The sequence below is a fragment of the Mucilaginibacter panaciglaebae genome (assembly GCF_039539265.1).
GTDB lineage: Bacteria > Bacteroidota > Bacteroidia > Sphingobacteriales > Sphingobacteriaceae > Mucilaginibacter > Mucilaginibacter panaciglaebae.
This window is the reverse complement of sequence record NZ_BAABCV010000001.1, coordinates 1-230,686: the sequence shown is the minus strand read 5'-3', so window position 1 is coordinate 230,686 and position 230,686 is coordinate 1. Positions and strand designations below refer to the sequence as shown.

At 42.2% G+C, this 230,686-nt stretch carries 200 protein-coding genes, 5 tRNA genes and 1 pseudogene (1 of these 206 cut by a window edge); 104 read left to right on the top strand and 102 right to left on the bottom strand.

The window, feature by feature from the left end:
• Positions 1–668, top strand: the 3' portion of a protein-coding gene (locus ABD772_RS01025) for an exonuclease domain-containing protein (protein ID WP_345100447.1). Its footprint begins 334 nt before the window's first position; the window shows 668 of its 1,002 coding nt (coding positions 335–1,002); its start codon lies beyond the left edge, outside the window; it ends in the stop codon at positions 666–668.
• A gap of 12 nt (positions 669–680) precedes the next feature.
• Here the strand turns inward: ABD772_RS01025 and queG are convergent, their stop codons facing one another.
• The gene (queG, locus tag ABD772_RS01020; protein WP_345100445.1) at positions 681–1,619 is read right to left on the bottom strand and encodes a tRNA epoxyqueuosine(34) reductase QueG; all 939 of its coding nucleotides are present in this window, start codon (positions 1,617–1,619) and stop codon (positions 681–683) included.
• 66 nt (positions 1,620–1,685) lie between these two features.
• On the opposite strand from queG, the gene ABD772_RS01015 reads away from it, so the two are divergent.
• Together ABD772_RS01015 and ABD772_RS01010 are read left to right on the top strand one after the other, a co-directional pair.
• Positions 1,686–2,054 carry a SpoIIAA family protein gene (locus ABD772_RS01015; RefSeq protein ID WP_345100443.1) on the top strand — a complete coding sequence of 123 codons (369 nt, stop codon included), beginning with the start codon at positions 1,686–1,688 and terminating at the stop codon, positions 2,052–2,054.
• 12 nt (positions 2,055–2,066) lie between these two features.
• Positions 2,067–2,312 (top strand): hypothetical protein, encoded by a 246-nt coding sequence (locus tag ABD772_RS01010; protein WP_345100441.1) that lies wholly within the window; start codon positions 2,067–2,069, stop codon positions 2,310–2,312.
• Between the two features lie 50 nt (positions 2,313–2,362).
• Here the strand turns inward: ABD772_RS01010 and ABD772_RS01005 are convergent, their stop codons facing one another.
• The 12 genes from ABD772_RS01005 to ABD772_RS00950 all read right to left on the bottom strand — a co-directional run bounded on the left by ABD772_RS01005 (position 2,363) and on the right by ABD772_RS00950 (position 14,553).
• Complete coding sequence (locus ABD772_RS01005) at positions 2,363–3,145, bottom strand: polysaccharide deacetylase family protein (RefSeq protein WP_345100439.1); 783 nt, start codon at positions 3,143–3,145, stop codon at positions 2,363–2,365.
• 72 nt (positions 3,146–3,217) lie between these two features.
• Entirely contained in the window at positions 3,218–4,336 is a 1,119-nt protein-coding gene (locus ABD772_RS01000) for a Gfo/Idh/MocA family protein (protein WP_345100437.1), read from the bottom strand.
• On the bottom strand, positions 4,326–6,656 hold the full coding sequence (locus ABD772_RS00995; RefSeq protein ID WP_345100435.1) for a GH92 family glycosyl hydrolase: 2,331 nt from the start codon (positions 6,654–6,656) through the stop codon (positions 4,326–4,328). The genes ABD772_RS01000 and ABD772_RS00995 overlap by 11 nt, the downstream gene beginning before the upstream one ends.
• A 93-nt stretch (positions 6,657–6,749) precedes the next feature.
• Complete coding sequence (ruvB, locus tag ABD772_RS00990) at positions 6,750–7,772, bottom strand: Holliday junction branch migration DNA helicase RuvB (protein WP_345100433.1); 1,023 nt, start codon at positions 7,770–7,772, stop codon at positions 6,750–6,752.
• A 96-nt stretch (positions 7,773–7,868) separates the two neighbouring features.
• A complete protein-coding gene (locus ABD772_RS00985) occupies positions 7,869–8,600 on the bottom strand; it encodes a polyprenol monophosphomannose synthase (protein WP_345100431.1) in 732 nt (243 codons plus the stop codon).
• A gap of 106 nt (positions 8,601–8,706) precedes the next feature.
• The gene (locus ABD772_RS00980) at positions 8,707–10,194 is read right to left on the bottom strand and encodes a POT family MFS transporter (RefSeq protein ID WP_345100429.1); all 1,488 of its coding nucleotides are present in this window, start codon (positions 10,192–10,194) and stop codon (positions 8,707–8,709) included.
• An 80-nt stretch (positions 10,195–10,274) separates the two neighbouring features.
• A complete protein-coding gene (locus tag ABD772_RS00975) occupies positions 10,275–11,195 on the bottom strand; it encodes a hypothetical protein (protein WP_345100427.1) in 921 nt (306 codons plus the stop codon).
• A gap of 43 nt (positions 11,196–11,238) precedes the next feature.
• Positions 11,239–12,417 carry an acetyl-CoA C-acyltransferase gene (locus ABD772_RS00970; protein ID WP_345100424.1) on the bottom strand — a complete coding sequence of 393 codons (1,179 nt, stop codon included), beginning with the start codon at positions 12,415–12,417 and terminating at the stop codon, positions 11,239–11,241.
• A 35-nt stretch (positions 12,418–12,452) separates the two neighbouring features.
• Complete coding sequence (locus ABD772_RS00965; protein WP_345100422.1) at positions 12,453–12,620, bottom strand: type II toxin-antitoxin system antitoxin; 168 nt, start codon at positions 12,618–12,620, stop codon at positions 12,453–12,455.
• 3 nt (positions 12,621–12,623) lie between these two features.
• Entirely contained in the window at positions 12,624–13,166 is a 543-nt protein-coding gene (locus tag ABD772_RS00960; protein WP_345100420.1) for a hypothetical protein, read from the bottom strand.
• Positions 13,167–13,177: 11 nt separating this feature from the next.
• Positions 13,178–13,690: a hypothetical protein gene (locus ABD772_RS00955; RefSeq protein ID WP_345100418.1), complete on the bottom strand. Its 513-nt coding sequence runs from the start codon at positions 13,688–13,690 to the stop codon at positions 13,178–13,180.
• A gap of 5 nt (positions 13,691–13,695) precedes the next feature.
• Positions 13,696–14,553: an SPFH domain-containing protein gene (locus ABD772_RS00950; protein WP_345100416.1), complete on the bottom strand. Its 858-nt coding sequence runs from the start codon at positions 14,551–14,553 to the stop codon at positions 13,696–13,698.
• Between the two features lie 113 nt (positions 14,554–14,666).
• On the opposite strand from ABD772_RS00950, the gene ABD772_RS00945 reads away from it, so the two are divergent.
• The 6 genes from ABD772_RS00945 to ABD772_RS00920 all read left to right on the top strand — a co-directional run bounded on the left by ABD772_RS00945 (position 14,667) and on the right by ABD772_RS00920 (position 21,706).
• Positions 14,667–16,730: an HD family phosphohydrolase gene (locus ABD772_RS00945; protein ID WP_345100413.1), complete on the top strand. Its 2,064-nt coding sequence runs from the start codon at positions 14,667–14,669 to the stop codon at positions 16,728–16,730.
• Positions 16,731–16,798: 68 nt separating this feature from the next.
• Positions 16,799–16,888: transfer RNA gene (locus tag ABD772_RS00940), tRNA-Ser, on the top strand.
• Positions 16,889–17,059: 171 nt separating this feature from the next.
• Positions 17,060–17,770 (top strand): TlpA family protein disulfide reductase, encoded by a 711-nt coding sequence (locus ABD772_RS00935; protein ID WP_345100411.1) that lies wholly within the window; start codon positions 17,060–17,062, stop codon positions 17,768–17,770.
• A 335-nt stretch (positions 17,771–18,105) separates the two neighbouring features.
• Complete coding sequence (locus tag ABD772_RS00930; RefSeq protein WP_345100409.1) at positions 18,106–19,668, top strand: hybrid sensor histidine kinase/response regulator; 1,563 nt, start codon at positions 18,106–18,108, stop codon at positions 19,666–19,668.
• Positions 19,669–19,696: 28 nt separating this feature from the next.
• On the top strand, positions 19,697–21,163 hold the full coding sequence (locus ABD772_RS00925; protein WP_345100407.1) for an ATP-binding protein: 1,467 nt from the start codon (positions 19,697–19,699) through the stop codon (positions 21,161–21,163).
• A gap of 162 nt (positions 21,164–21,325) precedes the next feature.
• Entirely contained in the window at positions 21,326–21,706 is a 381-nt protein-coding gene (locus ABD772_RS00920) for a response regulator (RefSeq protein WP_345100405.1), read from the top strand.
• Position 21,707: 1 nt separating this feature from the next.
• Here the strand turns inward: ABD772_RS00920 and ABD772_RS00915 are convergent, their stop codons facing one another.
• On the bottom strand, positions 21,708–22,865 hold the full coding sequence (locus ABD772_RS00915) for a PAS domain-containing sensor histidine kinase (protein ID WP_345100403.1): 1,158 nt from the start codon (positions 22,863–22,865) through the stop codon (positions 21,708–21,710).
• A gap of 330 nt (positions 22,866–23,195) precedes the next feature.
• Between ABD772_RS00915 and ABD772_RS00910 the strand changes: the two genes are divergently transcribed.
• From ABD772_RS00910 to ABD772_RS00895, 4 genes are read left to right on the top strand one after another with little or no spacing between them, the layout of a single operon-like run.
• On the top strand, positions 23,196–25,514 hold the full coding sequence (locus tag ABD772_RS00910; RefSeq protein WP_345100401.1) for a PSD1 and planctomycete cytochrome C domain-containing protein: 2,319 nt from the start codon (positions 23,196–23,198) through the stop codon (positions 25,512–25,514).
• Between the two features lie 4 nt (positions 25,515–25,518).
• Entirely contained in the window at positions 25,519–26,970 is a 1,452-nt protein-coding gene (locus ABD772_RS00905; RefSeq protein ID WP_345100399.1) for a DUF1501 domain-containing protein, read from the top strand.
• A 13-nt stretch (positions 26,971–26,983) separates the two neighbouring features.
• Positions 26,984–28,009, top strand: coding sequence for an NHL repeat-containing protein (locus ABD772_RS00900; protein ID WP_345100397.1), 1,026 nt, complete (start codon positions 26,984–26,986; stop codon positions 28,007–28,009).
• Positions 28,010–28,024: 15 nt separating this feature from the next.
• On the top strand, positions 28,025–30,169 hold the full coding sequence (locus ABD772_RS00895) for a c-type cytochrome domain-containing protein (RefSeq protein WP_345100395.1): 2,145 nt from the start codon (positions 28,025–28,027) through the stop codon (positions 30,167–30,169).
• A 24-nt stretch (positions 30,170–30,193) separates the two neighbouring features.
• Here the strand turns inward: ABD772_RS00895 and ABD772_RS00890 are convergent, their stop codons facing one another.
• From ABD772_RS00890 to ABD772_RS00875, 4 genes are read right to left on the bottom strand one after another with little or no spacing between them, the layout of a single operon-like run.
• Positions 30,194–31,120 (bottom strand): glycerophosphodiester phosphodiesterase family protein, encoded by a 927-nt coding sequence (locus tag ABD772_RS00890; RefSeq protein WP_345100393.1) that lies wholly within the window; start codon positions 31,118–31,120, stop codon positions 30,194–30,196.
• An 11-nt stretch (positions 31,121–31,131) separates the two neighbouring features.
• Positions 31,132–31,860, bottom strand: a complete 729-nt coding sequence (locus tag ABD772_RS00885) for an MIP/aquaporin family protein (RefSeq protein ID WP_345100391.1) — start codon at positions 31,858–31,860, stop codon at positions 31,132–31,134.
• Positions 31,861–31,894: 34 nt separating this feature from the next.
• A complete protein-coding gene (glpK, locus tag ABD772_RS00880; protein ID WP_345100389.1) occupies positions 31,895–33,385 on the bottom strand; it encodes a glycerol kinase GlpK in 1,491 nt (496 codons plus the stop codon).
• Between the two features lie 29 nt (positions 33,386–33,414).
• Positions 33,415–35,025, bottom strand: coding sequence for a glycerol-3-phosphate dehydrogenase/oxidase (locus ABD772_RS00875; protein WP_345100387.1), 1,611 nt, complete (start codon positions 35,023–35,025; stop codon positions 33,415–33,417).
• A 167-nt stretch (positions 35,026–35,192) separates the two neighbouring features.
• Here ABD772_RS00875 and ABD772_RS00870 point away from each other — a divergent pair, with 167 nt between their 5' ends.
• Positions 35,193–35,957, top strand: coding sequence for a DeoR/GlpR family DNA-binding transcription regulator (locus tag ABD772_RS00870; protein WP_345100385.1), 765 nt, complete (start codon positions 35,193–35,195; stop codon positions 35,955–35,957).
• Positions 35,958–36,069: 112 nt separating this feature from the next.
• The gene (locus ABD772_RS00865; protein WP_345100382.1) at positions 36,070–37,275 is read left to right on the top strand and encodes a PAS domain S-box protein; all 1,206 of its coding nucleotides are present in this window, start codon (positions 36,070–36,072) and stop codon (positions 37,273–37,275) included.
• 54 nt (positions 37,276–37,329) lie between these two features.
• Here ABD772_RS00865 and ABD772_RS00860 read toward each other — a convergent pair whose 3' ends face one another.
• Together ABD772_RS00860 and ABD772_RS00855 are read right to left on the bottom strand one after the other, a co-directional pair.
• Positions 37,330–37,584, bottom strand: a complete 255-nt coding sequence (locus ABD772_RS00860) for a hypothetical protein (RefSeq protein WP_345100380.1) — start codon at positions 37,582–37,584, stop codon at positions 37,330–37,332.
• Between the two features lie 828 nt (positions 37,585–38,412).
• Entirely contained in the window at positions 38,413–39,060 is a 648-nt protein-coding gene (locus tag ABD772_RS00855) for a response regulator transcription factor (RefSeq protein ID WP_345100378.1), read from the bottom strand.
• 282 nt (positions 39,061–39,342) lie between these two features.
• On the opposite strand from ABD772_RS00855, the gene ABD772_RS00850 reads away from it, so the two are divergent.
• Positions 39,343–40,431 carry a PAS domain-containing sensor histidine kinase gene (locus tag ABD772_RS00850; protein WP_345100376.1) on the top strand — a complete coding sequence of 363 codons (1,089 nt, stop codon included), beginning with the start codon at positions 39,343–39,345 and terminating at the stop codon, positions 40,429–40,431.
• 182 nt (positions 40,432–40,613) lie between these two features.
• On the opposite strand, the gene ABD772_RS00845 is transcribed toward ABD772_RS00850, so the two are convergent.
• Positions 40,614–40,790 (bottom strand): hypothetical protein, encoded by a 177-nt coding sequence (locus tag ABD772_RS00845; protein ID WP_345100374.1) that lies wholly within the window; start codon positions 40,788–40,790, stop codon positions 40,614–40,616.
• 9 nt (positions 40,791–40,799) lie between these two features.
• Positions 40,800–41,681: a glucose 1-dehydrogenase gene (locus tag ABD772_RS00840; protein WP_345100372.1), complete on the bottom strand. Its 882-nt coding sequence runs from the start codon at positions 41,679–41,681 to the stop codon at positions 40,800–40,802.
• 148 nt (positions 41,682–41,829) lie between these two features.
• Here ABD772_RS00840 and ABD772_RS00835 point away from each other — a divergent pair, with 148 nt between their 5' ends.
• The 3 genes from ABD772_RS00835 to ABD772_RS00825 are packed head-to-tail and all read left to right on the top strand — an operon-like array spanning position 41,830 to position 44,967.
• The gene (locus tag ABD772_RS00835) at positions 41,830–42,567 is read left to right on the top strand and encodes an SDR family oxidoreductase (RefSeq protein WP_345100370.1); all 738 of its coding nucleotides are present in this window, start codon (positions 41,830–41,832) and stop codon (positions 42,565–42,567) included.
• 25 nt (positions 42,568–42,592) lie between these two features.
• Entirely contained in the window at positions 42,593–43,675 is a 1,083-nt protein-coding gene (locus ABD772_RS00830) for a zinc-dependent alcohol dehydrogenase (RefSeq protein ID WP_345100368.1), read from the top strand.
• Positions 43,672–44,967 (top strand): MFS transporter, encoded by a 1,296-nt coding sequence (locus ABD772_RS00825; RefSeq protein ID WP_345100366.1) that lies wholly within the window; start codon positions 43,672–43,674, stop codon positions 44,965–44,967. Before ABD772_RS00830 ends, ABD772_RS00825 begins: the two co-directional genes overlap by 4 nt.
• A gap of 5 nt (positions 44,968–44,972) precedes the next feature.
• Here ABD772_RS00825 and ABD772_RS00820 read toward each other — a convergent pair whose 3' ends face one another.
• From ABD772_RS00820 to ABD772_RS00805, 4 genes are all read right to left on the bottom strand, one after another.
• Positions 44,973–45,464 carry a hypothetical protein gene (locus ABD772_RS00820; RefSeq protein WP_345100364.1) on the bottom strand — a complete coding sequence of 164 codons (492 nt, stop codon included), beginning with the start codon at positions 45,462–45,464 and terminating at the stop codon, positions 44,973–44,975.
• Between the two features lie 2 nt (positions 45,465–45,466).
• Entirely contained in the window at positions 45,467–46,621 is a 1,155-nt protein-coding gene (locus tag ABD772_RS00815) for a zinc-dependent alcohol dehydrogenase (RefSeq protein WP_345100362.1), read from the bottom strand.
• Between the two features lie 98 nt (positions 46,622–46,719).
• Positions 46,720–46,848 (bottom strand): hypothetical protein, encoded by a 129-nt coding sequence (locus ABD772_RS00810; protein WP_345100360.1) that lies wholly within the window; start codon positions 46,846–46,848, stop codon positions 46,720–46,722.
• 345 nt (positions 46,849–47,193) lie between these two features.
• Entirely contained in the window at positions 47,194–48,432 is a 1,239-nt protein-coding gene (locus ABD772_RS00805; protein WP_345100358.1) for a nucleoside permease, read from the bottom strand.
• Between the two features lie 122 nt (positions 48,433–48,554).
• Here ABD772_RS00805 and ABD772_RS00800 point away from each other — a divergent pair, with 122 nt between their 5' ends.
• From ABD772_RS00800 to ABD772_RS00790, 3 genes are read left to right on the top strand one after another with little or no spacing between them, the layout of a single operon-like run.
• Positions 48,555–49,835 carry a Gfo/Idh/MocA family oxidoreductase gene (locus ABD772_RS00800; protein ID WP_345100356.1) on the top strand — a complete coding sequence of 427 codons (1,281 nt, stop codon included), beginning with the start codon at positions 48,555–48,557 and terminating at the stop codon, positions 49,833–49,835.
• Positions 49,836–49,869: 34 nt separating this feature from the next.
• Positions 49,870–53,247 (top strand): DUF1080 domain-containing protein, encoded by a 3,378-nt coding sequence (locus ABD772_RS00795; protein WP_345100353.1) that lies wholly within the window; start codon positions 49,870–49,872, stop codon positions 53,245–53,247.
• A 26-nt stretch (positions 53,248–53,273) separates the two neighbouring features.
• Positions 53,274–54,350 carry a Gfo/Idh/MocA family protein gene (locus ABD772_RS00790; RefSeq protein ID WP_345100350.1) on the top strand — a complete coding sequence of 359 codons (1,077 nt, stop codon included), beginning with the start codon at positions 53,274–53,276 and terminating at the stop codon, positions 54,348–54,350.
• Between the two features lie 52 nt (positions 54,351–54,402).
• Here the strand turns inward: ABD772_RS00790 and ABD772_RS00785 are convergent, their stop codons facing one another.
• From ABD772_RS00785 to ABD772_RS00705, 17 genes and pseudogenes are all read right to left on the bottom strand, one after another.
• A complete protein-coding gene (locus ABD772_RS00785) occupies positions 54,403–55,296 on the bottom strand; it encodes an FkbM family methyltransferase (RefSeq protein ID WP_345100348.1) in 894 nt (297 codons plus the stop codon).
• On the bottom strand, positions 55,283–56,569 hold the full coding sequence (locus ABD772_RS00780) for a glycosyltransferase family protein (RefSeq protein ID WP_345100346.1): 1,287 nt from the start codon (positions 56,567–56,569) through the stop codon (positions 55,283–55,285). The genes ABD772_RS00785 and ABD772_RS00780 overlap by 14 nt, the downstream gene beginning before the upstream one ends.
• Positions 56,566–57,777, bottom strand: a complete 1,212-nt coding sequence (locus ABD772_RS00775; RefSeq protein WP_345100344.1) for a glycosyltransferase family protein — start codon at positions 57,775–57,777, stop codon at positions 56,566–56,568. Before ABD772_RS00775 ends, ABD772_RS00780 begins: the two co-directional genes overlap by 4 nt.
• Positions 57,770–58,792: a glycosyltransferase family 4 protein gene (locus ABD772_RS00770; protein WP_345100342.1), complete on the bottom strand. Its 1,023-nt coding sequence runs from the start codon at positions 58,790–58,792 to the stop codon at positions 57,770–57,772. Before ABD772_RS00770 ends, ABD772_RS00775 begins: the two co-directional genes overlap by 8 nt.
• A complete protein-coding gene (locus ABD772_RS00765) occupies positions 58,789–59,733 on the bottom strand; it encodes a glycosyltransferase (RefSeq protein WP_345100340.1) in 945 nt (314 codons plus the stop codon). Before ABD772_RS00765 ends, ABD772_RS00770 begins: the two co-directional genes overlap by 4 nt.
• Positions 59,734–59,769: 36 nt before the next feature.
• Positions 59,770–60,909, bottom strand: coding sequence for a glycosyltransferase family protein (locus tag ABD772_RS00760; RefSeq protein WP_345100338.1), 1,140 nt, complete (start codon positions 60,907–60,909; stop codon positions 59,770–59,772).
• The gene (locus ABD772_RS00755) at positions 60,909–61,625 is read right to left on the bottom strand and encodes an FkbM family methyltransferase (RefSeq protein WP_345100335.1); all 717 of its coding nucleotides are present in this window, start codon (positions 61,623–61,625) and stop codon (positions 60,909–60,911) included. The genes ABD772_RS00760 and ABD772_RS00755 overlap by 1 nt, the downstream gene beginning before the upstream one ends.
• A gap of 143 nt (positions 61,626–61,768) precedes the next feature.
• Positions 61,769–62,470 (bottom strand): hypothetical protein, encoded by a 702-nt coding sequence (locus ABD772_RS00750; RefSeq protein WP_345100333.1) that lies wholly within the window; start codon positions 62,468–62,470, stop codon positions 61,769–61,771.
• Between the two features lie 12 nt (positions 62,471–62,482).
• Positions 62,483–63,472 carry a glycosyltransferase family 2 protein gene (locus tag ABD772_RS00745; RefSeq protein ID WP_345100331.1) on the bottom strand — a complete coding sequence of 330 codons (990 nt, stop codon included), beginning with the start codon at positions 63,470–63,472 and terminating at the stop codon, positions 62,483–62,485.
• 8 nt (positions 63,473–63,480) lie between these two features.
• Positions 63,481–64,491, bottom strand: coding sequence for a glycosyltransferase family 10 domain-containing protein (locus tag ABD772_RS00740; protein WP_345100329.1), 1,011 nt, complete (start codon positions 64,489–64,491; stop codon positions 63,481–63,483).
• Position 64,492: 1 nt separating this feature from the next.
• Positions 64,493–65,389 (bottom strand): glycosyltransferase, encoded by an 897-nt coding sequence (locus ABD772_RS00735; protein ID WP_345100327.1) that lies wholly within the window; start codon positions 65,387–65,389, stop codon positions 64,493–64,495.
• Positions 65,390–65,395: 6 nt separating this feature from the next.
• Positions 65,396–65,548, bottom strand: a pseudogene (locus tag ABD772_RS17535) (DapH/DapD/GlmU-related protein); the annotation flags it as partial.
• A gap of 281 nt (positions 65,549–65,829) precedes the next feature.
• Positions 65,830–66,795, bottom strand: coding sequence for a hypothetical protein (locus ABD772_RS00725; RefSeq protein WP_345100323.1), 966 nt, complete (start codon positions 66,793–66,795; stop codon positions 65,830–65,832).
• Positions 66,792–67,499 carry a class I SAM-dependent methyltransferase gene (locus ABD772_RS00720; RefSeq protein ID WP_345100321.1) on the bottom strand — a complete coding sequence of 236 codons (708 nt, stop codon included), beginning with the start codon at positions 67,497–67,499 and terminating at the stop codon, positions 66,792–66,794. Before ABD772_RS00720 ends, ABD772_RS00725 begins: the two co-directional genes overlap by 4 nt.
• The gene (locus ABD772_RS00715) at positions 67,496–68,239 is read right to left on the bottom strand and encodes a glycosyltransferase family 2 protein (RefSeq protein ID WP_345100319.1); all 744 of its coding nucleotides are present in this window, start codon (positions 68,237–68,239) and stop codon (positions 67,496–67,498) included. Before ABD772_RS00715 ends, ABD772_RS00720 begins: the two co-directional genes overlap by 4 nt.
• Before the next feature lie 2 nt (positions 68,240–68,241).
• Positions 68,242–68,898, bottom strand: coding sequence for a class I SAM-dependent methyltransferase (locus ABD772_RS00710; RefSeq protein ID WP_345100317.1), 657 nt, complete (start codon positions 68,896–68,898; stop codon positions 68,242–68,244).
• Positions 68,899–68,903: 5 nt separating this feature from the next.
• Positions 68,904–69,926 (bottom strand): ABC transporter ATP-binding protein, encoded by a 1,023-nt coding sequence (locus ABD772_RS00705; protein ID WP_425562798.1) that lies wholly within the window; start codon positions 69,924–69,926, stop codon positions 68,904–68,906.
• A gap of 534 nt (positions 69,927–70,460) precedes the next feature.
• On the opposite strand from ABD772_RS00705, the gene ABD772_RS00700 reads away from it, so the two are divergent.
• On the top strand, positions 70,461–71,579 hold the full coding sequence (locus tag ABD772_RS00700; protein ID WP_345100315.1) for a DUF748 domain-containing protein: 1,119 nt from the start codon (positions 70,461–70,463) through the stop codon (positions 71,577–71,579).
• Positions 71,580–71,695: 116 nt separating this feature from the next.
• On the opposite strand, the gene ABD772_RS00695 is transcribed toward ABD772_RS00700, so the two are convergent.
• The gene (locus ABD772_RS00695; protein WP_345100313.1) at positions 71,696–73,294 is read right to left on the bottom strand and encodes a CotH kinase family protein; all 1,599 of its coding nucleotides are present in this window, start codon (positions 73,292–73,294) and stop codon (positions 71,696–71,698) included.
• A 310-nt stretch (positions 73,295–73,604) separates the two neighbouring features.
• Between ABD772_RS00695 and ABD772_RS00690 the strand changes: the two genes are divergently transcribed.
• Entirely contained in the window at positions 73,605–74,411 is an 807-nt protein-coding gene (locus tag ABD772_RS00690; RefSeq protein WP_345100311.1) for a sulfite exporter TauE/SafE family protein, read from the top strand.
• A 90-nt stretch (positions 74,412–74,501) separates the two neighbouring features.
• Here the strand turns inward: ABD772_RS00690 and ABD772_RS00685 are convergent, their stop codons facing one another.
• On the bottom strand, positions 74,502–75,188 hold the full coding sequence (locus ABD772_RS00685) for an SGNH/GDSL hydrolase family protein (RefSeq protein ID WP_345100309.1): 687 nt from the start codon (positions 75,186–75,188) through the stop codon (positions 74,502–74,504).
• 142 nt (positions 75,189–75,330) lie between these two features.
• On the opposite strand from ABD772_RS00685, the gene ABD772_RS00680 reads away from it, so the two are divergent.
• Both ABD772_RS00680 and ABD772_RS00675 read left to right on the top strand, forming a co-directional pair.
• Entirely contained in the window at positions 75,331–76,107 is a 777-nt protein-coding gene (locus ABD772_RS00680; RefSeq protein ID WP_345100307.1) for a HipA family kinase, read from the top strand.
• Positions 76,073–76,468, top strand: a complete 396-nt coding sequence (locus ABD772_RS00675; RefSeq protein WP_345100305.1) for a DUF3037 domain-containing protein — start codon at positions 76,073–76,075, stop codon at positions 76,466–76,468. The genes ABD772_RS00680 and ABD772_RS00675 overlap by 35 nt, the downstream gene beginning before the upstream one ends.
• Before the next feature lie 23 nt (positions 76,469–76,491).
• On the opposite strand, the gene ABD772_RS00670 is transcribed toward ABD772_RS00675, so the two are convergent.
• On the bottom strand, positions 76,492–77,100 hold the full coding sequence (locus ABD772_RS00670; RefSeq protein WP_345100303.1) for a NanQ anomerase/TabA/YiaL family protein: 609 nt from the start codon (positions 77,098–77,100) through the stop codon (positions 76,492–76,494).
• Between the two features lie 193 nt (positions 77,101–77,293).
• Between ABD772_RS00670 and kduI the strand changes: the two genes are divergently transcribed.
• The 5 genes from kduI to ABD772_RS00645 all read left to right on the top strand — a co-directional run bounded on the left by kduI (position 77,294) and on the right by ABD772_RS00645 (position 82,276).
• Positions 77,294–78,124: a 5-dehydro-4-deoxy-D-glucuronate isomerase gene (kduI, locus tag ABD772_RS00665; protein ID WP_345100301.1), complete on the top strand. Its 831-nt coding sequence runs from the start codon at positions 77,294–77,296 to the stop codon at positions 78,122–78,124.
• A gap of 7 nt (positions 78,125–78,131) precedes the next feature.
• Positions 78,132–78,950, top strand: a complete 819-nt coding sequence (locus ABD772_RS00660) for an SDR family oxidoreductase (RefSeq protein ID WP_345100299.1) — start codon at positions 78,132–78,134, stop codon at positions 78,948–78,950.
• Between the two features lie 65 nt (positions 78,951–79,015).
• A complete protein-coding gene (locus ABD772_RS00655; protein ID WP_345100297.1) occupies positions 79,016–80,314 on the top strand; it encodes an MFS transporter in 1,299 nt (432 codons plus the stop codon).
• 2 nt (positions 80,315–80,316) lie between these two features.
• Positions 80,317–81,102, top strand: a complete 786-nt coding sequence (locus ABD772_RS00650) for a DUF4350 domain-containing protein (protein WP_345100294.1) — start codon at positions 80,317–80,319, stop codon at positions 81,100–81,102.
• A 28-nt stretch (positions 81,103–81,130) separates the two neighbouring features.
• Positions 81,131–82,276, top strand: coding sequence for an aldose epimerase family protein (locus tag ABD772_RS00645; RefSeq protein WP_345100292.1), 1,146 nt, complete (start codon positions 81,131–81,133; stop codon positions 82,274–82,276).
• 77 nt (positions 82,277–82,353) lie between these two features.
• Here ABD772_RS00645 and ABD772_RS00640 read toward each other — a convergent pair whose 3' ends face one another.
• Complete coding sequence (locus ABD772_RS00640) at positions 82,354–85,149, bottom strand: outer membrane beta-barrel protein (RefSeq protein WP_345100290.1); 2,796 nt, start codon at positions 85,147–85,149, stop codon at positions 82,354–82,356.
• 39 nt (positions 85,150–85,188) lie between these two features.
• Positions 85,189–86,010, bottom strand: coding sequence for a hypothetical protein (locus tag ABD772_RS00635; RefSeq protein WP_345100288.1), 822 nt, complete (start codon positions 86,008–86,010; stop codon positions 85,189–85,191).
• A gap of 245 nt (positions 86,011–86,255) precedes the next feature.
• Here ABD772_RS00635 and ABD772_RS00630 point away from each other — a divergent pair.
• From ABD772_RS00630 to ABD772_RS00600, 7 genes are all read left to right on the top strand, one after another.
• A tRNA-Pro gene (locus tag ABD772_RS00630) sits at positions 86,256–86,329 on the top strand.
• A 271-nt stretch (positions 86,330–86,600) separates the two neighbouring features.
• On the top strand, positions 86,601–87,842 hold the full coding sequence (locus ABD772_RS00625; protein WP_345100286.1) for a site-specific integrase: 1,242 nt from the start codon (positions 86,601–86,603) through the stop codon (positions 87,840–87,842).
• A gap of 88 nt (positions 87,843–87,930) precedes the next feature.
• Positions 87,931–88,368 (top strand): plasmid mobilization protein, encoded by a 438-nt coding sequence (locus ABD772_RS00620; RefSeq protein ID WP_345100284.1) that lies wholly within the window; start codon positions 87,931–87,933, stop codon positions 88,366–88,368.
• Positions 88,343–89,257 carry a relaxase/mobilization nuclease domain-containing protein gene (locus ABD772_RS00615; protein WP_345100282.1) on the top strand — a complete coding sequence of 305 codons (915 nt, stop codon included), beginning with the start codon at positions 88,343–88,345 and terminating at the stop codon, positions 89,255–89,257. The genes ABD772_RS00620 and ABD772_RS00615 overlap by 26 nt, the downstream gene beginning before the upstream one ends.
• Entirely contained in the window at positions 89,254–89,763 is a 510-nt protein-coding gene (locus tag ABD772_RS00610) for a hypothetical protein (RefSeq protein ID WP_345100280.1), read from the top strand. The genes ABD772_RS00615 and ABD772_RS00610 overlap by 4 nt, the downstream gene beginning before the upstream one ends.
• 74 nt (positions 89,764–89,837) lie before the next feature.
• Complete coding sequence (locus tag ABD772_RS00605; RefSeq protein ID WP_345100278.1) at positions 89,838–90,170, top strand: type II toxin-antitoxin system HigB family toxin; 333 nt, start codon at positions 89,838–89,840, stop codon at positions 90,168–90,170.
• Positions 90,171–90,172: 2 nt separating this feature from the next.
• Complete coding sequence (locus tag ABD772_RS00600; RefSeq protein ID WP_345100276.1) at positions 90,173–90,625, top strand: helix-turn-helix domain-containing protein; 453 nt, start codon at positions 90,173–90,175, stop codon at positions 90,623–90,625.
• A gap of 405 nt (positions 90,626–91,030) precedes the next feature.
• On the opposite strand, the gene ABD772_RS00595 is transcribed toward ABD772_RS00600, so the two are convergent.
• The 5 genes from ABD772_RS00595 to ABD772_RS00575 all read right to left on the bottom strand — a co-directional run bounded on the left by ABD772_RS00595 (position 91,031) and on the right by ABD772_RS00575 (position 96,147).
• A complete protein-coding gene (locus tag ABD772_RS00595) occupies positions 91,031–91,885 on the bottom strand; it encodes a GNAT family N-acetyltransferase (protein ID WP_345100274.1) in 855 nt (284 codons plus the stop codon).
• A gap of 6 nt (positions 91,886–91,891) precedes the next feature.
• Positions 91,892–92,782, bottom strand: coding sequence for a DUF4238 domain-containing protein (locus ABD772_RS00590; RefSeq protein WP_345100272.1), 891 nt, complete (start codon positions 92,780–92,782; stop codon positions 91,892–91,894).
• Between the two features lie 92 nt (positions 92,783–92,874).
• Complete coding sequence (locus ABD772_RS00585; RefSeq protein WP_345100270.1) at positions 92,875–94,137, bottom strand: hypothetical protein; 1,263 nt, start codon at positions 94,135–94,137, stop codon at positions 92,875–92,877.
• A 135-nt stretch (positions 94,138–94,272) separates the two neighbouring features.
• Positions 94,273–94,521 (bottom strand): hypothetical protein, encoded by a 249-nt coding sequence (locus tag ABD772_RS00580; RefSeq protein ID WP_345100267.1) that lies wholly within the window; start codon positions 94,519–94,521, stop codon positions 94,273–94,275.
• A 231-nt stretch (positions 94,522–94,752) separates the two neighbouring features.
• The gene (locus ABD772_RS00575) at positions 94,753–96,147 is read right to left on the bottom strand and encodes a hypothetical protein (RefSeq protein WP_345100265.1); all 1,395 of its coding nucleotides are present in this window, start codon (positions 96,145–96,147) and stop codon (positions 94,753–94,755) included.
• A 169-nt stretch (positions 96,148–96,316) separates the two neighbouring features.
• Here ABD772_RS00575 and ABD772_RS00570 point away from each other — a divergent pair, with 169 nt between their 5' ends.
• Both ABD772_RS00570 and ABD772_RS00565 read left to right on the top strand, forming a co-directional pair.
• Positions 96,317–96,874 carry a hypothetical protein gene (locus ABD772_RS00570; RefSeq protein ID WP_345100263.1) on the top strand — a complete coding sequence of 186 codons (558 nt, stop codon included), beginning with the start codon at positions 96,317–96,319 and terminating at the stop codon, positions 96,872–96,874.
• 25 nt (positions 96,875–96,899) lie between these two features.
• Positions 96,900–101,030: an NACHT domain-containing protein gene (locus ABD772_RS00565; RefSeq protein ID WP_345100261.1), complete on the top strand. Its 4,131-nt coding sequence runs from the start codon at positions 96,900–96,902 to the stop codon at positions 101,028–101,030.
• Between the two features lie 325 nt (positions 101,031–101,355).
• On the opposite strand, the gene ABD772_RS00560 is transcribed toward ABD772_RS00565, so the two are convergent.
• Positions 101,356–106,857, bottom strand: a complete 5,502-nt coding sequence (locus ABD772_RS00560; RefSeq protein WP_345100259.1) for a reverse transcriptase domain-containing protein — start codon at positions 106,855–106,857, stop codon at positions 101,356–101,358.
• 668 nt (positions 106,858–107,525) lie between these two features.
• On the opposite strand from ABD772_RS00560, the gene ABD772_RS00555 reads away from it, so the two are divergent.
• Both ABD772_RS00555 and ABD772_RS00550 read left to right on the top strand, forming a co-directional pair.
• A complete protein-coding gene (locus ABD772_RS00555) occupies positions 107,526–108,332 on the top strand; it encodes an alpha/beta fold hydrolase (RefSeq protein ID WP_345100257.1) in 807 nt (268 codons plus the stop codon).
• Positions 108,325–111,204 carry a PAS domain-containing protein gene (locus tag ABD772_RS00550; protein ID WP_345100255.1) on the top strand — a complete coding sequence of 960 codons (2,880 nt, stop codon included), beginning with the start codon at positions 108,325–108,327 and terminating at the stop codon, positions 111,202–111,204. The genes ABD772_RS00555 and ABD772_RS00550 overlap by 8 nt, the downstream gene beginning before the upstream one ends.
• 123 nt (positions 111,205–111,327) lie before the next feature.
• Here ABD772_RS00550 and ABD772_RS00545 read toward each other — a convergent pair whose 3' ends face one another.
• From ABD772_RS00545 to ABD772_RS00530, 4 genes are all read right to left on the bottom strand, one after another.
• Entirely contained in the window at positions 111,328–111,657 is a 330-nt protein-coding gene (locus tag ABD772_RS00545) for a hypothetical protein (protein ID WP_345100253.1), read from the bottom strand.
• A gap of 83 nt (positions 111,658–111,740) precedes the next feature.
• The gene (locus tag ABD772_RS00540; RefSeq protein WP_345100251.1) at positions 111,741–113,291 is read right to left on the bottom strand and encodes a GNAT family N-acetyltransferase; all 1,551 of its coding nucleotides are present in this window, start codon (positions 113,289–113,291) and stop codon (positions 111,741–111,743) included.
• A gap of 9 nt (positions 113,292–113,300) precedes the next feature.
• On the bottom strand, positions 113,301–113,753 hold the full coding sequence (locus tag ABD772_RS00535; RefSeq protein WP_345100248.1) for a cold-shock protein: 453 nt from the start codon (positions 113,751–113,753) through the stop codon (positions 113,301–113,303).
• 71 nt (positions 113,754–113,824) lie between these two features.
• Positions 113,825–114,016, bottom strand: a complete 192-nt coding sequence (locus ABD772_RS00530; protein ID WP_345100246.1) for a cold-shock protein — start codon at positions 114,014–114,016, stop codon at positions 113,825–113,827.
• Positions 114,017–114,610: 594 nt separating this feature from the next.
• On the opposite strand from ABD772_RS00530, the gene arr reads away from it, so the two are divergent.
• The 3 genes from arr to ABD772_RS00515 all read left to right on the top strand — a co-directional run bounded on the left by arr (position 114,611) and on the right by ABD772_RS00515 (position 117,250).
• Positions 114,611–115,036 carry an NAD(+)--rifampin ADP-ribosyltransferase gene (gene arr / locus ABD772_RS00525; RefSeq protein WP_345100815.1) on the top strand — a complete coding sequence of 142 codons (426 nt, stop codon included), beginning with the start codon at positions 114,611–114,613 and terminating at the stop codon, positions 115,034–115,036.
• 135 nt (positions 115,037–115,171) lie between these two features.
• Positions 115,172–116,464, top strand: a complete 1,293-nt coding sequence (locus ABD772_RS00520) for a glycoside hydrolase family 99 protein (protein WP_345100244.1) — start codon at positions 115,172–115,174, stop codon at positions 116,462–116,464.
• A gap of 24 nt (positions 116,465–116,488) precedes the next feature.
• A complete protein-coding gene (locus ABD772_RS00515; RefSeq protein WP_345100242.1) occupies positions 116,489–117,250 on the top strand; it encodes a ThuA domain-containing protein in 762 nt (253 codons plus the stop codon).
• 267 nt (positions 117,251–117,517) lie between these two features.
• Here ABD772_RS00515 and ABD772_RS00510 read toward each other — a convergent pair whose 3' ends face one another.
• Positions 117,518–119,758: a GH92 family glycosyl hydrolase gene (locus ABD772_RS00510; RefSeq protein ID WP_345100240.1), complete on the bottom strand. Its 2,241-nt coding sequence runs from the start codon at positions 119,756–119,758 to the stop codon at positions 117,518–117,520.
• A 4-nt stretch (positions 119,759–119,762) separates the two neighbouring features.
• The gene (locus ABD772_RS00505; RefSeq protein WP_345100238.1) at positions 119,763–121,967 is read right to left on the bottom strand and encodes a GH92 family glycosyl hydrolase; all 2,205 of its coding nucleotides are present in this window, start codon (positions 121,965–121,967) and stop codon (positions 119,763–119,765) included.
• Between the two features lie 359 nt (positions 121,968–122,326).
• Here ABD772_RS00505 and ABD772_RS00500 point away from each other — a divergent pair, with 359 nt between their 5' ends.
• The 6 genes from ABD772_RS00500 to ABD772_RS00475 are packed head-to-tail and all read left to right on the top strand — an operon-like array spanning position 122,327 to position 131,519.
• Positions 122,327–123,520, top strand: a complete 1,194-nt coding sequence (locus ABD772_RS00500; protein WP_345100236.1) for a glycoside hydrolase family 172 protein — start codon at positions 122,327–122,329, stop codon at positions 123,518–123,520.
• Positions 123,521–123,540: 20 nt separating this feature from the next.
• A complete protein-coding gene (locus ABD772_RS00495; RefSeq protein ID WP_345100234.1) occupies positions 123,541–126,120 on the top strand; it encodes a GH116 family glycosyl hydrolase in 2,580 nt (859 codons plus the stop codon).
• Between the two features lie 18 nt (positions 126,121–126,138).
• Entirely contained in the window at positions 126,139–127,722 is a 1,584-nt protein-coding gene (locus tag ABD772_RS00490; protein ID WP_345100232.1) for an aldehyde dehydrogenase (NADP(+)), read from the top strand.
• Positions 127,723–127,731: 9 nt separating this feature from the next.
• Positions 127,732–129,390: a UxaA family hydrolase gene (locus ABD772_RS00485; RefSeq protein WP_345100230.1), complete on the top strand. Its 1,659-nt coding sequence runs from the start codon at positions 127,732–127,734 to the stop codon at positions 129,388–129,390.
• A gap of 11 nt (positions 129,391–129,401) precedes the next feature.
• Positions 129,402–130,235, top strand: a complete 834-nt coding sequence (locus tag ABD772_RS00480; RefSeq protein WP_345100228.1) for a fumarylacetoacetate hydrolase family protein — start codon at positions 129,402–129,404, stop codon at positions 130,233–130,235.
• A 36-nt stretch (positions 130,236–130,271) separates the two neighbouring features.
• Positions 130,272–131,519, top strand: coding sequence for a DUF6786 family protein (locus ABD772_RS00475; protein ID WP_345100226.1), 1,248 nt, complete (start codon positions 130,272–130,274; stop codon positions 131,517–131,519).
• A gap of 100 nt (positions 131,520–131,619) precedes the next feature.
• Here ABD772_RS00475 and ABD772_RS00470 read toward each other — a convergent pair whose 3' ends face one another.
• Positions 131,620–132,498, bottom strand: a complete 879-nt coding sequence (locus ABD772_RS00470) for an AraC family transcriptional regulator (protein WP_345100224.1) — start codon at positions 132,496–132,498, stop codon at positions 131,620–131,622.
• A gap of 14 nt (positions 132,499–132,512) precedes the next feature.
• The gene (locus tag ABD772_RS00465; RefSeq protein ID WP_345100222.1) at positions 132,513–134,408 is read right to left on the bottom strand and encodes a glycoside hydrolase family 127 protein; all 1,896 of its coding nucleotides are present in this window, start codon (positions 134,406–134,408) and stop codon (positions 132,513–132,515) included.
• A gap of 118 nt (positions 134,409–134,526) precedes the next feature.
• Here ABD772_RS00465 and ABD772_RS00460 point away from each other — a divergent pair, with 118 nt between their 5' ends.
• Complete coding sequence (locus ABD772_RS00460; RefSeq protein WP_345100220.1) at positions 134,527–135,558, top strand: arabinan endo-1,5-alpha-L-arabinosidase; 1,032 nt, start codon at positions 134,527–134,529, stop codon at positions 135,556–135,558.
• Between the two features lie 330 nt (positions 135,559–135,888).
• Here ABD772_RS00460 and ABD772_RS00455 read toward each other — a convergent pair whose 3' ends face one another.
• Positions 135,889–138,621 (bottom strand): PQQ-dependent sugar dehydrogenase, encoded by a 2,733-nt coding sequence (locus ABD772_RS00455; RefSeq protein WP_345100218.1) that lies wholly within the window; start codon positions 138,619–138,621, stop codon positions 135,889–135,891.
• 404 nt (positions 138,622–139,025) lie between these two features.
• A complete protein-coding gene (locus ABD772_RS00450) occupies positions 139,026–141,764 on the bottom strand; it encodes a carboxypeptidase regulatory-like domain-containing protein (RefSeq protein ID WP_345100216.1) in 2,739 nt (912 codons plus the stop codon).
• A 329-nt stretch (positions 141,765–142,093) separates the two neighbouring features.
• Between ABD772_RS00450 and ABD772_RS00445 the strand changes: the two genes are divergently transcribed.
• Entirely contained in the window at positions 142,094–144,298 is a 2,205-nt protein-coding gene (locus ABD772_RS00445; RefSeq protein WP_345100214.1) for a GH92 family glycosyl hydrolase, read from the top strand.
• A gap of 107 nt (positions 144,299–144,405) precedes the next feature.
• Here the strand turns inward: ABD772_RS00445 and ABD772_RS00440 are convergent, their stop codons facing one another.
• Positions 144,406–145,419, bottom strand: a complete 1,014-nt coding sequence (locus tag ABD772_RS00440; RefSeq protein ID WP_345100212.1) for a cytochrome d ubiquinol oxidase subunit II — start codon at positions 145,417–145,419, stop codon at positions 144,406–144,408.
• Between the two features lie 110 nt (positions 145,420–145,529).
• On the bottom strand, positions 145,530–146,837 hold the full coding sequence (locus ABD772_RS00435; RefSeq protein WP_345100210.1) for a cytochrome ubiquinol oxidase subunit I: 1,308 nt from the start codon (positions 146,835–146,837) through the stop codon (positions 145,530–145,532).
• 240 nt (positions 146,838–147,077) lie between these two features.
• Here ABD772_RS00435 and ABD772_RS00430 point away from each other — a divergent pair, with 240 nt between their 5' ends.
• The 3 genes from ABD772_RS00430 to ABD772_RS00420 all read left to right on the top strand — a co-directional run bounded on the left by ABD772_RS00430 (position 147,078) and on the right by ABD772_RS00420 (position 151,440).
• The gene (locus ABD772_RS00430) at positions 147,078–149,675 is read left to right on the top strand and encodes a M1 family metallopeptidase (protein ID WP_345100207.1); all 2,598 of its coding nucleotides are present in this window, start codon (positions 147,078–147,080) and stop codon (positions 149,673–149,675) included.
• A gap of 84 nt (positions 149,676–149,759) precedes the next feature.
• Positions 149,760–150,878 (top strand): Gfo/Idh/MocA family protein, encoded by a 1,119-nt coding sequence (locus ABD772_RS00425; RefSeq protein WP_345100205.1) that lies wholly within the window; start codon positions 149,760–149,762, stop codon positions 150,876–150,878.
• A gap of 64 nt (positions 150,879–150,942) precedes the next feature.
• The gene (locus ABD772_RS00420; protein WP_345100203.1) at positions 150,943–151,440 is read left to right on the top strand and encodes a gamma-glutamylcyclotransferase family protein; all 498 of its coding nucleotides are present in this window, start codon (positions 150,943–150,945) and stop codon (positions 151,438–151,440) included.
• A gap of 47 nt (positions 151,441–151,487) precedes the next feature.
• Here the strand turns inward: ABD772_RS00420 and mdh are convergent, their stop codons facing one another.
• Positions 151,488–152,426, bottom strand: coding sequence for a malate dehydrogenase (gene mdh / locus ABD772_RS00415; protein WP_345100201.1), 939 nt, complete (start codon positions 152,424–152,426; stop codon positions 151,488–151,490).
• Between the two features lie 411 nt (positions 152,427–152,837).
• On the opposite strand from mdh, the gene ABD772_RS00410 reads away from it, so the two are divergent.
• Positions 152,838–153,848, top strand: coding sequence for a glutamine synthetase beta-grasp domain-containing protein (locus ABD772_RS00410; protein WP_345100199.1), 1,011 nt, complete (start codon positions 152,838–152,840; stop codon positions 153,846–153,848).
• A 163-nt stretch (positions 153,849–154,011) separates the two neighbouring features.
• The gene (locus ABD772_RS00405; protein WP_345100197.1) at positions 154,012–154,362 is read left to right on the top strand and encodes a VOC family protein; all 351 of its coding nucleotides are present in this window, start codon (positions 154,012–154,014) and stop codon (positions 154,360–154,362) included.
• A gap of 1 nt (position 154,363) precedes the next feature.
• Here ABD772_RS00405 and ABD772_RS00400 read toward each other — a convergent pair whose 3' ends face one another.
• Positions 154,364–154,768 (bottom strand): gamma-glutamylcyclotransferase family protein, encoded by a 405-nt coding sequence (locus tag ABD772_RS00400; protein ID WP_345100195.1) that lies wholly within the window; start codon positions 154,766–154,768, stop codon positions 154,364–154,366.
• Positions 154,769–154,836: 68 nt separating this feature from the next.
• Here ABD772_RS00400 and ABD772_RS00395 point away from each other — a divergent pair, with 68 nt between their 5' ends.
• From ABD772_RS00395 to ABD772_RS00350, 10 genes are all read left to right on the top strand, one after another.
• Positions 154,837–156,192, top strand: coding sequence for a glutamine synthetase family protein (locus ABD772_RS00395; RefSeq protein ID WP_345100193.1), 1,356 nt, complete (start codon positions 154,837–154,839; stop codon positions 156,190–156,192).
• A 24-nt stretch (positions 156,193–156,216) separates the two neighbouring features.
• Complete coding sequence (locus tag ABD772_RS00390) at positions 156,217–158,373, top strand: outer membrane protein assembly factor BamB family protein (protein WP_345100190.1); 2,157 nt, start codon at positions 156,217–156,219, stop codon at positions 158,371–158,373.
• 254 nt (positions 158,374–158,627) lie between these two features.
• A complete protein-coding gene (locus ABD772_RS00385) occupies positions 158,628–159,665 on the top strand; it encodes an aminoglycoside phosphotransferase/kinase family protein (protein WP_345100188.1) in 1,038 nt (345 codons plus the stop codon).
• A 13-nt stretch (positions 159,666–159,678) separates the two neighbouring features.
• Positions 159,679–160,539 carry an HAD-IIA family hydrolase gene (locus ABD772_RS00380; protein WP_345100186.1) on the top strand — a complete coding sequence of 287 codons (861 nt, stop codon included), beginning with the start codon at positions 159,679–159,681 and terminating at the stop codon, positions 160,537–160,539.
• Between the two features lie 6 nt (positions 160,540–160,545).
• Positions 160,546–161,613 carry an aldose epimerase family protein gene (locus ABD772_RS00375; protein ID WP_345100814.1) on the top strand — a complete coding sequence of 356 codons (1,068 nt, stop codon included), beginning with the start codon at positions 160,546–160,548 and terminating at the stop codon, positions 161,611–161,613.
• 68 nt (positions 161,614–161,681) lie between these two features.
• The gene (moaA, locus tag ABD772_RS00370; protein ID WP_345100184.1) at positions 161,682–162,671 is read left to right on the top strand and encodes a GTP 3',8-cyclase MoaA; all 990 of its coding nucleotides are present in this window, start codon (positions 161,682–161,684) and stop codon (positions 162,669–162,671) included.
• A gap of 14 nt (positions 162,672–162,685) precedes the next feature.
• On the top strand, positions 162,686–163,885 hold the full coding sequence (locus ABD772_RS00365; protein WP_345100182.1) for a molybdopterin molybdotransferase MoeA: 1,200 nt from the start codon (positions 162,686–162,688) through the stop codon (positions 163,883–163,885).
• On the top strand, positions 163,882–164,388 hold the full coding sequence (gene moaC / locus ABD772_RS00360) for a cyclic pyranopterin monophosphate synthase MoaC (RefSeq protein WP_345100180.1): 507 nt from the start codon (positions 163,882–163,884) through the stop codon (positions 164,386–164,388). The genes ABD772_RS00365 and moaC overlap by 4 nt, the downstream gene beginning before the upstream one ends.
• Positions 164,369–165,541: an NTP transferase domain-containing protein gene (locus ABD772_RS00355; RefSeq protein ID WP_345100178.1), complete on the top strand. Its 1,173-nt coding sequence runs from the start codon at positions 164,369–164,371 to the stop codon at positions 165,539–165,541. Before moaC ends, ABD772_RS00355 begins: the two co-directional genes overlap by 20 nt.
• Positions 165,538–166,602 carry a ThiF family adenylyltransferase gene (locus ABD772_RS00350; RefSeq protein WP_345100176.1) on the top strand — a complete coding sequence of 355 codons (1,065 nt, stop codon included), beginning with the start codon at positions 165,538–165,540 and terminating at the stop codon, positions 166,600–166,602. Before ABD772_RS00355 ends, ABD772_RS00350 begins: the two co-directional genes overlap by 4 nt.
• Here ABD772_RS00350 and ABD772_RS00345 read toward each other — a convergent pair whose 3' ends face one another.
• The gene (locus ABD772_RS00345) at positions 166,603–167,022 is read right to left on the bottom strand and encodes a molybdenum cofactor biosynthesis protein MoaE (protein ID WP_345100174.1); all 420 of its coding nucleotides are present in this window, start codon (positions 167,020–167,022) and stop codon (positions 166,603–166,605) included.
• A gap of 2 nt (positions 167,023–167,024) precedes the next feature.
• Positions 167,025–167,267: a MoaD/ThiS family protein gene (locus tag ABD772_RS00340; protein ID WP_345100172.1), complete on the bottom strand. Its 243-nt coding sequence runs from the start codon at positions 167,265–167,267 to the stop codon at positions 167,025–167,027.
• Positions 167,268–167,386: 119 nt separating this feature from the next.
• Here ABD772_RS00340 and ABD772_RS00335 point away from each other — a divergent pair, with 119 nt between their 5' ends.
• Together ABD772_RS00335 and ABD772_RS00330 are read left to right on the top strand one after the other, a co-directional pair.
• Positions 167,387–167,554 (top strand): hypothetical protein, encoded by a 168-nt coding sequence (locus ABD772_RS00335; RefSeq protein WP_345100169.1) that lies wholly within the window; start codon positions 167,387–167,389, stop codon positions 167,552–167,554.
• A gap of 322 nt (positions 167,555–167,876) precedes the next feature.
• Positions 167,877–168,521 carry a redoxin domain-containing protein gene (locus tag ABD772_RS00330; protein ID WP_345100167.1) on the top strand — a complete coding sequence of 215 codons (645 nt, stop codon included), beginning with the start codon at positions 167,877–167,879 and terminating at the stop codon, positions 168,519–168,521.
• 75 nt (positions 168,522–168,596) lie between these two features.
• Here ABD772_RS00330 and ABD772_RS00325 read toward each other — a convergent pair whose 3' ends face one another.
• On the bottom strand, positions 168,597–168,854 hold the full coding sequence (locus tag ABD772_RS00325; protein ID WP_345100166.1) for a hypothetical protein: 258 nt from the start codon (positions 168,852–168,854) through the stop codon (positions 168,597–168,599).
• A 125-nt stretch (positions 168,855–168,979) separates the two neighbouring features.
• On the opposite strand from ABD772_RS00325, the gene ABD772_RS00320 reads away from it, so the two are divergent.
• The 10 genes from ABD772_RS00320 (at position 168,980) to ABD772_RS00275 (ending at position 178,635) form a co-directional block, all read left to right on the top strand.
• Positions 168,980–169,858, top strand: coding sequence for a CE1 family esterase (locus ABD772_RS00320; protein ID WP_345100165.1), 879 nt, complete (start codon positions 168,980–168,982; stop codon positions 169,856–169,858).
• 69 nt (positions 169,859–169,927) lie between these two features.
• A complete protein-coding gene (gene flxY, locus ABD772_RS00315) occupies positions 169,928–171,208 on the top strand; it encodes a flexirubin biosynthesis putative acyl-CoA ligase FlxY (protein ID WP_345100163.1) in 1,281 nt (426 codons plus the stop codon).
• A 185-nt stretch (positions 171,209–171,393) separates the two neighbouring features.
• Complete coding sequence (flxA, locus tag ABD772_RS00310) at positions 171,394–172,926, top strand: flexirubin biosynthesis tyrosine ammonia-lyase FlxA (protein ID WP_345100160.1); 1,533 nt, start codon at positions 171,394–171,396, stop codon at positions 172,924–172,926.
• A gap of 39 nt (positions 172,927–172,965) precedes the next feature.
• Positions 172,966–173,760 (top strand): flexirubin biosynthesis SDR family reductase FlxB, encoded by a 795-nt coding sequence (gene flxB, locus ABD772_RS00305; protein WP_345100157.1) that lies wholly within the window; start codon positions 172,966–172,968, stop codon positions 173,758–173,760.
• On the top strand, positions 173,757–174,173 hold the full coding sequence (locus tag ABD772_RS00300; RefSeq protein ID WP_345100155.1) for a hotdog family protein: 417 nt from the start codon (positions 173,757–173,759) through the stop codon (positions 174,171–174,173). The genes flxB and ABD772_RS00300 overlap by 4 nt, the downstream gene beginning before the upstream one ends.
• Entirely contained in the window at positions 174,173–175,300 is a 1,128-nt protein-coding gene (locus tag ABD772_RS00295) for a beta-ketoacyl-[acyl-carrier-protein] synthase family protein (RefSeq protein ID WP_345100153.1), read from the top strand. Before ABD772_RS00300 ends, ABD772_RS00295 begins: the two co-directional genes overlap by 1 nt.
• 68 nt (positions 175,301–175,368) lie before the next feature.
• The gene (locus ABD772_RS00290) at positions 175,369–176,001 is read left to right on the top strand and encodes a hypothetical protein (protein WP_345100150.1); all 633 of its coding nucleotides are present in this window, start codon (positions 175,369–175,371) and stop codon (positions 175,999–176,001) included.
• 1 nt (position 176,002) lies between these two features.
• A complete protein-coding gene (locus tag ABD772_RS00285; protein ID WP_345100148.1) occupies positions 176,003–177,202 on the top strand; it encodes a beta-ketoacyl-[acyl-carrier-protein] synthase family protein in 1,200 nt (399 codons plus the stop codon).
• 3 nt (positions 177,203–177,205) lie between these two features.
• Positions 177,206–178,270: a beta-ketoacyl synthase chain length factor gene (locus ABD772_RS00280; RefSeq protein WP_345100146.1), complete on the top strand. Its 1,065-nt coding sequence runs from the start codon at positions 177,206–177,208 to the stop codon at positions 178,268–178,270.
• 2 nt (positions 178,271–178,272) lie between these two features.
• Entirely contained in the window at positions 178,273–178,635 is a 363-nt protein-coding gene (locus ABD772_RS00275; protein ID WP_345100144.1) for an ApeI family dehydratase, read from the top strand.
• A gap of 214 nt (positions 178,636–178,849) precedes the next feature.
• Here the strand turns inward: ABD772_RS00275 and ABD772_RS00270 are convergent, their stop codons facing one another.
• From ABD772_RS00270 to ABD772_RS00235, 8 genes are all read right to left on the bottom strand, one after another.
• Positions 178,850–179,113, bottom strand: coding sequence for a phosphopantetheine-binding protein (locus tag ABD772_RS00270; protein WP_345100142.1), 264 nt, complete (start codon positions 179,111–179,113; stop codon positions 178,850–178,852).
• 7 nt (positions 179,114–179,120) lie between these two features.
• Positions 179,121–180,407, bottom strand: a complete 1,287-nt coding sequence (locus ABD772_RS00265) for an ABC transporter permease (protein WP_345100140.1) — start codon at positions 180,405–180,407, stop codon at positions 179,121–179,123.
• On the bottom strand, positions 180,407–181,162 hold the full coding sequence (locus ABD772_RS00260; RefSeq protein ID WP_345100138.1) for an ABC transporter ATP-binding protein: 756 nt from the start codon (positions 181,160–181,162) through the stop codon (positions 180,407–180,409). The genes ABD772_RS00265 and ABD772_RS00260 overlap by 1 nt, the downstream gene beginning before the upstream one ends.
• The gene (darH, locus tag ABD772_RS00255) at positions 181,153–182,169 is read right to left on the bottom strand and encodes a BtrH-related acyltransferase DarH (RefSeq protein ID WP_345100135.1); all 1,017 of its coding nucleotides are present in this window, start codon (positions 182,167–182,169) and stop codon (positions 181,153–181,155) included. Before darH ends, ABD772_RS00260 begins: the two co-directional genes overlap by 10 nt.
• Positions 182,159–182,566, bottom strand: a complete 408-nt coding sequence (gene DarG / locus ABD772_RS00250) for a flexirubin biosynthesis protein DarG (protein ID WP_345100133.1) — start codon at positions 182,564–182,566, stop codon at positions 182,159–182,161. Before DarG ends, darH begins: the two co-directional genes overlap by 11 nt.
• A 98-nt stretch (positions 182,567–182,664) precedes the next feature.
• Positions 182,665–183,804, bottom strand: coding sequence for a dialkylresorcinol biosynthesis protein DarB (gene darB / locus ABD772_RS00245; protein ID WP_345100131.1), 1,140 nt, complete (start codon positions 183,802–183,804; stop codon positions 182,665–182,667).
• A gap of 5 nt (positions 183,805–183,809) precedes the next feature.
• Positions 183,810–184,709, bottom strand: coding sequence for a hypothetical protein (locus ABD772_RS00240; protein ID WP_345100129.1), 900 nt, complete (start codon positions 184,707–184,709; stop codon positions 183,810–183,812).
• A 9-nt stretch (positions 184,710–184,718) separates the two neighbouring features.
• A complete protein-coding gene (locus ABD772_RS00235; RefSeq protein ID WP_345100128.1) occupies positions 184,719–185,210 on the bottom strand; it encodes a hypothetical protein in 492 nt (163 codons plus the stop codon).
• A 128-nt stretch (positions 185,211–185,338) separates the two neighbouring features.
• Between ABD772_RS00235 and ABD772_RS00230 the strand changes: the two genes are divergently transcribed.
• The 6 genes from ABD772_RS00230 to ABD772_RS00205 all read left to right on the top strand — a co-directional run bounded on the left by ABD772_RS00230 (position 185,339) and on the right by ABD772_RS00205 (position 189,814).
• A complete protein-coding gene (locus ABD772_RS00230; protein WP_345100126.1) occupies positions 185,339–186,139 on the top strand; it encodes an SDR family oxidoreductase in 801 nt (266 codons plus the stop codon).
• 131 nt (positions 186,140–186,270) lie between these two features.
• Positions 186,271–186,726: a 3-hydroxyacyl-ACP dehydratase FabZ family protein gene (locus tag ABD772_RS00225; protein ID WP_345100124.1), complete on the top strand. Its 456-nt coding sequence runs from the start codon at positions 186,271–186,273 to the stop codon at positions 186,724–186,726.
• 12 nt (positions 186,727–186,738) lie between these two features.
• A complete protein-coding gene (locus ABD772_RS00220; protein ID WP_345100122.1) occupies positions 186,739–188,013 on the top strand; it encodes a beta-ketoacyl-[acyl-carrier-protein] synthase family protein in 1,275 nt (424 codons plus the stop codon).
• A complete protein-coding gene (locus ABD772_RS00215; protein WP_345100120.1) occupies positions 188,013–188,270 on the top strand; it encodes an acyl carrier protein in 258 nt (85 codons plus the stop codon). Before ABD772_RS00220 ends, ABD772_RS00215 begins: the two co-directional genes overlap by 1 nt.
• Entirely contained in the window at positions 188,267–188,869 is a 603-nt protein-coding gene (locus tag ABD772_RS00210; RefSeq protein ID WP_345100118.1) for a 4'-phosphopantetheinyl transferase family protein, read from the top strand. Before ABD772_RS00215 ends, ABD772_RS00210 begins: the two co-directional genes overlap by 4 nt.
• Before the next feature lie 24 nt (positions 188,870–188,893).
• Positions 188,894–189,814 (top strand): hypothetical protein, encoded by a 921-nt coding sequence (locus ABD772_RS00205; RefSeq protein ID WP_345100116.1) that lies wholly within the window; start codon positions 188,894–188,896, stop codon positions 189,812–189,814.
• Positions 189,815–189,857: 43 nt separating this feature from the next.
• Here ABD772_RS00205 and ABD772_RS00200 read toward each other — a convergent pair whose 3' ends face one another.
• A complete protein-coding gene (locus ABD772_RS00200; RefSeq protein ID WP_345100114.1) occupies positions 189,858–190,253 on the bottom strand; it encodes a hypothetical protein in 396 nt (131 codons plus the stop codon).
• A gap of 411 nt (positions 190,254–190,664) precedes the next feature.
• On the opposite strand from ABD772_RS00200, the gene ald reads away from it, so the two are divergent.
• The 4 genes from ald to ABD772_RS00180 all read left to right on the top strand — a co-directional run bounded on the left by ald (position 190,665) and on the right by ABD772_RS00180 (position 196,499).
• Positions 190,665–191,771, top strand: coding sequence for an alanine dehydrogenase (gene ald / locus ABD772_RS00195; RefSeq protein WP_345100112.1), 1,107 nt, complete (start codon positions 190,665–190,667; stop codon positions 191,769–191,771).
• Positions 191,772–191,933: 162 nt separating this feature from the next.
• Positions 191,934–193,559 (top strand): sodium/sugar symporter, encoded by a 1,626-nt coding sequence (locus tag ABD772_RS00190; protein WP_345100110.1) that lies wholly within the window; start codon positions 191,934–191,936, stop codon positions 193,557–193,559.
• Positions 193,560–193,575: 16 nt separating this feature from the next.
• Positions 193,576–194,445, top strand: coding sequence for an inositol oxygenase family protein (locus tag ABD772_RS00185; RefSeq protein ID WP_345100108.1), 870 nt, complete (start codon positions 193,576–193,578; stop codon positions 194,443–194,445).
• Between the two features lie 59 nt (positions 194,446–194,504).
• The gene (locus tag ABD772_RS00180; RefSeq protein ID WP_345100106.1) at positions 194,505–196,499 is read left to right on the top strand and encodes a glycoside hydrolase family 71/99 protein; all 1,995 of its coding nucleotides are present in this window, start codon (positions 194,505–194,507) and stop codon (positions 196,497–196,499) included.
• On the opposite strand, the gene ABD772_RS00175 is transcribed toward ABD772_RS00180, so the two are convergent.
• A complete protein-coding gene (locus tag ABD772_RS00175; protein WP_345100104.1) occupies positions 196,496–198,934 on the bottom strand; it encodes a glycoside hydrolase family 2 protein in 2,439 nt (812 codons plus the stop codon). The genes ABD772_RS00180 and ABD772_RS00175 overlap by 4 nt on opposite strands.
• A gap of 239 nt (positions 198,935–199,173) precedes the next feature.
• Here ABD772_RS00175 and ABD772_RS00170 point away from each other — a divergent pair, with 239 nt between their 5' ends.
• From ABD772_RS00170 to ABD772_RS00150, 5 genes are all read left to right on the top strand, one after another.
• Positions 199,174–199,923, top strand: coding sequence for an MBL fold metallo-hydrolase (locus tag ABD772_RS00170; RefSeq protein ID WP_345100102.1), 750 nt, complete (start codon positions 199,174–199,176; stop codon positions 199,921–199,923).
• Positions 199,924–200,038: 115 nt separating this feature from the next.
• A complete protein-coding gene (locus tag ABD772_RS00165; protein WP_345100100.1) occupies positions 200,039–200,947 on the top strand; it encodes a metallophosphoesterase family protein in 909 nt (302 codons plus the stop codon).
• A gap of 365 nt (positions 200,948–201,312) precedes the next feature.
• Positions 201,313–201,897 carry a Crp/Fnr family transcriptional regulator gene (locus ABD772_RS00160; protein ID WP_345100098.1) on the top strand — a complete coding sequence of 195 codons (585 nt, stop codon included), beginning with the start codon at positions 201,313–201,315 and terminating at the stop codon, positions 201,895–201,897.
• Positions 201,894–202,466: a Crp/Fnr family transcriptional regulator gene (locus ABD772_RS00155; protein ID WP_345100096.1), complete on the top strand. Its 573-nt coding sequence runs from the start codon at positions 201,894–201,896 to the stop codon at positions 202,464–202,466. The genes ABD772_RS00160 and ABD772_RS00155 overlap by 4 nt, the downstream gene beginning before the upstream one ends.
• Positions 202,467–202,536: 70 nt before the next feature.
• The gene (locus ABD772_RS00150) at positions 202,537–203,292 is read left to right on the top strand and encodes an SDR family oxidoreductase (RefSeq protein ID WP_345100094.1); all 756 of its coding nucleotides are present in this window, start codon (positions 202,537–202,539) and stop codon (positions 203,290–203,292) included.
• Positions 203,293–203,462: 170 nt separating this feature from the next.
• Here the strand turns inward: ABD772_RS00150 and ABD772_RS00145 are convergent, their stop codons facing one another.
• The 6 genes from ABD772_RS00145 to ABD772_RS00120 all read right to left on the bottom strand — a co-directional run bounded on the left by ABD772_RS00145 (position 203,463) and on the right by ABD772_RS00120 (position 209,601).
• Positions 203,463–205,649: a TonB-dependent receptor gene (locus ABD772_RS00145; RefSeq protein WP_345100092.1), complete on the bottom strand. Its 2,187-nt coding sequence runs from the start codon at positions 205,647–205,649 to the stop codon at positions 203,463–203,465.
• A 56-nt stretch (positions 205,650–205,705) separates the two neighbouring features.
• Entirely contained in the window at positions 205,706–206,023 is a 318-nt protein-coding gene (locus ABD772_RS00140) for a hypothetical protein (RefSeq protein WP_345100090.1), read from the bottom strand.
• 180 nt (positions 206,024–206,203) lie between these two features.
• Positions 206,204–206,896 carry a phosphatase PAP2 family protein gene (locus tag ABD772_RS00135; protein ID WP_345100088.1) on the bottom strand — a complete coding sequence of 231 codons (693 nt, stop codon included), beginning with the start codon at positions 206,894–206,896 and terminating at the stop codon, positions 206,204–206,206.
• A gap of 15 nt (positions 206,897–206,911) precedes the next feature.
• Positions 206,912–208,243 carry a zinc dependent phospholipase C family protein gene (locus ABD772_RS00130; RefSeq protein WP_345100086.1) on the bottom strand — a complete coding sequence of 444 codons (1,332 nt, stop codon included), beginning with the start codon at positions 208,241–208,243 and terminating at the stop codon, positions 206,912–206,914.
• Positions 208,244–208,706: 463 nt separating this feature from the next.
• Positions 208,707–208,779 (bottom strand) — tRNA-Gly (locus tag ABD772_RS00125).
• 90 nt (positions 208,780–208,869) lie between these two features.
• Entirely contained in the window at positions 208,870–209,601 is a 732-nt protein-coding gene (locus ABD772_RS00120) for a DUF72 domain-containing protein (protein WP_345100083.1), read from the bottom strand.
• 257 nt (positions 209,602–209,858) lie between these two features.
• On the opposite strand from ABD772_RS00120, the gene ABD772_RS00115 reads away from it, so the two are divergent.
• Positions 209,859–212,117 carry a GH92 family glycosyl hydrolase gene (locus ABD772_RS00115; RefSeq protein ID WP_345100081.1) on the top strand — a complete coding sequence of 753 codons (2,259 nt, stop codon included), beginning with the start codon at positions 209,859–209,861 and terminating at the stop codon, positions 212,115–212,117.
• Positions 212,118–212,161: 44 nt separating this feature from the next.
• On the opposite strand, the gene ABD772_RS00110 is transcribed toward ABD772_RS00115, so the two are convergent.
• A complete protein-coding gene (locus tag ABD772_RS00110; RefSeq protein ID WP_345100079.1) occupies positions 212,162–212,854 on the bottom strand; it encodes a cytochrome b/b6 domain-containing protein in 693 nt (230 codons plus the stop codon).
• A gap of 224 nt (positions 212,855–213,078) precedes the next feature.
• Between ABD772_RS00110 and ABD772_RS00105 the strand changes: the two genes are divergently transcribed.
• Positions 213,079–214,272, top strand: coding sequence for a PAS domain-containing sensor histidine kinase (locus ABD772_RS00105; RefSeq protein ID WP_345100077.1), 1,194 nt, complete (start codon positions 213,079–213,081; stop codon positions 214,270–214,272).
• 136 nt (positions 214,273–214,408) lie between these two features.
• A complete protein-coding gene (locus tag ABD772_RS00100) occupies positions 214,409–215,002 on the top strand; it encodes a dihydrofolate reductase family protein (RefSeq protein WP_345100075.1) in 594 nt (197 codons plus the stop codon).
• Positions 215,003–215,174: 172 nt separating this feature from the next.
• On the opposite strand, the gene ABD772_RS00095 is transcribed toward ABD772_RS00100, so the two are convergent.
• Positions 215,175–216,188, bottom strand: a complete 1,014-nt coding sequence (locus ABD772_RS00095; protein WP_345100073.1) for a YncE family protein — start codon at positions 216,186–216,188, stop codon at positions 215,175–215,177.
• 179 nt (positions 216,189–216,367) lie between these two features.
• On the opposite strand from ABD772_RS00095, the gene ABD772_RS00090 reads away from it, so the two are divergent.
• Entirely contained in the window at positions 216,368–216,568 is a 201-nt protein-coding gene (locus ABD772_RS00090; RefSeq protein WP_345100071.1) for a hypothetical protein, read from the top strand.
• Positions 216,569–216,845: 277 nt separating this feature from the next.
• Here ABD772_RS00090 and ABD772_RS00085 read toward each other — a convergent pair whose 3' ends face one another.
• Complete coding sequence (locus ABD772_RS00085) at positions 216,846–217,427, bottom strand: hypothetical protein (protein ID WP_345100069.1); 582 nt, start codon at positions 217,425–217,427, stop codon at positions 216,846–216,848.
• 165 nt (positions 217,428–217,592) lie between these two features.
• On the opposite strand from ABD772_RS00085, the gene ABD772_RS00080 reads away from it, so the two are divergent.
• A complete protein-coding gene (locus ABD772_RS00080; protein ID WP_345100067.1) occupies positions 217,593–218,435 on the top strand; it encodes a winged helix family transcriptional regulator in 843 nt (280 codons plus the stop codon).
• Positions 218,436–218,668: 233 nt separating this feature from the next.
• On the opposite strand, the gene ABD772_RS00075 is transcribed toward ABD772_RS00080, so the two are convergent.
• The 6 genes from ABD772_RS00075 to ABD772_RS00050 all read right to left on the bottom strand — a co-directional run bounded on the left by ABD772_RS00075 (position 218,669) and on the right by ABD772_RS00050 (position 221,479).
• Entirely contained in the window at positions 218,669–219,436 is a 768-nt protein-coding gene (locus ABD772_RS00075; protein WP_345100065.1) for a DUF6882 domain-containing protein, read from the bottom strand.
• A gap of 275 nt (positions 219,437–219,711) precedes the next feature.
• Positions 219,712–220,020 (bottom strand): hypothetical protein, encoded by a 309-nt coding sequence (locus ABD772_RS00070; protein ID WP_345100063.1) that lies wholly within the window; start codon positions 220,018–220,020, stop codon positions 219,712–219,714.
• Positions 220,021–220,034: 14 nt separating this feature from the next.
• Positions 220,035–220,289: a hypothetical protein gene (locus ABD772_RS00065; RefSeq protein ID WP_345100061.1), complete on the bottom strand. Its 255-nt coding sequence runs from the start codon at positions 220,287–220,289 to the stop codon at positions 220,035–220,037.
• On the bottom strand, positions 220,289–220,864 hold the full coding sequence (locus ABD772_RS00060; RefSeq protein ID WP_345100059.1) for a Swt1 family HEPN domain-containing protein: 576 nt from the start codon (positions 220,862–220,864) through the stop codon (positions 220,289–220,291). Before ABD772_RS00060 ends, ABD772_RS00065 begins: the two co-directional genes overlap by 1 nt.
• 2 nt (positions 220,865–220,866) lie before the next feature.
• Positions 220,867–221,193: a hypothetical protein gene (locus tag ABD772_RS00055; RefSeq protein WP_345100057.1), complete on the bottom strand. Its 327-nt coding sequence runs from the start codon at positions 221,191–221,193 to the stop codon at positions 220,867–220,869.
• Entirely contained in the window at positions 221,171–221,479 is a 309-nt protein-coding gene (locus ABD772_RS00050; protein ID WP_345100055.1) for a DUF5343 domain-containing protein, read from the bottom strand. Before ABD772_RS00050 ends, ABD772_RS00055 begins: the two co-directional genes overlap by 23 nt.
• A gap of 70 nt (positions 221,480–221,549) precedes the next feature.
• Here ABD772_RS00050 and ABD772_RS00045 point away from each other — a divergent pair, with 70 nt between their 5' ends.
• Positions 221,550–221,711: a hypothetical protein gene (locus ABD772_RS00045; RefSeq protein ID WP_345100052.1), complete on the top strand. Its 162-nt coding sequence runs from the start codon at positions 221,550–221,552 to the stop codon at positions 221,709–221,711.
• 277 nt (positions 221,712–221,988) lie between these two features.
• Here ABD772_RS00045 and ABD772_RS00040 read toward each other — a convergent pair.
• From ABD772_RS00040 to ABD772_RS00030, 3 genes are all read right to left on the bottom strand, one after another.
• Positions 221,989–222,073: transfer RNA gene (locus tag ABD772_RS00040), tRNA-Leu, on the bottom strand.
• 49 nt (positions 222,074–222,122) lie between these two features.
• Positions 222,123–222,195 (bottom strand) — tRNA-Gly (locus tag ABD772_RS00035).
• Between the two features lie 105 nt (positions 222,196–222,300).
• On the bottom strand, positions 222,301–222,783 hold the full coding sequence (locus tag ABD772_RS00030; protein WP_345100050.1) for a regulatory protein RecX: 483 nt from the start codon (positions 222,781–222,783) through the stop codon (positions 222,301–222,303).
• A gap of 59 nt (positions 222,784–222,842) precedes the next feature.
• Between ABD772_RS00030 and ABD772_RS00025 the strand changes: the two genes are divergently transcribed.
• Entirely contained in the window at positions 222,843–225,305 is a 2,463-nt protein-coding gene (locus ABD772_RS00025; protein WP_345100048.1) for a bifunctional UDP-N-acetylmuramoyl-tripeptide:D-alanyl-D-alanine ligase/alanine racemase, read from the top strand.
• Between the two features lie 15 nt (positions 225,306–225,320).
• Positions 225,321–225,914, top strand: coding sequence for a DUF502 domain-containing protein (locus ABD772_RS00020; protein WP_345100046.1), 594 nt, complete (start codon positions 225,321–225,323; stop codon positions 225,912–225,914).
• Here the strand turns inward: ABD772_RS00020 and ABD772_RS00015 are convergent.
• Entirely contained in the window at positions 225,888–227,195 is a 1,308-nt protein-coding gene (locus ABD772_RS00015) for an MFS transporter (protein WP_345100044.1), read from the bottom strand. The genes ABD772_RS00020 and ABD772_RS00015 overlap by 27 nt on opposite strands.
• 47 nt (positions 227,196–227,242) lie before the next feature.
• The gene (locus ABD772_RS00010) at positions 227,243–228,469 is read right to left on the bottom strand and encodes a TCR/Tet family MFS transporter (protein ID WP_345100042.1); all 1,227 of its coding nucleotides are present in this window, start codon (positions 228,467–228,469) and stop codon (positions 227,243–227,245) included.
• Between the two features lie 120 nt (positions 228,470–228,589).
• On the opposite strand from ABD772_RS00010, the gene ABD772_RS00005 reads away from it, so the two are divergent.
• Positions 228,590–230,521, top strand: a complete 1,932-nt coding sequence (locus ABD772_RS00005; RefSeq protein ID WP_345100040.1) for a TlpA family protein disulfide reductase — start codon at positions 228,590–228,592, stop codon at positions 230,519–230,521.
• A 73-nt stretch (positions 230,522–230,594) separates the two neighbouring features.
• Here the strand turns inward: ABD772_RS00005 and ABD772_RS17530 are convergent, their stop codons facing one another.
• Positions 230,595–230,681, bottom strand: coding sequence for an IS3 family transposase (locus ABD772_RS17530; protein ID WP_425562807.1), 87 nt, complete (start codon positions 230,679–230,681; stop codon positions 230,595–230,597).
• Between the last annotated feature and the right edge of the window lie 5 nt (positions 230,682–230,686).

Below are 230,686 nucleotides of genomic sequence, written 5' to 3'. Positions count from 1 at the left end.
TGGAGTTTGATCTGGAGAACCGCCATTTTGTAGATGTGCAAAACATCTTCCATCAAATGGAGCAGCGTACATTAAAGGCGGCTTATCAGTTTTACTGCCAAAAAGAAATTATCAATGCACACTCTGCCGAAGCGGACACCCGTGCTACTATGGAGGTATTGCTGGCTCAATTGGAGCGGTACGAAAATCAGGAATGGGAAGATAAAAAAGGAAACCGTAGCGTTCCTGTGGTTGGCCATGTAGAGGGGTTGCATAAATTTACCAACCTTAATCGCCCGGTTGATTTTGCCGGACGTATGGCTTATAACGATGCCGGCGAAGAAGTATTTAATTTTGGCAAGCACAAAGGTAAAAGGGTTGAAGATGTGTTTAACATTGAACCAAGCTATTATTCATGGATGATGCAGGGCGACTTCCCATTGTATACCAAGCGTAAGTTGGACGATATATACAAACGCTGGAACGAGAAAAAGAAGGCCGAACGTCAGCAGCAACCGGCTCCGCCCAAACCGGTGACACAAGCCCCCAATACGGGCGAAGCAAAACCAGCACAGCAAAAAAATTACCAAAATCCAAATTACCAACAATTTCGAAAAAAGGAAGAGCCGGCAAAACCGGTTGACGATGACATGCTGAAGTTACTGGCCGATAAGTTTAAGAAAGGTTAAAGAGTTACCTCATCAATCGATCTTTTTCAGAAACTTGATATTTCTTTTTAAGCCGGTAAACTTGGTGCGCTTTACGGCCGAGTTCTTGAATACTTTTTGAAACACATCTTCGGTAATTTCTTGCAAATCTGCATGATCTAATCCCAATAACTCCGGATGAGGGTCAAAAGCAGGTTCATTGTGTATTACCGAAAACTTGTTCCAGGGGCATACGTCCTGGCAAATATCGCAACCAAACATCCAGTTCTCCATTTTGCCTTTAAACTCTTGTGGCAGCTCATTTTTTAGTTCGATGGTAAGGTAAGATATACAACGGCTACCGTCAACCACATAGGGGCCGACAATGGCGTCGGTGGGGCATGCGTCAATGCACCGGGTACAAGTACCGCAATGATCTGCTGTAGGTTCTATATCATATTCCAGTTCGATGTCAACGATTAGTTCAGCTAAAAAAAAGAACGAGCCCGTTTTCTGATTGATAAGATTACTGTTTTTACCAATCCAGCCCAAACCTGCCTTTTTGGCCCAGGCCTTATCCAATACGGGGGCCGAGTCTACAAATGCACGGCCACAAACTTCGCCAACCTGTTCATTGATAATTTCCAGCAGTCGTTTTAGTTTGTCTTTAATAACGGTATGATAATCCTGCCCGTAAGCGTATTTGGATATTTTGGGCGCCGAGGAATCAGCCTGGTTATTGTCGGTATAGTAGTTAAGCCCCATGGATATGACCGATTTGGCACCGTCGACCAGCAAGCGTGGGTCGAGGCGTTTGTCGAAATGATTCTCCATGTACCGCATCTCGCCATGCATGTTTTTGTTAAGCCATGATTCAAGCCTGGGTGCTTCATCTTCCAGAAAGCCGGCTCTTGAGATGCCACAAAACAGAAACCCCAATTTTTTGGCTTCGTCTTTGATGAGTTTACTATATGCCGACTTGCTTTGCTGCATTGGTACAAAGATAACATAATAAAAACAGGCGATTTAATAAGAAGTTGTCCTATAAAAGAAACTAATATGCTTCAATATATCAATGATCTGCCAGCCGACGTTTTAGGGATCCACGCTATAGGCGAGGTAACCAAGCAAGATATGGACACAGTGCTTTTGCCAAGATTAGACGAACTGGCGAAAACAAATGGCGATATTAAATATCTATTGGTGCTGGAAACAGATATCTCTAATTTTAGTCTCGCGGCATGGTGGAGCGACTTAGTTACCGGACTAAAACATTTTACAGAATGGAAACGCATAGCCGTAGTAACCGATCAAAAAGGTGTGGAATGGTTTACAGATATGTTTACGCATTTTATTCCCGGAAAGGCAAAAGGTTTCAATCTGGGTGAGTTGGATGAAGCAGTTAGATGGATATCAGCAAACAATTAATATCTAAATATCATGGAAAATACAACATATCAAGACCCAAAGGACGAGCAGATCACCAATGAGGACACTGCCGTAACTAATAAAGACGGCAACAATGACCTGGAGAAAGGTAAACAACCGAATGTTCAGGATAAACCCGATGAGCAACGTGTCACTACAGTCACACCTGCCGAAGAGAATGGTGATCCAACTGCTCAGGAAATCGAAGATGAAGATGCCTCAAATAAAGGTAAAGGGCCTAAAGGGGAAAATCTGTAAACAATAAAGCCGCCCGGTTATTTCAGGCGGCATTGTTGTTTTTATTTGAATTAGAAACTGCCTCTAATATTTTTACTTAGCGTTTTAGCACTCCAATAGCCGCTATCTAAAATTCTTCTAACGGTCATTAACGGATCGTTAGGATCTCGCTTTTCTGCTAATTGGAAGGCTATCTTGAAACCGCGTTTATGCAGTTCAGGGAAGCCTGATTTATTCCAGATACCGAATGGATATGCAAAGTAAGTGATCTTTTTACCGGTTATCTCCTCCAGTTTTTTGGTCGGTTTGTCCAGTTGTATCACCCAATCATCTTTTTTAGGATTAGGATCATGCTTGTATTTGCTGGTCATGTGGTGATCCCAGGTATGGCTGCCTATAATATTACCTGCGTCAGACAAAGCCTTAACCTGTTCTTTAGTCATATAATGCGGACGGCCTATTGATACAGTCATCACAAAATAAACTGCCTTAAAACCGTATTTTTTTAACTCAGGCGCCGCAATAGTGTACTGGTCTTCATCGGTATCATCAAAAGTCAGCATAATCGGTTTTTTAGGCAGCGGGGCACCTTTGGTCAGGTAAGCATATAACTGATCTGGCAATATGGTATGATAACCGCTATCGGCCAGCATTTTGATGTGTTCTTTGAAAGCTGCAATCTGTACGATATAATCTTTGGCGTTTTTAGAGTCTTTTGGACGCCAATCGCGTATCTGGTGATAGCAGACAATCGGTACTTGCTTGCGGGCCATTATGGCCGCATTGTTTTGTGCGTTAACAGATAGGTTAAATAATATGCAAAATGATAACAGCGCAATAAATTGTTTTGACATTAATAGAAGGGTATTAAATTATTAAAAAAGACTTACGGAATGGTAAACCCCGTAAGCCTGTACTTTGTTTTATTAAGGTTGCAAAACTATGCGTTTGCCCTCGTTGATAGATCTTTTCGCAGCATCCAGTATCTCCATAGCTATCATATTATAAGCAAGCGACGCCTGATCGCCTTCACCAGAAATCTGGCCTCTTATAACCGCGGTCAAATAAACCAGCGGGTCATTATTCGGTGCCGGGATAGGCTTTGCCTCATGCACTAAAGTGAATTTAGTCTCCTCTTTCGGCGTTCTAAACTGAACACTCTTGCCGTTGAATGCGTGAATAACACCAGTTTCGCCCCAAACCTCCATGTCTTTGATATTAAGCGCCCAGTTCCATGATGCCTCAATAGAAGCAGTGGCGGTTGGGTATTCAACTAAGATGGTAGCATCATCCTCAACTTTGGGATATACTTGTGGTTTATAGTGTTTAGCAACTGCGGTAACCGCTATGGGGCGTTGTCCATGCATCAACCAGGTAGCCAGATCGGCACCATAGCAGCCAAAATCGTTAAGGGCGCCTGCTCCATTTAATACGGGGTCGGTCAACCAGGCCAGAAATTCCGGGCTGCAGCCAATCTCTTTTGGCCCGCTATGCCCGTCACGAATAACCATCCGGCGTATTTTACCTATGCTATCCCGTCCAACCACATCATGAATATATTGGAACGATGGGTACCAGGTAGTTTCGTAATTTACCAGTACCTTGATATTGTATTTTTTAGCTAACGCCTCTATGCGTTTTGCCTGCACAAGTGTGGCAGCCAAAGGTTTTTCAACCATTACCGGTATATGTAAAGGGGCGCACACCTCAACAATGTCTACGTGTTTACCAACTGCATTATAGCCAAGCATCACTTCTGGCTTAGTCGCTTTGATCATTTTGTGTACATCGTCAAAATAAAGCGAATCGGGCAGTTTGAAGCGTTTTTTGTACTTTTCCCATAGCGGGCGGCTAGGCTCATAAACGCCGACAACATTGGCTGTGCCCCTTTTCATCTGGTTAAAAAATCCCAGAATGTGGTCATGATTAAGGCCGTAAATACCTAATCGAAGACGTTTGTCCTGCGCATTTGCCTGCATGGTAAATGCACCGATTAAACCTAACAAAATCACCTTTTTTAAAAGGCCGCTGATGCTATTTTTCATTTGAAAGTGAATAAGGGAAGCTTGATTCTTTTGTGCCTCTTTGCATGTTAGGTTTATCAGACATCACATAATTCAATACTGCACCTTTTGATAAAGTAGCATGTGTAAGGTAGTTAAAGTCGTATGGTTTACCGTTAACAGTAAGCGTTTGTACATATTTGTTTTGTGGGCTGTTGTTAGGCGCGTTAATAACAATCTTTTTACCGTTGTCAAGCGTTACAGTCATCGTTTTAAATAACGGCGTGCCCAATACATATTGTGAGCTGGTAGGACAAACCGGGTAGAAGCCCATTGCAGAGAATACATACCATGCTGAGGTTTGACCGTTGTCTTCATCGCCGCAGTAACCATCAGGAGTTGCTTTGTACAATTTGCCCATGGCATCGCGTACGTGGAACTGAGTTTTCCACGGCTCGCCGGCAAAGTTATATAAGTAAAGCATGTGCTGTATTGGCTGGTTACCATGAGCGTATTGACCCATGTTCATGATCTGCATCTCACGGATTTCATGGATAACGCCACCATAGTAGCTATCATCAAAAACAGGTGGGATGATGAATATAGAATCCAGTTTATTAACGAATTGTTTTTTGCCACCTTCAAGGTTAATCATGCCCTGGATATCGTGCAAGGCAGCCCAGCTATAGTGCCATGCGTTACCTTCTGTAAAGGCGTCGCCCCATTTCAACGGGTTGAAGGGTTTAACCCATGATCCGTCTTTGTTTCTGCCTTGCATTAAACCTATTTTTTTGTTATACAGGTTGCGGTAGTTCAGACTTCTTTTTTTGTAAATGTCAATCTCTGATGCAGGTTTGCCCAATGCTTTACCTAATTGATAAATAGCAAAGTCGTCATAAGCGTACTCTAAAGTACGGGCTGCATTTTCGTTGATTTTAACATCATAAGGTACATAACCCAAAGTGTTGTAATACTCAACACCGCGGCGGCCGGTCGCATTAGGGCCTTCGTTGTTCGCACCGTGTTTTACAGCTTCCCAAAGTGTATTGATATCATAGCCGCGCAAACCTTTCAGATAAGCATCAGCAACAATAGAAGCAGAGTTGTTCCCGATCATACAATCTGAATAACCCGGGCTTGACCACTCAGGCAGCCATCCGCCTTCTTTGTAATCATTAACTAAACCTGCCTGCATTTCTCTGTCAATTGATGGGTAAACCAGGTTCAGGAATGGATATAACGCCCTGAAGGTATCCCAGAAACCTGTGCCGGCAAATTTATAACCGGGCATGATTTTGCCGTTTTGTGCGCTCCAATGCGTTGGTTTGTTTGCTGCGTCGATCTCGTACATTTTGTTAGGGAAGAACAGCATACGGTATAAGCATGAGTAGAATGTACGGGTTTGATCAATTGTGCCGCCTGATACTGATAAACGACTTAGCGTCTTGTTCCAAATATCGCGGCCTTTTTTTGCAGTTTGTTCAAAGCTGTCATTGCCGATCTCGCGTTTTAAGTTCAGTTCGGCTTGTTCTAAACTGATGAACGATGAGGCTACTTTCAGATGAACCACTTCGCCTCTTTTGGTTTGAAAACCGATAGCAGCTAAGGCGTGTTCCGCGTTAGTTTCTAATGATGGTTCCATTTTAGCTACTTCGACACGATTATTACCTCTGCCATTGCCTTGACGGGCCTCTTCAGTAGTGCTGTAGGTGTGAGATAAAGTGAATGGTTTATCAATGTAAATTACAAAGTAGTTTTTAAAGTTCTTTAATTTAGGCCCCGCAGCCTGAGTTGAGTAACCTACTATCTTATTCTCGGCGGGTATTACTTTTACATATGAGCCTTTTGCAAAAGCATCTACCAAAATAAATGAACTATCAGATTTAGGGAAAGTGATTTTAAACTGCGCGGCACGCTCTGTTGGCGTGATCTCAGTAGTAATATCATGATCAGCCAGGTATACGCTGTAATAATATGGTTTAGAGATCTCGGCCTTGTGCGAGAACCAACTTGCACGTGCAGCTTGCTCAACATGCAGGTGCTTGGTCATAGGCATAATAGAAAACATACCATAATCATTCATCCATGGTGACGGCTGATGTGTTTGTTTAAATCCCTGAATCTTATGCGCATCATAAGTATATGCCCAACCATCGCCGTTAGGGCCGGTTTGCGGGCTCCAGAAGTTCATGCCCCACGGTAAGGCAGTACAAGGGTAGGTGTTTCCGTTTGACAGGTCTGGCCTTGAATCAGTACCCATCAGTGGGTTCACCCAATCAACAGGGTCGGTTACGGTAGTAACCTGTTGCGCCATTGAACGACTGCCTACCAATACTAAGGCTAAAAATAATATACGTTTCATAAAGGTTATTTATAGTTTAAAACTATGGTATTTGATTTTAATAATTTTAGGTGGTAACACATTAATTGTGACGGCAATAGTAATAATAAAAACTTAAAATAAGGAAGGATTTCCACCCAGTTTTATTTTACCCAAATGCCGGTATGCGCTTTCTGTTGCCTCACGACCACGGGCTGTTCTCATCAAAAAACCCTCCTGTATAAGAAATGGTTCATAAACCTCCTCAATTGTACCCTCGTCTTCGCCTACTGCAGTAGCAATTGTTTTCAAACCTACCGGTCCGCCTTTAAATTTATCAATAATAGTTACCAGAATTTTATTGTCCATTTCGTCCAAACCGTGCTCATCTACATTCAGGGCATTTAAGGCATACTGAGCAATGGCCGTATCTATGTTGCCATTACCTTTTATCTGAGCAAAATCGCGTGTACGACGTAAGAGGGCATTGGCGATACGCGGAGTACCACGGCTGCGGCGGGCAATTTCATAAGCCCCTTCTTCATTTATTGGAGTTTTTAATATTGAGGCCGACCGGAGCACGATAGTGGTTAATAACTTTGCATCATAGTATTCCAATCTGGAATTGATGCCGAAGCGGGCACGCAAGGGAGAAGTGAGTAGTCCCGAACGGGTAGTAGCACCAACGAGGGTAAACGGATTAAGCGATATTTGCACAGAACGGGCATTAGGGCCACTCTCAAGCATAATATCGATCTTAAAATCTTCCATAGCTGAATACAGGTATTCCTCAACCAGTGGACTTAAGCGATGAATCTCATCGATGAATAAAATATCGCCGGTCTCCAGGTTGGTAAGTAAACCCGCTAAATCGCCCGGCTTATCTAAAACCGGGCCTGAGGTGATCTTGATGCCAGCGCCCATTTCATTAGCAATAATATGCGATAGGGTAGTTTTGCCCAGGCCGGGAGGGCCATGCAACAAAACATGGTCAAGTGCCTCGCCGCGTTGGCGGGCCGCTTGAACAAATATGCGTAGGTTTTCTAATATTTTGTACTGACCGGTAAAGTCTTCAAAAGCCTGGGGACGTAACACTTGTTCAATGTCACGCTCAGCCGGCGATAGTCGTTCACCATCAGGGTTGAGATGCTCATTCATTGATCAAAAATAAGATTTTTGAAAGATTAGTGGACAAAGATCGAAGATTAGTTATAAACACCTAAAACCAATCTTTACTTTTTCAATAATCAGTTTTTACCCCTCTGGATATTTTCTGAAGATAGCGTTAAAACGCATAGTGAGTACACCAAGTATTGCTTCTTTAAAAATACCTTTCGACATTTTTGACTGGCCTGCTGTGCGGTCGGTGAATATTATTGGAACCTCGGTAACCTGAAAGCCATGTTTTACCGCCGTGTATTTCATTTCGATCTGGAAGGCGTAGCCCACAAATTTGATCTTATCAAGTTCGATAGTTTCAAGTACCCTACGTTTATAACACATAAAACCAGCGGTAAAATCCTGTATGTTTACACCGGTGATAAAGCGTACATATACAGAGGCGAAATAGCTCATCAGCACACGGCTCATTGGCCAGTTAACAACGTTTACGCCTTTGATATAACGAGATCCAACGGCCACATCCGAACCTTCAACGCAAGCTGTACGCAAACGCAGCAGATCATCCGGATTATGAGAGAAATCTGCATCCATTTCAAAAATGTAGTCGTAATTGTGCTCAATAGCCCATTTAAAGCCGTGTATATAGGCTGTTCCGAGGCCCTGTTTGCCCTCGCGTTCAACCATAAAAAGGCTATCGGGGTAGGTATTTTGCAGATGCTTGACAATAATCGGAGTACCATCAGGCGATCCGTCATCAATGATCAGAATATGAAAATTAAAAGGTAAAGCAAACACCTTACGGATCATCCGTTCAATATTTTCCTTTTCGTTATAAGTAGGTATGATTACTATGCTGTCGGGCACGTATACTGTATTTTCTGATAAAATAGTTTGCTAAATTAGATGTTCTGACACAAAAAAGAGCAGGCAATGTTAAATTTATTACCTGCTTTTATAACTTCTGTGTTATTTATAAATTATTCGTTTGTGCTATAATATCCTCTTTTTCGGGCTCTGTGATATAACTGCGTTCCTTCAAACGCGGTGCGACAAATAAATAAACAACTAAAAATGCTATGCAAATGCCAACAAATAACCAATAATAGCTTGCGCCTGTAAACCGCGCGAAAAAACCGCCCTCTGATATATTACCATTTATTAATGCATCAAATAAATTGCCTGCCGCCACTGTTAACAACCAAATAGCACTCATTGTGCTTTTCATTGATTTTGGTGCCTGTGTGTAGGCATACTCCAGGCCGGTTATTGATACCAACACTTCGGCTGCTGACAATACCACATAAGCAAATATCTGCCACCAAACTGACGGATGCCCGCCATTGTCAACATTTTGTTGTACAAAAGCTATAATGACAAACGATAAAGCGGTTAAAGCCAGCCCTGCACCTAAACGACGCAATGGAGTAGCTTTGATACCAATTTTATCAAAAAACGGATATATAAAATAAGTGAACAGCGGTATGAATGATAAAAGGAAAATAGGATTAGCTGTTTGTACCTGGCCAGGCAATATGGTAAAGCTGGTAAATCCTAAATTAATGTGGCGGTCCAGTTTCTGGGCTTGCAGCACCCACTCAGATAGGTTTTGATCCCACATGGCCCAAAATATCGGCGCGAAGATGAATACAGCCATCACACGATATACTGCTTTTACGCCTTCCACTTTTTCAGAATTGTATTCGCCCTTGGCTACATCTAACCACGACTGCCCTTTTTGCTTTTTACCTAAATTGAACAAGGCATATATTGAGATAAAAACAAAATTATTTTTGTTAATACCGCCCGGCGGAACGCGCACATATTTTTTACGTCCCAAAAAGAAAATAATGGTGGCTAAGGCCATCAACAGGCCCGGTATGCCAAATGCCCATTTCGCGCCCCAGTTAGCATAAACCCACGGAATTAATATAGTTGAAATTACGGAACCCGCGTTGATGCTAAAATAAAACCAGCCATAAACTTTTGACAACAATACCTGGTTAGACTTATCAAACTGGTCGCCCACATTTGCTGACACGCAGGATTTTATCCCTCCTGCACCTACGGCGATCAAAACGAGGCCTAATATAAAACCATTTAGATTATTGTCAAAAATAGCCAGGCACAAGTGCCCCAAACAATAAACTATCGAAATATAAAGAATAATGCGGTATTTTCCGGTAAACCAATCGGCAACCAAACCACCTACAAAAGGTAATGTGTAAGCAAGCGTCACAAAGAAGTGGGTGCTTTCATTCGCCTTGGCTTCTGCTACGGTTTGCAAAGCAGGATTAAGTGTCGGATTAAAAAATTGCGCAACTAAAAATGTGGCCAGAATGGAGCGCATGCCATAAAAGCTAAAACGCTCCGCTGCCTCATTTCCAATAATGTACGGAATGCTTCTGGGGTACTTTGCTTCCGTAGTAACAGCTTCGGCTGTTAAAGTTTTTGGAGACATAAATCAGTTTAATTTGGTCGAAAATACTATTATTCTATTAAATAAGAATATCAGGATCGGTAATATTGATCTTACAAGAATTATTGCATCTTCTTTTTTATGGGTTGCGTGGTTTTAGGCCTTTCGGTCAATTTGGGGTCTATATAACTCTCGTCCTGCTCATTAGGTACGTTACGCATGTCCAGATTGTCCTGATATAACCACTCGCCGTCTTTTAGTTTGTAGCCGTTATAGGAAAGGTCCGGGCCATAGGTTTCGGGTTGGTCTTTCGACTTCTTATCAGGCGGGGCGAGGTTATCAAATACAATTAAATGCTGCGAGGGAATATATTTTAACAGCATAGATGCCTGTCTGGCGTATTGAAAAACAACACGTTGCCGCCTTTTACCATTACCGTTAAACACCTGCATGCCAAACACAGGTTTATCGTTTTGAAATGACAGCGCTTCAATTACTTTTTTGGTCGATTTGTCGTTATTTCCTTTCCAGCCGAGCATTACATAATAGGGACGGCTTCCACTTACAGGGATAATGGTATAATATTGGGCCCCAAACCATGTCCGGTTGTCGCTCACGGTGTCTTCAGCATTTTTAATTAATGGCGTGTAATCTTCCAATCCGTATAATTTCAACGGGCCTGGAGTATTTATTTGTATTGCGCCGTAAAAGCGGTAACTGCCATCGTCGTTAGCTACATGCCAGCTAAAAATTCTGAACTTGTCGTCCGGAGATTTGGCGAGTGTAACAGTTTTAACAGAATCGAAAGGAAAATCAAACGAGTGGGGAACTTTCAATGCCATAACCAGTATTTTAATAAACTGATAGTTGGCATTTTTTCTGGCCAGATCATTCTGGTCATTAATAAATGTTTGGCCTAAATGCTTTAAACTGTCTTGATAAAAACTAAGCTGCTTCAGGCTTTCTGCGTCTATCTGTTGCGCAAAAGCCCTGGTAGTCAATACTATCAAAAAAAATGCCAAGGCCGATCTTTTTATCACCATCAAAATGTAATACCTAATGCCGTAAATATATGCGATTTTATCCTTAACGTAAATTTTCGATAACAATTGCGCTGGCTCCGCCGCCGCCGTTACAAATTCCGGCAAGGCCATATTTACCTTGATTTTGATTGAGTACATTTATCAGGGTAACCACGATACGCGCCCCCGAAGCGCCCAACGGATGCCCTAGGGATACCGCACCTCCATTAACATTTACTTTAGCCGGATCAAGATTTAACTCGCGGTTGTTTGCAATAGATACCACAGAAAAGGCTTCGTTTATCTCATAAAAGTCTATATCACTGCCTGTCAGGCCTGCACGGTGCAGCGCCAGGGGAATAGCTTTAGATGGAGCGGTGGTAAACCATTCCGGTGCTTGTTGCGCATCAGCATAGTTTACTATTTTGGCGAGTGGTTTAATACCCAATTCGTCGGCTTTCTCACGGTTCATCAGTACCAAAGCCGCGGCGCCGTCATTTAATGTTGATGCGTTGGCGGCCGTTACGGTACCGTCTTTTTTAAAGACCGGTTTTAGAGATGGTATCTTTTCAAACCTTACTGTTGCTGGTTCTTCATCATCAGTAAATAAAGTAATCTCGCCTTGCCTGTTTTTTAATTCGACGGGTGTTATCTCAGCTACAAATCTGCCATTATTTTGTGCTGCGGTAGCGCGTTTATAAGATTCAATGGCATATGCATCCTGATCTTCGCGACTGATGTTACATTCAGCGGCGCAAAGTTCGGCTGCCGAGCCCATGTGGTAATTATTGTAAACATCCCAAAGGCCATCCTCAACCAAGCCGTCAATTAATAAATCGTTACCCAATTTATAACCCGTGCGGGCTTTTGAAAGATAATAGGGCACGTTACTCATGCTCTCCATACCGCCTGCAACTACAATATCATTTTGACCAACAGCGATACTTTGAGCCCCTAACATAATAGCTTTCATGCCCGATGCACAAACCTTGTTAACCGTAGTAGCCGGCAAATAAGGTAAGCCTGCATATATTGCTGCCTGCGTAGCTGGCGCCTGTCCCAAATTAGCCGACAACACATTACCCATAAATATTTCCTGTATCTGTTCAGGTTTTAAGCCCGACTTTTGAACTGCTGACTGAATGACGATGGCCCCCAATTGCGTTGCACTAAATGAAGCCAGGTGCCCACCAAAACTGCCGATGGGCGTACGGGTGGCCGATACAATTACTACGTCTTTCATAAAAGTAGATTTGATATACAAATCTACCTAATTTATTAGCTCTCCTTTTTCTTTTTTGCCGCTTTTTTACGGGCAAGTAAAGCCTGTTGTAAGATATATTCTATCTGTCCATTGGTGCTTCTGAATTCGTCAGTTGCCCAGATCTCGATATCTTTCAACATATCGGGGTTAACCCTTAATATAAATGCTTTCTTTTCGGCCATAACTTAAACACCGGCGCTGGCGGCCTGCGCTTCTTTGATCAACATAAAGTTTACACCTATTAATGTAAGCAGTGTCAGAGGTAGCTTGCTTTTGATACTTTTAATACTATTAGGCTCTATTTTTATTTTAAATGGTTTGGTAAGTCTGCCGCAATGTTTAATCTCGAGGTAATCGCCGTATTGTTCATCGGTCCAGATCATTTTCCTGGAGAAGATACCTTTGCCTTTTTTCAATATAGCGTTCAAGCCATTATTCATTTCTAAGGTAATGCGGGTTTCCCAGCCATTTTTCCGGTAATGGCCAATTACTTCGCTTTTGTTCCGATCTATTATATCAACCGCTTTGCCGAAAAAACCTTTTGGTTTAATACTGAATTTAGTCTCGGCAGTTTCAATATTCTTTATGCGGGTAAACACGCCGGGCGAGGTTATAGAGCCATAGTTAAACTGGCCATCAGTTAGGATATATACAGGTTTAAACCATCCTTTACGGGCCACGTAAAGCTCTGTGGTTCTCAACATATCGATGTCGCGGTAATCGTTCATGATCTTTTAAATTAACGTGCAGCCCGACGGCCCCGTCTGTAAACAGCTAAGTGCATGCCCAAAAATATTAACAAAGGGATAACTGTCGCCGGCGTCTGGCCCGGCTCAATATAAATATCGTTATCTAATGCAAATGGAAAATTGTTTTCCAGTGTTACGATTTTGCCATATCCTTCAGACTCCCAAATATGTTCTCTCGAAAAAATGGATGGCCGGTGAAACCTCGCCCTGAAACCACTCTTTAAATTTAAAGTATAAGTTCGGCTAAAATATTCCCGTTCGGCTTTGCCAATAATAATGCCGGTTTCATCGGTAATAGTCACGGTTCTGGAAAAAATTGCCAAAAAATTAAAACTCCACTTATGAGTAGCTGTTTGCGCTACGGCCTCGCGACGACTTAACCATTGATAACTTAACTTTCCATAAAGATGAGTGTGGTCTGTGAGTTCATACTCACGGTTAAATAAACCACGTCTTACAAACCACAAGTGTGACGTGTCTTTAATACATAGTTCCTTAAACATTGTAATTAATGATATAAAGTACCTGTATTAACAATAGGGTTCACGCTTCTGTCGCCACATAGTACTACTAATAAATTGCTCACCATGGCAGCTTTTCGTTCTTCGTCCAACTCTACAATATCTTTTTCTGACAACTTATTCAAGGCCATTTCAACCATTCCGACTGCGCCTTCGACAATCAGGCGCCTGGCAGAAATAATAGCAGATGCCTGTTGTCTTTGCAGCATGGTGTGAGCAATTTCAGGTGCATAGGCCAGGTGAGATATACGGGCCTCTAAAACTTCGATACCTGCACGTTCCAGCCGTTCATTCAATTCTTTCTCTAACATTACGCTTACCTGTTCAGCACCACCTCTTAAGGTAATACTCGCAGTTTCGTCTTCAATATTATCATAAGGAAAAGTATTGGCCAGATGGCGTACGGCAGCCTCGCTTTGGATATTTACATATTGCAAATAATTCTCGACCGCAAAGATGGCGCTTGCTGTATTTTTAATTTGCCATACTATGACAGCAGCAATTTCAATAGGATTGCCCACAGCGTCATTTACTTTGAGTTGCTGGCCATTAAGGTTATATGCCTTTAACGATACTTTCTTTTTTGCCGTAAAGGGATTAACCCAGAAAAAACCATCTTCTTTTACGGTGCCTACATATTTACCAAACAAGGTAAGTACTTTGGCCTCGTTAGGATTAACGATGATAAGCCCCGGTAGCACTAATACAAAATTTATTAAACCTAAAATAACAGCCATGCCAGGCATTTTGAATACGCCGCAAAAAACGGTGGCTGCCAACAAAATTAAAAAGGCAACTAAGGTTAAATAGCCCGATGGCGGATTGATGATTTTCTCTGTATTCATGATGATTGTGATTTTAAAATGATATCACAAAGATATCAAAATAGATTTCATAAAAACAATTAAAAAAGACTGATAGTTTAAAATGTATTATTTTTGGAGGCTTAATTCAATAAATGGCAACACTATCACCCTCTCGTCAAAAGGCATTATTGCGCAAATACGCTCGCAACGTCAAGTTTTTAATGATGGTGGTGAGTACCTGTTTGATAGTTTACTCGCTGCCCAAACAGGCTAAGTTTAGCTATGAAATTGAGAAGGGTCGCATCTGGAATCAGAAAGATCTGATATCGCCGTATAACTTTGCTATATTAAAAACCCAGGCCGAAATACAGAATGACCGTAAGAATGCTTTGGCCAGTACCACACAGCTTTATCAGTTGGATGCTAATCTGGAACAACGCCAGATAGATGGTTTTAAGAATGATCTGGAAATTAAATGGCACAATGCTGGAATAGACGATCGCAAAAAGCCGGGCTACGTGCAGATAGGCCAGGCACTGTTGAAACAGGTTTACGATAAAGGTGTAGTTACACTCAACTCAAAATATCAGCAGACACAATCTTACTCGCTTACTATTCTTCAGGGAAATATAGCTACCGAAAAGAACACGGCCGATCTCTTTACCAAAGAAAGCGCCTTAACCTATTGTAATCAGGCACTCAGTAAACGTAGTGACATCGATAAAACCTTTCTGCTCGACCTATTGCAAAATCGCATACAAAGTAATATTGTTTATGACGATAAACTAACCGCCAGGTTGGAAACTGAGGTTTTGGAAAACATCTCGTTAACTCGTGGCATGGTACAAAAAGGTGATGTGATTATAGCTAAAGGTTCGGTAGTGAATGATGAAGTTTATCAGAAGCTCATATCATATAAGAAAGCATTTGAGGACAACTCGCGTATCAATGGCGACCCCAAACTGGTGCTGGCAGGACAGTTTGCTCTGGTTGCGATAACCATCGCGCTGTTAATGATCTTCTTATATCTATTTCGTAAGGACATTTATGCCGATAACCGGTTAGTAAGTTTGATCTTGCTGGTAATTACAGCCATGTTGTTCACGCTATCCATGGCTATTAAATTGCAGCTGCCAAACTTGTATTACATACCTTATTGTATTGTCCCCATTATTATCCGGATATTGTTCGATACACGTCTGGCACTTAATATACATCTGCTGGTAGTTCTAATAGCCGGGTTTTTTGTACCCAATAGTTTTGAATTCGCTTATTTTGAGATTACGGCGGGCATGGTATCTATATATAGCATTAAAAATCTGGTGCGCCGCGAGCAGTTCCTGATCTCAGCATTGATTATTACTTTCACTTATTTCGTGTCGTTCCTGGGCATATCATTGATCAGGGAGGGCAGTTTAGTTGACATCGACTGGTATAATTTCGTACCATTTATAGTTAGTGTTCTGCTGACGTTGCTGGCTTATCCGTTGATATACTTATTTGAGAAAGTGTTTGCTATCACCTCCGATATAACGCTGATAGAACTTACAAATACCAATGCACCGTTGCTGCGCGAGATGGCATTTTCTGCGCCCGGGACTTTCCAACACTCGCTACAAGTAGCGAACCTGGCCGAAAACGCTATTTATGCTATTGGTGGAAACGCTTTATTGGTAAGAGCAGGGGCCCTGTATCATGATATTGGCAAGATGGAAAATCCGCTGTTTTTCGTAGAGAATCAAAATTCGGCCTTTAACCCCCACGATAAAGTGACATATGAGGAAAGTGCCCAGATTATCATTCGCCATGTGTATAAAGGGATTGAGATGGCGCAAAAAGCCAATATTCCGGAAATCGTAATCGACTTTATCCGTACACACCACGGTAATACCCGGGTGGATTATTTTTATCAGTCATTCCTGAAAAATTTTCCTGAAAAGATTATTAATGAAAACACTTTCAGGTATCCCGGGCCCATTCCTTTTTCAAAAGAGACCGGTGTTTTAATGCTGGCCGACTCGGTTGAAGCTGCTTCGCGATCCTTAAAAGAGCCCGATGAAAAGTCAATCAGCGCGTTAGTTGATCGCATTGTAAAATACAAATTAGATCAGAACCAACTGAAAGACTGCGATATAACTTTAAAGGATATTGAAACCATTAAAGCTATTTTTAAACGCATGCTGATGAGCATTTATCATGTGCGAATAGATTATTAATTTTTTTTTGCCGGCTTAACCTAATTGCTATATTTGCAGTCCCTGAAAAAAGGGATATTCTTTAAAACGGTGAGGTGCCTGAGAGGCCGAAAGGATCAGTTTGCTAAACTGACGTACGGGAAACTGTACCGAGGGTTCGAATCCCTCCCTCACCGCCACGAATTTAAAAAAGGCTTTTAGTATAATACTAAAAGCCTTTTTTATTATAATAAAATCCAGGGGACAAAAAATGGATCCCGAGAGCCTTAATTTTTCTTATAGTCCAAACAGATATAATTTTCCGTTACTTTTAGATAGATTTTGAAATCTCGGATTATATACGGTATATAATGATGAAAAAAGTAATTACAGCCATAATGCTATTATTGAGTGCGTTTTGTAGCCAAGCCCAAACCACTGCGCCAAAACCAACGCAAACATCGGTAGTTATTGATTCGTCGGGAATGAAATACCCTTATATGCTTTGGGCAAAAATGCTGCAGAGTAACGAGTATTGGTTAAAACCTCTTAATCCTGAAAAGGACAATACCCCGTTTCTTTTGGTTAAATATACCGAGCAGCAAAAACAGTACTGGAGCGAACGAATGCCGAAGCCAGCCGAAAGTCCGTTTTTTAAAACAGGGCAGGTTATAAAACCATTTAAAATTAGAGATGTAAACGGTAAGAAAATAGAAGCTAAAGACTGGGCAGGCAAAACCATAGTATTTAACTTTTGGTTTATAGGCTGCCCGCCTTGTCGTGCCGAAATACCGGAACTAAACCGGCTGGCCCTAAAATATAAAAACAATCCTAATGTAATCTTTGTTGGCTTCGCGCTGGATGATGAATACGATGTTAAAGAATTTCTTAAAAAAAATCCCTTTAGCTACCAGTTGGTTGGCGACGGTCGCAACTATGCCAACGAGTTCAATATCAATTTATACCCTACCAATGTGGTTATTGATAAAAAAGGCAAGGTAAGACTGCATTACGTTAGCGACCCGTTTAACGGCGGTTACTGGATAGACAAAACCATACAAGAAAGTGAAAAGGAGATTTGAGAATTTGAAATAACACAGCGGTAATATGCCGTACTTGCGAACAAAATATTCTAAGCGTCTGTGTTTATTTCATTTAATTATTCTAAATTAACCTTGTATTCCGGCCGATTGATAGGCTTTATAACTTTGTCGTATCAATAAAGAAGAATTCAGCTACGATTCAGTTATAACCTTATCGGCACGTCCTCATGCTGAAGAACTTTGGCAACAAAAACCCCCATCGACCAAACGAATTTCTTGGTGTTGTTATTAATTGAACAAAGCATAATATTATTGTAACAAAGATGATACAAAGGGGGTAAATATTTTTATCTTTATTGAAAAAAAGCTCATATATGAATAAGGTTAATACTGCCGTCTTAATAATAGATGATGAAGAAATGGTAAGAGATAACATTGCAGATATTCTGTTGCCTCATTCGTTATCAGAAAAGCAGGAAGACATCGACAATGCACTGAATATTCTTTTTGATTCGCCTAAACCATTATTGGCGGCCCGCACACCAAATATTCCGGTATTTACTGTTGATAAGGCTTCTAATGGCATGGACGGCGTAAAGCTGGTGAAGAAGGCGGTAGAGGAGGGCCGGCCTTACGCAGTTATATTTTTAGATATGCGGATGCCGGGATGGAATGGTCTGGAAACAGCTATCGAAATAAGAAAGTATGATATTAAAGTTGAAATTATTTTCATAACGGCATATAGTGACCGTTCAATCGACGAAATTGTTGAACAAGCCGGCCAAAACGTGGGTTACCATTGTAAACCGTACGCGCCTGAAGAAATTGTTCAGTTGGCTACTAAAGCTGTAACTGATTACAATAAATTAAGGAATTTGGAAAATTTGATGGAATCTATATCATCTATAGGATTAAGCAAACATCAACTGGATTCATTATTGAAAAATATACTTGACCAACTCGCCAACTCAGTAGATACTGATATGGCGTTGATGGGTAAGCTGCATAACGATCTTAGTTATGAGCAAATACTTGCTATTGGAACTCTTGATGGCAGAATAGATATCAACGAGCTCATCGCGCGTGTTAAAGGCATAGATTTAGCAAAGGATGAAGTCGTGCAAGTTGATGAACTTTTTCTTGCACGGATGGACAATTACACTGTTTTTGCAGTACTAAAAAAACAGCAAAAGCTTAAAACAGAAAAAATGTATTTGTTAAAGCTTTTTGTACAAAACGCAGCTCAAGCTATCCGGAATGCAGAATTAAATGAGAAACTTTTGCAAAGAGAAAAACTGTCAGCTGTTGGTCAGGTAATTGGTATGGTTATGCATGATCTTCGCCCGCCGATTAAAAACATTAAAGTTATTACCGGTATGATGAGAGAGGAAGGCGATGAAAATGACCTGATTGATTTAATAGACCAGTCTGCAGATCAAGCATCCGAAATTTTTGATGATTTTTTAGATTTTATAAAAAATACGCCTATTAAAAAGATACCGGTTTTTTTGCACAAAATCGTTAAGGATGCTGTTGGCCTGGCAGATACCCGGGCAGGAATGGCTACCACCAAAATAACTATTGCTATACCTGAGAACGTCGTTATAAACGGTGACGAAAGCAAGCTAAGGCGGGCGTTTAGTAATTTAATTAATAACGCTATAGATGCGTTGCACGATCATCAAATAAAAGATGCGGCCATCAATATCTCTGTAGATATAAAGGATACCGAAATAATCATAAGGGTGCAGGATAATGGGCCTGGTATACCAACCGAAATAATAAAAACCCTTTTTGAGCCATTTGTCACCAAGCAAAAAAACACTGGCACCGGTTTGGGGTTGGCTATCGTTAAACAATATATCAATTCGCACGGTGGAGACATTAGTGTTGAGAATAAAAACGGCGCTTTATTTATTATAAGTTTGCCCGTATGACCGATGTCTGAGTATAATAAGTATTAGAATGAAAACCACTGAATTAAGCAAAGAACTTTTACCGCATATGACAGAAAACTTAGGCAATATAGAAAATGGACTTAAGGAAGAGTTGCCATTTGCTCAAAAAGACTTGTTTAGCCTTGTAATTGAAAACTTACCTGATCAAATTTATTTAAAGGATACAGAAAGCCGTTTTATACTTTGCAATACACCGGTTGCACTTAATGCCGGTTATAAATCGCCCCAGGATATAATAGGAAAAACAGATTTTGATTGTCATCCGCAAGAAGCTGCACAGTTTTTTAATGACGAACAGTCATTAATGAAGTCAGAACGCTCGCTCATTAATCACGAAGAACAGTTTATAAACAACGAAACCAATGAAATAAGATGGAACTTAAGTACTAAGGTACCAATTAAAGATAATTCAGGCAAAGTGGTGGGTTTATTAGGTATTAACCGGGATATCACGCAAATGAAGAGGGCGGTGCTTGAACGCGAAGAGATAATGGCAAACTTAGTGCAGCGTAATGAAGAGTTAGAACAACTTACCGCCATGCTTTCTGAGCAATCGCGTGAATTGAATAAACAAGCTGCAGATTTGAAACGCTTGAATGAGCAACTTAACCTCCAAAAAGAGCAGGAACTTGAAAAAGCATTAGCGCAAGGTAAATTTGAAATAGCTTCAGAAGTTTTACACGATATCGGTAATGCGCTGGTTGGTTTTGGTTCTTACCTAAATCGCATAAATAGGGCGTTTAGCAAAAATAATATTGAGTCAATAAAAAATTTGAGTCTGTTTATACAAACGCAAAAAGCGGCTATTGCATCTGTCATAGGGCTTGATAAGGCAAACGCGATGGTTGCTGTAGCAGACGGTATAGCTAATACTCAAACAGAAAACAATAATGAAATTGGTGCTTCAATCAGTGAGCTTTTAAATATCATTAACCACATACAGGAAATATTAAATATACAAAGGCAATTAGTTACCGGCCATGGAGGCAAGCATCAAAGGAAGCCCGTGAACCTGGTAAATATATTAGACGATTGCAGAGCGATGTTATTGGCGTTATTCGACAAAAAAGGCATCCAATTTAAAATTGACATCAAGCAAGGTGATTACATAATAAGCGGCGATCATACCAAATTAATGCAAGTAATTCTGAATGTTTTGAAGAATAGTTTGGAAGCCATAGCGGTTGATGCGCCCGTCAAAAATATCTCGGTGTCTTTAAAGGGAACGGATAATTTAATTGAGTTAAAAATAGTTGACAATGGTAGAGGATTTGACAAAGGAACAGGCAGCCGTTTGTTTGAAAGGGGTTTTACTACCAAAAAAGATGGAACAGGGCTTGGATTGTATAATTGTAAATCGATTATTGAAAGCCATGCCGGTTCATTTGAGATCAATAGTCAAGGATTAGGCCATGGGGCGTGTACAACCATAAAGTTTAGACGGAGCGATATTGGTAAAGTTTCTTACCATTAATAATGGCCCGAGTCCATTAATTTGTCTTTATAACCAACTTCCTGATTCAATAACCAGCATTGGTAAATACGGTAGACACTGCTATAAATACGCGAAATGATAAGATAAGCCGCAAAAAATTGTTTGAAGTAAACCAATATCAATAAAGAATGTCAATCTTTGATGATGAGAATTATCGTAGTGGATGATCATCCTGTCGTCAGGAACGGTCTCTGCCAGTTACTGGGCGGCCAGGACGATATCGAAATCTTAGCCTCGGCCGCAGACGGAGACGCTACACTCGCCCTACTAAAAAGCGGCATCCAGGCGAATATGGTACTGACCGATCTTAATATGCGCGGCATGGACGGATGGGAACTCACACGACAGCTTACAGCACTTAACCCTGCGTTATTCGTTATTATACTGACATTGCACCCACAAATAGCCGTGAAGCAGCGGGCGCTGGCGGCGGGTGCGAAGGACTGCTTATCAAAAGACGGTGATATTGATGAACTTCTGAGTGCACTCCGTGCAGCCCATGCTTCAAGAGCAGAGATATAGCTTACGCTATACGTCTTGGAATAGTGATTTCGACAGTGGTGCCCTTTCCCTTCGCAGACGAGACATTTAATGTGCCGCTTAGTAAGTTTACTTTATAACGGACCGTTTGTAAACCAATTCCTTTTTTCTGCTGCTCTCCTTCCTCATCAAATCCCTTTCCGTTATCTCTAACCTGGATATAAATAGCTGCTTCGTCTGCTGCAATGTCTATAGCGGCCCTACTTGCTTCAGCATGTTTGACGATATTCATCGCAAGTTCCTGAATCATCCGGTAAATAGCAATTTCGAGGACATTATCTATCCTCGTGTCCAAACCCTGGATGTTGCTCTCAAAACTGAGTCCGTTGGTTAACTGCCGGCAAATATCCTCCACCGCCTCCTTCAACCCATGTTCCTGAAGCATAGCAGGCATCAGGTCATGCGAGATACGTCTGCATTCGTGTATGCAATCGGTTATTAATTGCTGTGTGTACTGCAGTGCTCGTTCATTTCCCGGCTGGCTTTCTGAATATCTAACCTTTACATCGTTCAGGCTCAGCTTTACGCCATATAGCAACTGGCCCAAACCATTATGCAAACTTTCGGCAACGCGCCTTCGTTCTTCTTCCTGTGTGTTTAGTATTGTCTCAGCTATCTCCTGACGCTGCTCCTGTTCGCGAATTAAATCTTTTAATCGTTCAATCTCTATCCTCTCCGAAATATCCTCTATAATTGTATAGCCCAGTGTATCGTCAGTATCTTCAATCAGAATAGTTGTAACATGTACCCAAACTGTCGAACGGTCTTTTTTGATCAGGCAAGTATCAAAGTTAAAGGACGACATACTTGTTGTCCAAAGTTGATGCTGCAAATCTTTCCAGGGTTTAACAAAATCGGGATGAGAAAAATCAGTGATCACCTTTCCTAACATTTCGTTTTCAGTATAACCAAGTATGTTAAGCAGCGCTTTATTGACCTTAATAATGTGAAGTTGGTCATCAATAATCTTTTTCCCGACAGCAGATTCTTCAAAAATTGTTCTAAAGCGTTCCTGACTGCGCTGAAATTCATTATCGAGCCGGTCTTTTTCAGCCTGAAATAATGTGTATTGTTCCGCTTGCACCTTCAGCCGGTGTACTTCTTCTTCTAATTTTTTAATCTGATCTTGGGTATTTCTCATGTATAGACTAATGACAACGGGCAATATAAAGTTTCGGTGACATGGCAGGGGTAAAGTAGTACACAAGTTACATTATTTTATCACTATCGCTATGTAAACTTTCAGGCTATTAAATAAAAATTAAAAATTGATATTAATGTTGATTTTACTGCCTTAAATGTAGCATTTCAAGTTATTAGGCGGGTTAAATTTTTAAGAAGCGTTTGTTACCCTAAAGGCAGTTTCGCTAATGCAAGATGATGTTTTTTCTAAAAAAAACATTGTTAATGAATAATTGCTGTTATATTAGATATTCCAATAAACCAATTTATTCCTGCTGCTGAATTAATTATGAAGAAAGGTGTCTATCTTTTATTCTTTATTTGTGCCGGTGTTATTTTAGGCGGCGTAATTGCGTGCAATCAACCCGTCAGCAGCCAGCAGGCTGATGAAGAAATACCCGATACAATAAGTTACGATTATAATATACGACCAATTTTTTCGGATAAATGCTTTAAATGCCATGGCCCTGATGCCAACAAGCGGCAAGCCGGCCTTCGCTTAGATATTCCCGAGGAGGCATTCAAGGCTTTACAGGATAATCCCAATGCACACGCTTTAGTACCGAATGATCCTTCAATGTCTGAAGTGTATTTACGGGTTACGTCTGATGATTCAGCAATGATGATGCCTCCGCCTGCGTCAAATTTGAAAAGATTAACCCGTCACGAAACCGACCTGATAAAAAAATGGATAAAGCAAGGGGCTAAATATGAAAAGCACTGGGCATTTATCCCTCCTAAAGCGCTGCCGTTGCCAAAAGTGACCGATTCGGGCTGGCCAAAAAATGAAATTGACTTTTTTGTATTAAGCAAGCTTGAAAAAAGAAACATAAGCCCAAATGCTGAAGCGGATAAAGAGCGTTTATTAAAAAGGGTTTGTCTTGATCTTACAGGGTTGCCGCCAGGTTTGCAATTGATGGACAGCTTTTTGGGCGATAGGCGCCCGGATGCTTATGAAAGGGTAGTAGATCAACTATTACAAAGCCCTGCTTACGGAGAAAAAATGACCTTGCACTGGCTCGACGAAGCCCGATATGCCGATTCGCACGGTTATCAGGATGATAACTACCGCAGCCAATGGCCCTGGCGCGACTGGGTGATCCATGCTTTTAACGAAAATTTGCCTTATGATAAATTCGTTACCTGGCAGTTGGCTGGTGACTTGGTGCCCAACGGGGGTAAAGAGCAGTTGTTAGCCAGTGGCTTTAACCGCAATCATAAAATAACAGAAGAAGGTGGTGTGATAGATGAAGAATACCGCGTAAGTTATGTCACAGATCGCACCAATACGTTTGGCAAAGCCCTAATAGGGGTTACTATGGAGTGTGCGCATTGCCATGATCATAAGTATGACCCTTTTTCGCAAAAAGAATACTATGAGTTATTCGCCTTCTTTAATACAGTTAATGAGAAAGGCATTACCTCTGTAGTTGGTGGACCTGAAACATACGCTAAAAAACCTATGATGCAGATTACTGATGAGGATGTGCGGGGTATCTTGAAATTCGTAAATAAACAGGATACAAATAAACTGATCGTTTCTGTAATGGGCGACACCGTGCGGAAGACCTTTTTACTAAAGCGGGGTAACTATGATGCCCCTGGCGAAGAAGTGCAGCCGGGTACTCCAAAAGCAATATTACCTTTCCCGGCAAGTTATCCTAAAAACCGGTTGGGGCTTGCTATGTGGTTGTTTAACAAACAAAACCCGCTTACTGCACGGGCATTTGTTAATCAACAATGGCAGGAGTTTTTTGGACAGGGTATTGTAAAAAGCTCCGGCGATTTTGGGATGCAAGGCGACTTACCAAAGAATGCGGCATTATTGGATTGGCTTTCGGCTGACTTCAGAGATCATGGCTGGAATATTAAACGATTGGTTAAGCAAATGGTTATGTCGGCCACCTATCGCCAGTCGGCTGTGATTTCGCCCGAAAAACTGAAACTGGATCCCAATAATGAATTGCTTTCGTATAGCTCACGCTCGCGTTTGCCGGCCGAACTGGTACGTGACCTAGTACTGGCCAGTAGCGGGTTATTGGTTAAAACTATTGGCGGCCCAAGTGTAAATCCTTATCAGCCACCCGGTTTATGGGAGATGGCAAGCTCGGGCAGGGGGCAACTTGCAACTTACAAACAGGTACATGGCCCTAATCTTTATCGTCGTGGTATGTATACGCTAATTAAGCGTACAGTACCGCCCGCGTCAATGGCCATATTTGATGCCAGTAACCGCGATCAGTGCGAAGTGCGTCGGCTACGCACTAATACACCGTTGCAGGCTCTCGTGATGATGAATGACCCAACAGTGCTGGAAGCAGCGCGGGTATTGGCCGCACGATTATTAACGGAGAGTAGCCCGGTTAAAAATAAAATTTACAAAGCTTTCAGGCTTATTGTTTGCCGAAAGCCCAATGATAAAGAACTGGCTATATTGACGGGTTATTACCAGGACGAGCTTAAAACAACCGATAGCCGGACAGCTGCCCAGCTGTTAAATGTTGGCGAATACCCAATGCCGGACAATCTTGACAAGGTTCGGCTGGCTACAATGATGAAGGTAATTGCCGCAGTATATAATTTGGAAGAGACTATTGTGAAAACTTAAAGGTATGGAAAAAGATATTTTAGAACATTACCTGAATTTAAACCGGCGCAAATTTTTATCAAAGCTGAGCCTGGGGTTAGGGAGCGTTGCTTTAGGTTCATTGCTTATCCCTGATCTATTTAGCGGCAATGATAGTGGTAGCGATTTTATACCGGGTATGCCCAATTTTGCGCCTAAGGCCAAACGGGTAATTTATCTTTTTCAAAATGGCGCCCCGTCGCAACTGGAATCTTTCGATTATAAGCCGAAGCTGCGTGAAATGATGGGGCAGGAGCTGCCGCCATCCGTGCGGGGCAATCAAATACTGACCGGGATGACCGCTAAGCAGGCCTCATTTCCTTTAGTTGGGTCGTATTATGATTTTAAACAATACGGGCAAGCGCGTGCCTGGATAAGTGATCTTTTTCCTTACACTGCAAAAATAGCCGATGATCTTTGTATCATTAAAACGATGTACACCGAGGCTATTAACCATGATCCGGCATTAACCTTCTTCCAAACCGGCGCGCAGCAAGGTAACCGCCCTAGTATGGGTTCATGGATAAGCTATGGCTTAGGTAGTGAAAATAAGAATCTTCCTGCTTTTACTGTACTGCTATCAAAGGGCAAGGGTAACGGCCAGGGTGTTTATTCAAAACTTTGGAGTAACGGTTTTTTAGATTCAATTTATCAGGGCATACAATTCAGCACCAGTGAAGATCCGGTGCTTTATTTAAAAGACCCCGACGGCTTGAGCCGTGAGGAGCGTCGCAAAATGCTCGATAAAGTCGCTTCACTTAATGACCTGTCATATAAACAATTTGGCGACCCGGAAATTAACGCCAAAGTGCAGCAATATGAAATGGCCTACCGCATGCAAACCGAGGTGCCTGATATTATGGATGTTTCTAAAGAATCGGATGCTACAATCAAAATGTACGGGCCTGATTGTGTGGTTCCTGGTACTTATGCAGCTAATTGCCTGTTGGCGCGTAAACTATCAGAAAATGGGGTACGCTTTGTACAACTGTATCATCAGGGTTGGGATCAGCATGGAAATTTACCTAATGAAATGGCCGGACAGGCAAAAGATGTCGACCAGGCATCGGCGGCTTTGGTTACTGACCTGAAACAACGCGGATTGCTTGATGAAACATTGGTGATTTGGGGTGGCGAATTCGGGCGAACTAATTATAGTCAGGGTAAACTGGACGCAAAAAACTATGGTCGCGATCACCATCCACGCTGTTTTAGTATTTGGATGGCAGGCGGCGGTATCAAGCCCGGTATGGTTTATGGCGAAACTGATGATTTTGGCTATAATATCGTTAAAAATGGCGTGCATGTAAATGATTTTCATGCTACTGTACTTAATCAGTTAGGCATTGACCACGAAAAGCTTACTTTTAAAAGCCAGGGCCGCCGTTACAGGCTTACCGACGTGGGAGGTAAGGTAGTGCGCGGAATACTAAGCTAATGATCATTCAATAATGGAAAGAAGGAAATTTATACAACAAAGCACCGTTTTTACCGCAAGCTTTTTTATTGCGAAAGATCTGCTGGCAAAAAACGACGGCCCTATATACGGCCACAACGGGATGAAATACCGTATGGACAATAAATGGGGAAAACTCGATCCGCAAAACCACCCCGTAAACAATTGCCACGAAATGGTTCAGGACTCAAAAGGCCGTATCATCATGCTGACTGATGAAACGAAGAATAACATTCTGATTTATGATACCGCCGGGAAGCTGCTTGATTTTTGGGGACATGATTTCCCCGGAGGTCACGGCCTGACTTTGGTTAATGAAAATGGCACTGAATTTTTATTTATCACCGATATTGTTAAACACCAGGTTTATAAAACTACACTGGATGGCCGGATATTAATGACTATTGATGTGCCGGTTGAAACCGGTGTTTATAAAGACGCTAAAGAATTCGTTCCTACCGAAACTATTGTTGACACTAATGGTGATATTTTTATTGCCGACGGTTATGGCGCACAATACATTACCCATTACGACCGAAACGGCAAGTTATTAAACTATTTTGGCGGCCGCGGCGATGGCGATGAACATTTTGACAATGCGCACGGCATTGTGATTGACCGCCGTCAAAAGAGACCGTCGCTTTTGGTTACTGACCGCACCCGCCATTGTTTTAAACGCTTCGGTTTGGATGGTAAATTACAGGACATCATAGTACTACCGGGTGCTTGTGTTTGCAGGCCGGTGATTAAAGATCAGCATTTATATGCCGCCGTGCTGATGTCGATCGATATGCAGCACCCGGGCACCGGATTTACAACTATATTGGATAAACACAATAAGGTAGTTTCTAATATTGGCGGTACCGAACCGGTTTATAAGAGCGGTGTATTGCAGCCTATGAGCCAGGCTGAAAAGATATTCGTGCATCCGCATGATGTTTGTGTGGATAGCGATGATAATCTATATGTAGCGCAATGGGCATCCGGCAAAGTTTATCCCTATAAATTTACCCGTGTTTAATCTACTGGCCGGCTAATGATTAAACAAAGTCATCAAGGTTTTGGGGAAGCTTTATTGTTTGTACTCAACACATTCCTGATCTTTTTATTGGTATTTGGTGATCACGTTGTTGTACCGCACTGGCTGCAACCGGTTGGCCGCATGCACCCATTGCTACTGCACTTTCCAATTGTGCTGCTAATAATGGCGATGTTGTTCGAGTTTTTCCGTTTCCGAGCGGCGTTCAAGGAGGAGATTCTTTATCAAAATTTCACGACAGCGCTGCTGCTTATCGGCAGTTTATTAGCAGCAATAACAGCTATTATGGGTCTTTTCCTTTCTAAAGAGCCGGGATATTCGGGTAATACGTTGCAATGGCATAAATGGGCTGGTTCAGGCGTTGTTTTACTAAGTTCTGCTATTTATTGGTGCCGCAATTCGCAGTGGTACAAAGCCTCATTGGCAAAAACAGGCGCTATAATAACGTTTATTGCCCTAGTGTTGGCAGGGCATTATGGTGCGTACATTACCCATGGCGAAAATTTTATACTTGCTCCGGTTATGAGCAAGGCCGCTCCCATACCAATTGATAAAGCGTTGGTTTATAAGGATGTTATCCAGCCCATTTTTGAAAACAAATGCGCGAATTGCCATAATGAAGACAAGTTAAAAGGAGGATTGATGTTAACGGACTCGGCTTCTATTTTAAAAGGGGGCAAAACCGGTAAATTATTTATCCCCGGCGATCCTCAAATGAGCCTGATCCTGCAGCGTATACACTTACCCCTTAATGATGATAAACATATGCCACCTGCCGGTAAAACCCAGCTTACCGACGACGAACTCAACCTACTTTATCTTTGGATAAAAGAAAAACCCAATTTTAAGCAAAAAGTACTTTCATTACCGGCTGCCGATTCACTACGTCTGCTTGCCTCCACAGTGTTAGCTCCCGCCACATCAGCCGGAGATACTTATGATTTTACAGCGGCTGACGAAAAGACGATAGCTGGTTTAAATAATAATTACCGGGTTGTTCATGCATTGGCCAAAGAATCGCCGGCATTAGCTGTAAATATCTATAACAAAAATATTTACACCCCAAAGGTGTTGGAAGACTTGAGCCCTATAAAAAAGCAGTTGGTATCACTGAATTTAAATAAAATGCCGGTTAAGGATCAGGAGTTAAAAACCATAGCCCGGTTTGAGAATCTCCGTAATCTTGATCTTAATTTTACAGCCCTTACCGGTAGCGGGTTAAAATATCTTACACAGCTTAAACATTTGAGATCGTTGTCACTGGTTGGCACCAGGCTTAACTTCCGGGATGTTAGACAGGTTGTAACCATGAAAAGTCTCGCTGAATTATTTATCTGGAACACAGGTATAACCAATCAGGAGATACAACAACTAAGAAAACTAAATAAAAATGTAGCTTTTGATGAAGGGTTTAAAGACGACGGAAAACCCATAAAACTCAATGTGCCTCAATTTAAAAACACAGAGGCGGTATTTTCAAAACCATTTGAGCTGCTCATTAACCATCCTATCAAAGACGTAGTGCTGCGTTATACTACGGATGGAAGTGATCCGGATAGTATCAAATCGCCGGTTTATAAGCCAGGAATCATTATAAACAGCGACGCTATAATAAAGGTTCGCGCTTATAAAATGGGTTGGTATGGTAGTGATATCGTAACCGCGTCATACAATAAAAGTAGCTACACCCCAGATAGCGTAAGTTTCGAAAATGGCCCTGCTGGCGCAGATCCGAAATTACTAATTGACAAAACACTTGGGTCATTCAACTTTCGAGATGGTAAGTGGGTGGCGGCGCAAAAGGATCTGGTCATTAATCTCACCTTTACAAAACCAATTAATCTGCATACAATAGGTTTAAATAGCCTGCGTGTCGTTAGCCAACAAATACTTGTCCCTGCAGAAGTAACAGTTTTGGATGTTTCGGTTAAAAATAAGTTTAAAGTAGTCGGACGAGTGAAGCCGGCGCCGCCTGCTAAACAGCAAGATGCAGATACCAAAAAAGTAATAGAATGCAAAATAACAGCCGTGCAGCCACTTACTTATATCCAGATCAGGATAAAACCGGTAATGAGGCCGCCTTCATGGTTTCCGCCTCAAAAACCGGTATCTATTTTTATGGATGAGCTTTTCTTTAATTGAGATCGTTGTGTAAGGACTTTGTTTTTATTGTAATTCTTTAAAAAGATTGGGGTAATCTGTTATAATACCGTCAACACCTATACTTTTAAAATGCCTCATTTCGGCAACCGTATTAATAGTCCATGGTGCAATTAACATCCCTTTTTCGTGGCATTGTTTAACCATTTCGGCGGTAATTAATTTACCGTACGGATTATAAAACATAGGCGCGAAACCTAGTTTGCTTATATCGCCTGCTACACTCAAAGTTTTGTCAGAGGTTAAGTAGCCAAGTGCTATTTCCGGATATTCACTGTGTAACACCTGTAACGGACGCATATCAAACGATTGTATAATGAGGCGCTTTCCTAATTTCTTCGGCTTTAGTACATTCATCACTTTCTTCATATACTCCGCTGGCGCAGGCTGATCAAACCCATCGGTTTTTTCAGCCGATTTGATCTCCACCAGGTAATAAACGCCTGGTAAACCTTTGGCCTGTGTATAAGCGTCAACACTGTCAATCAGTTCGCCCAATAGCGGAGTATAGGTTTTTAAACTTTGTTGCTGCGGATAAGCAGGATAAGCTTTTGTACCAATGATAAAGGGCTTTATATCGGCATAATTCATTTGGTAAAATGTATACCTGGTCCTTTCTTTTACAGGGATATCGCTGCCATTGGGCATTAAGGTATAGGTGGGATCAAACGATTCATCGTGATACACGATCACTTGCCCGTCTTTGGTGATATGCACGTCCATTTCTACCATATTTGCGCCAACTTCTATACCCTTCTCCATAGCAGGAATAGTATTTTCCGGCATGAGCCCTCTTGTACCACGGTGGCCTACTTTAAAGAACGTTGGGTAGCTTTTCTTGTAGGATGCAGGTTTTAATGAGTTGCATGAAAGCGCTAACGTCCCCATTAAACATACAGTGCCACATATGGCGCGGTTAAAATTTTTATTCATCAGGATTGTATTTATTTTAAAAATAAATACAATCCTGCCGCTACCGCCGACCCAATAATCGGTCCCACGACAGGTATCCATGCGTAATGCCAACCGCTGCTTCCTTTTTCGGGGATAGGTAAAATGGCATGCATAATGCGCGGGCCCAGGTCACGCGCGGGGTTAATGGCATAGCCGGTTGTTCCGCCTAAAGATAAACCAATAGCCCAAACCAATAAGGCTACAGGCAGCGCACCTAACGAACCGAGGCCAATAGGTGTTTTATCAGCGCCCAATTCGCCTTTAGTGAAATAAAATATCACAAACAATAGCACAAAAGTGCCAATGATCTCGCTTATGATATTCGACAAGGGATTGGCTATGGCGGGCGACGTGCAAAACACTGCTGCTTTAGTGCCCTGGTCTTTGGTGGTAAAAAAATGATCTCTATACATGAGAAAGACTAAAAAGGCGCCCAGCATTGCGCCGGCAAATTGTGCGGCTATAAACATAGGTACTTTGGCCCAGGCAAACTGTCCGGCAATGGCCAATGCAATGGTAACCGCTGGGTTTAAATGCGCACCGCTATAGGGGCCCGCTATAACAACTCCGGCAAATACACCCAGGGCCCAGCCGGTAGTTATTACTATCCATCCGCTGTTATGGCCTTTGGTGCCGGTTAAAATTACGTTTGCTACCACTCCGTTTCCTAACAGGATAAGGAACATTGTGCCGATCAATTCGGCGGTAAATTCTGACATCTCTTAATTATTTAGGTTAATTGTTGGTTTATATTTATAATTCAGTCCATACTTTAACAGCAGCTACAGCTTTATTCCAGCCTTTCACCGCCTCATCGCTATTCAATGACGTATTTGGGTTAAAGGTTTGGTTAATTTGCCATTGCTTTTGTATCTCATCAGTATTGCTCCAATAGCCAATGGCCAGGCCGGCAAGATAAGCAGCGCCTATTGCAGTTACCTCAGTAACTTCGGGGCGTACGACAGGGGTTTTTAAAATATCTGCCTGAAACTGCATAAGCATGTTATTTGCGGTAGCGCCACCATCAACACGTAATTGTTGTATCTGGGCGCCTGAATCAGCCTCCATGGCCTTCAAAACTTCCAGGGTCTGGTATGCAATGCTTTCTAACGCTGCGCGGGCTATATGTGCGTTATTGGTGCCGCGTGTTATACCGAATATGGTACCGCGGGCATACTGGTTCCAATGCGGTGCACCCAAACCTGCAAAGGCAGGTACTAAATATACGCCACCGCTATCGGGTACTTTTTCGGCCAGTTTCTCAACTTCGGCAGATGTGCTGATAATTTTCAACTCATCGCGCAGCCATTGTACAACCGCGCCGGCAATGAATATACTGCCCTCAAGAGCATATTGTATCTTATCGCCAATTTTCCAGGCAATAGTTGTAACGAGATTATTTTTAGAGATAATAGGTTTGTCGCCGATATTCATCAGCATAAAACATCCCGTACCATAAGTGTTTTTAACCATACCGGTTTTAGTGCACATTTGCCCAAACAATGCCGCCTGCTGATCGCCGGCAATGCCGGCGATAGGAATTTTAGCGGCCAATACATTGCCTGCAGTTTCACCGTAAACCTCGCTGCTGGATTTTACTTGCGGCAGCATACTTGCCGGAACGGTAAATATCTTCAACAACTCTGCATCCCATTGCAAAGTGTTAATATTATACAACATAGTCCGAGAGGCATTACTCACATCAGTAACGTGTACGTTGCCCGAGGTCATGTTCCAGATCAGCCATGAATCAATAGTACCAAAGGCCAATTTACCCGCTTCTGCTTTCTCTCTTGCGCCCGGTACGTTATCTAATATCCATTGCACTTTGGTTGCCGAGAAATAGGCGTCCAAAACAAGCCCTGTTTTTTCCTGGATGATCTTGTCGACGCCTTTGGCCCGTAGTCCATCGCAAACAGCCGCCGTACGGCGATCTTGCCAAACAATGGCATGATGTACCGGTTCGCCCGTCGTTCTGTCCCATACTACAGTTGTTTCACGCTGGTTGGTTATACCTATGGCAGCTATATCTGTCGACTTAAGATTGGCCTTTATTACCACTTCGGCAGCTACAGAAGCCTGGGTAGACCAAATTTCCCGTGCATCATGCTCCACCCAACCAGGTTGCGGATAAATTTGTGTAAACTCTTTTTGAGCGACTGCTACAATGCCGCCGGCCTTATTAAAAATAATAGCCCGCGAACTAGTGGTGCCCTGGTCTAACGACAAGATATACTTCTCCATTGTTTACTTTTAGGTTTGTTATTATTGGTTTAACAAATATATTTTTTATTCTCAGTAATTGGTTGTGCCAGGTATTTACTTGCCAACTGATTAAAACTATTAATCTGAGCTTCTTCCCAAATCAGCTCATAGTTTAATTCGGTAGCAATAAGTTTAGCCACAGCAGGTGCTAAATTTATTGCCGCTTGCGCATCTAAAAACAATAATCTTAATCGTCTTGCCAATACATCCTCAACTGTACGCGCCATTTCATATCTGACTGCCCATATAACTTCAGCTTTTAGGTAAGGTTGGCTCTCATCTAATAGTTCGCCCAACTTGGGTTCAGCTTTAATGAGTGTGGTTATTAATAAAGCGTCACTTCCGTAACCGGATAAATGAGTAGTTGTGTTATCATTTGTATAGCCGTGAATTTTCAGATCGCCAGTAATACAGGGTTTGGCGGGTAATCTTCCTATTTGAATTGCTTTATCAATTGTGTCCTCGGCCATTTTGCGATAGGTGGTCCATTTACCACCTGTAATAGTGATCAGGCCTGAATCATTTACAATGAGCTTATGGCTTCTTGAAATTTCTTTAGTGGCACCGGTGTCCTTATCAGGCGCAGCTAAAGGGCGCAGGCCTGCAAAGACAGATAGTACGTTGGCGCGGGTGGGTGCTTTAACAAGATATTGCCCTGCAGTTTGCAGAATAAACGTTATCTCTTTGTCTAATGCGACAGGTTCAAGGCTATAGGTTTCCAATGGCGTATCGGTAGTACCCACCAACACATGCTGATGCCACGGCACGGCAAATAATACCCGGCCATCTGGTGTTTTCGGGATCATGATGGCGCTATCTCCGCTAAGGAAGGACCTATCCAATACTACGTGCACGCCCTGGCTCGGCTTAACCAATGGTTTTTGGAACGCGCGGTCCATCTGTAGTATTTGATCAACAAAAACGCCGGTTGCGTTTATAACTACTTTGGCATAGAGGTTATAAATTTTATCGCTTTCAATATCACGTACAATTACTCCGCTTATTCTCCCCTTGTCGGTTTTTATCAAGTTGGTTACTTTTATGTAATTCAATAAAATACCACCTTGCTTTGCTGCAGTTTGGGCGAGGTTTATCGCCAGGCGCGCGTCGTCGAATTGACCATCCCAGTATTTAATGCCGCCTTCCAAGCCCTTAGCTTGAATTTCGGTAACAGCGCCGATTAGTTCATCACGCGTAAGCGATCTTGACCTGCCAAAACTATATTTACCGGCCAGCCAATCGTACATTTTTAGGCCGACAAAGTATTTTATTTTATCAAGCCAGCTATAGCATGGTATAATAAACGATTGCTTTTTTACCAGGTGCGGAGCATTTTTAAGCAGCAGACCGCGTTCGTGCAGAGCCTCATAAACTAATCCGATATTGCCTTGCGCCAAATAGCGCACGCCGCCATGAACCAGTTTTGTACTGCGGCTTGAAGTGCCTTTGGCAAAATCGTTTTGTTCAAGCAGTATTGTTTTATAGCCTCTTGATGCCGCATCCACTGCCGCGCCTAAACCCGTCGCGCCGCCGCCTATAATGATGATGTCCCATAGTTCGGTTTTATCCAGCTCCTGCAAATATTCTTCTCTTTTAAAACCTATTTTGTTTCTTATCATTTCATTTTTTAATAAATTACTTTCGAATTTGCAATAAACGAAATATGAAACAAGTATATGAAATAATTCGAAACCTAAAATATTTTCAGGAATTAAGTTATTAACATCATAACTAATTGCTGCTTTATATTAAAAACCTGCTAAATTGCACCATAGAATTATCTTATATGAGAAGTTTAACTGAGAGGCATCAACATATTTTAAACCAGATACAGCAAAAAGGGAGTGTTGCCGTATTGGACCTTTGTAATGAATTGGAAGTATCATCTGTAACAATTCGAAAGGATTTGAAACTTTTGGAGGATAAAAATTGCCTTTTTCGCACCCATGGCGGCGCTACTCAAAATAATCCGTACGCCACCGACAGGCCGGTAAATGAAAAAGAAAAACTGCAATCCGCAGAAAAATTGAAAATAGGATTAGCCGCTGCGAGCTATATCCAGCCGGATGATTCTATCCTGATAGCATCGGGTACAACAGTGCTTGCTTTAGCCAAAAGCATCCAGCCCGTAGGCAACTTAACAGTGATCACGTCGGCGCTTAATGTGGCGCTTGAGTTAATTCATCATTCAAATATAGAGGTGCTGCAATTAGGAGGAATATTAAGAAAAAGTTCATCGTCAGTTATGGGCCCGTATGCCGAGAGCATTTTGGCCGATTTTTTTTGCAGTAAGTTTTTTTTAGGAGCTGATGGTATTGACCTTGAGTTTGGTTTGACCACAACCAGTGCTATGGAAGCCCACCTGAACCGGCAGATGATGGCCGTGTCGCAAAAAACCATTGTGATTGCCGACTCGACCAAATTTGGCAAACGGGGCTTCGGCAAAATATGCGGGCTTGATGAAGTTGACCAAATAATAACCGATAAAAATCTGCCGGAACATATAGTAGAAAGGCTGGAAGCAATGGGTGTTAAAGTTACTTTGGTATAACGGTGCTTGCTGATGTATTGTTGCCCAGCCTGATAAGTCATGAGCCAATTGTGTGTTTACAACTTTAATGCTATTTGCTAACTTAGGTCAAAATTTTTCGTAAAAAGAAAGTATGTTCCGCAAATCCTATTTTTATTTATTATTAATTGTTGCCGGAGGATTGATCGCTACAGCCATTGGCGATGATTTTTGTGCTGCCTGGTTTGAGCATAATGGAAAGATATTTCCAGGGATAATCCGGGCAATGAACGATATTTTCTGGATAGTGGTCACCGTAATCCTTGTCATCCGGCAGGTATGGCGGCAGCAGCAGGTATTACAGGCGTCTGAAATGCAATACCGACAGCTTTTTGAAGCACATCCGAACCCAATGTGGATATACAGGCAGGATACGCAGCAATTTATATCTGTAAATGAAGCAGCATTACAACAATACGGATATACCCGCGATGAATGGTTAAAGCTAACTATCCGGGATATCCGTCCTGCTGAAGATTTACCCCGGTTAGAACAGGTTGCAATAAAAAGCCAAGATGGTTATAATGATCTGGGTACCTGGCTCCACGTACGAAAATCTGGTCAGGTTTTTCCGGTCAATATAGTTTCTTATCCCATTTATTTTAAAGGCGAATCGTGCAGATTGGTGATGGCTACTGATATAACTGAACTGGTGCGCAGTAAAGAAGATCTCGAGAGCGCTTATATTAAAGAAAAAGAATTACGCCAGGAAAGCCGGTTGCGGGCTGAAATTATTAATAAGATTCATAATTTGGTGATTATTGTAGGCGAGGACGGACTAATAAAATGGGTAAATAAAGCTTTTTGTGAGTTTACCGGATATACTTTGCCAGAAGTTGTAGGCCTCGGCCCGGAAACTGTACTGCACGGTCCGTTGACAAATGTAGAGACCATGCAGCGGCTAGGGCAGGCAGTTCAAAAAAAGGAATTTTTTAGCTGTGAGTTAGTCAATTATAAAAAAACGGGCGAATGGTATTGGTCGCAGTTGAATATTTCGCCAATTTACGATGAAGCCGGCGTCTTCCAATTTTTTATCTCAGTTGAAAATGTTATTACCGAAAAAAAGCAACGCGAAGAAAAGATTATTCGTCAGCACTCGGCATTACAGGAAATCGCATGGCTAAACTCTCATGAATTGCGTCGGCCGCTCTGTTCAGTGATTGCACTGGTTGAGTTACTTAAATCTGCGACTACAGCCGAAGAACAGGATAATTATCTGCGCCTACTTGAACAGACCGCAAGTGAACTTGACCAACTTGTTCATACAACAAGTCTAAGAATCAGCGAAATAGAAAAATAATATCTGGCAGGTACTATTGTTATTTCGGGAAGCCGCGTTACTACATAACTGTAGTTATTCTCCAAGATGCCTTAAGCGCAATCTGTTTATAATTGCTATCAGGTTCAGTTTCACACCGATCTCGTTCAACAGATCATAGCTAAGTATAAGTTTTCCAATTGATTTCCACTGACCGTTAAGACGGGCAATAAAAATGGTTTCATTTTTCGGAAACACAATGCGCCAGATCTTTAGCCCGTTTATCAGTTCTTCTGTTGCCTGAACTTTTAAGGTGTTACCGCTTTTGCGGTTTTTTATTTTTATTAACATGATTGTTAAATGTCTGAACTACACCACAAAGTGATGTTATGTAAATGTATGATTAATAAGCCGATGTAAAATGCACTTAATGATAAGTGTAATTGTACTGCCTCGATAAAATAATAGCGGGAATTAAATACTTAAGCTTCAGATTCGGATACAGCGTAAGGCGAGAAAAGTATGCTGCCTTGTAGCAGGCAAAGCAATTTGCCGGGTAACAATATTGGCTTTTTGTATCAGCAAATCCATTCCCGTAAAAATAAATAACATGGCAAATTCTACGCGCTTGAACATGGATGTATTGTTATTTACTATTGAACGGTCAATTCTAATTAAGGTTTTGCCAGCATCACTGTTTATGTCAACATTAGAATTATGGACGCTAACTGCTTGGTTTTCACGGTTATTTAGCATAGTTCTGAAACTGCCGAGTATAACAATGTTTAGTATGTTGCAACACAGGTAAATAACTAATACCGGCACCACACTGAGCTTAAAAACAATATTTGATTTTATCCTAAACATACTACCCGCTCAATTTATAAAAAAAACTGTGAGCCGTCAAATAATAGCTAGATTTTAACAGTACCAGCAGCGTTTAATTTTGAACATTTGTAAGTAACGGAATGAAAAAAGCCGTCTAATGCAGACGGCCTTTACAAAACAACACTTTGATGAAAACAGCTTTTAGCTTGAATAGGTACTCCAATTTATTTCTTCGGTTGGTGTACTGTTTTTGATTTCTTCACTGCGCATCTTGGCGGGGTCCCGGTCAATCTCTTGCACGGTATCCTCAGCATTAGCATAATATCAATATGTTAAATGAATATAGTATCCTTACTCTATGATACGATGCCGCATCACAAAGCGAATTAATGTAGCGGTATTGCGGGTTCCGGTTTTGTTGATCAACGATTGGCGGTAGCCTTCAACTGTGCGACGGCTTGTAAATAGCTTTTCAGCTATTTCTTCATTAGTATAGCCCTCTGCAATGAGTTGCAGTACTTCAATTTCACGGACGGAAAAATCTATGTTTGGTGATGGCAAAGACACAGGCATGTTATCAAGCACCAAACGTTTAATAAGCCGGTCCGCTACGCTCGAACACAGATACCGGCGCTTACGGGCAACTTGCTTAATAGCAAATATCAATTCATCTGCATCAGTGCTTTTAAGCATATAACTTTTAACACCTAAACGAAAGGCCTTAAACATATATTCCTCTTCTTCCTGCATCGTCAGCAAAAGCGTATTGATCTGGGGAAATCGTGTGTTTACTATGTCAGCTAGTTCTAAACCGCTTATTTGAGGCATGCTGATATCAGTTAAAAGTACATCAGCGTTGACATTACTTTCCAGTAAATCAATAACCTGCTGGCCGTTACTGGCTTCGCCTACTATTTGAAATTCCGGCTCCTGCATAAGTATGTGGCGAAGTCCTAAACGAACAATATGATGATCTTCCGCTAATATAATATTGATCATTGTTAAAGTGATATTTTAAAAGCCAATACAAATCGATGGTTATCTATTAGCATGTGTGCTAGATTTGGGCAGTGAAATTAATGATAGACAGAAAATAAATCCTGTAAATTGGCGAAACCCGTATTTCTCTTTCACATTTATAGTATTTATACGGAGCTCAGATAATATGATAAGATTGAGAAGTACTACTTACACGTTTAACTATCACATAGAATAATAGTTTTAATTATTTGCAGGAATAAAACAAACAGCATTAACCACGGTTGGTTATTAAACTATATCATGGAAGTAGTAAATGACGATCTCCTAAAGCAACTGGGCGAAGTGGCTGAACAAGGTTACTTTGTTTATAATCTCGCAACAAAATGTGTGGTTTATTGTGGAAACGCTTTCAATAATATATTAGGATTGTCTCCCGACGAAGTTGAGCAACAACCACAGGTATTGAGGCAAGCTGTACACCCCGATGATCTTGCCTACCTCAATGAACGGTTTGGCGCGCTGCTAGCCAGCCGGCAAATAAAAACTGAATTCAGGGTATTGGTAAATGAAAGACTTAAATACATTGAGCTTAATGCCTATATAACCGGTGCCGATAATTCATTGGTAATTGGTTATATATCAGATGTCACCGGTGTCAAAAACAATATGTTTTATGCAGAAAAGATAAATGCGCGGAAAAACGCCATGCTGGCAGTTATCGCACATGATCTTAAGGAGCCGGTAGCTATTATAAATCTTATGGCCTCGGCAATAAGAAATGATCCTACCGTGGCAAATAACAATGTGCTTATGAGCCACATCAAGATAATACAGGATCTCTGCGATCAGAATATTTCGTTGATCAGTGACTTAATGCAAAAAGAGTTTCTGGAATCGCCTGAAATTAGTTTAAGAAAAGAGCGGTCAGAACTTGTTAACGCAGTGACAGATATTGTAAGGCAATATCAGAACAGCGAAAATGTTCTCGAAAGGCAATTTAGATTTACTGCCAACGCCGAGCGGATTTATGCTACATTAGATTCTTTAAAGATCGCACAGTCAATTAATAATTTAATTGCTAACGCTATTAAATTTACCCCAGCAGGTAGCCTTATAGAAGTGCGGCTCGAAGATATGAACGATGTTATCCAGATATCGGTTGGTGACAATGGCATTGGTATTCCTGCGGAGCTACAGCCATATCTGTTTGAACGACGTACACGCGCGCACCGTCTCGGACTTAAAGGCGAGCCCGGAGCGGGCATAGGTTTGTCTATTATACGTTTATTAGTTGAACTGCACGGGGGCAGAGCGTGGATGGAAAGTCAGGAAGGGGTAGGCAGTACCTTTTATATTGAGTTGCCCAAGATATATGAACACGATAAATAATAGCTGCCTAAGTAGCCCACCTAAATGTCGATCTGTTGCTACAAATTGATTACATAAATTTGTAGTATCGTGTTCGGTAAACAGCTAATGGCGCTATTAATTCGGTGATATACGTCACATGGAAACCGGTAAATAACACGTAAACGTGCCATTGCTCTCCCGCAATATTTAAACCATGCTACTCAAGGATGGTTGCTCCGTTGATTTTTATAAGCCGATGGTTTTGCTCCGTTGTTTTTACCTTCCGGGGTTTCCAGCGCAGCATGCGGTTTTGATTGCGCCTCAAAAGTTTTAATGCCATTTTTAAGATCAGCCTGTGTCAGCTTATCTTTGTTATTTTTATCTGGTTGCTTTTTCATGATAATTCCTTAAATAGTTGGTGTTCCGCCGGTCACTTGAATAGTAGCGCCGGTCATGAAACTTGATTCGTTTGATGCTAACAGCACATAAGCGGGCGCCAGTTCGGCTGGTTGTCCGGTACGCCCCAGTGGTGTGGTTTTACCAAAATTCTTCACTTCTTCTTCTGGCATAGTCGATGGAATTAATGGCGTCCAAACCGGGCCCGGAGCTACGCAATTAACTCTTATTCCTTTTTCAGCCCACAATTGCGCCATGCTGGCAGTAAAGTTTTGTATTGCACCTTTAGTTGCTGCATAAGGCACAAGCTTGGGTTTAGGCTGGTATGCGTTTACCGAGGTTGTATTTATAATAGCGCTGCCAGGCTTAAGATGTTGTTCGGCGGCTTTGCATAGGTAAAACATCGCATAAATATTGGTCTTAAATGTTTTATCCCACTCTTCGGCTGATATTTCCTGCAGGCTTTCATGGCTCATTTGAAAAGCCGCATTGTTTACCAATATATCAATCTGACCAAATTCGGCTACAGCCCTTTCAATTATTTGCCGACAATGCGCTTCATCGCTGATATCGCCCCTTACCAGCACTGCTTCTTGTCCGGCATCCGTAATATATCTGGCAGTGTCGTCTGCGTCGCTGTCCTCATTTAAATAAGCAATAAGTACATCGGCCCCTTCGCGTGCAAAAGCAATAGCCACGGCACGTCCTATCCCAGAATCTCCACCGGTAATAATGGCTTTTTTCCCTTTGAGCCTGCCCGAACCCTGATAGGTTTTTTCACCATGATCGGGCACCGGATCCATCTCGCTTATCGTACCCGGTACTGCTTGCCGCTGCGCCGGATAGGGTGGTTCAGGATAGCGGTTTTTAGGGTTTATTCCCTGTGTTTCCATAATGGCTTTTTTAATTAAACACCATTAACTAAAACATAGTTTGAGTATTAACTACCCAATTGATAATTTTTTGTTGCGGTTTTTACGCATTTTTCATTACTACGAAACGAGCGCCTGAAAACATTGTTCAATACAAAAACATCGAACCATGAATAGAATAGACTTCACAGGGAAATCAATTATCGTAACAGGGGCTTCGACGGGTATAGGACGCGCAATAACCTATCAGATGGCGGCGGCGGGCGCCTGGGTATTAGCCGTTGGTCACGATTCTGATCACTTAAACGAAACTTTGCAAAATGCAGACACTGCTTTTAAAGACCGACTTGGTGGTGTATTAGCCGACCTTTCAAATGAAGATGGCATAAACCGTGTATTTGAAGAAGCCGACAGTAAATTTGGTAAAATAGATATCCTGGTTAACAATGCCGCCTTAGGTGCCGGTGCTGTAATGGATGGAGATTATAGCGAATTGAACAAGGTAATACAAACCAATTTAACGGCATATTTGGCCTGCGCACAGGCAGCTGTTAGCAGAATGCAAGATGCACAATCTGGCCATATTATCAATATCGGTTCAATGAGCGCGCACACTAAAGAAAAAAACAGTTCAATTTATGTAGCCACTAAATCCGCCATACGTGGTTTTTCAGAAAGTTTACGTAAAGAAGTTAATGAACTAGGCATAAAAGTTACTTTAATAGAACCAGGTGCCGTTGATACCGAAATGCAGGAAGCCAGCCAGGAAGAAAAAAATCAACAAAAAGAACGATTGGAAATGCTGGAGGCAGATGATATTGCTGCAGCGGTAATTTATGCCGTAGAGCAGCCTTTGCGCTGTGATGTGGTAGCTATCCAATTAAGACCACACTTGCAGGTTATTTAATTTTTAGCAGTTAAAGCGTATTAATATGAACGAAAGCAACGAATATCAAAATGAAATGAAAGCCGCTTTAAAAACTAAAGACGGTGAATTTGAAATAGAACAGGTATCTATACCAAAAGTGGCTGAACCCAATTGGGTTGTTGCCCGTGTAAGGGTAGCAGGTATTTGTGGTACAGACCTACGCCACTGGAAAAAGCCGGAACCCGAATTGGAATGTAAGATAATGGGACATGAGTTAGCTGGCGAAGTAGTTGAGGTGGGGCCCGAAGTGAAAAATGTAAAACCGGGCGACCGTGTTGTGATTGAAACAGTGTTAGGCGACGGCACCTGCGATTGGTGTAATATTCAGCAATATAATTTATGCCCTAACCTTTACCCGGTGCGCATGAAAACTTTATCACAGGCATTTGCTCAATATGTAGCAGGCCCTTGCTACAAATTTTATAAGCTGCCTGATAATGTAAGTTTTGAAGAAGCGACGCTACTTGACACATTTTCTGTAGGGTTACACGCTATTCAATTAAGCAATATTAAACTAAATGATAAAGTGGTAGTAATCGGTGCGGGTTGTATTGGGCTAGGTGAGCTACAATTGGCTAAAATTTGTGGCGCTGATGTATTAATAACTGATAAAGAAGATTCGGCATTGCAATTGGCGAAAGAGTTGGGGGCCGACGAAGTAGTAAACCCGGACGAAGAAGATGTTGTTGAGCGCGTAAAAGCCTTTACCAATGGCCGTGGCGCCGATATTGTTTTTGAATGTGCAGGCGGAGTTGCCATGCCGATGACTTTGCCACAGGCAGTAAATAGTTGCCGTATTGGCGGTAAAGTGGTTATTGTAGGCGGGTTTGAAAAAGAACAAAAAGATATACCACTGGATTGGTCACATATCCAAATGGCCGAAATTAAAATTATACCGAGTGCCAGTTACTCTTACTGGGGTATTTATCCTGAAATGCAGATGACGCTTGATTTGTTGGCTAAAGGCAAATTAAATGCCCGTAAAATGATCACTCACAGCTTTTCGCTGGACGACATCAATAAAGCCTTTGAGACTGCGCGTAAAAAAGAACAAAGCCACGCCGTATTTGTTGCGCTTACTATATGAGTAAAGTACGCGATGAATATCATTTTTTTTGTGAGCAACCGCGGCAAATGCGCGTGCTGTTGCTCACAAATTTAGTTTATGCCCTGGTAATCCCGGTAATAGAATTGTTTTTAGGAGCCTACATTATCCGTAAATCAAATGATATTAGTTTAGTAATGGTATACCAATTGGCGCAGGGCACCGGTATACCGGTTACGTTTATAATGAACGGTTATTTGCTCAAACGCTTCCATATAACTACTTTATACGCCTTAGGCATGATCATCAGTGGCTTGGATATGGGCGTTATGATGCTGTTGCCGCAGTTACACTTTGGCGGTATAGCATTAATCGGCTTTATCATGGGGCTTTCTTATGGATTTTTCTGGGCTAACCGGGTGTTTTTGGCGTTAACCAGTACGAACGACAAAAACCGTAATTACTATTACGGGCTCGAGACCTTCTTTTTTACCATCGCTTCTATTATTATGCCGCTGTTAGCGGGTTATTTTATTGCTGCCACTCAAAAGCTTGGTTGGCTAGGTGGACATGTCCGTTATGCATACCATGTCCTTACCGGTTTGGTTATTTTGTTAACCGTGGTGGCTTCGGTTATTGTCCATCGCGGCGGCTTTAAAAATCCTGTAAATGCACGTTTTATTTATTTTAAATTTCATCGTTTGTGGAATAAAATGCTGGGGCTGGCTGCGCTAAAAGGGGTGGCGCAAGGGTTTATCATCGCCGCGCCGGTTATGCTGATTATGCGGTTGGTTGGCGAGGAAGGTTCTATAGGGTCGATTCAGTCATCAGGAGCGCTTTTGTCAGCTGTTATGTTGTATTTTCTGGGACGAAAAAGCGCACCGGAACACAGGGTCAAAATATTTGCCGCCGGTTTAGTATTGTTTTTAATAGGCTCTATAGTAAATATGACGTTGTATAGCGCTCTTGGCGCTATAATTTTTGTGGGATGCCTGGTGTTTGCGCGGCCTTTACTCGATTTGGCTTATTTTCCTATTCAATTGGGCGTGATTGAATGTGTCGCTACAAAAGAGAAACGAAATCAGTTTGCCTATATATTTAACCATGAAGTTGGAATATATATCGGACGTCTGATCGGCTGTTTGTTATTTATTATTGTCTCTCGCAAGGTAAGCGAGCAGGCGGCACTGCGTTATGCGCTGTTTGGTGTAGCCGCTGTTCAATGTTTAAGTATATGGGTAGCCCGATCAATTATGAGTGATCAGGAATGGTGCGAGGCATCTCCGCGTCAGCCCTTAGATCCGCAGGCCCTGAAAGAACCTGCGGAATTATAATTAAGCTATCGATCATTTACTGTTTTGCATACCAGTGCAGCTACCCCTGCGGCAATTAAGGTTGCTATGCCGATTTTTTTAACGAAACGGGCGCGGTTATATTTCCACTCGACAGCCCAGCCGCGTTCTTTGATCATGTTAGGAAAGTGTCCGTGAAGAACATCGCTAATTACCCCCTCGCATACGTTGATCCTGTCTGCCATAATGAGCGGCAACCAGTGGCGATAACGATCCTCACTGTGCTTAAATGCGTAGCGGCGTATCATTCCACTTAACCCGGATGGCGGTACCGTGGTGCCGAATACTACGCTTAAGCTCGGACGCTCGATTGACTTTAATATCTCTACGGTTTGAAGCTGTTGTGGCGAGCGCTCATAGTTGATGCGGTTATGGTCATCTCCTGTGTAATTTTTAATAGGATATGTTGGTTCGTTCTCCGGGTCGGCATCCATGCCCCAGCCGGGAATATTTTTATAATCGTCGTTAATAGGTTCCATAATTAAGCTTTGGCAGATGGCGGGATTAAAACAGTTTTAATACAATTATCAAGTTTAGATGAGAACATACGATAAGCGTCAGAAATCTCTTCCATCGGGATCCGATGTGTAATCAATTCGCTGGGCTTTAACCGGCCCGATTGTACGTGGTCAATCAATTTAGGCAACAATCGTTTTACTGAGGCCTGGTTAGTACGGATGGTGATACCTTTGTTCATTACATTGCCAATAGCCAGCAGGTTAAATGGCGGCCCGTAAACACCCACAATAGATACGATACCACCTTTCTTAACCGAGTTGATGGCCCACTGCAGCGCGGTTACTGCGCCGGCTTGCATCAACGCTACCCGGCCGCTAAAAGTTTGTAAGGTATTACCCTCGGCCTCGCAGCCTACGCAGTCTATGCAGACATCAGCACCATACCAATCGGTAGTTTTTTTCATGAACAACACTGGGTCTTCCATCGACTTGAAATTATATGCCTCGCATTTTGCATAGTTTTTAGCAAACTCCAGGCGATAATCAATATGATCAATGATAATTACCCTCGAAGGTCCGAAGAACCAGGCGCAGCGGGCCGCCATAATGCCTATTGGCCCGGCACCAAATATTACCACCGTATCACCCTCTTTGATGCCACCCATTTCGGCAGCCTGATAACCGGTTGGTACGACGTCGGTTAGTAATACGGCATCATCCGGATCCATATCAGGCGGAATAACAGTTGGGCCGACATCTGCATACGGCACCCGTACATATTCGGCTTGTCCGCCGTCGTAACCACCGGCTGTGTGTGAGTAGCCGAAAATGCCGCCGACAGCTGTAGCCATCGGGTTTGACTCGTGGCAATTACCAAACAAGCCTTGCTTACAGAAGTTACATTTTCCGCAAGCGATATTGAACGGTACTAACACGTGGTCGCCTACTTTCAGATTTTGCACCATGGGCCCTACTTCCTCGACAATTCCGGTAAACTCATGGCCAAAGGTTGATCCTACGCGGGTATCAGGCACCAGGCCGTGATATAAATGCAGATCTGATCCGCAGATACAGCTACGCGTTACGCGGACAATTGCATCTTCGGGATGCAGTATCTCCGGCATTGGCTTTTGTACAGTGCGTACCCGATAAGGGCCGCGGTAATTCATCGCTAACATAGGCAGATATTATTTCATTGTTTTCCAAGGATAACAGCGAGAATTAAGCTATGATTTTGATTTTATCAATTCAGGTAATTTACGCAGTGCTTACGTATTTATCCTCTGGCAAAATACCAGCAGCTTGCGGCTACCAGTGCCATCACCATAAAAAAAGTTACCAGCCAAACCCAAATTCCTTTTTTATCATTTCTCATAGTCGATAAGTTTTTTCTTAGTAAACTCATGATCTATAAGCGGGGTTTTTGATCTTATATCGATTGGGTAGTTATTAGATGTGATTACCGTAATAATTCCGGATTAGGCAGGTTATTTACGATACACTTTTGTGGCATTTACATTCTTAGTCATGAATGTTCAATAGTTTTAACTGGAAGAGGAAAAAAATTGCTCGCCACCGCGGCATAATTATAATACCATTATTTGTGTCTTCATCGCAGTAAGGTTTGCTGGTTGGAAAACAAATAGTTATTCCTCAAAGTTTGGTCGGCAAGTACGCTATCTGAAAGTAAAAGAGGCATCCTTTATTAATAGCGATGTGTCCTCTTACGTTATTTGATTTAACAGTTAACTTAAGCAGAGATCGGGGCAATACTATCGGTACCACTATTATTAGCAGGAGCTTTGTCCTTAAAAAGCAGCAAAAATAATATCAGCACTACAACCGCTATGCCTGCTGGTATAAGCCAGATGTTTTGCCAATTATGTATGGAGGCCGATGTTTGATAATGATCAACTATAGGGCCAGACACCGTATAACCAATAAACATACCTACACCATAAGTGGCCAGGGTAATTAAAGATTGAGCGGCATTTTTATAATGTTCGCCAGCCAGGTTATCGGTATAAATTTGCCCGGCGACAAAAAAGAAATCATAACATATGCCATGAACTATAATGCCTCCCAGTAACATCCAGTAGCCGGCCTCTGCGTTGCCAAATGCAAATAGTATATAGCGCACGCCCCACCCGAGCATACCCATTGCCAGTATTTTTTTTATGCCGAATTTTATTAAAAGAAAAGGCATGGCAATCATAAAAGCCAATTCCGAAAATTGTGCTATTGATTGAATAGCCGCGGCTTTTTTAACGCCTATTTCATTCAAAAACGGATTGGTAAAGTTGTAATAAAATGCCAACGGAATGCAGATACTTAATGACGCCAAAAAGAAAACCAGGAAAGATCGTTTCTTTAATAAACCAAGCGCTTCGAGTCCAAACACATCGCCCAGCGATATTTTTTGACCGCGTTTGGCTGGTGGGGTGTCGGGTAACGAAAATGCCAACAGACCAAGGATAAGTGAGGCGACTGCAGCCGTGGTGAAAGTTAATACAAGCGATCCGCTTTGTTCCCATCCGAGCCAGCCAATAAGCAGCCCGGCAATGATCCAGCCAATGGTTCCGAATACCCGTACCAACGGAAACTCCTTATTTGGATTAAGCATTTGTTTAAATGAAACAGTATTTACTAAGGCCAACGTTGGCATATAAATCAGCATGTAAAGCAGCAAAAAGATATAAAAATTGCTAAAATCAGTGGCCTTGCTTGCACAGTACATCAGTATAGCCCCTATAATATGCAAGACCGCTAATACCTTTTGCGCCGAGAAGTATTTATCTGCTATTAAGCCAATAAAAGTTGGCGCAATGATGGCGCCTAATGCCTGTGTCGCATAAGCGGTTGCATTTTGTACTCCGGTAGCATGTAAATTTTTGACCAGGTAAGTCCCCATGGTTACAAACCATATACCCCATATAAAAAATTCAAGAAACATCATGGTAGAGAGTTTGATCCGGGTAGTCGTCGTCATGGTTTATAGGTAATTTGGTTATGATTTTATTGACTGTCGTTGTAAATATAGTATAAATACTTTTGCATCATATTGGAATGTTGCTAAAACCTAGCTAAATTCAAACCCTTAAACCAATAAATATGAGCCTACCAAAAAAACAAACCCAAAACTCACGAAGAGATTTTATCAAGAAATCAGCAGTAGGGGTGGCGGCCTTTACCATTGTGCCCAGGTATGTGTTGGGTGGCACCGGACATTTGGCGCCGAGTGATAAACTAACAAAAGCCATTGTCGGTGTGGGTGGTATGGGGCGTAATCATATTTCCTATGAAGATACCCCAGTAGTTGCCATCTGTGATGTCGATAAAAAACACCTTGCCGATGTCGCCGCAATGGTGGGTAACGGCGTTAAAACTTTTTCGGATTATCGCGAATTGATCCAATTACCTGAAGTTGATATTGTACATATTGCAACCCCGCCTCACTGGCATGGTATTATTTCTGTTGATGCCGCTAATGCTGGTAAGGATGTTTGGTGCGAAAAGCCTATGACCCATACTATTGGCGAAGGCAAGCGGGTAAAAGAGGCTATTCAGGCTAATGGCCGGATGTTTAGAATAAACACCTGGTTCAGATATAAAGATGTTTTTTATGGAATGGGTACGCCCGTTAAACCGATCAAAAAATTGGTGGACAGCGGGATGCTTGGCTGGCCGCTAAAAGTTACGGTTGGTAAGCATACCGGTTACGACTGGAAATTTTATTGGGTAGGCCAGGACAATTTGGTGCCTCAACCCGTACCCCCCGAACTGGATTATGATACCTGGCTTGGTCCTGCGCAATATAAGCCTTACCATCCGCACCGCGTTCACCAGACTTTTCGCGGGTATTGGGATTATGATGGCGGCGGTTTGAGCGACATGGGCCAGCACTATTTAGACCCTGTCCAATATTTTCTGGGTAAAGATGATACCAATCCTATTTCGGTTGAAGTTGATGCGCCTCAGCAACATACCGACGCTGTTGGAACCTGGCGAAGAATAACTTATACCTACGCCGATGGCTGTCAGATCATTCTTGATGGCGAGGGTAAAGACACCAATGTGCCCTATATTGAAGGGCCCAAAGGTAAATTATATCAGGGTTTTAAATCGGATATCCCTGACCTGGACCGTAAGCTTGCCGCCTTCCCGGATCCTGCACCACAAATGACCAGTTTTGTGGAGAGCGTTAAAACAAGGCAGAAATTCACTTTAAATGAAGAAAATGCTTTTCGTTCGTGCACAATTGTTAATATGGGATTAATTGCATTAAAGCTGAACCGTTCGTTAAAATTTGACCCGGTTAAGATGGAGTTTATAGGCGATGATGCAGCAAACCGGATGATAAACCCATCTATGCGCGCACCATTTAGTATTTAATCTACCGATCCTCACACTATCAAATATTATATTGATGAAAAAATTATACTTTTTTTTAATACTAGCCTCACTGCAAAGCGTGGTTTGGGCACAGGACGCAAAAATAGCGGCGGTACTTGCTCAAATGCCCGCTAACAATGCAGCTGCACTGAAGAAAAATATCAGCAGCGTTGCTGATTTAGGCGAAGACGGTTACGTAACGCTGATTAGTGGCCTTACCGCTCCCGGCAAAGGTAACAATGCCGCTATTGAGTATACAGTTGGCGGCTTTACAGCTTACGTAACACAAACCGGCAGTGAAAATCTTCGAAAAATGAGCGTCGATGCTTATATTAAAGCCTTACAGAAGCTTACTGATAAACAAAATAAGCAATTTATCATCAGCCAGTTTGATTTGGTTGGGCGGGATGATGCCGTGCCTACCCTTAAGGAATATCTGACAGACAATGACCTGGCCGATGCTGCTTCCCGGGCTTTGGTAAAGATCAATAGCCCCGCGTCAAAAACTGCCTTGTTAGCTGCTTTACCAAAAGCCGATGGTGCTGCAAAACTTTCTGTGATTGAGGCGTTAGGTAACATTCGTTATAAAGCTGCAACTAAGCAGATTAATGCTTTGGCTAAAACCGCCGATGGTCCGTTAGCCAAAGTATCCTATTATGCGCTGGCACTGATAGCAGATCCATCGTCAGCAACAGTACTGGCAACTGCCGCTGCAAAAAGTGGCTATAAATATGAAAATACCAACGCCACCAAATCATATCTTATTTATACAGAGCAATTGCTTAAGGACGGAAATAAGCTTGAGTCGCAAAAAATAGCGAATAGCCTGATAGCTAAGACAAAAGGCGACGACCTGGTTAACGTGCGCATACAAGCCCTGAAAATATTAGCGGATGCCAGCGCTAATAAACAAACGTTGTTACTTACTGCTGCCACAGATGCAAACCCCCAATACCGCGCGGCAGCGCTTAGGTTTGCATTACCCTATGTAAATGCCAAAACGGTTTCGCTTTGGACAAAAAAACTTGCTGTAGCCAACGACGATGTTAAGGTTGATATACTTTACATGCTCGGCCAAACCTCGGCCAAAACAGCATTGCCTGCCGTCCTTGCTCAAGGCAAAAGTAAAAGTCCGCAAGTTAGGCTCGCTGCTGTTAATGCAGCAGTTAATATCGGTCAGGAACAAGTCCTCGGCGCTTTGATCAAACTGATGAACAACAGCGAATCCGACGACATCGATAATATAGTCGAAGCTATCAATCATATGAAAGGGCTAACAGTAACCCAACAGGTTGCGGCGGCTGTTCCTTCTGCAAAACAAAGCGCGCAGGTTGCCTTGATCAGTATATTAGATACAAGAGCAGCCAGCGATCAGTTTAATACGGTTTTTGCGCAATTAAAAAGTGCCAATGCTCATAGCCGGCAAGCAGCCTTTTCGGCATTAAGAAGGGTGTCGTCAAAACAAAATTTACCTAAGCTGTTTACGCTGCTTAATGAAACAAACGACGATGAGCAAGATGCCGTTCAGGACGCTATAATTGCTGTTGTTACCACAGCAGATGACAAGCCGCAACAAACCGATGCTGTTTTACAACACATGGCCAATGCCTCCGAAATTAAAAAGGCCGCTTATTACAAGATACTGGCCCGGCTTGGTAATGATAAAGCATTAAAGGTTGTTACAGACGCTTATAACTCAGGTAATATAAATACAAAAAAAGCGGCGGTAAATGCTTTCTCTGTATGGGCTAATAGTGGGATTACACATCAACTTATCAAAATAGCACATGAAACTAAGGATGCGGAGCTTTCCGGTATGGCCGTAACCGGCTATCTGAATGTTGTAGACCAAAATACTTATACACCAGAGCAACACCTGTTATTGCTTCGCGAAGCGATGGCCGTTACTCAGGACGTTGATCAGAAGAAAAGAATATTAGGCAGCGTCGAGCAGGCTAAATGTTTTAATTCGATCGTATTTGCGGGCAAATATCTTGAAGATGCCGACTTAAAACAGATAGCAGCCAACTCGTTGGTCAAGGTTACATTGGCTGGCGAATACAACGGCGATATGATCAAAGACCTGTTAAATAAAGCAAAGCCTTTGGTTAATAATCGTCAAAAAGATGCGATAGACAAATACATTACAGCCATGAAACCGGGCGAAGGCTTTGTGTCAATGTTTAACGGTACGGACCTTGCCGGCTGGAAAGGCTTGGTAGCCGACCCGATAAAACGCGCTAAAATGGACGCTAAAACTTTAGCAGCAGCACAAGAAAAAGCAGACGCTGAAGCTAAAGTTGATTGGAAGCCGGTGAATGGCGAACTATTGTTTGAGGGCAAAGGTTTCCAGAACTTATGCACCGTAAAAAAGTACGGTGACTTTGAAATGTATGTCGACTGGAAGATCATTGATGATCATAAAGGCCAAGGCGATGCCGGTATTTATCTGCGCGGATCACCTCAGGTGCAGATATGGGATACAACCCGCCATAGTGCAGGTGCGCAGGTAGGCTCTGGAGGTTTGTATAATAACCAGGTTAATGAAAGTAAGCCGCTTAAAGTTGCCGACAATAAATTGGATGAGTGGAATACCTTCCATATCATTATGAAAGGCGACCGCGTTACCGTTTATTTGAACGGCCAGTTGGTTACTGATAACGTAATACTGGAAAATTATTGGGACCGCAAACAACCAATATTCCCCATAGAACAGATAGAATTACAGGCGCATGGTTCGCCGGTAGCTTATCGCGATTTATATATCAAAGAACTGCCGCAGGTAAACCCTTTTGTGTTAAGTGACGAAGAGAAAAAAGATGGCTTTAAAGTTTTGTTTGATGGTACTAACATGTTTAACTGGATTGGTAATACGGTGGATTACACAACGGACGATGGTAATTTGGTTATTCATCCAAGGCCGGGTAAGGGTAACGGCGGTAATTTATACACCAAAGAAGAATTTAGTGATTTCGTTTTCAGGTTTGAATTTAAGCTGACTCCGGGCGCTAATAACGGTTTGGGTATCAGGGCGCCTTTAGAGGGCGATGCTGCTTACACGGGAATGGAACTACAAATATTAGATAATGAAGCGCCGCAATATAAAAACTTACATGTTTATCAATATCACGGATCGGTTTATGGAACTATTCCTGCCAAACGTGGCTTTCTCAAACCTGTGGGCGAATGGAACTATGAAGAAGTAATTGTAAAAGGGCCGAAAATTAAAGTGATATTAAACGGAACTGTTATAAACGATGCGGATATTACCGAAGCCCGTAAAAATGGCGCTGCCGATGGCAAACCGCATCCTGGCTTGCAGCGTGATAGCGGTCATATAGGTTTTCTTGGACATGGCGATGTGGTATATTTTAGAAACATCCGTGTAAAAGATCTGAGCAAAGAAAAATAAACGATATTGCGCGAATAAGAAAGAACATGTCTGATAAAAATATAAAAGTATTGGTGGTTGGCTGTGGTAATATGGGCGCGTCGCACGCCACAGCTTACCATAACCTTGATGGATTTGAAATATGTGGATTGGTATCTACCGGCAATAGTAAGGTGGTGCTTAACGAAAAATTAGGAGGCGGCTATACTTTGTTTACCGATTATAAAGAAGCCCTGGAAGCCACCAGGCCCGATGCCGTTTGCATTTCAACCTACCCTGACACGCACGAAGAATTTGCTATTAAAGCATTTGAAAATGGCTGCCATGTTTTCATCGAAAAGCCGCTTGCCGATACCGTCGAAGGCGCTGTCCGCGTAGCCGAAGCGGCAAAGAAGGCCGGTAAAAAGCTAGTTGTTGGTTATATTCTGCGCTACCATCCTTCATGGGGAAAGTTTATAGAGGTTGCCCGTCAAATGGGTAAACCCCTGGTTATGCGCATGAACCTGAATCAGCAAAGCCATGGTTATATGTGGACAGTGCATCGTAACCTGATGAAGAGCCTGAGCCCTATTGTAGATTGTGCTGTACATTATATCGATATAATGTGCCAGATGACGCGTTCAAAGCCAATACAGGTAAACGCTATAGGTGCAAGACTAACCGACGAGGTGCCTGATTGGAATTACAATTACGGTCAGTTACAGATCAGGTTTGAAGATGGGTCGGTTGGCTGGTATGAAGCAGGCTGGGGGCCAATGGTCAGCGAAACTGCATTTTTTATTAAAGATGTATTCGGACCTAAAGGAGCGGTGTCTATAGTTGCCAGGAATGCTTCAAAAGCCGGGCAGTCCGATTCGGTGGACTCTCATACTAAAACCGAGTCGATCAAGGTGCATCATGCCGACATTAATAAAGATGATGAGTTTATTAAACCCGACGAATATATTGACCTGCATGATGAGCCAGACCACCAGGAACTATGCAACCGCGAGCAACGGTTTTTCCTAAAAGCCATAAGGGAAGACCTCGACCTTAACGATCCGACACAGGATGCTATCAATAGTTTACGAATAGCATTTGCCTGTGATGAATCGGTAAAGACCGGGCAGGTGGTAATGCTATAATGCAAATTAAGCTAAAGCGACTGCGTTAAAAAGCATATGGATAAACAGCGGCTTATATCATTTCGCCTAAAACCGAAATTTTTGCCGCTGTTTGTATACGATGATAGACAAACTCCATATCGCGGCAGTAAATGGTATTGTGCGTACTAAAAGTTTCGGTTTCAGTGAGTGTCCTTTTAAATGGATCATATAAATGAGGCCGAAATCTTTTGTTTAGCAGGTTTTGATGAATATCAGCTTCATTAAATCCATAACGGTTTCCGCTGCCATTTAATTCGATAATGATGGCTTTTAAATCGTCGGCATCGAGTGTATTTACCATGCCTTTCAATACTTCCGATTCAAACCCTTCCACATCAATTTTTGCAAGTTGCGGGATGTTTTTTTGGATAAGTGAATCGATGGTTAAAAGTTTTACCTCAATGTTTTCGGAGGTTATTGTTTCGTTTTCTGCAACTACATGGTTAGTAGTATCGTTTGCCGAAGTAAACCTTGTGACTCCCATTTCTGAGCCGGCAGCGGCATTGACAGCAGTTACATTACCATTTAATTGATTGAGTTCGACGTTTTTTAATAAAATATCGAAGGTAGAATTAACCGGTTCTAAAGCTATGCTTGTTGCACCGCAAACCCCGGACGCAAGGATGGTGTAAGCCCCTACATTGGCGCCTACGTCAATGAAGGTATCTTCGTCCCGCAAAAAATGCAATAAAAAGGCCATTTCATTAAATTCATGTAAGCCTGCGTAGATATTGCCGGTTATTCCCGTTAAGCCTTTACTAACGTAAAATCTAACCGGCGGTATAAAAGATTTAATAAAGAACCTGGAAGGATTATAAGCAGATTGTATCTGCCAGGTGACCAGGCGCCACAAAGCTTTAAAAATATGGCGTTTAGCCAGTGGGTGAGCTAATATAAAGCCCAGCGTAATCTTAATTTTTTTCATAAATGCTTTTATCGAAAAGTTCGCATTGGCTGCGGGTCATTTGTGCTGCAGCATATCGTTTTTCGGCTTCAGTATTTATAAGGATAGGAGGAAGGTTTTTTTCTGCAAGGTTTTTCAAAAACAGGTAAATAGCTTGGCGGGCTTTTAAGGAAGGTTCGTAGTCATACACCTCTCCAACACCAAATTCGCTTAAAACAGTTACAGCCGGGCTTTCCGGATTAAGGATAGCAAGCAACGGCTTGTGGGTTAACAGATAAGGATATAGCTTCGATCCTGTATATTTTGGATCATCAGATCCTGGAATAAACAAACCATCAGCCTGCTGAAGCGTAGCGAGCGTATGATAATAACCTATTCTGTCGGTAACTTCGCTCACATAACTTTCCAACCCCATATCCTGCGCCAATGGGGCGACAGTGGGGTTCCCTGAACCGGCCGGCGCGTAACTTGTTCCGATAAAATGAAGCTTTAGTTTTTTAAAGATCGCAGGTTCCTTGTCTAATCCGCTTTTAAAAATGGTGAACAATCTTGATATCGCTCTATGCATATCCAAACCTCCACGGCCTATATAAACCAGATTGATGAATTGACTATCAAGCATCTGCTTAAATTTGGACTGATTTGTTTGGGCAATTTGCAGATCAGGTGCAAAAGCGCCGAAGGTGATTGTAGCAGCGGGTATACCTTTTAGCTCCGGGTACCGTTGTTTTACGTCCTCAATATATTTTTGTGACACGCTGATTAAACCATTTACCTTCCTCATTGCTAAAGGCTCCAGGTATTTATTTAGGTGATATGACAACCAATATTTTCGCGGTTGCTGATGTTTAGGCTTGTCGCGGTAGTAATCTGAATGCCAGGGGTCTTGTATATCAATCACATAAGGTAGGCCAAATTTCTTTTTCCAGTAAGCGCCTAATATGCATACAGGAAACTGCGTAGTCGAAAAGTAGATCAGATCGAAGCTGGCGTTTTTTAGAAGATTATTAACCGCTTGTTTATAAAACCACAACGACCGAAGCGCCAGGCTTCCCAAACCTAATTTTGATGTCCATGCTTTATTCAACGCTTTAACACGATGTATTTTAATGTCCCCGGGCAAACTTTGGTATAACAACTCGTCTTTTGACAGGTCAGAATAACGCTCATCCACAGTTACTACTTCTGCCTCCCAATTATACGCTTTGTAATAAGCCAGGCTCATTCGCACACGCTGCATATCGGCGGCGTTAGTAGGGGGGAAATAAGGGGAAATGATCAGAACGCGTTTCAATTCAAAGTTTGTTGTACCAGCTTTAAAAGCAGCCGACTTTCATTTTCCCAATTTAATGTAGATTGTCCCAGATCAAAGTTATTGCGCCGTGTACTATTTAAATATTCAGGGTTGTCGGCGTATTGTTTAAGGCAATCCGCTAACGATCCGGAATTGCCTTTCTTATAAAGTAAGCCACAATCCGGATATTGCTGCAATAAATCGGCTTGCGCTTGGGTGTCGCTTGCTATTACCGCGAGGCCCGATTGAATGTAGGTAAAAATTTTATTGGTTAAACAAATATCGCGGTTATGTGGCAAACCGGTTTCTAAAGCTAACCCTATATCAAATTGCGACGCAAAACTGATTATTTCATCCGGCGGGATAGGGGCGTGGAAATTTATGTTTAAACTACTTGTGTTTAAGCGGTCAATAAAATCCTGACTATGTGCAGGTCGGTTACCAAGCAGATGTAGTTCAATCTGAGATGAATTTAAAGTTTCTAAAGCATCCATGATATCTTCAATCCCTCTATCCGGACCTATGGTTTGCGAGAACCAGAACAGTTTTATACAGCCGGTGTGTTTAATGATGCTGGTATTTGTTTTGGGAAATACGTTACGTAAAATTATTGCCTTTTTATGGGGATATAGTTTCTGATAAGCTGCTGTTATCAAAGGGCTGCTTGTAGTGAATTGGTCAACCTGTGGTAAATAAAGATCTTCTATATACCGGGCAAGTCTAAAATGCCGTGAACTTTCATCATTACTAACCTCATACCGGTGCATATCCTCGGCATCAAAACCACATTTTGATTGATGTCTTTTTGCCGCTTTCACAGCAGCAGGCAAGGCAGCTAAATTATGCGCGATATATAAATCAGCGCTATGTTTTTGTGCTTCCGTAGTCAAAAAGGTGCAGCTGCGGCCGATAGCTCTCTCGGCAAGCAATACAGATCCGCTTAAGCGCATTAAGCTATTAGCTAATTTATGGATTGCGCGGCTAACGAAATACCTCACCGATTGGTCGTTAGCAGTTCCGCCAACCCGTATGGCTTTCCATTTTTTCTGACTTAGCAGTTCATCATCTAATACGGTGCCCCAGTCATTCCAATAAGCATACAGAACAGTAACATCATAACCGGCTGCTGACAAACTATCGGCTTCTTTAACCAATCGTGGGTTTAATGCCGGCTGACCCGAAGAGATCAATACTATCTTTTTAGTCATTAAAAACTTTGAGATATTGTTGTGCGATTATTTTAACATCAAACCTGTTCAGTGCAACTTCACGGCAGTGGTTGCGGTCTATGGTGCCAAGGAGTGATATTTTTTCAGACATCTCTTCAGCGTTTTGTACAATAAAGCCATTGACCCCCTCAGTGATAACCTCCGGAACCGAACCACGGCGAAAACCTATAACAGGAGTACCGCAAGCCATCGCCTCAATCATCACTATACCAAATGGCTCATCCCATTCAATAGGAAACAGAAGCGCTTTTGCCTGCCCCAGGTATCTGTTTTTTTCTGCGTCATTCAGCGGACCCACATATTCAACCTGAACGCCATCTATTTGAGGTTCTATTTCGTTTTTGAAATAAGTATAATTATCAGAAGTATGCGAAATGTTACCTGCTATTAATAATTTATTTTCTGTATTTTTTGCGGCTTTAATAGCTGTATGCACTCCTTTTACTTTATCCAGGCGGCCCAAAAATATCAGAGGTGCATCAGACGCCATAATTTCATTGATCTGGTAAGCAGAGAAATCAATTGCGTTGTAAACAGTTTTCCAATTACCAGCAACATTCCCTGTGGAAACGCAGCTATCACTACATGCGGTAAAAATGAGGTTTTTATTCGGAAGTGCATTTGCTAATTTAATACCGGTATGACTCACCGGCCTACCATAGGTCATGATTTTCTTTACCGGCTTATTAAGAACCGGCAATAAATAAATCAGGCGCCCAAAATTGTGTATCAAATCAAAATTATTGTAGGTCTTGCTTAAGTACTTCCATACAAAAAAAACCTCCTTGTACTTTTTAATATTCGATCGCTGTAAGTCATTGGTACCAAAGGTTACTACGTCGCCGCTGCATCTGGAATCGGGCCCGGCAAGCAGGGTAACCTGGTGGCCCAAACGGGTATACTCTTCAGCAAAAAGATGCACCAAACGTTCATGCCCGCCATATAATTCTGGCGGCACAGGTATGCCGGGATCCATTATAAGTAATATTCTCATTTATAAACAGACCTGATGATTTCTAACATACGTTCAGCGCTTTTTTTTAAGGTGAGGTTCTCTAAAACGTATTGACGGGGATGATACTTTTCATTGATCGTATTATTCCAGAAGGTATCAAATTGATGGTTAAATTGCTTGATATCTTTAAAAGACATACCGCATCTCTCGTCAAAGAAAGGAATGGATGTCGCGGGTACAACCGGATCATTCCATTTAAATCTATTCGGATCAAGCCAATAGGCCTGGTCCCAGGCAAATACCGGAACGTTCATAGATAAAGCTTCGCAGCATGCAAAGCCCTGGCTTTCGTGTTCGCATAAAAATATCATAGCGCGGCATTGCTGTAATAAATTATAATATTCGTTCTCGTTATATTGGCCGTAAGTTATCTCATGGTATGAGATGCCCATATTATTCAGCTTTTCGATAATGGGTTGCCTTAAATGGACACTGTTTTCTTCTTTGTTCCACATGATCTTGTTGTAGATCAGCACATCGAATTTCTTAGTAACAGCGGGCGAGGGGGTCCATCTTTGAGTGTCGATGCCGGCAGGCCAAATGCCGCAATGTTCTTCGCCATAGTAGGCAGCGTAAATTTTTTTTGCCCATTCCGAATGTTGTAGATAGATAGCCACAGGATATTCTTTAAATAGGTCAGGCCATTCGGCTGGATGTGTTATCAATCCTATACCTACAATTACCGGGTTGTGTTGATCGTAGCCTTGCAAAGCGTATTTGCCTACGCCTAATGCTACCACTGGCTCGTTGGGCCTTATTTTTTTAAAGGGTAGATTGATATCGTAATCAACTTTTAGCTGATCAAGCCCTTTACAGAGATTAATAAATACTTTTTCTATGCCTGATACTTTTTTACCTCTGATCAGTTTTCGTAAAGCGGAGATAATATATCGGTCACCAGGGAAAAATTTATATCCCAAAGGGGGGGTACGGAAATACAGATGAATGGTACGCAATTAAATAAGCCGTTGTATTATTTGAGATATGGAGTTTTGGATATTATGCGTGCTCACCGCACGTTTTTGGCCGTTTACTTTCAATCTTTGTCGTAGATTGGTATTGGCAGTTAACATGCTGACTTTTTCAATAAAATCTTCTGTCGATGTATAAGTTTCTATTTCTTTCCCAATATCGTATAAATACTCCAGGCCTTCGGTATACTCTGTTAAATAGCATGCGCCCAGCATTGGTGCTTCAATATCTCGCAATCTGGAATAAGTATCAGGTTTAAATAGGGGGTAACGATATGACGGGTATCGGTTTATGCCAACAGTGACCATGCTTTCTGCAGTTAGTTTGTTATAATTTTCAAAGTCAGTTATGTTATTTACCTTGAAACGCAATGCTTCACTGATATCTGTATTTAAGTTGCGTTGCTTTATCTTCCGCAGATAAGGTATTAGCCCATGCTGTTTGATAAAACTAAATTGATAGCCTATTTTATTAAATCCGCTTTCTGTTCTCCCAGTATATTGGGGTACATCTTTCCACCCATTCCCATAAATATATAAATTTATAGAGGGGCACTGTTTTACCACTTTTTCAAAAAACAGCGTGCGCTGTATATCCTTCGACCCTATAAAAGTAATTTGATTATTTGCTTCGGCATGTACCATTCTTTTATTAGGTTCAATCCACATAGGCATCGGAAGATTGATATACCGATAACCTGCTTTTTGATACAGTTTGATTGCTTTAAATTCGGGTACCCAATTTAAATCAAATACTGAAAATTCTTTTGGTGCCTCACCAAATTGGCGTATGTTATCACAATAAAAATTAACACACGGAATGCCCATACGCTTTATTTCATTTATAGCACTTGTCTCAATTTGTTCCGGGTACAGGTAACTTAAAAACAGGTCGACAGGGTTTGATCTTAACCAACTTATGGTTTGGCTCCAAACCCTTTCTTTCCATTCACTACGCTTTTCCGGCGTTTGAGGTACTAACCCTAACGCCCAGTCTGCATCCGGGCATTCTGTCCATTCATAACCGGCTTCTTCAATGCCATTTTTTACATAGTATTGCCAGAAATCATAGGCCGGTACAGGATGTTGGATGGTTGATTGAAGAAAGGAGAGGAATATTTTCATTAATTGCGCTTAAACAAGACATCAATTTGCCAAAGTTCCCTCCCAACCGGAGTTGACTGGCTAAATGCGTGAATATTAAACTTATAAGTTGCCAGGTAGTTAGCAATATCCAGGAAAAGAGGTTGCCCGAAATAGTACTCTTTAAAGGATACCTCAATAATCAAATAGTTAACGTCATTAAGATACCCGCCCATACCTTTCAATGCCTCTAACTCAAAGCCCTGAATATCCAGCTTAATTAAATCGGGTATGGGTAATATATTTTTATCTATTAACAGATCAATACGTTTAACCTGTACTTCTTCTTCAGTCTCCTTTTTTATGCCAAATAATTGATACTCAAGCGGAGTTGCGTCTAATAGGCTTGATGAATCAGAAAAACTTGAGACATTGATAGTGGTGCTGGTGTCTTCGTTTCCCAGGCAGTACTTTTGAATGCTGATACTTTTTAGTGACTTAGTTAGTTCATGAAACTTTTGAATATGCTTATCTAATGGCTCAAATGCATACACTGCAGCCTCCGGGAAAAACGACTTCGCTAAAATTGTCCAGGTACCAATATTAGCACCGACATCAAAAATGGTCTTGATGTCTTTGTTCTCATTTTTAATTATCTCTAATAATTCAAGACTATCCAGGTACCCTAAATCAAGTTTTCCTGCGGGAGTGCCTTTTAATTTATTCTTTCTTCTTCTTCTGTTAATCGCGATTGCCAATCGATCAATGATTACGAAAGGATTATAAAACAATGATATACGCATCTAATTGATTCTATAAATTAAGCTTGCGGATTATGTTCGATATTCAAATGTACCTTAAGCCGTTGTAACGTTAATACAGATTGAAAAGGCAAGGGAAATTATTCAGTGATCTTTTCAAAACGTTCAGCACCTGCAATCAAACCTTCAATGCCAAGTTTATCTATGAATGTTGCATGATACCCGCCTGATCTTAACACGTGTTCTGCTGCAAATTCGATAGATATGCTAAAGTGTGGCGTGGTTTTATCTTTTTTACGGAATAGTATCCTGGCCAAACTTCTTAATCCCACAATTCTTTCAGAATAGGCAAAATGCTCATACAAACAATCTATCAAGAAACGGTGTAGCGTTTCGGCATCTTTTACCCAATATCCGCGGGTAGATATGCTATTGTTTTTTCGCGCATGGTAATATTTTTTTACCGCAAAATCTGCGAAGTCCGGCTTCTTAAATTCGTCTGTTGGGTAGTAGCGGCCACTTATTTTAAAAATCTGTTCATTGGGCGGCAAATACTCAATTAAATAAAGTAACAGCAATAACTCATTTATACCTTTATTTTGAAACTGGTATTGCAGCAAATGATGTACCTCAACCTCCGGAAAGTCTGCCAGCATGTTTTGTAACTGTGACTTATCAAGAAAAGGCGAATTATCGACAAAAAAGATTTTTGTAAAACCACAATCGCGCAAGCGCAGCAGCGTGAACTTAGTTTGCGCCAGTCTTTCCTCGTAAGTATAAAAGCTTGTTGACCGCGCAGGGCTTGTTATTGGTTTTATGGTTGATGAAACTATGGCTATCATTACCTGTTTAAATTATTTCCTTAACATTTTAGCATAGTAGTATTGCAAGATTTTAGACACCTTCCAGCCAAATAGCCCTGATATAAAATTGATAGCCCTGCCGCCCAGCACAGGTTTAAACTTATAAGCAGGGTAATGTTTTAGTTCTTTTTCTACTTGCTGGTACAACGCGGGCTGGTCTATATAAAATAATACAGCAAGTTGCATCAATTGCCGGTGTATCGCTCTTTGAGCATACTGATTATTTGTACGGCTCCGTAAATAGTCTCTTTTTAGTAAAACGGCTTTAAGGGCGCTTTTAAATAGCTTTTCTTTATTTTGCTTATAGGCCACTATTTTGTCGGGATCCTGGTACTTGCGGTAATAGCTAATTCCGGGGGTTTTTAATATACCCTTTGAGCCAAGTATTATACGGCAAAAATATTCGCCGTCATCATCTATCGTTAATTCCTCGTTCCAGGGGCCGGCTTTATCGATAATTTCTTTGGGAATGAGCCAGGCATGTATGGCAATCATCGATCCGTGTTCTCGATAGCCGCCTAACAGATCTGTTAAAAAATGAACCGGGTCATCGTCGTCATATAAAAAAGAATCTTCATAAGGCGACGGTATATTTGCAGGAGTTAGCGAATCACCATTAAAATGTATAGTACTGCAAACTGCGATTTTTCCTTCGTTTTTTTCCAGGACCGCAAGCTGCATAGCTATTTTATCGGGGCTAAGCCGATCATCGCTATCAAGGTATTGTATATAATTCCCGGTTGCCTGCGATAAACCTTTATTACGCGCACAGCCGGCCCCTTTATTTTGCTGACTGAAAACTTTCACTTTTTTTGATTCAAAACTTTTGGCAATTGTCAATGAATTATCGGTGGAACCATCATCTACTACAATAACTTCTATATTATGATAGCTTTGACTTAGTGCCGAAGTTATTGCTTCGGCAAGATACTTTTCCGAGTTGTAAGTGGGTATTATGACAGAAACTAAAGGCTGCGGCATGGAAGCACTTAAATGTTATGGTTAAATATGCTGACCCAGCGACTTTTAAGAGAAGCGGTAGCCGGAGGGGTATTATTAATAAGCCACGGTTGCTGCAAAACATCGATGTATTTATTATCATTCTGGTCCAATTCAATGATACGATCTATCAACGGGCTAAAATCAAGTTGTTTAAACTGGTGACGCATTTTTAATTCGCGTCCTATACTTTTAAGCTTGCGCCTGATACGATATTGTGGCGCTTTATGATAGGATGGAAGTATATCTTTAAAATTTGGCTGGCTTTTTTCCTGCAGCCAGTTTACAATGGCAGAATTATTGGTTTTGATATGATCGGCTGCGTTAATGAAGCTGTTTGTATTGAATATTTCGCCAATGTTTGGGTCGCCGCAATATATAGGTAAGCTGTTGGACTGCATAGCATCATATAGTTTTTCTGTTTGATAGCCGGGGTAAACGTAGTTTTCAAAAGCAATAGTGAACTTATAATTGCTCAGAAATTGCCTTTTTCGCTGCCATATGTCGCCGCTATACGCGTTATCAATATCCGGCATGTTATTCATAGATCTGCCGGGCGCATCTATTTTTTTGTATTTAGATAATTGCCTAAAAAACTCCTCACGATACGGTATACGCTGCGAGTATAAAAAATTGCAGAAATATTTTTTTTGTTTTAATATCTCATCTGCGTTCATACCAGCTGGTTTCACTAAAGTCTGCGGATCCAAACCATGCCATTGAATCCGTTTATACCGGGTGTTGTTAATAAGTTCTTCGCGTGGAATGCCGAAGGCCCATTCGCAGGCTTGCATATCGGGCTGTATATTTTCGCAATAATAGCCTATCCTTACGTAATTGCCCGGCGGGGGGGCATCATTACCATAGGGGCCAAACAGGATAAAATCCGGCTGGTCGCTTTCCTCAAAAATAAATTCATCTGTAAGTTCATTCAGGATGTCCCGCACTGCAACTTGTTTGTTTATGCCATTCTGGAATTTTATCCTGATAATTTTAGGCATGCTATTTTATGAAATTAAATGAGCCGGTTTTGTTGTATTCATCAAGCGTTTGATAATAGACAGCGTAAATTTTTTGCAGTTCCGCCTCATCCGGAAGCGTTACTTCAGGAGTTGGCCTCCGCTTGTTTTTTAGGCGATCCCAGGTCTTGCCTACCCAAACTTTGAGGCGCGAAAACCGGCTGATATCCGCATTGTCACCCGGATATTCATATTTAACCCTGCCAATAGTGCCTTCATATCTTAATAACGCCTCACTTGCGCCAGACGTTACATTGCCTGGTGTTGACACTGAAAGCGAATTATAGCCGGTATAGTAGGCAATTTTGGCTTTAAGGTAACTTACGCGTAAGGCATATTCCCAGTCCATCATTCTAAATTGGGTATCATATAACCCCAGATAGCTAACCGATGCTTTACGCAATAGCAGCGTAACATCACTAAATGTAAATGATCGTATTCTTCCGGCCAGCCAATCCTGGTAATTAGGCAGCCTGCCGGTAATACTTATCTGGGCTGGCTGTGTTAAATGGCTTTGTAAGTGATCTGAAATACACACATCAATTTGCGGGTTGTCCAGCATGAAATCTCTGCACTTGCGTATGCTCTCTATATGGTGTACATCGTCGTCAATAAGTTTTTTGATGATAGTACCTTTTGCCATCAGAATGGCTTTGTTCCAACCGTGTGCCTGGTTTTTATCGGGTTCTGAGATGTATTGCTGGATTTTTTGTTCTTCATATAGTTGTCGCAGATATTCTTTTGAGCCATCGGTGCTGTTGCCGTCAACCACAACTATTTCTTCATCGGCGGTAACCAGCGGAAGTAAATTACCAAGCAGAACCTTAAGAAAAGGTAGCCTGTTTTTGGTGGATATGATGTAAGATAAGGTAATACCCATTTATCCTCTGATAACTTTGGCGGGCACACCCGCTACTATTACATTAGCCGGAATATCTTTTGTAACCACCGCACCGGCACCGATAACGGCATTATCGCCAATTGTAATTCCGGGTAGTATGACGGCGTGGCTGCCTATCCATACGTTATTGCCTATAACAACCATTTTTTCTATTATAGTATGCCTGTAAAATTTTGCAGATGTATCATGTGTGACGCTGTTGATAGATACGTGTGATGCGATCAAACAATCATTCCCAATGCTTATTCCGCCGTGACCCCACATATGGACAAAGGCATTAATAGATACATTACTGCCTACAGAAATATACTCAGGGCCTTCAAGCCGTACAGGCAATTGGATGGACGTGCCGTTACCACAATGCTTCAGTGTTGCCTTAAGCTTTTTAACTTTAAAGGCATTTGCCTTTTTTTGCAGTTTTACAAACTGGTTTTTAATTTTCTTAGCAAGCCACGTAGCCAATGGTAAGTTTTATAAGGGCCGTGAATAAATGTATCTACTAATGCGGTTGCAAGCCATACAGGTGCACCTATTGTGCTGAGCTTTAAAAGCAGGCTTTGCGACCGGTAAGGATACGCTTTTAAATTGGCGCCGCCAAAATGCAGTATCAGCGGCGAGTATTGTGCCGGGTACCAGCTTCTGTGGTTAGGCGAGGGGTATTCAGGGTTGCGCATCAGCCGTTCTCCCGTTAAAACGTTAATAATACGCGGTCTTTGGTCCGTGTGCATGTCGGTCATCGTTCGTCCGTTATCAGCAATAGGCTGCTGGTTGTTCAGCATCATCGCTATGGACATCGGGCCTTCCTCGTTTATCCCTTTATTATTAATTCTATGAAAACCCAAACTATCATACTGCTGCCCTATTTCGCGGGCCTTTTGATAGATAGCCGTACTTATTGCCGATCTTTTAATGTAATACAGCCCTCCGTTATAGCGTATTAGTTTATCAAGGTTAAATTGTTCGTTTATGGTTTTGGCCTGTTTGGCACCGCACCAGTTTTCGGCAGGTACAATGTTGCCGGCCACGGTTACGTCCTGGCCTTTTGCTGCGTCAAAAATATCATTCAGGTGGCCAAAGCAAATACAGTCCGAATCAATAAACAACGTATGCTGAGTTTGTATGTATTCATCTACATGCAGTTTTATTTCTATACCCAGCGGTATATGTTCTGGTTTTACAGGGATGATAAAGATGTTATTTTTAAACCCGGCAGGAATAGCGAAATCGAGGTTGGAAACAACGAAAACCTTAATGTCATTGTGTATAACTACAGATTGTGCACAATTTAGCGCAAACCAGGCATACGTCAGTTTATTAGTGGCAAACGTGATGACAGAATAATCTTCAGAGAACTTACCTTGCATCGTATACTGACGGGCCGTCATTTAATGGCTTCAACATACAAGCTTTCAGGCTCGCGTACTAACTGATCTATCTGCAAAGCCGGATCATTAGATTGCATGTAACTCATTTTATGGGTGATGCTAAACCCTGCCTTAAGCAAACTGAGTTTAAGTGTTTCATAATCCCAGGCATATTTATGATCGCCACCTTGCCTGAAAACCTCATTCACCAGTTGCATTTTGGTTTCATAGGTTATTCCCATTAACTGGTCGGTCAGGTTGTCGTCTAACGGGCGTGTTTTTTTTAACGCATCCCAGCCGTTGGTACAGTAGCCACGCAGGTACTTTTCTGCGTCAGGCACCACAATACGCAGTATGCCCCCTTTTTGAAGGGAACGGTAGCAGCTTGTCAAAAAATAAGGCACTTCTGTAAAATAATCCAGGTGCTCAAAAAAATGCTCGGTATATAGGCCTTTGGCCGAGTTGTTGGCAAATGGCAGGTGCTTTTTGCAGTCAAAGGCGTAACTGACGTTTTCGTAGATACCAAAATCGATATTTACCCAACCGGTTGCTATGCCTGCACCACCGCAACCAATATTGCCGTAGATGTCTGTTTGATTGCTTAGCGCCTCTATAACATTGGCTTTGTTTCGTTTTACATTTAACTGATAGAGCCATTGCCCTATGGCCAGGTTGGTTTTCGGAATAGAAGGGAATGATTTATATAACCGGGTTTTCAAGCTCATAAACCAATGAGTAGTTTAAGTTTAAATAAAGCAGATTGTATTTTATATTTTAACCACGAATGATGTTGCCATTTGTAGCTGTAATAAAACCGCGGTAACTGCGTTAGGCGCTGCTGCTCTTTTTCTGCTGTGGTTTTTAACGATTCGCTGCCCAGATGTGTAACTTTTGACGAAGGTATCAGGCAGTTTTTAATATGATGCTTTTCTAATAAGTGACAATAATCGGCGTCGGCGTACCAAAAATTGAATCTTTCGTCCAACAAACCTATAGTATTAAAGATTTTTCTTTTAACAAAAAAACACCATCCCACAAAGGTGCCAAAATATCCCTCTGTAACTGGTCCGCTGGCATCAAAACCGGCACCCTTATGGAAATTTGGGCAAAAAGGTGTCGCACTAACTATATCCGGATCAGTCGCCATAGCTTTTAAAATTTCCGTTGCCCAGCCTTCATGAAATATCAGGTCGTTGTTGCATAAACATATATAAGGGTTGCTGGTATGTTTTATGCCGATATTAAGATATCTGTTAAAACCAAATTCTTCTGACGGATAAATGGTTGTCGTATTTGCAAACTGGTATGGCTGCAGTGCTTTGTTAGATTCGATCACGAGCACATTAAACTCAACTTCATCGGGGTTTTCTGATTCTAACAGGGTTTTAACCGTTTGTGTGGTTAACGCTTTTAAGTTATGATCTTTAGCATAGCTAAGTATAATGATATCGATCTTAGCGGGCACTATCAAGGATGTTTGGCTACGATAACAAACTGCGGATAGTTCATATCGCTTTGTGTATTCAGCAACAGAAAGTTCAGAATCTTATAATATTTAAAATTACTTGGATTGATACCCTCGGCGGCAATTACCTTATATCCGTTTTCTTCAAACATCCTTATCATACTTTTTTTGGTAAAAAAACGCAGGTGTGTCCTGTCCATTACGCCCGCGTTTTCATACTTGAAATCTTTATATCTAAGCAAGGACAGTATCACAGGATACCAGCGTATATTAGGTATAGATGCAATAATAACACCATTTAAATTCAACAGGTGTTTGCAGGCAAGCAATGCTTTGTCCGGGTCTTGCAAATGCTCTAAAACATCGTTAAAAAATATAGCGTCAAATTTTTTACCGGCCAGTTGAGGCAGGTTTGCGGTAAACAGATCATTGATAACAACATCAATATTTTTTGATGCTTCATCAGCCGATCCGGCATCCGGCTCAACGCCCCATACCTCGCAGCCAAAATTTTCTTTTAATAAAGCACCAAAACCTCCGGTTGCGCAGCCTACATCGAGGGCTATTTTTATAGCTGCAGGCACAAAAGGAATGATCTCCGTACGCCGGTGCAAATAATACATTTTGTCTTTATGGCTATACTGCTCTTTGTAATTCACTTTTTTTATTTGATAACAAAGTTGTAATCAATTTCTGTACGGCCGCGTACATGCAAAGGATATGGCAGTATATCACCAGGCATAGGTTTTTGTAAAACTTCAAAATGAAGCAGGCTAAAAAAGTCTTTAAGCAATAAGTTAGAATGTATATGCAATCCTATCCTGTATTTCCCTGGTAAATAGGGCAGGCAAAGCAGCGTGCCGCTTACGTCCAGTTTGGTTTTAACCGTACCTAATTCAAACAGCGCGTTGTTACGCAGATCAATAAAGCTTACCTTTTGGTCATATTCGTCATAGATCAATAAGGCTAACGATTGAAAATTATTGGGTCCGTTACATGTAATCTGTAATTTGAACGACAAATCTTCGCCCGTGGTAACCTCGCTGTTGTCTATCTCAAAAACATCCACCCGTACATTGGGGCTTAGCGCATAGTTTGTTATCCTTGAGTTACGTGTATCTTCGGCAACTATCGAGTATTTGGCGATAGTGTCATACGCGGTGCCGGTAAAAGCTATTTCGCCGTTATTTAATAGCAGGCCATTGTTGCATATACTTCGTACACTCTCCATGTTATGGCTCACAAATAAAACCGTTCTGCCCTCGCCCTTACTTACATCGCCCATTTTTCCCAGGCATTTTTTTTGAAACTCAGCATCGCCCACCGCCAGCACCTCATCCACTATCAAAATCTCTGACTCCAGATGCGCGGCTACTGCAAAGGCTAAACGTACATACATTCCTGACGAATATCGTTTTACCGGCGTATCAACATAACGTTCAACCCCCGCAAAATCCACTATTTCATCAAACTTTCGCTTAATCTCGGCTTTGCGCATACCCAATATTGCACCGTTCAGAAAAATGTTTTCCCTTCCGGTTAGCTCAGGATGAAAACCGGTGCCAACTTCGAGCAAACTGGCGATACGCCCGCGTACTTTAACCGAACCGGTAGTAGGAGCGGTTACCCGGCTTAAAATTTTTAATAAAGTACTTTTACCGGCCCCGTTACGGCCGATGATACCCACAGCATCACCCTGCTCAATTTCGAAATTGATATCTTTTAAACTCCAGACTATATCGCTTTGGCCGCTCGCGGTGCGGTCATTAAGTTCTCCAACTTTTAAAAAAGGATCTTCTTTGCCACGTAAGCGCGCCCAATATCGTTCCAGGTCACGAGAGATCGTACCCGTACCAAAATCGCCTATTTGGTAGGCTTTAGACAGATGTTCTACTTTGATTGAATTAATAATTGTGTTCTTTGATGGTTAAGGCTTCGCCCCGTCAGTCACAATTTTCATGTCACTAATTAAGGGTTAGATTTGTCAACAGCAAGGCGAATCTACTCATTTTCATCAGTATGTAAAAATGCAGATGACAGATGTGCTGCGTTTAAATTAAAGGCATTGAATGCTCATTATCAATACCGAATGCCATTAAAGAATAACAGGAACAAGAATAAGAAATAGCCGCTTAGATTAAATGCCCAATAGTTAATTCTTGCAATAAGCACCTTAAACAAAACGGCTTATATATGGGTTATAATGCTGTATAGAAATACAATGCAGAGATACTCAAAGCCAATATTCAGATTCTTCCGGACAGTTAAGGCCGGTTATCTCATAATCGTATTACTGCTTTTGGCGTTAATCGTCATCCGGCTGGCTTTACCCGGAATTGTTCGCAATTACGTCAATAAAAAGCTTAATGAATTACCAGGCTATACAGGGCATGTAGACGATATAGATATCAGCCTGTACAGAGGAGCTTATGTAATCAATGGTTTATTGCTGAAAAAGAAGACAGATCCTTCAAAGTATCCTTTCCTGGTCATTCGGCGTGCCGACCTCTCGGTGGAATGGCGGTCACTGTTTCATGGCCGCCTGGTAAGCGAAATTATCCTTGATCGCCCCGTAATACATATCCTGGCTACTGAAGAAATAAATAAAGAGCCCTCAAAAGATAGCTGGACGAAGACGGTAAAGGCATTGATGCCAATAACCATAAACAGACTGCAAGTAAACAACGGTAAGTTTACTTACCTGGATCTCAGCAAGCAGCCTGTAACAGATCTGCATATTGACCATATGCAATTAACCGCGTTGAATTTAGCCAATGTACAAAAGCAAGCTAAACGCTTGCCTTCGCATGTTTTGCTGACAGGAACGTCTATCGGTGGAGGGCATCTAAAAGCCGAAATGGATGTTAATGCACTGAAAAATATTCCGGATATGGCGATGGGTATGTCTTTGACTGGCACCAATTTACTGAGCTTAAATTCGTTTTTTGAAGGTAACGCAAAAATGGATGTCGAGCGGGGTCAGATAGATATCTTTAGTAAGTTTACGCTCATGGATGGCCAAATGGACGGTTATGTCAAGCCTTTTATTAAAGATTTAAAGGTATTGAATGTCAAAAAGGATATTAAAAAGAAGGGCGGCGTATTGCGTGTTATTAAAAAAGCGGTGGTAGGATTATTCGCTAAAGCGGTGACCAATCCCAAAACTAAAAAGATCGCCACCGTCATACCTATCCACGGCAATATTAAAGACCCCCAAACCAGTGGCTGGACTACCTTTGTAGGTGTTTTGAAAAACGCTTTTATTCGCGCCTTTCACGAAAGCCTCAGCAATGAATTGAATTTCAGGAAGTCGGAGAGCGCGGGTGGCACAAAGGAGTAATAATCCCGGCAGCAATAGCCAACCGGAAAATATCCTGATTAAATGCGAAGCCCGGTGAAGCCGTCGTAAGCAGATAAGGCCGGTATAGCAACATACCTGCACCCTCTGCATTGATATTACTGGTAATCAACACTGTTAAATTTTTGGTCTAACCAGGCAATATGATTGGTCAGGAATGTTTTTAGATACTGAACCTCGCCGGCGTATGATCCGTTAACCTGCAATTCCAGGTAAGATTGCCTTGTCAGGATATTCCATTTGGTGAAGTTTTTTACTTGTGATACGGCAAGTTTTTTTGCCAGCGGATCTATTGCGTTTGGCAATGCCAGGATGATGCTCCTCATCTCATTCCAGCGGCTTCTTATTCTTTGCCTGAAAGCTCTATCCTCCATTAATCGTTTTATCCAGGTTTTAGGATTAAAGGCCAGGTTTAACATCAGCCCGTTAACTTGTTCGCCCAGGCGATTATCATTGTCGGCAGCTTTGTCAAAATCCCATATCGGGCCGGTGTAGATGTGGTCGTCGTTGCGCTTTTTAAACAGGTAAGTGCTTCTGAATATATCCGGATTGCCAATTACTTCATTGACGATATAATAATCGACATAGGTGTTTACATCAAAATATTTGCGGTATCCGTTTGCGGGGTCGGCAAAATTATCTGCAAATAAGGCGTCTTCCAGTTTTTGGAAATGGTTTTTGATATAATCTTTTTGTTGTTGATTAATATCGCTGTCATCAGGATATTTAACAGCAAAAGGCATTTGTTTTGCAGTGTAAAAATTTACGGGCGATGTATTGGCAAATAAGTCCTCCTCGACCAAATAGCCTCCTGAAAGATCAGGAAGGGTTGTGGTGACGGGCGTTTGCTCTTCAATATCAATCAATCCTGTACCTTCTTTTACTTCTTGTGTGATCTGGTAATTGCCCCGGTATTCGCCGTTAAGATAAAGCTCTACATACCTGGATGCAGGAGTGTATGCGCGTCCAAAACTTCTGCTTAAATTAAAAGCCAGTTCGTTTCGCATCAGGCTTTTGTCGGCATAGTTGGCCAGCAATATCCAGCTTTTGCCCGCCGGCATTCCCAGGAGTGCTGCTTTTTTATCCAGCTTTAATTTGTAGGGCTTTTTAGGCATATCAGACCATGTTGAGTTACCGTGGCCTTTTACCTGGGTGGCGCCATTATATTCAATGTCTTTAAAGTTGCTAACTAATCTTACGGTCCCGGTAACGTAGTTGTTCTTACTGTTTATAGTTGCTCCACCATCTGTAGTCAGGTACAAAGTGGCTATGCCGTTGTCTGTCAGCTTTACTACATATGATCGTTTGCTTTTATCCTGCGCTATAACATCGTAAGTTAACGGCGTAGTAAAATCATTCGATGTTATATTACTTTCCTGCTCCGTGCCATTTACCGTCACCTTAGCGCCTTCAAAAGAAAACTGTGGTATCAATGATCTTACATCAGTACTTGCAAATACAGCTGCAAAAATGGTATCCTCCTTAATTTCGCAAATAATATCGTTCGTTAAAAATGGATTGTTAATGCTGGCTTTAAACGTAAATGATGTGAAAGCTTTAGCTGACGATAGTACCGGCGGTGGCGTTGCAGGTTTACTGCGATCTTTTTTGCAAGCCGTAAAACCGGCAAATACCGAAATGATTAAAGCCACTTTAGCATAGCTTGCAACCTGTCTGGACAAATTAACAATGAGCATGTTTCTATAATTGGTAATACAAGATAGGTAGTATTTGGATGTTTCTTAACAATAAAGTAACATTCGCTACCCAACAAGGTAAAGAATTTAGCGCCGTAAGTATGCTGTTTTAGATGTTTCACCTCAGCGGGTCAGTTAGTCAGTAAAAAATAGGTAAATAGCTTTTATTTAGACATTTAAGTGTGTTTATCTAAAGTGTTACTACTGTTTCAAAGTGTTTCACTCGTTTTTTGTAAGTAGCTTATAAACAGATTCTTAAAGCAAAAATGTGTTTCAAGTGTTTCAAGTGTTTCACTTTTTTTGTGAAACAGTGGATCAGCTTTATCGCGTGAAGCAATTGATCATGGTGAGCTCAAAAAAACTATATTTAGCCATGATTTTTACTGCTGTGGTCGCCTGGGTAATGCTGATCGTTTTTGTTGCTGCTATCTTTCGTTCGGCATTCGGTTTTGGTGAATCGCTGGTAGCTGTGCCGCTGCTTGCATTGCTTATGCCGTTGAATATAGCTGTGCCGCTATCGGTATTGGTTTCTGTTACGATCGCTGTTTTTGTAGTGGCGCAAGACCATCAAAAAATTCATTTCAAAAGCGCCGCTAACCTGGTTATTTATGCTTTGATCGGAATCCCTATAGGTCTGTGGTTACTAACTCACGCGGCCCAGCAACCTGTAAAGATATTGTTAGGATTGGTGATACTTGTATTTGCAGGTTACCTGCTGAGCGGAGCGCGACTTAAAGAGCTAAAAACCGATAGTAAATGGTGGCTTTTAGGCTGCGGTTTATTGTCAGGTATACTGGGCGGCGCATACGGATTAAATGGACCACCGTTGGTAATATATGGTGCTAAACGTCGTTGGTCTGCCCAGCATTTCCGTGCTACATTGCAGGCTTATTTCCTGGTAGCCAGCCTAACGGGTGTCATAGGTTACTGGATAAGCGGATTGTTAAATCAAACGCTTTTTAACTATTATCTATGGTCATTGCCGGCCGTGGTTCCGGCAGTGCTAATTGGCCGTAAGGCCAACACGATGATACAGGACGGCGATCGTTTTTTCAAATACAGTTATATTATACTGGCTGCATTAGGTATGCTGCTCATATTGAACGCTATAGGCTAAGCCACACGGTACATTTGACTGTCCACCGTTATAAAAAAAAGCGTATAACCATTGCTGGCCACACGCTTTTAATAAATGATCAACTTATATTTATTTCTGTTTTAGAGCCTGTTCTATGGCCCTTACAGCCAGGGGTTCCATTATTTTATAACCAGCAAGGGTAGGGTGTATGCCATCTTTCGCTAATTCTGGCGGTAATCCACGGTTGGCGTCAGCCATTGGCGTAAAGTAATCCAGGTAAACAATGTTATTTTTAGCTGCATAATCTTTCAACAGATCGTTCAAAGCTTTTACTTTTTCCTTCGGGTCGATTGATGGTCTCCACGGGAAGGCCGCAGCGGGCAATACCGATGATATCACCACTTTGATCTTGTTAGCGCGAGCCAACTCTGCCATTGACACAATATTACCAAATATATCTTCTAGTTTTTCCGGCCCGTTATTTTCGGCGATGTCATTGATGCCCGCTAAAATAACTACGGCAGCCGGTTTAAGATTGATCACATCTTCGCGGAATCTTACTAGCATCTGGCCGGTAGTTTGTCCGCTTATGCCGCGGTCGATATAGTTGTTGCTCTTGAAGAAAGTTGAATCATTATTGATCCAGAAATCAGTAATTGAGTCGCCCATATAAACGACACGTTTTTCGCCTTTGGCAGGTGCCGACAATATGCTATTAGCTTTTTCATAACGTCTGATGCCGGGCCAGTCTTTATTTTGTGCCATAGTGGACGCCGAAATCAGCATTAAGGCAGGTATAATTAGTTTAGTTTTCATGCAGGCAATTAAATAATTATTTTTAAGATATGCAAAGTATTGCAGGCCATCAATTTGGCGCATTTTGTAACCTTTTCGATGCATAAGGTTTTATAATATGTTCTGCCAATTGGGTATAAATAAGTAGTTTTAATGGCTGAAGATGGAACTAAGAACTGTAAATGTTACCCGGTATGTCACCCCATTAAGGGAAGGCGGGTCATTACCTGCTATTGCCGAAGCCGACGATGATTTTCTATATGTGCTGAAATTTCGAGGGGCAGGACAGGGTGTAAAAGCACTTATTGCCGAGTTAATTGGGGGCGAGTTGGCGCGCGCCATGGGACTAAAAGTGCCCGAATTAGTATTTGCTAACCTTGATGAAGCCTTTGGCCGCACTGAACCAGACGAGGAGATACAGGACCTGCTGAAAGCCAGTGTCGGACTAAATCTGGCTTTGCATTATCTTTCGGGCGCTATAACTTTTGATCCGGCGGTTACCACGATTAACGATACGCTTGCGTCACAAATTGTTTGGCTTGATTGCTTGTTAACAAATGTAGATCGTACTCCGCGCAACACCAATATGTTGATGTGGCATAGTGAGTTATGGTTAATTGATCATGGCGCAGCATTATACTTTCATCATTCATGGGATAATTGGAAAGAGCAGGCCGTGCGGCCATTTGTGCAGGTAAAAGATCATGTCTTGTTGATGTCGGCTACTGAGCTGGATGCTGTTGACGCAAAGTTTAAAGCTATCATCAACGAAAAATTAATCCGCGATATTGCAGCTTTAATACCTGACGAATGGTTAGACGAAGATGCCGCGACTGCGGCCGGGCGACGTGAGGTATATATTCAGTTCTTGCTGCTGCGTTTAGCATCGTCAGAAAACTTTATAAATGAAGCAAAAAATGCCAGGGAAACACGTTTTTGAATATGCCGTAGTTCGCGTTGTGCCCAGGGTTGAGCGCGAAGAATTTATAAATGTAGGAGTAGTGTTGTATTGTAAAAAACTTAAATTTCTGCAAGCTATTATTACAGTGAATGAGCAACGTATTTGCTGTTTTACCAATCAGGACGAAGCGCAAAATATTAAGGCGAATCTTCGCGCTTTTGAATTGATATGCCAGGGAAGCGCCGAAGGGGGGCCCATTGCTCAATTGGATGAAGCATCACGCTTCAGGTGGTTAACTGCTACGCGAAGTACCGTGGTACAGGCGTCAAAGGTGCACCCCGGTTTATCAGACAATCCGCAGCAAACTTTGTTAAGGTTGCATGAGCAGTTGGTGCTTTGATAAGAATGATAAACTGACAAGCTTTACTTTGCCATCTTTACCTTAATTACCATCTTTTTCACTTTATCATAACCATCAACATGTACACCTGGCCGATGTGCGTTTTGCGGAAAGAAGATATACAACGTACCTGGGTCTTCAACATACCAGTCGCCTTTTGTGTTGGAATTGAAGTTCTCTACATCTTTAGCAGCATCGTATGGATTGGTAACCTCAGCTGTTTTAGCATTCATCACCCCAACTTTTTCGCGCCCGCTTATAACTAAATGCAGGTCTAAATAATTATGATGCGCTTCCCAACCGGTTTTGTCCATTTCTTTGGTTGGCCCGTTGGTAACCGTTGCAAAAACGTTATCGCCATCAATTACATGTTTGCCTGTTGACAGCGTATCCAGGTTAGTGTTTGTGATGTAACCAAACGCCTCATCCCAATACTTTTTGTTAGCCCGATATTGTTTGGCAAACTCCGCATTGTCAAGTCCGGGATAGAGCTCTAGTTTGAAGCCATTTCGCCATTCTCCTTTTTTAACCCAGGCTTTGGCCGCGTTTTTACTCATTTGTGCCGAGGCGGTTGTGCTGATAAAACATACAATTACTAATATGCCAATACCTATTTTATTGATTGTTTTCATGATGATATGTTTGATATACGCTGACGCTAGCTTAATGGTTTTGTAATCAATATTACAAGTATTTAAGCGTAAATCAATATGCTTAGTTTAAAAATCACAGTGCCTGCATCGTTTGCGTAAAAATATATCGGCATGAGGCTTTTTATTTAACTATAAATTGTAAAATTGCCATTGTAACCAAAAATTAACAATCTTGAGATCTATCCACGCCGTACATCCCGATGATTTTAAATCCTATCAAACCGATAAAATCCGTGAGCGGTTTTTGTTAGATGATATTGTTCAATCTAACCAGATCAATTTTATTTATACGCATTATGACCGGATGATTATAGGTAGCGCTAATCCGGTGGATACAAAGCTCGAACTACCTAATTATTCCAATTTAAAAGCCGACTACTTTTTACAGCGCCGCGAAATGGGCATCATCAATGTAGCGGGCGATGGTGAGGTTACTGTAGATGGAAAAAGTCACCTGGTTAACAAGCTTGATTGCCTATATATCGGTAAAGGCACACAAAACGTAGTATTTGCAAGTGTGGATCGCAATAAGCCGGCGGTGTTTTATATGCTGTCATGTCCGGCGCATGCCAATTATCCAACCGCGTTAATGAGCGGTGCAGATGCTGTAAAGGTTGACGCCGGCGATTCATCAACAGCTAATAAGCGAATTATCAATAAATATATTCATGCAGAAGGCATACAAAGCTGTCAGTTGGTTATGGGCCTAACCATTTTAGCAGAGGGCAGTGTGTGGAATACAATGCCCGCCCATACTCATGACCGCCGGATGGAAGCATATTTTTATTTTGACGTTTTGGATGGACAGCGCGTGTTTCATTACATGGGCGAGGGGGACGAAACGCGCCATATTGTTCTAAAAAACTATGATGCCGTAGTTTCGCCTCCCTGGAGCATACACTCGGGCAGCGGCACTGCAAATTATAGTTTTATATGGGGCATGGCCGGCGAAAATCTGGACTATACTGACATGGATTTACTTAACATTACTGATTTAAAATAATATAAACGTGGAAAACAACTTCTCATTAAAAGATAAGGTAATCGTAGTTACCGGCGGAACAGGCATTTTAGGCAAAGCATTTGTTGAAGGCATTGCCGCTGCGGGCGGAACAGTAGGTATATTAGGCCGAAATCAACAGGTTGCAGACGAGCGCGCTGCTGCTATCAATGCCAGCGGTGGCAAAGCTATCGCCCTGATTGCGGATGCACTGGACGAAGGTGCACTGATTGCCGCCAAAGACAAAGTAATTGCCGCCTATGGTCGTGTTGACGGTTTAGTAAATGCCGCAGGTGGTAACATGCCCGAAGGTGTTTTACTGCCTGAGCAGGACCTTTTTGAAATGAACACGGCGGGTATGCGTAAAGTAATGGAGCTTAATATTTGGGGGACGGTTATACCTACGCAGATCTTCGGCGAAGCTATTGTTCAAACTGCCGGCAGAGGGAGTATTGTGAATATATCGTCTATGAATTCAAAACGGGCGGTTACACGTGTGCTGGGTTACAATATGGGCAAGGCAGCAATGGATTGCTATAATCAATGGTATGCGGTCGAGCTGGCTAACCGCTACGGTGACGCCATCCGTATGAATGCTTTAGCACCGGGCTTTTTCCTCACCGAGCAAAATCGCAACTTGTTAACCAAACCTGAAGGCGGATACACCGATAGGGGAGAGCGCGTAATTAGAAATACTCCTTTTAAACGTTTTGGAGATCCGGATGAGTTGATAGGTGCCCTGGTGTGGTTACTAAGCGATGCATCGAAGTTTGTAACCGGCTCCATGATTACTGTTGACGGTGGATTTTCGATTTTTAGTGGTGTTTAGTTGCCATCGCTAAAATATATATCTTATATTGTACCCGGCTTAAGCCAAACCATTTATAACCAATTATGAAGACAACTCCACCGGGCAATTATCGCTGGATAATTTGTGCCTTGCTATTTTTTGCTACCACTGTTAACTATCTTGACCGGCAAATCATTGGTTTGCTTAAACCAACCTTAGCTGATAAATTTCATTGGACTGAAATAGATTACAAAAACATTGTAAAAGCTTTTCAGGCCTGCTATGCAATAGGTTTGCTTGTGTTTGGCCGCCTGGTTGATAAAATTGGTACCAAATTGGGCTACATTGTTTCTATTATCATTTGGAGTGTGGCAGCAATGGCACATGCGTTGGTGAGGACAACATTGGGTTTTGGTGTGGTTAGAGGGGCTTTAGGTTTGGGCGAATCAGGTAATTTTCCAACAGCTATAAAGGTGGTTGCCGAGTGGTTTCCTAAAAAAGAACGTGCCACAGCTACCGGGATATTTAACTCTGGCGCTAATATTGGTGCGGTGGTTGCACCTATATTGGTTCCGTTTATATTAGGTATTTATGGTTGGCAAATGGCATTTATTGTTACTGGTGCAATTGGCTTTATCTGGCTGGTTTTCTGGATAATATTTTATGAGATACCATCCAAACAAAAGAAGCTATCTGCGGAAGAGTTTGAATTTATTCATAGCGATATTGATGAGGTTGTAGTGTCATCTGCTGACAAAAAGCAAGTTAGCTGGAGCAAATTGTTAAAATTTAAACAAACCTGGGTATTTATTTTCGGAAAAATGCTGACAGATCCGGTTTGGTGGTTCTTTTTGTTTTGGCTGCCGTCATATTTTCAAAGTACCTTTAACCTGGACTTAACCAAACCAAGCTGGCCGTTGGTTATCGTGTATTCGGCCTCTACCGTTGGTAGTGTTGGTGGCGGATATTTATCATCATGGTTTATAAAAAAGGGCTGGCCGGTATTTAAAGCTCGTAAAACTTCTATGTTGTTATTTGCTATATGTGTAGTACCAATAGTTGTAGCCAAATATGCCACTGATATATGGCAAGCGGTAGCGTTGATTAGCCTTGCGGTGGCTGCACATCAAGCCTGGAGCGCCAATATATTTACAACAGCTTCTGATATGTTCCCTAAAAAGGCAATAAGTTCAGTTGTTGGTATAGGCAGTATGGCCGGTGCGCTCGGAGGCTTTTTCTTCCCTGATTTTATCGGATACATTTTACAAACTAATAAAGATGCAGGCCATATTCTGGTAGGCTACAATATTATTTTTGCTACCTGTGGTGGTGCTTACCTGTTGGCTTGGGTAGTTATGCATTTCCTGGCGCCAAAAATGAAACCGGTCAACTTAACTGATTAACCATGTACAGATTAATGGTTTTTATACTGTTGAGTTTGTTTGCAATTGTTCCGGCAACGTTTGCACAAACCGTAACACTCGATAGCTATTTTAACCATGAAACGCATAAAATCAGTAAAGGTACCGCAAGATTTCATTATTTATGGGATGATGAAAAAGATTCAGGCTTTAGTATTTGGGCTGATATTTTTAAAACTTATGGTTTTGCTTTAGATACTTTAGGCAGCGCACCGACTGTCAGTAACCTTATAAATTCATCTATTTATATAATCGTTGACCCGGACACAAAAAAGGAGACTGTCAATCCAAATTATATACAAGAGCAAGACGCTGACCAGATTACCCAATGGGTAAAAGCAGGCGGTGTTTTAGTTTTAATGGCTAATGACAGTGCCAATGTCGAACTTACACATTTTAATATCCTCGCCGGTAAATTTGGTTTGCATTTTAACAATGATCTGCAAAACCACGTACTAGACGACAAGCATTTTGCCGATGGTATAGGTTTGCCCGTTGATAAAGCTATTTTCCCATCGGCGCCTAAAACGTTCTTGAAAGATGTTTGCAGTATTGGTATTGCTACCGCCAATGCTAAAAGTGCAATTAAATCGGCCGATGGCCAATGGAATATTGCAGTAACTCTTAAATATGGAAAAGGAACGGTATTTGCCGTAGGCGATCCCTGGTTGTACAATGAGTACGTGAACGGCCGGCTGCCCGGTGTCTACAAAAATGACATAGCCGCAAAAGAACTTACATCCTGGTTGAAGAAACAAATAAAAAGATAATCAATTATTAACAACTTAACTTACCAACATGAAATTACAATTTATTGCGGGCCTCTTGCCTGTTGTGCTTGTAGCGGCGGCATGTAATTCGTCGTCAACAAAATCATCAGCAGACAGCGCTAAAACAGACTCACTGGCACAAATGGATACAGCCAAAAAAGCCACATCTTTTTATGTCATAAAAAATAAGAATAATGTAAAGGCGATATTTACCAATTATGGCGGCCGCATAGTCAGCTTGTTTGTTCCGGATAGTAAAGGGAAAACTATAGATGTGGTTACCGGGTTTAAAACTGTTGATGAGTACAAAAAATCAACTGAACCTTATTTCGGCGCTACCATCGGCCGGTACGGAAACCGTATTGCCAAAGGTAAATTTAAGCTCGATGGTAAACAGGTTAACCTGACCATTAATAATGGCCCAAACACGCTGCATGGTGGCAAAGCGGGTTTCCAGGACGTAGTGTGGAATGCTAAACAAGTTGACGACCATACCATTCAGTTCACTTATCTGTCAAAGGACATGGAAGGCGGTTTTCCGGGCAACCTGAATGTTACAGTTACTTACAGCCTGAATGATCAAAACGAGCTGCATATGGATTATGAGGCTACAACCGATAAAACTACTGTTTGTAACCTTACTAACCACGCATTCTTTAACCTGAATGGCGAGGGGAGTGGCACTATCTTAAATCATATTGTGCAGATTAATGCGGCCAAATATACTCCCGTTGATTCTACTTTGATACCAACCGGTAAATTAGAGCCGGTAGCAGGTACCCCGTTTGATTTTAATAAACCAACTACTATTGGTGCCCGCATTAACGATAAAAACGAGCAGTTGAAAGACGGCAAAGGTTATGACCATAACTTCGTGCTTTCAGGAACTACTCCTGGCAAATTTGCACATGCGGCAACTGTAGTTGGCGACAAAAGCGGCATTGTTATGGATGTGTACACCCAAGAGCCGGGCTTACAGTTTTATAGCGGTAACTTTATGCAAAGTAAAAATACCTTTAAAGGTGGAAGCAAAGACGATTTCAGAACTGCATTTGCTATGGAAACTCAGCACTTCCCTGATTCACCTAACGAGCCATCGTTTCCAACCACAATTTTAAAACCTGGTCAGACTTATAAAACATCATCATACTACAAGTTCTCTGTTAAAAAATAATCACCAGATCAATAAAAGAAGAAGGCCTGCCGGATATCCGACAGGCCTTCTTCTTTTTGTAACGTTAACAATAATGGTTAGTTGTAAATAAAGCTACCATCGCCACGGCGTTGCATATTCTTGCCGTTGTGCTGTGGTCTGCCGCCCCATTTTTGAAGATTAAGACGTAAGCCCACCAGGAAATAACGGCTATTTGTGTTTGATATGGTGTTTATCTGACCTCCACCCGGCGGAATAGTTTGCTGGATGAAATTATTTTGATGCAGAATATCAAAAACATCGAAAGTAAGCACCAGGTTTCTTTTCTCAAGAAACTCTTTTTGATAGCCTACATTCACCACAAATGGATTAGTGCTATTTTGTATACCAGATACAAAGTTTTTAGAAGCGCTGTAATGAATCTGATGCGTTTTAAGGAAATACATTTTTCCGTCTATTGCCAGCCTGGTGGTTTGATATAAACTTGATCTTGATTTGGGCAGCGAACTAAATCCACGGGTCAATGTATAACCTACATATGGGTTTACTTCAATATTGTCGTTCGGATTTATTCTTGGGCCTACCCGATCATCAAATCTCCAGGTTGTAGTATGGTAAAGAACACCATTGTCCATAGCGGTAGAATAATCGTAATTAATACTACCGTTCAAAGATAAATTATATCTGCGGTCATCAAGCTGCTTAGATATGCCGTAGCCGGTGCCAAATGATTTTGATCCGTTAAGATTAATATAATGTACCTCACGATAATTTTTTCTGCTGGTATCAGCACCATTGACAGTAATAGTTGTGCGTGTTAATGTATTGGTGGTTATTTTATTGGTATAAAAGTTAGCATAACCGTTTAACGATATATTAAAACGGGAGTTTGCTATATAATTATTATAACTACCATTAATAGCATGGTTAAAACCCGGATTAAGATTTGGATTACCCACAATAATATTCAACGGACTAGTACGATCTGTGAACGGTTGTATTTGACTAAAATCCGGATCTATGTTGGCTCCATTATAATTTAACTGTATACGTTGTGTACGAGACCATGCATATGAAAAACGGAATGCCGGTATCACCTTGAAGTTTGTTCGGCTGCTCGTGGCTTTTTGGAAAGTATTGTTATCAACCTTGGCGCCGTCCAATTTATAATTTATAGCGGTAGCACCTATTGACATATTGACCTTCTTGCCATCAAACCGGTAATTAGCAGTATAACGCGATTGAGTTATTGCAAAGTTGTAAATGTTACTCAAATCGGGGCGGTCGACCAATACTCCGTTTGAATTTACTTCTGCTTGCGTCGAGTGTGCGTCATTGGTAGATCGAGAGAAGTCGCCTCTGAATTCCAATAACGAGAATTCACCTAGAGGTTCGGTATAAGTTGCTGTAGTTGAGTAGGACGTTCTTTTATTCCTGCGGGTGACTAAGACATTTATCGTAGAATCCAATGCTGTATCCGGCACCAACAGGGTACTGTCTTTAAAGTAACGATAGGATTTATTTGACCTTCCGTCTGACATTGACTCAGAACGCGATGCATTAAAGGTTACTGATATATTTCTTTTTGGCTTTTTAAACAAGTGTACATACAAGCCATTAATAGCATAATTATTATTATTATTAGAGTTACTGTTTACCCCATTACTCAATATGTGTTGAAACCGTGAAGCGCCTGTGGTATCGGTATAATCGTCAGTTTCATTGTGCCTGTAATTGTTTGAGTTAGACGAGTTTGATGTCGAAAAAGACGGGTTTAGCTGAATAAAGTTTAAACTATCCGCCTGTATATCCATTTGGAAGTGGGCATTATGACCATTACTCCGGTTCTCGTTACTTCCGCTTTGATCAAAATATTGTGGGCCCTGGCTGGTAATATAGTTACCATACTGCCTGTTGGTCGAATTGTTATTATTAAACCAGTAAGAATAACTGGTATTTACCTGTATCTTTTTGCTCCACTGGTCGCGATAACTAAATGAAGGCGACCCGCTTTGAGTAGTACCGGGGTTACCGCCACCAATACCATCTACCGTACTTTTTAAGTTGCCAATCAGACTTATTACCTGGTTGGCATCAATACGTTGAACCGAAACCTGGGCATCGTAACGTCCATTATTACCTGCCTGATCTGTGGTGCGTCCGGTTAAACCTACTGATCTGTCAGGTTTGGTGGTAATGTTGAGGATTTTTTCAGGCAAGCCTGTTTTTATTCCGGTGCGGGCAGCCTGGTCACCATAGTCATCAACAATCTGTATTTTTTCAACAATGTCGGCCGGAAGGTTTTTTATTGCTTGAGCTACGCTGCCACCGGCAAATTCTTTACCGTTAAGCTTTGCTCTCACCACGTTTTCGCCCTGGTGTATCAAGGAACCGTCAGTGCCCACTTCCATGCCCTCCATTTTCTTTAGTAATTCATCAACCGTAGAGTTTGCGCGAACCTTGTAGTCGGCGGCACGATATTCCACTGTATCGGTTTTATAAGTTACGCTGGGCGTCCCGTTTATCGTTACTTCATTAATTTTGTTATTTGCATCTTTTAGAGTAACCGGATCTAATACAATCTTTTTTGCGACGTCGCTATTCAGATATTTTTTTACAAAAGTAGTAGAGCCGATACTTGATATTGTTAAATTAAATGTAGCGCGCTTTACATCCTTAAAAACAAATATGCCGTCCTCATTGGTGGCAGTTTTTATCGTATCTTTTTCGGATTTTAAGGTTACCAACGCCCCCGGAATTGTTTCGCCCTTTTCATCCTTTACAATACCACTAACCTCACGTGTAGGCAGGGGCGGGGGCAGGGGTTTATTTTGGGCTAATAGTTTGCCATATATTGATAGTATAAATGCAATCAAAACTAAAAGTTTCTTCATAGTAAATTATAAAGTATTACTGGTTGGTTTATGGGTTAATTATTGTTTGGCTAACGTGTATTTACCCCAAAAATCTGTAGGTGTAAGCATGTCCTGGAAGTTGATATCTACTCCGCCGCCGCGTCCTCCACGACCGCCGCCGCCACGTCCGCCTCTGCCGCCGCCGCCACCAAAACCTCCGCCATTTGGTAAAGGCAAGCCGTTGAGTACGATGTGATAGGCAAATTCTTTAGGCTGATCGATCGATAGCCCTAACGCTTTAAGCGGGATAGCAATTTCGCAGGTAATAGCATCTTGATCATCAAAGCCTACCATTGACTTGATGCTGTACTCGTTATAAATCGAAATCAACGTATCGGTAATATCTTTGAAACCTAATACCTTGATCTCTTTTGCAGCATCAATGAATTGTTTATGGGCCTCGGCCGTCATGGCTTTTTTAGCAGAGTCTGTAAGATCTGAATTCCGGCCAAAGCCGCCGAAACCGCCGCGACGTCCGCCGCGGCCGCCACCCCTGTTAACTACCGGATAGGTTACATTAAAAGCGTTTTTGTCACTCTTTTTGTCGGCCGTGTTAATGATAATATTAATACCACCGGCTTGTATTTTAGCAATATTGGTAGCGTCGGTAGATTTAGCTATCAGGTAAAGATATTTATCGTCATTGGCCAAGGTATAGTACAATTTAACTGCTTTATTGTAAGCTTGGAAATTATCCTTCCATTCTGATAAATTGCCATCAACTTTAGCACCTGGCACAGCCCAAATGCTGCCCTCCTGTATTTTTTTTAATTGATCTTGCGCATATGACTGAGTAACAGCCAAAACAGCGAAAAATGATACCAAAACAGTTCTTTTCATAATGTTTTCCTATTTTAAGATCGGTTGACTGCGAAATTACGGCGAAGTTTAATCAATATCGTATTGTCATATAAATGTTGCTTATATGTCATATGATTGTTGCACAATTGATTGTTTAAAATTGGTGTATACATGTGTCCAAAAGACGTATTTGTTTGATTTAGAGGCGGCCGGATAAAAAGTCGAAAATCTTTTAAAAAAACATTTGCAAACGTATTTTTAAATCCTACCTTTGCAATCCCAATCGGGATGTAGCGTAGCCCGGTATCGCGCCACATTTGGGATGTGGAGGCCGCAGGTTCGAATCCTGCCATCCCGACAACAAGCGATACCAAGTAGTATCAAAACCCTCTAAATTGTATGATTTAGAGGGTTTTTTTATGGATTTTGCAAAATTATAGTTCAAAGTAATCCATATTAATACAAACTTCTACATGCCCTATATCGCACCCTCTTTTTAATTTGTAAAATTGTTCAATGCGTTTTTACTCGCAACCCGTGGTTGCTTGTAACTGATTTCGTGTTTTAATCCGTTTGTCGCAAAATGTATTCGCGTCGACGGGGATAATATCAAATAAGTAAAACCGCGTATGAAAGCAACAAATTCATTCAGTATCCTTTTTTTTTTAAAAAAGGATAAAGCAAGCAAAGGGATTGCCCCCTTGTATGTGCGAATCACCATTAACAAGAAGTTCGTCGACATTTCTTTGAAACGACGGCTCAGGTTGGTATCCTGGGATCATAAATTTCAAAAAGTAATTGGAGCCGATAAGGAATTAAAAGAGGTACAGGAAAAGGTGCGGCAGACGCGCACGGAGATTAATTCAGCTTATGACAACCTGCGTTACAATAAAGAAGTCCTGACTGCTGATAGCATCAAAACTTTTCTGGAAAGCGGTGGCGAGGAAGAGCAAACTACTTTGCTTTTTCTAATGAACTATCATAATACTGAGGTCAAAAAACTACTGGAGCCAGGCACGATGAAAAACTACTATAGCACCGAGCGATATGTTAAAGAGTTTTTGGTTAAGCGAAAAAAGCGTACGGACATTTACCTTTCTCAACTGGATTACAAATTCATCATTGATTTTGAGATCTACTTACGCCAGCGTGAACCGGATAAAGGTCAGCGCCCTTGTACCAACAATACGGTCATGAAGCACATTGAGAGGCTACGCAAGATGATCAATATCGCACTTAAAAACGATTGGATAGTTAAAGACCCCTTCCTTCGTTTCGAGCGTCACATGATCCACAAGGATAGGCAGTGTTTAGAATTGGAGGAATTGGAAACTATCAAAGCTTTGGATTTCGATATTCATGGGCAAGAGATAGTAAGAGACACTTTTGTTTTTAGCTGTTATACAGGTTTGGCTTTTGCCGATGTATGCAACTTGAGTAGCGAACACTTAGTGACCGATATAGAAGGAGAAAAATGGATCGAAATGGTGAGGCAGAAAACGGCCAATTTTTCTGGCAAAAAATTTTATGTTTTATTATTGCCGGAGGCGATCGAACTCATCAAAAAATATAGAGGTCATCCAATGGCTTCTTACACTGGTACTGTCTTTCCTATCTATTCAAACCAGGCTACCAATCGCTACCTTAAAGTTATCAGCAAAATGGCGAATCTGAATTTCGCTTTAACCTATCACATCGCAAGGCATACGTTTGCGACTACCGTGACTTTGGAGAATGGTGTACCAATGGAAAGTGTGTCTAAAATGCTTGGACATTCGAGCATACGAACAACGCAGATCTATTCTAAGGTCAAGAAAAAGAAGGTTAGTACTGATATGAAAATCTTAAGAGAACGCCTGAAACAGGCATAACCGATAGTAAAGAGCAAGTTTGTGTTTTTGCTATACAAAAACTCGTTTCGCCTTAGCGGCTAAACGGCAAACTTGCCTTCCGCGCCCGTTGGTTGCAGAAGGAGAAATCGAAAGGAATTTAAAAGAGGCAATGATGGAAGAGCAGAAAGTTAAAGCAGAAAAAGCAATCCGCAGTAAAGGCGGCAGACCCCAAAAGAAAATAAAACGGTGCCATATTTATATGATACGGTTAACGGATTTGGAGCAATTTACTATTGCCACGAAAGCCAAAAACGCCGGAACATCAATCAGTGATTTTTTCAGGAAGTCCGCACAGAAGGGGAAAGTTATATCGCGTTTAACAACGGAAGAAGCGAGACATATGCGATTACTGGCGGGTATGGCAAATAACCTTAATCAGCTTACACACCTGGCTCACTTAAACGGGTTGCTCAGCGTTCAAAGAAATTGCAGGTTTCTAATGGCTGAAATAAATGAGTTGTTTAAAAAAATAATTGGCGATGATAGGGAAAGTGATTACAGGTAGAAGCTTTGCCGGTTGCATAGCCTACAATTTGCAACGAGAAGAAGCAAGCATATTAGATGCAAGCGGTGTACGTACAACGAGCGTTAAGGATATTACCAGCGACTTTAATTTTCAGCGAAAGCTCAATCCAAACTTGGGGCAAGCTGTTGGTCATATCGTTTTAAGTTGGAGTGCCAAAGATAAAGCGAAGCTTAATGATGCGATCATGGTTGAGCGGGCAAAGGAGTATATGCACAAAATGAAAATTAGAGATACGCAATATCTAATAATGCAGCATACAGACAGGCAGCATCCGCATTTACACTTGGTTTACAATCGCGTGGGTAATAATGGGCAGACCATCACTGACCGTTACCAGAGAGTAGTTAATGCGAAGGTTTGCAAGGAGATTACCTTGAAATATGGTTATCATTTAGCGGAAGGTAAAGCCCAGGTAAACAGGCAACGCCTGAAAGGTTCGGATCAAATCAAATATGAAATGTATGATGCCATCAAAGCGGTAGCTAAAGTTGCGCAAAACTGGCAGCAATTGGAAGCAGCACTTCTTAAGCAAGGAATACAAACTCACTATAAGTATTTAAGCGGAACTGACACTGTGCAAGGAATCAGCTTCAGTAAGGACATTGCTAAATTCAAAGGTTCTGAAATAGACCGGAGTTTAAGCTACGGCAAATTAAATCAGCTTATTGAGTTTAATAAACAACATGGGCAGCGGCAACAGATTGCGTCAGTAAACGACACAACACTTCCTAACCGAAACTCATTTAGTGATACTCACGGAGGATCTTTATTAGGAGAACTGTTGGAACCCGACCACGAACAGGACACCTCAACACCATTTGAGTTATTAAGAACAAAACGTAAACTTAAGAAAGGAAGAAGGATATGAATGATACACTTGAAAAGCTTGAAGCAATAGAGGAAGTATTGCAACAAGTGATCGTAACCATTAACGGTTATGAGAAGAAAGAAGTTAAAATTCCTGAAATTAGGATACCTGACTATAAAAAGGAGTTGTGTGATATAAGTGGGCAACTTAATGAACTTAAGCAAAACAGTGGTAACGTACAGCTTAACAAGCTATCCGAACAGATTCAACAATTGAATTTATCAAAGCAGCCTGTAAAGCAATATCGTTTCCTGTTATTTCCTGAAACCAACCAGGGCCAATACTATAAAATTGTATTCGGTCGCCTTATTCCTTGGGGAATACTGTTAATGGGATTAGTCTTCTTGTTTGCACTGGCACAAAAGGGATTGGATGTTTGGAGAGTGAAAGAATACAATCAACAGGCTGACAAATATGTCAAAGCATGGAATTATATGAATAACCATGCAGATAGTAAGTTAGTAAAAAAACGAATGGATGAAGCTTGGAAAAGAGCCAACCAATAATCCATAACAGAAAAAAATAAATATTTCATTTTAAAAGTTCTCTTTTTGTGAACTTTTATTTAAATTTGCATAAGATGAAAATTCATCTGATTAAAAAACAAACGCTTGAAGAGTTTGCGAAGCTTCAACCTCGTAGTAAATCTTCTTTGGAAGACTGGACTGAAAAGTTAAAGCTTGCCGACTGGCAACAGCCCGGCGATATGAAATTTACTTATAACACTGCTGATCTGTTAGGGAAAAGCAGCAACAGAGTGGTATTTGATATTGGCGGCAATAATTACCGGATGATCTGCAAATATGTGTTCGGAATAAAGCAGGTGCATCTTTTTGTTTGCTGGATGGGAACTCACGCGGAATATGATAAAGTTTGCAAACAAGGTGAACAGTTTACAATTAATCTTTATTGAAGATGGAAACAACAGTTTTAAAATATACCGTCATAAAAGACAAGAACCAATATGAGGACTATTGTAATCAATTGGAAAGCTTGCTCTCTGGTGCTATTAACAATGCAATACAGGATGAAGTTGATTTGCTAACGTTATTGATCGAGAAATTCGATGAAGAAAATAACACGTTTAATGAAAGTGATCCTATTACCTTGCTGCGCTCCTTTATGCAGGATCATCATTTGAAACCGCAGCATTTAGTTGAAATACTGGGCATTAGTAAAGGTTATGTATCTGATATCTTAAATTATAAAAAAGGACTATCTAAAGAAGTTATTAGGAAACTGGCTGATTATTTCAAAGTTAGACAGGAAGCTTTTAATAGGCATTATAAGTTGATACCTACTGCTGATACTTACACTAATCCAGGCTTGATAAATACTTCTAAGCAAATTCACGCAGCTAAACATTAGTTTAAAGCATTACAGCAAACAATAAAGGACTGCTATAACCGCTGCGGCAGGTTGCTACATTGCACCACGCGCTATCGCGCCGGGTTCCATTTCGTCACCAGCCTCGCCGAATAGCGCAGGAATGCTCTCGTACCTCGGCATACCTGCGACGACCTGTTTAATAAATTTTATCATATTCTCACCGCAGGAGGCAAAGATAGCCTGCACAACGAAAGCAGTAAAGGGTATATAAATGAGTGCCCTTAATTTGTTTTTTAAGGCAGGCTCTCACCCTTGACAGCTTCCGTTGTTTCCGCTTTTGGTTGCTTAAGCGTTGAAAATGGGATGCTATGTTCGGTTATGGCAGCGATCGTAGAACGAAATTATTTGCAGATTAAATAGGATGTGAGGGATTGAATTCAAAATTTAAATGCGTTTTCCAAAGTCAGTACAAATAACTGATAAGTGCTCAGAAACAGCTTGAAAGCCGATATTGCTAAACATTTTGTTGGTTATTGGATTGGTTGCATCTGAAATAATACCGCAGGTGGTAAAACCCGATTTCAAAAGTTTACTGGTAATAGCATGTACCAACATGGTCGCGATTCCTTTCCCACGTTTCTCTGGTAATGTGTAAAGACTGCCAACAATAGGCATTTTATTCTCCGAATTCAGTACTTGGGCTATCGCAGCTATTCCCGAACTAACATTGTATTGTATCAGAATTTGTTGCTCAATGCACTGTGCGACCATTTCTTGTACATAGTCGATACCTCGCCCTTCGCGTTCGCCCCATTCCTCTATACTATAAGCATAACTCATTTGGGTCAACGTCTCGAAATCAGCATAAATTGAATTTACAGCTTTACCGAGATGTTTCCGTTTAAGATGCAGTATATTGTTTGCTACGTAAATGATTCGACTTTTATCTATTGAAGATGGCAACTCTTTTAAATCAAATAACCTATCGAGGATAGGTTTGCTACCTGCAAAATGAAAGTTGGTGTAGTGTTTATAAGTTGCTCTCTCATAGAGTGAATTTATAGCATCATCATCAATAGCGTCTCCGTAAATATAAATGCCAGATTTATCTGTCGAAAGAAATATGATTTTTTTAACACCACTTACAACATTGAAAGCGTCCAAAACACTTACTTCTTGATTTTCAATAGCTTCCATTACTTTTATTACATAAAAGTGCTGATAATATTGCGCCTGGAAATATGGCTGGTTTTCTTTAAAGAATGCGGCGACAGTATCGAAGTTTATAATTTCAGCCATATCTTATTATTTAAAATCATTAAAAAGGTCATTTGTTACCCGCTCAATAGTCAGATTGTTTTCCGGGATGGCAAGATAGTTTATGAGTGTTTGCATATATTCCCGGTTTGAGCCGCAGACATATTGCTGTGCTTGCAAGATTTGACACAGATCAACCTTTAATTTATGCTCCGGCGATAACTGAACCGGTTTTTTGCCTTTAACATGATAAATTATATGATGTTTAGATATAGGCATAATCAATTCGTGGAGTACAATATAGCCGGCAAACCCCTGTTTAAGAATTACAGGATTATCACCGATCAATCCAATACCATTTAAGGCAGTCGGTGCCGCAACAGACCAATCATCAACCACCAGGTTCTCCGCATAAGCAAGTAACTCTAATAGTGCCTTAGATATGCGGTAGCTTTCAACAAAAGCAGGCTCACCCATAATCTTTTCATAAATATCAGCCGGTACGGCTTCATCGGGACTATCCTTATTGATAATCTTGAACCCCAACTTTTGCGGGGAATGGGAGCTTACATAATCTTTAATGAACTGGTCATTTAGCGGAACCCGATAATAGCTTATCGTAACAAAGCGTAAAAGCTGCACAACTTCTTCTAAAGTAAGGGAGATCGGCCCGGGCTTTTTTACAAGTAAAGCGTGGAATGGCGCAGTTTCATCATCTATCCTACTATAGATACCTTCTAAAAAGTCGGTCTTAACATCTCCGATCTGAAAAGTATTTTGATCCTCGCGCCAAAAGATTTGTTTTGGCGATGCCGGTTCTTTCCAGAACATGCCAGTAGTTTTATCATATACATGCAGACGGTCATCATCCATCGCAAATCCTTTAAGCAAAAATCGTGGAAGATAGTGGTGTCGTTTAGAAATTTGCTTTTGTGTCATAGGCCAAAAAAATTAAAGTCTGATAAATTATATCAAGTTAAATATGTGCTTAGATTTGATTTATATCATAAATCATCACTGGTTGCAATTATTTAGTAGTCCCATTCATAATACATTTTCTCAATACATTCATAATACACGCTAAACACTTTGGTACGATAAAAATGCTCGAAATCAATATTCTCTTTCTTGTCAATGTGAATTCGCCCAGCCAGCCAGTAATACTCAAAATTACCTTCACTGATATCTGTTAGACCAGAATATTTAATCGAGCCTAAATCAATATGCCCAAACTGATTAATCTTATGAGGAATGTTATGATAAATTTCAATGGGTGTCAGCTTGTGTTCGATATTAAAAATAGTAAAATCTTTAATAGAAAAATTTATTACCATTGAATGGACAGTATTACTATCAATAGGCAGATTTTTGCTTAAAAAATCCCCGGCGCTATCTCTAATCTTGCCTCTTAAATTGATAAAGGTATCCAATAATCCACGTTCTCTAAGTTTATTTACTCTTTCTATATGTTCATGGCAAACCGATTCAAATTCAGGGTCGTATAAATCGGGTAGTGAAATACTCCATTTATTGTTGCCATCTCTGAGGTCGGATCTAAGGTCATCCATAATTTCCAAAGCTTTAATCGGATCAGTTTCCTCGGTTACCAACTTCAGTTTCTCATAGACTTCTTCAATGTCATTCATTGCTTTGTATGAGGTCTCCTTAAGTTTTTTGAATTCATCAGGAATATCGCCCCACCAATTATCAAGGGGTTCAGCGAAATCCGGTTGTATAGCGGAAAAATCATTAACAGATTTTGGAAGCTGCCATGAGATAAACATTCGGTTTTTTGTAAAGTCGGCTAACTTCAGTTGATTTTCTATTCTGTCTAATGCGTATTTTCTTGAACCCAGCAAATACTTGGGGTCATTAAGTACTATTTTGCCCGGTAAACGATATTTTTCTGCACCATCAGTATCGGCGATACTAAAGTTCTCTACGATCATTTTTGCCGTTAGAAAGTAAATCTTACTATTTTCTTCGATACCTGTATGAGCTATGAGAAAGAACTCGTCACGGGGCTGACAGTCAAGATCAACCACGTACTCTTTATGAACATATTGGGAAGTCGCCTCCGATTCAAAAAACTTAGCCTGAACCACCCCTAACCTTGGCGGACGGGTGTCTAATAGATTCTGTTGCGTCACACGTCGCTGAATAATAAAATCGGCTCCCTGTATATCGACAGATCGTTCAAGTATCCAAAATCTATCAATTAATAGCGCTTTCGTCCTGGTTTCGCCCAAAGAACCGTTTTGCATTACTTTAAGCCAGGTAGGATGTTCACTCATGATATTATTGTATAAGGTTTTGTTGAAAGGTTAAAGCTATATAATTACCCGCATTCAAATCAAATTTACTTCTCCAATTCGCAACAAACAACTCATCAAGCTTAAACATGATTTCCGCTACGATCAGCCCGCTTTTCAATAACTTAATAATTCCTGACCGTCCAATGATTGATAAAAAACTTCAAGATTATTCGTCGTGTCTGGTTTCTGGATCACAAAGCCATCGTCAGTCTTACCTGCGATAATGGCACCGTGCTTTTGCAAAAAAGCAAAAAATGCCCCGTCAGCAAAGTCCTTGGCGACAAGAAAGTGCCCTGCATGTAACAGTTCCGCCTTAAAATCAGTAAAACTTTTAACCTTGTACACTTCGATAATCTTGTCCACCCTTAGCAGCACCACCGGTAGTATTGCGGCCGGTAAACTGGTTCACAACGTTATCATTACAATACCCTGAACGTCGGTTCTGGCAGCATCTAACTGGTGTACAGTAAAATTGCTACGATTCTAGATCATCAGGATCTGTCCTAATAGATCTTCTATCTTCCGCATAGATGATAATAATTATTGTTTCGGTTGAAAGCTATTGCCTCCAGTGAAGTTAGTCTGGTGCTAACTTTATTTTAAGATATCGACATGCTGTTGAAGCCGGAGGGAAACCTGCGATAAAGGTTTTTCTTTGGCATATTCAACCGCTTCTTTTACGGCATCTGTCACAAAGTTTTCAGTGAGCAGGTAGTTCATAATGTAAGAAATAAAAAGGTCAAAACGCTGTATTACTTTTCTTGGATTCTTCGGTTCTTTTGCTTTTGGTACATATTTGCTTTCAACAGTGAAGCCCATTTCAGCAATCTCATCTATTAGATGAGCCGGGTTAAAAAGCGAAATAATAACGCAATCAACAAAGTAAATTCTTTTTAACACGGCGTTATCCATTGGGTTCCAGAATATAGGAACCGTACCGGGCGTATTTTTGTCTGAAAAATCAGGATTGTACAACAACTGTCCGATGACGATGCCGTTGTTCGCAGACCCCCTTTTTACCATGCTAACAGCAGTTTCCGCTAGCTTACCACCGGACATAGCAGTTAAATCCTGATACTCCCTTTTGAAAATCCTGGTGTACAAAGATGCCCTTCTGAATTTTAAACAACAGAATGCTGTTCCCGGACTGGTCTGCGCCAAATTAATAGCATCCAGTTTGGTGTTTTTGACCAGGATATTTACGTCATCAGCATACGATTTGTTAGTTAAATTGGTGGATGGATCAGTCGAATTCCTGCCCCTGATCATAAAATTGGCAATGCCTACTAACTGCCTGCCGCGTCGTGTTTTTTCCATTTCAGGATTTGTGAGTGGCAATTTTGGCGGCACAACTTCGGCATCCTTTCGTTTGATCAAATGCAGATTAAGATCTAAAGTTTCATGGTCAATCTGCGAGGTTTTTAATTCGCCGATGTGGACCACTTTCAAGTTTTTCAGATCGATAAAACTAAAATCTCCATAACGGAGGATATTGGTGATGCCGTGAAACAGAGTAAAGTTTCCTTCGATTTGTTTTACCTTTTTCAAAAACTCCAGTTCACCCCGCTCTCCAATTCCCGCAGTATGGTTAATTACACGTTCATGTCCGTAATGTTCAGAAAGTAGGGCAAGGTCGTTCTGATAAAAAAAGTAAGCGTATGCATCTCCCTGGGCTTTGGCCATACAAACTACTAAATCAATGCCTTTCTTATACCTTGCCAACAAGCGTAACCGGTTAACGAACCAATCGGGTTTATACTTTGACTTATCAGTTACGATAGATTTCTCTTCGACTATAATCTGATCCCGGATAGTTTGGAGACGGAAAATCATCGAGGCCAAAGTATCCTGAAAGGTGATGAAACGCTCGATAAAATTTTCAGTATTAAGCGCAAATGCTTTAAGGTCTGTCAGTAATGCCCAACAATGTTCTAAACCTTTATCGGCTCTCAAAAACTCATCCTCAATAACTTTTCGGGTAATCAGCATTTAACAGCATCTTTTTGCGTAAAGATAACAATTTCAGAAAGCCATCTACTTCCTGTTAAATAATGAACAAGGAGATACGGTATTCGCGTTCTTAGCATTATCAATACCGAATGGGTATGCGCTATTCTCAGGAATTAGTAAATTGCACCATCAATCAAACTAAACCTACATGAATTATCCTTTAATAATCAGCACTGCCAGCGCAGTGATTGCAGCCAGTGCATTTGTGTTAGCCTGGCTGAATTACCGCACCAGCCGTAAGATGCCCAATGAGAATAAGCTCTTTGAAGAGAAGTTTAAAAGCTACAGGTCGGTAATCGCGGCACTTAATACAGCAGCGGCAGTGTATATTGAATGTGCAAATGAGTTTCATGACCTGAAAGGTTCTGCCCAAACGTTGAGGAAGGTAAAAGATGAACTGGATGGTGAGTTGTCTAAAGCATATTATCTTATGGAGGACACAGTTTACGAGCAAACGTTAGTGTTACCTGATGAGGTATTAGAGTGCGTAGACAATTTTTTCGAGTTGTTTGCGAGGGAAGACTTTTTGGAAGAAACTCCAAAGGCTGGAAAAACAGACCAATTTGAAGAACAGATAAATGACCGATTTGATGAAGTGATCAATGCGATGCGCGAGGATCTGGCTTTTGAGAAACTGGATGCGGGATTACAGAAACGTATCGGGAGCCGTCGCGGTAGGACGACAGCGGCCGCAATAGAAGAATAACATAGATTGATATTAACTTTACTGGATGAATCAAATAGTGCTTACCTGGTCAAAAGCCGACTGGCAGGATTTCCAGAAGATCAGCCTTTTTCTGTACCATGACCAAAGCGGCGACCTTGCGGCTGAAGAATTTCTTAGGCAAGGCCACTTTCAATCTGGGATAGATATTCTTTCATTCCGCCAAGAAAGCGGTAAACACGTCTGTATACAATGCAAGCACACTGATTTAACGTTCTCGAAATTAAAACAGATTATCCCTTTGTTTCTGGCAGGTGAGTATGGCGCAACAACAGAGACGTTTATCCTAACCACTACAACAGATTTGCAAAAGCCGGATATCCAGGCTTGGATAACTGCACAAAAACGCGATATGCGTGAAACATACGCAATCGCTTTTGATGTCTGGGACCGTTCCCGCCTGGAAGACGCTTTAACTTCTCAATATCGCCTCGTTGAAAAATATTTCGGTATCGCTGAAGCTAAAGCTCATTGCTTCCAACCGGCCATTAAATTGCCTGATTTGGCGCCATTCCCAAACTTTATGGCACGGCATATACAACCGGTCACCGATACGGGTGATACGGAAGCCTGGCACTTTGCTGACAAGGAACGATCTGTTTTAACGCTGACATCTTTAATTACAGCACCGAAGACAAAAAAAGGCATTTGCTTGATTGCAGAAGCCTATGAAGGAAAAAGCAGCCTGATCCGGCAAACCGCCTGGGAATTAAGCCAGCTTGACCTCGCTATTGTCCCGCTGCTTTTAGATCTGAAATTTTGTTCTGTACTACCCATCGCTCAATTATTGACTGATCATTTTGAAAGCTGGATGAGTGTTCCGGCAAAAAATTTGGTGGTACTGATCGACGGGCTTGACGAGGTTCAGGCAGAGCAATTTAATACGGTAGTTGGACATATCAGGGATTTTGCAAGAAACCATCCAACGATACGGGTGGTGTTTTCCTGTAGGAAAATGTTTTATAACTACCAAAACCTTAAAAACGAACTCATCGGTTTTGATTTTTATGAATTACTTGAACTGCATATGCGGCAGATATTTTATTATTTGGAAGGCCAGTTGGGCAGTTACGACTATGCCATGGCATTTTATAGCCGGATGAACGGCCTGGGCATCGCTAACCAGTTAGGCACCCCCTTTTATCTGCTTCAGATGGTTAAATGGTTTAACGACCCGGCACAGGAAATGCCCACAACCAAAATTGCTATCGCTACTCGTTTTGTAGATGAATCGTTGAGCTTCTCCGCCACCCGAAAATTACGTTCCGGCCTTAGTCTTGATAAATATAAAACCAAGTACCGGAATGCATTGCAACAACTGGCGCTTTTGTTACAGATCAAAGGGCTCAATGCCTGTCATGATGAATTATTGCAGGAACTGTTCCAACAGGACGATATCGACCTGTTAACCCACAGCTCCATCCTTAATATCCGCAACGGGCAATGGTCTTTTATCAACGCGCTTTTCCAGGAACAGCTAGCAGCGCTGGCCCTACAAAAACTGGATGCCGATCAGGTTGTAGGCCTGGTCACCTTAGGGGACAAAGTGCGAAAGATCAGCCGGAAATGGATACAAACCCTGGCTACGTATTTATCGTTACTGCCGGAAAATCATGGAGACCGGCAAAAATTGGTTACCGTTATCGAAACTGATAATATTGAATTGCTGGCATTGAGTGAGGGTAGTAAATTCAGCGGAGAGTTCCGGCTAGAGGTGTTAAAAAAAATATTGAAACGGACCAATCGCCACCAGGCAAGATTAGTCGCGATCGATGAATCTAATCTGGCTGCTTTTGCAGGAAATGATGATGCAGTCGTTAGCGAATTACTGGCTGTACTTGTCATGGATACAGCCGTTATTGTTAAGATCGTTGCTTGCCGGACACTTCGGTACCTCAGCCTATCTGCTTCTCAGGCGGCGCGCTATGCCCAACTCGCCAAAAAATTGCTGTTAGACATAAAAGATGCTGATCTGGGCCGCCTCTTATTGGAGGCATTGGCACATTATCAATTAGGAGAAGAAAAGTTCCTGGCGCAATTTTTTGGCAATCCTTTGTTAGCAACATCACACGAACTCCGCCAGGGCCTTTATCCCTATCTGGCAGCCCATGGCCTGATAGACGACCATTATGACTGGATACTATCGGGTTTCCCGGTACTTTACGCGCATAATACCGGGGTCTCCCATTTTGGTTCCGAGAAAAAATTAGTCGACCTGGTACTGATAACTCGAAACGGCGAGCATATCCGTCAGCTGCTCCAGCTCATACAGGGTGAACCATTTCAAAAATTCTTCCGGGATGATAAAGATGGCACGAAAGCATTTTATAAGTCACTGGCCAAAGTTTGTGCGGAGATCTATACCGTAGACCGGACGATCATTTTCCCGGTAGTAGCTTACCTGATCTTTACCGGCCGTCATCATTATGATCGTGACGCGAACGAGATGGTTGAATTTTTAGAACTAACACAGACTTTTTCGCTGGGCTTCCGCATTGCGCTTTTAGCAGACAAAGCCTCACTTCAAAATTACGCTTACAGTGGCGCGTTGCGCCCTGCTTGTAACCCAGATATTTGGTATGCAGTTGAAGAAGGCTTTTTGAACCGGGACGGGTTTGAGATTTGCTGCAATGGGTTTTATTACAGTCAGCAAAGGGATGCCTATGAACAACTTGAAAAATCAGGTGAAAAAATATTCGGATTTAAAAATGAACCTAACCCGGCCGGTGTCAAATACTGGGAAACCCAGGAAAGGAAAAAAAGAAACGATCTGAAGTACATTGGTTCCAGGGAAGCATTCCGGGAAGGTATTATCGAACTTTTTCGCGTTTCGGGAAATGATACGATTAGTATTTCAGACTTATATGAACAGTTTGATGAAGACAATCCATTAATAGAAGTCAATTCAAGCTTGCTTACTTCGTTTATTACAGCCCAGGCAAGTGACAAAGAGGCCTCGTTGACGGTATGTTTACAGGCGGTTAATAACCTTGAGTTTTTCAAGATCTGGCGAGCAGATCAACTGATGCAAAGCCATATCATTCAGTATTACCCTGAATTAGTAAAAGAGCATATTGAAAAATATTACAACGAGGAAATCTGCGTTTTTCCATTCGATGATTTAACTGTCGATAGTTCTTACAATGAACTTTACCAGGCAAAGCAGTTGCTCAAAATTTGGCGGGATTACCAATTTCCGACAACAGATGAGATCCTGCTAAAATTTATCAGGGTAAACACCGAGGGGTATGGTGGAATGCGGTTTGCTGCAGATAATAAACGTAAATCAGTAACTAACGCATTGCTAAATTATTTTGACGGTCACAAATCTCTTTTGAAGCAACGCGTATTAAGCAATCTCCAAAATGGATTGAAGAACCGTCAGGTTATTGGAACGCATATGGAATTTTGCCGCGAGTTAGCCATCAAAGAAGCACTTCCATATATTTTAACGGTCATTCTAACTGAAGATGTGAATTCTAATTATACGGACGACTACATGACCTTATATACCTCACTCGGTGGCCCGCCCGCAGACCTGTTACCTGTTTTTAACAAGATTGCAGATTTGAATGGTTACCTGATTATGTTTATGATCAAATTGCTTCAGCCAACTCACCCATCAAGTGTCACGGAAAAACTACTGGTGTGCCTCCGATCTCCGGACACCGGACCAGAACGAAAAATTGAAGCTGCACGGCAATTATCCCAGCTTGGAAACGAAGAAGGCTTCACTTATCTGATCGATAAATTTGAGATCGGCAAAATTGCACCCTTTGAAATCCAGGGAAAAATCGCAATTTGGAATGTGCCCACCAATTGGGCGTTAGAGCAACTGAAGCCACTCATACCTATACTATTAGACGAGCAAACAGATAAAATACGTTTTCACCACTCACCAAAGAATTTACTATTAGAGATATTAAATGGCTTCGCGGCCAAAAGTGAAAAGGATTTGCAAATGGTCATCGGGTTAATGGATCAATGTGTGGATGAGCTAGCACTAGCTTATCCAAAGAATTCAGGTCATTTAGGCTGGCACGCCGAACAAATGACAGAGCGTTACCGGGAGATTAATGTTACTCCGCTGGGCAATAGGGAGATCAAACAACTTTTTCAGTCTATCAACGACAATTAGGCTATTCATTAAAATTTAAAAGAATGTTGATTTTAACATATGACCCCGAAACCCACAGTCGCCTAAATTAAGGCGACAGGAAAAGTTAGAAACGATCGATTCCACAACACTTGACTCGGCTAATTTATTGACTTAATTAAATAATATTGAAAATCAGATTACACAAATCGGTGCTTTAAATCCCACGGAATCGTTTGGTCAAGCCTTGCGGAATCTCCGGTGTTACACCTAAATATATTAACAAGACAAAGTTAAAATCCGCATATACTTAGACTGTGCAATAATTTGAGCTCGGTTTTTCACGCAATTAAAAAAAGGTCCTAAATCAACCATCCCAGTTACCAATGTAATCTAATAAACTCTGTGCTCCATTACGTGGATGTAGTGAAAAAGGTCCTATATGTTTTTTAGGTAATGAACCAACACGAAGTATGCGATTCCACTTAGATGGAGCACCGTAAATTTCTTTATATTTAACTGGGTTATCGATAACAAACAACTTTTCTAAAAGCTTGAAATCAGTGAACAATGCTTCAACAATTTTTCGATTATGCTGATCCATTGGTGCAGTGTCAAACATGTAACCGCGATCCTGCAGAAATTCGTGATACTCCCAAGTCAATGATTTACCTTCGAACGCTTTAATGCCTTCGATCTTATCTTTAAAAGTATCAGTTAAAATTGGCGTCAAAATCACTACCTCTTTGATGCTTTGCCAATTTTTGATAAACGTTTCTTTTTCGGTCCAATTTCCAAACTCAAAATATCGTTCTTCGTTGCCTGTTTTTGCTTCGTAATATTTTTCCGGGGATGTGTATTTTTTTAAATAATGTGCGATTGCCTTAGTCGCCTGATCTCCGGTAATCGTCATATCTACGACTAGAACCAAAGTCTTAGATGAACAATCCATCCTAAACAATTGGTTAACCTGTTGTTCGAAATCGACTTCGCGATCGTTAAAATAACGATTCATAATTCGCTGTAAACCGTTCTCGTCACGGCCAGGATGTTTCAATGGAAACAAAATGTGACCGTTTGACAGATGGTGTAGCATGCTATCTTTGAAAAATTTCAAATTGACTTGATCCAATGCATGATGTAGGGAAAGCGACTCCAAAATCGCTCGGTAAGCTTTTTGTAAATCATATCCATTCTGATCAAGAAAAGTTTTCCAGGCACTTCCGGCAATACTGTTAGGATTGAAGATGGTTAGCCAGTTGACAACGCGCTCCTGAATATTAACCGTAGCACTATAGTGGTCACGTAATTTTGATTCCAAGAGCTCGACTTTCGGACCTTCATAAATGCCTTTGGCGATTTTATAAGTATCATCCTCCGGAAATAATTTCCGGACGGTTGAAATTCCGGTGTCTAAAATATCTTTCCTATGTCGTATCCGTTCCATAGCTTTTGACAACTCAAAGTCAACGATATATATATAATTATTTTCATCTCTGGTGTAGACAAAAACAATAGCGGATGATGATTTTAACCCGATTTCCTCAGCAGTTCGTTCGTAAAAACCGATTGGTTCACGTTCAAACAATAACAGATTCCCATTTGCAGTCTGGGCATTAATTTGGATTACGGATTCAAATTGTTGCGTTACCGCGGAAATGGTCCTTTTGGCGGTAAGTTTTGCTAAACGCAGATCTGCTAATCCAAAGCTTAGTTCGGAAGAAATGAAATCATTCAGTGCTAAACGCTCCTCATCAACTAAAACAGACAGGCTATCACCCATTTGCGTAACCTGCCCCTGAAAGGTCACTAAAGCCATTTTAATCGTTTCAAACAAAGCGTCTAAAGTACTATCATCGGGAATAGTTCTTTCAGTCACGGAAAACAACAAGTCTTTCGCGATATCTTCTGGGTTTGAAAACTGCTCGAAATGTACATGCAGAAATTTGTAAATATCACTATTGCCGTTTCCTTGAGTGAGTAATGATTGCCATACGGCCAAAGACCATGAATATTGAAAATCATAAGCAGATGCTAGTTGTTGACCATCCACAACCTTTAGAAATTGCTCTAAGAAACTAATTTTATGATCAACTCCCTTATTGAGCATCACCGCTTTGGGATAAAACCTCTCATTCAATTCACTTATCGAAAAATTAAATTGGTGATCATTGTCAGTCAGCAACTTTATCTGACCATGTTTTAAGTTTAAAAGAAACTCTGCATTTTCCCAAAAACTGGCACGGTCATTATTTTGATTAACTCCCTTTGCCGAAACCCTTTGCGGCCACAGGGAATAAAACGGTAATGTTGGAAATCCCTTACTCAAATAAGGTTTTAGGTAATAGACGGGATAAGCTTTGTGGAAAGTGGACCTGAAATCTTCAGCACTTTTCACCAACAAGGCCAGCTTCTTTAAGCAATCCAAAAAATTCAGCGTCGGGTTTATAAAAGGCAAAACAGCGCTCTGTTTGATTACCGCTTCGCTACTGCCGTTTGACTCCAGAACATCCAAATAATTAAACAATTCTATTTCTAAATTCCCGCCGACCTGTTTGACAAAAAAGTCACCATCCTTTTCCAAAACGATCAAACCGTTCAATGCGAGATTTTTAATACAGATGTGATCATCGATAGGATACAACTTAACATTCGGATCATTAAGCCAATTGCCAAAAATCGTCTTATCTTCAATAAAGGCGGCGATATCAGCACTGAATTCAGTAAGTTGTTCCCGTTCTGAGAATAACAGCATCAATAAAATATTTTGAAATTGCGTCAGGAATCCATTTGGGCAAATGTGTTTATTGAGTAAGGACCCTTCTTTATTCGCCAGCAACATTGAGTAGGCACTTCTGGAAAAATCAGTAGCATTGTAGTTAACAGCCCGGTTTAACCAATCAAAACTAATTTTTTCGGTTAATTTAATCGATTTGGATCTTGCTAAGATATTTTCCCAGGATGCCTGCAAAGCAGCGGCATCCCCGTTATCGAATAATGTAAAAAAGCATAGACTATAATAATAGGCAAAAAGTGTTGGCTCTTCACCTACTATTTCATCGAATTGTTCGCCCTCACTCCATTCACTAAATCGTGTGATAACATAGCCAGCCATTAACTTAGCCAAATTCTCAGTTAATGGATGCTGATCAATGATCTTATGCAATTCATGTACAAATTCCTTTTTATTTTTGTCTCCCAGTAACTCTACAAGGTAAGGGTAGTCGTCTTCGTTATACTCAATTTCAGGAGTTCCCATCGCGGAATGGATCAGTGATTTAGGTAAGGTTTGTAAAAATCCGGCGGCCGTCGCCAGATTATATTTTCTGGCAATCGTCAGGACCAAAGCCTGATCGGCTCTACTTAGGTCGGCACGCTGGCTTACGGCTAAAATAAGATTGGCTGTTTCGTCAAGTTGGCGCCCGTCCAATGTTTCGAATAAAAGTAGCGTGTTAAGATAGTGTCCAAGAGATAAACCACTCAATCGCTCTTGTTCCAGACCGATCGACCAAAAGGTTTCCGGTTGAGTATTAACTAAATCCGTATAGAACATCATATATAGTGTACCACGGGCATTGTTAGTAAACGGCAGATACTTGATGAGTTTCTTTTTGACGAAGTTCAGACGCTTGTCATTTGAGAACTGAAAATAAAAGAAACGTATATTATCCTTCAACCCGAATTTTACATCATTGGTCAAACTATCCAGCCTAGCCAATGCTTCCTGTATCTCCTGCTCCGACAGTAACGCTTTGTTTTTGTTAGCTTTACTGATCATGTACTTCGCATCGTCCTGGAATTTTTGAAATTTCCCTGATTTATTATAATCGTCTACATTCTGAATTTCGGTTTTTGCAGCGTTTAGTTCCAAGTTATTGATACTAGCCCATTTACTCAACTCTTTTAGAATATGCTTTGCCTTATATTCGTCTTCAACGAAAATGAAAATATCATCAACAAAGCGGTAATAGTACTCTCTTCTTTTGTCCTTGATCAGTTCCGTTTCGATTAATTTATCCATTCCAAGCAAATAGAGCTCCGCCAAATATCTGGCATAAGCCGGGCCTTGGGGAACCCCGTGTTTCTGATTGCCAGTAGTGCGTTTTGACAACTCAATTAAATAACCGACAGCATTGCGGTAACGATTCTTTTCTTCCTGCGAAACGTCGCGAAGTTTATCTGCGACACGTTCCGGTACTTCCTCATACAATTTAATCTGCAGGCGCTGCAAATCAATACGGTCATAAAAACTCCTGATATCTATTTTGATCAGGTAATAATTAGCGAATTCAATGTTATTGAGGATGTGACTTATTCGTTTGGAGAACTGGTACCAGTTAACAAACCAATTACCAAATATATTACCGTTTTGAAAGCCTTGTGCAAGACGATAACCGAATGAGTTATCTGTGATTTCTGTGTAAAAAAGATCATTAAGGACCGACAAAATGTATGTTGATGCAATATTATTGACGTGGTCAAGGCTGTGCAGTATTCGCACTTTATCGTTTTCATTGCGCTTAAACAAGAAAGAATCGAAATAGTCCGGGAACTTGCCTTGATAGATATCGGCGATAGCCTGGCGGGCATCATCATAAGATGCATTCTCCAGCTTTTTCATCAAATTGTAAAGCGGGATTTCGTCGTTAGCTAGTGCATATTTTAATAACGCAGATTTAATGTTGTGAAAAGTGCCCTCATCCAATTCCGATACGGAGAATGGCGGAGCCGGGATAATATCTACCCGGTCAATCAATTCAACTGGTGATTGCAGAGAGGTACATTTGCAATGTGAGCATCGACCTAGCTGACTACAAGAAACGGGATATAGCGAACGTAATGATTTTAATTTATCTTCCGTGACGCCGCGTTTGTAATCATTTATCCGCGAGAATAACTCGACCAGTAATTTATATCCATATTCATGATCATTAGTAGTTTGCAATCGTCCCAGCAATCCGACTAATAACATGCGATCTTTACCGGAAAGGCCTTTTTGGTAATCCGTTAACATCACCCGTATATGATCGCATTGTTTCATGGCGGATAACACCTGATCAAGTTCCATCCCCTCGGGTGTGGGTAGCTGCACCTTATTTGTACGAATGAATTTGGATAACTGAGGACCAATTTCTGAATCATACGCCTTTATAAGATGGGCAACTTGCTCATATTTTATTGGCAGGAATGCTTGCAACAACTCCAACTGCTTTTCCAGGATCGTATCAGTTGCTGAGCTTGGCCAAAATTCGGTCTTTACAGGAAAGGTAGCGATATCGTCGATGAAATACGAAATTTTGCCAGAGACCTTATTTTGTGAGAGCGGCAATTTCACTCCAAAACCGACCATCTTGGTATTTCGGCTGATGCCTGCTGTTTTTGGAAATATGTCAGCAAGGATTCCTTCAGGCAGGGTAATTTTGGAAATTATAAATTTGACTAATTTATAGCCAACTTCTTTTGTCTGATAATCCTCAAAAATAAGCCAAATATGAAAACCTCGTCGGCCTGAAAACTCAATGAGACATGGTATTCCATTTTGATTTAGAAATTCATAAACCATTTGGGCGGCCGTCTTCACAGCTTCCAAATATTCCTGACTTAGTCCGTTTTCTTCAAGTGCGCTATGAGAAATGTCAAGATCGATGCAAGCCCACTTTATAAACGCTGTATTGACGGAGTGCAACTCCTGATAAACAAGTAGACTTTTAGCATGTAAAAGCATATCGTCTATCGTAACAACACTTATCTTCTCCCACAACAATTTATAGTTTCCTCCAGGCTGTTGTCGCCCATACTTATTGTCATCGACAACAAACAAGTCAAAGAGCTTTTGTGATATCAGTTTTATAGGCGGGTCGTTATACATTTCCGTTGTTACAGCATCAAATATAATTATCTATTGCCGAATACGACGATATTTTGTGTGAGGTATTCAAGCAACAATTGATAGAATAGCAGCAAAGTCAGTATCAAGAGAAAATGCTTTGGCAATGGGTTATCCAATTAAAACAGTCGAAACATTTATATTTATGAATTTATCACAAAAAATATTGAAAATGAATTCCTTAAAAATCTTTTTTTTATCCCTATTTTTGATAAGCATTGACAGCAAATTAAAAGCCACCAAGTGCGCAATAGTTCCTTAGAAGTTTCAGAAAATGCCCTAAATCACACCCTCGTCTATATGGTGTAATTAAAGTATTTGATAATCAATAATTTAGAACGTTGCGGATGCATCCTGCCATCCCGACTAAAGCGATACCTGAAGTATCAAAACCCTGTAAATGAGCCATTTACAGGGTTTTTTATTTAATCTCTCTCAAACATACTTCTCGCTTATGTGAACAAAAACTAAACGGATTTATATTTAGATTTTGGTCATAAATTACATAGCATGTTGGTTTTCAGGTATTTGTGTTGTTATTTAAACTGGAAACAACACATTTTAGATCATAGCAATGGAAAACAATTACTGATTTTGATTGTATTAATGTCGGCATTTTGCGATTGCCTTTATTTTTTACCTGATACTTTATGAATTCAATTCTTAAACGAAATAATGTCAATGTCATCGGAACGGGCGATGAGGTTATGTTATTTGCACATGGCTTTGGCTGCGATCAAAGGTCATGGCAATTTGTTGTTGACGCTTTTACTGATGATTACCGGGTTGTGCTGTTTGATTATGTAGGCTCGGGTGAATCCGATCTTACGCAGTATAGTTCCGCAAAATATGGCGAGCTCGATGGTTATGCACAGGATATACTCGATGTCTGTGAGGCATTATCTTTACGGGAGGTTATCTTTGTAGGTCATTCTGTTAGCTCAATGATCGGGATGCTTGCCGCAATCAAAGAACCTCAATATTTCAAGAAACTTATCTTTATCGGGCCGTCACCCCGTTATTTGAACGATCAAGATTACACAGGCGGTTTCGAACGTGCAGACCTGGAAAGCCTATTTGAATTTATGGATAGCAATTATCTGGGATGGTCAAGCACTATGGCTCCGGTAATTATGGGTAATTCAGACCGCCCCGAATTAGGAGAATTTCTAACCAATAGTTTTTGCTCAACAGATCCTGAGGTGGCGAAAGAATTTGCAAGAGTTACTTTTTTCTCAGATAATCGCGAGGACCTGTCCAAACTAGAGATTGAAAGCCTTACGCTACAATGTAATGATGATGTGATAGCACCGGTTAGTGTGGGAGAATTTGTTCAGGAGCATACGCCTCATAACCAGTTGGTGCTGCTTGAAGCCACAGGGCATTGTCCACATATCAGCGAACCTGAACAAACCATAAAAGCCATCAAAACCTATTTGAGAGGTACTAATGGCTGATGAATTAAATAGCAAATTTATAGCTGAAGCCATGAATTCTGAGCGCCTGTATCATCAGGCGCCATGTGGTTACATCACCTTTACGGTTGACGGCACTATCATTAAAATCAACGATACGCTGCTGAAATGGCTGGGCTATGCGGCCGAAGAAGTTGTAGGCCAAAAAAAGTTTGGCGACCTGCTGTCTAAAGGCGGCCAAATCCACTATGAGATGTTTTTCAGGCCCTTACTGGGTGTCAGTGGCGGCGCTAAAGAGCTGGCTTATGAATTACAGACTAAAAGCGGCCACCTCTTTCATGTACTGTTTGGAGCAATCGCCATTAAAGACGAATCCGGGCAGGTGTTAGCCATTAACGGCATTCTTACAGACAACACGGACCGTAAGCGCTACGAGCAGGAACTATTGAATGCACGTAGACGAGCGGAAAACGAAAAGCAACGATTAGCTGGGTTTTTTATGCAAATGCCTGCAGGTGTATGTATTCTTGATGGCCCGTCCTTGACTTTTGAGTTGGTTAACCCCTTGTATCAGCAATTGTTTCCCGGCCGGAAATTGTTGGGCAAAGCCCTTCTTGAAGCTTTGCCGGAAATTGAGGGGCAGGAGATCTGGGGTATTCTGATGAATGTTTATGATACAGGAAATCCGTTTGAAGGAAAAGAGTTGTTGGTCCCCCTCAGACGAACTGCGGACGGGCCGATTGAAGATCGTTACTTTAATTTTATTTACCGGGCACGTATCAACGAAAATGATCAGGTAGATGGCATATTGGTCTTCGTAATCGAGGTGACAGAAATGGTGCTCGCCCGCGAACACATCCAGCAAAAAGAACAAAGCTTGCGTACATTAGTAATGAGTGCACATTATGCGCTCATGATCCTGCGAGGGCCTGATTTCATCGTTGAAATTGCCAATCAGCAGATTGCAACTTTATGGAACAAGTCACTCAAGGAAATAAATGACCGTAAGCTATTGGATATTCTTCCTGAGCTGCATGACCAACCATTTCCGGCGTTGTTGCGGAAAGCGATGGAAACCGGCGAGCCTTACGGCCAGGAGGAAGAATTATTACGCTTGAACATTCATGGGGAAGTTATATCGAAATACGTTAGTTTTTATTATGACCCTATTTTTGATGCAGAAGGAAGCGTTTCAGGAATCATTGTTGCTGCAGCTGATGTTACAGCTCAGGTGAAAGCACGCGAGGAACTGGAGAATAGTTACAACGGACAACAGGCACTGAACGAAGAACTAGCCTCAATTAATGAAGAACTGGCTACAACGAATGAGGAGTTGACGGAGACGCAGGTAAGCCTGCAGCAAATGATCGCCAACTTTGAACAAAGCGAGAACCGGCTGAAAAGTTTGGTAGAAAGCGCCCCTTTTCCGATAGGCGTATATGTCGGTCCCGAAATGCGGATCATGCTCGCAAATCAAACCATCATTGATGTGTGGGGAAAAGGTAACGATGTGGTGGGCAATTCTTATAAAGAGTTATTACCCGAATTGAGCCACCAGGAAATATTTTCTCAGTTGGACCGGGTGTACAATACCGGCGAACCATTTCACGCCCGCAACCAAAGGGTTGATCTTTGGGTTGACGACAAATATCAAACCTATTACTTTAACTACAGCTTTACCCCTTTGTTCGACACCAACGGCCAGGTTTATGGGGTAATGAACACGGCTGCCGACGTAACCGATTTAAATATAGCCAAGCTGACGGTTGAGCGGAACGAAAAGAACCTCAATGACATGATCCTGCAGGCCCCCGTAGCCATGTGCATATTGATAGGGCCCGAACATACCATTAAGGTAGCAAATAAACTGATGGTTGAATTGTGGGGTAAACCGGTTGCTAAGGTGTTGAACCGCCCGATATTTGAAGCTTTGCCAGACGCTCGCCATCAGGGACTGGAACAGGTCATGGCGGATGTTTATCAAACCGGTGTTGCCTTTACAACCAACGAAATGCCTGTCACGCTCTTACGTAACGGTAAACAGGAAGTAGTATATCAAAATTTTGTTTATGAACCATTCAGAAATTCGGAGGGTAGCATCGTCGGCATCATTGCTATAACCATTGATGTAACTGAACAGGTTATTGCCCGGCAAAAGATCGAACAAAGCGAAAAAGAACTAAAGGTTATCAAAGACCAGTTAGAAAAAGAGTTGGAAGTAGGAAAGCAGGTGCAACGTCAAAAAGATGGATTTATCGGCATGGCCAGCCATGAGCTCAAAACGCCACTGACATCCTTAACCGCGATCATACAAGTAGCCAACCTGAAATTAAGAAATTCTGAAGACCCTTTTCTGGCGGGCGCTATGTCCAAAGCCACCATCCAGGTAAAACGAATGACTGCAATGATCAACGGCTTCCTGAATATTTCCAGGTTGGAATCCGGTAAAATGCAAATTGATAAGAAAACTTTTACCATGGATGAACTTATCCAGGAAATGATCGATGAAGTGCAACTCACCACCAGCGATCATAAGATCCGGGTTGATTCCTGCCCACGGATAAATGTTTTTGCCGATCGTGACAAGATCGGGGCTGTTTTGTCAAATTTCCTCGGCAACGCCGTGAAATACTCTCCTAAAGGTACTAACATCAATGTCTCTTGCGTATTGCTCGATGGTTTAGTATCTGTAAGCGTAAGGGATGAAGGGATGGGTATACAGCAAGAAGACCTGGAAAAGATATTTGATCGTTACTACAGGGTAGAATCCTCTGAAACCCTCCATATAGCCGGGTTTGGCATCGGCTTGTATGTTAGTGCTGAAATTATTAAGCAGCATAACGGCAAGATCTGGGTGGAAAGTGATTTTGGTAAAGGCAGTACTTTTTATTTTGCGCTGCCTGTAGAGAACTGAAAGCGAATGTTTCTTTTGGATATTTATAGACCTGAGAAAAATGGCTAACAATGGTTCTCGGCTCTCAGCGGCAAACGGAAATAAAAGGCATGGCCCTTCCGTTTGCAAGCCGAAAATGTTGCATTAACGCCTGACCCTGTTAACATTAAAAGCCACCAGGTATTGGTATACCGGCTCCGGTGCGAAACGGTCTAACGGCGTTGCTACCCGCTCCTTGATCACCTGGTTCAGTTGCGCCTTCACCAAGGTAAAAGTAGCACTTAGCAGTTCAGGCAACACGCTTGTGGATACGGTAGGATAATACTGTTTCTCGAACGCTTTTTTTTCGTCAGCGGTAGCCATTTGTACTTCCCAATGTTCGTCAGATTTAAATCCGTTTTCCAGAGCGGTGTTACCCAGGTCATAAATATATTCGCTGGCTTTGTATTTGGCTGTTTGTTTATCGTTATTCATTATTATTTTTTTGATGTTTAACTATGTTCTTTTACTAACCCGGTAATCGTAGTGGATCTTACCTTTGCTGTGCGGTATCTTGATCAGTGTTTTTTACTTTTGTTGATGATCTTGTAGATATCCAGTCTTCGATCCTTCAGGTTTCTGACCGCCCCGAAATTATGCAGTTCCTTGAGCAGATCCACGTCCACATCGGCAATGAGTGTAGTTTCCGCGTTTGGCGTTGCCTCGGCCTTGATGCCGTTGCTTGGAAAGGAAAAATCAGAAGGGGTAAAGACCGCCGACTGCGCATATTGGATATCCATGTTGTGTACTTTGGGCAGATTGCCTACGCTGCCCGCAATAGCCACATAGCACTCATTTTCAATTGCACGTGCCTGGGCGCAGCTTCTTACGCGGGTATAACCGTTTTGGGTATCGGTCATAAATGGCACGAATAGGATCTGCATACCCTGCTCTGCCAACAGGCGCGGCAGTTCAGGGAATTCCACATCATAACAGATCAAAATGCCGATCTTTCCGCAGTCCGTATCATAGGTCGCGATCTGGTCGCCGCCCACCATGCCCCAGGCACTTTGTTCGGCTGGCGTTAAATGCACCTTCCTGTACATTTCATAAGAACCGTCCCGGCGGCAGAGGTAACCGACATTTTGCAGCACCCCGTTTTCAAGGTAAGGCATACTGCCGGTAATAATATTGATATTGTAACTCATCGCATATTCCATGAATTTATCGCGCAGCGGTACTGTGAAATTGGCGATCTCCCGCATGGCCTGGGCCCCCCCCATGTGATTATAGGCGGTCATCAGCGGGGCATTGAACAGCTCCGGGAACAGCACAAAGTCACTTTGGTAATCGCTGATAACATCTACAAAGAATTCAATTTGCTCACATAGTGATTCCATACTGGGAAAAGGCCGCATTTGCCATTGTACAAGGCCTAACCGAATAATTGATTTTTTGGAGTTGATGTGGGCAGTTTCCTCGTTGTAGTAGATATTGTTCCATTCCAGCAGCGATGCGTATTCGAGCGATTGTGTATCGCCGGGTAAATAGCCTTTTAATATCTTGCGGACGTGGAAATCATTGGCGAGTTGAAAGGACAACGTAGGATCGTGTATTTCCTTACCTTTCACCTTTTCCAGATAGGCTTTTGGTGTCAATTGATCTGCATAGTCTTTATATTTAGGGATACGCCCACCGGCGATGATCGCCCGCAGGTTGTGCCGCTCACAGATCTCTTTACGCGCATCATATAGCCTTCTGCCTATCCGCATACCCCGGTATTCGGGATGTACGAAGAAATCAATGCCATACAATACGTCTCCCTTTTCGTCATGGGTTGAAAAGCTATAATTCCCGGTGATCTGTGCGTAAGTGTGATTATCGCCAAACTGATCATAATTCACGATCAATGAAAGTGCGCAGCCCGCTATGGCGCCATTGACCAGTATGCAGATCTGACCTTCTGGAAATAGTTCCACTAATTTATTGATATGGCTTTCGCCCCAAAAAGATGCACCTTCCCATTCGGAGTAAGCTTCCATCATGGACGATTTTAAGCCCAGGTAATCGTCTTTGGTCAGCGTACGTAGTTCGATTTTAAGATCTTCGTTTTTGAGGTGTTTTTCCATGTTTAATAATTAATTGGCTTTTGCGACTTTGACAGCTACCGGACCTTTTTGGCCAGGCTCTACTTCGAAGGTGACTTTGTCGTTCTCTTTGATGGCGAAAGTAACCGCATTAATATGGACAAAAATACTTTCCTGGGTCTGCATGTCTTTGATAAAACCGAAACCCTTGGATTCATTAAAAAAGGTTACCGTGCCCTTTCTTATGATTTCAACTTCCACCTCTTCTTGTTTCGGTGTGCCAATCTGTATGTCTTGTGCCAGTACTTTTTTCCGGTTACCGGGCTCCTGTGGCACTGAGGTAATGTTACCGTTTGCGTCTACATAGGCCATCATCTGGTCTAAACTTTGTCCTTTAACAGCATTCGTTTTGCGGTCCACAGACCTTTCCTTTTTATCCTGTTGTTTTTTGAGCTTTTTCTTTTCGCGCTCTTTTTTACTAAATGTTTCGGTGGATCTACCCATATTTTATTTTAAGTGTAACAAAAAAAGCATCCTCCGGGTAGGAGAATGCTTCACAATGGTAATATAGTGTATTAAGCTAATTTTACGTTTACTGCATTTGGTCCTTTACGGCCTTCTTCCACGTCATAATTAACAACGCTGTTCTCGCGAATGTTGTCGATCAGACCGGTTGAATGAACAAAGATCTCGCCACCACCATTGTCTGGTGTGATAAATCCGAAACCTTTTGTCTCATTAAAAAATTTTACTGTTCCTTGTTGCATTATATATTGTTATTAATAAGTCTGCAAGGTAGGCATTAATATTGATATATTTTTCCCTCCAGTAAAAATATTTAATATTTATTTAAATCAGCAGGGGGCTCGGGTACTTAAGCGGCTTCGTTAGTTCAACCCGCATGCTCCAGGCTCGGGTGGTTCTGCTAATAACGTACAAATTAGTACCATAGTGCGCAAAAAAAAATATACTTCAAATGCTGATTTTTTACCGGTCTCGGTAACTATTTTTGAAAAAAAGCAACTTTTATCGGCGAAATAGGCATGGAGTTTAACCCAAACAATATTGTTATTCAGCTTTGCATGCAAGGCATGGGCATGGAGCAACAAGGCAAACCTGAAGAAGCAGCCGGCGTTTTTCTTCAAGCCTGGAACCAGGCAACAAATGACTTTGAAAAATTTATTGCAGCCTATTATGTGGCGCGGCATCAAAAGGATCTGTCTCATAAATTAAATTGGTATCAAACAGCTTTGCAGTTTGCTTTGCAAGTTAACAATGATGCGGTAAAGGGAGCCTTTCATGCTCTGTATTCAAATATTGCCCAATGCTATGAAAAACTGGGCGACACTGACAACGCCAAAATAAGTCATGATCTGGCTATTTCGTTCTCAGGCCTGCCGGCAGACAAAGGCCCCTTTTATCACGGTACAAAAGCAGATCTGCAGGTTGGCGATTTGTTAACTGCCGGGCGCATTTCTAATTACAAGGCAGAGCTCGTCATGAACCATATTTATTTCACTGCCCTGGTTAACGGAGCCGGACTTGCCGCTGAGTTAGCCAGGGGCGATGGACGTGAACGTGTTTATATAGTTGAACCGACTGGAAGCTTTGAAAACGATCCGAACGTTACGGACAAGAAGTTTCCGGGCAATCCAACCCGATCCTATCGAACTCAGGAGCCCTTAAAGATTATTGGTGAAGTGACAGAGTGGTTAAGACAAACACCCGAACAATTACAACGGTGGCGTGTAAGATTAGCCGTTAATAAGGGAAAGATCATTAATTAGAAAACGAATAACGCAGGAAGTGAAGGTACTCACCTCGTAATGCCCCAAACTCACTATGCATCCTTTTTTGTAATTTATTAGCAAGTATGCGTTTTATTGCTTTGATTTGTGCAATCGATTACCAATAAACCAAAAATGAGATATAAACTGTTAATGGCGTGCTTTTTAGCACTGGTTACTCTATGTGCGTACGCGCAGAACAAACACAGCAAATCGACATTGTACCCTTCATATAAAGGACTGATTATGGCGGGTTATCAGGGCTGGTTCAGGGCTGCCGGCGATGGCAGTAACCAGCGCAGCTATGTATACGGTAACGAAAATAGCTCGGGCATTGATATGTGGCCTGATGTGACGGATTATGAAAAGACCTACGACACGCCATTTAAATTAGCCAATGGTCAAACCGCCAAATTTTTTAGTTCGGCAGATAAAAGTACTGTTGATTTACATTTTAAATGGATGCAGCAGTACGGTGTAGATGGAGTATTTATTCAGCGCTTTTTCAACAATGCTAAAAAAGCAAATCATACACCTAACGGCACGGTGGTAATCAGGAATGCTTTCGAGGCCGCCTCTAAATATAAACGTGCTGTAGCTGTTATGTACGATCTTTCGGGATTATCCGCATCTGGCGAAGACTGTTCTACTATTATTGAGGACTGGAAATATCTGGTAGATGAGCTGAAAGTAACCAATCAGGACGGCGCCAAAACATACCTGCATGAAAATGGTAAGCCCGTAGTAGCTATATGGGGCGTCGGTTTTCCTGACCGGCCTTATAATATCCGAAATATAGGTTTAGGGCGATTAATCGATTTTTTGAAAAATGATCCGGTTTATGGTGGTTGTGCGGTGATGCTGGGTGTGCCGAATTCATGGCGTACATTGCGCGCCGACTGCCTGCCTGATCCATACCTGCATGATATTATAAAACAATGTGATATGGTATTACCCTGGAGTGTACAGCGTTATTCGCCTTTATTGCATAATGACATGGATAGGTATCGTGACGATGTGATTGACGACATCAAATGGTGCCGCGAAAATAACATCGAATATGTACCTTGTGTTTATCCGGGTTTTAGCTGGCACAACCTGAGCCGTCGCGAGTTTCCGGATGATATTAAACCTGTAGGCTCTATCCCGCGCGAGGGCGGCCGTTTTTACTGGCAGATGCTGTCGACAGCTATGAAAGCCGGTGCGCAGATGCTCTATGTAGCAATGTTTGATGAAATTAACGAAGGAACTGCTATATTTAAGGTAACGGATAATCCGCCGGTGACAGCGCCGGGTTCCCAAACGTCGTTTGTAAACCTTGATGGCAAACCATCCGATTTGTACTTGAAGTTAACCGGCGAGGCCGCGAAAATATTGCGCAAAGAAAAGCCCCTGGTTTTCAAAACCCCTCAGTTTGACACCAAATAAAACCAATAGATTATGAACTTAAAAATGAATTTTAAAAGTGCTTTGAATGTTATTGGCCTGCTGGCTGTCTGTATTTTGTTTAATGCCGGTATAGCATTAGCCAAACCTAAACCAAAGATTTTAGTGTTTAGCAAAACCAGGGGTTTTCACCACTCGTCTATAGCTGTGGGTAACACGGCGATCATTAAATTAGGTGACGAAAATAACTTTGATGTAGATACCACGACTGACGCTGCGAAGTTTACATTAGATAATCTGAAGCAATATTCGGCCATTGTGTTTTTGAGTACGACAGGCATGAGCAATCAGCTGTTTACCGGGGATCAAAAAGCGGCCTTAATGAAATATATGGAACAAGGTGGCGGCTATATGGGCATTCATGCAGCTACGGATTGCTGTTATGACTGGCCATGGTATGGTAAAATGTCCGGCGCTTATTTTAAGGGGCACCCGGCTCAGCAAGAAGCCGTGATACAGGTGGTTGATCCTAATACCGTTGCCACCAGTTTTTTACCTAAAGAATGGAAACGAAAAGACGAATGGTATTCCTTTAAAGATATGGCGACCGACCTGCATGTGATTTTAAAGATCGACGAAAGCAGCTACCAGCAACCTGGCTTGCAGATGGGCGACCACCCAATGGCCTGGTATCATAACTATGACGGCGGCCGTGCATTCTATACCGAGCTGGGCCATACTGACGAATCATATGCAGATCCGCTTTATTTGAAACACATACTTGGCGGCATTCAATATGCCATGGGGGTGAAAAAGATTAATAAGTAAGTTATAAAGGCAGGTTGTTTTCAACCTGCCTTTATATGATATGCGGTAGAGCGCAATCCGTTGCAGAAAAGTGATCCAGAAAATGACTTATAAGTCATAAAACCTGATCCAAAGTGATCCAAATTTTAGAGCAAAAATCATTAACTAATTTATTTTCAAATAGTTAAATTTTTGAAATGATCCAAATGATCCAGGTGATACACATTCATCCGTGGATCACCGGCAGCCGACTGTATTACATAAAATGCAAAACATTGGGTATCTGCCCTATTCATATTTACCAGGATCAGCATTAATAGCCGACGGCGGCGAATCCTCAACTTTAGTACCCCACGCTTTATTTGGGCGATCGCCCATTTGCAAAACCAGCGTACCACCGTTGATCAGGTCTTTGTGTGTAAACCACGGCTTATTCAGCATCTTGCCGTTTAAGGTGGCTTTTTGAATATAAACGTTGGTTTTAGAATTGTTAATCGCTTTGATAGTAAATACCTTACCCGACGGCAATTTAATACTCACCTGGCTAAAGCTTGGGCTGCCGATGTTATAAATAGGGATACCCGGCGTAACCGGGAAAAATCCCATCATCGATAAAACTACGAATGCAGTAGTGCCGCCGCCGTCTTCATCGCCTGGAATGCCAAATACATTATCCGGATACCAGGTATCCATCAGCATGCGGATGCGTTTCTGGGTTTTCCATGGAGCGCCCAGGTAATTGTACAGGTAGGGGATATGATAACTGGGCTCGTTACCCATCACAAATTGCCCAACTAATCCCGAAGCATCCGGCTGGTTTAACCAAAAAAGGAACTTAGGCAAACCCAGGTCTTCTCTAAACAATTGATCCAGTTTAGCTTCCGCTTTTGCACGGCCGCCCATTTTTTCAAACAAGCCTTTTAAATCATGTTTTGGCGTCCAGTTATAGGTGTATGAGTTGTTTTCGGTGACATATTCGCGCCCCAACAATTTGGTATTGTACGGATAAATCCAGTTGCCCTGTTTATCTTTGGGCCACACAAAGCCTTCCTTTTCGTTATAAACATTAGCATAATTACCGGCACGTTTTAAAAACAAAGCCTTATCCTGCGGGTAGCCTGCAGGCGCGGCCAGTTGAGCAATCTCCCAGTCGCAAATACTCCATTCCAAAGTGATTGAAACACCCTCATTGCCGCGGCCTTCCCACCATTTGTCCATATCAACGCCGTCTTTACTGCCACGTTCTTCGGGGTGTGTTGAGTACAGATAGCCATGCGTATTATAAAATGAGTCGATAGCCATCGCCGGGCCGTTTCGCCACGGAAGCAAGGTGCCCTGTAATGAGTTCTTCTTTAAGCCTTCGTAAGCAGTTTTTACGTCAAAACGCAATCCTTTATTCCAGGCATCTGCCATCCAAGAAGCTGCGTGGTTACCGGTCATGGCCGGCCAATCACCGGTGGCCAGCGCAAAGGCCGGCATCCAGCCGCTTTGCTTATACATAGTGATGTAGGAATTGATCTTTTGCGTTTCCTTTTCGGGGTCGAGAATGGTATGCAGAGGCTCGTCGGCTATGTACATGTCCCAAATCCAGTTATCAACAAAAAATGGTTCTTTGCTTTGATGTACCTGATGGTCATAAGCACTGTAATACTCACCATATTCATTAATGTCAACCATTCGCTCGTAAGTGCGGTACAATGCAGTATAAAAGGTTCGTTTTTTTGCCGGGGTGCCACCTTGCACGCTAATCTGACTTAACTTTTGGTTCCAGACAGCTTTCGCCTTATCTCTTATGGTATTAAAATTCCAATTCGGGATCTCCGTATAAAGATTAAATTTAGCATGCTCAACGCTGATGTATGAAATAGCGTATTTGAACTTGACCACTTTACTTTCAAACTTTGCCAGCAAGTGCTTTTTCTCTTTATCATTTTGATAGATGGTTTTGCTGATATCCTGATCGGTCTCCGCATAAAAATAAACCTTAAGGCCTGATATTTCTTCAGTTCCGGTTATCACGCGTTTACCCTGTTGCTCAACTATACCCGAGGCGCCATTTAAACCTATCCGCAGGTAACTATTATCGCCGTCCTGAAAGTCGGTTTGAAAGAAGCCGCTTTTAGCTGAGGGGGTAAACGCTACTGTAATTCCGTTATCTTCTTCGTCAGCCTGGTAATAATAAGGTGTTGACTTTTCTGTGGCGATGGTAAAACGCTTGCCCCAAAAACTATCATCAGCCTTACCTTTTAAGGGCAAAAAGGAAAAAGCGTACTCGGTGCGATGCGATACCACGCAGAGCGGAAAGAAGGTGATCTGGTCGTCCAATTGATCCTGTTTCATCGGGAACGTCCGCAGCATAGAATTTGGCAGATGCACAGTTTGTCTTGTTGGCTGCAATACAATGCCCGAGCCGCCAATGGCGGGGTCGACATAGTCTAACGGGGATAATGCAGTTATTTTCTTTTGCTGCGCGATGACGCTTATCGATGCTAATAAAATGGCAGATGCTATAAATAAGTGCTTCCTCATGGCCTTACCATTTATTGTTTAAGTAAAGGTCATTGCCATTGCTTGGTGGAGCATCATCCGGAGCAGCGCCCCAGCTTTTATTGGGGCGATCACCCATTTTAAAGTTGATAGTGGCGCCGTTAACCAGGTCGGTATGCGTAAACCAGGGTTTGTTCAAAGTTATACCATTCAGCGTAGCGCTTTGGATATACTTATTGTCTGCCGAACTGCCCGCTGCATTAATAGTAAATACTTTGCCATTAGGTAAGTTAATAGTCACCTTTGTAAACACCGGGCTGCCAATATTATAAACTGGGATGCCTGCAGTTACCGGGAAAAATCCCATCATCGAAAATACTACAAATGAGGTCATGCCGCCGCCGTCCTCATCGCCGGGAATGCCAAACAGGTTATCCGTATACCAGGTATTCAAAAGCATGCGAATGCGTTTCTGCGTTTTCCATGGTGCCCCCATGTAGTTATATAAATAAGGGATATGGAAGCTTGGTTCATTACCCATTACAAATTGGCCCACCAGGCCGGAAGCGTCAGGCTGGGTTTTCCAGAAGATGAATTTAGCAGTGCCCAAGTCTTCACGAAACAGTTGATCCAGTTTAGCCTCAGCTTGCTTGGTACCGCCCATCAGGTTAAACAAACCTTTAAAGTCGTGCTTAACCACCCAGTTGTAGGTGTAGGCATTGTTCTCCGTAAAGAACTCACGACCGGCAGACTTCGGGTCCATATCTATCCATTTGCCATCTTTATCCTTGGCCCACATAAAACCTTTGTCTTTCCTGAAGACGTTCTGATAGTTTTTTGATCTGGCCATAAAAAGTTTCTCGTCGGCGGGTTTATTCAACTCGGCAGCCAGGCGACTAATATTCCAATCGCTGTAACTGTTTTCTAAGGTCACAGAAACAGCCTGGCGTTTTTCCCAAACTTTCTCTACCTGTGGTACAGTCTCCGGTTCGCCATAGTGTAAGCCGGGCATGTAGCCATGTTTATTATAAAAAGAATCAAGTACAGTTGCCGGGCCATTGTTCCAGGGCAGGAGCGTGGCTTCAAGCGAATTTTTGCGCAAACCTGCGTATGCGCTCTTTAAATCAAAATTACGCAGCCCCTTAAACCAGGCATCTGCCATCCACGACGCAGCGTGATTGCCGGTCATAGCCGGCCAGTCGCCAAAAATTAATGCAAAAGACGGCATCCAATCACTTTGCTGATACATGGTGATGTAGGAATTGATCTTATCCTGCTCTTTAGCCGGATCAAGTATCATATGCAGCGGGCCGAGCGCAATGTAAGTGTCCCAGATCCAATTATCTATAAAGAAAGGCTTATTACTTTGATGCACGGCATGGTCATAAGCGCTGTAATATTTTCCATGCTCATTAATGTCAACCATCCGCTCATAGCAGCGGTAAAGTGAGGTGTAGAAAACACGTTTTTGTGCCAGGGTACCGCCTTCAACATTTATTTGCGACATTACTTTGTTCCACGCGTTATAAGCGGTAGCCTTTACTTTATTAAAGTCCCAACCGGGTATTTCGGCATGTAAGTTCTCCTTAGCTTGTTCAACGCTAATGTAGGAGATAGCGTATTTAAAACTGATATTCTTTGGCGCTTTTATGAGTACATTTTTTGTTTTATTAACCGTTTCAGACAGGTCACCATTGGCCTCAGCATAAAAATAGGCCTTCATCCCATGGAAAACTTCGGTGCCTGTAAGTGTGCGCTTGTCAGCCAAAGTAATTTGACCGTCCTCATTCAGAATACCCAGTCGCAAATAATTGTCTGTATTGTTTTTAAAAGCGATTTTGAAAAAGCCGCTTTTTTCTGATGGCGTGAATTCCAGCAGGTTTCCTTCATCACTCAATTCTGATTTATAATAGTAGGGGGTTAGTACCTCATAGTTATACACCTGTTTCTTATTCCAGAGTGTATTTGTATTAGCGCCGCTAATCGGCATAAAGCTAAATAGAGAAACTACGCGATGCGATGCAATGGTCAATGGAAAGTATGATATTTGGTCGTCTAAAGCGTCTTTCCGTACCGGAAAAACTCTGATCAACTGATTGGGTAGTTGTATAGTAGGGCGGGTGGGCTCTAATATTAAGCCGACACCTCCAATTGACGGGTCAATATAGCTCAGGTTAGATTTTTTTTGCTGCGCTATTGCATCGGTACATAGCAATAATAAACAGGCAAAAACTACTTTAAAGTTTTTCATCTGGTAAATTGTATTTTAGGATAATTGGTAAAAAGCTTTATAGCCCAACGGACTTTATCAAAGGCTAAGTCCGCGATAAATATAGAGAAATTATTTTATCTTGTATATACAACTTAAAATTGATAGTTTTAATCGGGGATATTTAAATGTAATTAAAATTTAATAATCCCGTAGCTTAACTAACAGTATTATGTTGTCTTTTATATAGCAGGTTGTAATACTATTTGTAGGTAATTTTTAGAATTTATAAATTAAAATGCCAATATTGTATTGAAATTGGCTATTTAATGAGAGTTTTCTATCGGTCATTGTTCTTTCTTTGTACTAACATTATAAACCAATATTATAATCCTTATTTAATGATGAAAAAGTTACTTTTTATCCTGGCTGCCGTTGCGGTAGCATTTAACTGCCATGCCCAGCAAGGCGAAAAATTTAATGGCTTAGATATGAATCTGAGCAATTTGTCAAAAGTATCCGATGCGCAATCGCGCTCTATAAGCCCTGAGAATTTTACAGGCGAAAAAGGTAAGGGCGGCATGGCCGATCCGGTAAAAGATAAAGGCAAACGTAACGTGGCAAATGCTTCAAATGCTGCGCGCGAATTAGGTCAGGGTTGGAAAGTTAATCCTTACATCATTATTAATCCCGGAGAAACTATCACCATAGCCGAAATGGAAGGCCCGGGCGCCATACAGCATATCTGGATGACTCCAACCGGTAATTGGCGCTTATCTATCCTTCGCGTTTATTGGGATGATGAAACCACCCCTTCAATCGAAGCTCCGGTAGGTGCGTTCTTTGGTATGGGATGGAATGCTTATGCACCTATTAACTCATTGCCGGTTACAGTGAATCCGGGTAGCGCATTTAACTGCTACTGGAAAATGCCTTTCCGCAAAAAATGCCGTATCACTATGGAAAACATGGATGATCGCGCTATGAGCCTTTATTACCAGGTAGATTATACTTTAACAAAAGTTGCCGATAATGAAGCTTATTTCCACGCGCAATTCAGAAAATCAACCCCTAATGATCATTCAGTTTACACCATTGTAGATGGTGTTAAAGGTAAAGGCCAGTATGTAGGTGTTTACATGGGTGTTGATGTAAATAATAATGGCTGGTGGGGCGAAGGCGAGATCAAATTTTACTTGGATGGCGACTCAAAATTTGCAACCATAGTAGGTACAGGTACTGAAGACTATTTCTGTGGATCATATGATTTTGATACCCGTAAGCGTAACGCAGCGGGAGGTGAAGACGTGGCATACACCGAATTCTCGACAGCTTATACCGGTTTACCACAAGTTATAAGGGGCGATGGTCACTATTCGATCAGACAGCGCTTTGGTTTATACAGATGGCATATCCAGGATCCTATCCGTTTTGATAAAGATCTAAAAGTTACTATTCAGGATCTGGGCTGGAAATCTGGCGGAAGATATTTAGCGCAACATTCTGATATTATCTCTGTAGCGTTTTGGTATCAACAAGGTCCGAATGGAACTTATCCAAAACTACCATCAAAAGACGAGTTAGAGATCAACTAATTAACTGAAATTAATCTGATATGAAGAACGGATCAGGTCGCCGCGGGTTCCTCAGGAATTTAGGTGTAGGGGGGATGGCTGCAATTTTGCCGGTTGGCCGCTTGAAAGCTGCTGAGAGAATATCGGCAGATGAAAATACTTCAGCCGCTGTCGTACCGGGTAAACGTAAATACAATGCGCCTTATAGCGGTCAGTATTTAAATCGTGTTGCCTTTCCAATAGGAGGCATCGGAGCTGGTATGTTTTGCCTGGAAGGTACTGGTGCGTTATCGCACATGTCGGTGCGTAATAATCCGGACGTATTCAATGAACCCGCCATGTTTGCGGCCATCAGCATAAAAGGTGTACCCAATGGCGCCAAAGTGTTAGAGGCAAAGGTTCCAACCTGGAAAAAATTTGGTAATCGCGATGCAGGCTTAGGTGGTACTGGTGGTGCTACCTGGGGGCTGGCGCGTTTTGAATCGGCGGAGTTTGCTGCCCGTTTTCCGTTTGCTGATATTACCTTGTTTGATAAAGATATTCCTCTGCATGTCGACATAAAAGGCTGGAGTCCGTTCATTCCTACAGATGCCGATAGTGCAAGTTTGCCGGTGGGTGGGCTGGAATATCATTTCAAAAATACCAGCGCTAAATCACATGATTGTATTTTCTCCTACAATAGCCGCAACTTTATGGAGCAGCCGGGTACCAAAAACGAGGTAAAAGCTATAAAAAATGGCTTTGTGCTTTCGGCTGATGGCACTAAGGAAGATCCGCAGAAACAAGGCGATTTTGCCATTTATACCGATGATGCGACTACAGTTGTAGATCATTGCTGGTTTAGGGGTGGCTGGTTTGATGGTTTGACGATGGCCTGGAAAGGTATTCAAAATCATGAGATAAAAAGCAATCCGGCGGTAGATGCCGGCGCGCCTGGAGCGTCACTTTTTGTGCCATTCACCCTAAAACCGGGTCAGGAGAAGACTATCCGTCTGATGATGGCGTGGTATGTGCCAAATACCAAGTTGCGTATGGGCGAGGTTGACCCGGCTGATAAAGCAAAAGTTGAGGCCGATCCTCTTTTAAAATATCATAAACCCTGGTATAGCAGTAAGTTCAAAAATATTGAAGAAGTGGCCGATTTCTGGACAAGCAATTATGCTGATCTTCGTAAAAAAACGAAGCTGTTTACCGACACATTTTACAAAAGCACGCTGCCGCCCGAGGTTACAGAGGCGATAGCGGCTAACCTTACTATTCTAAAATCGACCACCGTATTGAGACAGTACGACGGCCGCTTTTGGTGCTGGGAGGGTACAGGAGATACCTGGGGCAGTTGTCATGGTTCATGCACCCACGTATGGAACTATGCGCAAGCTGTGTCACATCTATTCCCTACTTTAGAGCGTAGCCTGCGCGATACAGAGTTTAATGAGAGCCAGAATGCAGAAGGCCACCAGATGTTTCGCTCTAATTTGCCGATAACACGCGTGGTACATAACTTTCACGCCGCGTCCGACGGGCAATTGGGGGGGATCATGAAAGTGCATCGCGAATGGCGGATTAGCGGCGATACGGAATGGCTGAGATCAATCTATCCGAAGGTACAGACCAGCCTTGATTATTGTATTAAAACCTGGGATCCGAAAGGTAATGGCGTTATTCAGGAACCGCATCATAATACTTATGATATTGAGTTTTGGGGGCCGACAGGCTTTGCTACCAGTTTTTACCTGGGTGCGCTAAACTCGCTTATCACCATGGGCAAGCATTTGGGTAAAGACGTAACCCGCTATGAGACACTATATGTTAAGGGCAAAAAATACATGGAAAGCGAGCTCTATAACGGTGAGTATTTTCAACAAAAAATAGAATGGAAAGAGCTACAGGCACCTGATCCGACAAAAGTACAGTCATTTGCTACAGGTTATACGCCAGAGGCCAGAGCGGTATTGGAAAAAGAAGGCCCGAAATACCAGTATGGTACAGGTGTATTATCTGATGGTGTGATGGGGGGATGGTTATCAAGAATGTGTGGTTTGGGAGATCCATTGGATAAAACTAAAACCCGAAATCATTTAAGCGCTGTACACCGTTATAACTTTAAAACTAACCTGCATGAACATTCAAACCCGCAACGCCCTACCTATGCCATTGGCGATGAAGGTGGTTTGTTGTTGTGTTCATGGCCAAAAGGTGGTATGCTTTCATTGCCATTTGTTTATAGTAACGAAGTATGGACAGGTATTGAGTACCAGGTAGCCTCGCACCTGATGTTGATGGGCGAAGTTCAAAAAGGACTCGACATTGTTCGTGCCTGCCGGGACAGATATAACGGCGAAGTGCGTAATCCGTTTAACGAATATGAATGCGGCCATTGGTATGCCCGCGCTATGTCAAGCTATGGTATGATAGAAGGGCTTACCGGTGTACGTTATGACGCTATAGACAAAGACCTGCATATCGACTCACGAATCGGCGATTTTACCAGTTTTCTATCAACCGCTACCGGTTTTGGTACGGTGACCTTAAAAGCAGGCATCCCGCATCTGGATGTAGTATATGGTGAGATACCGGTTAATAAAGTGATCGTTTCGGGTGTGACTAAAAAATTGGGATAATATCCACAAATGCTACTTATGAAAATTACAGGAAAACAAATTATTGGATATTCAACTGCTGACAGTAAATCGGATACATTTAAAAGTTCAATAGCTATGGAGGATCATTCAGGTCCATACCTTTTTGGCGAAGCGACGGCCGCTAATGTTGACGAAGCTGCTAAAAAAGCAAACGCTGCTTTTAGAACTTACAAGCTGTTACCCGCTGCCGACAAAGTTGAATTTTTAGAAACCATTGCAGCCGAGATTAACGGCATTCGTGAGACGCTGGTTAATATAGCGATGCAGGAAACACATCTGCCGCAACCACGTTTGAACGGCGAGATAGACAGAACCATTAATCAGATCAATCTTTTCGCTAACTTATTAAACGAAGGCTCTTGGGTAAATGCCATCATTGACAAGGCCATGCCTGATCGTCAACCTTTACCAAAGCCTCATATTTGCCAAATGCAACGGCCTTTAGGCCCGGTTGCGGTATTTGGCGCAAGTAACTTCCCCTTTGCGTTCTCAGTTGCCGGTGGCGATACGATATCTGCCTTAGCTGCGGGCTGCCCGGTAGTTTACAAAGCGCACTTTGGACATCCGGTAACTTCAGAGCTTGTAGGTAAGTGCATTGCCGAAGCTGCAAAGAAAACAGGTATGCCTGATGGCGTTTTCTCTTTACTGCAAGGCAAAACTACAGAAGGCGGCCAGGCTTTGGTAAATCATCCATTGATTAAGGCAGTTGGCTTTACGGGTTCATTGCGTGGGGGCAGAGCACTATTTGACTCGGGAGTTAAACGCGAAGAGCCTATCCCGGTTTATGCCGAAATGGGTAGTGTAAATCCGGTGTTTTTATTGCCGGGCAAGTTGAAAGACGATCCGGAAGGATTGGCCAGGTCTTTGGTTGCATCGAATATTTTAGGCGTAGGCCAGTTCTGCACTAATCCCGGTGTGATCTTGATGCTCAGGGGCAATGACACAGACAGATTTCTGAAACAATATGCCGAGTCGTTAACAGCCGCAAACGGTGGCTTAATGCTGACAGATGCTATTTATGGAGCCTATTGTAAAAGTATTACCGGGTTAGAATCTTTACCATCCTTAAAGTCACTGGGTAAAGGTGTTTCAAACGCCAACCACGCTATTCCGGAAGCTTTTTCTGTTTCAGGAGCGGATTTTTTGAAAGAAAAGTCGCTGTTTGAGGAACATTTCGGTCCGGTAGCTTTACTTGTTGTTGCTGATGATGAACAGCAGTTATTAGAAATAGCTGAAAATATTCCCGGCCAGATCACTAACAGCGTTTGGGCTAATCAGGCCGATGTATCAGCTTATAAAGAATTATTCGATATACTGGAAGAAAAAGCAGGCCGGGTAATGATTAACAACGTGCCTACAGGGGTGGAAGTTACCCATGCTATGCAGCACGGCGGACCGTATCCTGCTACTACCGATAGCCGCACAACTTCGGTGGGTTCTCAGGCAATTTATCGTTTTGTAAGACCAGTTTGTTATCAGAATTTCCCGCAGGAACTGTTACCTCCCGAACTGCAGGACAGTAATCCGTTAAACATTTGGCGCAAGGTCGACGGTCAATTAACCAGGGACACCCTGGCTTAAACATTTATTATGCGAACTATAACTTTAAAAATACATCCCAAAGATAACATTGAGGTAGCGCTTGCCGATTTAAAGGCAGGTGATACTATATCTTCAGGAGATAGGCAGATCACTTTATTGGGTGACGTGACTGCCAAACATAAATTTGCGCTGCAGGATCTTAATCCCGGTGATGACGTGCTGATGTATGGTGTATTGGTGGGTAAGGCAGTGTTACCCATAAAAATCGGCGAACCGGTGACTACCAACAATATTAAACATGCGTCAGGCGAATACGAGCTGCGCGAGCGTAAAACCGATTGGCTGATGCCTGATCTATCTGCCTGGAAAGACCGTACTTTTGTGGGTTATCATCGTGCCGATGGTTCGGTAGGAGTAGCCAATTACTGGCTCGTTATACCGCTGGTATTCTGTGAGAATCGCAATGTCCAGGTTATACAAGACGCTTTTGCGAAAGAACTGGGTTACCAAACTGATATTTCTCCGGAACGGGATCATGTAAAGCAATTGATCCAATTATATCGTGAAGGAAAAAATGCGGACGAAATTTTAGATGCTGATTTAAATACACGCGGCGGTCTGAAAGCCAGGGATGAAAAGATATTCCCTAATGTAGATGGTATCAAATTTTTGAACCATTCGTTAGGTTGCGCAGGTATTAAAGAAGACACCCGTGGCTTATGCGGCTTGCTTGCCGGATATATTACCCATGCTAACGTCGCGGGAGCTACTGTGCTGAGCTTAGGTTGCCAAAACGCGCAGATAGATATGCTAAAGGAGGAGATCTATAAACGCGATCCTAATTTCTCTAAGCCGTTATACCTGCTTGAACAACAACAGATCGGCAGTGAAACCGAATTACTGAATCAAGCTATCAAGAAAACATTTACAGGTTTAATTGAAGCGAATAAAAACACCCGGAAACCTGCTCCATTAAGCAAACTCTGTGTAGGCTTAGAGTGCGGTGGTTCTGATGGATTTTCGGGCATATCGGCTAATCCATCGCTGGGTCATGCCTCCGATATCATAGTGGGGCTGGGTGGCTCCGTTATTCTCTCAGAATTTCCTGAGCTGTGCGGCGTTGAACAGGAGTTGAGCGATCGTTGCGTTGATGATGAAACTGCAGGTAGATTTATCCATTTAATGCGCACTTATCATGACAGAGCTAAGGCTTTAGGTTCAGGATTTGACTCTAACCCTTCAGCCGGTAATGTACGCGATGGTCTGATAACCGATGCCATTAAATCGGCTGGTGCTGCAAAAAAAGGCGGTACATCGCCGGTGGCAGATGTGTTGGACTACCCTGAAAAAGTTAGGAAGCCAGGCCTTACATTGTTATGCACCCCGGGTAGCGATGTAGAATCTACCACTGCTGAAGTAGGTTCGGGGGCAACTATTGTTGTATTTACTACCGGTTTGGGTACGCCTACCGGTAACCCGATCACGCCGGTAGTGAAAGTATCAACCAATACCAGGCTATACAATAAAATGACGGACATCATTGACATTGATGCAGGTACTGTGATCAGCGGCGATGAGACCATTAACCAAGCTGGCGAACGTATTCTGGAGCATATTATTCGCATAGCCAGCGGCGAGGAAAAAGCCAAGGCTGTTGCTGGGGGACATGACGATTTTATACCATGGAAAAGAGGTATATCTCTTTAAAATTGATACCAATGAAATTATACAAAACAACAAAAGGCATTTTTTTACAGGATGATAAAACGGTTTATCAACTCAATTATCAATGGGACGAATTAGTAAACCGCGATAGTTTACATAGCTTTTTAGCAGCTGCAACTCAATCGGCAACTAAAGTAAGCGGCGATAACTGGCAAGATGGCTTATTACCCCCGATACAAAACCAGGAAATTTGGGCTGCGGGGGTAACTTACCTGCAAAGCCGTGACGCCAGGGTAGAGGAGTCGCAGTCGTCAGGCGGATCTGATCTTTATAAAAGGGTTTATGATGCCGAGCGCCCGGAGATATTTTTTAAGTCGACAGCAGCTCGTGCAGTTGGCCATGGTCAGCATATCAGCATCCGCAAGGATTCTACCTGGAATGTGCCGGAGCCTGAATTGACTTTGTTTGCAAATAGCAATGGCGATATTCAAGGATACACAGTTGGTAATGATATGAGCTCGCGCAGTATTGAAGGCGAAAATGCCCTATATCTGCCCCAGGCGAAAACTTATGATAAGAGCGCAGCTATTGGCCCATGCCTGGCCGTATTGCCTGCGCCGATAAACAGAGAGACTGTTATAAGCATTGTTATAAAACGTAGTAATGAAGCGGTTTATAATGATCAAACACCACTCTCAAGGATGAAACGTTCATTAGAAGAGCTGGCTGGTTTCTTGTTTAGAGAGCTGACATTCGTTCATGGTGTTTATTTGATGACCGGTACTTGCTTGGTGCCTCCCAATGATTTTACATTGACTCCCGGCGATGTTGTTGAGATCACTATTGAGGGAATTGGTACCCTGACTAACATTGTAGCCTATAACTAATAAGTTAAATTTTAATTATCACCTTATAAACCTAAAATGATGAGCAATAAATTAAAATTGAATTATGCAGCAATAGCATTTGCTGTAATCTTTGCATCATGCCAGTCGAATAGTAAAACAGAGACCACTGAAAGCGACACCACAACAAGCTATAAACGCGGAACATACGGATATGATCTTGATTTCCTTAAAAAGAACGATAGTGTATTTGTATTAAAAAGTGCGGATGGCGCGGCGCAAGTTATCGTATCGGCAAAATATCAGGGTAAAGTATTTACGTCGACCGCCGAGGGCCTTGAAGGGCGTAGCTTTGGTTGGATAAACTATAAAACCTTTAAAGCTGATACCGACTCACACATGAATGCCTACGGCGGCGAGAATCGTTTATGGCTGGGCCCGGAGGGAGGCAAGTTTTCCTTGTTCTTTAAGCCGGGTGCCAAAATGGCTTTCCCGGATTGGCATACGCCAAAAGCCTTTGATACAGAAAGCTGGAAAATAATATCTGCCGATGATAAAAAGGTGGCCATGAGCAAGGATATGGATCTGCAAAACTACGCAGGTACACAATTAAAGATCAAGGTTGATCGGGATATAACCTTGTTGGATAACGCTGGTATCGAAAGCGCTTTAGGCATCAAATTAACTCCTGAAACAAAAGCCGTGGGTTTTCAGGCTGATAACACGCTGACCAACGCCGGGAATATGGAATGGACGCAAACAACAGGTGCGCCATGTATGTGGAACCTGGATATGTTTACGCCATCGCCGAAGGTGGTTATCATTATCCCATATAACAATGCCAAAACCGAAAAGGTGGCTACTACCGATTATTTCGGACAGATACCTGCAGACAGAATAGTTTATAAAAACAACGTGCTTTATTTTAAAGCCGACGGTAAAATGCGCGGTAAACTGGGTATTACGCCTAAAAGAGCTATGCCGGTTATCGGTAGTTATGACGCTACTAATAACGTGTTAACTATTGCCAAGTTCGACGTTGATAACAAGGGCCTTTACCTGAACCAGGAATGGCGCACAGACCGTGAGCCATTAAGCGGCGATGCAGTGAATGCCTATAACGACGGTCCGCTTGCTGACGGCAGCCAGATGGGGCCATTTTATGAAATTGAGAGTGTTTCGCCAGCCGCTTTCCTTAAACCGGGAGCCAAGCTGCAGCATCAACATAAAGTGTTTCATTTTACCGGTGATAAGGCGGCTTTAAACACTATTGCTCAAAAAGTATTGGGCGTAAGCTTAGCCGATGCAGAGTCTGTGTTTAAATAAATTGTGCGGATATGCTGATGTGCAAATAAGTAAATAAATACAATAAAGGCCGATGATCTCACCGGCCTTTATTGTAAAGCCTGTTAAGGCGTTTACACATCTACAAGTGCATCACGTGTACAGTGTATGATTTAGCGTATTGCAAAGGCGTAATTTTGAGTAATGATTTAAACTGCCTGTTAAAATTTGACAGGTTGTTAAAACCGCACTCGTAACAGATTTGCGATACCGATTTTTGATTTTCTATCAATAATTTGCAAGCATACCCGATTCTTATTTCCAGTAAAAACTGCCAGTAAGTTTTAAGGGTCCGCGTTTTAAAATACCGACAAAACGAGTTAGGGCTTAAGCTGGCAGCTTCGGCAGCTTCTTTAATAGATATATTATTTTTAAAGTTGTTGAAAGTATAAGTGTAAATGAGGTTGATCTTATCAGTAGTAGTTAAATCATAAGTTTTATTGAAGCCTGGTGTGGCCAGCAATGTGTATTCGCCGCTACGGCTTATGACGTCCAATATCCCCAGCAAAAATTCAATGCGCTTAGGGCCGGTTACATGTAAATTGTCTTCCATAGCCTTGATCACATAATCGCGGGTTTCGCCGGTTATCTGCAAACCACGTTTAGCCAAGTCAAGCATTTCTTTGATCAGCCTTAACTCAGGCAACTGCATAAACCCGATGCCCCAAAAATCATCCCTAAAGTGTATGGCTATAGCTTCAATATTTAATGTGGGGATATTTTTAAAGTAAATTGAATCGCTGCGCCACATGTGCGGCAGGTTTGAGCCAAGCAGTATCAGGTCGCCATTCTCAAACGGAGCCATGCTATCACCAACCAGCCTCACCCCGGTACCTTTGCGAATATAGGTCAATTCAATTTCAGGGTGATAATGCCAGTGGTTATATAGGAATGGATAGATATCCTCCCTGATACTGAAGGAATTATTACCGCTATCGACTTTTCTTAATATAGGTTTCATGGCTTACTCACTATCTAATTTTCACTTGGTCGAAGTAACTGCGGCCACCAAACAGCAAAGAAGGAGCTTTTATTGCCATTGCCTGCAGATGCATAGTCACATAAGGTAATCTCGACTGGACCTTTCGCAGCTTCAGTGTACGATTCGGGGATGAATTTAGCTTTGCAAAGTAATAGGATGTCATCGCCGATGTTATTTGTCAAGTCGGTAAGTGCAATGTAGCCGTTCCTGTCAGCAAGCGGTCGCATAACCGCAGATATATTCGTGCCCTCAAAACGAGTGTCGCGAGCGAGAACTATCGGCCCACGCATAATGGCAGCGCTTTGTAAAGCGGTACCTGTTTGAATTACCCGCCCCCGCATGTCCAGCTGTAAAGTTATTTTGTCGCCGGTTTTCCAGGTGCGTTTTATTTTGGTGTAGCGCCCAGGTTGTATACCGGTTATTTCTACACCGTTGACGCTGAGTTTGGTTTTAGCGCTCCAAGCCGGGATGCGAATGTTTATAGCCATATCCTCCGTTTTTGGAAGATTGACTTCGATATTAATAAAGCCTGATTTCGGATAGTCTGTGTGCTGACTTAATATTATAGCCTGACTTTTAGGGGTTGTTAGTTTGAATACTCCATCTGCAAAGTAATTCAACTGTAATCCATCTATGTTTTCCATCGCCATAAATAGCGGGATGGCAAACAAGCCGCGCGGGCCGCTGGCTATACAGCAATTCAAACCCATGCCGCATTGCTCGCTGCCCGGCAGGCGTTCGCCGTTTAGAGGTGTATATTTAGCCCATTCCGCGCCGTGTTTGCTCATCGACCCCAACAGGGCGTTATAATAGGTACGTTCGGCTTCATCAGCATATTTAGCATCGCCGGTGAGGCGTAGCAATTGCTGGGTAAGCTTAAGCCAGGTGACGGTAACGCAAGTTTCCTGAAAATGATTGATGGGCGTGTTTTCCACCGCCTTGCCACCAAACCACATCTCGGTAGAAGCACCAGAACCGGCGATATCGATCTCGGTCTTTTTGATATTGTCCCATACATCTTCGACCGCCTGACGATAAGTTTTATTTCCGGTGATACGGTATAATTCCAACAGCCCCTCGTAACAAGACATCATCTCGTAAGCTTTCTGTCCCTGCTCGGGGCTATACCAATTCTTTGGCTTAGGAAAACGTTCGGCAACATTCACATTAGCTTTGCTGATTAATTGAGGGCCTTCGGGTGTTTCCCATTGACGTACAATCTCGTTGGCAAAATCCAGGTACTTTTTATTACCGGTACGGTTATATAATAAGCAAATAGGTTCTAATACCGATGACGCCGCCATGCCCCGGTAATTGCCTTTGGTTACTATGATGCCATCCTTTTTATTCAGATCGTTTATCAGGTTGTCGGCTAAGCGGGTAGCTGCAGTAAGGCTCTTTTTATCTTTGGTGATGTCGTAGTGAGCCAGTAAGCCCAGTATACAATATTTACGTCCCCATATGTCCCAGCCTTGTAACCGGTGTGTAGGAGCATAGTTACCAATATAGCCATCTGGTGTTTGTGTGGCAATGAGTCCCGCGGCAGCATGATCAAGCGTGACTTTTAGCCGCGGATCGGGATGATAGCGATAAGCCAGAGCGACCGAGGTAAACCATTTGCCCCAGAACTCGCTTTGCCATAAACTGGTCTCAGTTCGGTTTTCTAACTTGAAAGGTGCAATGAGCCGGTCGACATCCTGGACTAACAAACGGTTATCGATATCACTGTTTAATTTGTCTGCCAGATAACCATTTAGCTGTACAGACACGGCAGGCGACAATGCGTCGTTGATGGCTGGTTTTACGCTTTGACTAAAGCTTGCGCTATAGGCAAAACATAGCCAACACAGCATCGCATTAAATAACATGATTGATCCGTACCTTGCCATAATTGATTGCTTGTATTGAGTAACGCAAATATTACCGCTAAATTTATCATAATTATCAGTAATGAGCTAATTTAAGTCAATATTTGGCTTAATATGACCAACCTAATAATAAACCTGTATGAAAGTTAAACTAATCATTGCCTTGATGCTGGGATGCACGATTTCCATTAAAGCCCAGCAATCCAATACCAGCAACCATAACCGAGGCCGTTTTCAGCTTGGCGATGTGACCACCGACCCCGGTGTGCGCGACCCCTGCATGGCCAAAGAGGGCGACACCTACTATGTGTATTTTACAGGAGGCGGTATTCAGGTATGGGCATCAAAGGATATGAAGACCTGGACTAAGCTGCCGTCTGTGTTTTCCGTACCACCGGCCTGGGTAGCACAGAAGCTGCCGAGTTTTAGAGGTCTTGGTTTTTGGGCACCTGATCTGAGCTACCACAACGGACAATGGTATTTGTACTATGCCACATCTATTTTTGGCAAGAACACTTCAGTAATCGGTGTGGCTACCAATAAGACGCTGGATCCAAAATCTAAAGATTATAAGTGGGTGGACGGCGGTATGGTGATGCAGTCGGTAACCGGGCGAGATGATTGGAATGCCATTGACCCCAACCTGGCGATTGACGAAAACGGTACCCCATGGCTAAGCTTCGGCTCACACTGGAACGGCCTGAAAATGGTTAAGCTGAACCCCGACCTGAAGACTGTCGCCGAACCGCAGGAATGGTACACTATAGCCAGCCGTCCGCGCGATTATAAATACACTGATCCGGAGCCAGGCAACGGCGAGATCGAGGCGCCGTTTGTATTTAAAAAAGGCGACTATTATTACCTGTTCGCATCGTGGGATGCTTGTTGCTCGGGTCCAAAGAGCACTTACAACATCAGGGTAGGGCGGTCTAAGAAGATTACCGGGCCTTACCTGGACAAGGATGGTGCGGACATGGCCAAGGGGGGCGGTACGCTGGTATTAGGCGGTGACCCCGGACCTGAAAAGACTTTCTATGCCCGCGGCCATAACTCGGTCGAAACTTTTGACGGTGTCGATTACGTGGCTTATCATGCCTATACCACTACTTACGAACGTTTGGGTATTAACAAGCTAAACTGGGTTGATGGCTGGCCGGTAGCAGAAAAATAGATGCTGAAAATTCTTCGATAGTTAGGCCGGTATATGTTTCAAAGTGTTTCAGTAAAATGTGAAACACTTTGAAACAGTTGAAACACTTTTCCTATGTAAGTTGTTGTAAATAAAATAATTATGAAAAAGTAGTGAAACACTTTGAAACAGTAGTAATACTTTAGATAACAGTTGTTAATCCATTGTAAATTAACGTATTAATCTATTTTATTGCAATCGGGCAGGTTTTAAGGTGAAACACTTTAATACAAAGAATACTTAAATATAATTATCAAAAAAAGCCACTTGAACATTACGCTCAAAGGGCTTTTGTAATACCTATACGATTTATTATTTAGTTTTCTCAAAGTTAACCCAATCAACGGCAATATTGCCTTTGGCCTGGCGTGATGATTTGGCAAATACAAAATAAAGGTCATGCTTACCTTGTGGCGCAGTTATGGATGTGCTTTGCTCGGTGGCGGTTTTCTGGTCGGTCGGGGTGAAATTCAACGTGCTGATCACCGGGCCATCTGCTGTGTCAGCATGTACTTCGATGGTGCCTTTCAGTCCTTTAGAGTAGTAACTATAAGTTAGCTGGCCAATTCCTTTCAGATCGATGTCCTTGAGCATAAAGTAACTATTGTTATTAGATGCAAATATGACGTGGTTATAGTGGTCTATATTATCGAACTTATCAGCGCTTTCAGGTTTTACCTTAGCCGGACGCAGCACCAGCGATTCTGTCGTGGTTAACGGCGTGATGGCACCGCCTTTGTCAGTGTATGAAGCAGTTAAAATATACCTTCCTTCATTATTGTTCGCCACGTGCTCTTTCAGGCTTACGTTTCCTTGCGTTGGCAAAGAAGTAACAGGCTTGGTATCATTTAAGGTTAGAATATATTTAACAATCTCTGATGCGTCGTCTTTGCTGAATTGCGGGTGTGCGCTCATGGCATGTTCACCCCAAACGCCGTTACCGCCCTTAATGATCTTGGTTGACAGCTTATCTACGGCCTCCTTGTCGTCTTTATAACGTTTAGCTACCTCAACAAATGCGGGGCCCAGTACTTTGGTATTTACAGCGTGGCAAGCCTTGCAATCGCTCTTAGCCATTAATGATTTGCCATAGTTGTAGGTCGGCGTAATTTGCTGGTGACCCACCAGGTTTTGGCCATTCTCTACACGGGCAATATACTTAAGACGGACATTGGCTCTTTTTGGGTCAATGGTTTTATCCTCACGGTCTTTTATAGCTATGCTGTAGCCAAGCGTTTCTTCGCCCGGGAAAAAGAAGCTGCCGTTTCCGCTGGTGTTGATAGCAACCTGCGGTAAGGTATTGCCCACTTTAATTAGCTTAGTATCGGTCGAACTTTTTCCGGCTTTGTCGGTAACTTTCAACGTGACCTTATAAACACCGTTTTTGCGGAAAGTATAAACAGGGTGTTCAGCGGTCGAAATAAGGGTTTTACCATTCAAGGTCCATCTGTAGCTTAATTTATCATCAGCATCATAGTCATAGCTTTTTTGGTTTAGTGCCACTTTGTAAGGTACCAGGCCTATCGTGTCCTGTGTTGCAATTTTTGCTACAGGTGCACGGTTGCCGCCGTTATAATCTACACGAACCAGGCGGGCATCCGGGTTATCCAACCCGTAAGCCGAGCCATATTCTAAAACATACATCGAGCCCTCAGGTCCAAATTTTATGTCAATAGGCCGACGGAAATCACCGTTGGTTTCCATCAACTGATCTAAGGCCTTATAGTTCAGGTTGTCATCCATCCGTACGCCAAAGATCCAGCTGCGCATGTAATCGCCCACAAATAACACCTTGTCATAATAAGCGGGGAATTTGGTTTTAGACTTTAAGGCCGCATTGTAATGATAAACCGGCCCCCCAATAATACAGCGTCCGCCTTTACCGAGTTCCGGAAATTCTGGCGAAGTATCATATGGGAACCAAACCAGCGCTTTTGTAGCAGGCGGCAATATTTTTAAACCGGTATTGTTAGGTGAGGTATTTTCCGGCGCATTAACATCATAAAGCTCGCCAATTACTTTGGTGGTAAAATCAAATTTATTGTAAGGTTTACTGTCGCCCACAAAAAATGGCCAGCCAAAGTTGCCTGCTTTTTTTGCCTGATTTATCTCGTCATAACCACGCGGCCCTTGTTTGCCATTGGTGCCGGCATCCGGGCCTACCTCGCCCCAATACAAGGTAGATGTTTCTTTATCTACGGATATTCTGTACGGGTTACGGCAGCCCATTACGTAAATTTCGGGGCGTGTTTTGTCCATGCCCTTAGGAAAAAGGTTGCCGGCAGGTATGGTATAAGTACCATTTGGCTCAGGATGGATACGCAGCACTTTACCGCGCAGGTCATTGGTATTGCCGGCCGAACGTTCGGCATCAAAAGTATAGCGGCCTTCGCGCTGATCAATAGGAGCGTAGCCTTCAGATTCGAATGGAACGGTATTGTCGCCTGTAGATAGGTACAGGTTTTTATTTTTGTCCCAATCCATGCCACCACCAGAGTGGGCACTTACTTCAGCATCCAGCGGAACATCAAGCAAATCTTTCTCTGAAGCAAAGTTGAGCACATTGGTTTTACTGATAGTGAAGCGTGAAAGACGGTTCACCAGGCCGTCGCCTTTTGAGGTGGAGTAATAAAAGTAGATATAGTTATTAATGGCAAAGTCGGGATCAATAGTCATACCCAACATACCCTGCAATATTTTATCGACCGCTTTTACATCAAACCTGTGCACCAATTCGGTTTGTTTGGTTGACGGGGTGTAGGCAAAAAAGTTTCCTGATCGCTCAATAAAAAACACGCGTCCATCAGGCGCAACGGCCAATTCCATTGGCTCGTTGAGGTCATTGTATAAAATGGTTTTAACAAAGCGATTGTCCTCGGGCTTTTTTAGGGCCGGGTCGTCAATAATTCGGGCTATTGTTGTTTTTGCCGGTTTTTTTACAGCAGGCTTGCCGGGATGTATAGTATCAAAAGCAAATAATCCAGCCGAAACTGAAGCTGCAGCACATGCAGTTATAGCTGCCTTAAAGTATTTTACTTTACGCATGAAAGAGTTATTGTTAGGTTGTTAGATTACAAATGGTTATTCTTTACAAGTCTAACGTTTTACCGTTTAACATGCTATTAAAATTTATTTAATGTTTTCAACATTGTTGTGCCGCCAGTGGCAGAGATACACCCTAGTATAGTGTGAACGTTCGGGCATAGATTTTTCGTTTCGCTCAAGTTACCGCTGCGGTCGGAGATGGCTATATCATGTTATGAGTGGTTCTTAAAGCATCGCGGCAAAAGCCCTAGCGCTCACCCTTCAAGAGCGACACCCTATTCTATTTTTTTAGTTGTCATCCTGAGCGGCAGTGAAAGATCTTATAGGACCTATGACTCGCGTATAAGATCTCTCACCAGGTTCAAGAATGACGATGACTACCGGTGTTGAACCGGACTCATAGTTTATTTAGTTTTCATAGAATTGATCTTATACATAAAGGTTAACAAAAAGTAACGTCTTAAAATCTGGTTTTCGCCGCTGGTAATGGAATTGTTTGCGGCATAACGATAAACCATTGTGTTTTGATTCAGCAAGTCATACGCCGACAATTTGAACTGCGCCCGTTCTTTTTTCAGGAACATGTAGGTTATCGCGGGGTTCAATATATTGGCTGATCTTGAAAAACCGGCGGGTATTTGCGGGTTGTATCTGTACTCGTACTGAAAATCGAAAACAACATGCTTGGGCCAATTTATTGCTGCTGTGGTAATTACGGTGTGGCGCAGGGTGCTAACTGAAGGGTAATCTACGCCCCGGTAAGTGGTTATATTTTTTGACAGATTGTAGGTTAAATTCAAGTTAACAACGGATTTATAATTAACATTGGCGCTTGGTGCATCTGTAATGGAGTAATTGTACTGGGTGCCCTCATCGCCGTTAAAATAGAAAGATCGCTGATCGAAGCTTGTAGAAAGCCTGTTGCCCAGGGCAAATTTCCATATCTGCGATTTTTTGAATTGTTTTCCCTCATATATGCTGCCGCCTGCATACCAACCGCCATTTTTATTAGCATAAGTTGAGGTTATAAAACCATTATCATCCTTGGTTGAAACCTGGACAATATTATTAGTGGTTACTCCGGCGTAAGTGTTTAAGTAAATGTTAGATTGTTTATCGTTATTGTAGTTATAATAGTAGAAGTTTAAATGACGCTCAATGCCGGGTATTAAATTAGGGTTGCCGGTGTTTGTTTCGAGCGAACTCACCTGGCGGGTAATTGGTTGTATCTGGTAAACCTCCGGCGGATCGGCCATTTCCCAATAGCTTACAGAATAGTGCTTTTTAGCATTATAATAATTTACTTTTGGAAACAGGTAAGCATACCACCTGGTTTGTGTCGGAACATTTGCGTGATAGTTGTTAGTTATAGACTGGATCTCCAGGTCGGCAGCCAGCTGTAGCCTGCTTTTATTTTTGAAGTTAAAAGTTACGGTATTTTTCAGGTTTTCAATAAAATGGTCTCTTACGGTGTTATTACTTTGATCCGTCAGGAAATCATCATAAAAACTATCTGGACTTTTATTAAAAGTAGCTAGCTTGTTTGCAGTTTGATAGTACCTGGACTGTACAAACACCTCGTAGCTTACTACTGTAGTGAAGTCGTGGTTAAAGGCACTTGAAAGCTCGCCATAATAATTGCGCTGATTGCTGTTAGTATATCTATCCAGTACCGACGAGGGGACCGCCGATGTAAAAGACTCGAGATTGTTAAAATTATAATTGTTAGCCCCGCTATTTTTTATATCGGCTGTTTGAAAGATGGTAAGCGAGTTTTTTTGGTTGATTTTATAGTGATATACCAAACGGTCGTTAAATTCATTAACCTGGCTTACACCTGATGTTTTGCTGAACAGATCGCTGATTTTTGGTGTTTGTGTATTAAAGTTATTGGTTGTGCCACTGGCATCATTGCTGGTAGGCGAAATAGCTAACTGTGCATTGAATCTGAGATGCTGCAAAGTATCAGGGCTCCATTCAATCAATGTGCTTGCGATGTGCCTGCGCTGTCTTAACTGGTTAACTGCCGCATCCTTTGTGGTTAATAAGGTGTTATCGAGTTGCTGCTCATTGATTGATTTGCTATTATAATCTTTTACATAATTATAGTAAAAGTACATGAAGTTGGTTTTAAGCTTTTTGCCGTAATCATTGTTAATATTAATACCGGTAGATCGCATACGTTCAATGCCACCATCGCCGTTGCCGCCAAATGTGCCATCATATTGAACATTACCACCTGAACGGTTAAAACCGCCAAAGCCGGTCAGGTCAGCGTTTGAAAAGCCTGTGTGAGTTAGGTTATTGGTCAAACCTAAGACGCTTATCTGCAGCGTATCTCTGAACGAGCTAATAATCCCTCCGGCCTCATAACGGCCGCGTGTGCCTTCGCCGCCATATATCTTGCCTATGGTGCTTTTTTTGATCTTGTTTTTCAATTTCAGGTTAATGATCTTGTTAACCTCCATGTCTGTCAGTTTATGATCCGGATCTTCATCGCGGTCATCATAAACCTGTACTTTGTCAACCATATCGGCATCCAGGTTTTTAGTGCCGACGGTTGGGTCGTCACCAAAAAAACGTTTACCGTCAATTAAAAGTTTGCTCACGGATTTGCCATTAACCAATATAGAGCCGTCCATATTAACCTGCACGCCAGGAAGCAGTTTCAACAAGTCTTCCACAACGGCATTTGGCCTGGTTTTGAAAGCCTCAGTGTTAAATTCCAAAGTGTCTTTTCTTATCACTACAGGCGATCTTTCGCCTTTAATGACAACCTCTTTCAGTGATTTCGGATTTAAGAAGATCGATCCCAAATCTTTATTTTCTCCGGGCTTAAATACAAAGGTTTGCCTATGAGTGGCGTAGCCCATGGTTGATACGATCAACCTGGTTTCGGCACCGGCTGGTAATCCTGAAAGTTTGAAGGATCCGTTGTTTTGCGTTAATGTGTAGGAAATGAGTGACGTGTCTTTAGCATTGACGACGGCCACAGTAGCAAATTCGATGGGTGTTTTTGAAAGCGAATCAGTGATTTTTCCGCTGACAGACGCCTTGTTTTGAGCAAACGCGACAGACGAAAAAAGCGATAGGAGTGTACAAACAACTAGCTTGTTTATACTAAAGGCAGAGGTAATACGCATTAATTGTTAAGGTTTAGAAATAGTTTATAAAATTGTGATTTGGCTAAACTAAATAAATAGTTTTTAATATTTATCATCTAAAATGTTAAATAACGTTAATTGAGGCATGTTTTTATCTGTTCGGGTAAATGAAGCAAATGTTGCATTTGTGTTAGTTTTAAATATGGCGCAAGGTAATCCCCGATCATAGATTCATAAAATAAGTGAGATGGAGCCTAACAAAGCAGGGCGAATATCGCATAGGTAACAATCAGGCTACGTTAGTAGGTTAAGCTGTCGCCGGCTCATATATTTTTTATATTTGGGTACAAACCAATACCCTTTTTATAATGAGAAACCAGGTAAAAAACATTTTTAATGTTATAGTAATGGTTTTGCTGGCTACTACGGCAAGCAAGGCACAAACAACTCCTGACAATACCAAATACGTAAATACTTTCGTGGGTACCGAAGCTGTGACCGATTATAAACTATTAGGTTATGTGCCGCCCAAAAACTGGCGCCCATGGTCGGGATTGACTTTCCCGGGCAGCTCGTTACCTAACGCCATGGTTCAGGTTAGCCCGATGACCAAATATCAGCCGGCAGGCGCCGGGTATGAGTATGAAGATTCGACCATTGTATCATTTACCCATACCAACAAAGGCCACTGGAATTTTGGTAATGTGCCGGTGCTGCCTATGTCAAAACCAGGTGCAACAATAGGGTCAAAGTTCTCGCATAAAAATGAAAGCTCATCGCCCGGCTATTACCAGGTATACCTGGACGATTATGGTGTTAACGTTCAGCTAACATCGACATTAAGATGTGCTTATTATAAATTCAATTACAAGGATAAGCATGACCGGCAGGTGTTATTTGATCTGTCAAAAGCATTGAGCGGTGTTTCAAGCTGGGAAATAAACCAGGACGGCGATTATGCGGTTAAGGGTTTTCAGGGCGGAGAGAATATTTATTTCTATGCCATATTCAGTTCAAAAGTTAGCAGCATGGCAAACACCCATGCCACTACCACCAGAACGGTTAGAGGAAGAGAGATGAGTGCGCCGAGCGGTAATGCAATAGTGCATCTGGCAGACGACGGCAAAGAGCCGGTTTATCTGAAAATTGGTTTCTCGTTTGTAAGTACTGATAACGCCAAAATGAACCTGGAGAAGGAAGTAGGCAATAAATCGTTTGACATTGTTCGTAAGACAGCTCATGATACCTGGCAAAAGCTGCTGTCGACAATACAGGTGAAGGGTGGTACCGAAAAACAGAAAACCATGCTGTATTCTTGCCTGTACCGTTCTTTTCTTTGGCCGGTTTTGCGCAGCGATGTTAACGGTGATTTTACCGACATAAACCGCAAGGTGGTAAACACCGGCATTGATTATTACACCGAGCCGTCGCTTTGGGATACTTACCGCAATAAGGATGTCCTTTTGGAACTGGTGTCGCCTAATGTTACTTTGAATGTAATCAAATCACTGGAGGATAAAGGCGATAAGACGGGTTATATCCCAACTTTCTTTCATGGCGATCATGGGGCTTCTTCTATTGCCGGGGCATATCTGCGCGGAATAGACGGTTTTGATATCAAAGATACCTATAAGATACTATTGAATAACGCTAACGTGCCGCCAACCAGTCCGCGTGGCGGAGGCCGTCAGTATCTGGCGGAGTATTTGCAAAAAGGTTATATTTCTGATCCGGAAATTGAAAATGCGACAGAAACCGCTAAAGGCAAAGCTGGTGTATCAAAAACTTTAGAGTATTCGTACGATGATTATTCGATTGCGCAGATAGCTAAGAAACTGGGCGATACCGCTAATTACCGCCTTCTGATGGCACGGTCTAAGAATTACAAGAACGTATTCGATAAGTCGACCAACTTTATGCGTGGCCGTACAGAAGATGGCGGGTGGATAAAAAACTTTAATCCGCAATATCCTTATTACGAGTGGCAGTTTCGCGAGGCGAATGCCTGGCAGGTTTCATTCTTTGCGCCGCATGATATGCCGGGGCTGATTGCCCTGTATGGCGGACCGAAACAATTCGAGACTAAACTGGATTCGTTTTTTACTATTCCCTGGAATCCGCACTATATAGCACGTAATGTCGAAACTTTCATCGGCCAATATTGCCAAGGCAACCAGCCTGACCACGAAGCGCCGTTCTCTTACACGCTGATTGGCAAACCCGCAAAAACGCAGAAGGTGTTGGATAATATCCTGAATAACCTGTATGGCATGGGGCCGCGTGGCATAGAGCTGGCGGGCATGGATGACGCGGGGGAAATGTCGGCGTGGTATGTGTTTAGTTCGTTGGGATTATATCCGCTGTCGCCGACTGACCCTAAGTATATTGTTACTGCCCCGCTGTTTGATGAGGTAAGATGGCGCACCAGTAGCGGAAAATATATCACCATATCAAAACCCGGCAAGGGCAGGGCCATTACCTCTATAAAAGTAAATGGCAAAGTGAACAAAGATTACTATGTATCGCATGATCTGTTCAGGAATGGCGGTAATGTATTGATTGCGACAAAGTAGAAAAGAAAATGATGTCATTGCGAGGAGGAACGACGAAGCAATCGCGAACTTTGCTTTTCTCCTTGCGATTGCCACGCTTCGCTCGCAATAATAAATCTTAACAGCAATTACTCCTGACTCTGCTTCACCCTAAAACTATAAAACAAATAAAACAGCGCCGGTAAAATAAACAAACTGCCAATTAGCAGGGCTGTGCCTAAACTATCTATGGTATTGGCAGTAGCATGATTGGTTAAAACAGATAAGTTCTTTCCATTTTTACCCATAATAAAGTTAGGGTAGTGCGTATAACCTACCGACAGCAGGATCATACTCACCTGGAAGGCAGCGAAAATACGCGGAAGCTGCTTATAGCCCTTGCTTATGGTTATCCATAGCAATACCAGGGATATTGAGGCCGCAATAACTGCCCAGCGACTAACGGGATTACCGAAGATCCAGTGGGCCATGTGTATATTCAGCGTTTCGGCGGCCATAAAAACCAGTCCACCGCAAAAAAACGCTACAGCGTTAAGTACTTTCGCTTTTTTGATAAAGCGTTTTACATCGTAGTCATCGGTTGCTTCGCCTATGAGGTATATTGCAGCCAGGAAGCCGCAAAGTGCTACTGTAAATAAACCCACCGCTATTGAGAACCAATTGAACCAGCTATATACATAAGCGCTCAGAAAATCTGTCGCCGTAAAATCAATTTGTCGTGATATGGCGCTGCCGGCAATAATGCCCAAAAACAATGGCGTCAAAAAGCTGGAATAAACAAATATGCTGTTGTATAATGCCTGGGTGCGTTCGCCTTTGATAGCATCGTAGCTGCGGAAGGCAAAAGCTGTGCCCCGCGCAATTACACCCATCAGCATAGCCAAAAGGGGGATATGCAGATAGGTGCACATGTTGCTGTAAATATCCGGAAAGCCGACAAACAAAATTACCACCGCAATGATCAGCCACATGTGGTTAGCTTCCCAGATGGGGCCGATAGCATGGTACATGGTGGAGCGGGTGCGGTGTTTGTTGCTGTCTGATGTAAAAAGCTCGATTATACCCGCACCAAAATCGGCACCGCCTAACAAAAAGTAAAGCAGTATAGCGAAGAAAAGAAAGATGATGACTACTGTTAGCATTTTTTGTTAATTGAGTTGGAAGGCTGATTAAATGAGTAGTTGATCGGGAGAGCGATTCTAAAATTCACTAGTTAATCAACCCGATCAACGATTTACTATTCATTGATAATTCACTTATCATATAATTCTGGTACCATTTTAATTTGTCTTTGCAGTAAAAATATAACCGCCAAACTAAGCGTAAAATATATAAAGCTAAACAGATAAAAAGAATACTGTATACCCGGCATAGGCGTCACAGCGTCGGCGGTGCGCATTACGTCTTGTATAATCCAGGGCTGCCGGCCCACTTCAGTTACTGTCCAGCCTGCTTCAAGGGCAATGAATCCCAATGGCGTCGAATAAATAAATAACTTCAGGAACCAGCCCTTAGTGAGCCAATGGCGCTTTTTACAAACTGCTATTAAATATAGAACGCCAATCAGCATCATTATCACACCAAAACCAACCATGATCTGGAAGGCGTAATGAGTGACCGGTACATTGGGCTGGTCTTTAACCGGAATCTGGTCAAGGCCCTTAACTTCCTGCTTAAAATTATCATGCACTAAAAAGCTGAGCAGCCCCGGAATTTCGACAGCATAGTTTACTTTTTTTGCGGCAGTATCCGGAATGCCGCCAATTATCAGCGGAGCGTACTGCTGTGTATGAAAATATGCTTCCATAGCTGCCAGTTTTGCGGGCTGGCGTTTAGCGGCATGTTTGGCAGATATATCGCCGCTTATCGGCTGCAATATTGCGGCAACAGCCGCAAAGGCTATTGCAATTCTGAACGCTTTAGCATGAAACTCTACGTTTTGTTTCCGGTAGATCATTAGTGCGTGAATGCCCGCGACAGCAAATCCGGTTGCAACAAAAGCGGCTATGGTCATGTGTAACGCCTCTGAAAACCAAGCGCCGTTAAACATGGCTTTCATAGGGTTAATGTTGACGTATTGACCGTTAACAAAATCAAAGCCCGAAGGACTGTTCATCCATGAATTGGCCGACACTACCAGGATGCCTGACAATATTCCGCTAACTCCTACCACAATCCCCGTGGCCCAGTGGAACCATTTATTAAAGCGGTTCCAGCCATAAAGAAAGAAGCCCAGCGCAATTGCCTCAATAAAAAAGGCAACACCTTCCAGCGAGAACGGCATGCCAAATATAGGCCCGGCGTGCACCATGAATTTGGGCCAGAGCAGGCCCAACTCAAACGACAGCATCGTGCCCGACACAGCACCGGTTGCAAAGAAAATTGCCACACCCTTGCTCCAGGCTTGGGTCACATTTTTATAAACCGGGTTTTGAGTTTTAAGATATTTGTAATGCGATATCGCCATAAATACCGGCATCACCATGCCGATACATGAGTAGATAATGTGGAAGCCCAGCGATAGGGCCATCTGTGATCTGGCGGCTAAAAAATCGTTCATGTTTTTGCAATAACAAGATATTCAAAGATAGAGGGTTATCATTAACGCATATTAAATTTTGTAAAATATGTGTTATACATATTGAATTTAAATTGATAATAAGTTGATTATGATGGTAGACGGGATGTAATTTTGTTGATTTTGACCTGGTCGAAAAGGGAAGGAAGTTATGGTTCGTCTAACCATTTTGAATATCATACCCTATATTCTATCTTTAACCCTCGCACATTTATCAACAACATGAAAATTAATAAAGTCTTTTTAACGCTGTTATTAGCCGGCGCCGCTTTAGCGGGCCACGCACAAACAGATGGCAACCCCTCAAAATACGATCAGCATAAAGTGTTTACCCCTTTGTTTTACCAGCAAAATGGTAATCAGTACCGTACAGCGGGCGGCGCACCAAGTTCAAAGTACTGGCAAAACCGTGCCGACTATAAAATCAGCATCTCGCTTGATACAATTAAGCACCGTGTAGACGGTTCGGTAAATATTACTTATACCAACAACAGCCCCGATGGCTTGCCATTTTTATGGCTGCAGGTAGATCAAAACATTTACCGCGAGGATTCACGCGCGCAGGCTACCAGTGTGGTAACCGGCGGCCGGTTTACCAATAAAAGCTATACCAATGGCGATGAGATTAAAGGCGTATATATAATAAACAATGGTAAAGCCGAGAAAGCCGATTATATAATTACCGACACCCGCATGCAGATCAGGTTAAAGGATTCGCTGAAGGCTAATGGTAAGAAAATAAATATTAAGATTGATTACGGTTTTGAGGTGCCTGAGTATGGTACCGACCGCATGGGCCGCATCAACACTAAAAACGGCTGGATATATGAAATTGCGCAGTGGTATCCGCGCATGGAAGTTTATGATGACATAAGTGGCTGGAACACTATCCCGTACCTGGGTGCGTCCGAGTTTTACCTGGAGTATGGCGATATTGACTATACCATTACTGCACCGGCAAATTTAGTGGTTACCGGATCGGGAGCATTACTAAATCCAACTGAGGTGTTAACCGTTACTACTCAGAAAAGATTAGCCGAGGCGCGCAATAGCGACAAAACGGTAACTATCCGCAGTGAAGCTGATATCGCAAGTAAAACATCATACCCTAACAAGGCCAGCCTTACCTGGCATTTCTTGTGTAAAAATACCCGCGATGTTGCCTGGGCTGCTTCAAAAGCGTTTGTCTGGGATGCAGCACGTATTAATTTGCCGGACGGAAAAAAAGCTTTGGCACAATCGGTTTACCCAATCGAGGTAAGTGGTCAGGATGCCTGGAGCCGCTCAACCGAGTACGTTAAAAACTGTATCGAACTGTATTCAAAAGAATGGTTTGAGTTTACTTATCCGGTAGCTACCAACGTTGGCGGTATAGTAGGCGGTATGGAGTATCCTGGTATAGTTTTTTGCGACTGGAAATCAAAGGCCGGCGAGCTTTGGGAAGTGACTAACCATGAGTTTGGCCACAACTGGTTCCCGATGATCGTGGGATCGAACGAACGTAAATACGCCTGGATGGATGAAGGTTTTAATACTTTTATTAATAAGGTGGATACCAAAGTGTTTAATAACGGCGAGTATTACCAAAAGCAAGATGCTCAAAGAGAAGCGCCGACGATGTTTACCCCCGGGGCGGATGCGATTATGAATACGCCTGATGTTATACAGAACGACTATTTAGGTAATGCGGCTTACGAGAAGCCCGCATTGGGTTTAACGATTTTGCGCGAACAGATTTTGGGTGAAGAGCGTTTCGATTATGCTTTCAGGACATATATTAAACGCTGGGCCTTTAAACACCCAACCCCGTGGGATTTCTTCCACTCAATGGATAATGCAGCAGGAGAGGACTTGAGCTGGTTCTGGAACGAATGGTTTATGGGCACTATGACGCTTGATCAGTCAGTTAAAGCAATTGATTATGTAGATGGCGATGCATCGAAAGGTTCATTGATCACTATAGAAAACCTTGGCGAAATGGCCCTGCCCGTAACCGCGCTGATTAAAGAAGATAACGGTAAAACCGGAACAGTCAAACTCCCGGCCGAGATATGGGAGCGCGGTGGCACCTGGACGTTTCTCTACAAATCGACCTCAAAAATTACTTTGGTAACACTCGATCCGGATCATGTGCTGCCTGATCTGGACCCGGAGAATAATTCATTAAGCGGGCAGGAGATTGATAAGAATGTTACCGCTGCGTCGGTAATAAAAGCTTACCTGGACGCTATCGGCGGGGCCGATAAGGTTAAATCATTGAAAGATATGACCATCAATTCGGCAGCCACCTTGCAAGGTACCCCGGTGCAGTTGATAACCAAATACAAAGCCACTGATAAATTTGAATATGATCTGACCGCACCGTCATATAATAATTATGTTTTGTTACATGTAAAAGGTTTGGGCGATAGCGTAAGCCTGGTACAACAAAATACACCGGTTAACACACCAAAAGAATATCAGCACTTATTATCAAATCGTTTCGGATTTTTCCCTGAGCTGGATTATGGTAAAGCGGGCTATGTTTTAACTTTGGATAACCGCATGCATGCAATCAATGGTAAAATGGCTTACCAGATTTCAATAACCCATCCTGACGGTAGTAAAATGAAAGCCTATTTTGATAAGCAGACAGGATTGAAATTAAAACAGGTTAATGATACACCGAATGCATCACCAACCGAATTTGACGATTACCGCGATGCAAATGGCATAAAAGTACCATACGATTCTAAAACGTCGATATTGGGTGTCGCGGTTGAATTTAAAGCAAGCAGCGTATCGGTTAATACTGGTTTAAAAGACGAAGAGTTTAAATAGCATTCGCACCTGAATTTAGAAAGGGCCGCATTGTGGCCCTTTTTGTTTTTATAATTCTTAATTTTAAATAATCAATCACCGGTTATGAAAAACACACGTCGCGAATTTTTACAGAAGGTCGGAGTATCGGCAGTCGCTTTACAATTGGCCTCGGTTACAGGCTGGGCGTCAGAAAAACAAACAGCACAAGCTTATGACGGCCCCGTGCTGCGTGTAGCCATTTTAGGGTTGGGTAATTATGCTGCCCGCGTGGCCGATGCCATGCAAGGTTGTACCAAAGCTAAATTGGTAGGATTAATTAGTGGCACACCTGCGAAGATCGAAAAGTGGAGCGCTAAGTATAACATCCCGGCTAAAAACTGTTATAACTACGGCAACTTCGATCAGATCAAATCTAATCCGGATATTGATGCTGTTTATGTGATCACCCCGAATGGCACGCACCATGATTTTATAATCCGCACAGCAAAGGCCGGTAAACACGCCATTTCAGAAAAGCCTATGGCTATCAGCGTTAAACAAGGCGAGGCAATGATAGCGGCTTGTAAACAGGCAGGGGTAAAGTTGCTGGTAGGCTATCGTATGCACTTTGAGCCAAAAACCCTGGAAGTTATCCGCATGCGTAAGGAAGGGGAGTTTGGTAAAATATTATTCTTTCAGGGCTTGTGCGGCTTTAAAATAGGCGACCCGAAGCAATGGCGCTTAAACAAAGAGCTGGCGGGTGGCGGCTCTATGATGGATATAGGTATTTATGCCATTAACGGTGCCCGCTACATGACAGGTGAGGAACCTGTTTGGGTAACGGCCCAGGAAACTAAGACCGACCCGGTAAAATTTAAAGAAGGTGTTGATGAGACCATTCAGTTTCAGTTTGGTTTTCCGAGCGGGGCAACCGCCTCTTGTTTGTCTACTTATAATATGAATGGCCTCGATAAATTTTTCCTGAATGGTGAGCATGGTTATGCAGAAATGCAGCCATCAACCAACTATGGGCCAATAATGGGGCATACCAACCAGGGCGAGCTTACGCAACCTGTCACGGTGCATCAAACTGTACAAATGGATGAGTTTGCCGAGATTATTTTTCACGATAAACAGCCGCCGGTTCCGGTAGATGGCCATGAAGCGGTAAAAGATCTGAAAATTATAAGTGCAATTTATGAAGCAGCAAAAACAGGGAAGAAAGTTTCAATGAGCGTTTGATGTACTAAGTTTTATAACATTTTTTTTGAAGACGCGTTAAATTATATCCACCACCTATAAGTTTATGATATTATTTGCATACGCGGGCAACATGAATATAGAGAAGTTTGCAAGGACGGTTCCCTCTGCTAAAAAAATAGGTGTTGCCAAGCTACCGGGATACAATTTTGTATTTAACAGCACCGGCGATGACGAATCGGCTAAGGCAAATGTGACTAAGGCATTTGAGTTGGATGCAATGGTCTGGGGTTTGTTGATCGAGCTGGATGATGAAGAGCGCTCAAATTTTCATGACCCTATGTGGAGCTCGGCATTAAAACTGGAGACGGTGCGTTGTTTTGATATGGCCGATAATATTTATCATGCCGAAGTTTTTGTGACTCAACCCCACGCTATCACGACGCATTTATTGCCATACGATTGGTATCATGCCAAAATATTAAAACTGGCTACGGACGCAGGTCTTCCTAAAAGCTATATCAACCAGATAAAATTAATGCCCTGCAAGATAGACCCTGACGAAAAGCGCAGGCAGCGGCGATTGAATAATTTATTAAAATAATAAAGCCGCCTCAATTGGACGGCTTTTATTTACGTATATCAGTTAGCTTAGATCAGGTTGCTGTCAGCCAGTACATTGTTCATTGCACGTACCGCATCAGCGCTTTTGTTGAAGCTTGCCTGCTCGTCGGCAGTTAATTTAAAGTCGACGATTTTTTCCCAGCCGTTTTTACCTAAAACAACCGGTACTACCAATGAGATATCTTTCTGACCGTACTCGCCGTCTAACGCAACACCGCATGAGATTAGTTTTTTCTGATCACGAACGATAGATTCAACCATAAAAGCAGTACCTGCACCTGGGGCATACCATGCCGAAGTGCCAATCAGCTTGGTCAGCGTAGCACCACCAACCATGGTATCGGCCACGATCTTGTCTTGTTGCTCTTTGCTCAGGAACTGTGTAACCGGGATGCTGTTCCAGGTAGCATGGTTGATCAATGGGATCATGGTGGTATCACCGTGGCCGCCGATAACCACCGCGTTAAGGTCGGCAGGAGAGCAGCCTAATTCCTGGCTCAGGTAATATTTAAATCTTGCAGAGTCAAGCGCACCACCCATGCCAATAACACGGTTTTTAGGCAAGCCCGATGACTTTAAGGTCAGATAATTCATCGTATCCATTGGGTTTGAAACCACAATGATGATGGTGTTAGGCGAGTGTTTTAAAATGTTCTCGGTAACGCTTTTTACGATACCTGCATTTACACCGATCAGTTCCTCGCGGGTCATACCCGGTTTACGTGGCAAACCTGATGTTATAACCACTACTTCAGAGTCGGCAGTAGCGGCATAATCATTGGTAACACCTTTTATTTTGGTATCAAACTCCAGCAGGGCGGCAGTTTGCATCATATCAATAGCCTTGCCTTCGGCAAACCCTTCGCGGATATCTAACAAGATAAGTTCTTCGGCTAATTCTTTTCTGGCGATGTTATCCGCACAGGTAGCGCCGACAGCTCCGGCACCAACAACAGTAATTTTCATAGTATTATAATTTTAATATGAGACGGGATTTGAAATTGCAGGCAATTTTAACAAAAAATACGATACGACGTGGGCAGAATATTAAAATAGGAGATTTATTCAAGATTTCGGTTGATTTTTGATCGAAATCGGCCTGTTTTTAAAATCAATTAATAAACACAACACCTTCTTTTTTAAAAGCCTAATTTTTTAAAGAAATTGCCAAAATGTGATTATTTGTATTTTTAAAGATGAACTTTTGCTGTTTTTGGTATTGATGAACGATTTTTATGTTACATTTTTCATTTTTTTAAACTTTTTTTGATAAAATTTGTAAAAAAGCGAATTATTAATTTAAATTTGCTCAAACAAAGTAATCGTTGCGATTTAAAATCAATATCTGAATCAAACTTTATAAAATTAATTTAAAACATGGCAATTAAACTCGAGTACATCTGGCTTGACGGATACAAACCAACTCAAAGCCTGCGTAGCAAAACAAAAATCGTTAAAAATTTTAGCGGTAAAGTAGAAGAATTGGATAACTGGAGCTTTGACGGTTCGTCAACTGAGCAAGCACCGGGTGGTTCTTCTGATTGTATCTTAAAACCAGTATTTGCATGTCCTGATCCACAAAGAAAAAACGCATACTTAGTAATGTGTGAAGTACTGGATTCAAAAGGTCAGCCACACGAGTCAAATGGTCGTGCGCATATTGAGGATGATGACAACGATTTCTGGTTTGGTTTCGAGCAAGAATATTTCCTGTGGGACCCAAACACTAATAAACCACTTGGTTTCCCGGCAAACGGTTACCCCGCACCACAAGGCCCTTACTACTGTTCAGTAGGTGCTAACAATGCCTACGGTCGCGAGATTGTTGAAGAACACTTAGACGTATGTTTAGAAGCCGGTTTGAACGTAGAAGGTATCAATGCTGAGGTTGCTGCCGGTCAGTGGGAATTCCAGATATTTGCTAAAGGTGCTAAAGAAGCAGGCGACCAGATTTGGGTTGCTCGTTACTTGTTAGAAAGAATTGGCGAAAAATACGGAGTATCAATTAACTGGCATTGCAAACCGCTTGGTCAATTAGACTGGAACGGTTCAGGTATGCATGCTAACTTCTCAAATACATTATTGCGTACTGCTAACAGCGAGGCTAAATTTAAAGCTGTTTGCGAAGCTTTCCGTCCTGCGGTTGCTGAATGTATTGCTGTTTATGGTGCTGACAACGATCAGCGTTTAACTGGTAAACACGAAACAGCCTCAATCCACGACTTTAGCTATGGTGTATCCGACCGTGGTGCTTCTATCCGTATCCCGCTATACGCTGTTGACCACAACTGGAGCGGTTACCTGGAAGATCGTCGTCCAAACTCTGCCGCAGATCCATACAAAGTAGCTGCAGTGATCATTAAAACTGTAAAAGCAGCTAAAGTTTAATTTTAGCTTAATAGAATAAAAAAAAAGCGATGAGTGAAAACTCATCGCTTTTTTTGTGTGATAACAATTTATATTAATCACGCGCTATATCCTCACAATGACGTATTTATTGGAATTAATTTTTGCTAACTTTAAGTTTTACTTAATTAAAAATCAATAGTTTATGAAAATAGAATCAGTTATCCCAATTCTGTATTCAGACGATGTAAAGCGCAGCATAGCTTATTATACAGATGTACTTGGCTTTGAAGAGCATTGGAGTTGGGATGAGGAGCCGAGTTTTGGCGGCGTAGTAGACGGAAATACGGCTATTTTCTTTTGCAAAGGTAATCAGGGACACAAAGGTACATGGCTGGCTATTAATGTAGATAACGTAGACGAATATTTCGAAACAATAAAGTCTAAAGGAGCGCTAATATTGAGCGAGCCTGATACCAAACCCTGGTTTATGCGTGAAATGCTGGTTAAAGATCCGGACGGCCATATTTTACGCATTGGCCACGGTACAGAATAAATTAACGCCGCCTAAGATATGCAATATAATCACCCGTTGTAATCTCTCTGAGCGTTGCGATAGATCTGTTATATAGGTAAACCCAGCAAGTTAATACTCCCTCATCTGTTTCAATTGGTAAAGCTTCGCGCACAAAAAGGTAGGGTTGCTCTTCGCCTTCGCCGAAACCCTCGTAGGTGTCAAGATTTCTAAGTGCTTGATCAACATTGCGCATGCGATAAACTGTGCCCCAAACATCGTAATTGTCATCACCGTCAATAACAACACCGGGATAACAGCCAACGTCATATAGCTTACCCCTCATTTTCCCTTTGCAACAAAAGGTTGAGTTGCGGGTTAAATAACTGGCAAACTCATTATCAGCGATTAGCAAAGTGCCGTAAACAAACAACAGATCATTTGTCATTTTTAAATTGAGATTTTTGGGTTACGATAGTTATCTTGCTTAAAATTGGAGGCATTTTTACCTGTACCATGAACGAACAACAAATAACAGCATACTTACACGAAAATAATATACAAAAAATAAAATTCGCCTTTGCGGATATTGACGGCGTTTTGCGTGGAAAGCTTATCCATACTAAAAAGTTTCTGGACGGTTTGCAGGGGGGCTACGGTTTTTGTGACGTTGTTTTTGGTTGGGATAGCAGTGATGTTTGTTATGATAATGTACAGGTAACCGGCTGGCACACGGGCTATCCGGATAAATCATGCCGTATTGATCTGTCTACATTTCGTACCATTCCGTGGCAGGATAATATCCCGTTTTTTATTGGCGATTTTAGCGAAGATGGCAATGGCCTGGCAGTTTGCCCGCGCTCATTGCTTAAACGCATCACCAAAGAATGTGAAGACTTAGGTTATCATCCTGAATTTGCGCAGGAGTTTGAGTGGTTCAATTTTAAAGAAACGCCACAAACTTTACAGGATAAGCAATTTATCAATCTGCAGCCGCTCACGCCGGGGATGTTTGGGTATTCAATGCTGCGTCTTTCAGAGAATAATGATTTCTGCAATGACCTGGTCGATCTGCTGAATAAATTTAATGTACCGATAGAGGGTTTCCATACAGAAACCGGGCCGGGCGTATACGAGGCGGCTATTCTGCATTCGCATGTTATAGAGGCTGCCGATAGGGCGGCGTTGTTTAAAACAGCTGTTAAAGAAATTGCTTATAAACATGGTGTTATAGCCAGCTTTATGGCTAAGTGGAACGAAAATCTGCCGGGTTGCGGCGGCCACATTCACCAAAGTCTTTGGAATAAAGATCAGACCGAGAACCTTTTTCACGATAATAAGGACGCGCATAAAATGAGCGAAGTGCATAAACAATACCTGGCTGGCCAGCTACTTTGCCTGCCGCATATTTTGCCTATGTACGCGCCTACTATTAACAGCTATAAACGATTGGTTGAAGGTGCCTGGGCACCGACCACCATCACCTGGGCTATTGAAAACAGAACCACGGCGTTCCGTGTGCTAAATTCATCGAAGGGCTATACCCGTTTGGAAACACGTATACCGGGTGCTGACACTAACCCATACCTGGTAATGGCTGCCGCTTTAGCATCGGGTTTATATGGGATAAAAAATAAGCTCAAATTAGATATGCCGCAAACTATAGGCAATGGCTATCTGAATAAAAACAACGGAACCATACAGCCCAATTTGTACGAAGCAACTGTTGATATGCAAAAATCGACCATAGCTAGAGAAATTTTGGGCGCCGGTTTTGTTGAGCATTTTACCCAAACCCGTTTGTGGGAGTGGCGTCAGTTTGCCAAAAGCGTAACCAACTGGGAACTGAAACGGTATTTTGAAATAATATAAACCAAAATATATACCTTCTTACTAATGTATTTCTATCAAAAGGGCTTAGCCTGTTTGTGGGTTTTGCTTGTGATCTTTAATCAGCAAACCAAAGCCCAAACCACTACCTATACCGACTGGACGGTTTATGGTGGTTCCAAAAGATCCATCCGCTATTCATCACTCAAGCAAATAAACACCGGTAACGTAAAGCGTTTGCAGGTTGCCTGGACCTACCATAGCGGTGACGCCGATGTTAAAAGCTCGTCGCAAATGCAATGTAACCCCATTATTGTCAATGGTGTTTTGTATGGTACCACGCCGCATTTAAGCCTGGTTGCACTCGATGCAGCCACGGGAGAAAAGAAATGGATGTTTAATGCCGAAGAACATTTGCCTAAAAAAGCTAACCTCGGTGTAAATAATAACCGCGGTGTAACGTACTGGCAAAGCGGTAATGATAAACGCATTTTATATTGCGCAGGCTCAAATTTGTATGAGGTTAATGCCCTGACCGGTGAATTGATTACCAGCTTTGGCAATAACGGCGCTGTCGATTTGCATGATAACCTGGAACTGGCTAATAAAAACTGGTATGTTGCCGGTACCACGCCGGGTATAATTTATAAAGACCTGTACATTTTGGGTAGCCGTGTAAATGAGAGCGCTAATGCCGCACCGGGCAGTATCCGCGCATTTGATGTGCGCACCGGCAAACTGCGCTGGATATTTCATACTATACCGCATCCCGGCGAGTATGGTTATAATACGTGGGAGGATAGGAATGCCTGGAAAAATATTGGTGGAGCTAACTCATGGTCGGGTTTTAGTATGGATGAAAAGCGTGGCATTTTGTATGCGCCAACTGGTTCGGCCTCTTTTGACTTTTATGGCGGTAAGCGATTAGGTTCAGGTCTGTTTGCTAATTGTTTATTAGCCTTAGATGCAGCAACCGGTAAACTAAAATGGCATTATCAGGTAATACACCACGATATGTGGGATAAAGATTTGCCTACGGCGCCGGCTTTAGTCACCATTAAAAGAAAAGGAAAATTGATTGATGCCGTTGCGCAGCCTACCAAACATGGTTTTGTATTTGTGCTGGATAGAGTGACCGGTAAACCTTTATACCCGGTTCATGAAACAAAGGTATCGACAGTAAGCGAACTTGACGGCGAAAAGCCCTGGCCGACACAGCCCATACCAGCCTTGCCTAAACCATTTGTCAGGCAGACGTTTACCGATAAAGATATCAATCCCTACCTGTCGGCCGAATCAAAAGCCGATGTGCTGGAGCGTTTGAAAGACTATCGCTACGGTAATATGTTCATCCCGCCGGGTAAAAAGCCATCAGTTATATTTCCGGGATTTGACGGCGGGGCCGAATGGGGTGGGCCGGCCTATGATCCGGTTACCGGCTTGCTGTACATCAACGCCAACGAAATGCCCTGGATATTGACGATGATAGACGCACCTGCACCACCTGACAAAGTAGAATCATTTGCCGATGCAGGCGAACGTCTTTTTTCTAAAAACTGCATGGCCTGTCACGGTCAAAACAGGGAAGGCTCGGGTAACTATCCGTCGCTGATAGGCATCGAAAAAAAATATTCTGCAGATCAGATATTGACTTTATTGGAAACCGGCCGTCGCATGATGCCGTCGTTTAAAGATGTATCGAAACAAGAGCAGGAAGCTATTGTTGCATTCATCACCAACAACGAAACAGCGGGTCAACGCAAATTTACCAGGAAAGCAGTGCTCGACCCATACCTGGATTTGCCTTACCAAATGACCGGCTATAATAAGTTTTTAAGCAAGGAAGGCCTGCCTGCGCTATCGCCGCCGTGGGGTACACTGAATGCTATCAACCTGAATACCGGTAAAATAGCCTGGAAAGTACCTTTAGGTGAAGATGATAGATTTGAGAAGCAGGATGTACCAACCGGTACTGAAAACTACGGTGGCCCGGTGGTGACCGCTGGTGGCCTGATATTTATAGCCGCTACCAAAGACCAGAAGATACGTGCTTTTGATAAACGCAGCGGTAAATTGTTATGGCAGGCTGATCTGCCGGCGGGAGGTTTTGCTACGCCGAGTGTTTATCGGACTAATGGGAAACAGTATGTGGTAATAGCCTGCGGTGGCGGTAAGTTAGGCATGCCATCGGGCGATGCTTATGTGGCTTTTGCGTTACCTTGAATTGAATCAATAGCGAGGGTTTGCTAAAGCCAAACTTTCACTGCACAATTAACAGCGGCTGAAGCCATGGCAATAATTAGATCAACATGTCTGATTCATTGGCACCAATTTATAGGAGGGCTACTAATAATAGCATATTGGCTTAAGCCAAGTTGTCTGCAAACTCTAAAGTAACTCTATCAGCATAAAATAAAAATGTGACGATTGTAATTCATTTGTATCATATCTTTGCCGTCCGTTGAATATATAACCTGATGGACTATTCTCTTATAATTAATAAAGCCTGGGAAGGGTATGATGCTTCAAAACATATTAAGCGTATTGAAGATATCAGTGCAATGGTATCGACGAACCGGGTTTTCAAGATAACTTTCGAGGATGATGATATTATCATAGCTAAACTTTCCCTTTTTGGTAAATACGAGCATTTTAAAGAAGATCATCGTATTATCCATGCGTTGTCAAATAATTTGTTGTATCCATTTGAAAGTTTTTTAGCTAAATCGCTGCTAAAAAATAACCGGGTTTATATTTTCCGCTATAAACATGGTAACGAAGATGCCTGGGTGGTTTTTTACAACCCAACGCGCATTATGGAACGTATGCCGCGCCGTTTGAAAGAAGAACATATCCGTAAATTGGGCCAGCAGGTGGGCAAGTTTCACAAAGCCTGCGGAAGAATAAAAAACGTTTTACCAAAATCATCGAAGACTTTACGTACCGATATCTACTCGCTGCTGCATCAGTTGGAGATCAATGAAGAGGACTTCGGTTCAGCCATGAAGGTTGATTTCCTGAAATATCATTGCGAAACCTTTTTACGTAATCGCTCAAAATATAACATGAGCTCGTTCGAGATCATTCCTGTTTTTATTGATTGGAATATCGGCAATTTCTCGGTCGATCAAAATATGAACCTTTACTCGCGTTGGGATTACGATTGGTTCAGAATGAGCTACCGCTTGCTGGATTTTTATTTTTTGAGCAGGGTGGTATCTGATGTGGGCGATCGTACCGTCTTTAGCTACGGCATCAATACGCTGATGGAAGATCGTTTTATTATGTTTCTTGAAGAATATCACCAGGTGAATCCGCTAACCGCTAACGAAATCAGATTTTTAAAAGAAGCCTACCGGTTTTTTATCCTAAATTATGTCATCAAAGATGGTAAGCACTTTTTCAGCGAGCAATATGCTCAAAAACTGCAGGCCGAAGCTTTTGACCTATATCTGCCATCAGTTGACAGGGACTTTAATCCGGACAAAATAATTAAAGCGCTAAACTTGAAATAATAAACTCTTTTAAATGGAACGAATTGACAATTTTAAGACTATCGTAGACAAATACAATATCATTTTTTTTGATGCGTTTGGGGTGCTTAAAAACTATCATGGGTTGGTTCCGGATATCGAGAGAACTTTCGAGTATTTGAAGGAGCAAAATAAGGAATACTACATTGTTACTAATGACGCTTCGCGCAGCCCCGTGCAATTGGCAAGTTCTTATCACAAAATGGGCCTGCACGCCATTACGCCCGACAGGATCATATCGTCAGGGATGCTAACCAAAGAGTACTTGTACCTCAAAGTTTATGATGGTATAGTTGCTTACCTGGGTACTGAAGACTCGGCCCATTATATTGAGAGCCTGGGCTTGCACCCCATGCCGGTAAGCGAAGTTAACGCCAGCAATATTGATAACGTAAACGCATTGCTGTTTCTGGATGATGAAGGTTTTGATTGGGCCAGGGATTTGAATATTGCGGTTAACTTGCTTCGTAAGCGCACCATTCCTGCAATTGTGGCTAATACTGATGATACCTATCCGGCTACAATAAGCGATGTGTCTATAGCGATAGGTGGCTTGGCTAACATGATCGAATCTATTGTAGGCAAAAGTTTTATCCGGTTTGGTAAACCCGACTCGCAGATGTTTATGTTTGCCTATGATCTTATTCGCGAGTATCGCCCCATCAGCAAAAAAGAAATTGTAATGGTAGGCGATACCTTGCACACCGATATTTTAGGTGGTAATAAATTTGGGTTTGATACAGTGCTGGTTTTGTCGGGTAATACGTTGCCGCAGGACGTTAATACCCGTATTAATTCTACCGGCATAGTGCCTACTTATATCTGCGATACTGCAGTTGTTAAAAACGACATTTAATTGAGTATGGTTTACAATCCTACAGCTATAAAAATCCCTGATGCATCCAGCTATAATCGTAAAATAGGCAGTCAGCAGGTTGAACTATATTACTTGAAAAATGATGCAGGGATGCAGGTTGTAGTAAGCAATTTTGGCGCACATCTGATAGGCGCCTGGCTACCCGACCGGCGCGGTAACCTCACCAGCGTAATTTTAGGTTTTGATAATATTGAAGGATTAGCCCTTCAGAAAAATTATTATGGGTCGACAGTTGGTAGATACGCTAACCGGATTGCTAAGGGTAAGTTTACTTTAGAGGGTAAAAAATACACGTTGCCTGTCAATAATGGCCCTAACAGCCTGCATGGAGGCGTAAATAATTTTAGTTTAAAAATGTGGCAGGCTAAACAGATTGATAGCAAAACCATAGAACTTGAATGTTTCTCCGGGCATCTGGACGAAGGCTACCCCGGCAACCTGAAAGCAAAAGTAACCTACTCGTTAACTGACGACAACGGTATTGTTATTAACTACGAAGCTACTACGGATAAAACCACGGTTGTCAACCTAACCAATCACGCTTATTTTAATTTAAATGGCGAAGGCAATGGTGATATACTTTATCACATTGTACAAATTGTGGCTGATAAATACACGCCTGTGAATAAAACAATGATTCCAACCGGTGAAATAGCATTGGTAAAAGGTACGCCGCTTGATTTTGCGCAGCCCGAACGCATTGGCAAACGTATTAATTCAGATCACCCGCAACTAAAGATAGCTAATGGTTATGACCATAATTATGTGTTGAATCGCCATGGTGTACACTTACCAGTGTCTATAGTAACGGGCGACTTGTCCGGTATTAAATTAGAAGTGTTTACAGACCAGCCCGGTTTGCAGTTTTACACCGGCAATTATATGGCCGGTACCAACACTTTAAGAGGCGGGGTAAAAGATAAGGCCCGCACCGGTTTCGCGCTGGAAACACAACACTTCCCTGATTCGCCAAATAAACCTCAGTTCCCATCGACTGTACTCAGACCCGGCGAAGTGTATAAGACCCAAACTATATACAAGTTATCTGTATAAGCTGTCATCTTTTTAAATCAAATACCGGCTTAAGGTGTTAACTTTATATCTTTCAAAAAAAGATAGTCTTGCTGGTAGATAATCACGGTAGAAAAATTAGTTATATGCGCCTGGCGGTGACCGACAGGTGCAATTTGCGTTGCTTTTATTGTATGCCTGAAGATGGGCTCGACTGGCTGTCGCGCGCTGAACTGATGAATTATGAAGAGATGCTGCGGATGTGCCAATTGATGGTACAGATGGGCATCGAAAAAATACGTATTACGGGTGGCGAACCTTTTATACGTAAGGATATTATGCTATTGCTCAGCAGTATTTCTAAAATAGACGGCTTAAAAGAATTAACCATTACTACTAATGGTGTTTTAACTGCTTTGTATGTGTCACAGCTTAAAGCATTGGGTATCAAGTCGGTTAATTTAAGTTTAGATACCCTGGATGCCGCCCGCTTTTTTGCCATTAGCCGTCGGGATGAATTTGCCGCAGTAATGAATACACTGGACGAACTGCTAAAGCATGACCTCGATGTGAAAATAAATGCTGTGGTAATGGATGGCAAAAACACACAGGATATATTACCGATGGTTGAGTTAACTAAAAACTTACCGGTTAGTGTGCGTTTTATCGAGGAGATGCCTTTTAACGGCGAAAAGCACAATTATGCAGGTTTGCACTGGGATCATCTGCGGATATTGCATGAGATCGAAAATGGTTATCCGGCAATAAAAAAGCTAAGTGACGACTTATATTCTACTGCTTACAACTATCAAATTCCCGGTTACAAAGGAACCGTGGGAATAATTGCTGCTTATTCGCGAACTTTCTGCGGCACCTGCAACCGTATACGTGTAACTCCGCAGGGAACTTTAAAAAATTGTTTGTATGATGATGGCGTGCTTAATATAAAAGACCTCATGCGTGCCGGTGCTAAGGACGAAGAAATTAAACAAGAATTACTTAATGCCTTTAGTCAACGCCCTATTGATGGCCGGGAGGCCGAACGCTTGCGTAAAGAACAGGCCTTAGTTCATGAATCTATGGCGACTATTGGAGGATAAATATTGAATCACTTATGATAACGGTTCAACAAGCCGAAAAACTTATACTGGAAAACACCCGCGATTACGGCAATGAGATCGTGCTGTTTGATGAAGCCCTGGGTAGGGTATTGGCCGAAGAAATAAGAGCTGATCGCGATTTGCCGCCGTTTAATAGAGTAACTATGGATGGCATCGCTGTAAAATATGAAGGCATTGCTCAAAATATAAAGACCTTTAAAATTAAAGCTACCCAGGCTGCGGGCGACGAACCTGTTCATGTCAACGCAAATGACGAGTGTATAGAGATCATGACCGGTGCTGCTTTGCCCGAATCAGTTGATACGGTGATTCGTTATGAAGATATAAAGATCGATGATGGCAAGGCCATTGTCTTGACCGACATTGTACAAGGGCAAAACTTGCATTTAAAAGGCTCAGATAAACAAAAAGGCGAAATTATCCTGACACCTGGCCGGCGGATCAACCCGGCGGTAATTAGTTTAATAGCATCGGTTGGGGAAACAGAGCTACGCGTAAAGCGCATCCCGCGAGTGGTAATTCTTTCTTCGGGCGACGAATTGGTAGATGTTTCGGACACGCCGTCTCCTTATCAGATCAGGCGGTCAAATAGTTATATGCTGCAGGCTATGCTGGCCCAGTACGGTATTAAAGGGGCAATACGACATATTCCTGATGATGAAGCGATCATCAAACAACAAATGGGTTTATGTTTACAGCATTATGATGTGATTTTGATTAGCGGGGGCATTTCAATGGGTAAGTTCGATTATATTCCGCAGGCTTTACGAGATCTGCAGGTAGAGCAAGTATTTCATAAAGTGCAGCAACGGCCAGGTAAACCTTTTTGGTTTGGTAAACATCACAACGCTGTGGTATTTGCTTTTCCGGGTAATCCGGTGGCCTCATTTATGTGTATGCAACGCTATTTTGTACCATGGTTAAATGCATCACTCAGAGTACAACCCAAAGAACCGGTTTATGCAGTTTTGGCCGATGATGTTAAATTTCAGCCGGCCTTAGAATACTATTTGCAGGTAAAATTACATTATAGTGTAGAAGGACAATTGTTGGCAACGCCGGTTGTTGGTAACGGTTCGGGCGATTTTGCTAACTTAGCAGAAACAGAGGCGTTTATAGAGTTACCTTCGGATAAAAACGAGTTTAAAAAGGGAAAAGCTTATAAAATATGGTCGTTTAATAGCAACCCATGATGATGAATAAAACCGACGAAACCACAGGTCAAACCTTTTCGCATCTGGATAGGGCGGGCAAAGCCACAATGGTTGATGTCTCCCAAAAAGCAGAAACCAGACGCACAGCTACCGCGCGCAGTATAGTCTATTTGCCTGGCGAAGTTATGGCTCAGTTGGCAGATGGCGATCTGCAAACTAAAAAAGGTTCGGTGTTTCAGACTGCCGTCATTGCGGGAATCATGGCCGCCAAAAAAACCGGCGATCTGATTCCGCTTTGTCATCCGCTGGGGCTGGACAATTGCCAAATAGATATCTGCGTTAATGGTGGTAATGAGATAGTGATAAATTGCACGACGACTATTACTGCCAAAACGGGCGTTGAAATGGAAGCGCTGGTAGGAGTTAGTATAGCTGCATTAACTATTTATGACATGTGCAAGGCGTTGAGCCATGACATCATTGTAAAAGAAACAAAGCTTATCGAGAAAACAGGAGGTAAACGTGATTTCAAAAGAGCATAAAAAGCATGCGAAACTAGCGCGCCCGGCTATCGGGCATTTTAACCGTAACGAATGGGCGATATTAGGTGCCCCCTGCATCAATATTAAACTGTTAGCTGCTGATATCATTGCTGCGCTGTCATTACAATACAAATGTGCCTACGCTGATAGTGCGCATACCGACGAGATAATATTACCGCCCGGCCGCCTGGCCAATGGCGCCATGCTGGAGTATACAGATCAGATCAATAATCATCAATTTAATTTTGGTTTAGGGTTAAAGCCCATGACTTTCAGGCAGCAGTTTGCCGATGCTGATCTTGTATTAGTTAACGGCAATCATCAACCCGCAAAATCGCAGGTGGTCATTGTTTATGAAAATAAAATGGCGTCGCTGCGCAAGCGGCTGTCGCAGCTGACGAATGTCGAATTGATTTTATTGGCCGATACTGAAATTGACATTTTCGATTTTATAAAAGAAGCTGTTCCTAATTGGCAGCAAATACCTGTTTACCGGTTGGAGGAAAGCGACAAGATCATCGGGTTTTTCAAAAGCAAAATGCAGCAGGCTAAACCGGTGTTGAATGGTTTGGTATTAGCAGGCGGCCAAAGCCTGCGTATGGGCACTGATAAAGGCAAGCTGAATTGGCATGGCAAAGAACAGCGTTATTATATAGCAGATGCGCTTAAGCAATACTGCGACGATGTTTTTATATCGTGCCGCGCTGATCAACGTCAGGATATATTGCCCGAATACAATACGCTGCCAGACACCTTCAGTGACCTTGGCCCTTTTGGAGCTATCCTCTCAGCATTTCGCGAAAAGCCCGATAGTGCCTGGTTTGTTGTCGCCTGTGATATGCCCTTGTTGGATGCTGACACCTTTAACTATCTGATAGAAAATAGAAATACCTCATCATTAGCCACCGCTTATGAAAGCGGCGCGGATAAACTCCCCGAACCATTGATTACTATTTGGGAACCGAAAAGTTATCCGGTATTGCTGTCATTTTTGGCGCAGGGGTATTCATGCCCCCGTAAGGTTTTAATCAATAGCGATACCAACTTACTGCAACCGCTAAACGCAGACGCGCTGACCAATGTTAATACGGCTGAAGATTTTGAAAGGATAAAGCATCACCTTATTCATAAAACCGCACCTAGCCAAGCATGAATACCGATTGGTTAAGATATAGTTGCCAGGTGGCTTTGCCGGGTTTCGGTGATGTAGCTCAGCAGCGTTTACTACGGGCCAAAGTTTTGATAATAGGCGCTGGGGGATTAGGTTGTCCGGCGGCGCTGTACCTGGCTGCCGCGGGTGTGGGTACTTTGGGGATTGCTGATTTTGATGTGGTATCGGTAAGTAATCTGCATCGGCAGGTATTATTTAACCCCGGCGATGTGGGTAAAAAAAAGGCTGTAATAATCTGCGAAAAGCTGCAGCAGCAAAACCCGCAGATTAATCTGATAACACACGATCTGCAGGTAATGTCAGACAATGTGCTTGAACTGGTGCAGCCTTATGATATTGTAGTGGATTGCACCGATAATTTTGATGCCCGCTACCTCGTCAACGATGCTTGCGTAATAGCTGGCAAGCCGTTGGTTTATGGAGCGATATACCAGTTTGAAGGCCACGCTGCCGTTTGGAATATAACGAATACTGATGACACTAAATCGCCTAACTATCGCGATCTGTTTCCTGCGGTTGACGCTACACAGATACCCAATTGTGCCGATGGGGGCGTGATTCCAACGCTGGCCGGAATTATCGGTTGTATACAAGCCAACGAGGTAATTAAATACATTACCCAAACCGGCGAACTTCTGGCAGGAAAGGTAATGATCTTTGATGCGTTGGCGATGCAGAGCAGGCTTATTAAAATTAGTAAAACTACCAATACGAATATTCAATCATTAACTCAATCCATAGAAATTCCTATTTTAACAATCGCTGAAGTAAAACAGGGGCTTGCTGATAATGCCTTAGAATTGGTTGACATCCGCACAGACCGGGAACGTGATGAAATAAATATAGGCGGTACACACTTTGAAGCCGATGAAGTGGACGAAAATATGGATTATTTGACGGGCCCCGGTGTTAAGGTTTTATATTGTTCATCAGGTAAAAGGAGCGGAGAGGTTGTAAAATATATTAAACAAAAATCCCCTCAAGCCAAAGTATACTCTTTAGCAGGCGGCTTAAAAGCCTGGTTTGAACAGGTTGACTCTTAACTAAGGGTGTGCCGCCACCCAAACCTCGCCATCTTCAAAAATCTCTTTTTTCCAGATAGGTACAGTTTGTTTCAGTGTATCAATAATATAACGGCAAGCCTCAAAAGCTGCATCGCGGTGAGCCGCAGACACAGCAATGATTACCGGGATCTCGCCAATCTGTAAAACACCTGTACGATGATAGATCAGGAGCTTCTGAACCGGCCATTTTGCTAACGCTTTTTGTGCGATTTTATTAAGCTCGCTGACGGCCATCTTTTCGTAAGCCTCAAATTCCAACCTAAGCACGGCCTTGCCTTTAGTTGCCTTACGCACCGTGCCAATAAACACGTCTACGCCGCCGCAATCCGGCGACATTACCCGGTCAATGCATTGCTGCACGTCTAAAGCCTTAGCTGATATTTGAATATCTACAGTCATGCTTAGCCACCGCTTACCGGCGGTATAATCGCTATTTCGTCGCGCTCGTGAATGGTGTCGGCATCCAAAGCATATTCGTTATTTACTGCTACCATATATGCAGCCAGTTTTTTAAGTTTAGGATATTGCTGCTCCAGCAGATATTTAAGGTTAGATATAGTTGCATCGTTAGCTAGTTCGACATCTAAAGCCGATCTTCCAAAAATATCCTTAGCAATGCCAAACGCCAGTATGTTAACTTTCATAAAAATGCTTGTACAAATATGCAAGAAAAGATTGCTGTATGGAAACAATCAAAATTTGAAGTTGTTAAAATAACATTGTCAGGTATTAACAGGTAACAAAACTATAATATAAAACCCCTATGAATTTGTACATCCCCAAAATTATGATAACGCAACAACCCGGTACCGATAAACCTGGTTTCGAAAATGCTGATGGAGAGCTTCCATTGATGATTGAAAATGATTTCAGTGAAACGCCGGAGATGGATGACCAGGCCAGCGATCAGACAGCAACAAAGAGCTATTAACAATACCACGCATTTGTAAAAGGAGTGTATTGTGACAGAAGTATTGTTAACTGATTAGCGATTTAACTAAATAATGTAAATTTTATTAGCTGATTATCAAATAGATATGAAATACACCAATTAAGTATACTAAATATATAGATTTAATAGTATATTTGAATTGTATTTGAAAAACTTAATAATGAAAAGTATTGAAAATTCGATTATTATACAGATTCTTTCAGACAGGCAAACCAGGGGATTCCGAATGCGTTGTTGCAGCTGAATATCATCCACCCTACAACTACCAAAATATAATTGTTAATTTTTAAATCAATACAGCATGTTATCAACTATAAATAAATACCCGTTTTTCGACCTGTCAGAGGTAATACTTGAAAATGAATTCAATCCTAAAACATATCAAAGGTTAAAACCTGTTAAAACCGGTAACCTGATACCCGATATCAATCTGGTTACCGATTTTCAACGCTGGAAAAATTTCTATAATGGTGCACCGGCTAACGGGCCCATTTCATTAAAACATTTATATGGCAAGCCGCTTACTATAGCTTTTTATTCAACACACTGGGGCAATAGAGGCATTGAGCTATTAAAACGCTTAAGTGCTATTCAGAATGAAATTAAAGCAAATGGCGGCAACTTGTTGGTATTAACCGATGATACTAACGACGAGCAATTAGCCCGTATAACCTGGGAGCATAGCCTGTCGCTTAATTTTTATCATGATATTGCCAATAAGATTGCCGGTAAGTTCAGGATTTACTCAGAAAAACATCCAACCTGGAATACTTACTCGGGTATTGATGCAAATATCCCATTGTTGGCCATATATGTGATTGATACCGACAGGCATATTGCCTATCATTATATCGATCACGATCTGGAAAGCAATTTTTGGCCAGACGACATAATTGCGGCAGTTTACGAATCGTCGTTAGCTGGTGTCCGCAAAAAATCGGCATAAATAAAGAAGATTATTTGGTTTGGTTTACAGTCGAAAAGAAAGCCGCTTTATCATTGATAAGCGGCTCTTTTCATTTTAGTATGTTCTGTAATGGCGTACGCCGTTTTTGTAATAGTAATGGCGACGAACCACATGCGTGCGATGTTTAACGATTACCGCTTTGCGATGGGGCAGTACCGGTGGTGGTGGCGGGTTATGCAGGCGTAAATGTATTTTTGGTAGCGGCGGATGTGCCGGATGGGGTGGCGGAGGTGGCAATTTGATCTGTGCCTGTGCCATCGTGAACATAGCTGCTATAAATACCGCTATTAATAATGCTTTGACAGTTTTCATGGTTGTTGTGTATGTTTAATTTAGCTGTATAATGTTATAACTACAAATTATTCAAAGGGTTTTTAAAAACTGAGTAGCCAAAATAAACGTTTTTAATTTAATTGGTTAGTAGTCAAATTCAATTTATGCGATATCTGTTCTTTATGCTGTTATCATTCAGCTTTTTTAATGCCTCTGCGCAATATCCCGGTAAGCAAACTAAGGGCGATATGATGATTGATGGTAATAAAAGATCTTTTTTAACTTATATCCCAACGGGTGCCAATCGCGAAATTCCCTTGATTATTTCTTTGCATGGCGGCTTTGCCAGTCCGAAAGGGATGTTTCATCTGGCCGATTTCAGACCCATAGCCGAGCGCGAAAAGTTTGCGGTAGTGTGCCCGGCATCTAAGCATTTCTGGCATGAGGGAGCCAATCTGCGCGGCATAGACGATGTCAAGTTCATTGACCACTTGATCAGTTATATGATCAAAATTTATGACATTAATCCGGATAGGATATATGTTACCGGTATTTCAAACGGGGGCTTTATGACTACGCGATTAGCCTGCCAGCTACACAGCCGCATAGCGGCAATCGCTGTTGTCGCGGCCACGCTGGACGCAGGCGAAGGGTACGACCTGGAAAAACCTATGCCAGTTGTCTATATGCATGGCACAAAAGACCCGATTGTTTCCGTTGATGGAGGGAAGTTATTCGGCCGCAGCGTTTTTTCGCATAAAGCAATTATAGACAAGTGGATAGCTATGGATAAGTGCAGTAAAGAACCACGTGTAAGTAATATTCCGGATAAAGCCGGTGATGGTACCAGCGTTCTGAAAGAAGAATATTTAAACGCTAAGTCCGGTTTTAAAGTCATTAGTTATACTATAAAAAACGGCGGGCACACGTGGCCGGGCGGCTGGCAGTATTTTCCGAAGTTTATCATCGGCAAAACCACGCATAATTTGAATGCCTGTGAGGAGATATGGAATTTCTTTAAGCAGTATAAGTTAAAAAGTTAAATTAATCCTATCATCGCTTACGTTCAAGATGACATCATGGATGAATAAAATTTTGTTTCTTTGCCCTGTATGAGCATCACTCTTAGCACCGATAATCTGAAAACTACCCAGGAGCAAAAGCTACGGCAATTGTTAGTCCACCTAAGTCAGAACTCTCCATTTTATCGCGAGTTGTTTGCTCAGCATCAAATTGATGTACACACTATTAAAACGTTAGATGATCTGCGCCGTATCCCCACCACGCACAAGGAAGATTTGCAGAGACGTACTAACGACTTTTTATGTGTGCCGAAGGATCAGATCATTGAATATGCCTCAACCTCAGGCACCTTGGGCAGCCCGGTTACTATCGGACTTACGGAGGACGACCTGAACCGCCTGACATTGAACGAGTATAATTCCTTTGTCTGTGCCGATGGCAATCGTGAAGATATTTACCAGCTGATGCTGACACTTGACCGCCAGTTTATGGCGGGGATTGCTTATTATTCCGGTTTACGTAAAATGGGAGCGGGGATCATCCGCCTGGGACCTGGCGTCCCCTCGCTGCAATTAGAGACCATACAGCGATTAAAACCAACGGCGATAGTAGCGGTGCCGTCCTTTATTTTAAAGTTGATACAAGCCGCTAAAGACCATGATATTGATCTTAATCAAACATCAGTAAAAAAAGCCGTCTGCATTGGCGAGAATATCCGTAATACTGATTTCTCCCTGAATATACTTGGCAAAAAAATAGCCGATGCCTGGAATATTAAATTATATTCAACTTATGCTTCGACAGAAATGCAGACGGCGTTTACCGAATGCAGCGAGGGGCAGGGCGGCCATTTACAAGCCGATTTGGTAATAGCCGAGATTCTGGATGAAGACAACAAGCCTGTACCTGCAAATACACCCGGCGAATTAACGATCACTACACTTGGTGTTGAAGGTATGCCGCTGCTGCGCTATAAAACCGGCGATATGTGCATGTACTTTGATGAACCGTGTGCCTGCGGAAGAAATACGCCGCGTTTGTCGCCTATCATCGGCCGCAAAAAGCAGATGATCAAGTTTAAGGGTACTACGCTATATCCGCCAGCCATGTTCGATCTGTTGAACGAAATGGAAGAAGTATTGGATTATGTTGTCGAAGTGTACTCCAACGAAATAGGTATGGACGAAGTATTGTTGCACCTGCTGCCCTTAGATGACAGCAAAGCCTGCGATAATCGCATCCGTGCTTATTTGCAAGCCAGATTAAGGGTTAGTCCGCGTGTTACTTATGTTAGTGCGGAGCAAATCCAGAAAATGCAGTTTCCGGAGAATGTTCGGAAAGCGGTTAAGTTTATTGATAAACGGGTTTAATGACAGTTGCTCAGGGGAGATAATCTCTGATAAGATTTCGCTAAATGTTAGGCAATCTCCTGTTATTGCGCACATAAGATTTCTCCTCACTGTCGAACGACAAAAAGAATTATATTTGTCACCCGTCAGCAGCAAACTATTAAGCTGTATTTGGGTTTAAGAGATTTGATTATTAATATTCGCCTATGATTACTGTTGGACAAGATGTCCTTTCTTTAGCCGACTTTAACGATATTGTGTTTAACCAGAAGCCGGTTGTTATATTACCCTCAGCTTTAACAAAAATTGAGACCAACTTTAAGTTCCTGCAAAATTTTTCGTCTAATAAATTAATATACGGCATTAACACCGGTTTCGGCCCTATGGCCCAATACAAGGTGAGCGAAGAGAACTTGCTGCAATTGCAATATAACCTCATCCGCAGCCATAGCTCAGGCAGCGGCAATCTGTTAACACCTATACAGGCAAAAGCTTTAATGATAGCCCGTCTGAATAGTTTGATCCAGGGTTTCTCGGGTGTGCATACCGATATAGTTGTCCTGCTTGCCGAACTTATCAATCAAGATATAACGCCTTGTATATTTGATCACGGCGGCGTTGGTGCCAGCGGTGATTTAGTGCAATTGGCTCATTTAGGTTTGGTGTTGATAGGCGAGGGTGAGGTAATTTACGAAGGAAGTATTCAGCCAACTGCCGATCTTTTCAAAAAGCTAAATATAAAACCGCTCGCCATACACATACGGGAAGGATTAGCCACTATCAACGGTACTTCGGCCATGACGGGTATCGGCATGGTTAACATCATACAGGCACATAAACTGCTTGATTGGTCGGCTATGTTTTCTGCTATGACCAACGAGATTGTACAGGCTTATGACGACCATTACTCGCACGAGCTGAACATCGTCAAACATCACAAGGGTCAGAATAAAATAGCCGGCATGCTGCGCGAGATCTTATCGGGCAGCAAAATGATCCGCAGCCGTAAAGATCATTTGTATCATCCGGATAATATTGATCAGGAAGTATTTGAAGATAAAGTGCAGGAATACTATTCATTGCGCTGCGTAACCCAGGTATTAGGCCCGATACTAGACACGATCAATCAGGCAGAAGAAGTACTGGTCAATGAACTGAACTCGGTTAACGATAACCCGGTTATTGACCACGTAAACCAAAATGTATTCCACGGCGGCAATTTCCACGGCGATTATGTATCGCTGGAAATGGATAAGTTAAAGATCGCAATAACCAAACTGTCAATGCTTTCTGAGCGCCAGCTAAACTATTTGTTGAATGATAGGCTGAACCTGAAATTCCCGCCGTTTGTAAACCTGGGCGTATTAGGCTTTAACTTTGGTATGCAAGGTGTGCAGTTTACGGCGACTTCTACAGTGGCCGAAAATCAGACACTCTCATTCCCGATGTATGTGCATAGCATCCCTAACAATAACGATAATCAGGATATTGTGAGCATGGGCTGCAACGCCGCTTTAATGACGTCAAGAGTAATTGATAATGCATTCAGTGTGTTATCTATCCAATTGATGACTATACTACAAGCCATAGATTATCTGAATTGCCAGGATAAACTCGCTCCGAAAACGCTGGCTTTGTATAATAAGGTTAGAGAGATATTCCCTAAGTTTGTTGAAGATGCACCGAGATATAAGGAAATGGAGAAGGTGAAACGATTTTTAGCGGGGAGCCCCTCCTAAATTCTCCCCGGCAGGGAGGACTTTAATTTTATATTTAAATTGAAAAATAATAACATAGATCAAAAGGTCTCCCCAACCGGGGGAGATTTAGAGGGGGCTGGGACTACTAAATGCGCACTCATCACCGGCGGATCAAGAGGGATAGGCAGAGCTATTTGCCAAAAGATGGCTGCCATGGGCTATTATGTGCTCATTAACTATAAAAGTAATACTGAAGAAGCCAGCAAAACCCTTGAATTGGTTAAGCAAGCCGGCAGCAACGGCGAACTGTTGCAGTTTGACATTGCTGATAAGGAACAAATTAAACAATCTCTTGAACGCTGGATTAAAGCTAACGAGGATAGAAGCATCGAGGTGCTCGTAAACAACGCCGGTGTGCGCGACGATAGTTTGATGGTTTGGTTAAAAGACGAGCAGTGGGATAACGTAATAAATACCAGCCTGAACAGTTTTTTTTATATAACCCGTTTGGTGCTTGAGGGTATGATGATGAACCGTTACGGCCGTATTATTAACGTGGTGTCTTTATCGGGTTTAAAAGGACTGCCGGGACAAACCAATTATTCGGCTGCCAAAGCCGGTGTAATAGGGGCAACCAAAGCATTAGCTCAGGAAGTGGGCCGCAGCGGTATTACGGTTAATGCAGTTGCTCCCGGTTTTATTAAAACCGATATGACCGAAGGTTTGGACGAGAAAGAGTTAAAAAGAAATATACCTGTTAATCGCTTTGGTTTACCTGAAGAGGTGGCACATGCCGTCGGTTTTTTGGCATCCGGAGAAGCTGCGTATATTACAGGTGAAGTTTTATCGATAAATGGTGGTTTATATTCATGACCGAAGCAGAAGGCATATTATCATTAATTCCCCAAAAGCCGCCATTCGTTATGGTGGACGAACTGCTTTTCTCTGATGACAATGTTACACGCACTAGTTTCACCGTTACTGCTGATAATGTTTTTGTGATCGATGGAGAATTCAGCGAAGCCGGCCTGATGGAAAACATGGCACAAACTGCTGCAGCGGGCTCGGGTAATATGGCGCGCATAGAGAACCGCCCGGTGGCCAATGGTTACATAGGCCAGGTAAAAAACTTTGAGATATATAGCTTGCCTAAAGCGGGGGATGTACTGTTCACCGAGGTAAGGATAGAAGTGCAGGTATTTGATGCGGGTATCGTATCAGGTAAAATATGGTGTGATGAAGTGGAGGTAGCTCAATGCGAAATGAAAATATTTATCAATCAATAATGCCCGGGGTTTATATTGTTGCCGATAACATATACTCGCCCATAGGCACTACTACTGCTCAAAACTTTGAGCGCATTAAGCAAGGTATTTCAGGTATCCAAAGGCATCAGGATGAAGCTATTTCTGATACAGATTTCTATGCTTCGTTATTTAACTATAAAGAAAATACATATTTTAAAACACTGTTAAACAGTAAGTTTGAAAGTTTACTTATAGCATCTGTTGAGGTAGCTCTAAAAGATTTGGATATTGATGTCACCGGCGATAAAACTATCCTTATCATATCATCAACCAAAGGAAACATCAGCCTGCTGGAAACAAATCCTGAGGATGCTGACTTGCCTGACAAGATTGCCTTGCATACCTCTGCAAAGATCGTCGCCAGCCATTTTGGTTTTGTAAATCAACCCCTTATTGTCTCTAATGCCTGCATATCCGGCATTATGGGAATCCTGACCGGGATGCGCTTATTGCAGTCGGGCAGATATGAGACGGCAGTCGTTGTGGGGGCCGACGAGATCAGTAAATTTGTGTTATCGGGATTTCAGTCATTCCAGGCTGTTAGTAACGAGCCCTGTAAACCATTTGACCAAAACCGAACAGGCATTACTTTAGGAGAAGGGGCAGCAACAATGATCTTGTCTGTGAACCCCAAATACGCTGATAGGGTAAAAGTTTTAGGCGGAGCGGTATCAAACGACGCCAATCATATTTCGGCGCCTTCACGGACCGGAAAAGAGCTTTCTGAGGCAATAGTGCGCACATTAGATACAGCCGGATTACAAACAGAAGATATAGATCTTGTGTCTGCGCACGGAACTGCTACAGGCTATAACGACGAAATGGAAGCCAAGGCTATCGCATTAGCAGGGCTTGATACCGTTCCGGCCAACAGCCTGAAAGGTTACTACGGACATACATTAGGCGCGGCCGGATTGATCGAGTCGATTATTTCTATCCAATCCATAGAACAAAATGTGATATTGCCAACTTTAGGTTTTAAAACAATGGGGGTAAGCAGCCCTATAAATATCTGCACCCAGCTTACGCCTAAAAGAATGAAGACCTGTTTGAAAACGGCATCAGGTTTTGGTGGGTGTAACGCGGCGGTTTTATTCAGTAAATAGATTGCTGATTAACTGACATGCTGACATATAAAGAAATATAAATAATTTATAATCAAATATTTAAGTACTTGTATCTAAACAATTACATAACATCAAATATTACTATAGTAAAGCATGTGGTTTATCACAATGAACGCCCGGTGTTTGAGAATCGGGATGCTGATTTATCCGCATTTTTGCTGTCGGCTTACCAGTATCTTCAGGTTTCCTACCCCAGGTTTTATAAGATGGATAACCTAAGCAAACTGGGTTGGCTGACCGTTGAAGTTTTGCTAAAGGATTCCGGCATTAAACGATATAAACCCGAAGAAATTGGCCTTGTATTGAGTAACGCTAACGCCAGTCTGGACACCGACCGAAAGTATATGCAAAGTGTGACCGATATTCCCAGTCCTGCATTGTTTGTTTATACCTTGCCAAACATTATGATCGGTGAGATCTGTATCCGCAATAATTTTAAAGGAGAAGACGCATTTTTTATATTTGAAAAGTTTGATGCAGCGTTTATTGAGCAATATGTAAATGAACTGCTAAATAACGATGTTTTACAAACATGTATTTGCGGGTGGGTAGATGTACTGAAGGAGGATTATAAGGCAGTATTGTTTTTAGTGGAGAAGGCGGAAAAGGCTAAAGCAATTCCTTTTTCAAGTAAGAACCTGCAAACCATATTTGATAACCTGATAATTGATAATATATAAAATGAGTTCAGTGGTGTATGTTGCAGGAGTAGGTGTGATTACCGCCATTGGTAATAACGTTGCTGAACATCTTTCTGCTTTTGAAAAGCGCAGCGCCGGCATGGGTGACATAACCTTGCTGAATACAAGGCACAAAGGTGAGTTACCTGTAGCGGAGGTTAAACTGGATAACGAAGAGTTGGCAAACCTCGCAGGCCTGCCTACAAGGCTAAGCCGCACCAAAATGCTGAGTTTGGTTGCCGCCCGGGAAGCAATGAATGATGCCGCTATTCCAAATAGCGGAGAGCTGCGCACCGGCTTTGTATCGGCTAATACCGTTGGTGGTATGGATAAGAGCGAGGATTTTTTTATCGACTTTATGGCAGATAATAACAAAGGCAAACTACGTGATGTATTCGATCACGAATGCGGCAGCATTACCGAGATAGTTGCCGATGAGTTAGGCGTAACCGATTACATGACCACCATTAGCACTGCCTGCTCGTCATCTGCTAACGCGATATTTTATGGTGCAAGGTTGATTAAAAACGGTTTACTGGACGTTGTTATTGCCGGCGGTGCCGATGCCTTAGCTAAATTTACGCTGAATGGCTTTAATACGCTGATGATCCTGGATAAAGAATATTGTCGCCCGTTTGATGATACCCGCGAGGGCTTAAATTTAGGAGAAGGAGCAGGATATGTAGTATTGGTGTCTGACAAAGTTGCCAGAACTTTAAATAAGCCGCTCTACTGCACGCTAAGCGGTTATAATAATAGTAACGATGCTTACCACCAAACGGCGTCTTCACCGGAGGGTACAGGCTCTTATATGGCCATGCAGGGGGCATTGAATAAAGCTGGCTTACAACCGGCTGATATTAGCTACATCAATCTGCATGGAACGGGTACACCAAATAATGACAGCGCAGAAGGGACAGCGATTAAAAGATTATTCGAACCAAACTATCCGCCCATGAGCTCCACCAAATCGTTTACCGGGCATACGCTTGGGGCCAGTGGTGGAGTTGAAGCAGTATTTTCTGTATTGTCTGTTAAGCATGGATTGATCTATCCAAATCTGCGTTTTAAGACCCGGATGCAGGAACTGCCCTTTAAACCTGAGACGGAATATCTGAAAGATCAACCGATCAAAAACGTGTTATCCAACTCGTTTGGTTTTGGTGGTAATTGTACGTCATTGATATTTTCGGCTGTTTAATTTATGAAGATCTATATCCGCTCGGCAGCCGCTATAACCGCTCAGAAAACTTTTGGTGATGTTCCGTTTCTGGCGGAGTTAACCGAATATAATGATACCCGTTTAACGGCTATTGAACCCGATTATAAAGACTATGTCGACGTAAAACTGGCACGCCGCATGAGCCGCATAGTTAAAATGGGTGTGGCTGCGGCCTTACAATGCCTGCGCGAGGGCCGAACCGAAATGCCCGGGGCCGTAATAACCGGTACCGCCTTAGGTTGCCAGGAAGATACAGCATCATTTTTAACCCGGATAGTTGAGTTGGAAGAAGAAATGCTGCCGCCTACGGCGTTTATTCAATCAACCCATAATACGGTAGCTGCTCAAATAGCTTTATCGTTGAAATGCCACAACTATAACAACACTTTTGTTCATAAGGGCATCTCATTTGAAAGCGCGTTGCTGGATGCCGTTATGCTTTTGAAAGAAGGCGATGCCAACAATATCCTGATAGGCGGCACCGAGGAAATGACCGATATCGGTTTCAAAATATTAACCCGTTTGGGGCTGTACAAACGCTGGCCATTATCAAACGCCGATCTGTATAAAACCAAATCAAACGGAACAATAGGCGGCGAAGGTTCCATTTTCTTTTTGCTGAATGATAAACTCTCGGCAGATAATCTGGCTGAACTGGTTGCAATAAAAACTTTCTATAAACCCCAAACACCGGCAGATGTCGAATTGAATATCAGGAACTTTTTGTCAGATAACTCAACTAATGCTGCAGATATTGATCTGCTGATCACCGGCAAAAATGGCGATACCAAAAATGATTTGGTTTATCAAAATGTAATTCCTGCGTTATTTTCGGATAATTCTCTGGCACACTATAAGCATTTGAGTGGAGAATATCCGGTGTCCGTATCATTCGCTTTGTGGCTGGCGGCAAACATCATCAAACGGGATGAGGTGCCTGCCTTAGTTGCCGATGGCAAGATCAGAAATTCCTCGCCTAAAAAAATATTGATCTATAATCATTATCAAAACAGCTATCATTCCCTGATGCTGTTATCCGCTTGTTAATTATGTTCAAAGAATCGTTATTTAAAATATCATCAATTACACACGACGAAGGACAGATCAACGCAGATCTGCAGATAGATCAGCGAAATGAGATATTTGCAGGGCATTTCCCCGATCAGCCTGTGGTGCCTGGTGCCTGCATGTTGCAAATTGTCAAGGAAACATTGGCCGATGCGCTTAAAGTTAACTTAGCTTTGGTTCGTGCCGATAATATTAAGTTCCTTTCGCTGGTTGAGCCATCTATAGGTAAGCTTCAATTAACCATCATTTATCAGCAGGCCGACAGCGATTTGAAAATTAATGCAAACCTATCATCCGGCGAGACGGTTTGTATGAAAATGCAGGGTGTTTTTGGGGTGAGGTAATGCTACGAAGCGATAAGTGGTCAAGAATGTCTGATCCAAAATAAGACTTAAAAGTAAGGAAAAGTGATCCAAAGTGATCCACTTTTGAAATGTATATTTTGCAACGATCTTATTTTCAGTAAGTTAACTTTTTAAGATGATCTAATCGATCCAAACTGATTCACATTCACGGTGGATCAGTACAAGCCCGTTGATATAATCCTAAGTCGTTCTCTTACTTGGTTCTGTGCTGCTCAATATAATCAGCCATAGTATTGATATCAACCAAAACTTTACGGCCTTCTTTCGGGTCGCGTATATCTATGCCGTATTCTTTTTTTAGCAGGACGATTAGTTCAAGTGAGTCTATTGAGTCCAAACCCAATCCATCGCCAAATAAAGGTTCTTCGTCCTTAATGTCGGCAGGGGTGAGGTCGGTCAGGTTTAAAAATTGTATGATTTGAGTTTTTAGCTGTTCCTTCAATGCTTGTTTTTCCATGGGGTAATTATATCAAATTTTTTCGTTTCAAGCCTAAATAAGTTACTATTTGGATAACCACTGTTATAATAAATAGAGAGCCGATATTGTTCAATATGTCTATTAACCTTCCATTTTCCAGAAATAAGGTGTAATACGCTTCTAAGCACCAGTGCATAGGTGAGATATTGGTCAGCGTTTTAGCTAAACCCTGCATGGCAAAACTTGGTACCATGAGCCCGCCAATGCAAGCCAGGATCACAATAGATATCGCACCAAACCCATTCGATTGCTCCTGTGTGTTGGCAAAGACTCCTACGCATATAGAATAACTTACTGCACACCAACCGCACACCACGGTCACCAGGAATAAGGCAAACAGGTCTGAAGGTAAATTAAGCGGCGGCAAACCGATAACCGGAAATAGCCAAATGCCTATTGAAAATATAACTGCGGCTTGAATCAAAGTTACCACCAAATAAGTGATCTGCTTGGACAACAAGCCTACCAGATAGTTAGTTGGCAAGGTTTTTAAACGGATAAAGCTGCCACTTACTTTTTCGCGCACTACGCTTCCACCTAACGACATGATTACGAAGAACATCGCAAAAATAGTCCAGGCAGGTACATTATGTTGCGAGGCGTTAGGGGTAATGCGGGTGCCGTCTTTTGAGGTCGGCAGCATATTAATAGTGGTATTGCTGTTGAGCATCTCGTTCTCCAAACCCTTAGGCAGCTCTTTTTCGTTCGAGTCGTAATATAGCGTGCGCAGGGTTTGGCGGGTTTGCACGATCTGCAGCGCGCTTTGTATAGCTCCCTGGATCGAAAATCTAAGCGATTCCTGCAAAACTGGGTTATAGTACAAGGTCAACGCATCCAGGGTGAGGAGGGGTTTAGTCACGGTAACTGCCGTATCTGCCTGGCCGCTAAATGCCGCCATCGCTCTGTCTGATGCGTTTTTAGCTTTGGTATTAATGCTTTTCGAAAAATCGGAAGGGATCACTACGCCGAGCATCGCGTCCTTATCCTGCATGTCGTTGGCGATCGTCGAAGCTTTGTCTTTCCCGGTCTGCATCACTGCAAACATTCCTATTTTATCTACAGATTCAATAAACTGTTTTGCTGCCTTACCGGTATCGGTATTGCAAATCACAATAGGCAATTTGTTTTTGTTAACTAACTGAAAAGTACTGTTCTGTATACTGGTAACCACCACCACTAAAATAATCGGCATCACAAACATCAAAGAGATACCCACCTTGTCGCGCAAGAGGATACGGATGTCTTTTTTTATGGATATCCAGAGCTTAAACATTAGTCGCGGTAGGCTTTGCCGGTTAAGTTAATAAATAGATCTTCAAGGCTGTGGTGATCGTGTGTTTTCAATACTTCGTTTATGTGACCCTGGGTGATGATATTGCCTTCATCAATCATAGCAATGTACTCGCACAGGTCTTCAGCTTCATTAAGCTGATGCGAGGTGTAAATAAGCGTTGTGCCGCTTTTATTCAGTTCATGTAAATAGCCGATGATAGCTGCGCGGGTGTGAACATCAACCCCAACCGTCGGTTCATCCAAAAATAAAACCTGCGGATTATGAATAACCCCAATAGCCAGATTAACCCGTCGCTTCATCCCACCTGAAAACTTTTCGACAGGCTTATTGCGTACATCCTCCAAACCCAAAATATGCAGCAGTTCGTTAGTGCGATCAGTTATTTGTTGCTGATTAAGCCCTGCCCAGGCACCAAAAAACTCCAGGTTTTGGGTGGGAGATAGCTCCTGATAAAATGAGAAGTCCTGGGGTACAAAGCCGAATAGCTTATTAACTTCTTTATTTTGTTTACCGGTTTCTTGCCCTAATAATTTGATGTTGCCTTCGTTTGGACAAAGCACACCCGTCATCAGGTTCATTAAGGTAGTTTTACCGGCGCCATTAGGGCCGAATAGTCCAAAACGCGTACCCTCAGCCACCTCCAAATTCAAGTTGGCAAAAGACGCCTTTTCGTTATCGGGATAACGAAAACCCATGTGTTCGATATTGATCGCCAGGGGCCTACCTAATGCCATTTTATTTTTTTTAAAGCTACGAAGGCTTTTCGTTCAATTTCTGCAATCTCCAACAAATAATCGCCCATCTTATTAAAATCTTCCCGGGTACCCAGTCGGCCTTTATAAATACCGGCTGCCTGTATCGCGCTTTCGCGCCAGAGATCGCCGGAGGCGGTGAATTGGGTAGATATCTCCAGCAATTCATCATTTGGTATATAAGCGTGTGCTTCTTGCAAAAATGCTCCGTAAATATACCTGAAACCACCCCCGCCTGTACCTATCTCTTCCTGCATACGCACTAACTGAGCCAGATATGACCCCGCTTCTTTCCGCCCTAATTTATCGCGCCATTGTTTGATCTTTTTGCCCGTGTATTTAATACCGTTTACCCCGGCAATCGGACCCATTAACGGCGATATCATATTAAACACATTCTTTTTGATGCCGCTTTTAATGGCCTGTCTGATTTGCTCGTCGGTGACCGGCTTGCTTTCCTTTGGATAATACAGTTGTCCGTTGGGGGCAAGGGCGCCTTTGGCAAACCGCACACGTTCCAGTTCATAAGCAGACATGACGTTTGTACCTTCCATTACAGGGTCGCTCACCATATAGTTGCCATCTTCGGTGCCAAAAACAATCAGGTTATGCGCATTGAAATGAAAACGATATTCGCGCGGAAAATAGGGTAGATAATAAACGCCTACCTGGCAACCCACCGGGTGGCCTTCGGTCAGGCAATCATTCAAAAATCTTTCGGCCGCTTCTTTAGATCTGAACTTTTTGCGGACGACAGGAATACCCAGCGCCTTGCAAGTTCGCTTAAAGATCAGCCCCGGCATGGTACGAAAGGCAATAACCGGCCCGTTATTTATTTTGAGGAGGGGGATATATACAAAGAATAAACCCGCGCCAATGCCAAAGGCCAAAGGCTCGGTAATTTGCTGAACTCCACTATTTTTTAGCAGACCGACAGTCACCCCGTTTTCGCAGTGTGCGGCCTGTATGTGGTTAAAGTCAAGCTTCATTAATAGTCATGTTTTTTAAATCGGCAATGCTGACATTAAATACGTCGGCATACTTTTGCAATTTTCGGTCAGAAAGGCCATAAAACACATCTGGTTTAAGATGCCTTTTTACCTGCCATTGCCAAAAGCCGGTATAGCCTGCCAGTATCTCAACGTCCATCAGGGCTTTTTCCATGAAGAACAGAATAGGGCTGGCCTGTTTATTTAATACTTTTTGTTTGGCTGTCGCTATGCGTTCTTCGACACCCTGCCAGGCCATATCCAGGGCGGTTGATTTTACGTCCCAACCCTTGCTGAGTTGCGTGGTGTATTTACCGCGCCCATCGATAGCGTAACAGACTTCTTTGGTTACCTTGCCCAAAGCGCCCAAGTCTTGCGGAACCTCTTCTTTTTTCATTGTTACCCTTGTTTGTCATTGCGGGGAGGAACGACGAAGCAATCGCGAATTATGTCTCCTTGCGATTGCCACGCTGCGCTCGCAATGACAGTTGTCTATTAACACACCGTTATCATCGCATACATATAAGAGAAGCGCGAACTTTCAGGTACAAGACACAATATCTTTTCACCTTTTTTCAGTCGGCCGCTATGAAACAGTTCATCGATCATTAAATAAATAGAAGCCGCACCCACGTTGCCTACGGTATACAGGTTAATAAACCATTTTTCGTAAGGAATACCGCCGCCGTAAATTTCAACGAGGTCATAGATCTTGCTGCGGAAGAAATTACTTGAAATATGCGGCAGGAAATGGTCAATGTCTTTAGCAGTCAGCCCTTTTTTGTCAAATATCTCTTTTATCTTTTTGCCGCCCAGTGGTACAATGTTGTCGCTTAATATATTGATATCCTGCTTAACGCTGAAGATTGATTTTGTCATGATCTCTTCAGGGGTGTAATCCATGAAACCTTTCAGGGTGCCATCCGGCAGTTTATCGCCACCCATGTACATGCAGGTTTCCATCTCGTTAGCGTAAGATACACCTTCTATCCAATCAATACGCAGGCTCAAGCCTTCCTTATTAGGTTCATCGCTTAATTGGAAAGCAGAGGCGCCGTCGGATAACATCCAGCGTAAAAACTCTTTTTGGAAAGAAATAAACGGGTTAGCATTCAATTCAATCAATTTATGAGCTTCTTCTTCAAAAACATCAGACACCAGTAAGCCCGAAAAACGTTCAGAACCGGTAGCAATGGCCGATTTGACCTCGCCGGCTTTGATAGCCAGGTAAGCAAATTTCAAAGAATGCATACCTGCGCAGCAAACGCCTGATGGTGATACTACTTCAACAGGGCCCATTTCAGGCAGCCAACCGTGGGTCATCACCCCGTGTGACGGCATCATTTGATCGGGCGATGAAGTGCCGCATGATAACAACTCTACTTTGGTTATTTTTTCAGGATCGTTTTTAAATAATTCTCTAACCGCTTCAGCAGTCATTTGCGCATTGGTATGCGTTGGCTTACCACCTTTGGTTAGCGCGTAGTAACGGTTAGTGATACCATTATTGCGCAGTACGATGCTTTTTGATTTAGACGGTTTACCGTTGATGTAACCAAGGTACTCTTCCATTTCGTCGTTTGGAACAGGTTGGTTGGGCAAAAATTTAGAAGTATTAGTAATATAAACGGACATACCGGTTAATTTAAATTTAAATAATATTGTTTCTTCGCCTTGATACGCTTAGGCGAGGTAAATCTGAATAAAATAGCATCCAAGGTAATCAATATAGGGGCGCCTACAAAAAAAGCAATCAGCAGGTAATACTTATACGCTCTTATCCAGGGTAATCTGTTTTTCCGTTTGGAAATAAACTTAGCCCAGGCTCTGAATATTTTGCTTGCCGTACTTTCAATAACCATCAGGTTGTAATTTAATACTACTGCTTTGTTGGCGTCGAGCTCGGTTTGCAAGCCGTCCCAATTGTTTTCTCTTAAATGAGGTATAACGCTTTTGCCAAAAACTTTGGTATGCTTTATGTCAGCATCAGAAACACCGGGGGGCGGGAAAATGTTTAAATAACTGTCTTTTTTTCCGTGCAGCATCCAGTGGAAGATGGTGACAAAACTTACGGGATTAGGATGCGTATCTACTAACGCTATGTTTCCCACCATTTTAGCTTCGGTAGCGCGTAGTAACTTTTTTACTCTTACAAAAGCACTTAGCCACATATTGCGTGCCCCGGTAACAGTGATGACAGGTGTAGCTTTCAATACAGATTTCATCTGCTCTGTCTGCATCAGTGAATTAAACGGAATACTTGGAGACAGGAACCAGGCCTGATAACCCAGGATTATCAGATCGTATTTCTTTTCTTTAAGTTCGAAAGGCTGCAACTGCGCCGGAACGTCCAATTGGCAATCGGGCATTACACTGAAAAAAGTATCAGCTGTCCACGGGAAAGCAGGCTCATTGACTAAACGCACACGTACTTTTTCTACGTCGATACCTGCATCGACCAGGGGTTGCGTAAAATTATCAATGATCTCGCCTAACTGGCCCGACTGCGAATAATATATAGCTAACACCCTTTTACTCATACGCTTTGACTAGTTAAGATCGTTTGCGCTAAGTACCTTCGATTTTTTGGTATAGTCAATTATAGCATGTTGTACAACAGGCAACAGGTTTTTAAAACCTTTGATGATAATCTTTTTATCGGCTTCAATATCCTTATTATACTTAACTATTTTGGGCGCATGCTCCTGAATTGCCAGGCGAAGAAAATGGAATTCTACATTATCGGCATCAGTCGCTATGGCCGGGTCAAATTTTTTGCGGCCCGCTTTAAACGATTTAAGGCGTTGTGCCGGTAGCTTTTGTAATCCGGCTTTACGCATCAATAGTGCGCCGGCGTAGCCATCTTTTTCTGGCGATGACGAGGTTGTTACTACATCAATCTCTTTTTCAACTTCATCTAAATTACCACGGTCCATTACCTCATAAAAAACAGCTTTATCCAGTTTTTGCTGGGGGCTTTTACTCAGAACAACTACGCCCGGCAATAACAGCAGCAAGGCAAATATTATTCTTGTTTTCATATTTAGTTATCAGATATCAGTTGTCACAAATATAGCCAATAATACTGCTTTGCCTAATTAAGTATACGCTATTAGCTATTAAATTCGAAGAATTGCGTTACTTTTAGACTTTAATATTTAAGAATTAAGTGCATCCTGATAACAAACAATTTTCTGACAACTGGGCCCTGGTTTTAGGGGGATCAAGTGGATTTGGATTAGCAGCGGTTGAGAAATTGGCGGCTCACGGAATGAACATCGCGGTACTGTATCGTGAAACTGCGGCTGCCGAAAGGACTTTGAAACAAAGATTCGCGGAGCTTGAACAAATAAATAAGGTAGCCATTACCGCCCACAATATCAATGCGCTTGACGGCGCCGCACGCACTGCTTTTGTTGACCAATTTGCCGATGGCAAAAAAGGTAAAGTTAAACTATTACTTCACTCCATAGCCCGGGGTAATTTAAAGCCATTAATAAATGAAGGTGATAAAGAAGCTTTAACGCAGCAGGATATCCAGTTAACCACCTATGCCATGGCTACCAGCATGCTTGACTGGGCAAAGGATGTTCTGGCGGCGGGTTTATTTCATACCGATGGCCGTATTATTGGTTTAACAAGCGAGGGCTCTGATAAATATTGGGAAGGTTATGCCGCAGTATCTATAGCCAAAGCATCATTAGAAAGTTTGACAACCTACATGGCTGTCGAGCTGGCTAAATATGGCTTGAAAACCAATTTAATACTGGCAGGAATTACAGCGACGCCGTCGCTAAAACGTATACCTGACAGCGATCGTTTAATAGCGCATGCCACCTCCAGAAATCCGTCTGGAAGAATTACAAAACCAGAAGACGTTGCAAACGTTATATACCTGCTTTGTACAGATGAAGCAGCATGGATAAACGGTACGGTAATAAGAGTTGACGGGGGAGAGAATTGCAGGTGAGCAGCCCCACCCAAACCCTCCCCGGTTGGGAGGGCTTTTGAAGGAGTTATTTAATTATAAATGATTATAAAAAGTATTCCCTTCCGGGGGAGTTCCGATAGCTATCGGATTAGAGGGGGCTGATGGCCAGTATGAACGACATATTAAACTATTTACCTTACAAATCATCTTTCCTGTTTGTCGATAATATTACCGCATTAGATGAGAATGGCGTTACGGGCGATTATACCTTAAAACCGGAGGCTTTTTTTTATGAAGACCATTTTCCGGGCAATCCGGTTACACCAGGCGTAATTATTACCGAGATTATGGCGCAGATTGGTTTAGTGGTATTGGGGATATATTTAATGTTGGATGGAAAATCACACGAAGGTGCGGTAATGAATGAAGGGGCCTTCCCGTTACTCACCTCGACCAATGTCGAGTTTTTTAAAATGGTATTGCCTGGCGAGAAGGTGACAGTAAATTCAAAAAAACAATATTTTCGTTTTGGTAAGTTAAAATGTTTGATAGAGATTCATAACGCGGGGGGCGACTTGGTGGCAAAAGGTATATTTTCGGGCATTATAAAAAATGCTATTAGATAATTAATTTAAATAATGGGTAACCGCGTTGTAATTACAGGCTTGGGCGTTGTTGCGTCAAATGGACTAAATATCGGCGATTTTTTACATGCTATACAAAATGGCATATCGGGCATACGCTTTATGCCGGAGTACGAGGAACTAAAATTCAATTGCCAGGTTAGTGGTACACCCGAGTTTGAATGGGATCAGCTACGTAATTATATAACCGAAACAAGCTTATATGGCCTTAAGGGAAAAGGTATAGCGTATGGTATTAAAGCTGCATTGGATGCCTGGACGGATGCCGGGAACGAAATTATAAGCGACGATACACTTTGGGAGACCGGCTGCATATTTGGTAGCAGTGTTGCCGATACTGACGTTATAAAAAATGCGATAAATAAGGTAGATGCCCACGAATCAAAAAAATTAGGCTCACGCGTGGTTGAGCAGATCATGAATAGCGGGGTTACGGCTTACATATCCGGACGTTTGGGTTTGGGTAACAAGATCATTAACAACTCGGCTGCCTGCGCTACAGGTACTCAATCTATCTTACTTGGCTATGAATATATCAAATTCGGTATGGCTAAGCGCATGGTGGTAGGCAGTTGTGAGTATGTAGATAAGTATGTTTTTGGAGGATTTGATTCTATGCGTGTATTATCGCGCAAGTTCAATGATCAGCCTGAACGTGCATCACGCCCTATGAGTGCAACTGCCGGGGGCTTTGTTCCGGGCTCGGGCGCGGGTGCTTTGGTTTTAGAAGATCTGGACTTTGCGCTGGCCCGTGGCGCAAAAATTTATGGTGAATTAAAGGGTGGCTCAACCAACTCTGGCGGGCAGAAAAACGGCGGCAGTATGACGGCACCAGGCCCTGAAGGTGTAATACGTTGCATCCGCGAGGCTATTGCTGATGCTAACATTGATCCGAATGATATAGACCTGGTGAGCGGTCATTTAACAGCCACCATAGCCGATAAGCTCGAAATTCAGAACTGGGTGAAGGCTTTAGGTCGGGACGGCGATCATTTTCCGATGGTTAATTCGCTGAAGTCCATGATAGGGCATTCGCTGAGTGCCGCCGGGTCAATAGAAACAGTTGCTGCGGTTTTGCAATTAAAACATAACTTTGTGCACCCTAATTTAAATTTAGAAGATCCAATTCCGGAAATTTTAGATATAATTGGGGAAAGGAATTTGCCTACGACAAGAGTAGACAAGGAGATTAACACTATTGCGAAAGCTAATTTTGGTTTTGGCGACGTCAATAGCTGTCTGGTGATCTCAAAATATAAAAATGACTGATGGATAGAAAAGAAATTTTAGTTGAATTGAAAAAAGTACTGACCCCTTACACGGAAAATAAAGAAATGCTGGAAGGGATCAATGAGCAAACCGACCTGATAAAAGATTTGAAGATCAACTCGGCCAACCTGGTTGATATTATTATAGATGCCGAAGCACAATACAATATTGAGATAGATTTTGACGCAGCCGAAAAAATGTACAACGTTGGCAATTGTATTGATGTAATTTCTGAAAAGATCAATAAGCCTGCGTGATCAGCGCGGGTAATGATATTGTAGTATTACAAGCTGTAGATGCACAGCGCACCCAAAGCCCCGCATTTTACTCTAAATTTATTAGCCCCAAAGAGCTTGCGCTTTATAAACCGGACGAACTTTCATTAGTGAATTTTGTCTGGATGCTTTGGTCTGCAAAAGAGTCTGCCTATAAATACCTTAAGCGCAATAATCCTGAATTGATATTTGCGCCGGCTAAAATGACGGTTCAGCAATTGCGCATCTTTACCCCGTTAAAGACTGATACGAATGCTCATAATCAGTACAAGGGCGAATTGCAGACAAATGATATCGCGTTACCATTCTTATCAGTTACAACTGATCAATTCATTGCTACAACTATTGATCAGGGTGATGTCCGCTGGGCGGTTAAGCAGATTGAGACGTCTGATTATGAGAGCCAATCGAAAGCTGTCAGAAGTTTTTTGTTAGACGATTTAAAAATGTCCGGAGTTACAATTGAAAAGCATCCCGCAGGATATCCTGTTTTGTTAAAGGATGGAAAAGATTTAGGTATTGCGGTATCATTTGCGCATCATGATCGTTACATATCGTATTGCTATCAAATTTCTAAATAAAAATTAAATCTGCATTTTTACGACATGCTATCTGATCCTATACGTCGCTGCCTTTTATTAGCTTTAATTGCCATAGGTTTTTTTTCCTGTAAGTTTGAAGATCCCATCCAAAATAAAATCTCATTTAACGCTGTAAAGGGCACCACTTTTATTGAGGTACGCCGCAGTTTTGATAATGGTTTGATATTTAACAAAGATGGTTATCAGTTGGCGCCTATCTGGAGGGTGAAGTTCTTATCGGATACCACAGCCGATGTTTATAATCCTGATAAAAAGGTCTTCTTAAAGTTCAGCGTTACCTTGGATCACGACTCGATATTCAATATTTCAGGTACCTGGCTTAAAGCAATGAAGGTAAGTAAGGATAGCCTGATATTCCAGGTGTTAAAGGTTGAGGGGAAAACGGTGTATTACGTGAAATCGAATGTATACATGACCTTGTATTCAGAAAACTATATCACTAACGTGTTGCATAGCACTATCGATGAACAACGCAAGCCTTTAAAACGCGACAGCGCGTACATCATCAAACGCACGGTTATTACCGACCTTAAAGCCGATAGCTTTTTTGCAGCCCGTAAGCCGGTGCAGATTACAAGAAGGAGCCCGCTGGCTACTGTCGAAAAGAAAGGGGTAGAGGCTGATGTTTTGAACAAGTGGGATAATTCTGACGAATATATGTTCCCCGAGTATAACGTCCATATTCGTAAAGCTTATGAAGATTTTAATTACTCATTCTGGGCTACAGTGGATACATTGGGGAATATCCACTATCAAAAGTCAATGATCTATGTAATGCCTGAATTTCAGAAGGCCACCGACCATGCTATCAGAGGGATATGCGACGGCTATATGAAAGCATATTTTAAAGTTATACCCGGCACCACGCTGGGCATTGAGCATAATAGCGCAATTGTGCTTAATATATCGGGTTCTAAAAAATAAAAGGCAGGAAAGTTATTACTTCCCTGCTTTAATATCATTTAAACTATTTCTTAGCTATAGGTTTTGCCGGTACTTTAGCAATCGGTTTAGCCAGAGCCGTTTTTGACGCAGTTGGTTTTGCTGCAGATTTTGCCGGTGCTTTTTCTGCCGGCTGCGTTTTAATAGGAGCGGTCACGACAGCAACTGCGGGCGTTTTAGCTACGCTTACCGGTGTTGCTTTCTTTGCCGGTGATAATGTGTTGTTTTTGACAGTACTTATTTTAGCTAATTTCTTAGCCAGGTTTTTAGCGGCTTTTTCTATTGATTTTTCAGCTTTTTTTAAACCCGGGCCTATTTCGCCAACTATAGTTTTTATTTGGGCCGAAATTTTATCGCTTAAATCTTTCTTTAATGTTTTCTTAGCTTTTTTGGCTTCAGAATTGGTTTTGGTTTTTTTCATATATGGTAAGGGGGCTTAAATAATATGTTTATTGTGACGCTGCAAAATTAGGTTAATACATTGTTTGTTTAATATTATGTTTATGTTAACAAAATACACTACAATAAGTTGCTGCTTAACATTAATTTATTTAAAGCTGTTGAACTTCAGTGTTTTGATGTTATAGAAATTGAATCAACGTTACGCTTGTTTACGATTAAAGTTATAAAGTTTGTTACGTCATCCTTCGATTTTGTCATCCAGTTTTAAACAAACGCCAGGGAACCATTTTATTAGTGACAAAATAATATTTGGCAGATTATTTGATTATTTTTGAGACCTGAAATTAACTACTCAGAAAATATCGCTAAATCCATATGGTACTAAAAGGTATCGTTATGGCTATTATTTATCTCATAAAGTATATTAAAAATGACAATTGGCGTTCCAAAGGAAATTAAAAACAACGAAAACCGTGTTGCCCTTACCCCTGCAGGTGTCGAAGTATTAATCGTAGCAGGCCACAAAGTATCTGTACAAAAAACCGCCGGCGAGGGCTCGGGCTTTACCGATGCCAGCTATGCAAAGGCCGGCGCAAACTTAGTTGAAACTGCGGCCGAAGCCTGGACTGCCGAAATGGTAATGAAGGTTAAAGAACCGATAGAATCGGAGTTCCAATATTTTCGCGACGACCTGGTGTTGTTTACGTACCTGCACCTGGCTGCTGAGCCAAAACTCACTGACGCTTTATTAAAAAGCAAAGTAACCGCAATTGCTTACGAAACTATTCAACTGCCAAACGGACAGTTGCCATTGCTTACCCCTATGAGCGAAGTGGCCGGCCGTATGGCCGTACAGGTAGGTGCCTGTTTTTTAGAAAAACCCAACGGAGGCAAAGGCGTATTGTTAAGCGGGGTTCCTGGTGTGCGCCGTGCTAAAGTTGCCATTATTGGCGGCGGTGTTGCAGGCACAAATGCTGCAAAAATTGCGGTAGGTTTGGGTGCCGAAGTAACTATTATTGATAATAATCTGAACAGGCTGCGTGAGTTGGACGATATTTTTGGTTACCAGGTATCAACCCTGGCGTCAAATGCCACTACGATAGCGGATACGGTTAAAAATTCTGATCTGGCTATTGGCGCAGTATTGATTCCGGGTGCGAAATCGCCTAAATTGGTTACAGAAGCTATGGTTGCCGCAATGGAGCCGGGATCGGTAATTGTTGATATCGCGATAGACCAGGGCGGCATGTTTGAAACGTCAGACCATGCTACTACACATGATAATCCGGTTTACGTGAAGCATGGCGTATTGCATTACTCGGTTGGTAATATGCCCGGTGCTGTGGCTCATACTTCAACTTTTGCCCTCACCAATGCCACTTTACAATACGCTTTGCAGATTGCCAATAAAGGCTACACGAAAGCATTCGCTGATAACCCGGCTTTACTAAAAGGATTGAATACTTATAAAGGAGCTGTTGCTTACAAAGCCGTTGCAGACGCCTATAAATACGAATATGTTGAAGCGGCTTTTTAAATATCAGGACTAAAAGATTAAAAGGCTTTGTTTGTAAAAACGAGGCCTTTTTTTATAGCTGTGGTTATTCTTCTATACTTATTAAGGTTGTGTGATTTGTTTATCACAATTATTTTGCGGTAATTCGGTATACCCAAATTATAACCCTAATATATTGTCTAAATGAATCACCTTTCTACCAGCGACTACATTGTATTCTTTATTTATTTTATTGTTGTTTCGGGCTACGGCTATTGGGTTTACCGCAGTAAGAAAAGCCAGAATGTTGACACGAAAGATTATTTCCTGGCTCAGGGATCATTAACATGGTGGGCCATAGGCGCTTCTATCATTGCTTCAAATATTTCGTCTGAGCATTTTATAGCTATGTCGGGGTCAGGCTTTGCTATGGGTTTGGCCATATCGAGCTATGAGTGGATGGCTGCTGCCACATTAATAATCGTTGCGGTATTTTTTCTGCCTATCTATATCAAAAATAAAATATATACCATGCCACAGTTCTTGTCGACACGGTATAACGATACGGTGAGCGGCGTGATGGCTATCATCTGGCTGCTGATCTACATTTTCGTAAACCTTACATCGATATTTTTTCTTGGCGCACTTGCTATTGAAACTATTACGGGTATTTCATTTAACTACTGCATTATCGCGTTAGCTATATTTTCGGTGTTCATCACTCTGGGCGGTATGAAGGTTATCGGTTATACCGACGTTATACAGGTGTTTGTATTGATAATGGGTGGATTGATTACCTGCTACAAAGCGTTAGACCTGGTCTCTGTCAAATTAGGTGCCCATACTGTAATGGGGGCATTACCTATCCTCAGAGAACAGGCATCAGATCACTTTCATATGATTTTCCATCCCGGCGATAAGTATTACGATGATTTGCCGGGTGTAGCAGTGCTAGCGGGTGGTCTATGGATCAATAACCTTAATTATTGGGGATGTAACCAATATATTGTCCAGCGCGCTCTGGGTGCCGATTTAAAGACAGGCCGCAGCGGCTTGATCTTTGCCGCCTTTCTTAAACTGTTGATCCCTGTAATAGTGGTTATCCCAGGTATAGCAGCTTATGTGTTATATCAGCATGGGTACTTTCATGCCGAGATGCTGGATAACGGTATATTGAAACCAGATCATGCCTACCCGACATTAATGAACCTGTTACCATCGGGCGTAAAAGGTTTAGCTTTTGCAGCTTTAACCGCGGCTATAGTTGCATCGTTAGCCGGTAAAAGTAATAGTATCGCTACCATATTTACTTTAGACATTTTTAAAAAATACATCGATAAAAAAGCGTCTGAACGTAAGTTGGTGTACGTAGGCCGTGTAGCCGTAATAGTTGCATCAATAGTGGCTATGGTTATTGCGCCCACACTGCGCACATTTGACCAGGTATATCAGTTTATCCAGGAATATGTCGGCTTTTTCTCGCCGGGGATATTTACTATTTTTCTGTTAGGATTTTTCTGGAAACGCACAACTTCTGCAGCAGCTTTAACTACGGCAATTGCTACTATACCGTTATCGGTAATATTCAAGTATCTGCCGCAGTTAAGCGGCGGTTATTTTGCGCCTATTCCATTCTTGCACCGCATGACCTGGGTTTTTGCTATTGTAATGTTGCTAACAATTGTCGTAACTTTATTAGATCCAAAAAGCAAAGAAAATAAACAAGCGTTAGAGGTAGACAGCAGCATGTTTAAAGTAACACCGGGTTTTATTATAGCGTCGGTAGCTATATGTGGTATACTGACAGCGCTTTACACTGTATTTTGGTAAATAAAAACAAAATAGTATGGAAAATATAAATGAAAAAGATCATTCGCCATTAGCAAATCTGGATGTATGGGAAGATGATGTTTTGCAAAGGTACCCCGAGGAAGGTCCGGCCAAAAAAAAGGAAGAGTTTAGAAATTATGACTCGCCCGAAAGAGACAGCGTTCGCGAATTTTATCGCCTTAATCATAAATATCAGACTTACGATAATGTGCTTGCTAAAAAAGCCAACTTCCTGAAGTTTGATAAAAAAGAAATGCCATGGTGGCAAGCAATGGAGTACCTCAATACTTTGGTTGATGATTCTGACCCTGATATTTCATTAGATCAATTACAACATTTGTTGCAAACTGCCGAAGCTATTCGCGCAGATGGCCATCCTGATTGGTTTGTGCTCACCGGTTTTATTCATGACTTAGGTAAAGTGCTTTGCCTGTTTGGCGAGCCGCAATGGAATGTAGTGGGCGATACCTTTCCGGTAGGGTGTGCTTTTTCTGACAAAATAGTTTATCCCGAGTTTTTTGCTGCTAATCCCGACATCCATGACGAACGTTTTAACACCAAATACGGCGTATACTCGCATCAATGTGGCTTAGACAAGGTGAATATGTCATGGGGACATGATGAGTACTTATATCAGATAACTAAAGATTACCTGCCTGAACCGGCCTTGTACATGATCCGTTATCATTCGTTTTATTCACAACATCGCGAGCATGCTTATGATCATTTGCTGAGTGCGCATGACCAGGAGATGTTTAAATGGGTAGACAAGTTCAATCCGTATGATTTGTATTCAAAAAGTCCGAAACCGCCTGTGGTTTCAGAACTTAAACCATATTACGAAGATTTGATTGCTAAATATTTGCCGGCGACGGTAAAATTATAGTCCCACATCAAAGAGCCTTTCAGTAACGAAGGGCTCTTTGCGTTTATATATCGTCCTAAATGAATCTAAGAATCTGCCTGGCCCTTTTATTTACACTCTTTATTTTTTCTGTGGATGCTCAGGATAAGCCAGGTGATTTGTACGCAGACACCTGGGTGGCAACTGACGCCTTAGGCCGCACTATGCCTACTATTGATCTGGTTGGCCCGGTAAAAAAGGATCATAAAAGGGTAGTGGGTATATTTTACATTACCTGGCACAGCGATAACTTGAATAAGTCAATAAGCGCACCTTATTCGGGTGACGTTACTAAAGTGCTGGCAGCCGATTCAAACGCGCGGCTGGACGCCAAAAATCCCCATTGGAAAGAACCTTCATACCACTGGGGCGAGCCGGAGATGGGGTACTTTTTAAGCCGGGATGAATATGTCATCCGTAAGGATATGTCAATGTTGACCGATGCCGGCGTGGATGTTTTGATATTTGACGTGACCAATGCCGTGCGCTACTGGGACGAATGGGATACCATTTTTAAGGTGATGGAAAAGATGAAGGCCGAAGGTAACAAGGTTCCGCAGTTTTGTTTCTGGGCTTTTAACGGGCCTGTGATCACTGTAGTGCAGGATCTGTATGATAAAATATATAAAGCCAATGAATATCCCGACTTATGGTTTTATTGGAATGGAAAGCCACTGCTGCTTTACAATGCCGACCCACAGGCTAAAGATGCAACAGGCAATGTGCAGAGAAATCCTAATCAGCATTACGAGGAAGCTGCTGTTACCGATAAAAACAATCCGCATTACGGCAATAAGTATTATACCCAAAAACTTTATACCGATTACCCACAGGAAGTAAAAGATTTTTTTACGGCCCGCAGCATGTGGTGGGGCTATTATAAATGGAACGGTAAACGTTACGTAGGCACAGAGGATAACTGGAGCTTCGGCTTTGATATGGGGAATAAAAAGGTGCGTAATTTACCTATAGATAGTTTAATGGCCACGCATAAAGGCGAGCGCGAAGAAATGGCAGTTACGCCTGCGCAACACCCGGCGAGTTTGGTAGGGAAATCATGGTCGCGGACGGGTGATGAGCCACAGCTGGATGCGCATGATCTGCCATTGCCAACTTATGTGCCCTGGTTAAAGAAAAAGGTGGAGCATCCCGAAGGATATGGTATTTATTTCCAGGAGCGGTGGGACGAAGCTATAAAAGCAGATCCGTCATTTTTATACATCAACGACTGGAACGAATGGACAGCGGGCAAATATCAGCCAGAGGCTGGCAAAACGTTTGACTTTATGCGCCGAAAGAACTCTTATTTTTTTGTAGATCAGTATAATGCAGAGTTCAATCGCGGCATACAACCGATGAAAGGCGGCTATACGGACAACTATTATATGCAAATGGCCGAAAACATAAGGCGTTATAAAGGTGTACGGCCCATACCGGAATTAAAAGGCATTGCTCATATTAAGATCGACGGTAATTTTAGCGATTGGAATGCAATAAAAACCGAATACCGCGATACCAAAGGCGATGTAATCCATCGTGATTATGACGGTTACGGCGGTTTGCATTATCGCGACACCTCAGGTCGCAACGACATTACAACTTGTAAGGTAGCTGTGGATAATGCCAATATCAATTTTTACGCAGAGACAGATCAGCCGTTAACGTCATCAAAGGATAATAACTGGATGCTGTTGTTTATCGATGCCGATAAAAATTCAAACACCGGCTGGTATGGATACGATTATATGGTAAACAAAAAGGTGATTGATAGTAAAAATACCACGTTGATGTATTATGAACCAAAAGCCCCCGGCGACCATTGGGTGGCTGTAGCTAAGGTAAACTACCGGTATGCTGGCAATAAGCTTGAGGTGGCTATCCCCAGATCATTGCTTAAACTGACGGGCAAAGCCTTAACTTTTGATTATCATTGGTGCGATAACCCGGCCAACCTGATCGATCCGATATCATTAAGTACCAGCGGTGACAGCGCACCCAATCGCAGGTTCAATTATCGCGTTAGCTGGAAAAACTAAATGCTAAATTGATCGCCCGAAGTTGGCCTGACGCTGATCTTTACAGTTTTGGCGCCCAAATTCGCATGTGTGGCTTTTAAAACGATACTGCCAGAGCTGTTGGTTTTACTCTTTATCCAAATTGCTGCTGCGCCACCGCTTTCTGCCAGATTAAATGGATTATCTCCAACTATTGAAGCCGGTCCGCTGATCTCAAAATCGACTTTGCCTACAGCGAAGGGTCGCGGTGCGCCGTATTTGTCGGTTATTCTGAAAACAATTTTGGTAGCATCAGAGCCATCGCCTAAAATCTCTTTATCATCGGTCATTAAAAAGAACTGATCCTGCTTTATATCTGCGGAAAAAGAACGAGAGGTGATCTTCGAGCCGTTCAGATACCCATCTATTTTTAACAATATAGGTTTAGCGTCTGTAAATTCAAGATCAACAAAGAAGGGTGGGTGTTTCAGATTACCATAGTTAGTGATATCTGGTTTTACGGTGGCATGCTCGCTGTCGTCTACAAATAATCTTAACTCGTCACAGTTTGAGAATATGGCAACATTCTTCCCCGGTCCGTTTGGCGATTTCTTACCGAAGTCCCAGTAAAAGTTCGGATGAATTACGGCGCCATTCTTCGGATCGCCCTGCGACATATAAAACGTTGCGCCTAATTTTGGTATCCGGAAAACATCGGCTACGCCCGGATATTTTACTGCCCGATACTGATTGAGCAAACTGGCATATTCAAATGCGCACCAGGCAATAACACCGCTGTTACGCGGATCGGCAGCGGCTTTGTGATGTGCTTGTGCATGTACAATAGCTTGCAGCTGCTGAAAATTTAAGTCGGCTGAACGGCGATAATAGGCATTGAAATACTTACGCGCCGGATAGTTATATTGGCCCACTGCCTCGGCAAGAAAATATGGATAACCTTCCACAGCTTTCAGAATACCCACGCTGCCGTCCGGCTCAGAATGGTAATCGTCAAAAGCAAAAACGTCTTCATGCCAGTTGCGCTCCCAGTTTTTGCGCGAGTCGGGTGTCATAGAACCAGAGGTTGGCCTTGAGCCGTCTAATTCTTTGGCAATAGCCTTAGTTTTGTGATAAAGCTCTACATCGTTTGGCGACTCATTAACCCGAGTGCCCCAGATGATAACAGCTGGGTGATTGCGGTCTCGGATGATCATGTCCCTGGTGTTTTGCAGTAAGATGGCTTTCCACTCATCGTCGCCGATATATTGCCAGCCGGGAACTTCTTCCCAGGCCATTAAACCCAATTCGTCGCAGGCATCCAGAAAGGCTTCGTTCTGCGGGTAATGCGAACAGCGCACGACGTTGCAGTTAAACAGTTTCTTCAATATTTCGGCATCCTTACGTATCACACGCCCAGGCATGGCATATCCCACATATGGATACACTTCATGGCGGTTTAAACCGAACAATCGCAGCTTTTTGCCGTTCAGGTAAAATCCATCCAATTCAAATTTAGCTTCGCGGAAACCTATGCGCGTTTTATGGTTATGGATAGGCTGGCCTTCGGCCGATACTGTAGTGATCACATCATACAGCTTAGGGTTGTCTACATGCCATAAAGTGATGTTTGTTATTTTGGTTAAGCTAAGATCCAATTCGGTTTGTCCCGCTTTAGCTATGTTAATCATTTTTTCAGTGTAGGTGATGACTTTGTCACCGTCGATCAGTTTAACATTCACCATTACTGTTTTACCCGCCAAAGCTGAATCAAGGGTGCATTTGATATCAATACGTCTGTTAGGCTTTAAAACATCAACCGGTTTAGCAAATACGTCGCTAAGGAATATTTGCGGCACGGCCTCCAAACTCACCGGGCGATGGATGCCGCCAACTTCCAGGTAGTCTACAGCCTTGGTGCCTTGTTTAGAACCATCAGGCGGTACATTGAGCCATCTCGAGTCAACTTTAATAGCTAAGATATTTTGGCCTGATTTAACCAAGTCGGTAATTTCATATTTAAAAGGTAAATAGCCGCCCTGATGTTCAGCTAACTCATGGCCATTAACACTGGGTGTGGCGCTAACCATTACGCCTTCAAAATGGAGGAAGAGCCTAAAACCTTTCAATTGTTCAGGTATAGTGAAATGCCGGCGGTAAATCCAGATGTCCTGCCATTTTTCCGGGTCCCAATCCTGCCATGAAAGATCACCAGCCACAGTATGTGGAATAGTAATTGGTTTGAAACCGGAGTCGTCAAAATCGGCAGCCGCAGCAGCCGGGGTAAATTTACCGCCGAATAGCCAATGCTGATCCAAAGAAAACTTGAGTATCGCCGCGCCTCTTTTAGCAGTTGCATTGCGGGTAGTTACGCAGCTCAATAAAGTGCCAGAACTCAGGGCCACCATTCCGACGGCACAGTTTTGTATAAAATTTCTTCGAGAGTAACTGTGGTCCTCAGCAATTGGATCGGCCGGCATAACTGTTAATAATTGGGTTAAAATTGGTTTGTTGCTGATGCAAGCGCATCTGTGCGAAAAATAGGTATTTTTAAATAAAAATGGAACCTGATTTAATTTTGCATCTTATATTTTACAGAATTGATATGGTCAGAACAAGTGTTATTTTAAAGATTGCAACTATCGCTAGTTGCAAAATATCGGTATCTTTACATTACAAATACCGCCCCAATCATCATCTTACATTAATGAACATACATATGAAATTTAAATTTATCCTTACATTACTCATATCAACTGGTGCTTTAATGGCGAGTGCGCAGCGCCCTGCACCAGATAGCGAAGCCACTAAAGGTGGCGAACTGACCATTCAGCCCATAAACCATGCAACCCTGGTACTAACCTATCAGCATAAAAATATTTATGTAGACCCGGTTGGCGGTGCTGATGCTTTCAAAGGCGAATCTGCGCCGGATATGATCATAATTACCGATATCCACGGCGATCACTTCGACCCTAAAACTATTGAGGCTGTCAATACCAAACATGCTATTTTGTTGGTGCCTCAAGCTGTGGCAGATAAACTGCCGGCGACTACAGATAAAACTAACCTGGTGATCCTGAAAAATGGTGAGACTACCCACAAACTGAATATTTCAATAACCGCTATACCCATGTATAATTTGCCTGAATCGCCTACGGCCTTTCACACTAAGGGCAGGGGTAACGGCTACGTGCTCACTATAGGTGGTAAAAAAGTTTATATCTCGGGCGATACAGCTGATATTCCGGAAATGCGCACATTGAAAGGCATCGACATTGCTTTTGTATGTATGAATCTGCCATATACTATGGACGTAAAAACTGCAGCCGGCGGCGTGCTGGCATTTAAGCCGAAAGTAGTTTATCCATACCACTACCGCGGACAAGATGTCAACGAATTTAAAAGGCTGGTGAATGCTGGTGACAAAAACATTGAGGTCAGGCTGCGAGATTGGTACGCCAAATAACATAGCTAAGAAGCCCCGGCAACTGCCCGGGGCTTCTTGTTTTTTAATAATGATCAGGTAATACCGTCTTAATATTTTATCTTGTCCTTTGATTTTTTAATTATTAAACCTGATTATGGAAAGAAGATCGGCCCTGAAAAACCTGGGTGGCCTGTTGCTGGCCCCTTCATTGACGTTTGGATCTGATACAGCTAAAAAGAAGCGCTCGCTGCGCATCGCGCACATTACCGATGTGCATTTAAAAGATAAATACGATGCCCCGGCCAAGTTTGCTAAGTGCCTGCATCATTTGCAGCAGCAAAACCCTAAGCCCGATTTGGTACTGAACGGTGGCGACTTTGTGTTTGATATGAACAAGGAGAATCTCAGCACCATCAATGATCAGTGGAACCTGGTAACTGGTCTCTATAAATCTGAATGCGGCATAGCGGCACATTCTTGCCTGGGTAATCATGACATATGGTGGTTTGAGAATAACAAAGGGCAGGCGGTTTATGGTAAGCAGTATGCGCTTGATCGCCTGAAACTGGCTAAGCCTTACTACAGCTTTAATCAGGCCGGATGGAAATTTATTTTATTGGATAGCGTGCACCTGGATATTGACGGCACGTGGTATATCGGCAAGCTGGGCGACGAACAATTTGACTGGCTTGAGAATGAGTTAAAAATTACCGATCCAAATATCCCTATACTGGTGCTATCACATATCCCTATACTTACAGCTACCAATTTGATCGAAGATAATATTGTTAATAAATGGGTGATGCTGGGTGGCGAAATGCATACCGATACAGCTAAGATCATCCGCCTGTTTTATCAGCATCCCAACGTGAAACTTTGCCTGAGCGGGCACATCCACCTGCGCGAGAAGTTGGTGTATAACAACGTAACCTATATTTGCAACGGTGCGGTTTGCGGAGCCTGGTGGGAGGGCAACAGACGTGAAACCGCTCCCGGTTACGGCATAATCGACCTGTATGCCGACGGTACTTTTGAAGAGCAGTATGTGAATTACCTTGTCTAATTACCAGTGTAACCAATGCCTGCTGTTTCACTAAAAAGTGAAACACTTTGAAACAGTTGAAACACTTTTTTGACTTAATATGCTGTAAATAAGTTGATTATAAAAATCGAGTGAAACACTTTGAAACAGTAGTAAAGGTTTAGCTGAATGTATTTAAGTTGTTGTAGAACAGCTTGTTAAGCTATTTTTGGCGCTGTTTCAATATTGACGGTGAAACACCTGAAGTGAAACAGCAAAAAAATTAGAAATAAATAATCAAACACAAGTTGACAGCTATGAATTTTTATATGTTATAGTCCTCCAACTTTAGTTAGGCGATGTTTTTTTGATATTTTCATAATCCTATCTTTGGATCTATTTCCAAAATGCACCGGCTTATACAACATATTCAAAAAGTTAACCGCAATACCGGCATACCGGATGATCTCATCTTATCCTTTTTTGAAACAAAGACATTCAAAAAAAAGGAAATTTTGCAGGAAGAAGGCGAGCGTTGCTCATCCTATTTTTTTGTAGTAAAGGGATGCCTTCGCTTGTTTTTTCTGGATCGTAACGGCGCGGAGCAAACTTTGCAGTTTGCCTTAGAAGACTGGTGGATGACCGATATGGATGCTTTCAGAACCGGGCGCAACTCGGCTTACAGTATACAGGCTATGGAGGCGACAGAAGTGTTGTGCATTACACCTGCTAATTATGAGCTGATATTAAGCAGGTTCCCGTTTGTCGAAAGCTATTTCAGGGCGGTGTACGAACGCGCTTATGCCGCATCATTACTTCGTATCCGGATGATATCAAGAATGCCTAAGGATGAGTTTTATAAACTGTTTCAATCTAAATACCCTGATTTTATTCAACGGATTCCACAAAAAGTACTGGCTTCTTTTTTAGGCTTTACGCCCGAGTATCTCAGTGAGTTACGGAAAAATAAAGTAAAATCAAATAATTCATGACCGAACAACTATACCGGCATATTCAAAAATTAGTTCCCGCTTTTAACGTCGAGCGCAGCCTTTTACAACCATTCTTCAAAACCAAACTGATCAAAAAGGATGAATTACTGTTGAAAGAGGGAGAGACCTGTGATACTATTTACTTTGTTGATCAAGGCGGCTTGTATATGTTTTATAACGACCATAGCCACAGACAGGTAGTTCATTTTGCGTTAGAAAACTGGTGGATAACAGATTATAAAACCTTCTCTGATGGTAAACCTGCTGTTTACTCGATAGCAGCGATGGAGGATTCTGAGATCACTTATATCAACAGAAAAGAATACGAAATTCTTTTATCGCAACTTCCGCTGCTGGCATTGTATTTTAACCAGCTACACGAAAGGGCCTATGGAGCTGCCTTGTTTAAACAAAAAACATTTGCAACTGTATCAAAAGAAGATTTTTACCGGCAGTTCAGGCGTAATTATCCTGAACTGACAGGCAGAATTCCCGATGCTGTTTTTGCTTCCTATATGGGTATTTCGCCTGAGTTTTTAAAGGAATTACAGGGCGCCTTCATTTCTTAAACCAGCTTAAGTTTTTCCGGCACAGCTATTTTCATCTTTGTATCATACAGATAACCAAAAGAAAAAAGATATGAAAATAGTAGTTATCGGCGGTACCGGCCTTATCGGTAGTCAGGTGGTAAAACAGTTGCAACAAACTGAACACGAAGTAGTAGTGGCATCGCCCAACACAGGGGTTAACACCCTGACCGGCGAAGGCGTAAAAGAGGCGCTGCAGGGCGCACAGGTTGTGGTGGATGTTTCAAATTCGCCATCGTTTGACGATGAGCCCGTGATGAATTTTTTTAAGACCTCTAACCAGAATCTGTTACCGGCAGAAAAGGCGGCAGGTGTGCAGCATCATATAGCTTTATCCGTAGTGGGTACACAGAAACTACAGGAGAGTGGCTATTTCAGAGCTAAACAGGTGCAGGAAGACATGATCCAAGCATCCGGTATTCCGTATACTATTGTTCATGCAACCCAATTCTTCGAATTTGCCGGCGGCATTGTCTATATGAGTATGGCCGATGGAAAGGTTGTGTTGCCTGATGCTACTATCCAGCCCATTGCCAGTAAAGACGTAGCTTCTTTTATGGCCCGCACTGCTTTAGCCGCACCGGCCAATAAGATATTGGAAATAGGCGGCCCGCAAAAATATTACATGGCCGACTGGATCAAAGAATATATACAGGCAACACATAAAAACCTGGAAGTAGGCGCCGATGCCAAAGCATTATACTCAGGCGCAGCCATCAGTGCCGATACGATAGTGCCCGAAGCTGCTGTTTGGCTGGGCGAAACCCATTATAGCGATTGGATAGCCGTGCCTGAAAACCAACGATAAGAAAGCATGATATATAAAGGCCTTTCGGGATCCGAAAGGCCTTTATTACCGATAACGGGAAATTTACATAATCGCCCTCGTGAATAGAAATATGACAAACCGTCCCACCGACCTTACTCAATACCGTGGTCGTGGCTGTATTTTTAGATAACCATATGTTCATTATTTGATTACAATTTAAACTTAATTCCGCCATTGACGACAAAACCGTCCAAAGGCGCATAAATGTCCTTAAAGTCAGGATTGGTCATACTGCCGGTATAAATAGCATCAAACTTGGTTTGCCGGGTATCCGTTAAGTTTTCAAAATTGATAAACAGCGAAAACCGCTCCCATATTTTTTCAGCCATAAGTCCTGCTGTCCAATAACCCCGGCCAGTCGTTCCGTCATTTAATAACTGCGGGCTGAAATAATAGGCTTCCGCACCGATCTTGAATCTATCCTCAAGCTCATAGACCAGCACATTATTCAACCTGTTTTTAGAAACCAAAGGATAGGTGGAAATGGTGTTATTTGTATGCTGTGTTACATCAGCCAGCGTATAGCCCAGGAACAGCCTGAAGTTTCCATAAGTCAATTTGACATTGGTTTCCATTCCTTTGGTGTTCAGGTCGCCCTGCGGTTGCAGGTACTGTAGATCGCCATTGGTTAATGGAGTAAGAATTATAGGATTATTTATACGGGTATAAAAGAAAAGCTGGTTAATGCTGAAACTTACCTGGTCATTAAATAATCCTGCCTTGTAAGTAATATCATAATTGGCACCATAAGAGCGCTCCGCTTTAGTATTCGCCATACCTACCGGCAATACGTTCCTGAACTCAATGCGTTCCGCATCCTCTGTAAATACCGTTGGGGCTTTATAGCCTAAACCACCACCCAAACGCGTGGAGAAATGCGAATTGATTTTATACAAGCCTGAAATGCGCGGCAATACAAAAAAACCATATTCATTGTGGTAGTCACCCCTTAAACCGGATTCCAGAATTAATTTATCCGCGGCATTCCATGTGTTTTGTACAAAGGCACCTATCGTATTATAGTTGTAACTGCGTAAAGGGAAACTGCTGTTTTGATCTTCCTTAAAATTATCCGTTAGATAGTTCAGACCCGCCACCCAATCTGTTTTTTTACCATTATAAGCATAATTGGCTTCGTTATAAGTGGAAATCTGTACACCTGAAAAGCGATAACCTGGCAAATTGATACTGCGGTCAAAATAGCTGATGCTATTTTTAATTGTTAGCTTTTCTTTGTCATTCAATTTATGATCAAACTCCGCTTGTGAACTGTAACGTCCTGTTTTGTTTAATTCATAGTAAGAATGCTGCGCATCGCCATTGCCTTTGAGGTATTGCATATCTCCGCCGATACGATTTTCTATTGTAGCGTTGATTCCGGCAATCAATGTAGTTTTATGGTCCAGGTAAAAGAATAGTTTCGGATTTAAGGTGTAGCGGTTATATCTCGGAATGGCTGACAATCCAATATCGGATGGATCATAGGCAGTACTATGATTATAAGCAGCGTAGACCGTTGCGCCAATTTTGTCAAACTTCTGCGAGTAGAAACCGCTGGCATCCAGCCCTAATGCTGAATTGCCATTTAGTAAAAAGTCCAGGTGCCGTTCATCGGTTGGTGTTTTAGATACGAGGTTGACTAAACCCGCAATAGCACCGCCGCCATACAACGTTGAGGATGAGCCCTTAATGACTTCTACCTGTTTTAAATCCAGCGGGGCAATTTGCAATAAACCCAAACCGCCTGAAAACCCAGAATATAGCGGAAAACCATCGCGGATGATCTGCGTGTATTTACCATCCAGTCCCTGTATGCGGATACTGGAATTACCGCTGGTCGCCGAAGTTTGCTGCGTTTGGATACCGGTGCTTTCGGCCAGCATCATGCGAATGTCGCCGGGTTTCATATTGCCTTTTTCATCCAGTTCTTCACCGGAGATCACTTCGACACGGGTGGGAATATTGGCAATCGTGCGGCTGCTTCGGGTGGCACCGATCACTACGGCTTCCAGTTCCTGGCCCTCGCCTTTACCTGCTGATCGCAATAAGATCAGCACAGGCCCGGTTTGCGTTAGTGGAAAGGTCACTGTATCCAGTCGGGTTGCATAGCCTACGTAACTAAACCGCACGACCTGCTTACCATCAGGGATTTTGGTAAGCGTGACAAATCCGGCGGTATCAGAGGACGCTCCTACGGGTGTGCCCGGAATAGATGCAGTCGCGCCAATCAACGTTTCGTTTGTTTTGGCATCTTTAATGATAGCCTTGTAGGTATTTTGAGAATAAGCTATAACAGTATAAAGCAGTGCTATGATAAGCACGGTTATTTTTTTCATTAGAATGGTGATTAAGTTAAAACAGAAAAATTCAGCCTTGAGGCTGTAAAATCATATTAACTTATTTTAGGGGGAAGCCAAATGGAAAGCGCAAACATTTCGATATAAGGTTGCTGATAGGTAGTGTAATATTCGGTTTGATTTTCAGCAATAACAGGTAATGTAATAGTAAAGGGTTTGGACACAATAAAACCAACGCAAGAACCGCAGGTAAAAAAAGGAGAACACCCAGGGCATTCTTTTTCTTTAGCAGGGAATTTATCTGCTTGTTCCTTTTTTGCAGCTTTTTTTCCCTGGCATTCATTATCTGAACAACAGGGCCTTGTGGAAAGCACGATAACGTAAACAGATAATATCAGGCATAGTAACTTCACATAGCAAAAGTATGAAATTGTATGAAAAGTGTACAAGAAGGTTTGTTGACGTCAAAATCAAATGAAAATTTGTTTGATGGCGTCGCCGTACAATAATTTATGTAAAAAGTACGGTAATATGAGTACTACCGTACTTTTTTATTACCCAGAGCGGGAATCGAACCCGCGCTGTTATAGCATTTATTTTGGCAACGGCAATAACAAGGAAGTTGTAGTGCCCAATAGGGCCCCGCCGACAACATCGCTGGGGTAATGTACACCCAGATACATACGCGAGTAGCCTACAGAACTTGCCCATATATAGGAGGGGGCTATTACGTACCATTTGGGATACGCCCTTGACAATGCGGTTGCAACCGAAAAGCTTGTTGAGGTATGCCCTGAAGGAAATGAGGTACTGCCGGCATTATAAACTGCGACGATTTTTAAATTTTGAACAAATGGCCGGCGTCGTTTAAATATAGTTTTCATTAATAGCGTAACGCCCAGCGTTATGGCGGCGCTGCTGCCTACGTATAAAGCATTTTGGCGCATTTGCATATCATGCCGTACCAGGCCGCCGGCCATTAGCGCGGCAGGTACACCATAGGCGACATACCCAAGCGAATTAGATAAAAACAGCATTTGTTTTGTTTCGTCATCATTACGCTTTAAAGCCAGGTCGATCAAATATTTATCATCAAATCGCTGAACAAAGTTATTCACCTGCGCTGCCTGGACCTTTACTTGGGTAACGCTCTTTGTTTGGGCGGGGGTTTTTGGTTGTTCTTCGGTTTTTACTTGCCCAAATAGGTTTCCGGCGAAGGGTGCAGCTACCAGGAGTTGTAGCGCAACGAACGCATTAATTACCCTTATGGACTTGCTTGTTTTCATAACAGATAGTAGTTTTTATTTGCTTTCGGGTTTGCTGATCAAAGCCGAATTTGGCGGAAACTTTAGAGATTCAACAGGTACAGGATGTGCATCGCGTAACTGCCCCAGCGCTAAATAAGTTTGCGGCCAATCAATTTTGTCTTTGTTTGAATGATTGGATTTGGCAGCTTTACCAGCCGAATCATAGAAATGGAGGATCTTTTCTTTTAAAGGAATGGTTAAATAGGCGAAGCTATCGGTTTTTAACTGTATGACCAATTCACTAAAAGTTTGGTCTGCTAAACCGTATTCGCCCCGAGCAGTGGGCTTTCCGGTATCAAAATCAATGTTGGCCAGTTCGACGTGGCCTTTTTGTTGTAACTCACGTAATAACATGTCGTAATGGCTCGTTGTCACGTCGAAGCCTTTGTTAAACAACTTTTCACCTTCAGCGCCGGGGTCTTTAAACTTTAACGACTTCAAAGGTCCGATCTTGGGAGCAATCTCTATCAACGCTGCGAAAAACCATTCGTCAAACTTCGGCTTTTCTCTTTTATTGCCATACTTTTTAATATAATCTTTGCGGTTATATTTGAAACTAAAAGACCTGCGGGTGGCTTTCGGATTCAACTTCAGAATATCATTTTTCTTAATGATCCACGCGGTGCGGGTTAAGGCAGGTAGCAAAGTTTTTACTGACCAGCGAAACGAGGCTATAGTTAATGAAAGATCTGCAAATACTTTATTTATATCCTCGCCGTAGGTGATCAGATAAGCTCTTTCCAATACAGGGCGGGCTACATTGAATCCGATAAAATTATGATACGATTGAGGTAGATAATTTCCACGCGCTATTTGCAACACATCGAAAGCAAACTCCATTCTTTTGTGAGAAGTATGATCATCATCATAAGTGACCACGTTTCCAAATTTCTGTTTATCTTTTGGATACAGCAATGGCACCGCCACATTAGTCGCAAGCGAATGGCCATACCGATCGGTTAAGTAATGCGCCAATGCGCCAATTGAAAACGCATATTCATTTAAATTTGAGGACAGTTTGATGAGGTTTTCTACAAAATCGCCACTGCGTACATAATGCAGTAAGTTAGTAAAATGCGGATTTCCAAAAGGAAAATAGCCCATATCGGCAACGAGCGCACCACCATAGGCATATGCTCGTGCAGAATCCAGATCGGCCTTACTTGCACCTGGATATTTTTGCTTTAATAACGGAACAATGGCTTTCTCCCATGAAGCATCTATAACCGCCTCGTGGGCAAAAACAGAATAGGCTTTGGCATATTGTGGCAGAGTTGTCAAAAAGAATAGCGCAAAAAGCGCTAACGCAGCGGATAGATTTTTCATATTCAGGAATTCAAGATTTATATGATTGTAGTGTGTTCCTCATAGTCGCCATATATTCCCGCTATATTTCCTGCCAATACGATCAACCCCGGTTGCGGATCAAAATAAAATCTTTCTTCAATTACATTCATTATTTGATGTAAAAACTGTCACCTTACTTCTTAAAAAACAGGCTTACTTCAACATTTCCTCCACACTTACTCAGTAACATCAACAAAACCACTAATGTTTGTGGTCGACTAATTGAACAGTGGTTGCTGATTCACAGATGTAATATGGTATTTGAGGTTCAGTGCGCATGTGGATATTGTTATCAGAGCGCAGATCTTGCTCAATTAGCTTTGAGAATTATATTATTTAGGTGATGATTGGTAGTACGATAAAATGTATGATGTCGTAGTACCCGAGACCCGAAGCTGACCCGGTTTAAAAAGAAAACCCTTTCTTTTCAGAAAGGGTTTTGAGCGAAAGACGAGATTCGAACTCGCGACCCCGACCTTGGCAAGGTCGTGCTCTACCAACTGAGCTACTTTCGCGTTGGGGTTGCAAATATAGAGAGATTTGGATGTTCTGCAAGAGAAAAGTGTATTTCGGTTATCGTTAGGTATTTAAGTTAGATATGGCCATCAAAACTGTTGCAAAACAAACTGGTTTAATGTTTGCAAATTTTGCACCGCTGCGCCAAGTGTATTATTAAAGTAGGCATACACGGTTTTGCCTTCGCTTAGCCACTCGTTGATATAACCGGCGTATTCATACAGAAAATCGTCGGTATAACTGCCCCGATAGCCATTCTCCGGCCCATGAAAGCGCAGATAAGTAAAATCATCTGAAGTAGTTTCCATTGGAGATTGTGATCCATGTTTATCATGCAATACCATTGCGGTATTGTTATCCGACAGTAAACGGTAAACGTCATCGGTGTACCAACTGGAGTTTCGAAATTCAACAGCAACAGGCCAGCCGCTCCCATTCAATATTTGTAATAGTGTGCTTAACTGCATATCGTCCCGTCCAAATTTAGGGGGTAGTTGTATCAACAGGCAACCGCGCTTACCGCTTGCAGTAATCCGGCTTGTAAACTCAGCTATGGGTTGTAAATTGAATTGCTGTTTGCCGCAATGCGTAACATCCTTGATCAGCTTAAATGAAAATCTAAAATCATCAGATACTTCAGTTTCCCATTTGCTAATGGTCCGTGAAATTGGCATGCGGTAAAAACTTGCGTTTATTTCTATGGAGTTGAACAGAGAGGCATAGTAAGTTAGCCTTGTCCCATCAGCAAATTCGGGCGGAAAAAAACTTTTATTCTTAACGGGCAGCACCAGGTTGCTTGTGCCGGCATAATAATGGCTCATCTATAGTCATAACAATCATAGTTGTAACTTGTTCCGGATTATCGGCGGATAAGGTTCATTGCTCAGAACAAAGCGTAATTTCGGCACACGCGTCATATGCTCAAATAAGGCTGTATATTGTAAAATATTGGTTATCCTGTTTATTTTACTTTACTTTTTAAAAACTAAAAACTAATATGCCGAAGTATTTGGTGTATGATATAATTATATCCAAATAACAAAATTGTAAACCATACATTTTAGTTAATAAAATAATTATGAAAAAAATAAGAAGTTTTATTTTGGCCGGAATCATCTTGCCCGCCTTGGGCTATGGACAGACCAAAATTCGCCTCACCGGTTACGTGAATCCTTTGATCGGAACCACGGTCTTGACTGACTCTGCCGAACTTGGCTATAATCCGCCCTGGCGCACCTGGAATGGCCTTGTGGGGCCAGCCGCCTGCGTTCCTTTCGGCATGGTACAAGCAGTACCTATAACTACTTATGGCAGCGGTAGCGGTTATGAGTACGAAGTGAATACCATTAAAGCTTTCGCCCAGACAAGCGGGACCGACTGGGAAGCACAGAATATCCCCATTATGCCGCTCGAAGGTGATAAGTTCACCGCCGATGATTTCGCTTCATCTTATAACCATTCGAATGAAACGGCACACCCGGGCTATTACCGGGTATTGTTAAATCGCTACAATATCAATGCAGAGCTTACTGCAACCAGGAGAACCGCATACTATAAATTTACCTATAAAGGTGGGCAGGATAAAAAACTCGCATTCGACCTCGTACATGCAGGCGGCGGGAGCAGCGCCTGGGAACTCAATAAGGCCGGTGATTACATCGTTTCAGGAAGACAAGGGAATCTTTATTTCTATGCCGTGATGAATGCTAAGATCAAAAGCATCGACACCTACAAACGTAACCCCAATCAGCCCGACATTCCACGTAGTGGTCAGGGTGCAGGAGGCCAGCGGAAACTCACCGGAAATATTGATGTTCCGGTAATCAGCTTCGACCAATCTGACAAACCACTGGAGATTAAAATCGCTATTTCAAGCGTGAGCCCCGAAGGTGCAAAGCTGAATTATACCACAGAAATAGCAAACAAGACTTTTGATCAGGTTTACAAGGATGCCGATGCGAGTTGGGAAAAACTTCTCAGCAAAGTCAAGGTTACAGGCGGAACAGCAAAGCAAAAAGAGATGTTTTATTCATGCCTTTACAGGCAGTTCTGGTACCCCGGCATTACCAGCGATGTAGATGGCAAAGTGGCTTTTTATGATAGAAGGAGACGGGCTCCGGGTGAAGTTCAGGCCCCGCCGGCTACACGTACATCAAGAGATACGATCCCGGGATTTGACACCTATCAAAGTCCGGGTTTCTGGGATGTGTTCCGTACGCAATTAGTTGTCGTGGATATGTTGCTGCCTGATGTTAGCAACAATATTATCAAATCGCTTATTCTAAATGGCGAGCGTTCGGGGTTTCTGCCTACTTCGTTCCATGGCGATTTCGCTTCATCTTACATCGCCGGTTCCTATCTGCGCGGCATAAAGGATTACGATGTCCGGAAAGCATACCATCTGATGCTTAATAACGCTAATACTCCTACAGGTAATGGTGTGAGAGGCGCAAGGCCGCATAATGATGATTATCTTAAACTAGGCTATATTCCTGAAGCAAATATTCCGCACCCAACTACCGAAACGGTATCTACTGCAGGAACTACAAAAACGCTTGAATTTGCCTATTCAGATTACTCGATAGCATTGATGGCTAAAGCACTGGGCGATAAAGATACGTACGACACCATGATGGAGCGTAGCAAGAACTACAAAAATGTATTCGATCCGCAGACCGAGTTGATGAGGGGGCGTCTTGCAGATGGAAAATGGTATGCACCGTTTGACCCTGCTTATCCTTACTACGAATTTATGTATCGCGAGGCAAACGCCTGGCAGGCTTCATTCTTTGTACCACAGGACACCAAGGGACTTATCTCTTTGTACAAGAGCCCTAAAGACTTTGAGAATAAGCTGGATTCGCTTTTTACCATTCCATGGGGTGGATATGCAAAGGATAACCTGTCATGCTTCCTGGGGCAGTTCTGTATGGGTAACCAGCCCGACTTTAACTATCCTTATCTCTATTATTTTGTAAACAAACCGCAAAAGTCACAGGCTATTCTTAATAAACTGATGTCAGATTATTTCGGGATGGGGCCGGAACACCTTGCATTGGCTGGCATGGATGACCACGGTTCGCTGACAGGATGGTATGTATTTACGGCAATGGGTATATTCCCTTACTCGCCCGCCGACCCTCAATACATAGTATCAGTGCCTATTTTCGACAAAATTGAAATGCAGCTTGGCAACGGCAAGAAATTTACCATTATCAAAAAGGGAGGCGGGAAAAATATTAATAAAGTTACGATCGGGGGAGCACCTCTTAAAGGGTGGTTCGTTAATTATGACGACATGCGTAAAGGTAAAGAACTTGATATTTATACAAAATAGTGGTTTAAACAACAGCAAATTTAAATATCAAAAAGCGCCGGGAATCATCGCTCCGGCGCTTTTTTGTTTTGGTTTCCGCCATTTATCATATCAGAGACAATTCCTTTCCCTTCTTTCCGTTCGGCCAGAAATACACCGGCTAAATGCACGGCAATAAAAGCCAGTATGATATACATGCAAAATCCGTGGATACTTTTAACCGTATGTCTGATAGATTTGAATGCCGCCAGCGCGTCTTCAAAAGCCAGGAATAAGCCGGTGATAACCATGATGGTCAATACCAGATAAAAGACGCCATAAATCGTTTTTACTGTAAGCTCATGCTTTGCAGCCTCGCGGTTTTTTTTTGTAAGCTCAAATTGCCGGTAGGCGCTTTTTAACTTGCCAAGAAATTTCTGATCAGCCAGTTGAAAGAACTCTAACAGGATACGGAATAATAAAAGAGCCGCCAGTGCATAACCAAAATAAATATGTACTGCCCACGTCCTGTCGCTTAAAGCGTGTGCCACGGTTTGGGCTTGCAAATCAGTAATTTTAGCCCCAGCCTGCACAAATTGACTTTTCATAAAAGAGGATGTGGCATGGTCATCAGTAAGCGTAGAATTGATCAATACGGTGATCAGCGAACCACTAATAACCAGGGTATTTAGCCAATGCCACAGGCGAAGGGGCGAAGAATAAGTTTTAACTTGTGCAGGATGTTGAATGTCCCGTCGAATAGGTTCAATTGTGCTCATATAATTTAGGTGGCTATAGCACAAATATAATGCCGATGTGTAACGAAATTTAATGCTACAGGGCTTAACTCTATTGCTCTATTATTCTAATAACCGGTTCATAAGTTTAAAGATAGGATTCTTTTTATTACTGTTAACTGAATTTAATTCCCCCTTAAAATTTTGCTAATTCTAATAAACAAACCTCTGTTTATAGCGTTTATGCACCTGGTAGCCTTATCAAAATGAGCGCGCGTAATAAAAAAATTCACGATTTAGAAGCAGAGGTACGCCTTTTAAAAGCACAGATAGCCAATACAAAGGCACTCCAACTCGATAAGGATCAGTTAGAGCTCGAATATCAGCATAGCCAGACACGTTTCCGTACCATTTTTGATGAATCCGTTTTAGGCAATAAGATCATCGACAGCAGCCTGCGGATCATTAAGGTGAACCGTGCTTTGCTGTCGATGCTCGGTTACAACGAAGATCAGCTTATCGGGCACCTGATGACTGAATTTGCTCATCCGGACGTTTTGAAGCAATGGCTAACGCTTCAAGACGAACTATGGGCGCTTAGCCGGCCTTCATTTAATTTCGACACCTGCCTGATTAAGGCAGACGGTTCGTTGATGTCGTGCCACGTGACCACCATTCTGATCCCCGACGACAGCGGCACGTTGGGCTATACCATATTGGAAGATATTACCGAGGCAAAAGATGATGAGCGCCGCAAGAATGATTTTATTAATATGGTAAGCCATGAACTGAAAACACCGCTGACCTCGAGTATTAGCTATGTACAAGTTTCCCAACGGAGTGCCGCCAAGCGCGGCGATGAGGTAACCCAGGGAATGATGGAGCGTACCGGGAAACAGCTGGCTAAAATGGCGGGCATGATCAATGGTTTTTTAAACCTGTCCCGACTGGAATCCGGAAAGATTCAGATAGACAGCCAGCCTTTCGACCTGGCGCTATTGCTGGGCGAGGCCAAAGCGGATATGCAGGCTACTTTTCAGACATGTCAACTTAATGTGGACCAGGTGAAGGAAACCTGGGTAAATGCTGACAGGGACAAGATAGGCCAGGTAATCAATAACCTTATCAGTAATGCGGTTAAGTATTCGGCGATAGGTTCAACCATTGATGTTGTTTGTGCTATAGTGGACGGCTTGGCGAAGATCAGCTTTTCTGACCCCGGCATTGGCATTGCTGAAGAGGATATGCCGAGGCTTTTTGAACGTTTTTTCAGAGTTAGTAATAATGGCACAAAAAATATTTCCGGATTTGGCATCGGCTTATACCTTTCTTACGAGATCATCAAACGCCACGGCGGCGAAATATGGGCAGATAGTACACCAGGCAAGGGCAGTACTTTTCATTTTAGTTTACCATTAGCCACCAACCCACCAACATCGCCCGTCAGCATGTACCGATAGTTGTAGATTTGGTTTAAAACCAGCTTCGGATGAATCCTGATGACACAAATACACCTTGTTTTGTCATGATTACCCCTTGTGCAGGTATTCTGCTCATTTTAGTTTTGTAGTATCATTAAACTAAAAAACAAACGACATGAGAAAAATTAAGATTTTGGAACATATTTCGCTGGACGGCGTAATTTCGCCCGGCGAACAGAACGAATACAGCCAGGACTTCACACATGGGGGATGGATGGCACAGTATCGAAGCCCGGAAGGACGTGAGGCCGTTGTTGAGGCACAGGGTGATAACTTTGATCTGCTGCTTGGCCGCCGTACTTACGATCTTTGGACCGGCTATTGGCCAAAGGCAGGGAATACGCCGATAGCGAACAGTCTGAATGCTGCGACAAAATACGTGGCAACCCATCAGCCTGACGACCTGGAATGGGGGCCGGTAGGCAATCTGGGCGCAGATGTCATAGCCGGGATTCGGGACTTGAGGTCAACAGATGGCCCTGACCTGATTGTTTGGGGAAGCTCAACGCTGACGTCTGTATTGCTCGACCAGGGACTGGTTGACGAGGTTGTACTGATAGTTTATCCGGTGTTGCTGGGCCGGGGCAAACGCTTCTTTTCAGACAGTGTTGACCCGCGCGAACTTGCGTTCGTCAGCACCAAGACACTGCCCACCGGAGCGCTCGTCAATACTTATCGATTTGTTGGAGCACTGCGGACGGAGGCTTAAGAAACGAAAGTATAGAAATATATAGTAGCAGACAGGAGCTAAGGATACGTAGTATTTTACAGGCGACAGAAAGAATAACAGGAGGCCAGCGGTTACTGATGTAACCCCGGCGGCTTCCTGTTTGGGTTATTATGTTTATAGGGGCTTTTGTACAGTTATTAAAACCAATACCTCATTTACCCACCTCAATAACATGAAAGGTTCCGGGTATTTGTTTGGGTCTTCCACCGGCGGGGTTGGGTTCTGTTTTAGCAGCCGGCAGGTATAATTTATGCGTTGTCAGATCAATGCCGATGGTCCGTGCGCTGGGTTCTGTAGTGATATTTTCAACAAACTCAAATTTATTGGCATTCAACTCTCTTATGGCGCTTATAGTGCCTTCGCCATTTGATGCGTAGGCAATTTTTAATCCGGGATCAAATACGACACCATCCGTCCCTCCGATTGGAAATTTGGCAATGGTTTTGCCATCTGCTGCGTCCATAATCACCATAGTCTTGCTGTCTCCACAGCCAATAAATAACCGGTTGGTTGTACGGTCTATAGCCAAGCCGCTAGGCGATTCGCCGCCGTCAATCTTGTAACGTGTTATTTCTTTATAACTGGTAGCATCAAATACAATTACTGTACTGGTACCTTCGCCGTTAACAAATACTTTGCCTTTCCCGTCAGACACTGCTGTTTCAGGTTTGTCACCCAGTGGTACCGTTGCCACAACTTTATCGGCGACTGGATCAACTATTGTAGCATCTTTACTACGGCCATTGCAGGTAATTATCTTTTTCGAAAAATCATCATAAAAAATGGCGTCGGGGTTAGTACCCACCGGTATTTCTGCCAAAACCTTCAAGGTTTTTATATCAAAAACAGATACGCTATTGGCCCTGCCGTTGCTAACATACCCTTTGTCTAAAGAATTTACAAGGGCAATGCCGTGTACGCCCATTGTTTTCGGAATGTAACCAATGGAGTCGCCGTTTACAGTTGAAAGCACATTCACCTGGTTTCCGTGCGAGGTGTAAATGCGCTTATTAGCACCGTCAACCAAAATATAATCCCACCCGCCCGAGCTGCCAATCGGCAGATCTTTTAATACATGAAAACCTGTTTTTTGCTGCGCGATAGCCGGAAACGACGTAGCTATTGTTGCTATAAGAATGGCGATTTTAAATAGGTTTTTTTTCATCAATGTTTAATTTTTAATACAATATGAATCAACAATCTGTAGAAAAACTGTAGCTATTGGCGCAATGGTCTATGTTGCCGGTATATTTTTATGTACTGCAAAATTTGGCATAACTTATGCTTGGTTGAAATTGAGCTGATATTGATAATCAGTAGTTTATAAAAAAAATCTAGCACTCTATGAAAAAATTAATTGCCGTGTTAACGCTGGTCAGCTTTGTCAGCTTAACAACCCTTGCACAAACAGCAGAAAAAGTTAAAGTAAAACACACTTCAACCATTGGTCAGAAAGTGCACAATACATTTAGTAAGCACAAACACTATAGTGGTTATAAAGTGAAAAAGAAAGTAGAAAAGCCGGCAACAGTGGTTAAGCCATAACTAGCGGCATTGACACATTATTAACGAAGCGACAGGTTTAGGCCTGTCGCTTTGTTGTTGGGAGAAGAAGGGTATAGAAACGGGGAGCGTGTGGCCTATCCGACAAACTCCTGCGGTAAGGAAAACAACAAACCCGATATTTTCATGTCGGGCTTTATGTCTTTAATTTTGGTCGATAATAATTTTTGTTCTTTCTGTTTTGGCTTTGCCTACAGGAAGTGTAAAAAATAAGCACAGGAACAAAGCATATACGTGTGGGTATTTCATAATTTATTACTTAGCAACCGCCTTTGCGAGGGGCACGTTTGTAAATTATTTTACTGTCGCGTTCTATATAGTCGCCAGATACGATTGGATATAAATACTTGGGCGCGTACGATACGTTATGGCTTCTTATAATTATTTTGTCGTTAACCTTCAGGCTATGCAATTGCTGAAATTCATTGTTAAAGTTCAAAAAAAACGTGTCAGACTTTTCCGGCCCAAAGGCAAGAATATAATCATCATCATTAATCCTGACCATCACTCCAAAACCTAATCGTGAGCCCGGAGGAAGAGAAAGAGAGGTTACAACTCCCTCCATATTAGTATAATCCTTAATATGCTTCCTTATTTTAGCAGCACCGGCATACACTTTTTTACCTGCGGGAGAAGCTTCCCATTTTTTGTAATTTATACCATCAGGGCTGGCCTCCCATTTTTTCAATGCAGCTTTCCTTTCAGCAGCGGAGAGAGGCTTTGGGGATGACTTCTTAGAAGTTTCATTTTTGATTTCGCGATTTGCAAATACTAATCCGCTTACCACAATCAGCGGTAAGATTAGCACATAAATAATTTTTGTAGGTTTAATAAATAACATGGTTTTATCTCCTTTTAAAGTTTATTAAGCGAAATTACTTGGATATATTTCAGCCTGAGGCATCAGGATTGTAAATAAAATTGTAAACTTTGTAAATAAAATCTTGACGTTATGTTGGATAGCCAAAACCTTCTGTCCGGGAAAGGCAAGTACCTTTTTGGATTCATGCTGATTTTGTTTATTTCTGCTATCTGCGCAGCTTTCAGCATGACTGATAGTGACGACTTTGCGATTGCTAGAAGGGAGATTCTGCTCCGCAAAATCGGGCATGAACTACTTTTACAGTCGGGCGACAGTACATCAAGGGTGCTTCCGGTAAAAAAGATCGCTGAAAATGAGTACCAGATCGGTTTTGAGAATGCGCTTACTTTTCAAGCAGATTCGCTGGTAAATACTACACGGCATCTGTTGGCTAATGACCCGCTCGCAGGAGATTATGTGGTCACAGTTCTGAATAGTGGGAAGCCCGGCGTAGCTTATGGATATGCTATATCCAAAAATAAAAAAGATGATATTGTAGCTTGTATAGGAAGAAAGCAACCCAGAGCACATTACGTAATCAACGTTAAATTTAAACCGACGAGCACAAATACAGTTAAGGAAGAATTTCTGTTAGGCGGTTTGCCCTTTTTAGCATTTGTTGGTTTTGTCATTTTGAGATACGTTAAGCCGTGTCGGGTCTTACCTGATGGTCAGAATACGGGTATAGTCAATTTCGGTTCAGTTTTATTCGATGCGAAGAATCGTAAACTCATGATCAATGGAAAGACGATAGACTTGACCGGAACTGAAACCCGTTTGCTGCTCATCTTTGCGTTGTCTCCTAATGAGGTTATAGCGCGAAGCCGGCTACAAAAGGAGATATGGGAGGATGAAGGTATTATTGTGGGGCGTAGTTTGGATATGTTTATATCAAAACTTAGAAAAAAAATGGAATTTGATCCCAACATCAACATCGTTGTTATACGCGGAAAAGGATACAAGCTTGAAATTAGCCACCAGGCATAAGTGAACTTTTTTAGATAGGGGTAGATGTTGCCGACCTTGATTTCAGAAGAACTTCGCCATGCCTTTATACAACAAAGCCCGATATTTTCATATCAGGCTTCGTGTCGATTTGTTTTCAAGTACTCGAAGATGTACAGATATCGGAACATTTTATTGATGACCTAAGAATTATGTTGGTTTAGTTGAATAGAGACGGGGTTTTTTGAGGGCGACGTGCAAATTTTATAAACATTTTACGAGATGTTTTCACCTGTCTGGTTTCGTTCTTTAATCTCAAAATAACATTGATTACAAACGACTTTTATGTTTGCAAATGCCATTGCTTTATCCGCCCATCCATCTTCCTTAAGCCTTATTTTTTCACATTCATTGCACCAAGCCTGATGCTCGTCGTCTTGTTCAATCGCTGGGTCAGAATCAAAAGCCTCATGAAAACCGATGGAGGTACTATTGATTAAATGTTGACACACAAAAGCTACCCTGTCGGAAATATGTCTATCGCAATTAGCATATTTCACTTTCAACTTCTCATATTCTTCCTGAGTTAGCTCATTGGTGAAAATGAAATAGATAGTAAGATGTTCCTGCGGAATACTGTACGCGCCAATCGTATTTAGCAATTTTGCCGAAATTGCTGTCATTTCCCAGCCCGTATATTCATCGCCTTCGAATAACCCTTTTGTCAGCTGTTCAAAATTGTTAGCTGTACCGAAGGCCTTTACTTTTTCAAGGGCGTTGCTAACGTGTTTTGGTGTAGTGTCATTATCCCACGACCAGTTCCAGGTGTTGGTTTTTGTCGAAAATGACCCAACATCGACATATTTAAAATAAAGATTTTTGCCATCATCAGATTTGAAATGAAAAGCACCTGTACCATGATCATAGAACCAATTTTCATAACTGTTAATATCATACAGTTTAATAAATTCTGGTTGCAACGACATAAGGTCTGTTACGCATTGACTTTTATAGTCTTCAAAATTTTGCTCTGACACAGACATCACAATTTGATATTGTTTTACTTATTCAAATAAACTTAATATTTTCATAACAAAAAAACCGTAAGCCAAACATGCGTTCAACTTACGGTCATTGATTTTGTACCGAGACTGGAAAATTAATTGAACACATTTATGGCTTTTAGTGATTGTAGAGCGGATTTTACAGAAATATGCTGATAAAAATTCGGAGGATAAAAGTGGATAATTGTTATAATTTTCTCTTTGTAAAGTGTTCAAAGAAATTAATATGGTGAATTACTTAAACACCTACTCGCTTACTTTTTAGATGTTAATTCATCTGTTATACTTTTTACTAACTCATGAATTTTTTGTTTGTAATTTTCAGGTACTGGGTTGTGCATGAATTCTTTGAATTTAGGAATTAAGTGGTTAGCACCATTTATTTGACCAAGTATACCCAAAACAGAACTTGTGAAGAGTGCTCTTGTTCTTACAGAAGCTGCCACATACGCATGCTGTTTCAAATTGTTTATTAATGATTTTATAGATGGAGATTCAAACGTTATTGATTCATATTTGTGACCAAATTCATTTCGTATTTTCCTAATAATATCTAAGTCCATTTTGGTTTCTTTACTTATAAACCTAAACTATACGACATTTTTATTCTTGATGAAAATGTACCTAAAGGGCCATTAAAATCAAAAAGTTCATTTATAACTTTGCTTGTTCCAACAAGTTTTGAAGCTATTAATTTTTGTAATTCAAATTCCAAGAACGATCCTGCCATTAAAGCACAACCTCTATCCGTTTCTTTGGTTAGTTCCTGTCTGAAAGACATAACCTCCTCATACCTTTCTCCGATTATTTTTAGTTTTTCTTCGTCTGTCATTATCCTACTTGTCTCAGCCAATCCCTGGTAATACTTTCAATTCTTTCTATTTCAATTTCTGGAAGGAGTCCAGTATGCATAATAATGTTTCGCGATTTTTCGAGGTCTTCAAATCTCGATGTTAGCCATTGTTGATTAGGGATTAAGTCGGAAAAGTCCTCCCAATTTGCGATAATGATTTGGCCTAAATTACCAAACATGGTGTATCCTATATTTGAAGTCGAGCGTTGTGCGTGATATCTATATTTTTCCTCTTCTTTAATTAAACCGTCCACATTCTTTCTTATCTTCTCTGGAACACTCTTCCACCAGTCAATGCCTTTTCTTTCGGAAAGTCGAGCTGAAATCAGTTCCCTTACTGCATTTTCGAGACAGAAAAACACAATATAAATAGATGCCATTCTACTTGCACTGTGAATTATTCGAGGGCTAAAATCAGTTTCTTCAATTCTTGCTATTGGTTGAATGTTACTGCCCTGTCTTATCGAAATCCCTTCTTTTTCAAGTGTCGATAAACTGTCTTCAGTTAGGATGCCATTAAACACGAATTGCTTTAATTTTACAATACTATCCATGCTTATATAATCAAATTATCTTTCAAGCTTTTGAAAATTGCATTATAAACTGAAATATCGGTGGTCGCAGGTAAGTGAATTTGTATGTTATAATGAAAATCAGATTTAACCTTTCTCTTATCTTCATCACTATTTCCACCGCCTTGTTGCTCTGGTGGTTTCTCTTGTTTCTCTTTTTCTTTTTTTGAAGTAGGAGTGCCATCGAATTTAGCTAATGAAGCTAATACTTTAAATGTTGCAAAATAATAATTTACAAGCTTCGCGTCTTTCCCAGTAATCCTGGAGATTGCCCCTTTTATTTCATCGTCAGAAGCGGCGTGAATATTCATCTACTGTATATAAATCGGAATAAAGATCCCTCATTCTTTCACCGATGATGTGTTTATGCTGAGTACTGTCTTTTAATTTGTCGTACGCCGCAGTTGGGGTGCCATCATCAGTAATAAATCCAAGCCTCCTTAGTAATGGGATAACAGCTCTATCATTACTGCTGGTAAAACCAATAGTTTTCAAGAATTCATTAGTGAATTTGGATGGCCGCGCTGCGGTTTTGATTTTTTCAAAAATGGGTCCCAATTTATTATTAGAAACCATGTATGGATAAGTATCAGTCATCTTGTGTAGGCTTTAATAAACAAGTTTAAACATTTTTATCTAAACATTTGAAAACCATATTTATAATACTATGAGAACAATAAAACGTAAAGCCAAAAGAATAGCAGATCGGACCATGAAAAAGAAAGCTGTAGATATAGATAGAAATATTTATGCGGGTAGCGAGGAGGTGTTATTAAATAAAGTTGTAGAGATAGTTGTTAAGATAATCAAGAAAGAGATTGGTTTATAGTTAGTTAAGGTGTTCAATACTCCCAATATTACAGTGCACGGGATTAATAAAAAGTTTACTGACGTAAATTATTGATGATCAAAAAGTTGCCTGTGTTCGACCAACAACAAAGGAGAGAAAGGGAATCAAACACTTTTAGTATTGTAAGTATTTGATAATTAGCAGCTTGCTATTTCAATAATAACCGAGCTATTAGAGTAGGTAATTAAGGTTAGTGAAAACAAGAAATGCAAGTTGTTGATAGTTAAACTATTACAAACTTGCATTTCTGTCTAAGTACTCAGAGCGGGAATCGAACCCGCACTCCTTTAACGGGAACAGGATTTTAAGTCCTGCGTGTCTACCAGTTCCACCATCTGAGCAGGTGTCTACCTTTTAAAATAAAACCCTTCCTATTGAGAAAGGGTTTTGAGCGAAAGACGAGATTCGAACTCGCGACCCCGACCTTGGCAAGGTCGTGCTCTACCAACTGAGCTACTTTCGCGTTGGTGTATTTGCTTCCGTATGGGCTTTGGGCATTGCTGCTTTTGCGTTGCGGAGTGCAAATATAGACAGAAATCAACGCTATGCAATAATTTTTTTAATATTTTTATAACTCGCTGTCTTTCAAAACATCTAAGATGATGTCGCTTTCGTAACCGCGGCTCAACGCGTATTGCTGTAATTTATAGCGGCGTTTGTAGACATCTTTTTCGACGATAGTTTTGGCTTTTTTAGCTATGATATTGCTTAGCATATTGATGTAAGCATCGGCATCTATCAGCAGCAATGCCTTTTTGACCAGTACATCGGGCACGCGTTTTAGTTTAAGGCCTTGTTTGATCTTGATCTTGCCCCAACCTTTTTGTCTGAATTTGCCTGTGGCGTAGGCTTTGGCAAAGCGTTCTTCATTTAAAAATCCGCCAGCTATGAGTTCAGAAATTGTCGACTCCACGGCATCGGGCCATAAGCCCCATTCGTACAACTTATCCCTCACTTCCTGTTGGGCACGCTCCTGGTAGGCGCAGTAGTGTTCGGCTTTGGCAAGGGCCTCTTTCAGGTCGGTTATTTTTTTCTTTTTGGCGACATCCATATCAAACCAAAGTTGTTAAAAATTCTTCTATTGGCAGAAATATAAGCAATTTAGTGCCCATGCTAAGTAATCAATATTCAATTACCGAGGTTAAGCAGATCATAGGTGCCGAAGGAGAGATCATTAACGACGATATCATCAGCGTGTTGCTGACCGACAGCCGCAAGATCAATACCGGCGCAGAGGGACTTTTTTTTGCCCTGAGCGGCCGGCGTAACGGCCACGAATTCATTGCCGAAGCCTTCGCCGCCGGCGTGCGCAACTTTGTAGTAAAGGAGGGGCCCGAGATCAAATTACCGGGTGCTAACTTTCTGATTGTTTATGATGTATTAACAGCATTGCAAACACTGACACGCCATCATCGCGAGCGTTTTAATTTGCAGGTGATTGGTATTACGGGCAGCAATGGCAAAACCATTGTCAAAGAGTGGCTGTATCAGTTAATGGCGGCCGATAACAATATTGTACGTAATCCTAAAAGCTATAATTCGCAGATCGGGGTGCCGCTGTCGGTTTGGCAGATCAACGAGAAAAGTGATCTGGGGATATTTGAAGCTGGTATATCGCTGCCTGGCGAAATGGAAAAGCTGGAGGCGATCATCAAGCCGGGCATAGGGGTATTAACCCACTTAGGCACCGCGCACGACGAAGGCTTTGAAACTACCCGGGATAAAGTGTTGGAGAAGTTGAAATTATTTAGACGCTGCTCGCTGCTGATCCACAATTATGATCAGTTGGTTGATTATCAAAATGATATCCCTGCAACCACCTGCTTTACCTGGAGCCGCAATTTTAAACAGGCAGATCTGTTTGTCTTTAGCGAGACCATCATCAAGAAGAATTACTACCTGCGTGCACAATATAAAGGGCACGAAATTGAATGCCTGATTCCATTCCTTGATCAGGCATCGGTTGAAAATGCTATTATTTGCTGGGCGACTTTGCTGGCCATTGGTTACTCGCCCGAAGAGACCGATAAGCGTCTGGAACGCCTTAGCCCGGTAAGTATGCGCCTGGAATTGAAAACAGGTGTTAATGATTGTTCTGTAATTGATGATACTTATAACTCAGATTTCCATTCGCTCGAAATAGCGCTTGATTTCCTGAACCAGCAGAATCAGCATAAAAAGAAAACTTTGATCTTATCGGATATCTACCAGTCGGGTTTGCAGGAGGATGCTTTGTATAAACAGGTGGCTGATCTTATCAAGTCTAAAAAAGTAGATAAGTTTATTGGAGTAGGCGAAGCATTGCTAAGCCACCGGGACTACTTTGATATCCCTGAAAAATACTTTTATACTGACACGACAGAGCTATTGAACAACCTGCTCACCGTTGGCTTTAAAAGTGAAACGGTTTTGATTAAAGGCTCGCGCAGTTTTGAGTTTGAGCGGGTAAGCCGTGCCCTGGTGCAGAAGACGCATGAAACGGTAATGGAGATCAACCTTAACGCCATGCTCAACAACCTAAACTACTATAAATCTCAACTGAGGCCGGGCGTGAAGCTGATGGCCATGGTTAAGGCATTTAGTTATGGCAGCGGCACTTTCGAGCTGGCCAACATGCTGCAATATAATAAGGTTGATTATCTGGCTGTGGCTTATACAGATGAGGGTATTGGCCTGCGGCAGGCGGGCATCAGCATGCCGATCATGGTTTTAAATGCCGAACAGTCGGCTTTTGATAAACTGGTTGAATATAAGTTGGAGCCGGTACTATACAGCTTTGGCTTGTTTGACGATTTTATCAAATACGTGCAGCGTAACGACATTGTAAACTATCCGGTGCATCTGAAGATTGATACCGGTATGCGCCGCCTGGGTTTTGAACCACTGGAGGTAGAAATGCTTTGCGATCTGCTTGAAGAAAATAAGTTTCTGCGTATAGTATCTATTTACTCGCATCTGGCAGCCAGCGAAGCCGCCGAGCATGATGAATTTACGCACGGTCAGATTGATAAATTTAAAACAGCAACAGCTCAATTGGAAGAATGTCTGGGTTATAATGTTATTAAACATATTTTAAATACGTCGGGGATAACACGATGGTCTTCGGCGCAGTTTGATATGGTTAGGTTAGGGATTGGTTTATACGGAATTGACGCTGCCATACCGGCTGATAACGCTGCATTGCAACCCATAACTACTTTAAAAACCAGCATATCACAAGTTAAAAAAGTTGTAGCGGGCGATACAGTTGGCTACGGCCGCAAAGGTGTTATGCAACGCGATGGCCGGATAGCTACCGTGCGCATCGGTTATGCCGATGGCTATCTGCGGGCCTTTGGAAATGGGGTAGGCAAGATGTACGTTAATGGAATAGTAACACCAACTGTAGGAAACATAGCTATGGACATGTGTATGATTGACGTAACCGAAGTTGACGCTAAAGAAGGCGACGAGGTTATTGTATTTAATGAGCAGCACCGTATTGAAGATTTAGCAACCCAGATTGGCACAATTCCGTACGAGATTTTAACTAATATTTCTCAGCGTGTAAAAAGAGTGTATTTTTACGAATAGAATTAGCTGTTCAAAATGAAGAAATTAGCCCGCGCCCTGTTAAATTATTTTTTTAAAGGATTGATCGTCGTGGTGCCTATTGGCGCGGCGGCGTTTTTGATATTCTGGGCGGTTTCAAGTGTCGACAGTGCACTGAACTTAAGCGACGTTTTATGGAGAGACAGCCACGGCAAACCCATGCACATTCCCGGCCTGGGTATACTGAATGTCCTGGTGATTATCATGCTGGCAGGTATATTGGTTACCAATGTTATTACCGACCCGATAAAGTTATGGACGAAGCGCTGGCTTAACCGCTTACCCTTCTTTAACTTCCTGTATTCATCCATAAAAGATCTGACAGAAGCCTTTGTGGGTGATGAAAAGAAATTCAGCGAAGCAGTAATTGTTGAAGTAAATGAATTTGGACTGAAAAAAATAGGTTTTCTGGTACAGAAAGACTTGACTAAACTGGGCTTGCCCGGCGAGGTTGCCGTTTATTTTCCTTACTCGTATTCATTTGCCGGCCAGGTGGTTATTGTATCGTCAGACAAGGTGAAACACATTAATAAAAACGCGGCCGATATGATGAAGTTCGTGATATCAGGTGGTGTGAGTGGGCTTGACTGATGTGGCTTTGGTTTTCACCTTTTTAACCTTGCTGTTAAAGCTCCTGATCGCCAGGAAAGTACTGATGATCATTAATATAGCTGCCAATAAAAAGGGCGCGCCGGGAAAGTATATACCCGTTTGTTTGTCGGTATAATGCGAGAACAAAAAGCTAAACACTGCCGGCCCCACTATTACGCTGATACTGTTAATGATAGTAATGGCGCCCTGCAATTCGCCTTGCTCGTTCTTGGCTACTTTATTGGTTGCAAACCCCTGTAATGCCGGGCCCGAAATACCACCCAGACAATAAGGTATCATAAATAAGTATACCATCCATCCCTGAGTGGTAAATGCTATCAGCGTCAAACCTATAGCATAAAATATAATGCCGCCTACTATATTTTTTTGCTGACCATACTTTGGAATAGTATAGCGTATCAAGCCGGCTTGTATAGAAAACAACAGTACGCCTATAAACAGCGCCAGTAAACTTACGCTGTGCATTGACCAATTGAACTTTTCATATAAAAAGAACGACAGCATATATTCAACGGCTTTTTGGCCAGTGTAAACCAGCAGTATAGCGCCTATAAGGCCGGCCAAGCCTACGTGTTTGGTAAACACCCTGATTAATGATCCCAACGGATTGGCTCTTTTCCAATCGAACCTGCGCCTGTGCTGAGGTTTGAGCGATTCTGGTAACACAAACAAACCGTAAAATCCATTGAATGCAGCGAAACCGGCTGCTGCCATAAAAGGAAACTTTATATTCAATTCTCCTAAATAACCGCCAAGGCCTACACCTAAAATCAATCCGATGCCCGAGGCTGCACCAACCAGGCCAAAATTAGCATCACGTTTATGTCCGGTGCTGATATCGGCAATATAAGCAGTTGCTGTAGCCGTACTGGCACCGGTTACGCCAGCAATAAACCGCCCCACAAACAGCCAGGCTATTGATGGGGCAAAGGCCATAAACATATAATCAATACTGAAGCCAAATAAAGATATGAGTAATACCGGCCTTCGTCCATACCTGTCGCTCAAGCTGCCCATTATAGATGCAAAAACCAATTGCATAGACGCATAAATCAAAGTAAGCCAGCCATTGTATTTTGAAGCAGTGCTCAGATCAAAATGCCCTAATGTTTGTAAAAGTTTGGGCATTACAGGTATAATGATGCCTAAGCCAAGTACATCGATAAATATGGTGATAAAAATAAAGCCCAAAGCAGCCGAGCGCTTTTTTTTGGTTACCTGTCTGGTAAGTCGATTTATAGGTGATAGCTCGTCGGCCATATAGATATTTTAGTAGTTGAGATTAGCAGTTTGTATAACCAATAAAATTAATTTGTGTTTCTCTTAAAGCTTCTGACGGCTAACAACACGCTCAACAACATTAATAATGAGCCTAAAATAAACGGCGCCCCCGGCAGGTAAACCGGTGCGTTACTTTTGGTGAATTTATAGAAAAGGTAGGTCATTACCCATGGGCCGAATATAGCGCTCAGGCTGGCCAAGCTTGTTAACGCGCCTTGCAACTCGCCTTGTTCATTTCGGGGCACCTGCTCTGTCATGACGCCTTGTAATGCAGGTCCGGCAATACCGCCTAAGGCGTAAGGTATCATAAAAGCAAACATCATCCAGCCTTTAGTAGCAAAGGCAAACAATAATAAGCCTATAGCATAAAATAACAAGCCTAGCCAGATGCTGCGTTCCTGACCCAATTTAGGTATAGCTATGCGGATTAAACCGCCCTGAACGGCGGCAATTGTAAAGCCAACAAACCCTAATGAATAACCCACCCACGTTTCGTTCCAGCCAAATTTGGTCATGGTATAAAATGTCCAGACGCTTTGTACAGCCTGGGCAGCAAAGTAAACTAAAAACAACGATGCCGCTAAACCCAACACAGCCGGGTATTTATTTAATTGCATTAATGATCCTAACGGATTAGCGCGCCTTAATTCAAATGGGCGCCGGTGTTCTTTGTCTAAAGATTCTGGTAAGACAAAGAAGCCATACAGCGCATTTAATAAAGCTAAGCCTGCGGCTGCTAAAAACGGCAGCTGTGTACTGTATTTACCCAAAATCCCACCTATAACAGGGCCTATAATGAAACCCAGGCCAAAAGCAACGCCGATCATCCCGAAGTTTTGTGCCCGTTTTTCGGGTGTACTTACATCGGCAATATAAGCAGACGCTGTAGTAAAGCTTGCGCCGGTTATACCTGCAATGGCCCTGCCAAGAAACAGCCAGCCAATGCTGGGAGCAAATGCGAGGAAAAGATAATCAATGCCAAATCCTAATAGTGAGCCCAGTAAAACCGGGCGACGGCCATATTTGTCGCTCAGGTTTCCTAATACCGGCGCAAATAAAAATTGCATTGCGGCATAAGCCAGCGTGAGCAGGCCGGCATAACGCGATGCGTCACTTAAATTACCATGGATCAGAGTCTCAATCAGTTTAGGCAAAACCGGAATAATTATTCCCAGTCCGGTTACATCAATTAGTAAGGTAATAAATATAAAGCCCAGAGCGGCTTGCTTTTTTGATTTTACAGGTTGGTCCATTTTTGCAAAATAAATAAAACTACAGCGAAATATTGATTAAATAATTATTAAATGTTTGGATAATATTATAAGGTATTATTTGTAAATTGGTGTTTATAAACTCCTTATCGCTTAAAACCTATGAAAAAATCAAGTTTATTCCTTATCGCAACAGGTTTGTTTTGCATGCAGCATGCAATGGCACAACCGCCCTCACATTTAAAGCTTTCAACCGATTATCCGGAGGTTGGGAAGAAGATTACGTTGACCTACGATTCGGTTGGAGCACCCGTCGGTGGTAAAAAGGATCTGGCAGCGATAGTGTACTTTTTTGATAATAAGGCCTATCCGGTAGCCGATATAGCGTTGGCGCCTTCTGGCAAGATGTTTAAAGGAGAATTTACCATACCAGCTAATGCCAAAGCTTTTGCGCTAAGGGTTATTGCAGACGGCAAGACAGATAATAATGATGACAATGGTTACCTGTATCAGGTATTTGATGGTAAACAACCAGTTCCTGGTGCTTATGCAATGGAAGGATTTGCTAATGCCGGTACCGGCAAAAATTTAGGCGCTATGAAACTGAATATGGTAAGGGCTCTCTCCTTATATAAAAAAGAGTTTGAACTGCATCCTGAATTAGAAAAAGTTTATCAAGATCCCTATTATTACTACTTAACCCTCAGTATGGAAGACATGGGATTAGCGGCCGGAAAAATCGAAAATCTAAAAAAGAGTAATGATGAAAAGGATTTGTTGTTAGCGGCTAACATATTGGCTTCCCAAAAGAAAACAACAGAAGCTGAAGCAATATATGCTAATATAAAAAATAAATTTCCAAATGGTATTGGCAATAAAAACATGCTTACAAATACCATTTTAAAAGAAAAGGATCCTATAGGGAAGGAGGAGCTTTACAAAGCTTATAAAACAAAATATCCATCGGACGATGAAGAAAATGATGAGCGTTTAAAAACGCAGGTGGCCGAAGCATATTTACGTGCCGGAAATTTGGTTGACTTCCGGAGGGTCGAAGCAACGTTGAAAAGTAAACAGGATCTGATTATTCCTTTAGCTACAGAAGCATTGACTATGGCCAGAAAAGGAGAACGTTTGGCTGATGCTGAGCAATTGTGTAAACAGGCGCTTGATATGACCAAACCCTTGATTGAGAAACCACAGGTGATAGCATTCAGTGCTCCGTCCCAGGTGCAGCGGAATAATAAATACTATTATGCAAGCTTTGCAGACACTTATGCCAGTATTTTGTTCCAGCAAAACAAACCTGAAGAGGCTTTGAAATATGAGGAATTAGCATGGGCCGGTGGTTTTCATAACAGCGGAGGTTACATTCTGATTTTAGATGCCCTGGGTAAAACTGACGATGTAATTAAGCACGCCGAAGAAAGCATCAAATTGGGAAGAGCAACAGATATCATTAAAGAAAAACTTAAAAAGAACTACATTGCTAAAAACGGCGAAAGTGGTTATGAAAAGTATATAGCTGACTTATTGCAAACCGCGAAAGATGAGGCTTTGGCAAAATTGACTGCATCAATGATTGATGAACCTGCTCCTGATTTTACATTAACGGATCTGGATGGCAAAAAAGTTTCATTGGCAAGTTTAAAAGGTAAAACCGTGGTGGTTGATTTTTGGGCGACATGGTGCGGCCCATGCAAGGCGTCGTTTCCGGGGATGCAAATGGCGGTAAATAAATACAAGAGCGACCCTAACGTTGAATTTTTATTTGTGGATACCTGGGAAACAGCCGCCGATTATGTAACCGGAGTGAGAAACTTTATCACCGACAATAAGTACACTTTTCACGTTTTGATAGATGATAAGTTAGAAACGGGTCGGCAAGCCAAAGTTGTAAGTGCTTATGGTGTAACCGGCATTCCTACAAAGTTTGTGATCGACAAAAATGGCCATATCCGTTTTAAATACGTGGGTTATTCGGGTAGCTCAGATAAAGTTGCAGACGAAGTTAGCAATATGCTCGAGCTTACCGCAAATGCCGGTAATGAGGAAGCAGCCGCTAAACCCAATACAAAAGAGAAGTCGAAATAATATAATGCTATGAAAACAAAAAAGGCAGGCACGAATGTTGGTGTGACCCCAAAAAGTTGGACAGATTACAAAATTAAGTTTTTTGTACGAGAGCTCGGTATTCCACCGGGCTCTTTCCATTTAACCTGTTTTTTATTCTCTTATTGTTGTAGTAATGAATGTATT

Excerpts from the sequence above, each read along its gene's own strand:
- queG (WP_345100445.1), bottom strand. The coding sequence starts at position 1,619 with ATGCAGCAAAGCAAGTCGGCATATAGTAAACTCATCAAAGACGAAGCC.
- ABD772_RS01015 (WP_345100443.1), top strand. The coding sequence starts at position 1,686 with ATGCTTCAATATATCAATGATCTGCCAGCCGACGTTTTAGGGATCCAC.
- ABD772_RS01010 (WP_345100441.1), top strand. The coding sequence starts at position 2,067 with ATGGAAAATACAACATATCAAGACCCAAAGGACGAGCAGATCACCAAT.
- ABD772_RS01005 (WP_345100439.1), bottom strand. The coding sequence starts at position 3,145 with ATGTCAAAACAATTTATTGCGCTGTTATCATTTTGCATATTATTTAAC.
- ABD772_RS01000 (WP_345100437.1), bottom strand. The coding sequence starts at position 4,336 with ATGAAAAATAGCATCAGCGGCCTTTTAAAAAAGGTGATTTTGTTAGGT.
- ABD772_RS00995 (WP_345100435.1), bottom strand. The coding sequence starts at position 6,656 with ATGAAACGTATATTATTTTTAGCCTTAGTATTGGTAGGCAGTCGTTCA.
- ruvB (WP_345100433.1), bottom strand. The coding sequence starts at position 7,772 with ATGAATGAGCATCTCAACCCTGATGGTGAACGACTATCGCCGGCTGAG.
- ABD772_RS00980 (WP_345100429.1), bottom strand. The coding sequence starts at position 10,194 with ATGTCTCCAAAAACTTTAACAGCCGAAGCTGTTACTACGGAAGCAAAG.
- ABD772_RS00975 (WP_345100427.1), bottom strand. The coding sequence starts at position 11,195 with ATGGTGATAAAAAGATCGGCCTTGGCATTTTTTTTGATAGTATTGACT.
- ABD772_RS00970 (WP_345100424.1), bottom strand. The coding sequence starts at position 12,417 with ATGAAAGACGTAGTAATTGTATCGGCCACCCGTACGCCCATCGGCAGT.
- ABD772_RS00965 (WP_345100422.1), bottom strand. The coding sequence starts at position 12,620 with ATGGCCGAAAAGAAAGCATTTATATTAAGGGTTAACCCCGATATGTTG.
- ABD772_RS00960 (WP_345100420.1), bottom strand. The coding sequence starts at position 13,166 with ATGAACGATTACCGCGACATCGATATGTTGAGAACCACAGAGCTTTAC.
- ABD772_RS00955 (WP_345100418.1), bottom strand. The coding sequence starts at position 13,690 with ATGTTTAAGGAACTATGTATTAAAGACACGTCACACTTGTGGTTTGTA.
- ABD772_RS00950 (WP_345100416.1), bottom strand. The coding sequence starts at position 14,553 with ATGAATACAGAGAAAATCATCAATCCGCCATCGGGCTATTTAACCTTA.
- ABD772_RS00945 (WP_345100413.1), top strand. The coding sequence starts at position 14,667 with ATGGCAACACTATCACCCTCTCGTCAAAAGGCATTATTGCGCAAATAC.
- ABD772_RS00935 (WP_345100411.1), top strand. The coding sequence starts at position 17,060 with ATGATGAAAAAAGTAATTACAGCCATAATGCTATTATTGAGTGCGTTT.
- ABD772_RS00930 (WP_345100409.1), top strand. The coding sequence starts at position 18,106 with ATGAATAAGGTTAATACTGCCGTCTTAATAATAGATGATGAAGAAATG.
- ABD772_RS00925 (WP_345100407.1), top strand. The coding sequence starts at position 19,697 with ATGAAAACCACTGAATTAAGCAAAGAACTTTTACCGCATATGACAGAA.
- ABD772_RS00920 (WP_345100405.1), top strand. The coding sequence starts at position 21,326 with ATGATGAGAATTATCGTAGTGGATGATCATCCTGTCGTCAGGAACGGT.
- ABD772_RS00915 (WP_345100403.1), bottom strand. The coding sequence starts at position 22,865 with ATGAGAAATACCCAAGATCAGATTAAAAAATTAGAAGAAGAAGTACAC.
- ABD772_RS00910 (WP_345100401.1), top strand. The coding sequence starts at position 23,196 with ATGAAGAAAGGTGTCTATCTTTTATTCTTTATTTGTGCCGGTGTTATT.
- ABD772_RS00905 (WP_345100399.1), top strand. The coding sequence starts at position 25,519 with ATGGAAAAAGATATTTTAGAACATTACCTGAATTTAAACCGGCGCAAA.
- ABD772_RS00900 (WP_345100397.1), top strand. The coding sequence starts at position 26,984 with ATGGAAAGAAGGAAATTTATACAACAAAGCACCGTTTTTACCGCAAGC.
- ABD772_RS00895 (WP_345100395.1), top strand. The coding sequence starts at position 28,025 with ATGATTAAACAAAGTCATCAAGGTTTTGGGGAAGCTTTATTGTTTGTA.
- ABD772_RS00890 (WP_345100393.1), bottom strand. The coding sequence starts at position 31,120 with ATGAATAAAAATTTTAACCGCGCCATATGTGGCACTGTATGTTTAATG.
- ABD772_RS00885 (WP_345100391.1), bottom strand. The coding sequence starts at position 31,860 with ATGTCAGAATTTACCGCCGAATTGATCGGCACAATGTTCCTTATCCTG.
- glpK (WP_345100389.1), bottom strand. The coding sequence starts at position 33,385 with ATGGAGAAGTATATCTTGTCGTTAGACCAGGGCACCACTAGTTCGCGG.
- ABD772_RS00875 (WP_345100387.1), bottom strand. The coding sequence starts at position 35,025 with ATGATAAGAAACAAAATAGGTTTTAAAAGAGAAGAATATTTGCAGGAG.
- ABD772_RS00870 (WP_345100385.1), top strand. The coding sequence starts at position 35,193 with ATGAGAAGTTTAACTGAGAGGCATCAACATATTTTAAACCAGATACAG.
- ABD772_RS00865 (WP_345100382.1), top strand. The coding sequence starts at position 36,070 with ATGTTCCGCAAATCCTATTTTTATTTATTATTAATTGTTGCCGGAGGA.
- ABD772_RS00860 (WP_345100380.1), bottom strand. The coding sequence starts at position 37,584 with ATGTTAATAAAAATAAAAAACCGCAAAAGCGGTAACACCTTAAAAGTT.
- ABD772_RS00855 (WP_345100378.1), bottom strand. The coding sequence starts at position 39,060 with ATGATCAATATTATATTAGCGGAAGATCATCATATTGTTCGTTTAGGA.
- ABD772_RS00850 (WP_345100376.1), top strand. The coding sequence starts at position 39,343 with ATGGAAGTAGTAAATGACGATCTCCTAAAGCAACTGGGCGAAGTGGCT.
- ABD772_RS00845 (WP_345100374.1), bottom strand. The coding sequence starts at position 40,790 with ATGAAAAAGCAACCAGATAAAAATAACAAAGATAAGCTGACACAGGCT.
- ABD772_RS00840 (WP_345100372.1), bottom strand. The coding sequence starts at position 41,681 with ATGGAAACACAGGGAATAAACCCTAAAAACCGCTATCCTGAACCACCC.
- ABD772_RS00835 (WP_345100370.1), top strand. The coding sequence starts at position 41,830 with ATGAATAGAATAGACTTCACAGGGAAATCAATTATCGTAACAGGGGCT.
- ABD772_RS00830 (WP_345100368.1), top strand. The coding sequence starts at position 42,593 with ATGAACGAAAGCAACGAATATCAAAATGAAATGAAAGCCGCTTTAAAA.
- ABD772_RS00825 (WP_345100366.1), top strand. The coding sequence starts at position 43,672 with ATGAGTAAAGTACGCGATGAATATCATTTTTTTTGTGAGCAACCGCGG.
- ABD772_RS00820 (WP_345100364.1), bottom strand. The coding sequence starts at position 45,464 with ATGGAACCTATTAACGACGATTATAAAAATATTCCCGGCTGGGGCATG.
- ABD772_RS00815 (WP_345100362.1), bottom strand. The coding sequence starts at position 46,621 with ATGTTAGCGATGAATTACCGCGGCCCTTATCGGGTACGCACTGTACAA.
- ABD772_RS00810 (WP_345100360.1), bottom strand. The coding sequence starts at position 46,848 with ATGAGTTTACTAAGAAAAAACTTATCGACTATGAGAAATGATAAAAAA.
- ABD772_RS00805 (WP_345100358.1), bottom strand. The coding sequence starts at position 48,432 with ATGACGACGACTACCCGGATCAAACTCTCTACCATGATGTTTCTTGAA.
- ABD772_RS00800 (WP_345100356.1), top strand. The coding sequence starts at position 48,555 with ATGAGCCTACCAAAAAAACAAACCCAAAACTCACGAAGAGATTTTATC.
- ABD772_RS00795 (WP_345100353.1), top strand. The coding sequence starts at position 49,870 with ATGAAAAAATTATACTTTTTTTTAATACTAGCCTCACTGCAAAGCGTG.
- ABD772_RS00790 (WP_345100350.1), top strand. The coding sequence starts at position 53,274 with ATGTCTGATAAAAATATAAAAGTATTGGTGGTTGGCTGTGGTAATATG.
- ABD772_RS00785 (WP_345100348.1), bottom strand. The coding sequence starts at position 55,296 with ATGAAAAAAATTAAGATTACGCTGGGCTTTATATTAGCTCACCCACTG.
- ABD772_RS00775 (WP_345100344.1), bottom strand. The coding sequence starts at position 57,777 with ATGACTAAAAAGATAGTATTGATCTCTTCGGGTCAGCCGGCATTAAAC.
- ABD772_RS00770 (WP_345100342.1), bottom strand. The coding sequence starts at position 58,792 with ATGAGAATATTACTTATAATGGATCCCGGCATACCTGTGCCGCCAGAA.
- ABD772_RS00760 (WP_345100338.1), bottom strand. The coding sequence starts at position 60,909 with ATGAAAATATTCCTCTCCTTTCTTCAATCAACCATCCAACATCCTGTA.
- ABD772_RS00750 (WP_345100333.1), bottom strand. The coding sequence starts at position 62,470 with ATGATAGCCATAGTTTCATCAACCATAAAACCAATAACAAGCCCTGCG.
- ABD772_RS00745 (WP_345100331.1), bottom strand. The coding sequence starts at position 63,472 with ATGCCGCAGCCTTTAGTTTCTGTCATAATACCCACTTACAACTCGGAA.
- ABD772_RS00740 (WP_345100329.1), bottom strand. The coding sequence starts at position 64,491 with ATGCCTAAAATTATCAGGATAAAATTCCAGAATGGCATAAACAAACAA.
- ABD772_RS00735 (WP_345100327.1), bottom strand. The coding sequence starts at position 65,389 with ATGGGTATTACCTTATCTTACATCATATCCACCAAAAACAGGCTACCT.
- ABD772_RS00725 (WP_345100323.1), bottom strand. The coding sequence starts at position 66,795 with ATGACGGCCCGTCAGTATACGATGCAAGGTAAGTTCTCTGAAGATTAT.
- ABD772_RS00720 (WP_345100321.1), bottom strand. The coding sequence starts at position 67,499 with ATGAGCTTGAAAACCCGGTTATATAAATCATTCCCTTCTATTCCGAAA.
- ABD772_RS00700 (WP_345100315.1), top strand. The coding sequence starts at position 70,461 with ATGCAGAGATACTCAAAGCCAATATTCAGATTCTTCCGGACAGTTAAG.
- ABD772_RS00695 (WP_345100313.1), bottom strand. The coding sequence starts at position 73,294 with ATGCTCATTGTTAATTTGTCCAGACAGGTTGCAAGCTATGCTAAAGTG.
- ABD772_RS00685 (WP_345100309.1), bottom strand. The coding sequence starts at position 75,188 with ATGAAAACTAAACTAATTATACCTGCCTTAATGCTGATTTCGGCGTCC.
- ABD772_RS00680 (WP_345100307.1), top strand. The coding sequence starts at position 75,331 with ATGGAACTAAGAACTGTAAATGTTACCCGGTATGTCACCCCATTAAGG.
- ABD772_RS00675 (WP_345100305.1), top strand. The coding sequence starts at position 76,073 with ATGAAGCAAAAAATGCCAGGGAAACACGTTTTTGAATATGCCGTAGTT.
- ABD772_RS00670 (WP_345100303.1), bottom strand. The coding sequence starts at position 77,100 with ATGAAAACAATCAATAAAATAGGTATTGGCATATTAGTAATTGTATGT.
- ABD772_RS00655 (WP_345100297.1), top strand. The coding sequence starts at position 79,016 with ATGAAGACAACTCCACCGGGCAATTATCGCTGGATAATTTGTGCCTTG.
- ABD772_RS00650 (WP_345100294.1), top strand. The coding sequence starts at position 80,317 with ATGTACAGATTAATGGTTTTTATACTGTTGAGTTTGTTTGCAATTGTT.
- ABD772_RS00645 (WP_345100292.1), top strand. The coding sequence starts at position 81,131 with ATGAAATTACAATTTATTGCGGGCCTCTTGCCTGTTGTGCTTGTAGCG.
- ABD772_RS00640 (WP_345100290.1), bottom strand. The coding sequence starts at position 85,149 with ATGAAGAAACTTTTAGTTTTGATTGCATTTATACTATCAATATATGGC.
- ABD772_RS00635 (WP_345100288.1), bottom strand. The coding sequence starts at position 86,010 with ATGAAAAGAACTGTTTTGGTATCATTTTTCGCTGTTTTGGCTGTTACT.
- ABD772_RS00625 (WP_345100286.1), top strand. The coding sequence starts at position 86,601 with ATGAAAGCAACAAATTCATTCAGTATCCTTTTTTTTTTAAAAAAGGAT.
- ABD772_RS00615 (WP_345100282.1), top strand. The coding sequence starts at position 88,343 with ATGATAGGGAAAGTGATTACAGGTAGAAGCTTTGCCGGTTGCATAGCC.
- ABD772_RS00610 (WP_345100280.1), top strand. The coding sequence starts at position 89,254 with ATGAATGATACACTTGAAAAGCTTGAAGCAATAGAGGAAGTATTGCAA.
- ABD772_RS00605 (WP_345100278.1), top strand. The coding sequence starts at position 89,838 with ATGAAAATTCATCTGATTAAAAAACAAACGCTTGAAGAGTTTGCGAAG.
- ABD772_RS00600 (WP_345100276.1), top strand. The coding sequence starts at position 90,173 with ATGGAAACAACAGTTTTAAAATATACCGTCATAAAAGACAAGAACCAA.
- ABD772_RS00595 (WP_345100274.1), bottom strand. The coding sequence starts at position 91,885 with ATGGCTGAAATTATAAACTTCGATACTGTCGCCGCATTCTTTAAAGAA.
- ABD772_RS00590 (WP_345100272.1), bottom strand. The coding sequence starts at position 92,782 with ATGACACAAAAGCAAATTTCTAAACGACACCACTATCTTCCACGATTT.
- ABD772_RS00585 (WP_345100270.1), bottom strand. The coding sequence starts at position 94,137 with ATGAGTGAACATCCTACCTGGCTTAAAGTAATGCAAAACGGTTCTTTG.
- ABD772_RS00575 (WP_345100265.1), bottom strand. The coding sequence starts at position 96,147 with ATGCTGATTACCCGAAAAGTTATTGAGGATGAGTTTTTGAGAGCCGAT.
- ABD772_RS00570 (WP_345100263.1), top strand. The coding sequence starts at position 96,317 with ATGAATTATCCTTTAATAATCAGCACTGCCAGCGCAGTGATTGCAGCC.
- ABD772_RS00565 (WP_345100261.1), top strand. The coding sequence starts at position 96,900 with ATGAATCAAATAGTGCTTACCTGGTCAAAAGCCGACTGGCAGGATTTC.
- ABD772_RS00560 (WP_345100259.1), bottom strand. The coding sequence starts at position 106,857 with ATGTATAACGACCCGCCTATAAAACTGATATCACAAAAGCTCTTTGAC.
- ABD772_RS00555 (WP_345100257.1), top strand. The coding sequence starts at position 107,526 with ATGAATTCAATTCTTAAACGAAATAATGTCAATGTCATCGGAACGGGC.
- ABD772_RS00550 (WP_345100255.1), top strand. The coding sequence starts at position 108,325 with ATGGCTGATGAATTAAATAGCAAATTTATAGCTGAAGCCATGAATTCT.
- ABD772_RS00545 (WP_345100253.1), bottom strand. The coding sequence starts at position 111,657 with ATGAATAACGATAAACAAACAGCCAAATACAAAGCCAGCGAATATATT.
- ABD772_RS00540 (WP_345100251.1), bottom strand. The coding sequence starts at position 113,291 with ATGGAAAAACACCTCAAAAACGAAGATCTTAAAATCGAACTACGTACG.
- ABD772_RS00535 (WP_345100248.1), bottom strand. The coding sequence starts at position 113,753 with ATGGGTAGATCCACCGAAACATTTAGTAAAAAAGAGCGCGAAAAGAAA.
- ABD772_RS00530 (WP_345100246.1), bottom strand. The coding sequence starts at position 114,016 with ATGCAACAAGGAACAGTAAAATTTTTTAATGAGACAAAAGGTTTCGGA.
- ABD772_RS00520 (WP_345100244.1), top strand. The coding sequence starts at position 115,172 with ATGAGATATAAACTGTTAATGGCGTGCTTTTTAGCACTGGTTACTCTA.
- ABD772_RS00515 (WP_345100242.1), top strand. The coding sequence starts at position 116,489 with ATGAATTTTAAAAGTGCTTTGAATGTTATTGGCCTGCTGGCTGTCTGT.
- ABD772_RS00510 (WP_345100240.1), bottom strand. The coding sequence starts at position 119,758 with ATGAGGAAGCACTTATTTATAGCATCTGCCATTTTATTAGCATCGATA.
- ABD772_RS00505 (WP_345100238.1), bottom strand. The coding sequence starts at position 121,967 with ATGAAAAACTTTAAAGTAGTTTTTGCCTGTTTATTATTGCTATGTACC.
- ABD772_RS00500 (WP_345100236.1), top strand. The coding sequence starts at position 122,327 with ATGATGAAAAAGTTACTTTTTATCCTGGCTGCCGTTGCGGTAGCATTT.
- ABD772_RS00495 (WP_345100234.1), top strand. The coding sequence starts at position 123,541 with ATGAAGAACGGATCAGGTCGCCGCGGGTTCCTCAGGAATTTAGGTGTA.
- ABD772_RS00490 (WP_345100232.1), top strand. The coding sequence starts at position 126,139 with ATGAAAATTACAGGAAAACAAATTATTGGATATTCAACTGCTGACAGT.
- ABD772_RS00485 (WP_345100230.1), top strand. The coding sequence starts at position 127,732 with ATGCGAACTATAACTTTAAAAATACATCCCAAAGATAACATTGAGGTA.
- ABD772_RS00480 (WP_345100228.1), top strand. The coding sequence starts at position 129,402 with ATGAAATTATACAAAACAACAAAAGGCATTTTTTTACAGGATGATAAA.
- ABD772_RS00475 (WP_345100226.1), top strand. The coding sequence starts at position 130,272 with ATGATGAGCAATAAATTAAAATTGAATTATGCAGCAATAGCATTTGCT.
- ABD772_RS00470 (WP_345100224.1), bottom strand. The coding sequence starts at position 132,498 with ATGAAACCTATATTAAGAAAAGTCGATAGCGGTAATAATTCCTTCAGT.
- ABD772_RS00465 (WP_345100222.1), bottom strand. The coding sequence starts at position 134,408 with ATGGCAAGGTACGGATCAATCATGTTATTTAATGCGATGCTGTGTTGG.
- ABD772_RS00460 (WP_345100220.1), top strand. The coding sequence starts at position 134,527 with ATGAAAGTTAAACTAATCATTGCCTTGATGCTGGGATGCACGATTTCC.
- ABD772_RS00455 (WP_345100218.1), bottom strand. The coding sequence starts at position 138,621 with ATGCGTAAAGTAAAATACTTTAAGGCAGCTATAACTGCATGTGCTGCA.
- ABD772_RS00450 (WP_345100216.1), bottom strand. The coding sequence starts at position 141,764 with ATGCGTATTACCTCTGCCTTTAGTATAAACAAGCTAGTTGTTTGTACA.
- ABD772_RS00445 (WP_345100214.1), top strand. The coding sequence starts at position 142,094 with ATGAGAAACCAGGTAAAAAACATTTTTAATGTTATAGTAATGGTTTTG.
- ABD772_RS00440 (WP_345100212.1), bottom strand. The coding sequence starts at position 145,419 with ATGCTAACAGTAGTCATCATCTTTCTTTTCTTCGCTATACTGCTTTAC.
- ABD772_RS00435 (WP_345100210.1), bottom strand. The coding sequence starts at position 146,837 with ATGAACGATTTTTTAGCCGCCAGATCACAGATGGCCCTATCGCTGGGC.
- ABD772_RS00430 (WP_345100207.1), top strand. The coding sequence starts at position 147,078 with ATGAAAATTAATAAAGTCTTTTTAACGCTGTTATTAGCCGGCGCCGCT.
- ABD772_RS00425 (WP_345100205.1), top strand. The coding sequence starts at position 149,760 with ATGAAAAACACACGTCGCGAATTTTTACAGAAGGTCGGAGTATCGGCA.
- ABD772_RS00420 (WP_345100203.1), top strand. The coding sequence starts at position 150,943 with ATGATATTATTTGCATACGCGGGCAACATGAATATAGAGAAGTTTGCA.
- mdh (WP_345100201.1), bottom strand. The coding sequence starts at position 152,426 with ATGAAAATTACTGTTGTTGGTGCCGGAGCTGTCGGCGCTACCTGTGCG.
- ABD772_RS00410 (WP_345100199.1), top strand. The coding sequence starts at position 152,838 with ATGGCAATTAAACTCGAGTACATCTGGCTTGACGGATACAAACCAACT.
- ABD772_RS00405 (WP_345100197.1), top strand. The coding sequence starts at position 154,012 with ATGAAAATAGAATCAGTTATCCCAATTCTGTATTCAGACGATGTAAAG.
- ABD772_RS00400 (WP_345100195.1), bottom strand. The coding sequence starts at position 154,768 with ATGACAAATGATCTGTTGTTTGTTTACGGCACTTTGCTAATCGCTGAT.
- ABD772_RS00395 (WP_345100193.1), top strand. The coding sequence starts at position 154,837 with ATGAACGAACAACAAATAACAGCATACTTACACGAAAATAATATACAA.
- ABD772_RS00390 (WP_345100190.1), top strand. The coding sequence starts at position 156,217 with ATGTATTTCTATCAAAAGGGCTTAGCCTGTTTGTGGGTTTTGCTTGTG.
- ABD772_RS00385 (WP_345100188.1), top strand. The coding sequence starts at position 158,628 with ATGGACTATTCTCTTATAATTAATAAAGCCTGGGAAGGGTATGATGCT.
- ABD772_RS00380 (WP_345100186.1), top strand. The coding sequence starts at position 159,679 with ATGGAACGAATTGACAATTTTAAGACTATCGTAGACAAATACAATATC.
- ABD772_RS00375 (WP_345100814.1), top strand. The coding sequence starts at position 160,546 with ATGGTTTACAATCCTACAGCTATAAAAATCCCTGATGCATCCAGCTAT.
- ABD772_RS00365 (WP_345100182.1), top strand. The coding sequence starts at position 162,686 with ATGATAACGGTTCAACAAGCCGAAAAACTTATACTGGAAAACACCCGC.
- moaC (WP_345100180.1), top strand. The coding sequence starts at position 163,882 with ATGATGATGAATAAAACCGACGAAACCACAGGTCAAACCTTTTCGCAT.
- ABD772_RS00350 (WP_345100176.1), top strand. The coding sequence starts at position 165,538 with ATGAATACCGATTGGTTAAGATATAGTTGCCAGGTGGCTTTGCCGGGT.
- ABD772_RS00345 (WP_345100174.1), bottom strand. The coding sequence starts at position 167,022 with ATGACTGTAGATATTCAAATATCAGCTAAGGCTTTAGACGTGCAGCAA.
- ABD772_RS00340 (WP_345100172.1), bottom strand. The coding sequence starts at position 167,267 with ATGAAAGTTAACATACTGGCGTTTGGCATTGCTAAGGATATTTTTGGA.
- ABD772_RS00335 (WP_345100169.1), top strand. The coding sequence starts at position 167,387 with ATGAATTTGTACATCCCCAAAATTATGATAACGCAACAACCCGGTACC.
- ABD772_RS00330 (WP_345100167.1), top strand. The coding sequence starts at position 167,877 with ATGTTATCAACTATAAATAAATACCCGTTTTTCGACCTGTCAGAGGTA.
- ABD772_RS00325 (WP_345100166.1), bottom strand. The coding sequence starts at position 168,854 with ATGAAAACTGTCAAAGCATTATTAATAGCGGTATTTATAGCAGCTATG.
- ABD772_RS00320 (WP_345100165.1), top strand. The coding sequence starts at position 168,980 with ATGCGATATCTGTTCTTTATGCTGTTATCATTCAGCTTTTTTAATGCC.
- flxY (WP_345100163.1), top strand. The coding sequence starts at position 169,928 with ATGAGCATCACTCTTAGCACCGATAATCTGAAAACTACCCAGGAGCAA.
- flxA (WP_345100160.1), top strand. The coding sequence starts at position 171,394 with ATGATTACTGTTGGACAAGATGTCCTTTCTTTAGCCGACTTTAACGAT.
- ABD772_RS00300 (WP_345100155.1), top strand. The coding sequence starts at position 173,757 with ATGACCGAAGCAGAAGGCATATTATCATTAATTCCCCAAAAGCCGCCA.
- ABD772_RS00295 (WP_345100153.1), top strand. The coding sequence starts at position 174,173 with ATGCCCGGGGTTTATATTGTTGCCGATAACATATACTCGCCCATAGGC.
- ABD772_RS00285 (WP_345100148.1), top strand. The coding sequence starts at position 176,003 with ATGAGTTCAGTGGTGTATGTTGCAGGAGTAGGTGTGATTACCGCCATT.
- ABD772_RS00280 (WP_345100146.1), top strand. The coding sequence starts at position 177,206 with ATGAAGATCTATATCCGCTCGGCAGCCGCTATAACCGCTCAGAAAACT.
- ABD772_RS00275 (WP_345100144.1), top strand. The coding sequence starts at position 178,273 with ATGTTCAAAGAATCGTTATTTAAAATATCATCAATTACACACGACGAA.
- ABD772_RS00270 (WP_345100142.1), bottom strand. The coding sequence starts at position 179,113 with ATGGAAAAACAAGCATTGAAGGAACAGCTAAAAACTCAAATCATACAA.
- ABD772_RS00265 (WP_345100140.1), bottom strand. The coding sequence starts at position 180,407 with ATGTTTAAGCTCTGGATATCCATAAAAAAAGACATCCGTATCCTCTTG.
- ABD772_RS00260 (WP_345100138.1), bottom strand. The coding sequence starts at position 181,162 with ATGGCATTAGGTAGGCCCCTGGCGATCAATATCGAACACATGGGTTTT.
- darH (WP_345100135.1), bottom strand. The coding sequence starts at position 182,169 with ATGAAGCTTGACTTTAACCACATACAGGCCGCACACTGCGAAAACGGG.
- DarG (WP_345100133.1), bottom strand. The coding sequence starts at position 182,566 with ATGAAAAAAGAAGAGGTTCCGCAAGACTTGGGCGCTTTGGGCAAGGTA.
- darB (WP_345100131.1), bottom strand. The coding sequence starts at position 183,804 with ATGTCCGTTTATATTACTAATACTTCTAAATTTTTGCCCAACCAACCT.
- ABD772_RS00240 (WP_345100129.1), bottom strand. The coding sequence starts at position 184,709 with ATGAGTAAAAGGGTGTTAGCTATATATTATTCGCAGTCGGGCCAGTTA.
- ABD772_RS00235 (WP_345100128.1), bottom strand. The coding sequence starts at position 185,210 with ATGAAAACAAGAATAATATTTGCCTTGCTGCTGTTATTGCCGGGCGTA.
- ABD772_RS00225 (WP_345100124.1), top strand. The coding sequence starts at position 186,271 with ATGAACGACATATTAAACTATTTACCTTACAAATCATCTTTCCTGTTT.
- ABD772_RS00220 (WP_345100122.1), top strand. The coding sequence starts at position 186,739 with ATGGGTAACCGCGTTGTAATTACAGGCTTGGGCGTTGTTGCGTCAAAT.
- ABD772_RS00215 (WP_345100120.1), top strand. The coding sequence starts at position 188,013 with ATGGATAGAAAAGAAATTTTAGTTGAATTGAAAAAAGTACTGACCCCT.
- ABD772_RS00205 (WP_345100116.1), top strand. The coding sequence starts at position 188,894 with ATGCTATCTGATCCTATACGTCGCTGCCTTTTATTAGCTTTAATTGCC.
- ABD772_RS00200 (WP_345100114.1), bottom strand. The coding sequence starts at position 190,253 with ATGAAAAAAACCAAAACCAATTCTGAAGCCAAAAAAGCTAAGAAAACA.
- ald (WP_345100112.1), top strand. The coding sequence starts at position 190,665 with ATGACAATTGGCGTTCCAAAGGAAATTAAAAACAACGAAAACCGTGTT.
- ABD772_RS00190 (WP_345100110.1), top strand. The coding sequence starts at position 191,934 with ATGAATCACCTTTCTACCAGCGACTACATTGTATTCTTTATTTATTTT.
- ABD772_RS00185 (WP_345100108.1), top strand. The coding sequence starts at position 193,576 with ATGGAAAATATAAATGAAAAAGATCATTCGCCATTAGCAAATCTGGAT.
- ABD772_RS00180 (WP_345100106.1), top strand. The coding sequence starts at position 194,505 with ATGAATCTAAGAATCTGCCTGGCCCTTTTATTTACACTCTTTATTTTT.
- ABD772_RS00175 (WP_345100104.1), bottom strand. The coding sequence starts at position 198,934 with ATGCCGGCCGATCCAATTGCTGAGGACCACAGTTACTCTCGAAGAAAT.
- ABD772_RS00170 (WP_345100102.1), top strand. The coding sequence starts at position 199,174 with ATGAAATTTAAATTTATCCTTACATTACTCATATCAACTGGTGCTTTA.
- ABD772_RS00165 (WP_345100100.1), top strand. The coding sequence starts at position 200,039 with ATGGAAAGAAGATCGGCCCTGAAAAACCTGGGTGGCCTGTTGCTGGCC.
- ABD772_RS00160 (WP_345100098.1), top strand. The coding sequence starts at position 201,313 with ATGCACCGGCTTATACAACATATTCAAAAAGTTAACCGCAATACCGGC.
- ABD772_RS00155 (WP_345100096.1), top strand. The coding sequence starts at position 201,894 with ATGACCGAACAACTATACCGGCATATTCAAAAATTAGTTCCCGCTTTT.
- ABD772_RS00150 (WP_345100094.1), top strand. The coding sequence starts at position 202,537 with ATGAAAATAGTAGTTATCGGCGGTACCGGCCTTATCGGTAGTCAGGTG.
- ABD772_RS00145 (WP_345100092.1), bottom strand. The coding sequence starts at position 205,649 with ATGAAAAAAATAACCGTGCTTATCATAGCACTGCTTTATACTGTTATA.
- ABD772_RS00135 (WP_345100088.1), bottom strand. The coding sequence starts at position 206,896 with ATGAAAACAAGCAAGTCCATAAGGGTAATTAATGCGTTCGTTGCGCTA.
- ABD772_RS00130 (WP_345100086.1), bottom strand. The coding sequence starts at position 208,243 with ATGAAAAATCTATCCGCTGCGTTAGCGCTTTTTGCGCTATTCTTTTTG.
- ABD772_RS00120 (WP_345100083.1), bottom strand. The coding sequence starts at position 209,601 with ATGAGCCATTATTATGCCGGCACAAGCAACCTGGTGCTGCCCGTTAAG.
- ABD772_RS00115 (WP_345100081.1), top strand. The coding sequence starts at position 209,859 with ATGAAAAAAATAAGAAGTTTTATTTTGGCCGGAATCATCTTGCCCGCC.
- ABD772_RS00110 (WP_345100079.1), bottom strand. The coding sequence starts at position 212,854 with ATGAGCACAATTGAACCTATTCGACGGGACATTCAACATCCTGCACAA.
- ABD772_RS00105 (WP_345100077.1), top strand. The coding sequence starts at position 213,079 with ATGAGCGCGCGTAATAAAAAAATTCACGATTTAGAAGCAGAGGTACGC.
- ABD772_RS00100 (WP_345100075.1), top strand. The coding sequence starts at position 214,409 with ATGAGAAAAATTAAGATTTTGGAACATATTTCGCTGGACGGCGTAATT.
- ABD772_RS00095 (WP_345100073.1), bottom strand. The coding sequence starts at position 216,188 with ATGAAAAAAAACCTATTTAAAATCGCCATTCTTATAGCAACAATAGCT.
- ABD772_RS00090 (WP_345100071.1), top strand. The coding sequence starts at position 216,368 with ATGAAAAAATTAATTGCCGTGTTAACGCTGGTCAGCTTTGTCAGCTTA.
- ABD772_RS00085 (WP_345100069.1), bottom strand. The coding sequence starts at position 217,427 with ATGTTATTTATTAAACCTACAAAAATTATTTATGTGCTAATCTTACCG.
- ABD772_RS00080 (WP_345100067.1), top strand. The coding sequence starts at position 217,593 with ATGCTGATTTTGTTTATTTCTGCTATCTGCGCAGCTTTCAGCATGACT.
- ABD772_RS00075 (WP_345100065.1), bottom strand. The coding sequence starts at position 219,436 with ATGTCTGTGTCAGAGCAAAATTTTGAAGACTATAAAAGTCAATGCGTA.
- ABD772_RS00070 (WP_345100063.1), bottom strand. The coding sequence starts at position 220,020 with ATGGACTTAGATATTATTAGGAAAATACGAAATGAATTTGGTCACAAA.
- ABD772_RS00065 (WP_345100061.1), bottom strand. The coding sequence starts at position 220,289 with ATGACAGACGAAGAAAAACTAAAAATAATCGGAGAAAGGTATGAGGAG.
- ABD772_RS00060 (WP_345100059.1), bottom strand. The coding sequence starts at position 220,864 with ATGGATAGTATTGTAAAATTAAAGCAATTCGTGTTTAATGGCATCCTA.
- ABD772_RS00055 (WP_345100057.1), bottom strand. The coding sequence starts at position 221,193 with ATGAATATTCACGCCGCTTCTGACGATGAAATAAAAGGGGCAATCTCC.
- ABD772_RS00050 (WP_345100055.1), bottom strand. The coding sequence starts at position 221,479 with ATGACTGATACTTATCCATACATGGTTTCTAATAATAAATTGGGACCC.
- ABD772_RS00045 (WP_345100052.1), top strand. The coding sequence starts at position 221,550 with ATGAGAACAATAAAACGTAAAGCCAAAAGAATAGCAGATCGGACCATG.
- ABD772_RS00030 (WP_345100050.1), bottom strand. The coding sequence starts at position 222,783 with ATGGATGTCGCCAAAAAGAAAAAAATAACCGACCTGAAAGAGGCCCTT.
- ABD772_RS00025 (WP_345100048.1), top strand. The coding sequence starts at position 222,843 with ATGCTAAGTAATCAATATTCAATTACCGAGGTTAAGCAGATCATAGGT.
- ABD772_RS00020 (WP_345100046.1), top strand. The coding sequence starts at position 225,321 with ATGAAGAAATTAGCCCGCGCCCTGTTAAATTATTTTTTTAAAGGATTG.
- ABD772_RS00015 (WP_345100044.1), bottom strand. The coding sequence starts at position 227,195 with ATGGCCGACGAGCTATCACCTATAAATCGACTTACCAGACAGGTAACC.
- ABD772_RS00010 (WP_345100042.1), bottom strand. The coding sequence starts at position 228,469 with ATGGACCAACCTGTAAAATCAAAAAAGCAAGCCGCTCTGGGCTTTATA.
- ABD772_RS00005 (WP_345100040.1), top strand. The coding sequence starts at position 228,590 with ATGAAAAAATCAAGTTTATTCCTTATCGCAACAGGTTTGTTTTGCATG.